Origin of the sequence: Klebsiella sp. GW_Kp182 (genome assembly GCF_040062275.1) — a bacterium.
Lineage (GTDB): Bacteria > Pseudomonadota > Gammaproteobacteria > Enterobacterales > Enterobacteriaceae > Klebsiella > Klebsiella michiganensis.
On record NZ_JBEAFQ010000005.1, the window covers coordinates 1 to 224106 of the forward strand.

The following is a 224106-nucleotide window of genomic DNA, read 5'->3' on the forward strand; positions in this document are numbered from 1 at the left end:
AGTGCAACGCGGCTTTCGCTCACCGTTGCGAGGTGGCGTATATTACGCTTTCCTCTTTCAGAGTCAACCCGTTATTTCAGAATTTTTTCTCTTCAACCGACCGGGTTGTTTGTGAAGTGATTCACATCTGCCGTGTCAGTGGGAGCGCATTATAGGGAGTTATTCGGCGGTGACAAGCGGTAAAATGCAATTTTATTTCAACCGCTCACCTTTTATACATAACGCTTATTTTTGCTGCTTTTTGATAGCATCCGGCAGGTCTGCCAGGCTATTAAGTACCCAATCAGCGGCACTTTCGGCTTCTGGGGTCACCGGCTTGCCGGTGCGCACTAATACTTTCGTGCCGACATTGGCCGCCAGAGCTGCCTGCATATCTTCGACTTTATCGCCAACCATAAAGGAAGCCGCCATATCAATATGCAGATAGTCGCGCGCCGAAATCAGCATACCCGGATGCGGCTTGCGGCAGTCGCAGGTCTGGCGAAACTCTTCAACGGTTCCCTGCGGGTGGTGCGGACAATAATAGATACCATCCAGATCAACGCCGCGATCGGCCAGCGACCAGTCCATCCACTCCGTCAGCGTTTCAAACTGCTCTTCAGTAAACTTACCGCGGGCGATACCGGACTGGTTGGTCACCAGCACCAGCGCGTAGCCCATCTCCTTTAATTGACGCATTGCGTCAATGACGCCATCGATAAATTCAAAGTTGTCGATTTCATGGACATAGCCGTGATCGACATTAATCGTGCCATCACGGTCAAGAAAAATTGCGGGTACTGACATTGCCACCGGTTTGCTCCTGATAAAGGCTAATGCGCGTAGTATCGCATGTTTCCGGACGCAAGAAAGTGCTCATTATACAGAGTCAGATTGATTTAGACGTCTGGATGCCTTAACATCCATTTCATTGACAGGCATCGCCTGGACACGGCAGAAGAAAATGCCACGGCAAACGGCTAAACGATAATAAATAACTGATGATTAAACTTTCGAATATTACCAAAGTGTTCCAGCAGGGAAATCGCAGCATACAGGCGCTGAACGATGTCAGCCTGCATGTCCCCGCCGGGCAAATTTATGGCGTCATCGGCGCTTCCGGCGCGGGTAAAAGTACGTTAATCCGCTGCGTTAACCTGCTCGAACGTCCAACGCAGGGCAGCGTACAGGTGGGTGGCCAGGAACTAACGGCGCTGTCAGAAAAAGAGCTCACTCGCGCTCGTCGCCAGATTGGCATGATCTTCCAGCACTTTAACCTGCTTGCCTCACGCACGGTATTCGGCAACGTGGCGTTGCCTCTGGAGCTGGATAATACGCCGAAAGATGAAATCAAGCGCCGGGTGACCGAGCTGCTCGATCTCGTCGGTCTGGGGGACAAACACGATAGCTATCCGGCAAATCTCTCCGGCGGTCAAAAACAGCGCGTGGCCATCGCCCGTGCGCTGGCGAGCAATCCAAAAGTCCTGCTCTGCGACGAAGCCACCAGCGCTCTGGACCCGGCCACTACGCGTTCGATTCTGGAACTGCTGAAAGATATCAACCGTCGCCTGGGCCTGACGATTTTGCTGATTACCCATGAAATGGATGTCGTCAAACGCATCTGCGATTGCGTTGCCGTTATCAGCAACGGCCAGCTGATTGAACAGGATACGGTGAGTGAGGTCTTCTCTCATCCCAAAACCCCGCTGGCGCAACAGTTTATCCAGTCAACGCTGCACCTTGATATCCCGGATGATTATCAGGCCCGCCTTAAACCTGAAGCGCTTCCCGATAGCGTGCCCATGCTGCGCATGGAGTTCACGGGTCACTCCGTTGATGCCCCGCTTCTTTCTGAGACTGCCCGTCGTTTTAATGTGAATAACAACATTATTAGCGCGCAGATGGATTACGCGGGCGGCGTGAAGTTCGGCATTATGCTCACTGAGATGCACGGCACGCAGGAAGATACCCAGGCCGCAATCGCCTGGCTACAGGAACACCATGTAAAAGTAGAGGTACTGGGATATGTCTGAACCAATGATTTGGCTGCTGGTTCGCGGCGTATGGGAAACGCTGGCCATGACGTTTGTCTCCGGCTTCTTCGGTTTTGTTCTCGGCCTGCCGGTCGGCGTGCTGCTGTACGTCACCCGTCCGGGGCAAATTGTCGCTAATGCGAAGCTCTACCGCACGCTTTCGGCGGTGGTGAATATTTTCCGCTCGATTCCTTTTATTATCCTGCTGGTGTGGATGATCCCATTCACTCGCGTGATTGTTGGCACGTCGATTGGCCTGCAGGCGGCTATCGTTCCGCTGACGGTCGGCGCCGCGCCGTTTATCGCCCGTATGGTGGAAAACGCCCTGCTGGAGATCCCCACCGGCCTTATCGAAGCATCCCGCGCCATGGGCGCAACGCCGATGCAGATCGTGCGTAAGGTTCTGCTGCCGGAAGCGCTGCCGGGTCTGGTGAATGCGGCAACCATCACGCTCATTACGCTGGTCGGCTATTCCGCGATGGGCGGCGCCGTGGGTGCCGGTGGTCTCGGGCAGATTGGGTATCAGTACGGTTATATCGGCTACAATGCAACGGTAATGAATACCGTACTGGTGCTGCTGGTTATTCTGGTGTACTTAATCCAATTCTCTGGCGATCGTATCGTCCGGGCTGTGACTCACAAATAACATTACACACAATACAGAATCTTACAGGAAGGAAATAACATGGCCTTTAATTTCAAAACCTTTGCGGCAGTCGGCGCGTTAATCGGTTCTCTGGCTCTGGTGGGTTGCGGTCAGGACGAAAAAGATCCTAACCATATTAAAGTCGGCGTTATCGTCGGTGCGGAGCAGCAGGTTGCGGAAGTCGCGCAGAAAGTAGCAAAAGAAAAATACGGCCTTGATGTCGAACTGGTGACCTTCAACGACTACGTTCTGCCGAACGAAGCGCTGAGCAAAGGTGATATCGACGTTAACGCCTTCCAGCATAAACCGTATCTTGACCAGCAAATCAAAGACCGCGGCTACAAGCTGGTTTCCGTAGGTAACTCTTTTGTTTACCCGATTGCGGGTTATTCGAAAAAAATCAAATCGCTGGACGAACTGCAGCCGGGCTCTCAGGTTGCGATTCCTAACGATCCCACCAACCTTGGCCGCTCTCTGCTGCTGCTGCAACAGGTTGGTCTGATCAAACTGAAAGAAGGCGTTGGTCTGCTGCCAACCTCTCTGGACATTATTGAAAACCCGAAAAACCTGAAAATTGTTGAGCTGGAAGCCCCGCAGCTGCCGCGCTCTCTGGATGATGCGCAAATCGCTCTGGCGGTTATCAATACCACCTATGCCAGCCAGATTGGCTTAACGCCGGCAAAAGACGGTATTTTCGTGGAAGGTAAAGAGTCTCCGTACGTGAACCTGATTGTCGCTCGCGAAGACAACAAAGATGCGGAAAATGTTAAGAAATTTGTTCAGGCCTATCAGAGTGACGAAGTTTACGAAGCGGCTAACAAAATCTTTAACGGCGGTGCGGTGAAAGGCTGGTAATCTTTTCTCAGCGTAATATCATTCAGGACGGGCTTTATGCCCGTCTTGTCATTTATGCAAGCACCTGATTCAATAGCGCCCTGTTTTATTATTTATTGAGGAAATACTATGCGTGCTTTACCGGTCTGTTTGTTAGCACTCATGTTAAGCGGTTGTTCTATGCTAAGCAGATCTCCCGTCGAGCCTGTACAAAGCACCGTAACCCCGCCTGCCAAATCGGAACCGGCAAAACCGAAAGCGACGCGTCCGGCCCCGGTAAGAATCTATACCGATGCAACAGAATTGGTGGGTAAACCTTTCCGCGAACTCGGCGAAGTCACCGGTGAATCATGCCAGGCCTCGAATCAAGACTCTCCGCCCAATATCCCGACGGCGCGCAAGCGCATGCAGATTAACGCTGCAAAAATGAAAGCCAATGCCGTGCTGCTGCACCGCTGCGAAGTGACCAGCGGAACTCCGGGCTGCTACCGCCAGGCCGTCTGCCTTGGTTCAGCGCTTAACGTTACGGCGCAATGAGTGATTTTCAGTTTGCGCAGATAGGCGTTATTCGCTCGCCCTATAAAGAAAAATTTGCCGTCCCCCGCCAGCCAGGGCTGGTTAAAAACGGCGGCGGCGAATTACATCTTCTGCCCCCCTATAACCAGGCCGATGCCGTACGTGGCCTGGAAAACTTCAGCCATCTGTGGATCCTGTTTGTGTTTCATCAGACCATGGAAGGCGGCTGGCGCCCGACCGTGCGCCCTCCCCGCCTCGGCGGTAATGCGCGGATGGGCGTTTTCGCCACCCGTTCCACCTTTCGTCCTAATCCAATCGGTATGTCGCTGGTCGAGCTGAAAGGTATTCGCTGCCAGAAAGAACACGTCGTTCTGGAACTCGGTAGTCTGGACCTGGTGGATGGTACGCCGGTCGTGGATATCAAACCTTACCTGCCCTTTGCCGAAGCGCTGCCGGAAGCCAGCGCGAGCTACGCGCAGCAGGCACCGCAGGCGGAAGTGGCGGTGAGCTTCACGCCAGAAACCGAAGCCCGGCTTTTAGAACTGGAAAAGCGCTATCCCCGACTTAAGGTGTTTATTAGCGAAGTTCTGGCACAAGATCCGCGCCCGGCATATCGTAAAGAAGAAGACCCGGGAAAGACCTACGCCGTCTGGCTGCTGGATTTTAACGTGCGCTGGCGGGTGATTTCGTCCGGTTTTGAAGTCTTTTCTCTCGAACCACGCTAATTTTATTTTCCTCTCTTTTGGCATCTTTGCCACACTGGTAAACTAAACCACTTTTTTGTGTCAGGCTGGCTCCCAGCCTGTATCGATCGTCCAAATGGAACCGTAACAACATGCGTACTAGCCAATACCTGCTCTCCACTCTGAAGGAGACACCTGCCGACGCCGAGGTTATCAGCCATCAGCTGATGCTGCGCGCCGGGATGATCCGCAAGCTGGCCTCCGGGTTATATACCTGGCTGCCGACCGGCGTGCGCGTCCTGAAAAAAGTCGAAAACATCGTGCGTGAAGAGATGAACAACGCCGGTGCAATCGAGGTGTTAATGCCGGTAGTTCAGCCCTCTGAGCTGTGGCAAGAGAGTGGTCGTTGGGAACAGTACGGCCCGGAACTGCTGCGTATTGCTGACCGTGGCGAACGTCCGTTCGTACTCGGCCCGACTCATGAAGAAGTGATCACCGACCTGATTCGTAACGAGCTGAGCTCCTACAAACAGCTGCCGCTGAACTTCTATCAGATTCAGACCAAATTCCGTGACGAAGTGCGCCCGCGTTTCGGCGTGATGCGTTCCCGTGAATTCCTGATGAAAGATGCTTACTCTTTCCATACCTCTCAGGAATCTCTGCAGGAAACCTACGACGCGATGTACGCCGCGTACAGCAAAATCTTCAGCCGTATGGGCCTGGATTTCCGTGCGGTACAGGCTGACACCGGTTCTATCGGCGGTAGCGCCTCTCACGAATTCCAGGTGCTGGCGCAGAGCGGCGAAGATGACGTGATCTTCTCTGACTCTTCCGACTACGCGGCCAATATTGAGTTCGCCGAAGCCGTTGCGCCGAAAGAGCCGCGCGCTGCCGCCACTCAGGAAATGACGTTGGTCGATACGCCGAACGCCAAAACCATCGCCGAGCTGGTTGAGCAGTTCAATCTGCCGATTGAGAAAACGGTGAAAACCCTGCTGGTCAAAGCGGTAGAAGACAGCAAGTCTCCGCTGATTGCCCTGCTGGTTCGCGGCGATCATGAGCTGAACGAAGTTAAAGCGGAAAAACTGCCGCAGGTCGCCAGCCCGCTGACCTTCGCTTCCGAAGAAGAGATCCGCGCGCTGGTGCAGGCAGGTCCCGGTTCTCTGGGCCCGGTTAATATGCCCATTCCGGTGATTATCGACCGTACCGTTGCCGCAATGAGCGATTTCGCCGCGGGCGCTAACATCGACGGGAAACACTACTTCGGCATCAACTGGGATCGCGACGTCGCCACCCCTGAAGTGGCTGATATCCGTAACGTCGTGGCGGGTGACCCGAGCCCGGACGGTAAAGGTACGCTGCTGATTAAACGCGGTATCGAAGTGGGCCACATCTTCCAGCTGGGTACCAAATACTCTGAAGCGATGAAAGCCTCCGTACAGGGCGAAGATGGCCGTAACCAGATCCTGACGATGGGCTGCTACGGTATCGGTGTGACGCGCGTGGTGGCGGCCGCCATTGAGCAGAATTTTGACGATCGCGGGATTCTGTGGCCGGAAGCTATCGCCCCGTTCCAGGTTGCGATTCTGCCGATGAACATGCATAAATCCTACCGCGTGCAGGAGCTGGCCGAGAAGCTGTACGCAGAGCTGAGCGCGCTGGGTATCGACGTGCTGATGGACGACCGTAAAGAGCGTCCGGGCGTGATGTTCGCCGATATGGAGCTTATCGGTATTCCGCACACCATCGTGCTGGGCGACCGTAACCTCGACAACGACGATATCGAATATAAATATCGTCGCAGCGGCGAGAAGCAGCTGATTAAAACCGGCGATATCGTGAATTACCTGGTACAACAAATTAAAGGTTAACGCCAAAAGAGGCTCTGGTTTCAGAGCCTCTTTTTTACAAGGATTGTAATCATGGCTAAACAACGGGCAAATTATGTCCTGCTTTTTCCCGCATTATTTTTACTTTCGGCCTGCACGGTAGACGTCAGCCGGTCCGCGCCTTCCGCTTCCGCTATTAAGCCACCATCTCAGCAATGGGCAGTTAAACTTCAGCGCCAGAGCTCAGTGGCTAATAACACGCTGACTGAAATTAACGCACAAGACCTGCTCCCCGGCGATCTCCTTTTCTCTTCCAGCATTGGCGTGACGTCCCTGGGGATTCGTGCTTTTAGCGCATCCTCCGTTAGCCATGTCGCTATCTATATCGGTGATAACCAGGTTGCAGAGGCAACCGGCGCTGGGGTGCAAATTATTCCGCTCCAGCAAGCGATGCAGCACAGCGATAAGCTGTTTGCCCTAAGAGCGCCTGACCTCACGCCGCAACAGGCCGCCGGCATTAAAAATTTCGCCTATAAAAACAGAAACAGCGGCTATAACTATCGCGGCATCATTGAATTTGTGCCCTTTATGGTAACCAAACGGCTCTGCTCCCTGAATCCCTTTTCGAAAGATTTCCGCCAGCAGTGCGTGAATGGCCTGGCCAAAGCGCAGCTTAGCGATGCCGTTTCCGGAGACAAAAAAATGTGGTTTTGTTCTGAGTTTGTCAGCGATGCCTTCGCGAAGGCCGGACACCCGCTGACCCTGGCTCAACCGGGCTGGATTAGCCCATCAGACCTGCTTCATATGCGTGAGGGGGACGTGGCAAACTTTAAGCCCGAAACACAATTGCAGTATATCGGGCATCTTAAATTGGGAATTTATATCAAGACAAGCCGTCTCGTAGGACTCAATTAACTAACGAGAATTGCAGTCTTCTTTTTGATAAAACTTGCCTGGTGAATCCACCGCCAGAACTTTAACCGGCGCTCCCGAATCCGGGTTCGCTTCCAGCGTAAAGTGCCCCTCGACCACCAGCAGCACCGGGCGAGTATCCGTTCCGCGCGCCGCGGCATAATCACGCTCGAGCTGCGCGTTATTCGCGACTGCCACTCGCTTGCCGGTTGCGCAATCGGTAAAGGTCGCGGCATCCGCCATATAGAAGTACATTCCGTGCATCGCCATTGGCGTGATAGGCAGGCTGGCTTTGACTGACTCAAGCGTATAGTTCAGCGTAGACTCGAGGGGATTACCGTCGCGATCGAGCATTTCCAGCTTGTCGCCCTTCGCCCGATAGTAAGACTTCTCGCCTTTGCTGTCGGTCAGCACCAGCTTATCGGCCGTGCGCGCCCAGGTGCCATAGGAAGCAAAGGAGGAAGGCTCGCGACTGACGCCCTGATACCGCTCGTTCATCACCCAGGTGCCGTCTTTCTCAAGAAAGAGCGAAGTTTCGATACCTTCGCAGTCGGCGCACGGCAGCACGCCGCGCCAGCTCTGCTGCATCGGCTTTAGTTCTTCCATCGGCGCCGGTTGTAGCGTGTCCATCTCCGCGCGATGGTTACAGCCGAATAGGGCAAAAAGCGAGCACGCCGCCACGACTGAAAATACGATTTTCTTCACTGTAAATTCCTTATTATCCATTCCACCGGTTCGCCATGCCTTTAATGACGAACTTTCCCACGCAGCGCCTTAACTGAGGATTTTTGCGCCTTTGAGGCAAGCCGGCGCTCTTTTGACGCTCTGGTCGGTCGCGTCTCCCGGCGGTGCTTCTGCACTGCGGTTAATTCTTGTATTAAGGCAACCAGACGCGCAATCGCCGCTTCGCGATTCATCTCCTGGCTGCGATATTCCTGAGCCTTAATGATAACCACACCCTCGGCAGAAATTAAGTGATGGCTGGAGGTAAGCAGACGTTCCTTATAATACTCGGGCAGGCTCGATGCCTTAATATCAAAGCGCAAATGGATAGCCGTCGATGCTTTATTGACATGCTGACCGCCCGCCCCTTGGGCGCGTATCCCGGAAAGTGAGACCTCGTCATCCGCAATCGCCACGCTGCGGCTAATCGTAATCATGCGGATGTTTGCCAGGCCGTTAAATGAATTTCCAGATTATTCTTAGCGTCAGATAACCAGATAGCGCCATCCTGGATAGTCGCCTGTAGCGACATTGTCCGATCGGCAAAAGCACTGAGCTGCGCCAGCTGAGTATCATCTAAATACCATACGGTTAGCTTTGAAAACTGTGCCATTTTGCTTTTATTTTGCTGCCACCAGATTTCTGCCGCCCGGCTATTATAGGCAAACAGCGCCACCTCTTGCGCCCGCGAACAGGCTTTTTTAATCCGCCGTTCGTCCGGCAGCCCCAGTTCGATCCACAGATCAACGCCCAGATGATCGTTTAGCAGCCAGAGTTCAGCTTCATCATCGGAAGACAAACCGCGGGTAAACTGCAGACGCTCGTCGGCGTATTTCATCCACGCCAGCAGGCGCAGCATCATGCGCTCCTGGGTTTCTGACGGATGCTGGGCAAGCGTCAAACTGGCATCCAGAAACTGGTTGCGGTCCAGGTCGGCCACGTTCACCGTCGCTTTATAAATCGTCGCTTTCAGCGCCATGAGGAAACTCCTGATAAAAATGGCGTTCATTGTAGCGAAACTGGCGGCAAAAGGCTGTCAGCAATCGCAGGATCCCCTTTCATCCTGCTGATATTGCTTAAATGACTATGGTATAGTCACCTTGCTAAACAGAGTTTATCTTCGTAGGCTTAAACTTACATCCCACGGTTAAGTCAGAACGCTGACAGGAGGGCATGTGGACAAATATTGTGAGTTAATACGCAAGCGGTATGCGGAAATAGCCAGCGGGGACCTTGGGTATATCCCGGATGCGCTAGGTTGCGTGTTGAAAGTATTGAATGAGGTTGCGGCGGATCAGGCCCTTGCTGAGTCAGTCAGGGAAAAGGCCGCATATGCGGCGGCAAACTTACTGGTGAGCGATTATGTCAATGAATGATACTTATCAACCCATCAATTGCGATGATTATGACAACCTCGAACTTGCCTGTCAGCACCATCTGGTCCTGGCGCTGGAGCTCAAAGATGGCGAACAGCTGCAAGCGAAGGCCAACGATCTTATCTCGCGCAAAAATATCGAGTATCTCGTCGTAGAGCTCGCCGGTGACGTCCGCGAACTGCGCCTGGATAAAATCGCCAGCTTCAGCCATCCGGAAATCGGTACGGTAGTGGTCAGCGAGTCCTGAAGCAAAACGGGTGGCTCAGCCGCCCGTTTTCATCCACATCATCTGCACGCCTTCACCTTCCTGAACTTTCCCATCGACGGTAATAAACAGACCATCGGCTGCGGCGATAAGCGTTTCGCCGTAAAACAGCAGCGGCGTGGTATCGCGCCGCCAGGGCGCAACGTTGAGCTCCTGCCAGATTTTCTTCAGCTTGCGGCCGCCCTGGCGACCGACGATATGCAGATTACCGCTGGCGCGAAAACGAATAGTGACCGCTTCATCCTGGCGCGGGCCGCGTAACGGGCCGCCGGACAGGAGCTTCAGTTCGCCAAGGCCGTCGGGTAACGGCAGCGGTCTGGCAATATCGCGCCACGCCAGCACCGTCTCGCTCTGTCCGGGGAGATATTTCACCCAGTGCAGCCGTTGCTGATAACGACGAACGGCGAATTGGCCAAGGCGCAGGCAGGGATACGCATCCTCGCGCGCCATCGCCACTTCACGCCAGATACGCTCCGGCATCTCGCGCGAAGGCATCGGCGCATTGAGCCCAGCCAGCCAGCGGCGCAGCAGCGCGGCCCGACGCGGGGCGCTCATGGCCGCCAACGGTTCGATAGTCAACGCGCCATCCTCCGCCACCAGCGTTGCCAACTCCGCCGCGAGCATTTCATCCAGCAGCTGTTCCTGCTCGCCGCACAGGCTGGCGCTGCGCGCTACGGCCTCGGCGAAGTGCGGCCAGCGAGCGTTAAGCAGCGGAACAATTCGCAGGCGGAGAAAATTGCGATCGTAGGCGTCGTCCTGGTTACTTTCGTCTTCAATCCAGCTGAGCTGATGGGCTATCGCCCACCGGTGCAGGGAGTCGCGGCTTTCGTTAAGCAGCGGACGCAGCAGTTTCGTCCCGGCAAAATCGGACTCGCCGGCCATCGCCGAAAGCCCGGTAGGGCCGCTCCCCCGCTTAAGCGCCAACAGAAAGGTTTCACACTGGTCGTCAAGATGCTGTGCCGTCACCAGCGCTTCGCCGGGTAATAGCGCCGAACGGAAAGCCTGATAGCGCGCCTGACGCGCGTGGGCCTCAATCCCCAGCCCCTCATCGGCGAGCGCCACCCGTTCAACCAAAAGCGGTACCTGCCACTGCTGGCATATTTGTCGGCAGTGCGCCACCCAATCGTCGGCGTTCGCGCTGAGGCCGTGGTGAATATGCATCGCCCGCAGCTGAACGGTAGGATCCTGTTCGCGCCAGCAAACCAGGCGATACAGGAGCACGCTCGAATCCAGCCCGCCGCTAAAGGCCACTAAAAAATGGCGGTGCGGCTGTAGCCTTTGCGCCATGTCTGGGATCATCATCATGAGAGTACTAACTGAGGAAAGCGTGTCCGGCACGTTACCCGGCAGAACACGCTCTGACAAGAATTACTGCTGATAAATCTCCAGCGGTAGCCCGTCCGGATCGTTAAAAAAGGTGAATCGTTTACCGGTGAAGGGGTCGATACGAACGCCTTCACAGGCCACGCCGTGGGCCTCAAGATGCGCAACGGCGGCATCGACATCATCAACGCTAAACGCCAGATGGCGCAGCCCGCAGGCTTCGGGGCGGCTCGGACGCGCAGGAGGAAACGGGAATGAAAAGAGTTCAATGACATATTCGCCATTCAGCGCCAGATCGCCCTTCCATGAATCACGCTCCTGGCGATAGAACTCGCCCTGCAGGGTGAACCCCAGAATGTCGCAGTAGAAGGCTTTACTCTTCGCATAATCCGTCGCAATGATGGCGATATGGTGAACCCGTTTTAAATCCAGCATGGTACAACTCCTCCAGTTGAAGCCAACAACGTTACTCGTTCAGTTCGTGAGTGCGCAAGCGCTTAGTCATTTTTTAAGACTCGAACCCAGTACACGCCGTCTTCATCGCGTTTCGCGCCGTGGATATCGGTTTCGAAACCCGGATAGTGGCGGCCGATGGAGCACAGCATCAGCAGGAAATTGAGCACCGCGCGGCTCTCCTCGGCGATCATCTCGCCGGGCATCAGCAGCGGCACGCCGGGCGGGTACGGTAGGATCATATTCGCTGAAATACGCCCGACCAGATTCTCCAGTTCAATGGTTTCCACTTCGCCTTTAATCTGCCGCTGCCAGGCCTGATGCGGCGTCATTTTCATCTCCGGCAGGACGTCGAAAGCGCTAAGCATCAGCTGCGAAAGCTGGTGCTGGCGAATCAGACGATGAATACCCTGGGCCAGATCCTGAATACGCATGTTGCGGTAAAAATCCGGATCTTCGGCGTACAGATCCGGCAGCATGTTTTTCACCCGTAAATTGAGATCGTAAGCGCGTTTGAACTCGGTCAATCCGCGCAGCAGCCCCATCGCCCGGGTTTTATCTATACCGATACTGAACAGGAACAGCAGGTTGTACGGCCCAGTTTTTTCTACCACCACGCCGCGCTCATCAAGGAACTTCGCCACCAGCGCGGCCGGAATGCCTTCGCTATCCATGTTGCCCTGCTCGTCCATACCGGGCGTCAGAATGGTGACTTTCACCGGATCGAGGAACATATGGTCGTCATCGGCGTCCTGAAAGCCATGCCACCTTTCTCCGGGTGAAACCGGCCAGCACTGCGCTTCCCCCACCTCTTCCGGCTGCCAGATATCAAAAAACCAGCCGTCAGACTCTTCGCGCAACCGCTGCACCTCTTTTCGAAAATCCAGCGCCCGCTCAATCGAACGCTGAATCAGTCGTCTGCCGGAGTTACCGCGCAGCATGGCGGCAGCCGTCTCAATGGAGGCAACGATCGGGTAGCTCGGGGAGGTCGAGGTGTGCATCATAAAGGCTTCATTGAAGGTATCTTCATCATAGCTGCCTTTAATATGAATCAGCGAAGCCTGCGATAGCGCGGCCAGCATTTTATGCGTCGACTGCGTTTCAAAGATCACTTTCCCCGCAATGCGATCGCCGCTCATCCCGCTTTTGCCCTGATAGATCGGATGAAAATGGGTATAGGGCACCCAGGCGGAATCAAAGTGGATTGACGGTACGTCGAGGGTCTCTTTGATCCAGGTGGTGTTATACAGCAGTCCGTCATAGGTGGAGTTGGTGATCACCGCATGCACAGGCCACCCGGCGCCGCCTGTCGCATTAACCTTTTGCTGAATACTGTCGCGGGTAAATTCGCGCTTGGGTATGCCGCCGAGGATCCCTAGCGCATTGCGCGTCGGCTTTAGCCACAGCGGCACCACGTCGCTCATCATCAGTAAATGAGCCAACGATTTATGGCAGTTGCGATCGATAAGCAGGGTGCTGCCCGCCGGAGCGGAATACATACCGACAATCTTATTCGACGTCGAGGTTCCGTTGGTCACCATATAGCTCTGTTCGGCGCCGAATGCGCGGGCAATATACTCTTCCGCCTCCAGATGCGGACCGCTATGATCGAGCAGCGATCCCAGCTCCGTCACGGAAATAGAGACGTCGGCCTTTAGGGTATTCCCGCCAAAGAAATCATAAAACAGACAGCCCACCGGACTTTTTTGATATGCCGAGCCGCCCATATGCCCGGGGGTACAGAAAGTATATTTCCCCTCCTGCACATAGTTGAACAAGGCTTTGGTAAACGGCGGGGTTATGTTGTCGAGGTATTCGCGGGTGTATTGACCGATGCGGGTAGCGATCTCTTCCGCCAGCCCCAGCGCGTATTCAAAGAACCATAGCGTCATGCGCAGGTCCTGGCTGCTGACGTCCATCGTCGAGTGGGCGTTGATAAATGCGTACAGCGGCAGATATTCATTTAAGCAATTAATATCGCTGCACAGATCAACGCTGTATTCATCCCAGTCAAAAATAACCCCGCAGATCCGCGGATTATGCTCGATAAATTGCAAAAGATCGGCGCTATTTTGCGGCCAGATGGTCTGGAAACCTTGCCGTTGCAGGGCGGCCTCCAGTTCTTTGATCGGTTCGTCTTTATAATAGACGCCGTGGGGACCCATGATCGCAATGATATTCACGCTTTCCTCCTGAATTTACCTAAGGAAAGCATCATATCACCCCGCCAGCGCTAAGCACTGGCGGATTTATCTCTATTACAGCGCTTTCCACGCATCGCCCCAGGCAATGCCTGCGCCGGGCTCATAGTAGGTCGGCGCCACGTTGCACCACGCCCCTTCAGGTAGCGGTTTACACTGATACAGCGCGCCGTGGTTATTAACGATATCACCCGCTTTCCAGGTCTGGGTACTGCTCCAGGAAGGATAGCTGATGGTGTCGCTGTCTTTGCCATCGGTCGTTTCATCCGCAGCAGCAGCTTTAGCCTTCACGTTCAGGGTGTACGTTGCCGTGCTGGACAAGGTCCCGTCGCTTACCGTCAGGCTCACCACATATTGCGCATCGCGATCTTTTTCCGGAGCGGTAAAGGTGATAACGGCTTTATCCTGTCCGCTGATAGTCTGGCCGTCCTGCGACATCCAGGTATAGGTGAGCTTATCGCCATTCGCATCGGTAGAGCCCTCCGCGCTCAGGGAAACCCTGGCGCCCGCTTCGATAGCGCCAATCGGACCGGCGATACGCGCAACCGGCGCCACGTTAGTTTCCTGCGCAGGCGTGGTATCGTCAGGCGTTGCCGGGGTGGTATCCTCGGCCTGGCCGGTATCGTCGATGATATTGACGTTGAAGTGGCTCTGGACGCACTTCGCATAGTCACCTTGTTTAAAGGCGCTATACGGCATCTGGTAGCCCACCAGCTGGCAGGCGTTAGTCTTGCCGTCAGCGGTGTCCGGGCTCCATCCCCAATCCTCTTCCCAGTAAATCGGTCACGCGCCCGCGCCGCCTTCATCGAACTGCTTCATATTCTTACAGCCGAGAACTTCATCATCAGCAATCGGCACTTTCAGGTAGTTTGCGAACTCTTTGTAGTAGGCAATACGGTTCAGAGACTGCGCGTTCTCTTCCGCCCCGCCGCACTCGACGCCGCCGTTGATAATTTGAATGGTGACCCCAAAGCCTTCAACCAGGCCATTCGCTTTATCATGATCGTTTGGTACCCAGGTTCCGTCGATGACGTGTAGCATAGAGGGCTTCGGCGGCTGCGGGTAAACGAAGAAGAACACCGCGCTCGCCAGGTTCATCCAGGTATCCGCCACCCGCTCCGGTTTATCCAGCAGAGGACGAACGTCGCCATCGTACATGGCATCGGAGAACGGGCCGTAGTTGTAGTTATAGGAGAGCTGTTTTGCACCGCGGCCAAAGTAGCTCAGGTAGTCGCCGTCTTTATCTTTACCGCAGGGCCAGGTCTGCCCCTGCCAGATATCCGGGTTACACTCCCCGTTGTAGCCGCCTTTCTGACCTTCAACCCAGCCCACTTCACGGAGATAAACCAGCGCCTGGCGCCACTCGGGAATATCGCGCCAGCTTTCGTGGCCGCCGGTTTCCTGAGCAAAGTGGGCAAACATGGTTGCCAGAGATTTACGGCATATGGCATCGCTATCGCGTCCGTCGGTATAGGTCCCGCAAACCGCAGGGAATTTACCAATAGCTTTCAGAAAGTTAGAGTAGGTATATTCTGCCGCGCGCATCGGGAACAGATATTCCCAATCCTTTTCGGACAGAATGCTTTCCACGCGCTTCACGTTTGCCGGGTTGGTCGCCAGACCCGGCTCGATTTTTTCAACTTCGCTGTTCGGCAGCGTTTGAATCGATGATTTTACCGATGTCATGAGCGGAAAGTCGGTTAAGGCTTTTTCTTTCGCGGCCAGGTCACTCGCCTTGATGGTTGTCGCTTCCGTTGCGCCAAGCAACGGTGTGGCCTGTGCGGCCCCCAGGCTTAACATGATCCCTGCGGCCACGGCGCTTAATGCGACGGTTTTGTGCAATGCCATAGTATTTCTCCTTTATCCTTGTTAACGGCCTGCCGGGTCGCAATCCCTGGCAGTTGCTGCACTTTTAGGGGAGATCGGCATCATCGGCTAATCACATTAGCTCTTATTCATCTCATCTCGTCTCAGTAAACAACACATAAAAAAAGGGCCGGAAAATCCGGCCCTTAGGGATAAAAAATGAGTCAGATAATCAGGCGTAGCCGTAGCTCATCAGACGCTGATAGCGACGGTTCAGCAGATCTTCTTCGCTCAGAACATCGAGGTCAGCCAGATCGGCCAGCAGCTGCGCTTTCAGAGAGGCGGCCATGACTTCCGGATTACGATGCGCGCCGCCCAGCGGCTCAGGAATGATGGAGTCAATCAGCTTCAGCTCTTTCAGACGCGGGGCAACAATCCCCATCGCTTCGGCGGCCAGCGGCGCTTTATCGGCGCTTTTCCACAAAATGGAGGCACAGCCTTCCGGGGAGATAACGGAATAGGTGCTGTACTGCAGCATATTCACTTTATCGCCCACGCCGATTGCCAGCGCGCCGCCGGAACCACCTTCACCGATAACGGTGCAGATAACCGGGACGCTCAGACGCGACATTTCACGCAGGTTGCGGGCAATCGCTTCAGACTGGCCGCGCTCTTCCGCACCGACGCCCGGATAGGCGCCCGGGGTGTCGATAAAGGTGATGATCGGCATTTTAAAGCGTTCGGCCATTTCCATCAGGCGCAGCGCCTTACGATAGCCTTCCGGCGCCGGCATACCGAAGTTGCGGCGAATTTTCTCTTTGGTTTCGCGCCCTTTCTGGTGGCCGATAATCATTACCGGACGCCCGTCCAGACGCGCAATCCCGCCGACGATAGCTTTATCGTCAGCATAGGCACGGTCACCGGCCAGTTCGTCGAATTCGTCGAAAGCCAGGCGGACATAATCCAGGGTGTACGGGCGACGTGGATGGCGCGCCAGCTGCGCAACCTGCCATGCACCAAGATCGGCGAAGATCTTGCGCGTCAGCTCTACGCTCTTTTCACGCAGGCGATGCACTTCTTCATCGATATTAATATCCAGTTTCTCATCCTGGCGGCTAACCGCAGTCAGAGAATCGATTTTCGCTTCCAGCTCTGCAATCGGCTGTTCAAAATCAAGGAAATTCAGACTCATAGTATTCCTGTATTAGTCAAACTCCAGTTCCACCTGCTCCGAGCCGATAAGGCCACGCAGATCGTTAAGTAAACGATCGCTCGGAGAGACGCGCCATGTTGCGCCAAAACGCAACCGCGCGCGTGCATCCGCCCTCTGATAATAGAGGTGTACTGGAATAGTTCCCGAACGGTGGGGTTCCAGAGACTGACGGAGTCGGTTTAAAAGCTGGTCATCAATTTGCCTGTCCGTCAGCGAGATAGCAAGCCCGCGAGCATATTTTTCCCGGGCTTCGTCAATGTCCATGACTTCACGAGCGGTCATTTTAAGCCCCCCGCTGAAGTCATCAAAGCTGACCTGTCCGCTGACGATAAGTATGCGGTCTTTTTCCAGCAGCTGCTGGTATTTATCCAGGGCGTCGGTGAACAACATCACCTCCAGACGCCCGGAACGGTCATCCAGCGTGCAGATGCCGATACGATTGCCGCGCTTGGTGACCATGACCCGCGCGGCAATAACGAGCCCGGCCGCCGTGGTCACTTTACCACGATCGGTCGGATGCATGTCTTTGAGTCGTACGCCGCCTACGTAGCGCTCGATCTCTTTCAAGTACTGGTTAATCGGATGCCCGGTCAGATACAGCCCCAGGGTCTCCCTTTCGCCATCCAGCACGACCTGTTCCGGCCACGGCTGGCAGCTGGCGTAGGACTGTTCGATTTGCTCCGGCTCTTCCGCCAGTACGCCGAACATGTCCGCCTGACCGATAGCTTCGGCTTTGGCGTGCTGATCGGCGGCTTTTAGCGCATCGCCCAGTGAATTCATTAACGCCGCGCGATGCGGCCCGAGGCGGTCGAAGGCCCCGGACATAATCAGTTTTTCCAGCACCCGACGGTTGAGCTTTTTAATATCCGTACGCGCGCAGAGATCGAACAGTTCGCGGAAATAGCCGCCCTGATTACGGGCTTCAATGATCGCTTCTATCGGACCTTCGCCGACGCCTTTGATGGCGCCGATACCATAAACGATTTCGCCATCGTCGTTAACGTGAAAATGGTACAGGCCGGAGTTAATATCCGGCGGCAGGATTTTCAGCCCCATCCGCCAGCACTCATCCACCAGGCCGACAACCTTCTCGGTGTTATCCATATCCGCGGTCATTACCGCCGCCATAAATTCAGCCGGATAGTGCGCCTTCAGCCACAGCGTCTGATAGGACACTAAAGCATAAGCGGCAGAGTGCGATTTGTTAAATCCATAACCGGCGAACTTCTCTACCAGGTCAAAGATTTTAATCGCCAGTTCGCCGTCAACGCCGCGCTTTCTCGCCCCTTCTTCAAAGGTGCCGCGCTGCTTGGCCATCTCTTCCGGCTTTTTCTTACCCATCGCACGACGCAGCATATCCGCGCCGCCGAGGGTATAGCCGGAAAGCTCCTGGGCAATCTGCATGACCTGTTCCTGGTACAGGATAATGCCATAGGTTGGCTCCAGTACCGGTTTCAGACATTCGTGCTGCCATTGTACGTCCGGATACGATATCTCTTCGCGACCGTGCTTACGGTCGATAAAGTTATCCACCATTCCCGACTGCAGCGGCCCCGGTCGGAACAGGGCCACCAGAGCGATCATATCTTCAAAGCAGTCAGGCTGCAGACGCTTGATCAGATCCTTCATACCGCGCGATTCAAGCTGGAAGACGGCGGTGGTTTCCGAACGCTGCAGCATGTCGAAGCTTTTTTTATCGTCTAGCGGGATAGCGGCAATATCCAGCGGCCCCTCGCCGTTCTTCTCGCGGCGGGCGTTGATCATCTCCAGCGCCCAGTTAATGATGGTGAGCGTACGCAGACCGAGGAAGTCGAACTTCACCAGCCCGGCATATTCAACGTCGTTCTTATCAAACTGGGTAACCGGATGCTGGCCCGCTTCATCGCAGTACAGCGGGGCAAAATCGGTTATTTTGGTGGGCGCAATCACCACCCCGCCCGCATGTTTACCGGCGTTACGGGTGACCCCTTCAAGCTTACGCGCCATGTCGATCAGCGCTTTAACCTCTTCGTCCGCCTCGTAAATCTCCGGCAGCTGCGGCTCGGCTTCAAACGCTTTCGCCAGCGTCATCCCCGGATCGGGCGGTACCAGCTTAGAAATGCGGTCCACAAAGCCGTACGGGTGGCCCAGCACGCGGCCAACGTCGCGGATAACCGCTTTCGCTGCCATGGTGCCGAAGGTAATAATCTGCGAGACCGCATCGCGACCGTACATGTCCGCGACGTGTTCAATCACCTGGTCGCGCTTCTCCATACAGAAGTCAACGTCGAAGTCGGGCATGGAGACACGTTCCGGGTTAAGGAAACGTTCGAACAGCAGGTCGAACTCCAGCGGATCGAGGTCGGTAATTTTCAGCGCATAGGCCACCAGCGATCCGGCGCCGGAGCCACGTCCCGGCCCTACCGGCACGCCGTTATCCTTCGACCACTGGATAAACTCCATAACGATCAGGAAGTAGCCCGGGAACCCCATCTGGTTAATCACCTGCAGCTCAATATCCAGGCGTTCATCATATTCGGGACGGCGTTTAGCCCGCTCATCCGGATCGGGGAACAGGAATTCCAGACGCTCTTCCAGACCCTCTTTGGATTTCTTAACCAGATAATCTTCGGTGGTCATATCCCCCGTCGGGAACTGCGGCAGGAAGTACTCGCCAAGGCGCACGGTCACGTTACAGCGTTTGGCGATCTCCACGGTGTTTTGCAGCGCTTCGGGAATATCGGAAAAGAGCTCGCACATCTCCTCTTCGCTGCGCATATACTGCTGCGGCGAGTAGTTGCGCGGACGCTTGGGATCGTCGAGGGTAAAGCCGTCGTGGATAGCCACGCGGATTTCATGGGCGTCGAAGTCGCCCGGCTCAAGGAAGCGAACATCGTTGGTCGCCACCACCGGTAGGCCGCGGGTTTCCGCCAGTTCTACCGCTGCATGCAGGTAGGGCTCTTCATCCTGACGGCCGGTGCGAATGAGCTCAAGAAAGTAGCAATCAGGGAAATGTTGTTCATAAAAATCAACGCACTGATCCACCAGCGCCATGTTTCCGCGCAGCAGGCTACGACCCACGTCGCCCATACGCCCGCCGGAGAGCAAAATCAGCCCTTCTTTTAATTCGATCAGCCAGTCGCGGTCGATAATCGGGCCTGCCGCGCCGTAGCCGCGCTGATAGGCTCTGGAGATCAGCAGCGTCAGGTTTTGATAGCCAGTATTATTTGCCGCCAGTACCGTCAGCTGGCTCAGTTCATCGCCAAGCAGATCGCTCTGAACGTGGAAATCGGCCCCGACGATGGGTTTAATTCCGGCACCGTGCCCTGCTCCGTAGAACTTCACCAGCCCGCAGAGGTTGGTAAAATCAGTGATCGCCAGCGCAGGCATGCCGAGCGCGGCCGCCTTTTTTACCAACGGTCCGGTTTTCGCCAGACCATCGATCATGGAATAGTCGCTGTGCACCCGCAGGTGTACGAAACGTGGTTCAGCCATCTTCAGATTCCGCGTTACTTAATTGCTTGCGTGTCAGTTCAGGACGCCAGGCCCAGCGCGCGTTTCACCGGGCCAAAGCTGCGCCGGTATTGCTCGATTACGCCATGTTCCAGCAGCTTTTGCAGATGAAAAGCGGTGGGATAACCTTTATGTTGCGCAAAACCGTACTGCGGGAACTCCCGGTCCAGTACGGCCATTTCAGCATCGCGCGTCACTTTAGCCAGAATAGACGCGGCGCTGATTTCCGCCACTCGGCTGTCGCCTTTGACGACCGCCAGTGACGGCATCGGCAGCGGCGGACAGCGGTTACCATCAATAAGAACAAACTCAGGGGAAACGCGCAAACCGGCAACGGCGCGCTGCATGGCCAGCATGGTCGCGTGCAAAATATTCAGCTCATCGATTTCATGCGGCTCAGCGCGACCGAGGCTCCAGCACAGCGCTTTTTCTTTGATCTCGTCATATAGCGCAAGGCGGCGTTTTTCGCTTAGCTTTTTTGAGTCGTTAAGACCGACGATCGGCTTTGCCGGATCGAGAATAACCGCGGCGGTCACCACCGCGCCAACCAGCGGGCCGCGTCCGACTTCATCGACTCCCGCAACCAGATGGGTATGCGGATATACGAATTCCATCATTTTGCTAACTCCAGAACGGCATCCGCCGCCTGCTCATCAGCGTTGCAGCGGATCTGCTGATGCAGCGCGCGGAAGGTTTCATGCATATCGTGGCTGGTTTTTCCGTCGGCCAGCAGCGGCTTTAGCGCCTCGGCCAGCGCCTGCGGCCGGCATTCATCCTGCAGCAGTTCTTTAACCAGTTCGCGCCCGGCCAGTAAATTCGGCAACGACACATAGTCGGTCTTCACCAGCCGTTTCGCCAGCCAGAAGGTAAACGGCTTCATCCGATAGCCGACAACCATCGGACACTTAGCCAGCATACACTCCAGCGCAGCCGTGCCGGAGGCCAGCAGCGCGGCATCGCTGGCGATCATCGCATCGCGCGCCCGGCCGTCGAGCAGGTGTACGGCAAGATCCGGCGCCGTTTCCGCTTTGATGCGCTCGAACTGTTCCCGCCGCTTCGCGTTGACCAGCGGAACGACCACTTCCAGGTCGGGATAATGGTCTCGCAGGAGCTGCGCCGTTTTCAGAAAATCAGCGCTGAGCATCTCAACTTCCGCCCCGCGGCTTCCCGGCAGCAGCGCCAGGCAATGCACGTTACGATCGATCCCCAGACGGTCGCGCGCTGCGCCTTTGTCCGGGTCCAGCGGCATCGCATCCGCCATCGTGTGGCCGATAAACCGGCAGGGAACGTTGAATTTGTCATAAAACGCTTTTTCGAAAGGCAGAAATGCCAGTACCAGATCGGTGGATCTGCCAATTTTGAAAACGCGTTTTTGCCGCCATGCCCACACCGAGGGGCTAACGTAATGGATGGTTTTGATCCCCTGCTTCTTCAGATTACCTTCGAGGGTGATATTGAAGTCAGGCGCATCAATGCCGACGAATACGTCTGGCTTAAGCTCGGTCAATCGACGGGTGAGATCGGCGCGAATATGCAGCAGACGGCGCAGGCGACCCAGCACTTCCACAACGCCCATCACCGCCAGCTCTTCCATCTCATACCAGGCTTCGCAGCCTTCCGCCTGCATCAACGGCCCGGCAACGCCGACAAAGCGGGCATCAGGTATGCGGGCTTTGAGCGCGCGGATAAGACCGGCACCAAGAATATCGCCGGAGGTTTCTCCGGCGACCAGGGCAATCGTCAGGGGACGCAATTCAGCCATTAACGAATCAGGCCGCGCGTGGAGCGGGCAAAAAAGTCGGTAAAGGCCTGCACTTCGGGATACTGCGCCGCCAGCTCGGCAATTTCAGCTTTCGCTTCGTCCAGCGTTTTACCGCTGCGGTACAGCAGCTTATACGCGTTACGAATCGCAGTGATCGCCTCACGGCTGAAGCCGCGGCGTTTCAGCCCTTCGATGTTGACGCCAAACGGCGTTGCGTGGTTGCCCTGCGCAATCACGAACGGCGGAACGTCCTGCGCTACGCCGGAGCAGCCGCCCACCATCACGTGTGCGCCAATAATGCAGAACTGATGCACGGCGGTCATGCCGCCGATGATAACAAAATCATCCAGCGAAACGTGGCCCGCAAGGGTCGCGTTATTGGCCAGAATACAGCGGTCGCCCAGCGTACAATCGTGCGCCACGTGGGCGTTGATCATCAGCAGGTTATCGCTGCCCACCTTCGTTAATCCACCGCCCTGTACTGTGCCACGATGAATGGTGACGCTTTCGCGGATGCGGTTGCGATCGCCAATTTCCACGCGGGTCGGTTCGCCAGCATATTTCAGATCCTGGTTAACTTCGCCGATGGAAGCGAACTGATAGATCTCGTTATCGCGGCCAATTTTGGTATGGCCGTTGATGACAACGTGAGATTTCAGTACGGTACCTTCGCCGATTTCGACGTTAGCACCAACAATACAAAACGGGCCAACGTGGACGTTAGCGCCAATAACGGCGCCTTCTTCTACAATGGCGGAAGGATGAATAAAGGCGGTTTTATCAATCACGTATCAGGCCTCCCGGCTACGGGCACACATCATCGTTGCTTCGCAAACCACTTTTCCGTCAACGGTTGCAACGCCTTTAAAGCGAGTCAGACCGCGGCGGGTTTTTTCAAAAGTGACTTCCATAATCATCTGATCGCCAGGCACGACCGGACGTTTGAAACGCGCTTCGTCAATCCCGGCAAAATAATACAGCTCGCCCGGTTCCAGTTTTCCAACGCTTTTGAATGCCAGAATGCCGGTGGCCTGAGCCATAGCTTCGAGAATTAATACGCCCGGTAAAATCGGCTTACCAGGGAAATGCCCCTGGAAAAACGGCTCATTTACAGAAACATTTTTAACTGCGCGTAGAAAACGACCTTCTTCAAAATCCAGCACGCGATCGACCAGCAGGAACGGGTATCGGTGAGGCAGAAGTTCCAGAATCTCTTCAATGTGCAGAGTATGAGTGTCAGTAGTCAAAATACTCTTCCTGTCTAAATATCCTAAAAGGCAATAATAACACGGCCTGCGGCAATCTCATGAATGCAACAGGCCGAAAATTTAATGTGGCTGGATGCAGCACTAATCTTGTTGATTAACCTTGCGCTCAATGGCTTTGAGGCGCTTGCTCATATCATCAATATTCAGTACCAGCGCAGCGGTCTTACGCCAGACCTTATTCTGCTGCAGCGGGATACCTGAAGAGTAAACCCCTGGCTCGGTGATAGGACGCATAACCATTCCCATCCCCGTAACGGTGACTTTATCGCAGATTTCCATATGACCGTTGATCACGCTGGCTCCGCCAATCATGCAGTAGCGGCCGATCTTCAGGCTGCCCGCCATGATGACGCCGCCAGCAACCGCGGTGTTGTCGCCAATCACCACGTTGTGCGCAATTTGACACTGGTTATCAATAATCACGCCGTTACCGATGACGGTGTCGTCCAGCGCACCACGGTCGATGGTCGTACAGGCGCCAATCTCCACGCGATCGCCAATAATCACGCGACCCAGCTGCGGGATCTTAACCCAGTTGCCGCGATCGTTCGCGTAGCCGAAGCCATCAGCGCCAATCACCGTGCTGGACTGGATCAGGCAATTCTCGCCGATCTCAATGTCGTGGTAAACGGTGACGTTGGCCCATAAACGCGAGCCGGCACCTATTTTCGTATTTTTCCCAACGAAGCAGCCCGCGCCGATAACCACGTTATCACCGAGGATGACGCCCGATTCAATCACGGCGTTTGGGCCAATCGCCACGTGGGTACCCAGCTTCGCCGTCGCGTCGATGACCGCGCTGGGCGCGATATCCTGGGCCGGCTGCGGCGTGGTATCAAGAATTTGAGCCATGCGCGCGTAGGTCAGGTAGGGATTACGCACTACCAGCGCGGCGCTATGAGCAAAAGGTAAATCATCCTGCGTCATCACGACGGCAGATGCCTGGCAAGCGGCCAGGTGTTCACGGTACTTAGGATTTACCATGAAAGTAATATCGCCCGCTTGTGCGGACTGCATGGACGCAACGCCGGTGATGACGATATCGCCATCACCGTGTAATTCTGCATCCAACTGCTGGGCTAAATCAGCCAGTCGAATTGAAGGCATTACTTATTTAACCTGTTTCAGCACATCAGCGGTGATGTCTTTTACATCGCTGCTGTTGTATGCAACGGCATTAGAGTCAACAACCAGATCGATGCTCTGATCTTTAGCCACGCTCTGCACGGCGCTCTGAATACGAGTCACCAGCTTGCCGCGCTCTTCATTAGAACGACGTGCACGATCCTGTTCGAAAGACTGCGCTTTCTGGGAGAAAGTCTGGCGCTGAGCCATCACGTCTTTTTCCAGTTTGGTACGGTCAGAGCCCGCTTTCATGGACTGCAGACGCTGCATTTTAGACTGCAGGTCGCCTTCCATACGCTGCAGCTCGCTCGCGCGGCCTTTAAACTCGTTTTCCAGCGTGTTAGAAACGCCTGTTTTCTGGGCAACCTGTTGGAAGAGGCTGTTCATGTTAACCATTGCAATTTTATCTGCCGCCTGAGCGGAAGTTACCATTGCTAAACCCAGACCTGCAGCTAATAACCACTTTTTCACAATTAACTCCTTACCATCCCATGAGTACCCAGGGGTACCGTTATTTGCGTGGCCAGGCGACAACCTCAGTTATCGCCAATAGTCAGCGCTATACTGCAACTGCACTTACATTCCATTGTAGCCAATACCATTACCAGGTTTTACCGATGTTAAACTGGAACTGTTCGGCTTTGTCTCCATCGTACTTTTTAAACGGCTGAGCGTAGGAGAATACCAACGGACCTAACGGCGACATCCACTGTACTGCGATACCCGCAGACATACGGATATTGCTTGGATCGCTGTAGTCCGGGTAACCACCATATGCGGCTGAATCCCAGTGAGTATCCCACACGGTACCCATATCCCAGAAGACGGAAGTACGGACCGAGTTCGCATATTTATCGCTAATAAACGGCGTCGGGGTGATCAGCTCAAGGCTGGCAACCGCCATGGCGTTACCGCCCACCGCATCATCAGACTTACACGGTGCGGACTCGCTGCTCTTACATTCGTTATCGTAGCTGCTGTCGTCGTCATGACGGCTGCTGGCCGGGAAATAAACCGCTTTCGGACCGATAGTATTGGACTGGAAGCCACGCACGGTGCTTGAACCACCGGCATAGAAGTTCTCATAGAACGGCATCTCTTTACCGCCCAGACCATCGCCATAACCAAAGCGGGTACGACCCAACATCACCCATTTATGATCGTCATCGATCGGTACATAGGTCGCGGTATCGAGCGTCGCTTTGTAGTATTCGTTATCCGATCCCGGAATCGTCACTTTACCGTTCAGGTTGACGCGTGAGCCTTCGGTCGGGAAGAAGCCACGGTCAAGCTTGTTATACGTCCAGCCATAGTTGAAGGTGAAGTCGTCAGCGCTGAACGAGTTTCTGTCGTTGGTGTTGTCCGGATACTGCCCCATCGAATTCAGATAACGCCACATGGATACCTGAGGCTGCATGTTGGACAGCTTGTTATGCACATAGCCCAGGCCCGCGCGCAGCGTATTGTATTCGTTAACCGGGAAGCCCAGCGTGATGTCTGTACCATAGCTTTTGTTGGTATAGTCAGACAGGTCCGCATCGTTAGCGTCGAAGTCGTTATAGAAAACACGACCGCCGAGGCTGACGCCATCCACGGTAAAGTACGGGTTCGTCACCGACAGTTCAGTATAGGTCTGATAGTCGTTTTTGGTGCCGTTAATCCCAACGGAATAGCCGGTACCTAGCCAGTTATCCTGCTGAACGCCGGCCTGGAAGCTGACGCCGCTTTCCGTACCGTAACCAACGCCGAAGTTAAAGCTACCGGTGTTACGCTCTTTAACCTTATAGACCACGTCAACCTGATCCGGGCTGCCCGGAACGCGCTGCGTATCGGTATCAACCGTTTCAAAGTAGCCTAAACGGTTCAGACGATCTTTACCCTGATCGACCAGGTCGCTGCCCAGCCAGGCGCCTTCCATCTGACGCATTTCGCGACGCAGAACGGCATCTTTCGAGGTATCGTTGCCTTCGAAGCGAATTTTACGCACGTAGTAGCGGTTACCCGCATCGACGTTCACGTGCAGCTTCACGGTCTTATCGCTATCGCTGATTTCCGGCTGGGACTGAACGCGCGGATAGGCATAGCCGTAGCGACCGAGGAGTTTCTTAATGTCATTCTCCATTTTGGTCACTTTGGTGCCGTTATACAGCTCGCCCGGCTCCACTTTGGTCAGCGCTTCGATTTCTGCCGAATGCCCCGCCAGATCACCCGTCACCTGCACGCCAGAAAGCTTGTACTGATCGCCTTCGGTAATGTTGATGGTGATGTAGATACCTTTTTTGTCCGGCGTCAGGCTAACCTGCGTGGAGTCAATGTTGAAACGAGCATAGCCGCGATCCAGATAGTAGCTACGCAGCGTTTCAAGATCTCCCGCCAGCTTCTGTTTCTGATATTTACGATCGCCCACCACGTTCCACCACGGCACTTCATCGCGCAGCTGGAAGGTAGAAATGAGTTCATCGGTGCTGAATGCGTGGTTGCCGACGATATTGATCTGCTGGATTTTCGCCGAGACGCCTTCCTGGAATACCAGCTTCAGGTCGACACGGTTACGCGGCAGCGGCGTCACGACAGCTTTAACGCTGGCGCTGTACTTACCGACGCTGTAGTAGAAATCCTCCAGCCCCTTTTCGATATCAGCCAGCGTGGTGCGATCGAGGGATTCCCCTACGCGCACGCCGGATGCCTCAAGGTTTTGCTTGAGCATGTCATCTTTCACCGACTTGTTACCGGAGAAAGTGATGCTGGCAATCGTTGGACGCTCTTTCACCTGCACCAGCAGGGTATCACCATCGCGCAGTACGCGGACGTCCTCAAAGTTGCCGGTGGCAAACAGAGCACGGATGGTGTTACTGATATCATCATCGGTTACGGTATCGCCAGGACGCACTGGCATACTGAGGAGGGCCGCACCAACAGCGACTCGCTGAAGGCCTTCGAAATGAATGTCCTTCACCACGAACCCGTCAGCACCGTATACGGTTGCGCTGCTAAACAGCAGCGACGCTATGAGCAACTTTTTCATCGCCATCGTTATTATGCGTTCTTCCTAACAAACTCTCTTACAACCGAGAGAAATCATTGAAAAGTGCAAGCCCCATTAACAGCACCAGCAATATTGAGCCAATGCGATAACTAAAGTCTTGAACTCGCTCGGATACCGGCCCGCCTTTCAGCTTTTCAATCGCCAAAAACAGCAGATGTCCCCCGTCGAGAACGGGAAGCGGGAACAGGTTGATTATGCCGAGGTTCACGCTGATCAGCGCAAGGAACATCAGATAGTAAATCAACCCAAATTCCGCTGACATCCCAGCCCCCTGGGCGATAGAAATCGGCCCGCTGAGGTTGTTCAGTTTGACATCACCGGTTATCAATTTGCCCAGCATTCGGACCGTTAACGACATCAGCTGCCAGGTTTTATCCGTGGCTTCAGCGATGGCGGCAAATGGCCCGTACTGACGCACTGTCTTATATTCATCAGGCAGCGGGATGACCTTAGGTACGACCCCTGCAAACCCCTCCGCTTTGCCTTTGGTAGGCTTCGTATCCGGCGTCAAGGTCACCGACAGGGGGCTACCCTGCCGCTCGATGTCCAGAACTAATGCCCTACCCGGATTATCACGCACCAGATTAACAAACGTCATCCACTGCGTTAACGGTTGACCATCGACTTTAACGATCCTGTCGCCTGCTTGCAAACCCGCCTTCTGCGCCGCCGAGTCAGATTGTACTTCAGCCAGGACGGTATCAATCTGCGCGCTGCGAGGCTGAATGCCCAACGAGGCAACCGGATCTTGTTTATCCGGCTCAAACGCCCAGTGCTGCAGATCGAGGATTTTATCCTGACGTTGATTGGTCCCGAAAGGGGCGACCGTAACTATTGTTTGCCGATCGCCTATCTTCGCCACCAGCGCCATACGTACTGCATCCCAATCAGGCGTTTCGATGCCATCTATCGCTTTAAGTTCCGTTCCTTTTGCAATTTGTGCTTGCGCGGCGATCGAGTTGGGCGTTATGTCGCCAACGACCGGACGCACGCCCGGCACGCCGATAATAAACACCAGCCAGTAGGCAAAAATGGCAAAAAGGAAGTTCGCGATTGGCCCCGCGGCAATAACGGCGGCGCGCTGGCCGACGGTTTTGTTGTTAAACGCGGAGTGACGCATCTCTGGCGCCACGGGCTCAACGCGTTCGTCGAGCATTTTGACATAACCGCCCAGCGGAATAAGGGCGATAATAAATTCCGTTCCTTGCTTGTCAAAACGGCGCCACAGCGCTTTGCCAAAGCCGATTGAGAAACGCTCAACGCGGATACCGCAGCGGCGAGCAACCCAGAAATGGCCAAACTCATGGACGGTGATCAACACGCCCAGCGCAATAATAAAAGCAGCCAAATTCCAGAGAACGCTCAGCATAAAACCTTCCGTCAAATCGTCCTGAAAACCAACAAGAGCAGGCAAGCAAACACGGGCACCGCGGCCGTCAGGCTATCGATACGATCGAGAATACCGCCGTGTCCGGGAATCAGATTTCCGCTATCTTTAATGCCAGCTTCGCGTTTAAACATGCTTTCGGTCAGGTCGCCCAGTACCGAAGCCAGGGCCGCGACAATAGAACACACCAGCAGCACCATCGGCGTAACATTCAGATGGGCCCACCAGCCGTATGCCCAGGAGATAACCGCTGCCGTTAACAGACCGCCGAAAAAACCCTGCCAGGTTTTACCCGGAGAAACCTTCGGCGCCAGCTTATGCTTACCGAACATTTTTCCGAACATGTAAGCGCCGGAATCCGCGCCCCAGACCAGAATCATCACGTACAGCAACCACAGCGCACCGCTATAATGGTCATCGGTGTAATGCCAGGCCCGAAGCGCCAGCATGCCCCAAAAAAACGGCACGATGGTCAGGACGCCAAAAATCAGACGGAGCGTTTTTGAATTGCGCCAGAAAGCCGCTGAAGCGGGGTAAGTCAGCACTAAAAGCAGCGCGACGACCCACCAGCCTAATGACGCCCATAGCGCGCCCTCAACCAGCGGTTGATGAACGTCATAATGGTATTCCGGTATCAGGAATAGCATCAGCGCCAGCAGCAGACCGCAAAGCACTGACAGCCAGACTCTCTGGGTAGTTGAAGTGAAACCGCTAAATTGCCCCCACTCCCACGCGGCGAGCATACAGACGACTAGCGTAACGATGGCAAAACCCGCGGGCGGCAGTAAAAAAAGCGCCGCAATAACAACGGGTATTAAGACGAAAGCAGAAATCAGGCGATACTTCAGCAAAAGTGACCCCCATCAGGCATTGTTGCCGCCCGGCTCAGTGCCGCCGAAGCGACGCTCTCGATTAACAAAGGCATGGAGTGCACCTTCAAAGTCCTGTTCAGCGAAATCGGGCCAAAGAACATCCGTAAAGTAAAGTTCGGCATAGGCAATTTGCCAAATCAAAAAATTACTAATGCGATGCTCTCCCCCGGTCCTAATAACTAAATCTACGGGAGCCAGTTCATGCATGCAGACCTGCTGGCTCAGCATCTCTTCTGTGATTTGCTCGGGCTGAAGCACCCCGTCTTGCACCTGTTTGGCCAGATGACGAACGCCCTGGACGATATCCCAGCGGCCGCCGTAGTTCGCCGCAATATTCAGGGTCAAACCGGTGTTGTTCTCAGTCAGCGCCTCCGCTTTGCGAATACGCTCCTGGAGACGCGCATTGAAGCGCGTGGTCTCGCCGATAATACGCAGACGCACATTATGCCGGTGCAGACTTTTCACTTCGCTATCCAGCGCCCAGACAAACAGCTCCATCAGCGCGCTGACTTCCTGCGCCGGGCGATTCCAGTTTTCACTGCTGAACGCGTATAACGTCAACGCTTCAATACCATTATTCGCCGCGAAAGAGACGGCGCGACGAACAGATTTAGCGCCGGCTTTATGGCCAAAGGCGCGGATCTTTCCTTGCCGTTTTGCCCAACGCCCGTTGCCATCCATAATAATGGCCACATGACGACAGCCATGCGCAGGCAACATTTCGCTGACAGTTTGATTAGCAGACAACATAACGCGTTTTAAGTCCATAATAAGGATTAGCTAAGCTACTAAACACGGGCCACCGGTCAGCGCTGGATACGCATTTTTATCCGGTGCCGGAGCTACGGCCAATCGCAGAGAACAACCAAAAGCTTTACGCAAAAAAGCCGTGTCTTGCCACGGCCACCGTAATCTTTCACACCAAAATGCAACGATCGGATGGCGCAGACTATATCACTGAAGCACAGCGCCCACAAATATCACAACGCGTATCAGAATTTGCGCCACGCCGTCAGGAGCTGACCTGCGCTTACCCGGGCCATCGCATCAATAGCCAGCACTTCATCAATACTTTGCGGCTCATTTAACGCCTGTTGATCCAGCACCGCCTGATTTATCGCCGCAATATCGGTAAAGCGAATATCCCCGTTCAGAAACGCCGCGACCGAAACTTCATTTGCCGCATTCAGCGCCGTGGTCGCCGCCTGACCGACATCAAAAGCCTCCATGGCCAGCTTCAGGCAGGGGTAACGGCCGTAATCCGGCTCCGAGAAGCTCAGATTGCTCAACTGACAGAAATCCAGCGGTTTCACGCCAGAATTAAGGCGTTTTGGCCAGCCCATCGTGTGGGCAATCGGCGTACGCATATCCGGCTCGCCGAGCTGCGCCAGGACGCTGCCATCCTGATAACGTACCATCGAGTGAATCACCGATTGCGGATGGATCAGGACTTCCATCTGCTGCGCCGAGGCGTTGAACAGCCAGCGGGCTTCGATATACTCCAGCCCTTTGTTCATCATGGTGGCCGAATCGACAGATATTTTGCGCCCCATCGACCAGTTTGGATGCTTGCATGCCCGATCGGGGGTCATCGCCGCCAGTTCAGAAATCGCCGTTTCCCGGAAGGGACCGCCTGAGCCGGTGAGCAGAATCGACGCCACGCCGTTCTGGGTTAAATCAGCGTATCCCAGATTATGTTGAATTGTTTCCGGCATACTCTGAAAAATCGCATTATGCTCGCTATCAACCGGCAACAATCGTGCGCCGTACTGCTGAACGGCGTCCATAAACAGACGGCCACAGGTCACCAGCGACTCTTTGTTCGCCAGCAGCACCGTTTTACCCGCACGAATGGCGGAGAGCGTCGGCACCAGTCCTGCTGCGCCGACAATCGCCGCCATCACCTGCTCAACCTCGTCCAGCGCCGCCACTTCTGCCGCCGCCTGCTGGCCGCTCATGACTTCCGTTCGGCTGCCCTGCTCGCGCAGTTGCGCACGCAGCAGCTCCGCGCTGTGCGCATCGTCCATTACCGCGTAACGAGGGGAGAATTCCAGACATTGTTCAACCATACGGTCGACATTTTTCCCGGCGACCAGCGCGGTGATAGAAAAGCTATCAGGATTATGGCGCACCACATCCAGCGTGCTGCAGCCGATAGAACCGGTCGAACCAAGAATGGTTAATTGCTTCATGAGGCGTCCAGAATAATGAAGACAGGATAAAAAGCAAAACGCCGCCAGCAAACCCTTATGCATCAATTATCGGTTGACAGAGCGGAGGCGCAAGGCCTTTGACATGGCGCCAAAGGCTACAAGGCCAGCCGTCTAAACGCAATCCCGAAAATTGAGCGTACGGTCTCCTGTACGGCGTTTCAGATTTTACGCAGGCCGATCGTCAGACCTGCGTGTCGGCAGAGAATCAGAACTGCATCAGTTCCGCTTCTTTATCCGCCAGCGCCGCATCAACTTTCTTGATAGCAGCATCAGTCATTTTCTGCACATCTTCCTGAGAGCGGCGATCGTCATCTTCGCTGATCTCTTTCTCTTTCAGCAGCGCTTTGACTTTGTCGTTGGCATCGCGACGAACGTTACGTACGGCAACGCGCGCCTGTTCAGCTTCGCCACGCACGATTTTGGTCAGATCTTTACGACGCTCTTCGGTCAGCGGCGGCAGCGGAACGCGGATATCACTGCCCGCAGAGCTTGGGTTCAGACCGAGGTCGGAAGCCATAATTGCTTTTTCAACGGCCGGGCTCATGGAACGATCGAAGACGTTGATCTTCAGCGTGCGGGAGTCTTCTACCGTTACGCTAGCCAGCTGACGCAGCGGAGTCGGCGTGCCGTAGTATTCCACGATAATGCCATCCAGCAGGCTGGGAGAAGCACGACCCGTGCGTATTTTGCTGATTTGGGTTTTGAACGCTTCAACGCATTTGTCCATGCGTACTTCAGCATCTTTTCTGATATCGCTAATCACGTTACGAATCCTTGAAAACTTGTCTCAGACAGACCAGACGGTCGCCCACTGCAAAAGTGAGCTAAGTATAGTCATGTTTATGCTCAGCGTCTTTCAGGCTGCGGGTCAGCCGCAGCATTCCGTCCACAGAGCATGTTGAAAACCATCGGGTTAAAAACCCGAAAAAGTAAGGCCGAATATTACCCGTATTTGACGCTGACGGGAATTACTCAGTAATTAATGTGCCTTCTTTTTCACCCATCACCACGCGGCGCAGCGCGCCAGGCTTATTCATATTGAATACGCGAATCGGCAGTTTGTGGTCACGCGCCAGGGTAAAGGCCGCAAGATCCATCACTTTCAGCTCTTTATCCAGTACTTCGCTGTAGGTCAGCTGATCGTACATCGTTGCGGAAGGATCTTTGGCCGGGTCAGCGGTAAATACACCGTCGACTTTGGTGGCTTTCAGTACCACATCGGCTTCAATTTCAATGCCGCGCAGGCAGGCAGCGGAATCGGTGGTAAAGAATGGGTTGCCGGTACCCGCGGAAAGAATCACCACGCGGTTGTTACGCAGCAGGCTGATAGCTTCCGCCCAGCTGTAGTTATCGCACACGCCATTCAGCGGAATCGCTGACATCAGGCGAGCGTTCACATAGGCGCGATGAAGCGCATCACGCATTGCAAGGCCGTTCATGACCGTTGCCAGCATGCCCATGTGGTCGCCCACAACGCGGTTCATACCCGCTTTCGCCAGACCAGCACCACGGAAAAGGTTACCGCCACCAATCACTACGCCAACCTGAATACCCAGCTCAACCAGTTCTTTGATTTCCTGAGCCATGCGGTCAAGTATGCTCGCATCAATACCGAAGCCTTCCGAACCTTGCAGAGCTTCGCCACTTAACTTAAGCAGAATACGTTTGTAGACGGGTTTTGCATTGGTAGCCATGTTTCTTTCCTGAGACTGTCAACGAATGAGATGAATTAATTCTGGCGACATTGTACGTCGCTTTTCAGCGTGCCCACTATAGCGGTTGGCTGAATTTACACATTAGGCGCAAAAAGAAGCCGCCCTCAGGCGGCTCCTTTTGAAAATTAAGACTGCTTGGACATCGCAGCAACTTCTGCTGCAAAGTCAGTCTCAACTTTCTCAATGCCTTCGCCCACTTCAAAGCGGATGAAGCCAGTCACGTCAGCGTTGTGCTCTTTCAGCAGCTGAGCAACGGATTTGCTCGGGTCCATAACGAACGGCTGACCGGTCAGAGAAACTTCGCCGGTGAATTTCTTCATGCGGCCTTCAACCATTTTCTCTGCGATTTCTTTCGGCTTGCCAGACTGCATGGCGATGTCCAGCTGAACCTGGTACTCTTTTTCGACCACTTCAGCGGAAACGTCTTCCGGCTTAACGAATTCAGGCTTGCTTGCAGCGATGTGCATAGCCAGCTGTTTAACCAGCTCTTCGCTCGCGCCTTTAGCGGCAACCAGAACACCGATACGCGCGCCGTGCTGGTAAGAGCCCAGAACTTCGCCTTCCAGGGAAGAAACGCGACGGATGTTGATGTTCTCACCGATTTTAGCAACCAGCGCAACGCGTTCTTCTTCGAACTGTGCTTTCAGAACTTCAACGTCGGTGATTTTGCCTGCAACAGCTGCATCCAGAACTTTGTTTGCAAATGCCTGGAAGCCACCATCTTTAGCCACGAAGTCAGTCTGGCAGTTAACTTCCAGAATGATGCCGTAGGTGCCATCGATTTTAGTGATGATCACGCCGTCAGCGGCAACGTTGCCCGCTTTTTTCGCTGCTTTAATAGCACCGGATTTACGCATGTTTTCGATTGCCAGCTCGATGTCGCCGTTCGCTTCAGTCAGCGCTTTTTTGCAATCCATCATGCCTGCGCCAGTACGCTCGCGCAGCTCTTTTACCAGGGATGCGGTAATTTCAGCCATTCTTTATTCCTCGGGAGATGTGATCGGCCCGGTTCCAGGAACCAGACAGATTTGAAAGTGAAAAAGGGGCCGCTAAGAGGCCCCTATTTATACACGGTACTAAATAAGGGTATGCCTTATTATTCAGCTTCTACGAAGCTTTCTTCCGCCTGAGAAGCCAGATCCTGAGAACGGCCTTCACGAACGGTAGCAGCAACAGCGCTCAGGTACAGGCTAACTGCACGGATTGCGTCGTCGTTACCCGGGATAACGAAGTCAACGCCGTCCGGATCGGAGTTAGTATCAACGATAGCAAATACCGGAATACCCAGGTTGTTTGCTTCTTTGATTGCGATGTGCTCGTGGTCAGCGTCGATAACGAACAGCGCGTCCGGCAGGCCGCCCATGTCTTTGATACCGCCCAGGCTGTTTTCCAGCTTGTCCAGCTCACGAGTGCGCATCAGCGCTTCTTTCTTGGTCAGCTTGTCGAAAGTACCGTCCTGGGACTGAGTTTCCAGGTCTTTCAGACGTTTGATAGACTGACGAACGGTTTTCCAGTTAGTCAGCATACCGCCCAGCCAGCGATGGTTCACGAAGAACTGGTCGCAGCTGTTAGCAGCGTCTTTTACCGCTTCGCTTGCAGCGCGCTTAGTACCAACGAAAAGGATTTTGCCTTTGCGAGAAGAGATCTTGTTCAGTTCAGCCAGAGCTTCGTTGAACATCGGTACAGTTTTCTCAAGGTTGATGATGTGAACTTTGTTACGCGCGCCGAAGATGAAAGGCTTCATTTTCGGGTTCCAGTAACGGGTCTGGTGACCAAAGTGAACACCAGCCTTGAGCATGTCGCGCATGGAAACAGTTGCCATGTTTAAAACCTCTATAGATAAAAGTTGGGGTTATGCCTCCACGTATCCCATATTACCGACCCCAAAGGGCACCCCGGAATATGTGCCGATACGTGTGTGTTGTTACACAAAGTGAGATTTGTCGCTTCAGTCCATCTTGTGTATCTGAGAATGGAACAGAAGTCCGGCGCGCTTTATACCACAAAACAGGAGCAGACACCAACTGTTGTTGACGTCGCGTGCTGCTAATGATTCTCAATTTGGCAGCAGGACGCCCGGACTGTTAACATTGTTCAGACATAATCTATTATTGTCGAAAAAATCGACACTGCTGGACACAATCCATGGCTATTTCTATCAAGACATCTGAAGACATCGAAAAAATGCGCGTTGCCGGCCGCCTGGCCGCTGAAGTGCTGGAAATGATCGAACCCTACGTAAAACCGGGCGTCAGCACCGGCGAACTGGATCGCATCTGCAACGATTATATCGTTAACGAACAAAAAGCCGTATCCGCCTGCCTGGGCTACCACGGCTTCCCGAAATCCGTCTGCATCTCTATTAATGAAGTGGTGTGCCACGGGATCCCGGACGACGGCAAGCTGCTGAAAGATGGCGATATCGTCAACATTGACGTCACCGTCATTAAAGATGATTTCCACGGTGACACCTCGAAGATGTTTATCGTCGGTAAACCGACCATTCTGGGCGAGCGCCTGTGCCGCATTACCCAGGAAAGCCTCTATCTGGCCCTGAAAATGGTCAAACCGGGCGTTAATCTGCGCGCTATCGGCGCGGCTATCCAGAAATACGTAGAAGCGGAAGGTTTCTCCGTCGTGCGCGAGTACTGCGGCCACGGTATCGGCCGCGGTTTCCATGAAGAACCGCAGGTGCTGCATTACGACTCTCCGGAAACCAACGTGGTGCTCAAACCCGGCATGACCTTTACCATTGAACCGATGGTCAACGCGGGTAAAAAAGAGATCCGCAGTATGAAAGACGGCTGGACGGTAAAAACCAAAGACCGGAGCTTGTCTGCGCAGTATGAGCATACTATTGTGGTGACAGACAGCGGCTGCGAAATACTGACGTTACGCAAGGATGACACCATCCCGGCGATAATCTCGCACAACGAATGATGAAAAGCCGGCGCCAGCCGGCTTTTTTATGACGGGCACCCTGTGGGCCGCCGCAAGCGACGTTAAAAATCGCTCCCGGCGATTTTTTATGACGGGCGTCCTGCCCGTCACCCTATGGGCCGCCGCAAGCGACGTTAAAAATCGCTCCCGGCGATTTTTTATGGGCGATAGTTTTTTATTATGGTGGCGCGATGAGCAACTCTTTATCTGATACTGTCTCCCCTGCCCTGGCCGACCAGCCGGCGAATCCGGGCTGCTGGCCGCAGAGCGACTTCAACTGCGCGGCTATCAAGGCGCACATCGACGCTTTTCAGCGCTGGCTGGGCGAAGCGTTTGACCACGGCATCGCCGCAGAGAGATTGATTGAGGCGCGCACCGAATTTATCGATCAACTGCTTCAGCGGCTATGGGTCGAGTACGGGTTCGGGTCGATGAACGACATCGCGCTGGTCGCCGTCGGCGGTTACGGCCGCGGTGAACTGCACCCGCTTTCCGATATCGACCTGCTTATCCTGAGCCGTAAAAAGCTGCCCGATGAGCAGGCGCAGAAGGTCGGCGAGCTGCTGACGCTGCTGTGGGATATCAAGCTGGAAGTCGGCCACAGCGTGCGCACCCTCGAAGAGTGCCTGCTGGAGGGGCTGTCGGACCTCAGCGTCGCCACTAACCTGATTGAATCGCGTCTGCTTATTGGCGACGTCGCGCTGTTCCTTGAACTACAAAAACATATATTCAGCGACGGCTTCTGGCCATCGGAAAAGTTCTTTGCGGCAAAAGTCGAAGAGCAGAATGTACGCCATCAGCGCTATCACGGGACCAGCTATAACCTCGAGCCGGACGTGAAAAGCAGCCCCGGCGGCCTGCGCGATATTCACACCCTGCAGTGGATCGCGCGCCGCCATTTCGGCGCCACCTCGCTTGATGAAATGGTCGGCTTCGGTTTCCTGACCGAAGCCGAGCGCAACGAGCTTAACGAATGCCTGCATCAGCTGTGGCGCATTCGCTTTGCGCTGCATCTGGAGCTCAACCGCTACGATAATCGCCTGCTGTTCGACAGGCAGTTCAGCGTCGCCCGTCGCCTGCGTTACGAAGGCGAAAGCAACCAGCCGATCGAGCATATGATGAAGGATTTCTTTCGCGTCACCCGCCGGGTGAGCGAGCTGAACCAAATGCTGATCCAGCTGTTCGAAGAGGCGATTCTGGCGCTCACCGAAGATGAGAAGCCGCGGCCGATTGACGATGATTTTCAGCTGCGCGGCACGCTAATCGATCTGCGCGATGACACGCTGTTCATCCGCGAACCGCAGGCGATTCTGCGCATGTTCTTTATGATGGTGCGTAACAGCAGCATTACCGGCATCTACTCCACCACGCTTCGCCACCTGCGCCACGCCCGTCGTCATCTGACGCAGCCGCTTTGCTATATTCCGGAAGCGCGGACCCTGTTCCTCAGCATGCTGCGCCATCAGGGCGCGGTCAGCCGGGGGCTGCTGCCGATGCACCGCCATAGCGTGCTCTGGGCCTATATGCCGCAATGGTCGCATATTGTCGGTCAGATGCAGTTTGACCTGTTTCACGCCTATACCGTTGATGAACACACGATCCGCGTGCTGCTTAAGCTTGAGAGCTTCGCCAAAGAAGAGACCCGCAGCCGCCATCCGCTGTGCGTTGAACTGTGGCCGCGCCTGACGCATCCGGAGCTGATCCTTATCGCCGCCCTCTTCCACGATATCGCGAAAGGACGCGGCGGCGACCATTCGATTCTCGGCGCGCAGGACGTGCTGAAATTCGCCGAGCTTCACGGTCTTAACTCGCGCGAAACCCAGCTGGTGGCGTGGCTGGTGCGTCATCATCTGCTGATGTCGGTCACCGCCCAGCGTCGCGATATTCAGGATCCGGAAGTGATCAAGCAGTTTGCCGAAGAGGTGCAAACGGAGAACCGTCTGCACTACCTGGTTTGCCTGACCGTCGCCGATATCTGCGCCACCAACGAAAACCTGTGGAACAGCTGGAAACAGAGCCTGCTGCGCGAGCTCTATTTCGCCACCGAAAAACAGCTGCGCCGGGGGATGCAAAACACGCCGGATATGCGCGAGCGGGTGCGTCACCACCAGCTACAGGCGCTGGCGCTGCTGCGGATGGAAAATATTAATGAACAGGCGCTGCACCAAATCTGGAACCGCTGCCGCGCCAACTACTTTGTGCGCCATACGCCAAACCAGCTCGCCTGGCACGCGCGTAATCTGCTGCAGCACGATCTCAGCAAACCGATGATCCTGCTCAGTTCCCACGCCTCGCGCGGGGGCACCGAGATCTTCATCTGGAGTCCGGATCGTCCTTACCTCTTCGCCGCCGTTTGCGGCGAGCTGGATCGACGTAATCTTAGCGTTCACGATGCGCAGATCTTCACCACCCGCGACGGCATGGCGATGGATACCTTTATTGTTCTTGAGCCGGACGGCAGCCCGCTTTCCGCCGACAGGCACGAAATGATCCGCGTGGGCCTGGAACAGACCATCAGCCAGCGCAGCTGGCAGCCCCCGGCACCCCGTCGTCAGGCGGCGAAGCTGAGGCATTTTTCCGTGCCGACGGAGGTGAATTTCCTGCCGACGCATACCGACCGGAAATCCTTTCTTGAGCTGATTGCTCTCGACCAGCCGGGTCTGTTAGCGCGCGTCGGCCAGGTGTTTGCCGACCTCGGAATTTCGCTCCACGGCGCGCGAATTACGACAATTGGTGAGCGAGTAGAAGATTTATTTATAATCGCCACCGCAGACCGGCGCGCCCTTAATAATGAGCTACAGCAAGAAGTGCAACAACGGTTGACAGAGGCCCTCAATCCAAACGATAAAGGGTAACGTATTTTTTTAAGTAAATGGAAAGAGTAAACAATGCAGCAATTACAGAACGTTATTGAGTCCGCTTTTGAGCGTCGCGCCGACATCACGCCGGCAAACGTGGATACCGTAACCCGCGAAGCGGTTAACCAGGTGATTTCTCTGCTTGATTCCGGCGCGCTGCGTGTCGCTGAAAAAGTTGACGGCCAGTGGGTCACCCATCAGTGGCTGAAGAAAGCGGTTCTGCTCTCTTTCCGTATTAACGATAACCAGGTTATCGATGGTGCGGAAAGCCGCTACTTCGATAAAGTCCCAATGAAGTTCGCGGATTATGATGAAGCGCGTTTCCAGAAAGAAGGTTTCCGCGTCGTTCCGCCGGCGGCGGTTCGTCAGGGGGCGTATATCGCTCGCAACACGGTTCTGATGCCGTCCTATGTGAACATCGGCGCCTACGTTGACGAAGGTTCGATGGTTGATACCTGGGCGACCGTGGGTTCCTGCGCGCAGATCGGCAAAAACGTCCACCTGTCCGGCGGCGTCGGCATCGGTGGCGTACTGGAGCCGCTGCAGGCTAACCCGACCATTATCGAAGATAACTGCTTTATCGGCGCGCGTTCGGAAGTCGTTGAAGGCGTCATCGTCGAAGAGGGTTCCGTTATCTCCATGGGCGTATACCTCGGCCAGAGCACCAAAATCTACGATCGCGAAACCGGTGAAGTCTTCTACGGCCGCGTTCCGGCGGGATCCGTCGTCGTCTCCGGCAACCTGCCGTCAAAAGATGGCAAGTACAGCTTGTACTGCGCGGTTATCGTCAAAAAAGTCGATGCCAAAACCCGCGGCAAGGTTGGAATCAACGAACTTCTGCGTACCATCGACTAAGCAGCATGAAAAGCGGGAGGCATCCCGCTTTTTTTATATATTGAGCTGGCGAAGATGGATTTTTTCGTTAATTATTCAAAGATTACGATGATATCAAAGGTACCGTTATGTACGATAATCTGAAAAGTCTTGGTATTACCAATCCTGATGAAATCGATCGCTATAGCCTGCGGCAGGAAGCCAACAACGACATTCTGAAAATCTACTTTCAGAAGGATAAAGGCGAGTTCTTCGCCAAGAGCGTCAAGTTCAAATATCCGCGTCAGCGCAAAACCGTTGTCGCCGACGGCGTGGGCCAGGGATATAAAGAAGTCCAGGAGATTAGCCCTAATCTACGCTATATCATCGACGAGCTGGATCAAATCTGTCAGCGCGATCGCACCGAAATCGATCTGAAACGTAAGATCCTCGACGATCTGCGTCACCTCGAAAGCGTGGTGACGAATAAGATCAGCGAAATCGAATCCGATCTGGAAAAACTGACCCGCAATAAGTAAGCCTGATACGGGCCAGATGCTGGCCCTGTTTCTCTCTGCCTCATCCTCTTTTTTCTCACTTACCCCCACCGGCAGCATCAGCGAATATCAGCTATTCCTCTCTGATATCATTTCATCTCATATCCCTATCTACATGAATGACATAATAAAATAAGTCGCTGTATGTTCAATTTCCACCTGAAAGGAGATCATACGATGACACAGGAAATTGAACAAAAATTTTATACCCTACAATCTGCGCCCTGGCTGGATAAGACCGGTTTTGAAAAAGGACGGCAGCACGATCGCCAGCCGCTGGGCTTTATTCTGCCCGCCAATACGCCGCTGCACATTCGCCAACCGGATATCAGCAACGGCAACTCGATTCTGCGCCTGCTTTGCAATGATACCGCGCTAGAAAGCACCAGCACGATCGCCACCGGCTGGAAAACGGTCAGCGCCACGGTCGACACCGTTCCTTTTGTCGATACGCTGTTTACCGACCAGTCCAGCGAATTCACCGTCATCTACCAGCAACCTGCCGCAACTAAACCGCTGCCGTGCTGGAAAGCAGGACAATCTGAGGATGAATTTTTCCTCAGCTGGGAGAAAAATCAATCCGCACTCGCGCTGCTTGATTTAGATGTGATTAACCTGCTGCTGCCCTACGCCGACCGCGATAATGCGATGAAAGCGGGCTTATCCTCGCTACACGCTTATTACACCCACCTTTTCAAATGCTATAACGACTGGGCTGGGCTAAGCGATCGCCCGGATGCGCCGTGGAACCAGGATGTCGCCAACCGCTACTTTGTGCGGGCAGATAAACACGGCGTCGGCGCAGCCTATTATCACCCCTGGTGGTGCGCACATACATCATCAACGTTAGGTGAAGGCTGGCTGGATAACGTTGCGACGCAGTGGGTTATTCTTCATGAAATTGCGCACGGGTATCAGGGCAAATTTATGCAGGACACCACTCTGCCCGTCAATGAGGTGTGGAACAATATTTACGCCGCTTTCTATCAGCAGCTTACCCTGAGCCAGGATAATCATCTCTATGTGGATGGCTGGCTCTATAACTATGGTCAGCAGGCCGTACAGGAACTCCAGCTGATGACCTATATAAAAGACCAGACGCCGGTCGCCAGCTGGGGCCTGCGTCCGCGCCTGCAGTTCCTGATGCTGATGTTGCTAAAAGCAGGAACCAAAGCCTTCAGCGCCTTTAACCAGAACTATCGTGAACTGGCCAACGGCGATAGCTTCCGGCCGTCCGATTATCAGCTTATCGATATGTTGGCTACCGCCATTGCCGCCGCCGCAGGGTATGATGTCACGCCGTTTATCGAGCTATGCGGCTTAACGCTGGAAATTACCACTAAGGGAGATATCGCCGCGCTGGCGGCAAAGCCGCTCTATCCGCTGTATCTTTTCCTTCCGCAAATCGAATGGGATAGCGCGCGGCGGCAGCTGGGGCTGGACTCCTTCGTGTGGCTGGTGAATAACAGCGAACTGGCGGCATTAGGCAAAACGGGGACGCTATCCCTGACGTTCAATATCGACCAGCTGGAACAAATTTACGGGCGAACGCTGACGATTAAAGATAATTGTGGCACGCATTATTCACTGGTTGTTAATGATGACACGTTGATCCTGAATGATATTCCAGTCGGCGTTTACCAGATCGATCCTCCGAAAGGCCGTTCACAAAAATATCGTCCGGATATCAGCTATCTCGTCGTAAAAGAAGGGGCGAACGCGGCTACCATCAACTACACCCGACAACGCGATACCCGCGGGCGTAACGTGACAATGAGCTTTTTAGGTATTGGCGACACGCCGTTTGCATATCTGGATATCGATTTCGAAAATCAGCAGCTTACGCTGAATATTACCAGCGCCACGCCGCACAACAACTACCCTGACGCGCTCTATGCCGGCGTATGCGTACTTTCCGCCAGCGGCGAAAAAGTCTTTGAGCGCAATATGAACGGCACAAACTGCGCCACCGGTAAGGTGATTATTCCCTTCGGCCCTCACTATCACTTGTATATTACTCACGTCGAGCCGGGACGTCTGAAAGCCTCCCCGGAGTATTTACCGCTGATCGCGGGCGAGAAATGCCAGCTGATGCGTATTGATGAGAGTGGGCTTTACAACTTTATCCTCGATAATAATCCGGCGGAAGATTTACTGGCTATTTTCGAGCATGACGCTCAGGCGATGCGTAACCAGCCTTCGCTATTAGCGCAGGAAGAGAGCGTATGTAAAAACGATCTCTGGCTGATGCTCTCCCATATTGAAGAGCCCCAGCGCAGCAGGCTGCTTAAAGAGTATGCCGATGTTCTGCCTCAGGATAATAGTGAACCGGGCGAGTTCACGGGCAAGAGCGTGACCCTCAATCTCAGAGGACAGGGCAACAAAGATTTTTGCCAGATCGTTATCGATAATCAACAGCACGCCATGATGGTCACCACCCGTACCGGCGCGCCGCACCCGTATTATGTCTCCCATACCTACGCCAGCATTACGGTAACCGGGGCGGACGAAACGGTGGTTTATCACCGCAGCTATGCCGGAGCGACCAACAACCTGGCAAACAGCGAAACTCTCGCCCTCGCTGAAAACATGATCATTGAGGTTTTCCATGATGAGCCATTCCGCTCCAGCGCCAGCAATGATACGACGCATCGCGCCATTACGCTGAAGCAGCACAACCGCTGGCGGGTAGTGAAGGATGGGCTGGAGGCCTGTTCGCTGGTGCCAGACCAGGAGGATAAAGAAACTGCGGATGCTGAGGACGAGGCTACAGAGCTGTATGGCGATCTCTTCTGCTGGCAGCTACTTGGCAATGATAATATTCGTTTTGCGACGATGGAGATGGATATTGGCCGCGGCGCGCTCACCTTTACCGCCAGCCCCGTGGTGCCGAATAAGCACTTTACGACGGCCTATGCCGCGGTGAATATCTACAATACGCGCGGCTCGGTGGTTTATCGCCAGTCCATTAAAGGCTCATCGCAGCTTGGCGACTATATAGATACGGCAATACTTGATGAGGGCTATATCATCGAAGTCTTCCATGCCGAAGCCGGCGATCGCTCCGTCATTATCAACCCACAAAACGGTAACGCCTGGCCACAGCCTCATACCGTCTCCTGGCAAGTCACGGCCCGCGGACTGCAGCGCCTGTAATTGCCGTCCCCGCTCCCGCCGCAGGCGGGAGTGTTTTTAGCGCTGCTCATCGAGCTGTAGCGCAATATACAGCAGCAGACGATCGTCAAAATTACCCAAATCCAGCCCCGTCAGCTCAGAGATACGGTTCAAACGGTATTCCAGCGTATTACGGTGGATAAACAGTGCTTTCGACGTCGCCAGCGGCTGCACGTTATGACGAAACCAGGCCTGTAAGGTGCGACGCAGCAGGCCGTTGTTATCCATCGCCTTCAGGCGAACCAGCGGGCGCGCCAGCTCATTAGCCTGCCAGCCACCGCGCAGGCTATCCAGCAGTACCGGCAGCATCAAATCCTGGTAAAAATAGCTACGGCTCTCCGGCATCCGCTGTTTACCGACCATCATGGTGGTTCTGGCGGTGCGATACGAGCGAGCAATACTGCCCGGTCCGGTAAAAAAGTTTCCCAGCGCCACGCGAAAACGCAGCTGACCGTTCTCTTTCATCCTGCTAATGAGCTGCTCGACCCGTTTGCAGTGATCTTCCGCATCCCAGCGGCCAAAGGCGTTCAGCGCGGGCTTCAGTACCACCATTTCGGTCAGCGAGACAATGGCCACCAGATTATTACGGTCCGGCGTGGTCAACGCGGTCTGGAGCTGCTGCAGCTCCGCCATCGCGCTGTCTACGCCCAGCTGGCCGCTATCCACTTCAATCATAGCCACCACGCGCGGTTGGTTGAGATCGATCCCCAGACGCTGGGCCCACTCGGTCAGCGCCGGGGTGTTCTCTTCCGCCTGAATCAGGTTCATCACCAGCTCTTCGCGCAGACGGCTATCCTGGGCCAGGAGATGCATCAGTCGCGATTGTTCCAGCATCATCTCGGCGGTCATACACACCAGTTCACCGTATTTACGCAGCGACTCCGGTTCGCCGGTCAGGCCGATAACGCCGACGATCTCCCCTTCCAGACGCAGCGGCAGGTTGATCCCCTGGCGCACGCCGTGCAGATGTCGGGCAACGGCATCATCAATATCGACAACGCGGCCCTGGGAAAGCACTAATAGCGCGCCTTCGTGCAATTCACCAATTCGCTCGCGGTCTCCGCTACCGATAATGCGCCCGCGGGCATCCATTACGTTAATATTGGTATCAATGATGCGCATCGTACGCGCCACGATATCCTGAGCCATTTTGGTATCAAGATGCCAGCCAGCCATGTAACCCTCCCGTGAGCAGGCTAACAGCATAAAAGAGTTGGCAACACGCCGCATTGTGCATTTGCACAAAGCCGGGCTAAGAAATATGGAGTTGTGGAAGATATCACAGAACGAAAAATGGAAGGGGCGGCAGAAATAAAAAAGCCCCTTTCCTCCGCAAGGAGAAAAGGGGCTTTGCGAACCGTCAGGGATTACTGCATCAGCAGATAAATCGACGTATCGCCGCGCTGGATATTCAGCGCCAGAACCGACGGTTTGGCATCAAAAATTTTGCGCAGGTCGGCAATATTTTTCACCGGCTGCTGGTTCGCGCCAACGATAATATCGCCTTTCTTCAGGCCAATCTGCGCCGCCGGCGTTCCCGCTTTCACGTTACTCACCACGACGCCTTTATCCTGACCTTTGTTGCTCATTTCCGCACCTTCAATACCGTTGAAGATGGTGCTTGAGTCAACCTGGTTCTGATTGCTCTGCTGCAGCTCAACGGTCACCGTCACCGGCTTGCCATCACGCAGCAGGCCAAGCTCGACTTTGCTGCCGATCGGCATGGTCCCCACCTGGGCACGCAGCGCGGCAAAGCTGCTGATCGATTTACCGTTCAGCGTGGTAATCACGTCGCCGGCTTTAATCCCCGCCTTAGCGGCCGCCGAGTTCGGCATCACCTGGCTGACGAACGCGCCGCGCTGAGCGTCAACTTTCATCGCTTTCGCCAGTTCGGAATTCAGCTCGGTCCCCATGATGCCCAGCTCACCGCGCTTAACCTGGCCAAATTTGACCATCTGATCGGTCAGGTTTTTCACCATGTTGCTCGGAATAGCGAAGCCGATACCAATGTTGCCGCCGTCCGGCGCCAGAATCGCGGTGTTGATACCGATCAGCTCGCCGTTCAGGTTAACCAGCGCGCCGCCGGAGTTACCGCGGTTGATCGCCGCATCGGTCTGGATAAAGTTTTCATAGTTTTCAACGTTCAGGCCGCTACGGCCCAGGGCGGAAACGATCCCCGAGGTCACGGTTTCGCCCAGGCCAAACGGGTTACCGATCGCCACGGTGTAATCGCCGACGCGCAGGGCATCAGAGTCCGCCAGCTTAATCGCGCTCAGGTTTTTCGGATCCTGGATTTGAATCAGCGCAATATCAGAACGCGGGTCTTTGCCGACCACTTTCGCGTCGAACTTGCGGCCATCGCTGAGCTGAACTTTGATAGTAGTCGCGTTATCCACGACGTGGTTGTTAGTCACGACATAGCCTTTAGCGGCATCAATAATCACCCCGGAACCGAGGGCCATAAATTTCTGCTGCTGGCCGCCGTCGCTACCCGGCGCACCGCCCTGCCCGCCGCCCTGACAGAACGGAGAGCTCTGGAACGGAGAACCATCCTGACAGAACGGCGAATTGTCGCCAAAGAACTGCTGGAAGTTACGCGGCATCCGCGGCGTATTAACGGTGGTGCTCCCCTCAACGTTAATGCTCACGACCGACGGCATCACTTTTTCCAGCATCGGCGCCAGGCTTGGCATCTGCTGCGCATTAGTCGCAGAAGAAGCTGTTTCCGCCGCGCTCGCAGAGAGAGGGGACAACGCCAGACCTAAACTCAGAGCCAGGGCACTCATTGCTAACGTGGTTTTTTTCATAGGTTTCAATCTCAATTTCAGATAACGAATAGTTGCTGTGTTGGTGACTATCAGAGTCATTTTATAGCGCGAAGTTCCGGAATGAAGTTTTGGTAAAAGTAAAAATTTATTGTCCGTCTTTACAAAACTCACCCTTATTCTACGGCCATCAATCGTCGATATTCATCCCATGCATACAAATCGGTCATTCCGCTGATATAGTCCTGAATGAGACGACAGCGATAATAATATTCCATCACTGGAAACTCCGGATTATTGCGCGAAATCTTATTTACGGCTTCTATGTAAGCTAACCGATGACGAGTTGAAAGTTTCTGAAAAAGACGTGATGCAATCGGTAAACTTCGCACCCGCTCTTTTTCCACCAGCAAACTAAACTCATCCAGCGATAATTTTAACAGCGGCTGGTATATATCTAACAGACCGCTGATCACGCAATAGCCCTGCAGCTCCAGCTGCTCGACATCCGGATGGCTAAACACATGTTTTACCGCGACATTTTTATATAGTTCAAGAAGCTGGCTGCAATCACTATCGTCCTCAAGCAGCGCATGGTTAAAGTCACCGCTAAAAATCTTCGCCAGGTTATCAATAAACCGCCGCGCCGCATACGGTACCAGCCTATTGAGCGTATTAACCCGTAAATACATAAAAAACTGATCTTCGGTACTCCGGCTCAGAGAATTCGCACGCGATTTCTCCCAGGCGTTTTCGACAACCTGATTAAACAAGGAGCCTTTTTCGTGAACGCCCCAGGCTTCATAGAGATGCTGATAAAGCTGCTCTACGCTGAAGATGCGTTTTTCTACCGCATCTTCAAGGTCGGCGACGCAATATGAGATATCATCCGCGGCTTCCATAATCCACGTTAATGGGAAGCGATTGTAAGGAGCCAGATCCAGTTCTTTACGCAACCTCGCAACATAGCCCTCTTCGGCTAAATAATAACCAGGTTTTTTCATTAAATAATTGTGGCTGGCCGGCGCTTCCCCGCGCCACCATGCCGGACGCGTATATTTTAGAATACAGCCCACCTGCGCCCAGGTGAGATTCATGCGCATCAGCGTATGCACTAAGCGAATACCCTGCGCATTGCCTTCAAACCAGCATAAGTCCTGGCGAACCTTACGCCGCAGCTCATTCAGCTGGCTATCGCCTTCCTGCAGGCGCAGCGCCGCGACCACGCAGCGATCGTCGCTTAACGGCTGGCTGGCCGCATCGCCGGGGAAAAGCCGCTGGCTGAACCAATCATTAATTGCCGCCTCGCCAAAATGGCCAAATGGCGGATTGCCGATATCGTGCATCAGGCAGGCCATTTCAACAATGCTCTCGAACGGCCCGGTAAGCTCATCCAGCCCGTAGCTTTCCAGCAGCTTCTGCTCTTTCAGACGACTCAGCACCTCTTTGGCGATGTAGCGGCCCACCTGCTGAACTTCCAGAGAGTGGGTCAGCCGCGTACGCACTGCGGCATTGCGCTCCAGCGGGAAAACCTGGGTTTTTTGCTGCAGCCGGCGGATCGCCGGCGAGTTGATGATGCGTCCGCGATCGCTTTCGAAAATTCGCAGGATTTCACGCTCCGTCTCAACGCCCTGCGGTGAACGGTAGCGGCGACGCCAGTTAATCTTGTTGCGAAAATCGATCTTAGCCATGATCTCCCCCGAGCGAGCAATAACGTTTCCTTCTAAGCGCATGATAGACTATGCCGCTAAAACCCACACATCGCGAGTAAATCTATGAAAATCGGTATTATTGGCGCAATGGAAGAAGAAGTTACCCTTCTGCGCGACAAAATCGACAACCGCCAGACCATCACTATCGGCGGCAGCGAAATCTACACCGGCCAGCTGCAGGGCGTTGATGTCGCTTTGTTGAAATCGGGCATTGGCAAAGTCGCCGCCGCCATGGGAGCCACTCTGCTGATGGAGCACTGCAAGCCGGATGTGATTATTAACACCGGCTCTGCAGGCGGTCTCGCGTCGACCCTGAAGGTTGGCGATATCGTTGTCTCCGACGAAACGCGCTATCACGACGCGGACGTCACCGCGTTTGGCTATGAGTATGGCCAGCTGCCGGGCTGCCCTGCCGGTTTCAAAGCCGATGATAAGCTGATTGCCGCCGCAGAGACCTGCATCAGCGCGCTGAATCTTAATGCGGTTCGCGGACTCATTGTCAGCGGCGATGCATTCATCAACGGTTCCATTGGTCTCGCCAAAATCCGCCACAACTTCCCGCAGGCCGTCGCGGTAGAAATGGAAGCCACCGCCATCGCGCACGTCTGCCACAACTATGGCGTACCGTTTGTTGTCGTTCGCGCGATCTCCGATGTTGCCGACCAACAGTCGCATCTGAGCTTCGACGAGTTTCTCGCCGTTGCCGCGAAGCAATCCACCCTGATGGTGGAAAACCTGGTGCAGCACCTGGCTCGTGGCTAAGTCGCTCAACGCGGCGCTTGCCGTCCTGATGCTGCTTGCCCCGGCGTGGCTTTTCGCCGCGCCGCGGGTGATTACGCTCTCTCCCGCCAATACTGAACTGGCGTTTGCCGCCGGTATTACGCCGGTTGGCGTCAGCAGCTATTCCGATTATCCCCCGGAAGCCGCAAAGATAGAGCAGGTCTCCAGCTGGCAGGGGATGAATCTGGAACGCATCGTCGCCCTTAAGCCCGACCTGGTGCTGGCGTGGCGCGGCGGTAACGCTGAACGCCAGGTGAATCAGCTAAGCTCGCTCGGGATAAAAGTCATCTGGGTCGAAACATCGACCATCGAAGAGATTATCGCAACGCTTCGCCAGCTGGCGCAGTGGAGCCCGCAGCCGGAAAAGGCGCGGCAGGCGGCGCAGAAAATGCAGGACGCGTACCAGGCCTTAAAAACCCGCTACGCGAGCGGGCCGAAAAAACGCGTTTTTTTACAGTTCGGCGCCAACCCTCTCTTTACCACCAGCAAAGGCTCGATTCAGGATCAGGTTCTGACGCTGTGCGGAGGAGAAAACATTTTTGCCGCCAGCCGGGTTCCCTGGCCGCAGGTGAGCCGTGAACAGGTACTGGCAAGGCAGCCGCAGGCCATTGTCATCGCCGGCGACGCCAGTCAACTTCCCGCCGTTGAGCGCTATTGGCAGAATCAGCTAAAAATTTCTTTTATTGCGCTACATGGCGACTGGTTTGAACGCGCGAGCCCACGTATTATTCTCGCCGCAAAACAACTCTGTACTGCGCTCGAGCAGATAAAATAATCACCTGCTAACCCAGGTGCTAAAAGGCTATCCCACCAGGCGCAATTGTTGCAGCCAGTTTGGACACGGGCGGCGCGGAACACCCGGAGCGTACATGTGGTACGTGGGGGCTGTGAGCACTGCCCGGGGCCAGACTGGCAAATAAAAAAGCCTAATGGGATAGATTCTAAGTGGGAACTGACGATGCTTGTCTATTGGCTGGATATCATTGGCACCGCCGTGTTTGCCATCTCCGGCGTCCTGCTGGCTGGAAAGCTGCGCATGGACCCTTTCGGCGTGCTGGTATTAGGCGTGGTGACCGCGGTGGGCGGTGGCACCATTCGCGATATGGCCCTTGCTAACGGCCCGGTATTTTGGGTTAAAGACCCTACCGATCTGGTGGTGGCGATGGTCACCAGCATGTTCACTATCCTGCTGGTACGCCAGCCGCGCCGGTTACCGAAATGGGTGCTGCCGGTGCTGGACGCCGTTGGTCTGGCGGTATTTGTCGGTATTGGCGTCAACAAAGCCTTTCTTGCCCATAGCGGACCGCTGGTGGCCGTCTGCATGGGGGTCGTCACCGGCGTCGGCGGGGGGATCATCCGCGACGTGCTGGCGCGTGAAATCCCGATGATTCTGCGTACGGAAATCTACGCGACGGCCTGCATCGTTGGTGGCATCGTGCATGCGACGGCGTACTACACCTTTCAGGTTCCGTTAGAAAACGCGGCGATGATAGGTATGGTGGTCACGCTGGTCATCAGGCTGGCGGCCATCCGCTGGCACCTGAAGCTGCCAACGTTCGCGCTTGATGAGAATGGACGGTAATAAAAGCAAAACGGTAACCTTAACGTTACCGTTTTTAGCGTTTGCTCCCTCTCGCTGTATGAGAGGGCTGGGGAGAAGAGGCTCCCGGGCACACTATCTTTAGACGCTGAACGAGGAGCCGCAGCCGCAGGTGCTTTTCGCATTCGGGTTGGTCACGATAAAACGCGAGCCTTCCAGACCTTCGGTATAATCGACGGCGCCGCCGACCAGATACTGCAGGCTCATTGGGTCAACCACCAGGCCGACGCCCTGCTTCTCGATAGTCATATCGCCTTCGTTAACCTGATCGTCGAAGGTAAAGCCGTACTGGAAACCGCTGCAGCCACCACCGGTGATGTACACGCGCAGTTTCAGGTTCGGATTGTCTTCATCCGCAATCAGGTCTTTTACTTTAATCGCCGCGGCTTCGGTAAACTCCAGCGGCAACGCTACGTCATCACTCATTTTATGCTCCCATTGATACTTCTGACCGGTTAAAGAATAACCCGACCTTTTGAGCCATTATCCAATACCCGAGTAAATCGTTCAAGTATTCTCCCCGCCGACCGGCTGCGCCTTTGCTTCCTGTTCCGCCTTTTGTTTTGCCAGGGTGCGCTGCAGAATAGTCGAGTATAAAGGCTTACCGCCGAGGAATTGTGCCAATAGTGTTGCGCCGAGACAGGTAATAATCATTGGCAAAATGAGCTGATAGTTATCGGTCATCTCCAGCACCAGCACGATGCCGGTCAACGGCGCGCGAACCGAGGCGGCGAGCAGCGCCCCCATCCCGGCGATGGCAAAGGTGCCGGCATCCAGATGATAGGCCGGAAATAGAGGCGTCGCCGCCATGCCAAACGCCGTGCCCAGCAGCGTCCCCAGCGCCAGCATCGGCGCAAAGATACCGCCGGGCGCGCCGGAAGAGAAGCAAAGCAGCGTGGTAATCACCCGCGCGATAAAAATAAACAGCAGCAGGCCGACGGAAAAATTGCCCGCCGCGGCGATGGGAATCAGGTTAAACCCGCCGCCGGACGCCGCCGGCTGAATCAGGCCCAGCACGCCGCAGCTTCCGCCGATCAGGCCGCCAATCAGCACCCATTTTTTAATGTTGCCGCCGTGGAGCCGCTGGAACATATCCTGGGTGCGCAGCACCAGCGTATTAAACAGCGGGCCAACACAGCCAAAAATCATCCCGAGGATCAAATACAGCCACAGGGTGTTGACCGGCGCATTGCTGAGCTTACCGACCTCGATAACCGCTTTATCGCCGTTGAAGATACGGAAGACGATGGTGGCCATAATGACGCCGGTAAACACGGCTTTAATGGAGATCAGGTTGTAGCGAAACTGCGGGCGCATCTCTTCAATAATAAACAGAATCCCGGCCAGCGGCGCGTTAAAGGCGGCGGAGAGCCCCGCCGCGGCGCCGGTCGCCAGCAGCGTATGGCGCGCTTCCGGACTGCGCATGCGAAAAACGTCCACCACCATGCGCCCAAGATTGCCCCCAAGCTGCACCATCGGCCCTTCGCGCCCCAGCACCATGCCCGCACCCAGCGTCCCCATGCCGCCGATAAACTTCACCGGCAGTACGCGCCACCAGCGAACGGGACGCAGCTCCTCCAGCGCGCCTTCAATTTCCGGGATCCCGGATCCGCCCGCTTCCGGCGCAAAACGACGGACGAGAAAATAGCCCACCATCGCCAGCAAAGCGGAGAGGATAAAGGCCAGCGGCCAGACCAGAAACCAGTGGTCCGCCACCTCTACCAGCGCGCCTATGCGCAGGTTCTGCACCCAGTTGACGCTTTTTTCAAACGCGACGCCGATCAGCCCCGCCAGCGTGCCGACAACGGCCGCCATTAATAACACCGCCAGCGGCGTTTTATCACGCTGAATCAACCGACGCACGGCATCGCTGCGGCGAACGCGTACGAACTGATGTGCTGAAGAAGAGGGGTTTTCTGCTTTCATGCCATTATCAATAATAAGTAATACAAATAGAAAGAAGGTCATTCTAGCCAACCGGACAGGCTCCGTCGTCAAAAAAATGCGCCGTGACCCCATTGTTTCAATTGGGCAAAACTTTCATAACCTTCCTGGAATAACTTAGAATAGTCGACAAAACATTTTTCACGAACCAGGACCCTGGCAATGAGCAAATCTGAAAATCTGTATAACGCTGCGCGTGAACTTATTCCCGGCGGCGTGAACTCTCCGGTACGTGCGTTCACCGGCGTCGGCGGTACGCCGCTGTTTATCGAGCGCGCCGACGGCGCTTACCTTTACGACGTTGATGGTAAAGCGTATATCGATTATGTCGGCTCCTGGGGCCCAATGGTGCTGGGTCATAACCATCCGGCCATCCGCAACGCGGTCATTGAAGCCGCCGAACGCGGCCTGAGCTTTGGCGCGCCGACGGAGATGGAAGTTAAAATGGCAGCGCTGGTCACCGAGCTGGTCCCGACCATGGATATGGTCCGCATGGTGAACTCCGGTACCGAAGCCACCATGAGCGCCATTCGCCTGGCCCGCGGCTTCACCGGCCGTGATAAAATTATCAAGTTCGAAGGCTGCTACCACGGCCACGCCGACTGCCTGCTGGTAAAAGCCGGCTCAGGCGCGCTGACGCTCGGCCAGCCGAACTCGCCGGGCGTGCCGGCGGACTTCGCCAAACACACCCTGACCTGCACCTATAACGATCTGTCATCGGTTCGCGCCGCGTTCGAACAGTATCCGCAGGATATCGCCTGCATCATCGTTGAGCCGGTAGCCGGTAATATGAACTGCATCCCGCCGCAGCCGGAGTTTCTGCCGGGCCTGCGCGCGCTGTGCGACGAGTTCGGCGCGCTGCTGATTATCGATGAAGTCATGACCGGCTTTCGCGTGGCGCTGGCCGGCGCGCAGGATTACTACGGCGTTGTGCCGGATCTGACCTGCCTTGGCAAAATCATCGGCGGCGGTATGCCGGTTGGCGCATTCGGCGGTCGTCGTGAGGTGATGGATGCCCTGGCGCCGACCGGCCCGGTTTACCAGGCAGGCACCCTCTCCGGCAACCCCATCGCGATGGCGGCAGGTTTCGCTTGCCTGACCGAAGTGGCGCAGCCCGGCGTGCACGAGACGCTAACCGAGCTCACTAACCAGCTGGCCCAGGGTCTGCTGGACGCCGCGCGCGATGCCGGTATTCCGCTGGTGGTGAATAACGTCGGCGGCATGTTCGGCATTTTCTTTACCGACGCGCCAACCGTGACCTGCTACCAGGACGTGGTCAAATGCGATGTCGAGCGATTTAAACGCTTCTTCCACCTGATGCTGGAAGAGGGCGTCTACCTGGCGCCGTCGGCGTTTGAAGCGGGCTTTATGTCCATCGCCCATAGCGAAGAAGATATCGACAACACCGTCGCCGCCGCGCGCAACGCCTTCGCGAAGCTGTAACCTCAACGCCGGGGCCCCCTGCCCCGGCAATACGCATCTTGTTCAAAAGCATCATTTTGCGTCGGCCCACGCATAATAAGATGCAAACGCGATCGCCTTGAAAGATTGTTATCATCCCGTCTCGTAGAACCCAAAATCGTCGGCAGACAATGGGCAGGCAAAAGCAGATTCTCAGCGGAAACTCAGCCGCAAGGATTGCTCAGAATGACAACACAATCGTCCCCTACACCGCATGACGCCATTTTTAAACAGCTACTGGCCCATATCGATATGCAGCACCGGCGTATTGCGATCCTGGAGCTCCTGCAAAAGCATATTCGCCAGCGGGATCTCATGTTGCTGCTCGAGCAATTGGGGATTCTGCTTAACGCGGGATACACTACCGCCGAGCAGCTAAAAGTGTTTTTTAGCTATATGGGGCAGCGCGGTCGTGACGGAAAACGAATTAGAGCAGTTGCAGAATTCCGCAGTTAGTCCCAACTGAATCCGGGCAAAAAAGGGGATAACATCGCGACGCCCGCCGGGCATCGCGATGGTGAAACGCTACCGGCTCTGCTTTCTCAACAGATAGATAAAGTACGGCGCGCCGATAAACGTCGACAGCAATCCTGCCGGGATTTGGTACGGGAACATCAGCATCCGGCCGCACCAGTCGGCGAACACCAGCAGCACTCCGCCAATCAGGCCGGAGATCGCCATATGCGGCATCGTACGCCGGAATCCCATCATACGCGCAATATGCGGCGCCATTAACCCCACGAAGCTGAGCGGGCCAATCGTTAGGGTTGCGGCCGCGGTCAGACATGCCGCCAGCAGCAGCAGCCCGATACGTGACGGCGTCAGCGCAATCCCGACCGCCCTCGCCGCCTCGCCGCCCAGCGGCAGAATCGTCAACCAGCGTCGGCAAAGCGGCGTCAGCGCCAGCAGAATAAGCATCACCGCGCCGCTGCGCATCACGAGCTCCGGCGTGGCGCTGTAGGTTGAGCCGGAAATCCACGTCAGGATCTGCGCCATTCGCGGATCGCCGCTGGCCTGCAGCATCATCAGCAGCATGGTAAACGCCGTGCTCAGCGCCATCCCCGCCAGCAGCATGCGATGCGGCGAGAACCCGCCGCGTCCGGCGGCAATCAGAATGACCAGCAGCGTCGCCGCCGCGCCGAGGCTACCGGCGGGCAGCAGCCAGCCAAAGGCATTTCCCGGCACGAAGAACAGCATCACCACCACGCCAAACGCCGCGCCCGAGCTGATCCCGAGCACTTCCGGACTGGCCATCGGATTACCGGTTAAGCGCTGGATAATGCAGCCCGCCACCGCCAGCATCACGCCAGCGAACAGCGCCGCCAGAATGCGCGGCCAGCGCCAGGGCATTAGCTCATCCAGTAGCGTACCGCTGGCCCAGTGCCAGCCCTGCGCGTCGCGGCCGAAAGCCAGCGCCGCGACGATGGCCAGCAGCAGAATCGCCAGCCCGCCCAGCGCGAACCACAGCACATGTTGCCGTTCAGCCAGCACGCTATCGCCACCGTTCATCACCGGCGCGCTAATGCTGCGCAGGCGCGGCAGCAGCCATAGCAGCAGCGGCGCGCCAATCAGCGCGGTCACCGAACCGGTGGAGATCTCCATCCACACCCGGGCCAGCCAGAGGATAACCTGATCGGAGAGCCACAGCAGCAGCGCGCCAATCAGGGCCGCCAGCAGCAGGCGCGAGAGCAGGCGACGCGCGCCCAGCATCTTCGCCAACAGCGGCGCGAACAGGCCGATAAAGCCAATAATCCCCACCGCATTCACCAACAGGGCGCTAATGATAATCGCCAGGGTCAACGCCCCCAGCCGCGCCAGCGAGAGCGCCAGTCCGAGGTTGCGCGCCACGCCGTCGTCCAGCCCCATCAGGGTCAGCGGACGCAGCAGCAGTAGCGTTAAAATCGCTCCGCCCAGCAGCTGCGGCCACAGCCGCTGCACCACGCTCCAGTCGGTCTGCGTCAGGGTACCTGTACTCCACAGGAACATACTTTGCAGCCGATCGTGATGGAAAATAGCCATTAGTTGATTAAGCGCGCCGCAGTACAGGCTCACCACCAGCCCTGCCAGAATCAACGTCACCGGCGAGAGGCGTTTGCCCCACGACACGCCAAACACCAGCGCGCCGACAATGCACGCCCCGGCCAGCGCGGCGAACTGCGACGCCAGCACGCCAGGGATCGCCCACAGCGTGGTGACCGTCATGCCCAGCTGCGCCCCGGTCGCCACGCCGAGCGTCGTCGGCTCCGCCAGCGGGTTACGTAGCACCTGCTGGAACAGCACGCCCACCAGCCCCAGCCCGGCGCCGACCAGCAGCGATATCGCCAGCCGCGGCAGCAGGCTGTAGTGGAACAGCATCTGAGCGATATTATCGATATTCGGCTGCCAAAGCGCCTGCCCCCATTCGCTTCGCGGCAGCGCCACGTTGAGGTTGAACAGCGTCAGCGCAGCAGCGACGAGAAGGAGCGTCAACAGCAGTGATGTCGCCAAAGGCGAAATTCGCGATCTCATGCCGGGCCTCCCTGAGCGTCGGCCAGCACGCGGGCAAAATGCATCGCCGATAGCGTCGCGCCATAGAACCACACCGCCGGGACGCGCTGAAAACGCCCTGCGCGAACAAACGGCATCGCTCGCCACAGCGGCGTCGCCATAAGCTGCGCCATCTCCCGCGCATTGCCGTGGTCGAAGCAGATAACGTCGGCGTCTCTGTAGGCCGCCAGCCGGTCAATACCGACGGTGACGCTACCCCAGAAGGTGGTTTCGCCCTGCCAGGCATTTTTGATGGCAAAGCGGTCGAGCACCTCCTGGAACAGGCAGTTTTGCGCAAAAACCAGCACGTGACGGCTATCAAGCAGAGTAATCATCAGCAGCGGACGATCGCCGCGGCGGGCAAAGCGCGGTCGCAGGCTCTCCATCAGCGCGTCAAATTCCGCCAGATGGCGCTTCGCTTCCCGCTGCCTGCCGATCAGATCAGCCATTTCGCCAAGCGACTGCTGAGCCATCATCAGCGGGCGCTTGCCGTCGCTGAAGGTGAATCCTCGTCCGGGCGCAATACGCGCCAGCTTTTCCGCCGACGGGCCGTATCCCGCCGACCAGACCAGAAACGACGGCTTCATCTGCGTCAGCAGCTCCAGATTGGGCTCGGTACGCAGCCCGACGTCAATCACCGAATCAGGTAGCGCCGGTTCATTGACCCACAGCCGGTAGTTAGGGATATCTGCAACGCCGTAGGGCGTGACGCCCAGCGCCAGCAGCAGCTCTACCGGCAGCCATTCGAGCGCGACAATACGCTGCGGATCCACTTCCGCCGCCCGCGCGCCGCGCATCTGCCACAGCAGCGGAGACAGCGCCATTGCGGTCAGCAGGCGCCGCCGCGAGATGAATGTGAGGTTTTCCATCAATAGACAAAACTTACCGGCGCTGCGCCAGCCGGATGCGGCAGGATCCCCATCGGGATGCCGTAAATTTGTTCCAGGGTTTCGCTGCGCATCAGCTCCGCGGGCGTTCCCTGAGCGATCATCTCACCGCCGCGCAGCGCAACCAGATAGTCGCAGTAGCGCGCCGCCATATTGATATCATGCAGTACGGCGATCACCGTCAGCCCGCGCTGCTGGCTGAGGCGATGGACCAGCGCCAGCACATCCACCTGGTGGGCGATATCCAGCGCCGAGGTCGGTTCATCGAGCAGCAGGCAGCGGCTATCCTGAGCCACCAGCATGGCAATCCACGCGCGCTGGCGTTCACCGCCGGAGAGGCTGTCCACCAGCCGGTGGGCCAGCGGTTTTAGGCCTACCAGCGCAATCGCCTCTTCCACTTTCTCCCGATCCGCCGCGCCAAAACGCCCCAGCGCTCCGTGCCACGGGTAGCGGCCGATCGCCACCAGCTCACGCACCGTCATGCCTTCCGCCGGTGGCAGCTGCTGCGGCAGATAAGCCACTTTGCGGGCAAAGGCTTTACTGCCCCAGCTGTCGAGCGGCTGACCGTCGAGCAAAACCTCCCCGTCCGAGGGCGCCTGATGGCGGCCAAGCATTTTCAGCAGCGTCGATTTGCCGGAGCCGTTATGGCCAATCAGGCCCGTGACTTTTCCCGCCGGGAAGGTTAACGACAGAGGATGCAGCAGCGTTCTGCCGGGCACGCGGAAGGTCACGCGGTCCAGTGAAAACGTCGTATCGGAGTGCGGAGTGATTTCCTGCATAACGGAACCTGGTCAGAGGCGCGGCGAACCGCGCCCGTTAAGTGGTTAGAAACGGAAAGTCGCGGTCGCCACAACCTGGCGCTCAGCGCCCCAGTAGCATGCGTACTCGCTATAGCAGCTGGAAACGTATTCGCGATCGAACAGGTTGTTGACGTTGACCCCGATCGACGAACCCGGCAGACCAAAGCGCGCTAAATCATATTTCACGGTGGCATCCATTAACGCGTAGCCCGCGACGTTGAAGGCGTCATCTTTTTTCCCCGTCGAAGTATCGTTTTTGTAATAGCTTACCGTTGAACCGACATAGCGCGCCCCGGCACCCACCGTCAGGCCGCTCAGCGCGGTTTCGTGGAAGGTGTAGTCGGCCCACAGCGACGCCATGTTGCGCGGCACTTCCGCCGGACGCTTGCCGTTAAAGGTGGTGTCATGCTGGTATTGGGCGTCGGTATAGGTATAGGAAGCCGTCACGTTGACGTTGGCGTTAACCGCCGCCTTCGCCTCCAGCTCAATCCCGCGAGAGCGGATTTCGCCCGTCTGGATGCTGAACGAGGCGTTGTTCGGATCCGCCGTCAGGTTTTTATCTTTGGTCAGCTGATATACCGCGGCGGTCAGCACGACCGGCATATCCTTCGGTACGTACTTCACCCCGGCTTCATACTGTTCGCCGTGGGAAGCATCGAAGGGTTTACCATCCCGCGACGATCCGGAAACCGGCTCAAAAGACTGGCTGTAGCTGAAGTATGGCGAGATACCATTATCAAACAGATAGTTAATACCGCCGCGCCAGGTGAACTGCTGATCGTGATTTTTGGCGAGGGTATTCGCAGGGCGCGTCAGGGTTGAAGCCATCGCATAGTCGTAGCGGCCCCCCAGCGTCATCACCCACTTATCCCACGCCATCTGATCCTGGGCATAGAGACCGGTCTGCTCCATACGGTTCAGCACTGAATAGGGGAAGTTAACGCTAACGTTTGCATTGCCGTACTGCGGATTCTGCATGTCAAGCGCGGAAGCCGTCCCGTAATCGGCGGTCACATCATTGCGCATGCGCGAATAATCCACGCCGGTTAACAGAGTGTGCCCTACCGCGCCGGTAGCGAAATCAGACTGCAGCTGAGTATCAACGGTAAACGTATTAAGGTTCTCATCAGAGCGAACATACGCACGGTTGATTTTGCCTGTCGGCGTATATCCGTTGCCGTAGACCGAACGATAGAGGGTATGGACGTTGGCATAACGCAGGTTCTGACGTACGGTGAAAGTATCATCAAACTGATGCGAGAAGCTGTAGCCCACCATCTGCTGACGGCGGGACATCTTATTATCCGCCTCGCCTTCGTTAAAGTCCGTCGGCAGCTTATGCGCCTTACCGTTGGCGTCGTAATACGGCACCACCGTCCCTTCACGCGGCAGCCAGCCGTAATATCCGGCATACGGATCGCTCTGGAAATTACTCAGGAAAGTGAAGTCCGTTTTGTCATCCGGACGCCAGCTAAAGGAGGGGGCGACCGCGTAACGGGTAGACTTCGCCATTTGCTGCTGGGCGTCCTGGCTGCGGCCCAAACCGGTCAGACGATATGACCACACGCCGTCATCATCAATGGCGTCGCTGAAATCAAATCCCGTCTGCCACAGATTATCGGTGCCCATTTTAAACTGGATTTCTTTCAGCGGCTCAGTGGTCGGACGCTTGCTGACCATGCTGACGATACCGCCAGGGTTGCTGTTGCCGTACAGCACCGACGTTGGCCCGCGCATCACCTCAACACGTTCGAGGAAATAAGGGTCCATCGATACTTCGGAATAGTTATTACCCTGCAGCTTCATCCCATCCAGATACTGGTTGGTATTCACCGTTGTCGACGTGGTGAAACCACGAATCGTCACCACATCATAGGTGGTTGAGCTGCCGCGAGTCGAGAATACGCCCGGCGTATAGGCCAGCGCTTCTTTCACCGTCGTCGGCTGCTTCATCTCCATTTCCTGACGGGTCACCACGGAAATAGACTGCGGCGTTTTTTCGATGGGGGTATCGGTTTTTGTTGCGGTAGCCGAATGTTTCGCCGCGATGGTCGCTGCCGGTCCCCAGGCGCTCTCCTGCGGGGCCGGAGCGGCGGTGACGGTAATGGTTTCTTCTTTCGGTTCAACTGCCGCCTGTGCATAAACAGACATGCCGCTAACCGCCGTGGCTACTACAACTGCGATTTTACGCAGCGAGTGATTTGGCTGAGCAGTTTTAAGACGCGCCATGGGTATATCTCTAATAGAAGTGAATGATAACGTAAACGAGAATTATTATTATAACGGGTGACATAATAGGCGAAACGCGCGCGGCAAGGCAAGAAATATGCCCCCTGTGAGCGATCAAAGGATGAATAAATAACCAGACGGTAAGTGTGGGGTTAAACGGCTGTTAATTAAATGACAGAGATAAAAAGGCCCTCTACTACCGGGGTAGTAGAGGGCCTATATTTCCGCCTCCATTCAACCGACACAGCGCCGGTTTACAGGATGCAGCGGCGGGTTAATTGCTGCCGAACATATCCTTAATCCAGCCCGCTACGCCATCGCTCTTCTCCTGCTTCGGCGGTTGCTGCTGCTGATTTTGCTGCTGCGGCTGCTGCCCGGACTGATTGAACGGGTTATTCGCCTGCTGCTGCTCAAGCTGCTGCTGTTGGATCTGTTCGCCCTGGCGGCACAGCGCGTCCGGCGTGGTCGTCCATACCGGCAGCGAGCGCATGCCGCCGCTGCAGACAAAGTTACCGCTGCCATCGACGCCCATATCCACCACGTCTTCAGGCGGAGTCAGCACCAGCGGCGTCGGCGTCTGGTTAGCCAGGTAGCGCTGATAAATTGACATCGCGCCGCTGGCGCCGTACAGCTTGGTCGGCTGGTTATTATCGCGACCCACCCAGGTAATGGTCACCTGACCGCCGTCAATACCGGCAAACCAGGTATCAACGTTGTTGTTGGTGGTCCCGGTTTTACCCGCCAGATGCAGGCCCGGATACTTCGCGCCCAGTTGGCGACCGGTACCGCGCTGCACCACCTGCTGCATGGTCCATAGCGTCATATACGCCGCCTGCGCCGGCACCGCGCGTTCCGCCTGCGGATAGCTCTGATAGAGCACGGTACCATCTTCAGCGATAACGGAACGCAGCGCGGACAGCGGTGCGCGGTTACCCCCGCTGGCAATGGTCTGGAACGCCTGCGCCACTTCAATCGGCGTCAGGTTCAGCGCCCCCAGCAGCATAGACGGCACGGCGTTCAGCTGATTCTTCGGCGCGCCCAGCTTAGTCCAGGTATCGACCACGGCCGGCAGACCCAGCGCCATCCCAAGGTTCACGGTCGGCACGTTCATTGAACGCGTCAGCGCGTCAACCAGCATCACTTTACCGCTATCGCTGTAGCGACGATCGTCGTTCTGCGGCGACCACGTCTGGCCGTTGGACAGGCGAATCGAGATAGGCGCATCGGCAATCCAGGTATTGAGACGATACTGGTTCGGCTGGCTTAGCGCGGTCAGATAGGTCGCCGGTTTTGCCAGTGAACCAATTGAACGGCGCGCCTGCATCGCGCGGTTATAGCCGGCAAACTGCGGCTCCGCGCCGCCGACCATCGCCCGCACCTCGCCGGTGAAGCGGTCGACCACCACCATCGCGGTTTCCAGATCCGGCAGCTTACGCTGTTTCTTCAGCGCCGGAATACCTTCCGTCGCCGCTTTTTCCGCCGCGTCCTGCGCGACCGAGTCGAAGGTGGTAAAGATCTTCACGCCGGAGAGATCTTTTACTTTGTCGCCCAGTTTCGCCTGCAGCTCCTGGCGTACCATCTGCATAAACGCCGGCTGCGGAGAGATCACCCCGCCGCGCGGCTGTACGCCCAGCGGACGCGCGCTCAGCATGTCATACAGTTCCTGATCGATAACCTGCTGCTGCTGCAGCAGACGCAGCACGAGGTTGCGTCGCTCCAGCGCCAGCTTCGGGTTACGCCACGGGTTGTAGACCGACGCGCCTTTTACCATCCCCACCAGCAGCGCCTGCTGATCGAGGCTCAGCTCTTCCACCGGACGACCAAAGTAATAGAGGCTCGCCAGCGGGAAGCCGCGGATCTCGTTATCGCCGCTCTGACCGAGGTACACCTCGTTCATATACAGCTCAAGGATACGATCCTTGCTGTAGCGGGCATCGACGATCAGCGCCATATAGGCTTCATTAATCTTGCGCCAGTACGAACGTTCGCTGGAGAGGAACAGGTTCTTCACCAGCTGCTGGGTCAGCGTACTCGCGCCCTGCACCGTACGCCCGGCGGTCAGGTTCGCCAGCACCGCGCGGCCAATCGAGTAGAGGCTGATGCCGTCGTGTTCGTAGAAATGACGATCTTCCGTCGCCAGCAGGGTATCGACCAGCAGATCCGGGAAGCCGTTGCGCTTAACAAACAGACGCTGTTCGCCGTTGGCCGATTGCAGCATAGTGATCAGGCGCGGATCGAGACGGAAGAAACCGAACTGGCGGTTGTTATCCATATTCTCGATAGTGTCCAGACGATCGCCATTAAAGGTCAGACGCGCGCGCACCTGCCCTTCTTTACTGTCCGGGAAATCGAACGGACGGCGGATCATCTCGATACTGTTGGCCTGTACCGTGTATTCGCCCGGGCGCGTCATCGCGCTCACCTGGCGATACTGCGTGGCGTTGAGCAGGCGCACCATTTCGTTTTTGCTGATCTGCATATCCGGCTCAAGGTTGACCATCCGGCCATAAACCGCCGCGGGCAGATCCCAGACTTTACCGTCGATGCGGCTGCGGATTTTCTGATCGAGGTAGACGCCATAGGCGGCAATCAACACCGCGCAGACGACCCCAATCTTAATCAGCAGCCATAGCCAGGCGCGTTTACGACGAGGGGGTTTACCGCCTTTGCCTTTTCCTTTCCGCGGCATCGGTTTTTCATCCTCATAGTCATCATCATCGTAATCGTCGTCGTAGTCCTCTTCCCGGACCCGACGGCGAGTTACCTTTTGTTTTGCCGGGCGCGAGGGTCTCCCCTTACGTCCGATCGGCTCGCGGTCATCTCCCGCCATGCTTTTTCTCCGCAACTTACAGGCGTAAAGGCCTGATTCTCAATGTTTCCCCGAATGGGGGAAAGAAGAAATCTCTCAAATTGACGCCCGAATATTTTGGCCTTCAGGCGACCATTTATGTACTGCGCGACGCGTTATCATGTCGCTCGTATGATTTTCACTTTAAAAATTCACCATACAAATCATCTTGTTACACGTTTCATCATCAGAATAGTTCGGGACACGGAACGAATTGTCCAGGCGATACAGGATAGCACTAAACCGCGACATTCTTAACCAGCATTTTACATCCTCATCGAATAACGAAAGGGAAATTATTATGTTTTTTAACAACATAAAAATGTGCGCCCGTATCGATCCGCAGGCCGCCCAAAGAAACCGGAACGGCGCCGGCGGGAAAGAATATTTCCGCCGTAAAAGAAAAATCATGCAGGTGAAAGAAAAAGAAATTTAAAAGACGACAATGATAAAAAAGCGAGCCGCTTAACATTGATAATTTGGCAGATTTTCTGATGACTGCGGACAAATATTTGTTAAACTGTCAGCCAATTAATTTTTCCGATTAATATATTATGCGCAACTTTATTCTATTCCCGCTTATGGCGGTCGCCCTGCTCTCAGGCTGTCAGCAAAATCGTTCGACAACTCTCAGTCCTGCCGTGAGCGGTCAGGCCCAGCTTGAGCAGCTTGCCTCCGTCGCCGCCGGGGCGCGCTATCTGAAGAATAAATGCAACCGCAGCGATCTGCCCGCCGATGAAGCGATTAATCGTGCGGCAATAAACGTGGGTAAAAAACGCGGATGGGCGAATATTGACGATAATCTGCTAAGCCAGCGCAGCGCGCAGCTATATCAACAGCTCCAGCAGGACAGTACCCCGGAAGCCACAAAATGCAGCCAGTTTAATCGCCAGCTGGCGCCATTTATTGATAGCCTGCGCGGCAATAAATAGCGCTTATTTTTATTCCGCTCGCACTATTTTATTCAGCCTGCGGACTCTCCTCAATCGCCCCGCCCGGCCAGTCATCCAGCGCCGCGAGGGTAAACGTTTTACCGTTGAAGCTAAATACGGTGAGATCCTGCTGAATCTGCTCAATAACCAGGTTCGGCAGCGGCGAGTCGCCCTCCTTCCAGGACTGTCCGTTTAATACAATGCTGCGTTTCTCCGCCAGCGAGGCGTAGACGTGCGCGCTATAGCGCAGAGGCGGCAGAGTATCTTCATCGATCGCTATTTCTGGTTCAGCCTTCATTTCTGGCTCGGCTTTAACCGCCGTCACGGCAGTTTTGACCGCCGGTTGATTCAGCGGCACTAACGCCGCATGCGCTACTGGCTGGCTCATCGGCTGCGGCTCGGGCTTATTCCGCCACTGCTCGCCGCCGAACCAGCCGAGCGCAATCAGCAGCGCGGCGTACAGCGGTACGGTCACATAGGGGATCTGCACCATTTTTCCAACTACCGTCGGGGGCGCGGACTGCGGGTACGGCTCTTGCTGACGAACAAGCACGGGCTTCTCCTTAATCAAGACACGCCATCCCGGCCCGTGGTTATGACGCCGCGGGCCGGGAGGTTCAGGTCTTACTTGCTGCTGACCGGCAGCCCGGCGCCCTGGGCATCGCCCTGCGGCATTTCCAGCACCGCCACCGACCATGACGGCAGCGTGACCGTGCCGTCAGCGGCAATCTGCACGCCGTTTGCCAGCGAATTTTCGCCCGCCGCCTGCTGGATCGCGCTCAGCTGCAGCGTTTCACCGGCAAACTCATTCAGCGTACGGCTTTCCGGCGCGGCGTTAATCACCACCACCAGGCCGTCAAGACGGCTATCCAGGCTGGCGCCCGCTTTCACTCCGTCATCCACGGTCATAATCAGCAGACCGGCCTGCTGGTCTGAACCGGTATTACGGAAATCAACGCGCTTCATCACCGCGCTGCCGTCGCCTAAGGTGAACAGCGGGGAGGATTTACGCAGCTCGGTCAGCTCCTGGTAGAACGCGGTCATCTGCTTCAGCTCCGCTTCGCCCGGAGTGGCAACCATCTCTTTGACGCGAGTAATCACGTCATAGTTGCTGCCGTCATCGCTGATGCGCGGCATCCCAACGTTGTAGTTATTATCCTGCAGGGAATAATCCACACGGTTGAACCAGTCGCCGGAGTCGTAGGAGTCGCGGGTAAAGGATTTCGAGCGCAGCAGTTCAGAACCCTGCTGGTCGAAAGCGATCCCCTGCCCGAGCATCACCGTCGCCAGCGAAACGGCCTGCATGCGAACGCGGGTCGCCAGGTCGGCTTCCTGGGACGCTTTATAGCTGATCATGTCCCACAGCGTCTGGTTGTCGTGCTTCGAAACATAGTTGACGACCTCCGTCGGGTCTGCGGCATAGCCGCCAGGCGCGCCGTTATAGTCAATTTCGCTGCCTTTCTTCACCGCGCCGTCTTTGTCGATCATCACAAAGTCAGCGAGGTTACCGGCCATGCCCAGACGGGTCAGATCGGCCAGATGACGCACCTGGTCATCGCTCAGGCTGGCGAGTTCGTTTGGCAACACGCCCGCGCCGCTGCCGACGCCCTGGTTCTGACGCAGAGCATCGCCGGAATCGAACGGGCCGCCGCCGCGCACGGAGTCGCGCAGGCGATCGGAGAACGTGCCGATGCCGGTACCTTTCAGGTTGATCTGCGAGGCGATTTCAAAACGGTCGCTCTGGTTAGAGTCCCAGCCTTCGCCGAAGAAGTAGATATCCGGGTTCAGGGCCTTAATGCGCTCCCACGCCGACAGAATTTGCGCTTTCGGGTGATAGCCCATCAGATCGAAGCGGAAGCCATCGATTTTATAGTCCGTGGTCCACACCGCCAGCGAGTCGGCGATCAGCTTGGCGAACATCCGATGCTCCGGCGCAGAGTCGGAACAGCAGGTGGCGGATTCAACGCTACCGGTAATTTCATTCAGACGCTGATAGTACCATGGTACTATCTTATCCAGCACCGACGTGCGGTCGGTCGGGCCCGCGGCGTTGGTGTGGTTGTATACCATGTCCATAATGACGTTCATCCCCAGATCCTGCTTGATCGCCTGAATCATGGTGCGGAACTCTTTGATGCGCGTCGTGCCTTCCGGATCGGTCGCGTAGGATCCTTCCGGAACCGTGTAGTGGAACGGATCGTAGCCCCAGTTGTAGGAGTCGGTCTGCGCCACCAGCGTATTCAGCGCCTGCACCTGAGGATTATCCTGGCTATCGCTCTGCTTAAGCTGATTCAGCACCTCTTCCACGGTGGAAGCGCTGTCGCAGTATCCGGCGAACTCGCTGCTTTTCACCGCGCTGTTCACTTCACACAGGCGGCTGAACGGCTGCTGAATATCGGCGACTTTGTCGCTGAACTCGTTCACCGTCGCCAGATCGAAGACCGGCAGCAGTTCAACGTGCGTGACGCCTGAAGCGGAGAGCTTCTTCAGATGCTGCACCATATTGCTGTCGCCGGCGGTCAGCGCAAGGTATTTACCGCGCAGTTCGGCCGGAACGGTCTGGTCCCAGGCGGAGAGATCGCGAATATGCGATTCATGAATCGTCATCTTCGCTAAATCCGCTTTTGTCTTCTGGGCATGCGGCATCGTCAGGCTATCCCAGCCGTCAGGCTTCAGGGCGCTGTCGTTGAGATCGACCACCTGGCTGTACTCCGAGTTGGTCGACAGGCTATGCGCATACGGATCGGTGACTTCGTACTGTTCAACCTTGCGCGACTGCGGGTGATAAACCGTCATCGCATAGCGGTAGAACGCGCCTTTCAGATCGCTACCGCCCTGCCACGACCACGCGCCGGAAGCGCTGTCGCGGGTCATCGGATGGCTGCCAATCACTTTTTTGTCCGCGCTGTAAACCACCACATCCACCTGCTGAGCGGTCGGCGCCCAGACGCGGAAGGTGACGCCGCCGTCGGCCAGCTGCGCGCCGTAGCTCAGGGCTTCCGCCGCTTCGGCATAGGTATCATCCAGCACGCCCGCCGTCTGTACCTGGGTGGCGGAAATCAGGATCCCGTCCTCTGCGGCGGCAATGGCGACCGTTTCGCCCTGCAGCAGCTCGTCAACGTTGGCGTTGTCCGGCAGCTTAAAGGCCGCATAGCTGGAAAGGTGCGGGAAGCGCATGCTGACCTGCTGGCTGACGGTAGTCGGCGTCAGTTTCAGATAGCGGTCGGTAAATTTGCCTTCGCCGTCGGCCGCCACTTTACTGCTGTGGCTGTAGTAGAGGCGCACGAGGGGCTTATCCTGCCCGCCCGGCCACAGCAGCGTATTTTTATCGACCCAGTGGGCTTCGGCCAGCGCGACGCCAAAAGCGGCGCGGAAGGCGTCGGCGCGGGAGTCATAGACCGCGCTGTTGCCGGCGATCACCGATACCGTACGATCGGTAAAGTCGCCAAACGACACCCGCAGGTCGCTATCGATCAGCTTATCGGTGCCGTCGCGAACGATAACGTTAATACAGCCACTCTCTTTGTTGAGCGGGATCACCCAGTACGGGCCATATTTATCGCTGCCGCTCGGCGTGGTGCTGACGTCATTCCAGTCCGCTACCGGCGCGCTCAGCGCGTCGCAGGTTTCGTTGTTCCATAAGTAGAGGTTTTTACTGCTGTAGTCCGCAGCGCTACTGCTGGTGATGCCGGCGATATCCACCAGGTGAATGACCGCCTGCTTTTCTGTCGCCGTGGCCGCTTCGCCGGGTACGGCAACGTCAGGTAAACGTACAACCACATCCTGATTACCAGGAGTGTCGGGATTTCCAGAGGAAGAAGAAGAGGATCCGTTATCGCAGCCGCTAAGTAAAACCAGCGATCCCAGAACCAGGGCATTACGGGTATATCTGAGCATTCGATAGTCCCTATACATGCTGATTAAATTATATGAAGTGTTATATACGCGAAACTATTCCTGGCGCACTTAAGCACCATAAAAAAATAACGAGCATATCTTTAAAGCGCCGATAATTAGATATTCTTGCTCTCTCCGGTTCAATCATCCATTCGCTCATTACGTGGGGGCGTAGGCGGCCGGAGGAGAAAAAATAAAAAGGGAATGACGACCGCAATAGCCAAACTCTTTATGATTCGCAGCGACCTACGCAGATTCCCGCAATAAGCACGCTCACAATAAAAAAAGCCCCACCAATATCGGTAGGGCGGTACCTTTTGCTGAGGGAAATAGAATGAGCAAAGGAATAAAAATGCATAATTCCGTGATGAGATTAACAATATCAAATAAAAAAATAATTAATTACGCGCCTCATATTGTGACGTCCATCATATTATTTTTTATCTGCCAGCAGCTCGCCCAATTAACCTGGAAAATAATTCTCCCGGTAAACTTTACGGATAACGCATTGAGCCCTGCCGATATGACGGCGCCCGCAACCCCCTCCCCGGAAACGGCGCTGCCGCGCTTTACGCTGTTTGGCCTTGCGGAGAAAACCTCCGCCTCCGCGCACGGCGGCAACCTCGACCAGGCGCCCGTTTCGGCGCTCAAACTGCGCGTTACCGGCCTGCTCGCCAGCACCGATCCCTCTCGCGCCATCGCCATCATGATGAAAGGGAATCAACAGGTTAGCCTCGGGATTGGCGATAGTACGCCGGGCGGAGAGGCGAAAATCGTCGCTATTTTCCCCGACCGCCTGATTGTTAATTACCGCGGCAGAAATGAGGCTATCCCGCTGTTTAACGACCCGCCTGCCGCCGGCAAAAATAGCGCCGCGCCGCCAGCCCGCCAATTGGCGCAGGAGCTCCGCGCGCAGCCGCAAAATATTCTTCATTACCTCAATATTTCGCCGGTCATGGTTAACGACAAGCTCAGCGGATATCGTCTGAATCCGGGCAAAGACCCGGCGCTATTTCGCCAGGCGGGTCTTCGGGAAAACGATCTGGCGATAGCCCTGAACGGCCTGGATCTTCGCGATAAAGAACAGTCCCGCCAGGCATTAGCCCAGCTACCGGAATTAACTGAAATAACTCTTACCGTTGAACGCGACGGCCAGAAACAAGATATTTATCTAGCCCTGAGGGATGAATAATTGATCATCGCCAACGTCATTCGCCCATTTTCCCTGATGCTGCTGGTATTCGCCGCGCTGTTATTCAAACCGGCCGCGGCGGAAGAGTTTTCCGCCAGCTTTAAGGGCACCGATATTCAGGAATTTATCAATACGGTGAGTAAAAACCTGAATAAAACGGTCATTATCGATCCCAGCGTACGCGGCACCATTACCGTGCGCAGCTACGATATGCTCAACGAAGAGCAATATTATCAATTCTTCCTCAGCGTCCTCGATGTCTATGGCTTCGCGGTGATTAATATGAATAACGGCGTCCTGAAAGTCGTTCGTTCGAAGGATGCGAAAACCGCCGCGGTGCCGGTGGCGAGCGATGCCGCGCCGGGCATTGGCGATGAGGTCGTCACCCGCGTCGTGCCCCTGACCAACGTCGCGGCCCGCGATCTGGCGCCGCTGCTGCGCCAGCTTAACGATAGCGCCGGCGCGGGCAGCGTGGTGCACTATGAACCCTCCAACGTCCTGCTGATGACCGGCCGCGCGGCGGTCATCAAGCGCCTGCTAACCATCGTCGAACGCGTCGATAACGCCGGAGACCGCAGCGTGGTGACCGTTCCCCTCGCCTGGGCCTCCGCCGCCGATGTGGTCAAGCTGGTGACCGAACTCAACAAAGACACCAGCAAATCGGCGCTGCCCGGCTCAATGGTCGCCAACGTGGTGGCCGATGAACGCACCAACGCGGTGCTGGTCAGCGGCGAGCCGAACTCCCGCCAGCGGATCATCGCGATGATTAAGCAGCTCGACCGCCAGCAGGCGACCCAGGGCAATACCAAAGTGATCTACCTGAAATACGCCAAAGCCTCCGACCTGGTGGAAGTGCTGACCGGCATCAGCAGCACGATGCAGAGCGAAAAGCAGGCCGCGAAGCCGGTGGCGGCGCTGGATAAAAATATCATTATCAAAGCGCACGGTCAGACCAACGCCCTGATTGTCACCGCCGCCCCGGACGTAATGAACGATCTGGAGCGGGTGATCGCCCAGCTGGATATCCGCCGCCCGCAGGTGCTGGTCGAAGCGATTATCGCCGAAGTGCAGGACGCTGACGGTCTCAACCTCGGCATCCAGTGGGCCAATAAAAATGCCGGGATGACCCAGTTCACCAACAGCGGTCTGCCGATATCCACGGCCATCGCCGGGGCCAACCAGTACAACAAAGACGGCACCGTCAGCAGCTCGCTGGCGAGCGCCTTAAGCTCCTTCAACGGCATTGCCGCCGGCTTCTACCAGGGTAACTGGGCGATGCTGTTAACCGCCCTTTCCAGCAGCACCAAGAACGATATTCTCGCGACGCCGAGTATCGTCACCCTCGACAACATGGAAGCCACCTTTAACGTCGGCCAGGAGGTCCCGGTGCTGACCGGCTCGCAAACCACCTCCGGCGATAACATCTTCAATACCGTCGAGCGCAAAACCGTCGGCATCAAGCTAAAAGTGAAGCCGCAGATCAACGAAGGCGATTCGGTTCTGCTGGAGATCGAACAGGAGGTCTCCAGCGTGGCGGACGCCGCCTCCAGCACCAGCTCGGATCTCGGCGCGACCTTCAATACCCGTACGGTCAATAACGCCGTGCTGGTCGGCAGCGGCGAAACGGTGGTCGTCGGCGGACTGCTGGATAAAAGCGTCTCCGACACCGCCGACAAAGTCCCTCTGCTCGGCGATATCCCGGTGATTGGCGCGCTGTTCCGCTCCACCAGCAAAAAGGTCTCCAAGCGCAACCTGATGCTGTTTATCCGCCCGACGGTGATCCGCGACCGCGACGAGTACCGTCAGGCTTCATCCGGGCAGTACACCGCGTTTAACGACGCCCAGAGCAAACAGCGCGGCAAAGAGAACAACGACGCGATGCTGAGTAACGATCTGCTGGAGATCTACCCGCGCCAGGATACCGCCGCGTTCCGCCAGGTCAGCGCCGCCATCGACGCCTTCAATCTGGGAGGCAATCTATGACCCCCGCCGCTGAACGACGCCCGCTGCTCCCCTTCGGCTACGCCCGCGCGCACAACGTGATGCTCCTGAGCAACGGCGAAAGCTGCGAGGTTTTCTGCCTCGCCGCCACCGCGCCGCAGGCGCTGCTGGAAGCCCGCAGGGTGGCCGGGATGCCGTTCAGCCTCGAGCGACTGGAAGCGGAGGCGTTCGAAAAGCTGCTGGTGCTGAGCTATCAGCGCGACTCCGCCGAGGCCCGGCGCATGATGGCGGATATCGGCAACGAGCTGGATCTGTACACCCTTGCCGAAGAGCTGCCGGACACCGACGACCTGCTGGATAGCGAAGACGACGCGCCGATTATCCGCCTGATTAACGCCATGCTCACCGAGGCTATCAAAGAGAAAGCGTCGGATATTCATATCGAAACCTATGAACGCCACCTGCAAATTCGCTTTCGCGTCGACGGCGTACTGCGCGAAATCCTGCGCCCGCAGCGCCGCCTCGCCGCGCTGCTGATCTCGCGCATTAAGGTGATGGCGAGCCTTGATATCGCCGAAAAGCGCATTCCTCAGGACGGTCGCATGGCGCTGCGCATTGGCGGACGCGCCGTCGACGTGCGCGTCTCCACCCTGCCGTCGAGCTACGGCGAACGCGTTGTGCTGCGTCTGCTCGATAAAAACAGCGTCAATCTCGACCTGCTGACCCTCGGCATGTCGCCCGCGCTGCTTCAGCAGGTGGATGGACTGATCGCCCGCCCGCACGGCATCGTGCTGGTGACCGGGCCGACCGGTTCGGGAAAAAGCACCACCCTCTACGCCGCGCTGAGCCGCCTCGATGCCCGCGAGCGCAACATCATGACCATTGAAGATCCTATCGAATATGAGCTGGAGGGCATCGGTCAGACCCAGGTTAACGCGAAAGTCGATATGACCTTTGCCCGCGGGCTGCGCGCCATTTTGCGCCAGGACCCTGACGTGGTGCTGGTGGGCGAAATTCGCGACGGCGAAACGGCGCAGATCGCCGTTCAGGCCTCGCTAACCGGCCATCTGGTGCTCTCAACGCTGCACACCAACAGCGCGCTGGGCGCCATCTCGCGCCTGCAGGATATGGGCGTGGAGCCTTTTCTGCTCTCCACCTCGCTGCTGGCGGTGATGTCGCAGCGGCTGGTGCGCCGGCTCTGCCCGCTCTGTCGCCAGCAGGAACCGGCCAATGCCGACACCGCCCGCCAGATGGAGATCGCTCCCGGCACGGCGCTCTGGCAGCCCCGGGGCTGCGCCGAGTGCGGCTTTACCGGCTATCGCGGACGTACCGGCATTCACGAACTGCTGCTGGTGGACGATCGCGTGCGTATGGCAATCCACCGCGGCGAAAACGAGGTGACGCTGATCCAGCAGCTGGGGGCGGACTATATCACCCTGCGCCACGCCGGACGGGACAAGGCGCTGGCGGGGATCACCAGTTGGCAAGAGGTGCTGCGGGTTAGCGAACAGCAGATCGCGGAGGCCTCCTGACATGGCGCTTTTTCGCTATCAGGCCGTTGATGAAAACGGTAAAACCCGGCGCGGCGTCCAGCAGGCGGACTCCGCCCGCCACGCTCGCCAGCTGCTGAGGGAAAAGGGCTGGCTGGCGCTGGACATCGCCCCGGCAGCCGGCAGCGGCGGGCAACTGCGTTTTATTCGCCGCACCAACGCCCGCGATCTCGCCCTCGTTACCCGCCAGCTGGCGACGCTGGTCGCCGCCGCCATCCCGCTGGAAAAAGCGCTCGACGCGGTGGCCCAGCAGTGTGAAAAAAACCAGCTGAAAACCCTGATTGCCGGCGTGCGCGGCAAAGTGCTGGAAGGCCATTCGCTGGCGGAAGCGATGCGCGGCTACCCGGGCTGCTTCGACGCGCTCTACTGCGCGATGGTCGCCGCCGGAGAAGCCTCCGGCCACCTCGACGGCGTGCTGAACCGGCTGGCGGACTATACCGAACAGCGCCAGCAGCTGCGCGCCCGGCTGCTGCAGGCGATGATTTACCCCATCGTGCTGACCCTGGTGGCGGTCAGCGTGATCGTCATTCTGCTATCGACGGTGGTGCCGAAGGTTGTCGAGCAGTTTATCCACCTTAAGCAGGCGCTGCCGTTTTCCACCCGCCTGCTGATGGCGATGAGCGATGTGCTGCGCGCCGCCGGTCCGTGGCTGCTGCTGGCCGCCGTGCTCGTCGCTCTGCTGCTGCGCTACCTGCTGCGGCAGCCGGCAAAGCGGCTGGCCTGGCACAGGCTGCTGCTGCGCCTGCCGCTGATTGGCCGGGTCGCGCGCAGCGTTAACAGCGCCCGCTACGCCCGCACCCTGAGCATTCTCAACGCCAGCGCCGTTCCGCTGCTGCTGGCGATGCGCATCAGCGCGGAAGTATTAAGCAACGCCTGGGCGAAGCGCCAGCTGGAAGCCGCCAGCGACGCGGTTCGCGAAGGCGTCAGCCTGCATCGCGCGCTCGAAATGACCCAGCTGTTCCCGCCGATGATGCGCTACATGGTCGCCAGCGGCGAACAGAGCGGCGAGCTCAACGGCATGCTGGAGCGCGCGGCGGATAACCAGGACCGGGATTTGAGCGCGCAAATTCAGCTGGCCCTTAGCCTGTTTGAACCTTTGCTAATAGTGGCGATGGCCGGCATGGTGCTGTTTATCGTCCTCGCCATCCTGCAACCGATACTGCAGCTCAATACCCTGATGAGTATGTAATTGTTCTAATGGAGAAAAATATGCAACGACAGCGCGGATTCACCTTACTGGAAATCATGGTGGTGATTGTTATCCTCGGCGTGCTCGCCAGCCTCGTGGTGCCCAACCTGATGGGCAACAAGGAAAAGGCCGACCGGCAAAAAGTGGTCAGCGATCTTGTGGCGCTCGAGGGGGCGCTGGACATGTACAAACTGGATAACAGCCGCTATCCCACCACCGAGCAGGGGCTGCAGGCGCTGGTCAGCGCGCCATCGGCCGAGCCGCACGCGCGCAACTATCCTGAAGGCGGCTATATTCGCCGTCTGCCGCAGGATCCCTGGGGCAGCGATTACCAGCTACTGAGCCCCGGCCAGCACGGACAGGTGGATATTTTCAGCCTCGGGCCGGACGGCGTACCGGAGAGCAATGACGATATCGGCAACTGGACAATCGGGAAGAAATAGTGCGACAGCGCGGCTTTACGTTGCTGGAGATGATGCTCATTTTGCTGCTGATCGGCGTCAGCGCGGGCATGGTGATGCTGGCCTTCCCCGCCTCGCGCGACGATAGCGCGGCGCAGGCGCTGGCGCGCTTTGAGGCGCAGCTGCGCTTTGTCCAGCAGCGAGGGCTGCAAACCGGCCAGTTTTTTGGCGCCTCGGTGCATCCCGATCGCTGGCAGTTTCTGGTCTTACAGCCCCGCGAAAGCAACGACCCGCCCCCGGCCGGCGACGACTGGAACGGCTATCGCTGGCTCCCCCTGCGCGCCGGACGCGTCGCCACCTCGGGCAGCGTCGCCGGGAACACGCTGCATCTCACTTTTCCGCAGGGCGAGGCCTGGACGCCGGGCGACAATCCCGATGTGCTGATCTTTCCCGGCGGTGAGATGACGCCGTTCCGGCTGACCGTCGGCGAGGGACCGGGTATCGCGTTTAATGCGCGCGGCGAAAGCCTGCCCGAACCGCAGGAGACGCCATGAAAAAGCAGGCCGGTATGACGCTGATTGAAGTGATGGTCGCCCTGGCGGTCTTCGCCCTCGCCGGGCTGGCGGTGATGCAGGCCACGCTCCAGCAAACCCGCCAGCTGGGTCGTATGGAGGAGAAAACCCTGGCCGGCTGGCTGGCGGATAATCAGCTGGTGCAGCTCCGGCTGGAAAATCGCTGGCCCGCGCTGAGCTGGTCGGAAACTATGGTGCAGGCGGCGGGCGTCAGCTGGCACATTCGCTGGCAGGGGGTGGAGACCGACCTGCCGCAGCTGCGGGCGCTGGACGTTGAAGTCCGCCGCGCCAAAAGCGATAAAATGCCCGTCTCTTCGCTGCGCACCTACGTGACGCCGCCATGATCCAGCGCGCTCGCGGATTTACCCTCGTCGAAATGCTGCTGGCGCTGGCTATCCTCGCCGCGCTCAGCGTCGCTGCGGTCACGGTGCTGCAAAACGTGATGCGCGCCGATACGCTCACCCGCGATAAGGGCGGGCGCATGCAGGCGTTACAGCTAACGTTCAGCCAGATGGCAGCGGACTTTAGCCAAATCATTCCCCGCCGCAGCCGCGACAGCGCGGGCCTCTTTTTTGCCGGACGTTTTCAGCTCGGCAGCGACGACTGGGCGATCGCCTTTAGCCGCAACGGCTGGCCCAATCCTTTGGGGATCCTGCCGCGCTCGGAAATTCAGAACGTCAGCTACCGCCTGCGCGGGGATCGGCTGGAGCGTCTGAGCTACGACCAGCAGGACCCGCTGCCCGGTAGTCTGCCCACGGTGACCGTTATGCAGCGCGGCGTCCAGGCGTTTCGCCTGCGCTTTTACGCCAGCGGCCGCTGGCAGGATGAATGGCAGCAGACGCAGACGCTGCCGCAGGGGCTGGAAGTCACCCTGACGCTGGAGCAGTCCGGCGAGATCCGCCGGCTGTTTCTGCTTACGTCGGGAGGCAGCCAATGAATACCCGCCAGCGCGGCGTCGCCCTGCTTATGGTGCTGCTGATCCTCGCTCTGATGATGGTGCTGGCGAGCGCCATGACCGAACGCAGCGCGCGGATGTATCAGCAAACCGCCACTACCCTCGATAACCTGCAGGCTAAATGGTACGCGCTGGGGGCGGAAACCCTGGCGGCGGCGCTGCTGCAACGCGACGCGCTCGACTCGCCGAACCAGACCCATCTGGCGCAGAACTGGGCCCAGCAGGGGCGCCGCTTTGCGGTCAATGATGGCGAGATCTACGCCACGATTACCGACGCTCAGGCCTGCTTCAACCTCAACGCCATTAACCAGCTCAGCGGCGACGAAAGCGTTGAAATCCCTTATCCCGCGCAGGTTTTTACCCGACTGCTGGAGAACCTCGGCAGCGAGCCGCTGCGCGCCTTACAGCTGACCGCCGCCCTGCGCGACTGGGTGGATAGCGATCGCCAGGCGCTGCTGAACGGCGCGGAAGACGAAGTCTATATGGCGCAATCCCCCGGTTATCTGACCGGCAATCAGCCGCTGCAGGACGTCAGCGAACTGCGTCTGCTGGCCGGGATGGACGCCGCGCTCTATCAGCGTCTGCTGCCCTACGTCTGCGCCCTGGCGGACGAGACGCTGCAGGTAAACGTCAATACCCTGCAGCCCGCTCAGGCCGCGCTGCTGGCGGCGCTCTTCCCCGCTGAACTCACCCTCGCCGAAGCCCGGCAGCTGCTGCAGGCCCGCGCGGCCACCGGCTGGAGCAGCGTCGCCGCCTTCCTGTCGCAGCCGCTATTACAAAAAACCGATACCGCCGCCGCGCGTCCGTGGCTGGCGGTGCACAGCGAGCGCTTTATCGCCACATTCAGCGTGGTGATGGGCAGCGCCCGCTATCAGCAACGCAGTCTCCTGCAAAAGCAGGGGCGAACCTTCAGCGTCGTCCAGCGGCGCTACGGAATCTATTGGGTAGCCGATGAATAACCACCATACTTTTTCCGCCGCCGTGCTGATTATTCGCCTCAATCCCGATGCCGCGACGGCGATATGGCGGCTGGCCGCGCCGGGCGACGCGGCGCAGACTGGCGAGTGGCATCCTGACGCTGGCGACCCGACGCTCAGCCTGCTGGCGCAGCGTCATCCGGCCTGGGTGCTGGTGCCCGCCAGCGACTGCGCGTTTCATCGCGTTACCCTGCCCGCCGGCGCGCGCCGAAATGCGCAGCAGGCGCTGGCGTTTTTACTCGAAGAACAGCTGGCAACGGAGATCGAAGAGAGCCATTTTGCCCTGATCCATCGGGATAAAAGCGACTGTGCCGTGGCGGTGGTCGGGCGGGAGAAGATGCGCGCATGGCAGGCCTGGTGCGAGGGGCTCGGACTGAACGTGCTGGCCCTGACGCCGGATGCCCTTACCCTGCCGCAGAACCCGACCGGCTGGAGCGCCGTACGCTGCGGCGAACAGTGGCTGTTTCGCTGCGAGACGTGCAGCGGTATGGCGGTGGAAACCCCATGGCTCGGCGAACTGCTGGCCCACTGGCCCCATATCGCGCCCATCGCCTGCTACTCGCCGCCGCCGGATATCGCCGCGCCGTGGCAGCCTCGCCCGGCGCAGGATTTGCTGGCGCTGGCGGCGAGCAACCCGCAGGCGCGCAAAATCTGCTTACGCCAGGGCAATTTTGCCGCGAAACGCCGGCCGCCGACGCCCCGACGCTGGCGGCCGGCGATTGTCGCAACCCTGGCGCTACTGCTGCTGTGGAGCGGAAATCGCCTCCACGACCATCTCGCCCTGGCGCGTCAGGCCGACGCCGCCGTGCAGGCCAGCCGTGATTTTTACCGCCAGTGGTTCAAAGCGGAAAAAAATCTCGTCAATCCACGCCTGCAAATGCAGCAGCATCTGCGCCGTCTGGAAAGCGTGAGCGCCCGGCCAGCGCTCATCTCACGGCTCGGCGCCCTACAGCAAATCATCGCTGAAACGCCGGGCATTCGCCTGCGCACCCTGAGCTATGATGCCGGGCGCAACGCGCTGCAGCTGGAGATATCCGCCGTTTCATCGCAGGCCCTGGCGCAGTTCAGCCAGCGGGCGCGGGCGGGGTTTCGCGTGCAGACCGGCGAGATGAAGCCGCGCGCCGACGGTATTGAAGGGCGTCTGACGCTGGAGGGGAACGATGGATAACCTGCTCGCCTTATGGCAACAGCGTACGCGCCGCGAACGGCATCTGCTGCTGGGGATGGGCGTCATGCTGATTATCGGCCTGATTTATTACGCCTTCTGGCAGCCCTGGCAAAATCGCGAGGCGCAGTGGCGGCAAACGCTGGCCAGGGAGCAGTCCAGCCTGCGGTGGATGCGCCAGCAGACCCCGCTTCTCCAGCAGCTTAACCAGCGGAAACCTTCTGCCGCGCCGGAAGAACCCTCGACGGTGATTATGCGCGAAGCCGGCCGCCACGGTATCGCTATCGTTCGCCTGCAGCCGCAGGGCTCCCGCCTGAGCCTTACCGTGCAGCCCGCCGATTTCCAGGCGCTGATGGCATGGCTGGACGCGCTGGGGCAGGCGGGGATGACCACCGCCACCCTGGCGGTGACCGCCGTGGCGCAGCAGCCCGGTTGGGTGACGATTAATACGCTGGTGCTGGAGCGCAGCGATGAAAAATAAACTCACTATCGCCCTGCTGCTGGCGGCGGTCTATCTCTTCTGGCTGCTGTTTAGCGCGCCGGCGCGGCTGCTTACTCTGGCGCTACCGGACGGCGCGCGGCTCGGCGAAACCACGGGCACCCTGTGGCAAGGAGAAGCCCGTCAGGCCAGCTGGCTCGGTTTTGACATCGCCCATTTACGCTGGGAGTTTGGCTTTTCGTCGTGGCTTCCCGGCTGGCATATCGCGTTTAACGACCCCTCCGGCCTGCGCGGCCAGGCCTGGCTGCACGGTCTGAACGACGTTGTGGTGCGCGAGGGACGACTCGCGGCGCCGGCCCGGACGATCGGCCAGCGGTTAGCATCCGGCATACCGCTGGAGGCCCGCGGTCAGGTTGTGCTGACGCTGCCCGAGGCCCGCTTTAACGCCGGCGGTTGCCGACAGATGACCGCCAGCACCGTGCAGTGGCGGGACGCGGCGCTCAGCTCCCCCGCCGGGTCGCTCGAACTGGCCCAGGTCAACGGCAAACTAAGCTGTACCCCGGCGGGCGCGCTGGCTGTCGCCCTGACCCAGGACTCCCGTCAGCTTAGTCTCGCAGGACAGGGCGTTCTGACGCCCAACGGGCGCTATACGTTTAACGGTACGCTGCAGACCCGCCAGACGGCTCCGGCGCTGCTGACGCTGCTGCTCGCGCAAAACGGCCGCAGAGATGAGCAGGGGCGCACGCCGTGGCAGTGGCAGGGGCAGTGGCGCTCCGGGGAGAAAAAATAGAGATGGAAAATATCGCGCTGTTCCCCGAGTTCGCCGCGCAATACCCGTCAATCTGGGGCGGCTTTTTATTCCTGTCCGGACTGGCGTTCGGCAGCTTTTTTAACGTCGTTATCCATCGTTTACCGCTGATGATGGAACGCGCAGAGGGGGTGAATCTCTGCCTCCCCGCGTCGTTCTGCCCGCAGTGCCGTCAGCCTATCGCCTGGCGGGACAATATCCCGCTGCTGAGCTTTTTATGGCTCAGGGGGCGCGCGCGCTGCTGCGGGCAGCCGATCTCGCGTCGCTATCCCCTGATGGAGCTGACGACCGGCGCGCTGTTTGTACTCGCGGGGTACCTGATGGCTCCGGGCATGCCGCTGCTGGGCGGGCTAATTTTCGTGTCCGTACTGCTGATCCTCGCCGCCATCGACGCGCAAACGCAGCTGCTGCCTGACAGGCTGACGCTGCCGCTGCTGTGGGCCGGGCTGCTGTTCAATCTTTCCGATACCTTCGCGCCGCTGGCGGAGGCGGTCATTGGCGCGATGGTCGGGTATTTGTCGCTGTGGTCGGTGTACTGGGTGTTCCGTCTGCTGACCGGTAAAGAGGCGCTGGGCTACGGCGATTTCAAGCTGCTGGCAGCGCTCGGCGCGTGGCTCGGCTGGCAGCCGCTGCCGCAGACGCTGCTGCTGGCTTCCGCCAGCGGTCTGGTCTGGACGCTGCTGCAGCGCCTGGTAACCCGTCGTTCACTCGAACAACCTCTGGCCTTCGGCCCCTGGCTGGCGCTGGCGGGCGGCGGCATCTTTTTGTGGAGCCAGGTATAAAACATCCCCTGCTCGCGCTGCGCTTAGCAGGGCTACGGGCGGTGCTGGTCCGGTAGCCCGGGTAAGGCGTTTACGCCGCAACCCGGGAACTCTCCGGCTACGAATACTTTTTGGTGCGCCGGGTCGGGGCGGTATTGGCCGGATCGTCGGGCCAGACGTGCTTGGGATAGCGCCCTTTCATCTCTTTTTGCACCTCGCGGTAGCTCCCCTGCCAGAAGGCGCCTAAATCGCGGGTGATCTGCAGCGGGCGCTGCGCCGGTGAAAGCAGCTCCAGCACCAGCGGCACGCGCCCCTGGGCGATAGTCGGAGTGGTCGCTTCGCCAAACATCTCCTGCATCCGCACCGCCAGCGCCGGCGGGTTTTCATCGTGATAACGAATCGCGATGCGGCTACCGGTCGGCACCGTATAGTGCGTGGGCAGCTCGCTGTCCAGCTTCTGGCGCAGCGGCCACGGCAGCCAGTTTTGCAGCGCCTGACGCACGTCCAGCGCCTTCAGGGCGCGCAGCGAATGGACGCCCGCCATCTGCGGCAGCAGCCACTGTTCAAGCGAGGCCAGCAGCGACGCCTCGTCAACGGCCGGCCACGCCTCCTCCGGCAGCCACCGCGCCGCACAGTGTAGCCGCAGACGCAGCTGCTCCGCCTCCGGCGTCCAGCTGAGCACGCTCAGTCCCTTCTCGCGGATCCCGTTGAGCATCGCCTGGTGCAGCCCCTCCTCCGACGGCTTCGCCAGCGGCTGGGTCTTAATCACCAGGCGTCCGATACAGGTGCGCCGCCAGGCCTTCAGCGTTCCTAACGCCTCATCCCACTCGACGATATCGGAACGCCGGGCCAGGGCCGGACACTGCTCAATCAACGCGTGAATATCGACCGGCAGCGCCAGCAGGATCCGCGCGTCCGGCGATGCGCTTCCCTGCAGCAGCAGCGGCGCAATCAACCATTCGTGGCGGCCCAGCGCATCGTCGGCGTCGAGCATCGCCCCCATCCCGTTAGCCAGCTGGTAGCGCCCCTCCTGGCCGCGACGATGAGCGATACGGTCGGCAAAAGCGGAGGCCAGCAGCGCCGCGATGCTGTCGGCGTCGGGCTGACCGCCGCGAACCGCCAGCCTTTTCATCAGCTGCTGCGCCCGCTGCTGCCAGTTACCCTGCTGACGGGCAAACGCCGCGCTAAGATCGCTATTGCCGCCGCGCGGCGGCTCTTCAAGGATCGCCGCCAGTTTAGCCGCCGTGGCGGCGCTATCGGTATCCTCCGCCGCGGTCAGCATCGCCGCCAGGCGCGGATCGTTGCCCAACGCCGCCATTTTGCGCCCGTGCGCCGACAGCCGCTCGCCTTTCAGCGCAGAAAGGTCGGTGAGCAGACGCCGGGCCGCCGCCAGGTTGGTCGCAGGCGGCAGATCCAGCCAGCTGAGCTGGGCCGGGTCCTGGCATCCCCACTGCAGCAGCTCCAGCAGCAGCGACGACAGATCGCTTTGCAGAATTTCCGGGTCGCCCTGCGCCGCCGCGCGCTCGGCCTGCTCTTTAGCCAGCAGATGCAGGCAGATCCCCGGTTCCAGACGCCCGGCGCGTCCGGCGCGCTGGGTCATTGAGGCCTGGCTGATGCGCTGCGTCACCAGGCGAGTGAGCCCGGTGCGGGCGTCAAAGCGGGCGACGCGCTCCTGGGCGCTATCCACCACCAGCCGAATCCCCTCGATGGTCAGACTGGTCTCGGCGATATTGGTCGCCAGCACCACTTTGCGCATCCCGGCGGGCGCGGGCAGTATCGCCTTACGCTGCTCGCTCAGCGGCAGCGCGCCGTACAGGGGGCAAAGGATCACATCGCTCGCCACCCGCTCCGCCAGCCGCTCCTGAACGCGCTGAATCTCTCCCACCCCGGGCAGAAACAGCAGCATTGAGCCATTTTCGCTGCGCAGCAGCTCCGCGGCGGCCACCGCCACCGCCTCGTCAAAGCGCTGATGGGCCGGCAGCGGCAGAAAACGCCGCTCAACCGGAAACGCGCGCCCTTCGGAAACGATAACCGGCGCCTCCGGCAGCAGACGCTGCAGGCGTTCATTGTCCAGCGTCGCCGACATAATCAGCAGTTTAAGATCGTCGCGCAGCCCCTGCTGAACGTCGAGCAGCAGCGCCAGCGCCAGATCCGCCTGCAGGCTGCGTTCGTGGAATTCATCGAGGATCGCCAGCCCCACGCCGCTCAGCTCCGGATCGCGCTGGATCATCCGCGTTAAAATGCCCTCCGTCACCACTTCGAGGCGCGTGTTCGGCCCGACGCAGGTCTCCGCGCGCATGCGATAGCCCACGGTCTCGCCGGGCTTCTCTCCCAGCAGTTCCGCCAGCCGCTGCGCCACGTTACGCGCGGCCAGCCGCCGCGGCTCCAGCAGGATTATGCGTCCGTTGATGTTACCTTCGGCGAGGATTTGCAGCGGCAGCCAGGTGGATTTCCCGGCGCCAGTTGGCGCATTAAGCAGAACCTGCGGCGCATGCTGCAGGGCAGAGAGAAGTTCAGGGAGGACGGCGGCAACCGGCAATGAGGACACGAAACGCTCCGGAGGTTAACATTTGCGGGCAAGCATTGTAGCATCCCGGTAATTCATTACCGAGTCTCTATCATGTCCGAGCCGAAAAGGCTGTTTTTCGCCATTGAACTTCCCGGGGACGTTCAGCAGCAGATCGTGCACTGGCGCGCCGCCAGCTTTCCCGGCGATGCGGGTCGACCGGTGGTGGCGGCTAACCTCCATCTGACGCTGGCGTTTCTTGGCGAGGTGAGCGCGGACAAGCAGCGGGCGCTGTCAGCGATGGCCGGACGGATCCGCCAGCCGGGCTTTACCCTGACGCTTGACGATGCCGGGCAGTGGCTGCGTTCGCGGGTAGTGTGGCTGGGCACCCGTCAGCCGCCGCGCGGAGTGCTGCAATTAGCGAATATGCTGCGCGCCCAGGCCGCCCGCAGCGGCTGCTATCAGAGCCCGCAGCCGTTTCATCCGCATATCACCCTGCTGCGCGACGCGCGCCACGCGGTGCCGATTCCGCCGCCCGGATTTAGCTGGGCGTTTGCGGTCAACGAATTTGTGCTCTACGAATCCAGCTTTAGCCGCGGGCGTACCCGCTATCAGGCGCTGGAACGTTATCCCTTCGACAAGGAAAGCTGATGCTGTTCACTCCTCCCCTGCAGTCCGCCACCCTGGTTAAACGTTACAAACGGTTTCTCGCCGACGTGGTCACCCCCGACGGCCGCGAGCTGACCCTGCACTGCCCCAACACCGGCGCCATGACCGGCTGCGCCGCGCCGGGGGATACCGTCTGGTATTCCACCTCAGATAATCCTAAGCGCAAATATGCCCACACGTGGGAATTAACTGAAACCGTAGAGGGCGCGACAATTTGTGTTAATACTCTACGTGCTAACACGTTGGCAAAAGAGGCGATTCTGGCAGGAAATATTCCCGAGCTTTTGGGCTATAACACGCTGAAAAGCGAAGTGAAGTATGGTGATGAAAGCAGCCGCATTGATATTCTGTTACAAGCAGATGACCAACAAAACTGCTATATTGAAGTGAAATCGGTTACGTTGGCGGAAAAGGAATACGGTTACTTCCCCGATGCGGTTACCGCACGCGGTCAGAAGCACCTGCGGGAGCTGATGAGCGTGGCGGCAGCGGGCGATCGGGCGGTGATTTTGTTCGCCGTGCTGCACTCGGCGATAGACCGTTTCTCACCCGCGCATCATATTGATGCCAGATACGCACAGCTATTGATTGAGGCGCAAAACAAGGGGGTGGAAATTCTCGCCTACAAGGCGGAACTTTCTACCGAGATGATGACTCTGAATAAGCCGATTACCGTGGTGTTAACCCCCGGTAAATAAACGGCTAAATAGTATTCGGGTCGCGAGCGCAAATACGCTTTTCCTCACAGGGTTGTCAAGTGTAACGTTTAGATAATTGCTATCCGGAAAAGCATCTGCTATTTATAGCGGCCTGATTTTTCCCCCAACACGGGGATCGATAGTGCGTGTTAAGGAGAAGCAACATGCAAGAAGGGCAAAACCGTAAAACATCGTCCCTGAGTATTCTCTCCATCGCTGGGGTGGAGCCGTACCAAGTGAAGCCGGGCGAAGAGTATATGAACGAAGCCCAGCTGGCGCACTTCAAGCGCATTCTTGAAGCGTGGCGTAATCAACTTAGGGATGAAGTGGATCGCACCGTAACGCATATGCAGGATGAAGCTGCTAACTTCCCGGATCCGGTAGACCGTGCCGCTCAGGAAGAAGAGTTCAGCCTGGAGCTGCGTAACCGCGACCGCGAACGTAAACTGATCAAAAAGATCGAGAAAACGCTGAAAAAAGTCGAAGACGAAGATTTCGGCTTCTGTGAATCCTGTGGCGTTGAGATTGGTATCCGTCGTCTGGAAGCGCGTCCGACCGCCGACCTGTGCATTGATTGCAAAACGCTGGCGGAAATTCGCGAAAAACAGATGGCAGGCTAATCACTTCGCTGACGCATCTCTGGCGGGAGCTTTCTCCCGCCCTGATGCTTTAGTCATACGATGACAGATTCCCACTACATCGGGCGCTTTGCCCCCTCACCTTCCGGCGAACTCCACTTCGGCTCATTGATTGCCGCGCTTGGCAGCTATCTGCAGGCTCGGGCACAGAACGGTATCTGGCGTGTGCGCATTGAAGATATCGATCCGCCGCGTGAAGTCCCCGGCGCCGCCGAGACTATTCTTCGTCAGTTAGAGCACTTCGGCCTGCACTGGGACGGAGAGGTACTCTGGCAGTCAAAACGCCACGAAGCCTATCGTGAGCGCCTGGCCTGGCTACGCGAGCAGGGCCTCTGCTACTACTGCACCTGCACCCGCGCGCGTATCCACGCTATTGGCGGCCTTTACGACGGCCACTGCCGGGATTTACGCCTCGGCGCGGAAAACGCCGCTCTGCGCCTGCGGCAAACGCGTCCGGTCCTTGAATTTTATGACCAGTTGCGCGGTACGATCGTCGCCGACGAGCCTCTGGCGCGTGAAGATTTTATTATCCACCGTCGCGATGGGCTGTTCGCCTATAATCTGGCGGTGGTGGTGGACGATCATTTTCAGGGCGTCAGCGAAATCGTCCGCGGCGCCGATCTTATCGAGCCGACGGTGCGGCAAATTTCGCTCTATCAGCATTTTGGCTGGCAGGCGCCGGACTATATCCATTTGCCGCTGGCCCTCAACGCGCAGGGCAATAAACTGTCGAAGCAAAACCACGCTCCGGCGTTATCTACAGGCGATCCGCGCCCGGAAATTGTGCGGGCGCTAACGTTTCTTAATCAGGATGTCATTCAGGAATGGCAGACGCTGAGCATTGAGGATTTACTCAAGTACGCGGTAGCGAACTGGCGGCCGGAGCAAATCCAGCATTCTCAAATGCGTTCTGCTGAGCTATGATTAGCCGCTATTTTTTTGTCCTGAAGTCCGTCTGACACTACGAGGTGTACCATTTTTACCCGAGTCGCTAATTTTTGCCGTAAGGTGCTAAGCCGTGAAGAGCGCGAGGCAGAAGCCGCCGTCGAACAACTACATATGACGGTTATCCCGCGCGAGCAGCATGCAATTTCCCGCAAAGATATCAGTGAAAATGCCCTCAAGGTCATGTACAGACTCAATAAGGCGGGCTACGAATCGTGGCTGGTCGGCGGCGGCGTACGCGATCTGCTGCTGGGCAAAAAACCCAAAGATTTTGACGTCACCACCAACGCCACGCCGGAGCAGGTGCGTAAGCTGTTCCGCAACTGCCGTCTGGTCGGCCGTCGCTTCCGCCTGGCGCACGTAATGTTCGGGCCGGAAATTATCGAAGTCGCGACCTTCCGCGGCCACCATGAAGGCCACACCACCGATCGCGTCACCTCCCAGCGCGGCCAGAACGGCATGCTGCTGCGCGACAACATCTTCGGTTCGATTGAAGAAGACGCCCAGCGTCGCGACTTTACCATCAACAGCCTCTATTACAGCGTGGCGGATTTCACCGTCCGCGACTACGTCGGCGGCATGAAAGATCTGCAGGATGGCGTCATCCGGCTGATCGGCGATCCGGAAACCCGCTATCGCGAAGATCCGGTGCGCATGCTGCGCGCGGTGCGTTTTGCGGCGAAGCTCGGCATGAGCATCAGCGAAGAGACCGCCGAGCCGATCCCACGCCTGGCGACGCTGCTGCACGATGTGCCGCCGGCGCGCCTGTTTGAAGAGGTGTTAAAGCTGCTGCAGGCCGGCGACGGCTATCAAACCTATCTCCTGCTGCGCGAATATAATCTGTTCCAGCCGCTGTTCCCGACCATTACCCGCTACTTCACCGAGCGCGGCGATAGTCCGATGGAGCGCATCATCAGCCAGGTGCTGAAGAATACCGATAACCGCATTCGCAACGATATGCGCGTTAACCCGGCGTTCCTGTTCGCGGTAATGTTCTGGTATCCGCTGCTGGAAACGGCGCAGAAAATCGCCCAGGAAAGCGGGCTGGCCTACTACGACGCCTTCGCGCTGGCGATGAACGACGTGCTGGACGAAGCCTGCCGCACGCTGGCGATCCCGAAACGCATCACTACTCTGGTGCGCGATATCTGGCAGCTTCAGCTGCGGATGTCCCGCCGTCAGGGCAAACGCGCGTGGAAGCTGATGGAGCATCCCAAATTCCGCGCCGCCTACGATCTGCTGGAGCTGCGCGCCGGCGCCGAAAACAGCAGCGAACTGCAGCGTCTGACCAAATGGTGGGGCGAGTTCCAGGTCGCCGCGCCGCCGGATCAGAAAGATATGCTGGATGATTTAGGCGACGATCCGGCTCCGCGCCGCCGCCACCGTCGTCCGCGTAAACGCGCGCCGCGCCGCGAAGGCAGCGCATGACGCTCGCTTATATCGCTATCGGCAGCAATCTGGCCTCGCCGCTGGAGCAGGTCAACGCTGCCGTTAACGCGCTGGCGGAGATACCGGACAGCCGGGTGATAAGCGTTTCCTCTTTCTACCGTACGCCGCCGCTGGGGCCGCAGGATCAGCCTGACTACCTCAACGCCGCCGTGGCGCTGGAGACGTCTCTCGCCCCAGAGGCGCTGCTCGACCACACTCAGCGCATTGAGCTGCAGCAGGGCCGCACGCGTAAAGCTGAACGCTGGGGACCGCGCACGCTGGACCTCGACATCATGCTGTTCGGCAATGAGGTGATTAACACCCCGCGCCTGACCGTGCCGCACTACGATATGCAAAACCGCGGCTTTATGCTGTGGCCGCTGTTTGAAATTGCGCCTGAGCTATGTTTCCCCGACGGTTTGGCATTGCGCGACGTGCTGGCCAATCTCGGCGCGGAAAAACCCGCGAGCTGGTAATACCCCTTCATTTTTTAGCAATTACGGCGATCGTGGTAATCGGTTGCCTAAAACCATTGCCCCCCTGAATGCGGCTGCTAGAATGCCGGTTAAAATGACTTTCATCATCAGGAAACGTTATGAAACCGACCACTATCGCCCTGCTGCAGAAATGCAAACAGGAGAAGAAACGCTTCGCCACTATCACCGCCTACGACTACAGCTTTGCAAAGCTGTTTGCCGATGAGGGTATCAACGTGATGCTGGTCGGCGATTCGCTGGGCATGACGGTGCAGGGCCACGACTCCACCCTGCCGGTGACCGTAGAAGACATTGCCTATCACGCGCGCGCGGTGCGCCGCGGAGCGCCCAACTGCCTGCTGCTCGCCGATCTGCCGTTTATGGCTTACGCCACGCCGGAACAGACCTTCGAGAACGCCGCCATCGTGATGCGCGCGGGAGCCAATATGGTCAAAATCGAGGGCGGCGCATGGCTGGCGGACACCGTGAAAATGCTTGCCGAGCGCGCGGTGCCGGTGTGCGGGCACCTCGGTCTGACGCCCCAGTCGGTGAACGTCTTCGGCGGCTATAAAATTCAGGGCCGCGGCGATGCCGGACAAGTTCTGCTGGATGACGCGCTGGCGCTAGAAGCGGCGGGCGCACAGCTGCTGGTGCTGGAGTGCGTACCGGTCGAGCTGGCGAAACGCGTCACCGAGGCGTTAACCATCCCGGTGATCGGCATCGGCGCGGGCAACGTCACCGACGGGCAAATCCTCGTCATGCATGACGCATTCGGCATCACCGGCGGCCATATTCCCAAATTTGCCAAAAATTTCCTGAGCACAGCGGGCGACATGCGCGCCGCGGTACGGCAATATGTTGCCGAAGTGGAGTCCGGCGTCTATCCGGGCGAAGAACACAGTTTCCATTAAGGAGTGTTGTTGTGCTGATTATTGAAACCCTGCCGCTGCTGCGCCAGCATATCCGTCGTTTACGCCAGGAAGGCAAGCGCATTGCGCTGGTTCCCACCATGGGCAACCTGCACGATGGTCATATGAAGCTGGTTGATACCGCCAAAGCCAGCGCGGATGTGGTGGTGGCCAGTATCTTCGTCAACCCTATGCAGTTCGACCGCGCCGAGGATCTGGCGCGCTATCCGCGTACCCTGCAGGACGATTGCGAAAAGCTGAACAAGCGTAAGGTCGATTTTGTCTTTGCCCCTGCCGCGGCGGAAATCTATTCGCACGGCCTCGAAAATCAGACTTACGTGGATGTTCCGGGGCTGTCGACGATGCTCGAGGGCGCCAGTCGTCCAGGCCACTTCCGCGGCGTTTCCACTATCGTCAGCAAGCTGTTCAACCTGATCCAGCCGGACGTCGCCTGCTTCGGCGAAAAAGACTTCCAGCAGCTGGCGCTGATCCGCAAAATGGTGGCCGATATGGGCTACGACATCGAGATTATCGGCGTGCCGATTATGCGCGCGAAAGATGGGCTGGCGCTCAGTTCGCGCAACGGCTATCTCAGCGCAGACCAGCGCAAAGTTGCGCCGGGGCTGTATAAGGTGATGAATGGCGCGGCGGAGAAGCTGGCGGCCGGCGAGCGCAATCTTGACGAGATTATCGCGATTGCCGCGCAGGAGCTGAACGAAAAAGGCTTCCGCGCCGATGATATCCAGATCCGCGATGCCGACACGCTGCTCGACCTGACGGAAAACAGCCAGCGCGCGGTGATCCTGATGGCGGCATGGCTCGGCGAAGCGCGTTTGATCGACAACCAGATAGTGGCGCTCGTTCGGTAGACACGGGTTAAAAATCGGGCAATACTGCCTGGAATTTCCTCAAGGCGGGCGTCACGTCCGCTTTGTTATCGTTAAGCTTTAAAGGTAGACGTTATGATTCGTAATATGCTGCAGGGCAAACTCCACCGCGTAAAAGTCACGCAGGCCGACCTGCACTATGAAGGCTCCTGCGCTATTGATCAGGATTTCCTGGATGCGTCCGGCATCCTTGAAAACGAGGCTATTCATATCTGGAATGTGACCAACGGTAATCGTTTCTCCACCTACGCCATCGCCGCGGAGCGCGGTTCGCGAATTATCTCCGTGAACGGCGCGGCGGCACACTGTGCAAGCGTCGGCGATATTCTGATTATCGCCAGCTTCGTCACCATGCCTGACGAAGAAGCCCGCACCTGGCAGCCGAAAGTGGCCTATTTCGAAGGCGAAAACGAAATGAAGCGCCAGGCCAAAGCTATTCCGGTGCAGGTTGCCTGATCTACCCCTGCGGCTGGTTGCTTATCAGCCGCGACATTGTCTCCAGCGAATCCGTTCTTAATATATACAGCCTTTTCAACAAGAACGGATTATCGCCCGGCTTTACCTTCCCCCTCACCGTGGTCACCGCCAGATGAAAACCGGCGTCGTTGGCGGCCTGGACCGCCTTAGCGTTATAGCCGCCAAACGGATAAGAGAGATACAGTACGTGGGGGTTAAACTGCGCCAGCGCCCGCCGCGAATGCGCAAAATCAAACAGAATATTGTGATAGCTGCGGCTGAGGAGGATCGGATGACGTTCAGCATCAACCCGATGCAGGAAGTGGGTATGCGACTGCACGTCAAAGACGTCCTGGATCTGTTTTAGCTCGGAAATACTCATAAACTGCAGCGATTTCGGTGCCCATTTCTGCGGATGGCGCTTGATGCGCGACGAGATAATAAACGCCGTGGCGTGAAAGCCATACTGTTTGAGAATCGGGTAGGCATAGCGGTTGACCGACTTCAGCCCATCGTCAAAGGTGATCGCCACCGCACGCGCCGGAAGATTCACTTTATTACGCAGATAGCCTTCCAGTTGATACATGCTGAGCGTGATGTAGCCCTGGTCGCGTAGCCAGGTCATCTGATTGCTGAAGGCGCGCACGGAAGTCGTCGTTGAGGTATGGCGAAAGCGGGTATTTTCTTCATCACGCAGGATATGGTGATAAGTCAGTACTGGGATGCCGTTATCTTCTTGCGCATCCAGACTGCTCACCCACGCCAGGCGGTTGCCGATACGAATCTGAAACCAGGTTTGATTAAGCCGATCTTTGAGTTTGCTGATAATCGGATAACGCAAATTATTCGCCAGGGTGCCAAATGGCACGCTGCCCACGGCGGGGGCATCATAGATTGGCGTATCTTTCCAGGTAATGAGATTTTGGTTGCTTAGAGGCTTATGCAGATCGCCAAGGCTATCCTCCACCCGCTGCTTACCCTGTACCGGCCCCAGGTGGCCTTTATCGATAAAGCCGGTCGCAAAGCCAAAATTAAACTCATAGTAATCCGCCGCCGTCGGTACTACCGCCAGAATTTGCCCTGCCCGCACGTTGCCGACGCTCACCACCTGATTGCCAACCTGCGCCCAGATATCCGCATCTTCGGTCGTTTGCATATAACGTGCCGGCACACCCTGCTGGCTTAACAGGCTGGCAGAGGCGCTTAGCGCCGTGAACAGGAGGAGTAAAGCAAGAATTCGGGCAAACATGCGCATCGAGCCGGTAGACAAGAACTGCCGTCATTGTAACAAAAGCCTCATCAATACCAACGCTTAATTCCCGTACGGCTCATGCAGTAGTCGAAACGGCGGATTTTTTTGCTGCTGATGCCAGAGGCTGCTCACCGCCGGGCCTCCGGCGCTGACAATGGCGTGCCGGAAGGCTTCGCTGCTCAGGTTCTGGCGCAGCAAATACATGCTTTCCAGTAATGGATAGTCGATCCCGGAAATCACTTCACAGTGGGTGTGCTTATGGCTCAGCAGCGCCGCCACGCGATAAGGCGCCGCGCCGGTTTTATCGGTCAGAAAAATGACCCCGTCTCCGCCGTCCGTCTCGTGCAGCGCGTCGCACATCATGCGGCTCAGCATATTGCTGCTGAGATTACGCCAGTAGTTGACCGCCCGACACTGCGTCAGCGGCCCAAACTTTTTCTCCAGACGATCCAGCATCTCCTGCGCCAGTTCGTCATGACAGGTAATCACCCAACCTAACATCGCCCACCTCCTTAGCAGGCAAACAATGTAGCAAGGGAAGAGATGAATATCGGTGATGACAATCAAAATTGTTTGCCGGCGCTTCGCTGAACGGGGCAGCGAAGCGCCGTGGTTGGCTAAATTAGCTGCGAAGCCCGCGTCCGCGCTGGATCAGATACCAGCACAAGAGATAAAACGCGACGATAAACACCACCAGCACGCCGAAGGTGGTGGCGAGCGGAACATCGTTAATGCCGAGGAAACCGTAGCGGAAACCGCTGATCATGTAGACGATCGGGTTCAGATGCGACAGCCCTTGCCAGAACGGCGGCAGCAGGGTCAGCGAATAAAAAACCCCGCCGAGATAGGTCAGCGGCGTCAGCACGAAGGTCGGAATAAGGCTGATATCGTCAAAGGTTTTGGCAAACACCGCATTCAGCAGACCGGCCAGCGAAAATAGCACGGCGGTCAGCACCAGGGTCAGGGCGACGAATATCCATGAGTGAACCTGGAACGGTACGAAAAACAGCGAAATCGCCGTCACCAGAATCCCGACGCACAGACCGCGGGCAACGCCGCCGCCCACATAGCCGGCGATAACCACGTGGGTGGGAACCGGCGCGACCAGCAGTTCTTCAATATTGCGCTGAAATTTCGCGCTGAAGAAGGAGGACGCCACGTTGGCGTAGGCGTTGGTGATCACCGCCATCATAATCAGGCCCGGCACGATAAACTGCATATAGGTGAAACCGTGCATTTCACCGATGCGCGAGCCGATCAGATTGCCGAAAATAACAAAGTAGAGGGTCATGGTTATGACCGGCGGCACCAGCGTCTGGATCCAGATACGCATAAAGCGGTGGATCTCTTTGGTCCAGATGCTTTTCAGCGCGACCCAATAAAGCTGCATCATGCTGATTCTCCTTTCCGGTCATGGACCAGCGTGACAAACAGCTCTTCCAGACGGTTAGCTTTGTTACGCATACTTAATACCTGTACGCCCTGCGCGCTTAACTGAGTAAATACGCTGTTAATCCCCTGCTCACGCAGTACCTCAACCTCCAGCGTCGACGTATCAACCAGACGATACTGATAACCTTCCAGTACCGGTAATGGACTCTTAGGTGCCAGATCGAGAATAAAGGTTTCCGATTTCAGTTTGGAAAGCAGCGCCTTCATCGAGGTGTTTTCCACCAGCTCACCGTTCTGAATAATGCCAATATTGCGACACAGCATCTCGGCCTCTTCCAGATAGTGGGTAGTGAGGATAATCGTCGTGCCTTTATCGTTGAGATCTTTCAGGAAGCCCCACATCGAACGACGCAGCTCGATATCCACCCCCGCCGTGGGCTCATCAAGAATCAGCAACTTCGGCTCGTGCATCAACGCGCGGGCAATCATCAGGCGGCGCTTCATGCCGCCGGAGAGCATCCGCGCGCGTTCGTTGCGTTTTTCCCAAAGATCGAGCTGTTTAAGGTACTTTTCGCTACGGGCGATCGCTTCTTTGCGCTCGACGCCGTAGTAGCCCGCCTGGTGAATCACAATCTGCTGCACGGTTTCGAACGGGTTAAAGTTGAACTCCTGCGGCACCAGGCCGAGCTGGCGCTTGGCGTTCACCACATCCTTTTGCAGGTCATAGCCAAACACGTTGACCTCGCCGGAGGTTTTATTCACCAGCGAACTGATAATGCCGATAGTGGTGGATTTTCCCGCGCCGTTTGGCCCCAGGAGCGCGTAAAAATCGCCCGCCTCAACCTGCAGATCGATTCCGCGCAGCGCCTGAACCCCGCCGGGGTAGGTTTTTTTAAGCTGTTTTAGTTCCAGAGCAATGGTCATTAAATGTCTCTTCTCGTGTCGTGACACGCGATGGGTTGTTTTAAAAAATGTGAGGTTAACCTATATTAGCGCAACGCACTTACTTGGTTACAGGCCCGTAAACATCCATGAACGATATAGATACACTCATCAGCAACAATGCACTATGGTCAAAAATGCTGGTGGAGGAAGACCCCGGTTTCTTTGAGAAACTGGCACAGGCGCAGAAGCCGCGCTTTCTGTGGATTGGATGTTCAGATAGCCGCGTCCCCGCTGAACGTTTGACCGGCCTGGAACCTGGCGAGCTGTTTGTACACCGTAACGTCGCCAACCTGGTGATTCATACCGATCTGAACTGTCTTTCCGTCGTGCAGTACGCGGTCGACGTACTGGAAGTTGAACACATCATCATCTGCGGCCACTACGGCTGCGGCGGCGTGCAGGCGGCGATTGAAAATACCGAGCTTGGCCTTATCGACAACTGGCTGCTGCATATTCGCGATATCTGGTTTAAGCACAGCTCGCTGCTGGGGGAAATGCCCGAAGAGCGCCGCCTTGATACGCTGTGTGAATTGAATGTGATGGAGCAGGTTTACAACCTTGGCCATTCAACGATTATGCAGTCGGCGTGGAAGCGTGGACAGAAGGTGACAATTCACGGCTGGGCCTATGGCATTCACGATGGCATGTTACGCGATCTGGACGTGACCGCCGTCAGCCGCGAAACGCTGGAGCAGCGCTATCGCCAGGGCATTTCCAACCTTAAAAGCAAGCACGTCAATCACAGATAATTCACGCGCCCCTCTTAACTATCCCGGATAAGCCGGGATAGACACTCCGCGTTACTCGTCCAGCAGCGTCACTTTGCCGATATACGGCAGGTGGCGATAGCGCTGAGCATAGTCGATACCGTACCCCACCACGAACTCGTCCGGGATCGCAAAACCGACAAACTCAACCGGCACCTTCACTTCGCGGCGGCTTGGCTTATCGAGCAGCGTACAAATCGCCAGCGATTTTGGTTCACGCAGGCTGAGGATTTCACGCACTTTTGACAGCGTATTGCCAGAGTCGATGATGTCTTCCACGATCAGCACATCTTTACCGCGGATATCTTCATCCAGGTCTTTGAGGATTTTGACGTCACGGGTGGTGGACATGCCGCTGCCGTAGCTCGAGGCGGTCATGAAATCCACTTCATGGGGTACCTGAACCTCACGGCACAGGTCGGCCATAAACATAAATGAACCGCGTAATAGCCCCACCAGCACCATTTCGCTGCCGCTATCTTTGTAATGTTCATTAATTTGACGACCGAGCTCAGCGATACGGGCTTTGATCTCAGTTTCCGGGATCATCACTTCTACAGTATGTTTCATAAAACTAACCATTTGATTCTTAATGTAAATCATCAAAGCCGCTGCGATTGCACCGACGTTGACCGGCAAGCCACGCAGTATACCAGTAAAAAGAAATATGCGATGCAGTGATTAATAAAGCCCATTTTGTGATTCCGATCACACTTGTTAAATCCTATAATTAATTGCAGTTAAAAAATTAACAAACAAACGAGTGTCCTTCTATGGCAGAAACAAAATCTCAACAATCACGGCTACTCGTGACGCTGACGGCTCTTTTTGCAGCGTTCTGTGGCCTGTATCTTTTAGCGGGCGGGGCCTGGCTGGTCGCTCTTGGCGGCTCATGGTACTACCCTGTCGCAGGCCTGGTCATGCTTGGCGTCACCGTCCTGCTGTTCCGCGGCAAGCGTTCTGCGCTTTGGCTGTACGCCGCGCTGCTGCTTGCCACTATGATCTGGGGAGTATGGGAAGTTGGTTTCGACTTCTGGGCGCTGACCCCGCGTAGCGACATTCTGGTCTTCTTCGGCATCTGGCTTATCCTGCCGTTTGTCTGGCGCCGCCTGCCGATTCCCTCCTCTGGCGCCGTTGCCGGGCTGGTTGTCGCCCTGCTGATTAGCGGCGGTATCCTGACCTGGGCCGGCTTCAACGACCCGCAGGAAGTCAACGGTACGCTGAGCGCTGATGCAACGCCAGCAGCCCCCATCTCCGACGTAGCCGATGGCGACTGGTCGGCGTATGGCCGCAATCAGGAAGGCCAGCGCTACTCGCCGCTGAAGCAGATCAACGCCGATAACGTGAAGAACCTGAAAGAAGCCTGGGTCTTCCGTACGGGCGATCTCAAGCAGCCTAACGATCCGGGTGAAATCACCAATGAAGTCACGCCGATTAAAGTGGGCGACACGCTTTATCTGTGTACCGCTCATCAGCGCCTGTTCGCGCTTGACGCGGCCACCGGTAAAGAAAAGTGGCATTTCGATCCGCAGCTCAACGCTGACCCCTCTTTCCAGCACGTGACCTGCCGCGGCGTTTCATATCATGAAGCCAAAGCGGAGAACGCGCCGGCGGATGTGGTTGCCGACTGCCCGCGTCGTATCATTCTTCCGGTCAACGATGGCCGCCTGTTCGCCATCAATGCCGAAACCGGTAAGCTGTGCGAGTCCTTTGCCAATAAAGGCATTCTCAATCTGCAAACCAACATGCCTGTCACTACGCCGGGTATGTATGAACCAACATCACCGCCGATTATTACCGACAAAACTATCGTCATTGCCGGCGCCGTGACCGATAACTTCTCCACCCGCGAGCCGTCGGGCGTTATCCGTGGCTTTGATGTGAATACCGGTAAACTGCTGTGGGCCTTTGACCCGGGCGCGAAAGATCCCAACGCGATTCCTGATGATGAACATCATTTCACGCTGAATTCACCAAACTCCTGGGCGCCAGCGGCCTATGACGCGAAGCTGGATCTGGTCTACCTGCCTATGGGCGTAACCACCCCGGATATCTGGGGCGGCAACCGTACGCCTGAACAAGAGCGCTATGCCAGCTCCATCGTGGCGCTGAACGCGACGACCGGTAAACTGGCGTGGAGCTACCAGACCGTTCACCACGATCTGTGGGATATGGATATGCCGTCTCAGCCGACGCTGGCGGATATCGACGTCAACGGTAAAACCGTGCCGGTGATCTACGCTCCGGCAAAAACCGGTAATATTTTTGTCCTCGATCGCCGCAACGGTGAACTGGTTGTCCCGGCGCCGGAAAGACCGGTTCCGCAAGGGGCGGCGAAAGGTGACTACGTCGCGAAAACTCAGCCGTTCTCCGACCTGAGCTTCCGTCCGAAGAAAGACCTGACCGGCGCGGACATGTGGGGCGCCACCATGTTCGACCAGCTGGTGTGCCGCGTTATCTTCCATCAGCTGCGCTACGAAGGGATTTTCACCCCGCCGTCAGAACAAGGCACGCTGGTATTCCCGGGTAACCTGGGGATGTTCGAATGGGGCGGCATCTCCGTCGATCCGAACCGCCAGGTGGCGATTGCTAACCCGATGGCGCTGCCGTTTGTCTCAAAACTGATCCCTCGCGGCCCAGGTAACCCGATGGAGCAGCCAAAAGACGCCAAGGGTTCCGGGACCGAAGCCGGTATTCAGCCACAGTACGGTGTCCCTTACGGCGTTACGCTTAATCCGTTCCTGTCACCGTTTGGTCTACCCTGCAAACAGCCAGCCTGGGGCTATATCTCCGCGCTGGATCTGAAAACCAACGAAGTGGTGTGGAAAAAACGTATCGGTACGCCGCAGGATAGCCTGCCGTTCCCGATGCCGGTTAAGCTCCCGTTCACAATGGGTATGCCGATGCTGGGCGGTCCAATTTCGACGGCCGGCAATGTGCTGTTTATCGGCGCGACCGCGGATAACTACCTGCGCGCGTACAATATGAGCAACGGTGAAAAATTATGGCAGGCACGTCTGCCGGCGGGCGGCCAGGCGACGCCGATGACCTATGAAGTGAATGGCAAGCAGTACGTTGTCATCTCTGCGGGCGGTCACGGTTCGTTTGGCACGAAGATGGGCGACTATATCGTCGCTTATGCTTTACCGGACGACGCGAAGTAAAAAACAGAAGGCCCGGTTTCCGGGCCTTCTCTCTATGGTACATCTCTCTCTTTTCTATCGAAGCAAGTCACACGCCCCGCCCTTAGACGGGAAGCGAATTCTACACCGTAAATCCCAGCATCATTCCCGTATCTTCATGCTCCAGCAGATGGCAGTGCGCCATATAGGCATGTTCTTTCGGCGCATCGTGATCAAATTTCACCAGTACTTCACTGACATCGCCTTCAACCCTGACGGTATCTTTCCAGCCGCTCCTGTGGGGTGCCGGCGCTTTACCGTTTTCGGACAAAATACGGAACTGAGTGCCGTGAATATGGAACGGATGCAGCATCATGTCGCCTTTGCCAGAAATCACCCACCGCTCATACTGCCCTTTCGCCGCCGCAAACAGGGGAACATTCATATCAAAGGCTTTACCGTTGATCCGATTCGCATTATGGAAATCAAACTCCTTATTACCGTGCTTCATCTGCGCCGTGCCGCCATGATTCATGCTTCCCATGTCACCGTGGTTCATATTGTTCATATTCCCCATCTCTCCGTGATTCATCATCATGCCATGGTCCATGCCGGACATGGCCTGGTCGCCATATTTTTGCATCAGCGCCTGCATGCCCATCATATCGAGCATCGGATCCATCGAGAGCTGCAAAGTACGCTGAGTCAGGCCCTGAAGCGAGGGCAGCGCTGGCATAGCGGCCAGCACATCCGGCAGCTTACCGGAAGCCTGGATAGTCAGCGGCTGCACGCGTAACACTGGCTGCGGCCGATCAAACGGAGCGATCGCCATCCCCATCTGGTTGACCGGGAGCGTAATTAAATCGAAGGGCTTCCCGTCAGTGGTATCCACCAGCACTTCGAAACGCTCGCCCATCAGCACCGGCAGCGCGTTAACTTTCACCGGCTCAGCCAGGAGACCACCATCGCTTGCCACGACGTACATGGGCCGCTTATCGCTGGTGGCGAAATTCAAAGAACGCGCATTACAGCCGTTCAGCAGACGTAAACGTAGCCAGCCGCGAGGCGCAGCGTGCTCCGGGTACAGCGCGCCGTTAGTGAGCAGCGTATCGCCAAACCAGCCCACGGCTGCGCTCATAATATCGAGCTGATAATCAATCTCTCCCGCTGAGGTGAATTTTTTATCCTGCACAATCACCGGGACATCATCAATTCCCCACTGCTTTGGCAGGAGCAGCTTTTCGCTTTCTGCATCAGAAATCAGCACCAGCCCTGCCAGCCCCATCGCGACCTGTCTGCCGGTTTTACCATGCTGATGGGGATGGAACCAGCAGGTCGCCGCCCGTTGCGTTGGGGTAAAGGTCACCGTGCGGGAGCCTCCGGCGGCAATCACGCCCTGGGGACCGCCGTCCACGGCGCCGGGAACCTCCAGACCGTGCCAGTGCACGGTGGTCTCCTCCGCCAGACGGTTATGAATGTCGATGGTCGCCTCCTCACCCTGCTTAAGCTGTAGGGCCGGTCCCAGCAGATTGCCGTTATAGCCCCAGGTGGTCGCCAGATGAGGGCCGAACTGCGTTTTTCCAGCCTGGATGATTAACGAGATGCGATTGCGCGCGTCGGCGATAAGCAGTTCGGGTACAGGCAAAGATGGGCGGCTGGCGGCAAAAACCGAGCGGCTCCATAGCGGCAATGCGCTGGCCACGCTGACCGCAGCGGTTAGTTTAAGAAACTCACGACGTTGCATTTTCACATCCTTTTTATTCTGCTGGTGAATAATTGAGCTTAAACCCTCCCCCAACAGGAAGGTCAAGCAGAAGAGTAAGAATAAAGCTCGGCGCACTGTAACGAAGTGTGCTAACTTTGTTTGTCCGTGATTCAATGGTAGAAAAAATGAAGACGCTTTTCAGAACAATAGTGCTTGGCAGCCTGCTGACTCTCTCCGCCAATAGCTATGCATTAAGCGAGTCCGAAGCGGAAGATATGGCTGATTTAACGGCAGTATTCGTCTTCCTGAAGAACGACTGCGGTTATCAAAATCTGCCTAACACGCAGATTCGCCGTGCCCTGGTCTTTTTTGCTCAGCAGAATCAATGGGATTTAAGCAATTACGACAGCTTCAATATGAAAGCGCTCGGCGAAGATAGCTACCGGGACCTTAGCGGAATCCAGATTCCCACCACTAAAAAATGCAAAGCGCTGGCCCGCGATTCGCTTAGCCTGCTCGCTTACGTGAAATAACCCCCCCTTCATTTCATAATACGGTAGCCGTGCGAATACGGCTATGGCGCCGCGTAATAATAGCAATTCAATTAACAACAGCACTTAATTTATATCTCAATTCATAGAATTCAATGATAATTCATTAAGCATTCAACATATTAATATATACCCTAAATAATTAGAGTTACTTGAAGGCGGCAAGGGGTAAGCGAGCGTAGCCAACGCATAAGCAGCGTGAAATATGACGGGTATAACTAATATTAAAAGTACGCCATCAAAAATCATAAACTCTATTATTGCATTCTTCTTTTTCGCACACTATTATCGCCCGATAACACCTCTTTTTATCAATGGAATGAAACCTTGAACAGATCCTTATTTACAAGCATAGCCCCTCTGGCCCTCATTTTATTAGCGGGTTGTAATTCAATACAACCCAGGCAATCCGCCGGATTAGTGAAACCCTTATCTGAGTCGACATTAAGCCAACAGCAAACCGAACAGCAGAGAATCGCCGATGAGCAAGCGCGTTTAGACACTTGCCGTAAAGCGCTGGAGTCGCTGAAAGAAGTGAACCCCAAACAGGCGGACAAACTCGGCAATGAGTTCACTGCCCTGCTTAGCGCGGCATCACAATATAATTCTGTGCGCAGTAAAGTGGCAGAACCGACAAAACAGGGGATCGATTCGATGTACCAGTTCAAATCAATCAAGCTGTGCGCTGATATTGAAAAGGAGCTGATCGATAGCCTTGTTAAACGTGGTGAAAATGTTCAGCCATGAACGGGAAAATAGCCAAAAACTTCAATCCGGTATCGCTGGCAGCAGTTTTTGTGCTGGCGCTATCGCCGGATGCCTATGCGGAAAAAGACGCCCTTATCAGCGTCACGGCGAGCTCAAATAGCGATGCCTCAGGCCCGGCATTTTTAAATTATGCGAAAGAGCATCAGGCGCAAAAAATCAGCGAGCCGGTAAAGCCCGTTGAGGAGAAAAGCAATAATACAAAAACAACGAATAAAAAAAACGTCCTGAATACCCATGAAGTTTCCCGTCAGGCTGCAATCATTGCTCAAAAAGATAAACTCATCCGCCAACTTCGGCAGCAGCTTGATGCGAAGCCGGCCACGGTGAACGCCGAAGCAGACAACCAAAAAGCGCTGAAAGATAAAATTCAGCTACTTGAGAAAAAGTTAGCGACTGCCGTAGCCGAAAAACAACAATTAATAGATAACGCGCTATCCGCCGCGGCTGAAATAAAACAGATCGAGGGCCAGCGTAATGCCACAGAAAATAAAACGCTGCAGCAGGAAAAAAGAGTGGCATTAGTAGAATCCGCGAAACAAAAAGTTGAGCTTCAGCTGGCTGAGGCAACCGCCGAAAAGCAATCCCTGCAGCAGAAGCTCGCGGCGCTGGAAACAGAAAAGCAAGATACGCTCTCAAAGCTGGCGGCGGCCGCAGCGGAGAAACAAGAGCTCACCGGTAAGTTCACGACAGAGGCGAAAGAGAGGCAAGCTCTCGCAACAAGGCTCGCTGCTGCAGAGGCAGCTCAGCAGGAAATGCTAACAAAACTCACCGCGGCTGACGCCGCACAGCGGGCGCTGCAAACGAAACTCGATGCGTCTCAAACCGAGCAGAAAGCAGCGATAGCGAAGCTCAACGCCAGTGAAGCGGAAAAAACAGATTTAACGACAAAGCTGGCGGCCGCGGCAGTAGAAAAACAGGCGCTCACGGCTAAACTGGACGCCGTTATCATCAGTACGCCGCAGACGTCCCTTCAGGCGGATGCTGGCCGTCAGCAGGCCGGTCAGGACAACGCCCTACAGCAGGCCAGCGCCGATGAAATTACCCGGCTAAAGGCCAGGCTTGCTGACGCCAAGGCGGAAAAGCCGCTGGCTATCGACTTTACAAAAGAGCCTCTGCGACAGGCTTACGCTATCGGTGTATCGATGGGCGAGGAGGTGCTGCAGCTCTTATCTACCCGGGCATCTCAGGGCGTAAAAACCAGTAAAGATACCGTTTTACAGGGGATTATGGATTCTTTTTCAGGGGATATCGCCCTTGATGAGAAAGCGCGCAATAAAGCCTTATTCGATGTGTCTAAAAAAGTCTTTCAGAACCTAAAGAAGCTCGAACAGCAAACCCTTAGCGAAGGAAAGAAATATCAACAAAACTTCGCGAAGCAAAAAGGGGTGGTATTGAAAGACGGCATTTACAGTCGCATAGATTATGCCGGCAAGAGCAAGATTCTCGACAGCGATATCGTTACCGTCACTATCAAGGAAACGCTTACCGATGGAACCGTCATTAACGATATGGAAGCGGAGGGGAAAGTCTGGTCCCAGCCACTGAAATCTTATCCTCCCATCTTCCTTGGGCCACTCAAGCGGCTGGGAAACCACGGAGCGATAACGGTCGTGATCCCTCCCAATCTCGCCTACGGCAGCGAAGGCAAACCGCCTAAAATTCCGCCGGGAGCGACCATGGTATATACCGTCAGAATCGTTGACGCCATTGCGGCAGAACCACAGGCTAAAAAACCCTGATCCTGGCGCCTCCCATCGGGGAGGCGCTTTCCCCTCTTTGTGAACGGGTAATGCCCCACGCTTCATTTGCTGAAATATCCACCGTGCATCATCTTCTATAGTTGGCTATGATGTTGCGCTCATTTTTGATGGGTGTAACAGGTGTTAACAAAGGAGGATCTGCCCGTGGCCGATAGCAATCTGTGGCATGAAACGCTGCACGACCATTTTGGTCAGTATTTCAGCGTTGATAACGTTCTGTATCATGAGAAAACCGATCATCAGGATTTAATCATTTTCGAAAACGCAGCCTTTGGCCGCGTGATGGCGCTGGACGGCGTGGTACAAACCACCGAACGTGATGAGTTTATCTACCATGAAATGATGACTCATGTTCCTCTGATGGCCCACGGCCAGGCGAAACATGTGTTAATTATCGGCGGCGGCGATGGCGCCATGCTGCGCGAAGTCTCCCGTCACCGCAGCGTCGAAACCATCACCATGGTAGAAATTGACGCTGGCGTGGTTTCATTCTGTCGCCAGTACCTCCCCAACCATAACGCGGGTGCGTACGACGACCCGCGCTTTACCCTGGTGATTGACGATGGCGTCAATTTTGTTAACCAGACGGCGCAAACGTTTGACGTCATTATCTCCGACTGCACCGATCCTATCGGTCCCGGCGAGAGCCTGTTTACTTCCGCCTTCTATGAAGGCTGCAAGCGCTGCCTCAACCCAGGCGGGATCTTCGTCGCTCAGAACGGCGTCAGCTTCCTGCAACAGGATGAGGCCGTCGATAGCCATCGCAAGCTCAGCCATTACTTTAGCGACGTAAGCTTCTATCAGGCGGCGATTCCCACCTACTACGGCGGCATCATGACCTTCGCATGGGCCACGGACAACGAAGCGCTGCGCCATCTTTCCAGTGAAATCATCCAGGCCCGTTTTCACAAGTCGAACCTGAAGTGCCGTTATTACAATCCGGCCATTCACGCGGCGGCATTTGCTTTACCGCAGTATTTACTGGATGCGCTATCCACCGTTAAGTAAGGAGGTGATCTAAATTGAAAAAATTGAAGCTGCACGGCTTTAACAATCTGACCAAAAGCCTGAGTTTTTGCATTTACGATATCTGCTACGCAAAAACGGCAGAGGAGCGCGATGGCTACATCGCCTATATTGACGAACTCTACAACGCCAACCGCCTGACGGAAATTTTGTCAGAGACCTGTTCGATTATCGGCGCCAATATTCTTAACATTGCGCGCCAGGATTATGAACCGCAGGGCGCCAGCGTGACGATCCTGGTCAGCGAAGAGCCTGTCGATCCGCAGCTTATCGATCAGACAGAACACCCGGGTCCGCTACCGGAAACCGTGGTGGCGCATCTCGATAAAAGCCATATCTGCGTTCACACCTATCCGGAAAGCCATCCTGAAGGCGGACTGTGCACCTTCCGCGCCGATATTGAAGTCTCAACCTGCGGGGTCATTTCACCGCTGAAGGCCCTGAACTATCTGATTCACCAGCTAGAATCCGATATCGTCACGATTGATTATCGCGTTCGCGGTTTTACCCGCGATGTGAACGGCATGAAGCACTTCATCGATCATGAAATTAACTCCATTCAGAACTTCATGTCCGAGGATATTAAGTCTTTGTATGACATGGTGGACGTGAACGTTTATCAGGAAAATATTTTCCATACCAAGATGTTGCTTAAGGAGTTCGACCTTAAGCACTATATGTTCCACACGAAGCCGGAAGATTTGAGCGAAGAGGAGCGTAAGGTGATTACCGACCTGCTCTGGAAAGAGATGCGCGAAATCTACTACGGACGCAATATCCCGAGCGTGTAACACCGTATCGGCTGGCGGTATCCTTAACGTTCAGGCTGTACCAGCGTAAGGGCAACGGACTGCGCTTTCAGCTCAGCCTGAACGGGAAGAGGCAACCCCCCATCGGTAATAATGTCAGTGAAGCGGCTCAGCGGAGCGACGTTGAACAGCGAGTGGGCGCCATATTTGCTGCTGTCGGCCAGTAAGATCTTACGCTGGGCGTTGGCAATGATCTCCTGCTTCAGCCCCGCCTTTTCTTCCGTCGGCGTCGTCACGCCCTTTTCCACGCTCCAGCTGTTACAGCTCATAAAAGCGATATCGGGATAGACGCTACGTAACATCTTACGACCAAACTCGCCGATACAGGACTGGCTGCTGTCATCAATGCGGCCACCGACGATGGTCACTTCTATCTGGCGGAATTCGGATAAAAACAGAGCGATATGCAGATCGACTGTGATCACCCTGAGCGGAAGATGGGTCAGGCATTTTGCCAGCTCCAGCATGGTGGTGCCGGCGTCCAGTACCACCGCGTCGCCCGCCTGCACCATCGAGGCGGCAAAACGCGCAATCGCCCGCTTTTCCGCAGGCGATCGTAGCTGCTTTTCATTGGTGGTAGGCTGAGAAGGCTCAAAGCGCCGCAGGGCAACACCGCCGTGGCTGCGGCTGATCACGCCCTGCTCATCCAGTTTGATCAGATCGCGTCGTATCGTTGCAGGCGATGCTTCTACCGCATCCACCAGCTGTTCCACGGTCACCAGCGTATGATTTTTCAAATACGCCACAATCTTATCCAGACGGTGTTGTCCTTTCATAACAGGAAATTACGCCAGTTTCATTGCCAATTTAATCGATACGGCCATGCTCTCAGATTTTGCTTTTCCCGTCCAGGCTATATCAAACGCGGTACCGTGATCGGCAGAGGTGCGGATGAACGGCAGACCCGCGGTGATATTCACCCCATCGTAGAAGCCAAGCAGTTTGAGCGGAATATGTCCCTGATCGTGGTACATCGCCACCACCATGTCATATTGCCCCTCGTATGCCTGTAGAAACACGGTGTCCGGCGGGCAAGGCCCATAAACATCGATTCCCTTCGCTTTCATGTTTTCAATGGCCGGCGACACAATGCGTATTTCTTCATCGCCAAACAGACCATTTTCGCCCGCATGGGGATTGACCCCGGCAACGGCAATGCGCGGCTGGGTGAAGCCGACGCGTTTCAGGAAGCGATCCGCGATGCCGATGACCGTCTCCACGCGCTGGCCATTAAGCGTATCGAGGAACTTACGCAACGCAATGTGGGTCGAGACATGAATGACCTTCAGCTTGTCGGTGTAGAGCACCATGGCGTAATCGCGGCTTTCAGTCAGCGTCGCCAGCAGCTCGGTATGACCAGGATAATTGTGCCCTGCCAGATGAAGCGCTTCTTTATTCAGCGGTGCGGTCGCGATGGCGTGTACGTCGCCTTTCATCGCCAGCGCCGTCGCCCGCTTCACGCAGCGGTAGGCCAGATCGCCCGCCTGGGCCTGCACTTTACCCGGCTCCAGCGCGTCCGGCTGGGCCAGCGGCTCGTCGATGACATGAATCACGCCTGGAGCAAATCGCGCCTCCGCGACCTCGGCGATCGCGCGAAAGGTGACGCCTTCCGCCAGCCCTTTGTCCTGCAGACGTTTCAGGGTTTTCAGACACCCGACCACCACCAGCGGCGCGCCGTTGAGCTCGTCTTCACAAAGCGCTTTGACAATAATTTCCGGACCGATGCCCGCCGGGTCGCCCATCGTAATCGCAATTGTTTTAGTTACCACTGTACATCTCCTCAATAAAATAAAGCGCATCACAAAGGGTGCTGTCTGAACCGAATCCGCCGGCTTTAGTGATAACCGGCAGATCGTCGATTTCACTGTTAACGAACGTCCCGCAGGGAATACAGGGCGCCACCTCACTCTGAATGCGATAGCCTTCCGCCCCGAGCGCGGCGGCGACCGCGGTGGCGATATCTCCTCCGGTCATGAACAGCCCGCCAATACGAGCCTGTTCGATAATGCGCAGCGTAATCATTCCGAGGCGTTCGCTAAGCATCTCACCGAGCTGCTGGCGGCTTACGCCAGCCTGAGCGCACAGGCCGTCGATCATCTGCCGATCGTCCGCACTCCGGCTGGTACGTAAAATGGTGTGCTGCTGGCGACTGAGCAGCGCACAGGCCTGTTCAACCGCCGCGGCCATTTCCTGCTCGTACTGCGCCGAGGCCAGCCGCGAGGCGTCAATATCCACGACGCTGGCGCGCGCCTGGCAGAGCGCTTTTTCAACCTGCCGCCGCGTGGCCTCGCTCATCGATCCGGCCACCACCAGTACCGGTAGCTCCTGCTTTTCCTGCATGAAGGTGCTGACTGGTAGCGCGTTCGCCAGCCCGGCAGCGCCCACCAACAGCGGCATCTCCTTTTGTTCACAAATAGCCTGGGCAATCAGCAACAGATCGCGATCTTCCACGGCATCCACCACCACCATGCACTCCCCCTCGGCTGAAAAAGCCGTCAACAGGGCGCTCAATTGCCCCCGACGAACGTCTTCGAGCGACACTTCATGAACCGGGATATCGCTTTGCAGGGCGATCAACGTCGCAATGCGTGAGGAGATAATGGGCGTTTTCGGATCGCTGGCGAATTCGGTTTCCAGCAGTGGCGTACCGTTGACCAGGCATAATCCGTCGCGGGTGGTGCGCCCGGCTGCGGGGATAGCCGCCGCAATTACGGCCAGCTTCCGGTTTGCAGCACGCATTGCCGCCGTCACTTCAGCCCCCACGTTGCCGCGGAAAGTAGAGTCGATTTTCTTGTAAACCAGCGGACGCGCATCACCATCGCACCACGGCGCTAACGCCTGCGCTACCGCTTTCCCGGCCTCAGCTGCAGGCATCGCGCGGCTTTCGGTGTTGATCACCAGCACATCAGCGCGACGCGAAGGTTTTTGATCCGGCGTTAGCATCACTTCCGTGCGCGCCCCCTTCTTTGCCAGCTGCACGCCGGTATCGTTAGAACCCGTAAAGTCGTCGGCGATAACGATCATTTTCATGCTTTTTTCTCCTCTGCAACCTGACGCGCTTGCTTCTTAGCCACCCATGAGGTGAGGACCGGCGTCAGAATCGCGGTGGTGATCACCGATGCGGCAATCAGCGGCGCGGCCGCGGCGGCAACCTCTGCCAGAGAGGGATCGGCCTGGGCAATCGCCAGCGGCGTCGCCACGGCGTTTCCGGCGGTACTGGACGCCGCCGCGCCGGCAATCCCGGTTCCGCCCACCAGACGGTCGGCACGAATGTTAAAGAAACCGCCGATAAAGGTCGTCAGCACGCCGAGCAGAATGCCCGCCAGACCGCCCTGTAGCAGCATTTCAAGGTTGATCCCTGCGCCCAGCGCAAAAGCGAAGAACGGAATCAACAGCGGGCCGCCTTTGGTCAGGAAGTCGCGCATGTTGGGATCGAGGTTACCCAGGATCATTCCCACCACCAGCGGCACCAGCACGGCGACCAGCGCCATAATGGGAATGTTGGCCATCCCCGCCGCGCCCAGCGCGATCATCGTAAAGAATGGCCCGTCATTCAGTGACAGGATGGAGATCGCTCCCACATCACGCTCGTTACCAAACTCGCCAACCAGCGCGGCGTAAAGCCCGCCATTCGAGTTACTCATCGCAGCGATGATCGCCACGCCGCTTAAGCCGAAGATCCCTTCAGCGCCAAAGAGCTGTTCCACGCCGAGGCCAATCGCAATGGCGATCAGGAGTTTGGTCAGCGTAATGGTACCGCCCTGCAACAGAGCCTGTGGCGCTGCCTTGACGCTAATTCCCGCTCCCATACAGAGCAGGAAGGCGCCAATCAGCGGCGCTGCGCCGTTTTTAAACAGCGCGGTGGTGAACCCGCCGATCTCAAGCGCTTGCGGGGCAAAGGTATTGATAATGGCGCCGATCACCAGTGGCACAACCATCATGCCGCCAGGTACACGTTCTATAGCCTTTTTGATGTTCATGGTCTTCCCGCCTGTTGTTATGCTGTGATTAAATAAAATCATAAAGATTATATTCAATCAAATAAACTTCACAAACGCGCCAGATCACAGTTTTAAAATGATTAATAAAAATCAAACCAGGCCGTTAAGGCCAAAAAAAAGCCGGACATAACTGTCCGGCCGTGGAAATGATTAACGTTGCTCAGGATTGACCTACAAATTTTCGATAGGCGTTGACGACCTGAAGAAAGTCTTCCACGCCGCATAGCGAGAGGCTTTCTTCGTCATAGTAGCTCATCCCCTCTTCTATCTCATCGCCGGAAAAATCCAGTTGGTTAGCGCGGATCATCACTTCTTCGCCGTCCAGCCATAGCGTGTATTCATGGCCGACGCGTTGCCAGGAACGTTCACTGCCTTTAACGGTGCGCGCGGCCTGCTCGACTTCGTCCAGCAGGGCAAGGTTATCTTTAACCTCTTCGTTGAACCAGTGGCCGATCGCCTCATGATCCATCGACATTCGCACCTTTACCACTCCGGTAATATCGCGCAGAAATTCGTAATCCATAGTCTTTTCCTCTGCAAGGGCAGTGCGTCACCGCTGCACTGTACCCATACAGTCATTATCGCAGCAGTGGAAGAGAAAAAAAGCGTGGTGGACGGAGGGACGGGAAATAAAAATGCCCGGTGACGCAAAGTTCACCGGGCATTGGCGGGATTATGTACAGCGCTGAGTTAGCGCATTACACCGCGGTCTGGAAAATAACCCCGTCGGCCTTCTCGGTGTACTGACCCAGCTGGTCGAAGTTCAGATAACGATAGGTATCCGCTGCGGTTTTATCCACCTGAGCAACATAGGTCTGATACTCTTCCGGCGTCGGCAGTTTACCGATAAGCGCGGCCACGGCCGCCAGCTCCGCAGAGGCCAGGAAGACGTTAGCGCCGGTACCTAAACGGTTCGGGAAGTTACGGGTTGAGGTAGAGACCACCGTCGCACCGTCGGCAACGCGCGCCTGGTTACCCATACACAGGGAACAGCCAGGGATTTCAATACGCGCACCGCTCTTACCAAACACGCTGTAGTAGCCCTCTTCAGTCAGCTGCGCGGCGTCCATACGGGTTGGCGGCGCCACCCACAGACGAGTCGGCAGCTGGCCTTTGTGGTTGTCCAGCAGCTTACCGGCCGCGCGGAAGTGGCCGATGTTGGTCATGCAGGAACCGATAAACACTTCATCGATCTTCTCGCCCTGCACGTCGGACAGCAAACGCGCATCGTCCGGATCGTTCGGCGCGCAGAGGATGGGCTCTTTGATATCGGCCAGATCGATATCGATCACCGCCGCATATTCCGCATCCGCGTCGCCTTCCAGCAGCTGCGGATCCGCCAGCCATTTTTCCATGCCCTGAACGCGACGCTCCAGCGTACGACGATCGCCGTAACCTTCGGCGATCATCCACTTCAGCAGGACGATGTTGGAGGTCAGATACTCAACGATCGGCTCTTTGTTCAGCTTAATGGTACAGCCCGCAGCGGAACGCTCGGCGGAGGCATCGGTCAGCTCAAACGCCTGCTCAACTTTCAGATCCGGCAGACCTTCAATTTCCAGAATGCGGCCGGAGAAGATGTTTTTCTTACCTTTCTTCTCCACGGTCAGCAGACCCTGTTTGATCGCATACAGCGGGATGGCGTGTACCAGATCGCGCAGGGTGATGCCCGGCTGCATTTTGCCTTTAAAACGTACCAGTACCGATTCCGGCATATCCAGCGGCATGACGCCAGTTGCGGCGGCAAACGCCACCAGGCCTGAGCCTGCCGGGAAGGAGATACCGATCGGGAAACGGGTATGCGAATCACCGCCGGTACCCACGGTATCAGGCAGCAGCATACGGTTCAGCCAGGAGTGGATAACGCCATCGCCCGGACGCAGCGATACGCCGCCGCGGTTCATGATGAAGTCCGGCAGCGTGTGGTGCGTGGTGACGTCCACCGGCTTCGGATAGGCGGCGGTATGGCAGAAGGACTGCATCACGAGGTCGGAAGAGAAGCCCAGGCACGCCAGGTCTTTCAGCTCATCACGGGTCATCGGGCCGGTGGTGTCCTGAGAGCCTACGGAAGTCATCTTCGGTTCGCAGTAAGCGCCCGGACGAACCCCGGCCACGCCGCAGGCGCGACCCACCATTTTCTGCGCCAGAGAGTATCCGCGGCTGCTTTCCGCCACGTCTTTCGCCTGACGGAACACATCGCTGTGCGGCAGGCCCAGCGCTTCACGCGCTTTGGTGGTCAGGCCACGGCCGATGATTAGCGGGATACGGCCGCCGGCGCGCACTTCGTCGATCAGCACGTCGGTTTTCAGCTCGAAGGTCGCCAGCAGTTCGCCGGTTTCGTGGTTACGGACTTCACCTTTGAACGGATAAACGTCGATCACGTCGCCCATGTTCAGGTTGTTTACGTCCACTTCAATCGGCAGCGCGCCGGCATCTTCCATGGTATTAAAGAAGATAGGCGCAATTTTGCCGCCGAGAACCAGACCGCCGCCGCGCTTGTTCGGCACGTTCGGAATATCGTCGCCCATAAACCACAGCACCGAGTTGGTGGCGGATTTACGCGATGAGCCGGTACCCACGACATCGCCGACGTACGCCAGCGGGAAACCTTTTTGCTGCAGTGCTTCAATTTGTTTAATCGGGCCAACGGCGCCGGGCTGATCCGGGTCGATGCCTTCGCGGGCGTTTTTCAGCATTGCCAGCGCGTGCAGCGGAATGTCCGGGCGGGACCAGGCGTCAGGGGCCGGAGACAGGTCATCGGTGTTGGTTTCGCCGGTGACTTTAAAAACGGTCACGGTGATTTTGTCAGCCAGTTGAGGACGGCTCAGGAACCACTCAGCGTCGGCCCAGGATTGCATAACCTGTTTGGCGTAGGCATTGCCCGCCTTGGCTTTCTCTTCTACATCGTAGAAGTTGTCGAACATCAGCAGGGTGTGGGACAGCGCTTTCGCGGCGATCGGCGCCAGTTTTGCGTCGTCCAGCGCGTCAATCAGGGGATGGATGTTGTAACCGCCCTGCATGGTGCCCAGCAGTTCGACAGCTTTTTCACGGGTAACCAGTGGAGAAGTCGCTTCGCCTTTGGCGATCGCGGCAAGGAATCCGGCTTTAACATAGGCGGCTTCGTCGACGCCCGGCGGTACGCGGTTAATTAACAGGTCTAACAAGAATTCTTCTTCACCCGCTGGCGGGTTTTTCAGCAGTTCTACCAGCGCGGCCATTTGGGTTGCATCTAAGGGTTTCGGTACAATCCCCTCGGCGGCACGCTCAGCTACGTGCTTACGGTATTCTTCTAGCACGACGGTTCTCCTCGCTCTCATTGTAAAATGCGGTAGGCGATTCTCTTCACGCTCCTGTGAGACAGCAGTTTGTAGGGTAAATGCCCGATACCGCGTCGGCAGCATAGCAGGATTTTGGCGGGGTGTTAATCTGTTTACAAAAAAGCAACATTAAAAATTAGCTGAATCGTTAAGGGCAGAATAATGCAGGTTTTCTGTCAATTTAGCGGTATATAAAATTAATTCTGTTACACATAATTGAGCAAAATCCCAACTAAAATCAAAAACGCAAATACGCGCTCTCTATACTCAGGCAATCCCCCGCTTTTCGACAATACTCTGTCAAAACGGGCCAATTATTGTGCCGGGAGTTCTCATGACACTGCCTTTCAAACCCCATCTGCTCGCGCTGCTCTGTAGCGCCGGGCTATTAGCCGCCGCGGGTACGCTCTACGTCAAAAGCCGGGAGCCGCAAACGGTTCCCGAGCCCCCCGCCGTTGCGCAAACGGCGCAGGCAACCGCCGCCGCCCAGCCGGTGACCACGACCTATACACCCGCGCAGATAGACCAGTGGGTCGCGCCAATCGCGCTCTATCCGGACAATCTGCTGTCGCAGGTGCTGATGGCTTCGACCTACCCGAGTAACGTTGTCCAGGCGGTAGAGTGGTCGCAGGATAACCCCACAATGAAGGGCGACGCGGCGGTGCAAGCGGTGGCAAATCAGCCCTGGGATCCCAGCGTAAAATCGCTGGTCGCCTTCCCTTCCCTGCTCGCGTTAATGGGAGAAAATGCGCCGTGGGTTGAAAACCTGGGTAACGCATTTCTCGCCCAGCCGCAGGACGTCATGGATTCGGTGCAGCGCTTACGCGCCATCGCCCAGCAGACCGGAACGTTAAAATCCACGCCGCAGCAGAAAGTCATCACCGCCACCCGCTCCGCGGCACCGGCACCGGCTCCGGCAACGTCCACGGCCACCGCTTCCCGCAGCAGCAGCGCCGTGACATCCTCCGCCCCGGCGCAGGTGATTAAAATCGAATCCACCAATCCAAATGTGGTGTACGTGCCGGCCTATAACCCTTCAGTTGTTTACGGCGCCTGGCCTGACACCGCCTATCCGCCGGTCTACCTGCCGCCGCCTCCGGGGGAGCAGTTTACCGACAGCTTCGTCAAGGGGTTTGGCTATAGCCTCGGCGTCGCCACAACCTACGCTCTGTTCAGCAGCATCGACTGGGATGATGACGATCATCACCACCATGACGATGACGATCACCATCACGATGATGATCATCACGGCGGCTACGCGCACAACGGCGATAACATCAACATCAACGTCAATAATTTCAACCATATTACCGGGCAGAACCTGCCGGGAAACCACGCCAGCTGGCAGCATAATCCGGCCTACCGCGGCAATATTCCCTATCCGAACAATACGATTGCGCAGCATTACCATCAGACCAATGTTCCCGGCGGGCTTAGCGCGACCCAACATCAGCCCGCCGATCGCAACGCGCAGCGTCAGGCGGCCATGACGCAGCTACAGCAGCGTACCGGGCCTGCGGATAACGCGCTTAATCACGCGCCTTCCCGCGATGCCCAGCGCCAGGCCGCGTCGCAGCAGCTCCATCAGGTGACCCAGCGCAATAACTATCGCGGCTATGACGCCACGCCGGCGGTAAAAAATAGCGCCGTACAACAGCAGCATCGGGAAGCGGTCAAAACGCAAATTCAGCATCCGACGGCGCAGCAGCAACAGCGCCGTGAACAGTTCCGGGCCGCAACGCCCGAACAACGTCAGCAGAAGCTGAATAATCTGCACGCCAACGCCCTGAGCGGTAACGATATCCGCTCTCCCTCCTGGCAGTCTCAGCAGGAGCGCGGCCTGCAGAGCCGCCATATCTCGGGTTTAAGCAGCGAGCAGCGCAGCGCGGCCAGAGAACATCTTTCCGAACACCGTGAACTGCGCCGCCGCTGAGGATAATCAGATGAAAAAATTTTTAAAAATGACGCTGCTGGCGCTGGCCATGACGCCCGCCATGGCGCTGGCTCAGCAGCAGTTTTCCTCTCCGGAACAGGCCGCAAGCGCGCTGGCTGCGGCAATCGGCAGGCATGATGAATCTGCCCTCAACGGGCTGCTCGGCGATAGCTGGCAGCAATTTTTACCGCCGGAGGGCATCGACCCTGACGCCGTCGCTCGCTTTCAGCGCGACTGGAAAGTCAGCCATCGTATCGTTCAGCAGCAGAATAGCGCCTGGCTGGAGGTGGGACAGGAAGCATGGCGGCTACCGATCCCCATCATTAAGGATAAGAGCGGCTGGCGTTTTGATATGGCCGCTGCTGAAGATGAGATCCTGACTCGCGCGATTGGCCGCAATGAGCTGTCAGCCATTCAGGCGATGCACGCTTACGTTGATGCCCAGCAGGATTTTTATCGGCTAAACCACACCTGGGCGCAGAGGATTATCAGCAGCGATGGCAAGAAAGACGGCCTCTACTGGCCTGCCGCTCCCGGCGAAGCGCCCAGCCCGCTTGGGCCCGCGTTTAGCCCCGCCGAACCGGGAGAAGGCTATCACGGCTACCGTTTTCGCATCATTCAAGATGGCGAGGGTCAGGGCTTCGCCCTGCTGGCGTGGCCTGTGGAATGGGGAAAAACCGGCATCATGAGCTTTATGGTCAACCAGAATGATGAGGTTTATCAGGCTAATTTAGGGGATGAGACGCAGAGCAAAGCGCGCGCCATTTCGCAGTTTTCGCCGGATTCAGCCTGGCAGGCCATCAATCAATAGAAAAAAAGCCCGGCGTGCGATAACGCCGCCGGGCCATATCTGTGTGCTGATTTAGCCCTGATGGGGCATCAGAGACGGGTCACCCGCAAAAGCCGGTTTAGTGCTGGTCAACGCCGCTTCATCAGAGCTGATGCTGCCGGAATTCGCCGCCCATACCCCTTCGCTGGTCTTTGTTATCTGCTGATGCTGCATATTCAAATCCTGGCCCATCGCCGCAATATGGGTGCTTTCGGTCCCGCCGCTGTTATCAGCCCAGGGAATAGCGGCATCGGCCGCGCAGGCCATACCCGAGACCAGCGTTGCTGCCAGCAGCGTCGTCGTTAAAACTTTTTTCATCACACACCTCACATATAGTTAACTACCTATAAGTTTACTGAGTAACTATTTTTCAAGTATTAATAAGATATGCAATTTTATTAACGGCGACACAGTTCTAAACATCACCGATAAAAAAAGCGGCTCACTGAGCCGCTTTTTGGATTTTGCCTGAAAGAAAAATTTACTTTTTCTTCGCTTTCGCGTTTGGCAGGTCGGTGATGCTGCCTTCGAAGACTTCTGCTGCCAGGCCAACGGACTCGTGCAGAGTCGGGTGAGCGTGGATGGTCAGCGCGATGTCTTCAGCGTCACAGCCCATTTCGATCGCCAGACCGATTTCACCCAGCAGCTCGCCGCCGTTGGTGCCGACAATCGCCCCGCCGATAACGCGGTGAGATTCTTTGTCGAAAATCAGTTTGGTCATACCGTCAGCGCAGTCGGAAGCGATGGCGCGGCCAGAAGCAGCCCACGGGAAGGTGGCGGTTTCGTAGCTGATGCCTTTCTCTTTCGCTTCTTTCTCAGTCAGACCAACCCACGCAACTTCCGGCTCGGTATAGGCGATGGACGGGATAACTTTCGGGTCGAAGTAGTGCTTCATGCCGGCGATAACTTCGGCAGCAACGTGGCCTTCGTGAACGCCTTTGTGCGCCAGCATCGGCTGACCGACGATATCGCCGATAGCGAAGATGTGCGGCACGTTGGTACGCAGCTGTTTATCAACGCGGATAAAGCCACGCTCGTCAACTTCAACGCCTGCTTTACCAGCATCGAGGTTTTTACCGTTCGGCACGCGGCCAATAGCTACCAGCACGGCGTCGTAACGCTGCGCTTCAGCCGGGGCTTTTTTGCCTTCCATGGAAACGTAGATACCGTCTTCTTTCGCTTCAACGGCGGTCACTTTGGTTTCCAGCATCAGGTTGAATTTCTTACTGATGCGCTTGGTGAAGACTTTCACCACGTCTTTATCGGCAGCCGGGATAACCTGGTCGAACATTTCAACCACGTCAATCTCTGAACCCAGCGCATGGTATACGGTACCCATTTCCAGACCGATGATACCGCCGCCCATAACCAGCAGGCGTTTTGGTACGGTTTTCAGCTCCAGCGCATCGGTGGAGTCCCATACGCGCGGATCTTCATGCGGAATGAACGGCAGTTCGATCGGACGGGAGCCCGCCGCGATGATAGCGTTGTCGAAGTTGATGACGGTTTTACCGTTTTCGCCTTCCACTTCCAGGGTGTTAGCGCCGGTAAATTTACCCAGACCGTTAACCACCTTCACTTTACGCCCTTTGGCCATGCCAGCCAGACCGCCGGTCAGCTGAGTGATGACTTTTTCTTTCCAGGTGCGAATCTTGTCAATGTCAGTTTTCGGTTCACCGAAAACGATGCCGTGTTCGGCCAGCGCTTTCGCTTCTTCGATAACTTTAGCAACGTGCAGCAGTGCTTTAGAAGGGATACAGCCGACGTTCAGGCAAACACCGCCGAGGGTGCTGTAACGTTCTACGATGACGGTTTCCAGACCTAAATCAGCGCAACGGAAGGCAGCAGAATAACCTGCGGGGCCTGCCCCAAGTACCACGACCTGAGTTTTGATTTCAGTACTCATCATGACCTCTGTTATTTGTATCCGGCGGGTCTGACGCTATTGTTTTTACGCCCATGTCCACCGGGACGTTCTATCCGCAAGCATTTTACAAAATTGTTAACAATTTTGAAACAACAAACGGCAAACGATTTTGTCCTTTATTGCTGGTAACTTCAAAACGCAGAAGAGATTACCAGAAAAAAGCCGGCCGTCAGGCCGGCTTTTTGCTTACATCACCAGGCGGCGAATGTCGCTCAGCATATTGTTGATGATGGTGATAAAGCGCGCACCATCAGCACCGTCGATCACGCGGTGGTCGAAGGACAGAGAGATCGGCATCATCAGACGCGGCACGAACTCTTTGCCATTCCATACCGGCTCCATCGCGGACTTGGACACGCCGAGGATAGCCACTTCCGGCGCGTTCACAATCGGTGCGAAGTGGGTGGTACCCAGGCCGCCGATGCTGGAGATAGTGAAGCAACCGCCCTGCATTTCGCCAGCGGTCAGCTTACCATCACGCGCTTTCTTGGAAATCACGGTCAGTTCACGAGACAGCTCGGTAATGCTCTTCTTGTTCACGTCTTTGAAGACCGGAACAACCAGACCATTCGGGGTATCAACCGCCACACCGATATTGATGTATTTCTTCAGCGTCAGACGCTGTGCATCTTCAGATAGGGAGCTGTTGAAGCGCGGCATCTGCTCAAGCGCCGCGGCAACGGCTTTCATGATGAAGACCACCGGAGTGAATTTCACGTCCAGCTTACGCTTCTCAGCTTCGGCGTTCTGCTGTTTACGGAACGCTTCCAGATCGGTGATATCGGTTTTGTCGAAGTGCGTAACGTGCGGGATCATCACCCAGTTACGGCTCAGGTTAGCACCAGAGATCTTCTGGATACGGCCCAGTTCAACTTCTTCCACTTCACCAAACTTGCTGAAGTCCACTTTCGGCCACGGCAGCATGCCCGGGATACCGCCACCGGTAGCAGCAGGCGCGGCTTCAGCGCGTTTAACCGCTTCTTTCACGTAGGCCTGAACGTCTTCGCGCAGGATACGGCCTTTACGACCAGTTCCTTTCACTTTCGCCAGGTTTACACCGAACTCGCGCGCCAGGCGACGAATCAGCGGGGTGGCGTGAACGTAAGCGTCGTTTTCAGCGAACTCAGATTTGCCTTCTGCTTTTGCAGCAGGTGCAGCTGGTTTAGCAGCCTGAGCCGGTGCAGCAGCTGGTGCTGGAGCAGCCGCGGCAGCCGGAGCTGGGGCAGGCGCTGCGCCTTCCACTTCGAAGACCATAATCAGGGAGCCGGTGGACACTTTGTCACCGGTGCTGATTTTGATCTCTTTCACGGTACCCGCGAACGGCGCCGGCACTTCCATGGAAGCTTTGTCGCCTTCAACGGTGATCAGTGACTGTTCAGCGGCAATTTTATCGCCCACTTTCACCATCACTTCAGTCACTTCAACTTCATCGCCGCCGATATCCGGCACGTGAACTTCTTTAGAACCTGAAGCTGCCGGTGCAGCAGCAGCCGGAGCGGCTTCCGCTTTCGCCGGCGCCGCGGCAGGCGCTGCGCCCGCCACTTCGAAGATCATGATCAGGGAACCCGTGGACACTTTGTCGCCGGTGTTAATCTTGATCTCTTTCACGGTACCGGCGAACGGCGCCGGCACTTCCATAGAGGCTTTATCGCCTTCTACGGTGATCAGGGATTGTTCAGCGGCGATGGTGTCGCCCACTTTTACCATGATTTCCGTGACTTCAACTTCATCACCGCCGATATCCGGTACATGAACTTCTTTCGCGCTGGCGGCTGCCGGTGCTGCGGCGGCCGGAGCGGCTTCTTTCTTCTCTTCCTGCGCAGGTGCAGCGGCTGCTGCACCATCGGCGGAATCGAAAATCATGATCAGTTTACCGGTCTCGGTTTTATCGCCGACGGAGACTTTGATCTCTTTAACGACGCCAGCCTGCGGAGACGGGACTTCCATAGAGGCTTTGTCGCCTTCTACGGTGATCAGCGACTGTTCAGCTTCAACTTTGTCGCCCACTTTGACCAGAATCTCGGTGATTTCAACTTCATCAGCCCCGATGTCCGGTACTTTGATTTCGATAGCCATTATTCTTTTACCTCTTACGCCAGACGCGGGTTAACTTTATCTGCATCGATGTTGAATTTAGTGATGGCTTCCGCAACCACTTTCTTATCGATTTCGCCACGTTTAGCTAGTTCGCCCAGCGCTGCTACCACCACGTAGGAAGCGTCAACTTCGAAGTGGTGACGCAGGTTTTCACGGCTGTCAGAGCGACCGAAGCCGTCGGTACCCAGTACGCGGTAATCATCGGCCGGTACGTAAGTACGAACCTGCTCAGCGAACAGTTTCATATAGTCAGTAGATGCGACTGCCGGAGCGTCGTTCATCACCTGAGCGATGTACGGAACGCGCGGCGTTTCCAGCGGATGCAGCATGTTCCAGCGTTCACAATCCTGGCCATCGCGCGCCAGTTCGGTGAAGGAGGTGACGCTATAAACGTCAGAGCCTACGCCGTAGTCTTTGGCCAGGATCTGCGCTGCTTCACGGACGTGACGCAGGATAGAACCGGAGCCCAGCAGCTGAACTTTACCTTTGCTACCTTCAACGGTTTCGAGTTTGTAGATACCTTTACGGATACCTTCCTCGGCGCCTGCTGGCATTGCCGGCATGTGGTAGTTTTCGTTCAGCGTGGTGATGTAGTAGTAAACGTTCTCTTGTTTCTCACCGTACATACGCTCCAGACCATCGTGCATGATGACCGCAACTTCGTACGCGTAAGACGGATCGTAAGAGATACAGTTCGGGATAGTCAGAGACTGAATGTGGCTGTGGCCATCTTCGTGCTGCAGACCTTCGCCGTTCAGCGTGGTACGACCGGAAGTCCCGCCGATCAGGAAGCCGCGAGCCTGCTGGTCGCCGGCCTGCCAGCAAAGGTCACCGATACGCTGGAACCCGAACATGGAGTAGTAGATGTAGAACGGGATCATCGGCAGGTTGTTGGTGCTGTAGGAGGTCGCAGCAGCCAGCCAGGATGCACCGGCACCCAGTTCGTTGATACCTTCCTGCAGAATCTGGCCTTTCTCGTCTTCTTTGTAGTAAGCAACCTGCTCACGGTCCTGCGGAGTGTACTGCTGACCGTTCGGGCTGTAGATACCAATCTGACGGAACAGGCCTTCCATACCAAAGGTACGCGCTTCATCGGCGATGATCGGCACGAGGCGGTCTTTGATGGATTTGTTCTTCAGCATCACGTTCAGGGCACGAACGAACGCGATAGTGGTAGAGATCTCTTTATTCTGCTCTTCCAGCAGCGGCCCGAAATCTTCCAGGGTCGGCAGCTCCAGCTTCTCATCGAAGTTTGGCTGACGGCTCGGCAGATAGCCGTGCAGTTTCTGACGCTGGGCGTGCAGATAGGTGTGCTCTTCAGAACCTTCCGGGAAGGTCACGTACGGCAGTTTTTCGATATCAGCATCGGCAACCGGCACGTTGAAACGATCGCGGACGTAGCGAACGCCGTCCATGTTCATTTTCTTAACCTGGTGAGCGATGTTTTTACCTTCAGCGGTGTCACCCATGCCGTAACCTTTAATGGTATGGGCGAGGATTACGGTGGCTTTGCCTTTGGTTTCCTGTGCTTTTTTCAGCGCAGCGTAGACTTTCTTCGGATCGTGACCGCCGCGGTTCAGGGCCCAGATCTGCTCGTCAGTCCAGTCGGCAACCAGCGCTGCGGTTTCCGGATATTTACCGAAGAAGTGCTCACGCACGTAAGCGCCGTCTTTGGATTTGAAGGTCTGGTAGTCACCGTCAACGGTCTCTTCCATCAGCTGGATCAGTTTACCGCTGGTATCTTTACGCAGCAGCTCATCCCAGCGTCCGCCCCAGATAACCTTGATAACGTTCCAGCCAGCACCGCCAAAGATGCCTTCCAGTTCGTTAATGATCTTGCCATTACCGGTAACCGGGCCGTCAAGGCGCTGCAGGTTACAGTTGATAACGAAGACCAGGTTGTCCAGCTTCTCACGGGTCGCGATGGTGATCGCGCCTTTGGATTCCGGCTCGTCCATCTCGCCGTCGCCGAGGAAAGCGTAAACGGTTTGTTTGGAAGTGTCTTTCAGGCCGCGGTGTTCCAGATACTTCAGGAACTTAGCCTGATAAATCGCACCGATTGGACCCAGCCCCATAGAGACGGTCGGGAACTGCCAGAATTCCGGCATCAGTTTCGGGTGCGGATAAGAGGACAGACCTTTACCGTGAACTTCCTGACGGAAGTTGTTCATCTGCTCTTCAGTCAGACGACCTTCCAGGAAAGCACGCGCGTAGACGCCCGGAGAGATGTGGCCCTGGAAGTAAACCAGGTCGCCGCCGTCCTGCTCGTTGCGTGCGCGGAAGAAGTGGTTAAAGCACACTTCATAGAAGGTTGCGGAAGACTGGAAGGAAGCCATGTGGCCGCCCAGTTCGAGATCTTTTTTCGATGCGCGCAGAACGGTCATAATCGCGTTCCAGCGGATCGCAGAACGGATACGACGTTCCAGATCCAGATTACCCGGGTATTCCGGCTCATCTTCAACGGCAATAGTGTTCACGTAACCGCCGGTCGATGCGCCAGCAGCCACTTTCACCCCGCCTTTGCGGGCTTCAGAAAGGAGTTGGTCAATAAGATACTGAGCGCGCTCAACACCTTCTTCACGGATGACCGATTCGATCGCCTGTAGCCAGTCGCGAGTTTCGATCGGATCCACGTCATTTGGTAAACGTTCTGACATGGGGGGTATTCCTTATCTATCTAATCGTTGATTAATCTGGAACCTGTCCCATTGAATTCTCGTCAGAGAATGCAATAAGACAGGTTCTGCGTTTAGTTGCCGCGCTCTAAAAATGGCGCTTAAGAACCGGAGTTCTCATCTTTTCGTTGCTGTAAACGACGCAGTGAGCGTTCACGACGGCTCTGCTCACGGCTACGATCCAGCAAAATTTCCTCAATGAACGCCAGGTGACGATGCGACGCTTCACGCGCCTGCTCCGGTTCCCCGGCGATTATCGCCTCAAAAATGCGAGTACGATGATTGCTGACCTGCGGGAGCATCTCCCGACGGGCGTACAACAATTCAAAATTCTGGCGAACGTTCTGGGCCAGCATCGGCTCCATACAGCGTAGTAGATGGAGCAGCACCACATTGTGCGCCGCTTCGGTGACGGCGATTTGATACTGGACGACGGCATCGGATTCGGCGTCGAGATCGCCGGACTGCTGAGCCCGCTCAATGGCCTGATGCAGCTCGCGAATGCGTTCGCGGTCTTCATCATTGCTGCGCAGCGCCGCGTAATAAGCCGCGATGCCTTCAAGCGCGTGACGGGTTTCCAGCAGATCAAATTGGGATTCAGGGTGGTCGGACAGTAGCTCTACCAGCGGGTCGCTGAAGCTCTGCCACAGGCGGCTTTGTACAAACGTTCCGCCCCCCTGGCGACGAAGCAACAAGCCCTTAGCTTCGAGGCGTTGAATAGCCTCACGGAGCGAGGGACGGGAAACGTCGAACTGTTTTGCCAGTTCACGTTCTGGCGGGAGTTTTTCACCGGGGCGCAACGTCCCCTCAAGGATTAAAAACTCCAGCTGCTGCTCTATCACATCGGATAGTTTTGGTTGGCGGATCTTGCTGTAGGCCATATTCCCTGTCTCTGCCATTAGCCCGGAGTCAATTGGTCTTACCAATTCATAGTTCGTATCGCTAAAGTAACAAAGTATTCACCTTCTGTCCATACAGGTTTTGATTGAAATCATTAAACCCGGCACGTTTTAACAACCTTACAGAAATAACATTTCAAAAATGTAACCTTGCACAAATGTTGTGTTTACTCACAAAGAGGTAGTGTTAACGTAATAGAAACGAAAAATTACGCTATCTGAACCGATTCAACGCCTTATGAAGTGAATATAAATTCAATAAATTTGCATGGATGACAAATAATGGGTAGGCACTGGCGCATGGGGGTGGGATTTACAAATGGCGTCTTTTTGCTCGCTTCGTCATCATCCCTTCATAAAGCAGGTGCATTCAGCGGCGCTTATCACTATTCTCCATGATACGAAAGGCCTTTTCATGAATTCCCTCTCCGCCTTGCGTAAAGAAATAAGTACATCTACGGAATTTGATAATTACACAAACACAACAATATGTGCGCTACATCACTCGGGGCAAAACGGGCCGCAGGCTCAGTGAAATTTCGCTGACTATGCTATCAGGCAGGGATGGACAGCGAAGAAGTCACCTGATGGATGACGCGGACAAACATAATAACCATAACCACACACGAGGTTTCATGATGGAAGGTCAACAGCATGGCGATCGGCTAAAGCGCGGCCTTAAAAACCGCCATATTCAGCTTATTGCGCTGGGAGGCGCTATCGGTACCGGTTTGTTTCTGGGTAGCGCATCCGTCATCCAAAACGCGGGTCCCGGTATTATTCTGGGCTACGCAATTGCCGGTTTTATTGCTTTCCTGATTATGCGTCAGCTGGGCGAGATGGTCGTCGAAGAGCCGGTAGCCGGCTCATTTAGTCATTTTGCCTACAAATACTGGGGCGGCTTTGCAGGCTTCGCTTCCGGCTGGAACTACTGGGTGCTTTACGTGCTGGTCGCGATGGCCGAGCTGACCGCGGTCGGGAAATACGTCCAGTTCTGGTGGCCGGAAATTCCTACCTGGGTTTCTGCGGCCGTTTTCTTTATCGCTATCAACGCCATCAACCTGACGAACGTCAAGGTGTTCGGCGAGATGGAGTTCTGGTTCGCGATCATCAAAGTCGTCGCCGTCGTGGCGATGATCCTGTTCGGCGGCTGGCTGCTGTTCAGCGGCAACGGCGGCCCGCAGGCCACCGTACGCAACCTGTGGGAGCAGGGCGGTTTCCTGCCGCACGGCTTCACCGGGCTGGTAATGATGATGGCGATTATTATGTTCTCTTTCGGCGGGCTGGAGCTGGTCGGTATTACCGCAGCCGAAGCGGATAACCCGGAGCAGAGCATTCCGAAGGCCACCAACCAGGTCATCTACCGCATCCTGATTTTCTATGTGGGCTCGCTGGCCGTTCTGCTTTCGCTGCTGCCGTGGAGCCGCGTAACCGCCGATACCAGCCCGTTCGTCCTGATTTTCCACGAACTGGGCGATACCTTCGTCGCGAATGCGCTGAATATTGTGGTATTAACCGCGGCGCTCTCCGTTTACAACAGCTGCGTATACTGCAACAGTCGGATGCTGTTCGGTCTGGCCCAGCAGGGTAACGCGCCAAAAGCGCTGATGAGCGTCGATAAACGCGGCGTGCCGGTTAACACCATCCTCGTCTCCGCGGTGGTCACCGCGCTGTGCGTACTGATTAACTACTTCGCGCCGGAATCCGCGTTTGGTCTGCTGATGGCGCTGGTGGTTTCAGCCCTGGTGATCAACTGGGCGATGATTAGCCTGGCGCACATGAAGTTCCGTCGCGCTAAGCAGCAGCAGGGCGTGGTCACCCGCTTCCCGGCGCTGCTTTATCCGCTGGGCAACTGGATCTGCCTGCTGTTTATGGCGGGAGTGCTGGTGATCATGCTGATGACCCCTGGCATGGCGATTTCCGTCTACCTTATCCCGGTATGGATTGCCGTTCTCGGCGTCGGCTACCTGTTTAAACAGAAAACCGCCAGCGCCATTAAAGCATAATCCTGTATCTCCACAAGCTGTGTCCGCCCGCCGCTGGGCGGACACGGCGCATTGTTATCTGCTTCACACTTTCCCCCTGATAACCGATTTATCCATATCGTTAACCCTATCCTGCAACGCATTAGTCCATTACCCGGCTAATAATTCTCTCCATACCGCCACGGGGAGATCGCTGCGATGAATGGCAATAAGCTTTCAGTTAAAGAAAAAATAGGCTACGGGATGGGTGATGCCGGATGCAATATCATATTCGGCGCCATCATGTTGTTTGTTAACTATTTTTATACGGATATTTTTGGTCTCGCGCCGGCGCTGGTGGGCGTTTTGCTGCTTTCCGTACGCGTTATTGATGCCGTCACCGATCCGATCATGGGGGCGATGGCCGACCGTACCCGCAGTAAATACGGGCGCTTTCGCCCATGGCTACTGTGGATTGCCTTCCCGTACGCGCTGTTCAGCGTGCTGATGTTTACCACCCCGGAGTGGTCGTACAATAGCAAGGTTATCTATGCTTTCGTCACCTACTTCCTGCTCTCGCTGACCTACACCGCGATCAACATCCCCTACTGCTCCTTGGGTAGCGTGATTACGAATGACCCGAAGGAACGCGTGGCCTGCCAGTCCTATCGCTTCGTGATGGTCGGTATCGCCACGCTCCTGCTCTCCCTGACGCTGCTGCCGATGGCGGACTGGTTCGGCGGTGAGGATAAAGCCAAAGGCTATCAGATGGCGATGACCGTGCTGGCGATTATCGGTATGTGCATGTTCCTGTTCTGCTTTGCCACCGTTCGTGAGCGCGTAAAACCCGCCGTCCAGACCAACGACGAGCTGAAAAAAGATCTGAAAGACGTCTGGAAAAACGACCAGTGGGTTCGCATCCTGCTGCTAACGCTGTGCAACGTTTGTCCGGGCTTTATTCGCATGGCCGCCACCATGTACTACGTCACCTGGGTGATGCAGCAAAGCACCCACTTCGCCACGCTGTTTATCAGCCTCGGGGTAGTCGGAATGATGATCGGCAGTATGCTGGCTAAAGTACTGACCGACCGCTGGTGCAAACTGCAGGTGTTTTTCTGGACCAACATCGTGCTGGCGATTTTCTCCTGCGCCTTCTACTTCTTCGACCCGCACGCCACCATGATGATTATGGTGCTCTACTTCCTGCTGAACATTCTGCATCAGATCCCCTCGCCGCTGCACTGGTCGCTGATGGCCGACGTGGATGACTACGGCGAATGGAAGACCGGCAAACGCATCACCGGCATCAGCTTCTCAGGCAACCTGTTCTTCCTGAAGGTCGGTCTGGCCATCGCCGGCGCGATGGTTGGCTTCCTGCTCTCCTGGTACGGTTACGATGCCGGTGCGAAGCAGCAAAGCGCCTCCGCGATTAACGGTATCGTATTGTTATTCAGCGTTATCCCCGGCATCGGCTATCTGATTACCGCGGGGGTGGTGCGTATGCTGAAGGTAAACCGCGAATTTATGCGGCTAATTCAGTCCGACCTCGAGAAACGCCGGGTCAACTACAGCGAGCTCAACGACTATCAGGAACTGAAAACCGGCGAACAGGTAAGGAAAGCGTAATGAAAAACTGGCCGAATCCATTTATTGAACAACGCGCGGACCCTTATATTCTGCGCCATCAGGAGAGCTACTACTTTATTGCCTCGGTGCCGGAGTATGACCGTCTGGAAATCCGTCGCTCTGCAACCCTTGAAGGCTTGCGCCACGCGCAGCCGGTGGTCGTCTGGCGTAAGCCGGACAGCGGCCCGCTGAGCCAGCTCATATGGGCCCCGGAGCTGCATGAGATTGACGGCAAATGGTATATCTACTTTGCCGCCAGCCACACCCACGATCTGGATGCGCAGGGCATGTTCCAGCACCGCATGTTCGCGCTCGAATGCGCTGACAGCGACCCGTTAACCGGTAAATGGCAGGAAAAAGGCCAGATTAAAACGCCGCTTGATACCTTTGCGCTGGATGCCACCACCTTCCGCCATCAGGGTAAACGGTGGTACCTGTGGGCGCAAAAAGATCCGGAAATTAAGGGCAATACCAACCTCTATCTGGCTGAACTGGCAAATCCGTGGACGCTAAAAGGTCAGCCGGTCAGGCTGAGTCAACCCGAGTTTGACTGGGAGTGCCGGGGTTTTCTGGTGAATGAAGGCCCGGCGGTCTTGTTCCACGGCGACAAGCTGTTCGTCAGCTACTCCGCCAGCGCCACCGACGAAAACTACTGCATGGGATTATTGTGGATAGACGTTAACGCCGACCCGCTGCGGCCGGAAAACTGGCATAAAGCGCCGCAGCCGGTGTTTCGTACCAGCTATGAGAATCGTCAGTATGGGCCCGGACACAATAGCTTTACGCAAACGCCGGAGGGAGAAGATGTGCTGGTGTACCACGCGCGCAACTACACCGAAATCGAAGGCGACCCGCTGTACGATCCGAATCGCCATACCCGCCTGAAGCTTGTCCGCTGGGACGAAAACGGGATGCCTGATTTTGGCATCCCGGCAGCAGATACGGATTAAAAGCGGAACCTGCCCCCAGCGGGCAGGTGCTTAAATCAGCGTACCGTAAATCGTCAGCAGCGCCATAATCACCACCACCACCAGCGATGTTTTTTTCGCCATGGAGACCGCCGCCTTCGGCGTCGCCACTTTATCCACGTGCGGCTCGCGCGCCAGCGAATACTGCGCCAGGCGCGTCAGCACCTGATACTGCGAAGAGTGGCGGTCGCCAAGCGAGGCAAACCACGCAGGCAAAGCCTTTTCCCCGTGCCCAACCAGCGCGTACACCACGCCGACCAGACGTACCGGAACCCAGTCGACAACGTGCAGAATGCCGTCAATACCCGACTGTAAGCGATGACGCGGCGTCTGATAACGCGCCAGCCAGGTCTGCCAGGCCCGCAGCGTACAGTAGGCAATCAGGGTTAACGGTCCCCACGGCCCGCCGACAACGAACCAGAACAGCGGAGCGAGATAGTAGCGGTAGTTAATCCACAGCAGCGCGTTTTGCAGCTCGCTCAGATATTCACGCTGGTCGCAGCCGGGCGGCACGCCGTGGATCAGGGTGAGCTCGCTGGCCATGGCGTCGCAGGCGCGGCTATCATCGCGCGCCGCCGCCTTCAGGTAGGCGTGATAGTGCAGACGGACTTTGCCCGCGCCGATGCACAGCAGGCCCAGCAGGATCCAGAACACCAGCAGAGGAATGTTAAACAGCTGCCCCTGCAGCAGGCGCTGAATAATAAACACGACCGCCGCCGCCGCGACCGTCATCAGTAGGGTAGTGAGCAGGGAATAATGCTTTACCCGGCGAAACAGCACTTCCAGCCGGTGATCGAGCTGCCAGTGCTCGCCCAGCTTAAACAAACGCTCGGCAATGAGGACTAACAGCGTAGTGAACAACGTCATGGCATCTCCTTATTCTGACGACGGGGTTAACAGACCGCGAAATTTGACCCAGTCAAAAGCCGGGCCGGGATCCGTTTTACGCACTGGCGCAATATCGCTATGGCCGGTGATATTGTCAGCTATCGCCGGATAGCGCGAGATAAGCTGACGGGTAACGGCAACCAGCTGCTGATACTGCGCGTCGGTATAAGCCAGCTCGTCGGTCCCTTCCAGCTCAATGCCTATCGAAAAATCATTACAGCGCTCGCGCCCGTGATAGCTGGAAACCCCCGCGTGCCAGGCGCGCTGGTCGAAAGGCACATACTGCACGATTTCACCATCGCGGCGAATCAGACAGTGTGCCGAAACGCGAAGATGCGCGATTTCAGCAAAGAAAGGATGGGCATGGGGATCGAGCGTACCGCTGAACAGGGCATCAATCCATGGCCCGCCAAATTCGCCGGGCGGCAGGCTTATATTATGCACCACCAGCAAAGAGGGGGTTTCATTATCCGGGCGGCTATCGTGGTGCGGCGAAGGAACCCGACGCGCCTCTTCCAGCCATCCCCCGTTCAACTGCATGTTGAGTCTCCTTTTACTAGCTTATGCATTCGCGGCACCGTGACCAAACAATCCCCGGCATCATACCCACGCTCGCTCGGTTGGCTAACGCCAAAACTTCACGCTGGCGCCGCCGACGAAAGGACGCGGATGTGGTACAGAAACGTCGTTCAGGTTAGCATGTTTCCCACTTCTGAATCTTATCTATCTGGAGCTTTATCATGACGCCTCGTCGCTACAATCCCGACCGCCGCCGTGACGCGCTGCTGGAGCGTATTAATCTTGATATTACCGATGCCGTCTCTCAATCCCTGCGGGAAGATTTAGGCGGTGAAGTGGATGCGAACAACGATATTAGCGCGCAATTATTGCCGCAGGATGCGCGCTCGCATGCCGTCGTCATCACCCGTGAAGACGGCGTGTTTTGCGGTAAACGTTGGGTAGAAGAAGTCTTTATTCAGCTTGCGGGCGACGACGTTAACTTCACCTGGCACGTTGCCGATGGCGACGCGGTAAAAGCCAATCAGCCGCTATTCGAGCTGGAAGGCCCTTCGCGGATCCTGCTCACCGGCGAACGTACCGCACTCAATTTCGTGCAGACGCTCTCCGGGGTGGCCAGCGAAGTCCGCCGCTATGTCGACCTGCTGGCAGGCACCAAAACTCAACTGCTCGATACGCGCAAAACGCTGCCGGGCCTGCGCACGGCGCTGAAATATGCGGTCCTGTGCGGCGGCGGGGCCAATCATCGCCTGGGCCTCTCCGATGCCTTTCTGATTAAAGAGAACCATATTATCGCTTCCGGCTCGGTACGGCAGGCGGTTGAAAAAGCGTTCTGGCTGCACCCGGATGTGCCGGTTGAGGTGGAAGTCGAAACCCTTGAAGAGCTGGATGAAGCGCTGAAAGCCGGCGCTGACATCATTATGCTCGACAACTTCACTACCGACCTGATGCGCGAAGCGGTCAAACACACCAACGGCCAGGCGGCGCTGGAAGTCTCCGGCAACGTCACATTCGAGACTATTCGTGAATTTGCTGAAACCGGCGTCGATTACATCTCCGTTGGCGCGTTGACCAAGCACGTCCGCGCTCTCGATCTCTCTATGCGCTTCCGCTAATTCCCCTGCCCCGGTTCGTCGTTGATGCCGGGGCGCACTTTTGCGAGCCGGCTCGCACGCCAATAATCCCTCAATGCAACCCGCAAAAAAAGCCTGGAAGCGTGCTTCTCCAGGCGCGATCTGCCGCTCGTATCGCTAAACAAACCCCGGCAAAGTGCTCCCGAAGATAACAAGGAGCAACTTATGGACAAACAACGCGGCTTTACCCTCATCGAACTTATGGTGGTCATTGGGATCATCGCCATTCTCAGCGCAATCGGCATTCCGGCTTATCAGAACTATCTGCGAAAAGCGGCGCTTACCGATATGCTGCAAACCTTCGTCCCGTTCCGCACCGCCATTGAGCTGTGCGCGCTGGAGCACGGCGGATTAACCACCTGCGATGGCGGCAGCAACGGTATTCCCTCGCCCGCCACAACCCGCTACGTCTCGGCTATGACCGTCGCCACAGGCGTTGTCACGCTCACCGGGCAGGAAAGCCTTAATGGCTTAAGCGTCACGCTGACGCCGACCTGGGATAACGCTAACGGCATCACCGGCTGGCAGCGAGTGTGCAACATTACCGGCGATAGCGCACTCAAGCAGGCCTGTGAAGACGTGTTCCGTTTTAACTGAGGGCGCGGCAATGAAAACTGAACAATTGATACCTCTTTGCCAGCGCTATCAGGCCTTACTGCTCGATAGTAATGAACACACCATCGCTATCGCCGTGGTTGACGCCCCCGCCCCGGAGCTGCTGGAAGCGTTACGTTTCGCGACGCAGAAAAGGATTGATATCGAGTGCTGGAGCCAGGACCAGATGGACAAGCGGCTGCAGACGCCGGGAATATCAACCCTCACCCCGCCTGTTGAAGCCTCGGCCAGCATCGTTGAACAGGTAAATAGCCTTCTGGAACAGGCCCTGCGCCAGCGCGCATCGGATATTCATATTGAACCCGGTGACGATCGCCTGAGAATTCGCCTGAGGGTAGATGGCGTACTCCATTCTCTTGCGCCGCTTGCGCCGGAACTCGCCGCCCCCATCACCGCCCGACTTAAAGTGCTCAGCAATCTGGATATCGCTGAACACCGGGTACCGCAGGACGGCCAGTTTACCCTCACGCTCGCAGACCGCCCGATCTCGTTTCGGATCGCCACGCTTCCCTGCCGCGGCGGGGAAAAAATCGTCCTTCGCTTATTACACCAGGTCGAACAAGCGCTGGACCTCGAAGCGCTGGGGCTATCGTCTCAGCAGCTTGCCGCCTTTCGCTCGGCGCTTAACCAACCTCAGGGGCTGATGCTGGTCACCGGCCCGACGGGAAGTGGGAAAACCGTCACTTTGTATAGTGCGCTGCAGGCGCGGAATCGCGACGAGGTCAATATATGCAGCGTTGAAGATCCGCTGGAGATCCCCATCGTGGGGATGAATCAGACGCAGATTAATCCGCGGGCGGGCTTAACCTTTCACAGCGTACTGCGCGCCCTGCTACGCCAGGATCCCGATATCGTGATGGTCGGAGAGATACGCGATGCAGAAACCGCTGAAATTGCGATAAAAGCAGCGCAAACCGGGCACCTGGTTCTCTCAACGCTGCACACCAATTCAACCAGTGAAACGCTGGTTCGCCTGCAGCAGATGGGCGTTGCGCGCTGGATGATCTCATCCGCGCTTTCTCTGGTGGTTGCTCAACGCCTGGTACGCAAACTGTGCCCGCACTGCCGCCAGGAAACCGGCAGTTCGGCCGATGTTCCACACAGCCTGTGGCCACGGGCGCTTCCTCGCTGGCAGGCTCCGGGCTGTCAGCACTGCTATCACGGCTACTACGGTCGCCTGGCGCTATTTGAGCTGCTCCCCGTCACCACCGCGTTACGGCAGGCGATTACTCAGGGTCTTAGCGCCGGAGAGATCGAGTCCCTGGCGCGCGAATCCGGCATGATGACGCTGTTTGAGAGCGGCTGTCTGGCCGTCGAACGTGGGATGACAAGTCTGGAAGAGGTCGTTCGCGTGTTGGGGATACCGCATGGCGACTAAACGACTGTGGCGCTGGCGCGGTCTCTCTCTCCAGGGCATTCCCTGCCAGGGAACGCTCTGGCAGGATAATCGCCCTGAGGCATTGCAGGCTCTGCAGCGGCAGCGAATTATCCCGCTGACGCTGCGCCGCTGTAGCGTGCAAAGCGCCCTCTGGCATCCGCGCTACAGTGGCGAAATCATCCGCCAGCTGGCCGCGCTTCTTCAGGCCGGTCTCCCCCTGGCCGAGGGGCTGGAACTGCTGGCGCAGCAGCAGCCCAATGCGCAATGGCAGGCGCTGCTGCAAACCCTGGCGGAGGATCTGGCGCAGGGCATTTCGCTTTCAGGCTCCCTGGAAAAATGGCCTGAGGCGTTCCCTCCGCTCTATCTGGCCATGATTCGCACCGGTGAACTTACCGGTAAACTGGAACTTTGCTGCGCTCAGTTGGCCAGGCAGCAGCGAGAGCAGCTGCTCCTCACCGAAAAAGTGAAAAAAGCGCTGCGCTACCCGTTGATTATCTTATCCCTGGCGCTGCTGGTGGTTATGGGAATGCTGTGCTTTGTCTTACCGGAATTCGCCGCTATATATCAAACCTTCAACACCCCGCTGCCGTGGCTGACCCGCGCGGTAATAAGCATTGGCGAAGGGTTAACTCGCTGTTGGCCACTGCTCGCTGCCCTGGGTATTTTACCTGCAATACTCAACCGGCTGATTTGCCAGCGGCCAGGCTGGCTGCTGTACCGTCAGAAGCTGCTCCATACGCTGCCGGTGTTTGGCAAACTGCTATGCGGCCAGCGGCTTAGCCAGATTTTTACCGTACTCGCATTGACGCAAAGCGCCGGAATCAGCTTTCTGCAAGGCCTGCAAAGCGTGGAGGAAACCCTGAGCTGCCCGCTATGGCGGCAGAGGCTCCAGCAGGTTTGCCGGCAAATTACCCACGGCGATCCCATCTGGCAGGCGCTCGCCAACGGCGGAGGCTTTACGCCGCTTTGCCTACAACTGATCCGTACCGGTGAAGTCTCGGGTTCGCTGGATACCATGCTGGAAAATCTGGCTCGTCACCATAGTGAGCAGACGCATCAGCAGGCAGATAATCTGGCGACCTTGCTGGAACCGATGATGTTGGTAGTGACCGGAACGATTGTCGGCGTGCTGGTGGTGGCGATGTATTTACCCATTTTTCATCTGGGCGACGCCATTAGCGGGATGGGGGGATAACGCTGGCGCAAACGCGCCAGCGAACGGCATTACAGGCTGTTGAACACGCGGTTCTCTTGTTCCTGTACGCGAATAAAAGTCGTGCGTTTAGTCAGTTCTTTCAGCCGTGAAGCACCTACGTAGGTGCATGCGGAACGCAGACCGCCAAGAATATCGCGCGCGGTGTTTTCAACCGGGCCGCGCAGAGGCAGCTTAACGGTTTTGCCTTCAGCCGCACGGTACTGGGCTACGCCGCCAACGTGACGGGTCATCGCCGACTCCGAGCTCATGCCGTAGAACAGCATGAATTTTTCGCCGTTTTCTTCAACCACGGTACCGCCGCTCTCTTCGTGACCGGCCAGCATACCGCCAAGCATCACGAAATCCGCGCCGCCGCCGAAGGCTTTAGCCACATCGCCCGGCATAGTACATCCGCCGTCGCTGATAATCTGCCCGCCCAGGCCGTGCGCCGCATCGGCACACTCAATCACTGCGGAAAGCTGCGGATAGCCGACGCCGGTTTTCACGCGGGTTGTACATACGGAGCCCGGACCGATACCCACCTTAACGATATCAGCCCCCGAAAGAATCAGCTCTTCGCACATTTCGCCGGTAACAACGTTGCCCGCAATAATGGTTTTCTGCGGCCAGGCTTCGCGGGCTTTCGCGACAAACTGCACGAAGTGCTCTGAATAGCCATTCGCCACGTCAATGCACACAAAGCTAAGCTGCGGATTTTGGATCAGAATCTGATTTGTTTTTTCAAAATCCGCATCGGAGGTGCCGGTAGAGACCATGACGTGCTGCACGACATCTGCCGATACGCTCTGAACAAACGCCTGCCACTGTTCAACGCTGTAATGCTTATGTACGGCGGTCAAAACGCCAAATGAAGCCAGGGCTTTAGCCATGGCAAACGTGCCAACGGTGTCCATGTTAGCAGCAATGATCGGCACACCAGACCAGGTCTGGCCAGAATGTTTGAAAGTGAATTCACGTTCCAGCTGTACGTCAGAACGGCTTTTGAGGGTAGAACGTTTCGGGCGGATAAGAACGTCTTTAAAACCAAGCTTCAAATCTTCTTCAATACGCATGTGCGAATTCCTGGGGTTAATTGCATTATTGTGAGAGCACAACTCCAGTGACGTTATCATACGCACGAATCATGGCCGCGCAAGACTGCGATTTTCACTTTTTTTACGCTACAATCGTATAAATTTACCTGGTGAACAGCCAAAAGCGAATTTGCGATATCCCATCGCAGGCGTATCATTTTTAACCATTTGATTTACATGCGCAAAAAGAACCAGGGTACGTGGTGACAGCCATTTATTGGTTGATATCACGTCGATAAAACCACTGTCGCAGTGGCGTCGTCGCGTCGTAAATCACGGCTCTATTATTGAAAAATGTGCATGTAGTCAGTTTCAGGATTGAGGTGTATGACATACACGGTAGCGTTAACAGGCGGCATCGGTAGCGGTAAAAGTACCGTAGCCGACGCATTCTCACACCTCGGGGTTAACGTTATTGATGCTGACATTATCGCGCGCCAGGTGGTCGAGCCCGGTACCCCGGGGCTAAACGCGATTGCTCAACGCTTCGGTCCGCAGATCCTGAATAAAGATGGCACCCTTAACCGTCGCGCTCTGCGTGAACATATTTTCGCTCATGCAGAGGATAAGAACTGGCTAAACGCGCTGCTGCACCCGCAAATTCAGCAGGAAACGCGTCGCCAGATGCAGCTTGCCACCTCGTCTTATATTCTCTGGGTTGTACCTTTACTGGTCGAAAACCGTTTGTCCGCCAAAGCCGATCGGGTCCTTGTTGTCGATGTGCCGAAAGAGACGCAGATAGCGCGCACGATGCTTCGCGATCGGGTCAGTCGGCAACATGCGGAACATATTCTTGCCGCTCAGGCAACGCGCGAACAGCGCCTTGCCGTTGCGGATGATGTTATTGAAAATATGGGTTCACCTGATGCCATCGCATCAGCTGTCGCCCGCCTGCATGCAAAGTATCAACAGCTGGCAGCGCAGGCCGCCTCACAGGAAAAACCGTAATGTCTACCCCTGTTCTATTTGAACATCCGCTTAATGAAAAAATGCGCACCTGGCTGCGTATTGAGTTTTTGCTCCAGCAGCTGACCGTACATCCCGCCATTACCAGCCATGCGGATGCGCTGCATTTTTTCCGCAATATCGGCGATCTTTTAGATGTTTTTGAACGCGGTGAAGTACGTACCGATCTGATGAAAGAGCTGGATCGCCAACAGAGGAAGCTGCAATCCTGGGCGGAAGTCCCTGGGGTTGATCAGGATCGTATCAACGAACTGCGTCAGCAGCTGAAGCAATCAGGCAGTACGTTAATGTCGGCGCCGCGTATCGGCCAGTACCTGCGAGAGGATCGCCTGATCGCCCTGGTACGCCAACGCCTGAGTATCCCGGGCGGCTGCTGTAGCTTCGATCTTCCGACGCTGCACATCTGGCTGCATATGCCACAGGAATATCGCGATGAGCAGGTCGGTAAGTGGCTGGCCAGCCTGGAACCGCTGACGCAATCGCTGATGCTCATTCTCGATCTCATCCGTAACTCGGCCCCCTTCCGTAAGCAGACCAGCCTGAACGGTTTTTATCAGGACAACGGCGAAGATGCCGATCTGCTGCGTCTGCGGTTGGATCTTGCCAGCCAGCTCTACCCCCAAATATCAGGCCACAAGAGCCGCTTTGCCATCCGCTTTATGCCGCTGGACAGCGAGCACGGCATCGTGCCGGAGCGTTTTGATTTTGAACTGGCCTGCTGTTAAGGAGTCAATATGTCAGAAGAGATAACCGTCAACTGCCCAACCTGCGGCAAAATTGTAGTCTGGAATGAGCAGAGCCCGCATCGCCCGTTCTGCTCCAAACGCTGTCAGCTTATCGATTTAGGCGAATGGGCAGCGGAAGAGAAACGTATCCCAAGCAGCAGCGATCTGTCAGATAGCGACGGCTGGAGCGAAGAAAAAGAGTAACGGATTTCGGGCGGGCATGTACAGGCCCGCCCTGATTTGCCGGATGCAGGCGCCCCCTACCCGATCAGAGAACCTTGAATTAACTTCGTAATGACGGGTTCGTTTGCCGGCGGAAAATCCTCAGCAACGAGCGCGCTCTGCGCAATCCAGCGGCCCGGCTGCCCTTCTTTCCCCCACGGCTCGCCTTCCCAGCTGTTCACCAGCCAGAACCATAGCGTGATATGGCGATCGGGAAACTGGTACTCCAGCTTATCAAACAGGCTGTAAGCTTTGGCTGTAATGCCGACCTCTTCCTGCAGCTCGCGTACTAAGGCCTGTTCGGACGACTCGCTCTCTTCAATTTTACCGCCCGGGAATTCAAGCTTGTTCGCCATATGCGCATCGGCGGCCCGCTGAGTGATAAAAATCTCCCCTTGCGAATTACGGATAATACCCACTGAAATTTGCAGCGTTTTCATTGTCTTCATTCCATAAAAAAGGCGCAGATATCTGCGCCCTGGTATTCAATATTGTAAAAGCTTAGCTCAGGCGACCGTGGCACTGCTTGTATTTTTTGCCAGAACCGCACGGGCAAGGATCGTTACGACCCACTTTACGCTCGCCGGTTTGTTCAGCCAGCGCGGCCGCGGCTGCGCTATCATCGTCCTGATGGCTCAGCTGCTGCATCTGCGCCAGACGCTCAGCTTCTTCACGACGCTGCTGCTCCATCGCCTCAACCTCTTCCGGCATCCGCACCTGAACTTTGCTCAGGGTACTGATCACTTCATATTTCAGGGATTCCAGCATTGAAGCGAACATGGAGAAAGATTCACGCTTATATTCCTGCTTCGGATCTTTCTGCGCATAGCCGCGCAGGTGGATCCCCTGACGCAGGTAGTCCATCGCCGCCAGGTGCTCTTTCCACAGGGAGTCCAGCGTTTGCAGCATGACGCCTTTTTCAAAGTGACGCATCATCTCAGCGCCAACCACTTCTTCCTTACGCTGATAGGTTTCAATGGCGCTCTGCAAAATGCGCTCACGCAGCGTTTCTTCATGAAGCTCCGGCTCTTTATCCAGCCACTCTTTGAGCGGCAGCTCGAGGTCGAAGTCATTTTTCAGACGCTCCTGCAGGCCTTCAATATCCCACATCTCTTCCAGAGACTGCGGAGGAATATGGGCATCGATGGTCGCTTTAAATACGTCTTCACGAATGCTGTTAATCGTCTCGCTCACGTCGGTCACGTCGAGCAGCTCATTACGCTGGGTGTAAATAGCGCGACGCTGATCGTTAGCCACATCGTCATATTCCAGCAGCTGCTTACGAATATCGAAGTTGCGGCTCTCGACTTTACGCTGCGCGTTGGCAATCGCTTTGGTCACCCATGGATGCTCGATAGCCTCACCCGGCTTCATACCCAGTTTACGCATCATGCCGGACACGCGGTCAGACGCGAAGATACGCATCAGGGCATCTTCCATCGACAGATAGAAACGGGAAGAACCGGCGTCCCCCTGACGGCCTGAACGACCGCGGAGCTGGTTATCAATACGGCGGGATTCATGGCGTTCGGTGCCGATGATATGCAAACCGCCCGCAGCCAGTACCGCATCGTGACGAACCTGCCAGTCGGCTTTGATCTGCGCAATCTGTTCTGGAGTCGGGTCTTCCAGCTGGGCGACCTCGGCCTGCCAGCTACCGCCAAGCATAATGTCGGTACCACGGCCGGCCATGTTAGTTGCAATGGTTACCGCAGACGGATAGCCCGCCTGCGCAACGATGTCCGCTTCGCTGGCGTGGAATTTCGCGTTCAGCACGTTGTGCTTGATGCCCGCCTTCGTTAATTCATTAGAGACCACTTCTGATTTTTCGATAGAAATGGTACCCACCAGCACTGGCTGACCCTCGGCGGTACGCTGCTTAATATCTTCGATAATGGCCTGAATTTTTTCCGCTTCGGTCATATAGACCAGGTCCGCCATGTCTTTACGAATCATCGGACGGTTGGTCGGAACCACAACGGTATCCAGCTTATAGATTGAGCTAAATTCAAACGCTTCGGTATCGGCGGTACCGGTCATCCCTGCCAGCTTCTCGTACAGGCGGAAATAGTTCTGGAAGGTAATTGAAGCCAGCGTCTGGTTCTCGTTCTGAATATCAACGCCTTCTTTCGCTTCAACGGCCTGGTGCAGGCCATCGGACCAGCGGCGCCCCTGCATCGTACGGCCGGTGTGTTCGTCGACGATGATCACTTCGCCATCTTTCACGATGTAATCAACATCGCGGGTGAACAGCACATGCGCGCGCAGCGCGGCGGTCACGTGGTGCATCAGCATGATATTGGTCGGTGAGTACAGCGACTCGCCTTCTTCCATAATACCTTCATTCACCAGCAGCTCTTCAATCAACACCAGGCCGCGTTCGGTCAGGTTTACCTGACGCGCTTTCTCATCGACGGAGAAGTGCCCTTCGCCGGTAAAGGTTTCGGAGTCTTCTTTATCCTGACGCACCAGGTGCGGAATGATCTTGTTCACCTTCTTATACATTTCCGAGCTGTCTTCAGCCGGGCCGGAAATAATAAGCGGGGTACGCGCTTCATCGATCAGAATGGAGTCGACTTCATCCACCAGCGCATAGTGCAGCTTGCGCTGTACGCGCTCTTCAGGACTGAAGGCCATATTGTCGCGCAGATAGTCAAAGCCGTATTCGTTGTTGGTACCGTAAGTAATATCGGCTGCGTAGGCTTCACGCTTGGCCGGCGCAGGCAGGCCGGACATGTTAATGCCAACGGTCATCCCCAGGAATTCAAACAGCGGGCGGTTGTTCTCGGCATCACGCTGCGCCAGATAGTCGTTGACGGTCACCACGTGAACGCCTTTACCGGTCAGCGCATTCAGATAGGCAGGCAGAGTTGCGGTCAGCGTTTTACCTTCACCGGTACGCATTTCTGCAATACAGCGGTCGTTGAGAACCATGCCGCCCAGCAGCTGAACGTCAAAGTGACGCATGCCGAAGACGCGTTTACTGGCTTCACGCACGACGGCAAAGGCTTCCGGGATCAGGCTCTCCAGGGCTTCACCTTTTTCCAGGCGAGCGCGGAACTCAGCGGTTTTCCCTTTCAGTTCGTCGTCGGACAGTTTTTCCATGGACGGTTCCATGGCGTTGATCACGTTGACGGCTTTGCGCATACGACGCAGCGTACGGTCGTTACGGCTACCGAATACTTTAGTTAATAATTTGATTAGCATAATAAAATCTCAAACGCCCCGCGGTGCGGAGTCACAAAAAAATAGAATGGTCCGTTTTTGGTTTAGCTGAGACGTTGAGGCCCTGCGCGTATGCCGGCCACCTGGCTAATCCAGGTACAGACGCGAAACGCGCAGTGGGAAATAGAGGGGTTATATGCCGCCAGATGAACAATGGCCGGAGGTTTACTCTCCTGCGTCAACAGCGCGCTAAGCGTGTCGAGAAGGGCCAGATGCTGCGCCTGAAGCGGTGAAGACTCTTCCGCTACCGGCAGCGCCTGCGGGGCCATCGCAAAAGAGAGGTGGCGAATGACCGTACGAATGGCGTGCTGATGCCAGTAATCAACCGTGAAATTGGGCCGACGACTGGAAGATTCCAGCAGCGCTAGCTGAGAAAAATTAACTTTAGCAGGATTATGGTTGCTGGACGTCGTTTTAGCGGGCGACGCGGTCTCATGCTCATGACCATTGCTAAGCGCAGGCAGGCCGAGGCTAGCCGCGACCATCCCCAACAGGAGATGCGGCCAGAAATACCGTCTGCCAAACTGTCGCCAGCGCGTCAGCAATCCACTCACTTACGTTACCTTTTGTTGGTAGCAACCCTAAGAAATATTTTGCGTCCAAATACTAACATTAATACGCCGTCACGGCAGCAGGAATGAGGTCTCAGGCGGGGGAAAAACGTTTAAAAAAGGAACGAACGCGCAAAAAATGCAGTTAAAAATCAAAGCAGGACGCAGCGGGAATATAAAAAAGAAAACGACTGGCTCCCTGGCCGGAGAGAGTACCAGGTTACCAGTCGAATTTACTGCCGGGTCTGACTTATGCCAGAACCAGCGTCGGGGCGCGGAACGCCAGCGGCATTTCTGCGTCGTCCTCGAAGGTCACATACTCCCAGGCTTCCTGTTTTGCCAGAACAGCCTGCAGCAGTTTGTTATTCAACGCGTGACCGGATTTGTACGCCGTAAATGCGCCGATAATATTGTGGCCACACATAAAGAGGTCGCCAATGGCATCCAGCATTTTGTGACGGACAAACTCATCTTCAAAGCGCAAACCGTCTTCGTTCAGTACGCGATAATCGTCAACAACGATGGCACAATCGAAGCTGCCGCCCAGACACAGGCCGCGGGACTGCAGATATTCGATATCACGCATAAAACCGAAGGTACGCGCGCGGCTAATCTGGCGCATAAACGCATCAGCCGAGAAGTTCATTGCGTAGCGCTGGCTGCTGGAGTCAATCGCCGGATGGTTAAAATCAATGGTGAAGTCCAGTGAAAAACCATTGTACGGTTTGAATTCGGCCCATTTATCGCCATCTTCAACGCGAACTGTCTCTTTGATACGCACAAATTTCTTAGCGCAGTTCAGTTCATCGATGCCGGCATCCAGCAACAGATAAACGAACGGAGCCGCACTACCGTCCATAATTGGGACTTCCGGCGCATCGACTTCAATAATAATGTTGTCGATACCCAAGCCAGCTAGCGCGGCATTGAGGTGCTCAACCGTCGATATCCGCACGTCATGCTCATTGACCAGGCAAGTACAGAGCATGGTATCACGCACAGATTTGGCATCAGCCGGAAAATCAACCGGTGGATTCAAGTCGGTGCGACGATAGATGACCCCGGTATTTGCCGGCGCAGGGCGTAACGTCAGGGTGACTTTCTTGCCGGTATGCAAACCGACGCCAGTCGCCTGAACGATACGTTTAAGAGTCCTTTGTTTGATCATCGTATAATCTCGCCAAGTTACCTATCCAACCGAAGTGTACTATACATTCGGCAGGCCAGTTTAGCACAAAGAGCGCAGATGCCCAACTTCCAGCCAATTCTTAATCGGCTTGCTTACGCAGGAAGGCTGGAATATCCAGATAATCTGGCTCTTTCGCGGCCTGCGGCGTATTGTCATTGACCACTTTTGCGGCCGGTTTCTGCTCTTGCGTCAGTGGAGACATACCGTGCTGCTGGTAACGATCCATCACCGGCTGCTGCACCTGTTTGTTGGTGACCAGGGTGATTTCCGGACGTTTGTCCATACCGATACCGGTAGCAACGACGGTTACGCGCAGCTCGTCGTTCATATCCGGGTCCAGAGAGGTACCGATAACCACGGTGGCGTTATCCGAAGCAAATGCGCGGATAGTGTTACCTACGGTCTCGAACTCATCCAGACGCAGGTCGAAGCCCGCAGTGATGTTGACCAGAACGCCACGCGCGCCGGACAGATCGATATCTTCCAGCAGCGGAGAAGAGATCGCCATTTCAGCCGCTTCTTCCGCACGGTCTTCACCGCTCGCCACGCCGGAGCCCATCATGGCGTAGCCCATTTCAGACATCACGGTACGCACGTCCGCAAAGTCGACGTTCATCAGGCCTGGGCGGGTGATCAGCTCAGCGATACCCTGCACCGCGCCTTTCAGCACGTCGTTGGCCGCACCGAAAGCGTCGAGCAGAGAAATGCCGCGGCCGAGAACCTTCAGCAGCTTGTCGTTCGGGATGGTGATCAGCGAATCCACATGCTTGGACAGCTCGGTGATGCCCTGCTCAGCGAACGCCATGCGCTTCTTGCCTTCAAAATTGAACGGCTTAGTCACCACGGCAACGGTGAGGATACCTAAATCTTTTGCAACTTCAGCCACCACTGGCGCAGCACCGGTTCCGGTACCGCCGCCCATGCCGGCTGCGATAAACACCATATCGGCGCCGTCAAGGGCGGCACGCAGCGCTTCACGGTCTTCATCCGCCGCGTTACGGCCGACTTCCGGGTTTGCGCCTGCGCCCAGACCTTTGGTAATACCGCTACCGATCTGGATAGTCTGGCCAACAGCCGTTTTGCGCAGAGCCTGCGCGTCGGTGTTCACCGCGAAAAATTCAACACCCTCAATGCGCTCGCGCACCATGTGCTCAACGGCGTTACCGCCGCCGCCGCCGACGCCGATGACTTTAATCACCGCGTCGTTGGTCAGTTCCATAGGTTCAAACATAATTTCTCTCTCCGTTGTGCCTGTCGCCTGAGAACGCTAATTTTCTGCGTTCTCTTAAAAAATTAAAACTCTTTTCGCAACCAACTGTTGAGTCGTTTGATCCACGACCCGACCGTTACGCGTTTTTCCACCTCTGCTTCACCACTGAGATGAGATTCCTTCCCGTAGTGCAGCAGCCCAACCGCCGTCGAGTAATACGGCTCCTGGGCATAATCCGTTAATCCGGTAATATTCAGCGGCGCGCCAATTCTCACCTGCGTATGGAATACGCGCTGCGCACAGGCGGCAAGTCCTTCAATTTGCGCCGCACCGCCGGTTAATACAATGCCAGCCGCCAGGTGGTGCTTCACACCTTGTTGACGGAGCTGTTCCTGCAGCTGCAGGATCTCTTCATTCACCAGGTTGAGCAATTCGGTATAACGTGGCTCAATCACCTCGGCCAGCGTCTGACGCTGCAGACTACGAGGCGGACGCCCGCCCACGCTGGGGACTTCCACGTTCTCGTCTTTACCAACGATGGAACCCAGCGCACAGCCGTGACGCACTTTAATGGCTTCTGCGTCGCTCGGCGGCGTACCGAAAGCGTAGGCAATATCGCTGGTCACCACGTTGCCCGCGTACGGGATCACTTTGGTATGACGCAGCGCGCCGCCGGTATAGACCGCAATATCCATTGTACCACCGCCGATATCCACCACGCAGACACCCAGTTCACGTTCGTCTTCCGTTAATACGGAATAGCTGGCGGCTAAACCGGCGAAAATAAGCTGGTCGACTTTCAGACCGCAACGTTCCACCGCTTTGACAATATTTTTTGCCATATCGTTATGGCAGGTAATCAAATGCACTTTCGCCTGCATGCGTACGCCAGACAGTCCTACGGGGTTTTTAATCCCCTCCTGGTAGTCGATGGCGTACTCCTGCGGGATAACGTGCAGAACGCGATGCTCGTCGCGCACGCGAACCGATTTCGCGGTATGTACCACGTTCTCTACGTCGTCCTGCGTAACTTCTTCTTCAGAAATCGGCACCATACCGATTTCATTTTGACAGCTGATATGTTTGCCTGAAAGCGCCAGATAGACTGACGAGATCTGGCAATCCGCCATCAGTTCGGCCTGGTCAATGGCGCGCTGTACGCATTTCACCACGGATTCCAGGTCGTTCACTCCGCCTTTATCCATACCACGCGATGGGCAACTGCCCACGCCAATGATATTAATCATACCGTCGGGCAGAACTTCCCCTACTAAAGCGGCAACCTTAGCGGTGCCAATCTCCAGTCCAACTACCAGTTTTCTGTCCGTCGCCTTGATCATTGTTGTTCTGCCTGTGCCTGATTCTGTTGTTGTTGAGTTTCCTCTACAGGAGCCGGTACCCAACCGACTGCCGCTCCCGAGTCATAACGCAAATCAACGTAGCTTATCCGTTTGCCGTCGGTCTGCGCCTGCTGCTGAAGAACCGGGTAGAGTTCCATAAAGCGCTGAAGCCGTTTCATGGTGTCACCCCGGCCAAGGTTGAGCTTAATGTCGTTATTAAGCGTCAACTGCCAGGAGCGACGCGCGGTCATTGCCGCTACTTTCAACGTGAATTTATCCTTTGCCAGCACCTGCCCCATGTCGCGGTATCCCTGAAGGACTTCGTTCTCACTGCCTTCCGGGCCGTACAACATCGGTAAATTCTGTTTACTGGTGCGATCTGACGGCACGCTGAAAGAATTTCCGTCCACGTCTACCATATGCTGATCATTCCAGCGCGCTATCGGCACATATTCAACCAGATGAATCTTCAATTCGTCCGGCCACTGCTTTCTGACGCTCGCCTGCTTAATCCACGGCAGACGTTCAATCTGGCTTTGAATAATGTTGACGTCCTGCGTCATAAAGGTGCCCGGCGACCCCAATGCCAGAATCGCCTGACGGATATCATCGTTGCGCGTGTAGTGACGCTCACCGGTGACCACCATCTTTGACAGCGGTAACCGCTGTGCATCTTCCATCCAGCCCAGAACCATCCATCCGCTGACCAGCACGGTACAGAGCACCGCCAGCAGGAAGAAGATACCCGCCAGACGAGAGCCATTACTTCGACGCGAAGAGGTTTCGTCTTCCTCTTCGTGGTTCCGCGTATTCAGCGCAGCCTGCGACATATCACCCCGCCAGGTCCAGAATTCGTACAACAAGCTGCGAGAAGCTCATCCCTGCCTGACGCGCCGCCATGGGCACCAGGCTATGGCTGGTCATGCCAGGAGAGGTGTTTGCTTCCAGCAGATAAAACTGGCCATCGCTGTCCAGCATCACATCAATTCGCCCCCAGCCGTAACAGCCAAGACTATCCCAGGCTTTTTGCACCAGAGCCTGGATTTCTGCCTCGCGCGCGGAATCTTCCAGGCCAGGGCAGAAATATTGCGTTTCATCAGAGAGATACTTTGCTTCATAATCATAGAAGGTTCCAGCCGCCTGGATACGTATTGACGGTAAAATTTCTTCTCCGACGATAGCGACGGTAAATTCCGGCCCACTGAGCCATTTTTCAATCAGAACTTCGTCATCATGCTGAAAAGCCAGCGCCAATGCATTTTGTAATGCACAACTTTCGCTGACTTTGGACATACCGACGCTGGATCCTTCGCGACTGGGTTTAACAATCAACGGCAGTCCGAGGGCGGAAATCTGCTGTTCTACCTCAGCGGAAAGCCCCGCGGTAAACTGTTTACGCGTTAGCGCAACCCACGGCGCAACCGGCAGCCCGGCGCCCTGCCACAGCAGTTTGCTGCGCAGCTTATCCATTGAGATAGCGGAAGCCATCACGCCGCTGCCGGTATAGGGGAGTTGAATCAGCTCCAGCAGACCCTGCAACGTACCATCTTCACCGCCGCGACCGTGCAAGGCAATAAACGCTTTCTGAAAACCCATATTTTTCAATTGGGTAATATCCACGTCGCGCGGGTCGACCGGGTGCGCATCGACCCCGGCTTCACGCAGGCCGGCGAGCACCGCCGAACCTGAATTGAGAGAGACTTCACGTTCAGCGGAGGTTCCGCCAAAGAGGACCGCGATTTTATCAGCCATGGCGCTCCTCCTGCGATTTTTGCGGCTGCAATTTGATTTCCGCCAGGTGACGGGCGATTTTACCGATATTTCCCGCCCCCTGAACCAGCACCAGATCGTTGCCGGTCAATACTGAAGCCAGCATCTCTGCCGCCTGCGCCGGGTCGGAAACCAGAATCGGGTCGACTTTACCGCGGCCGCGAATCGTACGGCACAGCGAGCGGCTGTCGGCGCCAGGAATAGCGGCTTCGCCCGCGGAATAAACGTCCAGCATCAGCAGCGCGTCAACCTGGGTCAGCACGTTGGCGAAATCATCGTACAGATCGCGCGTACGGGTAAAACGGTGCGGCTGAAACAGCATCACCAGGTTTTTATCCGGCCAGCCCGCCCGCGCCGCTTTGATGGTGGCATCCACTTCCGTAGGATGATGACCATAATCATCGATCAGCATCGCGGTACCCTCTTTACCGTTAACTTCAGCTAAGGGGTATTCGCCAAGGAAATCAAAGCGACGGCCGGTGCCCTGGAAGCTTTCCAGCGCGCGCAAAATAGCGTCATCATCAATGCCCTCTTCCGTGGCAACGGCCACCGCCGCCGCCGCGTTCAGCGCGTTGTGGCGACCCGGTGCGTTCAGCGTCACCTGAATGACCTCTTTATCCTGGCGAACCAGACGGAAATGGCCCTGAGCGCCAACCTGACGATACTCTTCCACGCGAACGTCGGCATCATCGCTAAATCCGTAGGTGGTGAGCTGGCGGCCAACGCGCGGCAGCAGTTCACGAATCACCGGATCGTCCACGCACATCACCGCGCGTCCGTAGAACGGCAGATTGTGCAGGAAGTTAATAAACGTCTGCTTCAGGTTTTCGAAGTCGCCGTGGTAGGTATCCATATGATCGGCTTCGATATTGGTTACGATAGCGACCATCGGCTGTAAATGCAGGAACGAGGCGTCGCTTTCGTCCGCTTCGGCAATCAGGTAACGACTATGGCCAAGGCGCGCGTGCACGCCAGCGGCTTTGACCAGACCACCGTTCACGAAGGTAGGATCCAGCCCGGCTTCAGCGTAAATGCTCGAGACCATCGCCGTGGTTGTGGTCTTTCCGTGCGTGCCGGCAATGGCAATGCCGTGGCGAAAACGCATCAGCTCCGCCAGCATCTCGGCGCGGCGAATAACCGGAATACGCGCTTCGTGGGCGGCGACGATTTCCGGGTTATCCGCAGAAATCGCGCTGGAAACCACGACAACGCTCGCATCGCGCACGTTTTCAGGGCGATGGTTGAAATAAATCGTGGCGCCAAGCTGAGTCAACTGCTGGGTCACCGGATTCGGCGCCAGGTCGGAGCCGCTAATCTGATAACCTTCGTTGGCCAGAACTTCGGCAATACCGCCCATGCCGGCACCGCCAATGCCAACAAAGTGAATGTGCCGGACGCGACGCATCTCGGGCACGATAGAACGCAGTTTTGCCAGATCTTGTGTATTCATTCTTTACGCCATCAACTTCTTTATTCGGACGGTGATCATCACCGCGATTAACGCGCCAGTGCTGCGGCGCTCACTTCTTCTGCTACCCGTTCGGTCGCGTCCGGAATCGAGGCTCTGCGCGCTCGCTCCGCCATATCCAGCAGCGTCTCGCGATCCCAACCCGCCAGAGTTTGCGCGACGGCCTCCACGGTAAACTGCGGCTGCTCAAGGATCTTCGCTGCCCCTGCCTTCTCTAACGGCAGCGCATTCCAGTACTGCTGACGATCTTTGTGCTGAAAAGGCACAAACAGCGCCGGTAAACCCGCGGCGGCAATTTCGCTCACCGTCAGCGCCCCGGAACGACATACGACAACATCAGCCCAGGCATAAGCCGCCGCCATGTCGTCAATAAATTCGGTGACTTTGTGCTGCGGCTGGCCGGCGTCGGAATAGGCCTGCTGTACGCTCTCCTGGCCCCCTTTACCGCTCTGGTGCCAGATGGTGACAGCAGAACCCAGCTTCGCCGCCACCTGCGGCATCGTCTGATTGAGCACGCGCGCGCCCTGCGAGCCGCCGACGACCAATACGCGAATCGGCCCCTGACGCCCGACTAACCGCTGTTCCGGCAGCGGCAGCGCCAGCACATCGGTACGAACCGGGTTGCCAACAACGTCGGCATGCGGGAAAGCGCCGGGAAATGCCTGCATGACCTTTTTGGCAATTTTCGCCAGCCATTTATTCGTCAGGCCGGCAATCCCGTTCTGTTCATGTAGGACAACCGGGATCCCCAGCGACCATGCCGCCAGACCGCCGGGTCCGGAAACATAGCCGCCCATGCCCAGCACCACGTCCGGCTGAAAACGCTGCATAATCGCTCGCGCCTGACGCCAGGCGTTGAAAATACGCACCGGCGCCAGCATCTGCGCCTTCAGGCCCTTGCCGCGCAGGCCGGATATCTGAATGAAATCAATTTCAATGCCGTGCTTCGGCACTAAATCCGCTTCCATACGATCCGCGGTACCCAGCCAGCGGACCTGCCAGCCCTGGTCCATTAAATGGTGCGCAACCGCCAGTCCCGGGAACACGTGTCCGCCGGTACCGCCTGCCATCACCATTAAGCGCTTTTCCTGACCGCTCATCGAACACCCCGTGTAAACGCCTGGGCTTTTTCCAGACGCGTTTCATAATCAATTCGTAACAGCAACATGATCGCCGTCGACATAATCAGCAGGCTCGAACCGCCGTAACTGATCAGCGGCAGCGTCAGGCCTTTGGTTGGCAGCATCCCCGCCGCCGCGCCGACGTTAACCAGCGCCTGAAAGCTAAACCAGATCCCAATGGCGCAGGCCAGAAATCCGGAGAAACGGTGGTCAATCTCCAGCGCTTTGCGGCCAATGGACATGGCGCGAAAAGCGACGAAGAATACCATTAAAAGTGCGAGTACCACACCGATATAACCGAGCTCTTCACCGATAATGGCGAAGATGAAATCGGTGTGCGCCTCGGGCAAATACTCCAGCTTCTGGACCGAATTGCCCAGGCCCTGCCCCCACATTTCGCCGCGACCAAAGGCCATCAGCGACTGGGTTAGCTGGTAGCCGCTGCCGAACGGATCTTCCCACGGGTTCCAGAAAGAGGTCACGCGGCGGATACGGTACGGTTCAGCCAGAATCAGCAGTACGACCGCCGAAAGCCCCATCCCGATAATGGCGATGAACTGCCACAGCTTGGCTCCCGCCAGGAACAGCATGGCCAGGGTGGTCACAAACAGCACGACGACGGTACCGAGGTCAGGCTGCGCCAGCAGTAAAATCGCCAGTACGAAAATCACGCCCATCGGCTTTAAGAAGCCGCGCAGGTTGTTACGCACTTCGTCGCCTTTACGCACGAGGTAGTTGGCGATGTAGCAGAACAGCGACAGCTTGGTAAACTCCGCAGGCTGGATACGCAGCGGCCCCAGCGCAATCCAGCGCGACGCCCCGTTAACCGAGCTACCGACCACCAGAACAATCAGCAGCATGACGATAGAGGCGATCAGCATCGCGGTACTATGGCGCTGCCAGAACTCCATCGGCAGGCGCAGCGTCACCATCGCCAGCCCTAGCGCCAGCAGAATGTATAAGCCATCGCGCTTGGCAAACAGAAACGGATCGTTCGCCAGACGCTGGCCTACCGGCATCGACGCCGAGGTCACCATAATGAAGCCTATTGCGGCCAGGCCAAAGGTCAGCCACAGCAGCATCCGGTCATACATCACCAGGCTATCAGTATCTTTTTGCCGCGAGCCCATCACCCAGCCTTTCAGCGCGGCGAACAGCCATGCGAAAATAAACATTCCCGGCAGACGCGGCAGTCTCAGCCGTGGCATTTTCAGGCGCGGGAGTGATAAACGCATCAACCTAACTCCTTCGCCAGGCGAGCAAAGATGTCGCCGCGTTGTTCAAAGTTTTTAAACTGATCGAGGCTGGCGCACGCGGGAGACAGCAGCACCATATCACCCGCGACAACCTGCGGCGCAATCTGGCGCATCGCCTGCTCCATGGTTTCCGTTTGCACGGCGACGTCCGGGCGAAGGGCCGCCAGCTGCGCGCCGTCGCGGCCGAAGCAGTACAGGCGAACGTTGTCGCCGGTCAGGTAACGGCTTAACGGCGTGAAATCAGCGGATTTCCCATCGCCGCCCAGCAGCAGATAGAGCGTTCCATCAAGATGCAGCCCATTGAGCGCCGCTTCGGTACTGCCGACGTTGGTGGCTTTAGAATCGTTGATCCAGCGCACGCCGTTGTGCTCCAGCACCAGTTGGAAACGATGCGCCAGCCCGGTGAATGTGGTCAGCGCTTTCAGGCTACTGGCGCGCGGCAGACCCGCCGCGTCCGCCAGAGCCAGGGCCGCAAGCGCGTTACTGTAGTTATGCTGGCCGCTAATCTTCATCTCTTTGACGTTGAGCACTTTCTCGCCTTTGACGCGCAGCCAGGTTTCTCCCTGCTGACGGTTCAGGTGATAGTCACCAACGTCAACGCCGAAGCTGATGCAGCGATCGTCAGCGCCGCGTACCGGCATGGTTAACGCATCGTCGGCATTAACGATACAGGCCCGGGCGTTCTCATAAACGCGCAGTTTGGCGGCGCGATACTGCTGAAGCCCCAGCGGATAGCGGTCCATATGATCTTCGGTGACGTTAAGGATCGTCGCCGCGGCCGCCCGCAGGCTGGAGGTGGTTTCCAGCTGGAAGCTGGAAAGCTCCAGGACATAGAGTTCGCGCTCAGGATCCAGCAGCATCAGCGCCGGCAGGCCAATATTGCCCCCGACGCCAACGTTCAACCCCGCCGCTTTCGCCATTTCTCCCACAAGGGAAGTCACGGTGCTTTTACCGTTGGAACCGGTGATCGCAATAATCGGCGCCTGCGCCTCGCGGCAGAACAGTTCAATATCGCCGACTATTTCTACCCCCGCATCCGCCGCGGCGCTCAGGGAAGGATGCGCCAGCGCGATGCCAGGGCTGGCAACAATCAGGTCCGCCGTCAACAGCCAGTCTTCGTTCAGACCGCCGACATAGCGCTCAACGGCTTCCGGCAGCTTATCCAGCCCCGCCGGAGCAACGCGGGTATCCATCACCCGCGGCGTCACGCCGCGAGCCATGAAAAAGTCCACGCATGACAGGCCGGTCATACCCAGCCCAATAATGACGACTTTTTTACCCTGATAATCTGCCATGATTAACGTACCTTCAGCGTCGCCAGGCCAATCAGCACCAGCATCAGCGAAATAATCCAGAAACGCACGATAACGCGCGGTTCCGGCCAGCCTTTCAGTTCATAGTGATGGTGAATCGGCGCCATGCGGAAGATGCGCTGACCGCGCAGCTTGAAGGAGCCGACCTGCAGAATCACCGAGAGCGTTTCCACCACAAATACGCCGCCCATAATCACCAGCAGGAATTCCTGGCGCAGCAGCACGGCGATAATCCCCAGCGCGCCTCCGAGTGCCAGCGAACCCACATCGCCCATAAAGACCTGTGCCGGATAGGTGTTAAACCACAGGAAGCCCAAGCCCGCGCCGACAATCGCCGTACAGACGATCACCAGTTCACCGGCGTGACGCAAATAAGGGATATGCAGGTAGTTGGCGAAATTCATGTTCCCGGTCGCCCAGGCAACCAGCGCGAAGCCGGCGGCAACGAATACGGTTGGCATAATCGCCAGCCCATCAAGGCCGTCGGTCAGGTTGACCGCATTACCGGTCCCGACGATAACAAAATAGGCCAGCAGGACGTAGAACAGGCCCAGCTGCGGCATCACGTCTTTAAAGAACGGCACCACCAGCTGAGTCGCCGGCGTATCTTTACCCGCCATATACAGCGCAAAGGCGACGCCCAGCGCAATCACCGACATCCAGAAGTATTTCCAGCGGGCAATCAGGCCCTTGGTATCTTTGCGAACCACCTTACGGTAGTCATCAACGAAGCCGATGATGCCGTAGCCCACCAGTACCGTCAGCACGCACCAGACGTAGGGGTTAGATGGATAGGCCCACAGCAGAACGGAGACAACAATGGCGGTCAGGATCATGATCCCGCCCATGGTCGGCGTACCGCGCTTACTAAAGTGAGATTCCGGGCCATCGTTACGTACAACCTGGCCAAAGGAGAGTTTTTGCAGACGGGCGATCATGCGCGGGCCCATCCACAGAGAGATGAACAGCGCGGTCAGCAGGCTGACAATGGCGCGAAACGTCAGGTAGGAAAAGACGTTAAAGCCTGAATAATATTTGACCAAATGTTCGGCCAGCCATACTAACATGTTCCGTTCTCCTGTAATGCGCGTACTACCACTTCCATGGCGGCACTACGTGAACCCTTCACTAAAATGGTCATAATTTTATGTTCTGCGGTGAGCTCGCGCAGGCGGGTCACCAGCGCGGCCTTCTCGCTAAAATGTTCGCCAACGCCGCTGGCGCCGCTGATCTCTGCGCTCAACGTACCGACGCTCAGTACGCGATCGAGCCCGGCCGCTTTTGCCGCTTCGCCCACCTGACGATGGCACGCCTGGCTTTCCGCGCCGAGTTCGGCCATATCGCCGACGACCAGTACCCGGTAGCCCGGCATCTCAGACAGCACCTGTACCGCAGCGGTCAGCGAGCCGACGTTGGCGTTATAGGAATCATCCAGCAGCAGCTGGCTGTCGGTCAGCTGAATCGGGAATAACCGCCCCGGTACCGCTTGCAGATCTTTCAGACCCGCTTTGATCGCCTCATGCGTCGCCCCCACAGCCATTGACAGCGCCGCGGCAGCCAGCGCGTTGGCGATGTTATGGCGCCCCGGCAGCGGTAGCAGTACATCAACGCTGCCCGTTGGGGTCTGCAGAGTAAATTCAGTCCCGTGCGAGGTCACATGAACGTTGGTTGCCGTGAAATCGCTGTGGGCGGCGTTCGGCGAAAAACGCCAGGTTTTACGCTCGCCAATCACGCTTTGCCAGTTCAGCCAGTCATTATTGTCGGCGTTCATAATCGCGATGCCGTTGAGCTGCAGACCGGTGTAAATTTCGCCCTTGGCTTTCGCCACGCCTTCCAGAGAGCCAAAGCCTTCCAGGTGCGCGGCGGCCAGGTTATTCACTAACGCGGCTTCGGGACGGGTCAGGCTAACGGTCCAGGCAATTTCCCCCTGGTGATTAGCGCCTAACTCGATGACCGCGTAGTCATGTTCTTTGGTGAGACGCAGCAGCGTCATCGGCACGCCGATATCGTTGTTCAGGTTACCTGCGGTATACAGCGTATTGCCGCACTGGCTCAGAATCGCCGCGGTCATCTCTTTAACCGAGGTTTTTCCGGAAGATCCGGTCAGCGCGACCACGCGCGCCGGCACCTGCTGACGCACCCACGCGGCCAGTTCGCCAAACGCCAGACGCGTATCCTTCACCACCACCTGCGGTAGATCGCAGGCCAGCTGACGGCTGACCAACAGCGCACCCGCGCCGGCAGCTTTCGCCTGTTCGGCAAAGTCATGCGCATCAAAGCGCTCGCCTTTTAGCGCCACGAACAGGCAGCCCGCCGTGATTTTACGGGTATCGGAGGTGACGTCATCAATCGCCACATCGCGGCCGTGCAGCTCGCCATGCGTGATGCCGGCGAGCTGGCTGAGAGTCAAGCGAATCATGCTACCGCCCCCAGCAGACGCGCTACGGTGACGCGGTCAGAGTAATCGAGTCGGCGATTGCCGACGATTTGATAGTCCTCGTGGCCTTTGCCCGCCACCAGAACGACGTCGTTTTCTTTCGCCTGCATCACCGCATTAGTGACCGCTTCCGCACGACCTTCCACCGCCCTGGCATGGCCCGCGTCCAGCATGCCGGCCAGAATGTCGTTGATAATCGCCCGCGGCTCTTCGGTGCGCGGGTTGTCGTCGGTGACAACCACGATATCGGCAAACTCTTCGGCGATAGCGCCCATCAGCGGACGCTTGCCTTTGTCGCGATCCCCGCCGCAGCCAAATACGCACCACAGTTTACCGCGACAGTGCAGACGCGCCGCCTGCAGCGCTTTTTCCAGCGCATCAGGCGTGTGGGCGTAATCAACGACCACGGTCGGTTTACCCGGCGCGGCGAACACTTCCATACGCCCGCATACCGGCTGCAGGCGCGCGGCGGTTTTCAGCAGATCGGCAAGCGGATAGCCCAGCGCCAGCAGGGTGGCTAAGGCCAGCAGCAGATTGCTGACGTTAAAGGCGCCCATCAGGCGGCTTTCGATCTCGCCGTTCCCCCAGCTGGAGGCAAACTGAATGGTGGCGCCGCTATCGTGATAGCTCACGGCGGTCGCTTTGAGCCAGCGACCCCGGCAGTTCGGGTTAATGTGATCTTCCATCGATACGGCAACCGCATCCGGCAGTTTCGCCAGCCAGCGGCGACCGACTTCATCGTCCGCATTAACAATCGCCTGCCCGCAATGGTGGGTTGAGTAGAGCAGCCATTTCGCCGCTTCGTAATGTTCCATATCACCGTGGTAATCGAGGTGATCGCGGCTCAGGTTGGTGAAGACCGAGGCGGCAAACTGCAGCGCGGCTACGCGATGCTGCACCAGCCCGTGGGAAGAGACTTCCATCGCGGCGAACGTCGCCCCCTGCCCTGCCAGGCCAGAGAGTACGTGTTGAACATCAACGGCCGAACCGGTGGTGTTTTCCGTTGGGATAACTTTCTCCAGCAGGCCATTGCCTACGGTTCCCATTACCGCGCTGGTTTCCCCCAGCAGCTGCGCCCACTGCGCCAGCAGCTGTGTCGTGGTGGTCTTGCCGTTAGTCCCGGTGACGCCCACCAGGCGCAGTTGTTCCGAAGGCTGATGGTAAAAACGCCCGGCCAGCGCGGATAAGCGCTCGTTGAGTTGGCTCAGATAGATAACCGGCACACCGTGCATTTCACGGATTTCGCCGTCATGGGCCTCATCTTTGGCCTCAGCAATAATGGCAGCAACACCTTGCGCTATCGCCTGCGGGATATAACGACGCCCGTCCGCCTGATGACCTAAAACCGCGACAAAAAGATCGCCAGAAGCAGCCACCCGGCTGTCCAGCGTCATTTCTCGCAGAATTCGCTCCGGCGCATTTGGCACCCACGGAGCGAGAAGGTCGCGCAAATTACGATCTGCCACCTGTTCCCTCGCCTTGATTAATCACTAATTCACTTTTTTCAGCCGTTGCCAGCGCATCCGGTTCAATGTTCATGGTGCGCAGTACGCCGCCCATGATGGCACCGAAGACCGGCGCGGAAACGGCGCCGCCGTAGTATTTACCCGCCTGCGGATCGTTGATCACCACCACCAGCGCAAAGCGCGGATGGCTGGCGGGCGCAACGCCTGCGGTGTAAGCAATGTATTTGTTGATGTAGCGGCCGTCGGGCCCTACTTTTTTCGCCGTACCGGTTTTAATGGCGATGCGATAGCCTTTGATCGCCGCCTTCACGCCGCCGCCGCCGGGCAGCGCCACGCTTTCCATCATATGAACAACGGTACGAACGAGTGATTCCGGGAAGACGCGCTCGCCCGGAACCGGTGGATCAACTTTGGTAATCGACAGCGGGCGATATATGCCGTAGCTGCCGATCGTTGCGTAGACTCGCGCTAACTGTAACGGGGTTACCATTAGCCCATAGCCGAAAGAAAAGGTGGCCCTCTCTATGTCAGACCACCGTTGTTTTTGAGGGTATAAGCCACTGCGTTCTCCGACCAACCCCAAATTGGTCGCTTTTCCGAGTCCAAAACGTGAGTAAGTATCTACTAACGCTGAGGACGGCATCGCTAACGCCAGCTTAGAAACACCGACGTTACTCGACTTCTGTAGTACCCCGGTCAGGGTCAATTCGCTGTAGCGCGCCACGTCTTTGATTTCGTGGCCGTTAATTCGATAGGGAATGGTGTTCAGTACGGTATTTTCGTTAACAATGCCGCGCTGAAGCGCCGTCATCACCACCATCGGCTTCACCGTTGAACCCGGCTCAAACACGTCGGTAATGGCGCGGTTACGCATCGTATCTTTGGAGGTACCCGCGAAATTATTCGGGTTGTACGACGGGCTGTTGGCCATCGCCAGCACTTCGCCGGTGTTAACGTCGACCAGAACCGCGGTACCTGACTCCGCTTTGTTGAACGCCACCGCATTATTCAGCTCGCGATACACCAGCGCCTGCAGGCGTTCGTCAATGCTCAGCGCCAGGTTATGCGCGGCCTGGCTATCGGTGGACGAAATATCTTCGATTACCCGACCATAGCGGTCTTTACGCACGATACGCTCGCCGGGCTGGCCGGTAAGCCACTTATCAAAGCTCTTCTCTACGCCCTCAATCCCCTGGCTATCGACGTTAGTGAAGCCAATGAGGTGAGCGGTTACTTCGCCAGACGGATAGTAGCGGCGGGACTCTTCCCGCAGATGAATCCCCGGCAGCTTCAATTTACGGATGTAGTCGGCCATATCAGGGTTCACCTGACGCGCCAGATAGATAAAACGCATCCGTGGATTGGTATTGATGCGCGATGCCAGCTGATCCAGCGGCATATTCAGCGCATCGGCCAGCGCCTTCCAGCGGTTGTCCAGGGTCACGCCCCCGGCTTCATGCAGCTCTTTCGGGTCAGCCCAGATAGCTTTTACCGGCACGCTCACCGCCAGCGGGCGGCCGGAACGATCGGTTATCATTCCGCGCGCGGTAGAGACTTCCTGCACGCGCAGAGAACGCATATCGCCCTGGCGTACCAGCATGTCCGGGCTAATCACCTGTAGCCAGGCCACGCGGCCCAGCAGGAAGCCCAGCGCCAGCAGAATACAGCCGCACAGCAACGCAAAACGCCAACTGATAAAGTTGGCCTGTTCTTCCTGACGTTTTGCTTTTGGCGTTTTCGGCGCTGCTTTCATGCGTCGCAATAATCCTTATTTCTGTACAACGATATTTTCTTGTGATGGATCGACGTGCTGCATCTGCAGCTTCTCGGTCGCGATCCGCTCAACCCGACTGTGATCGCCGAGAGCATTTTCTTCGAGGATCAGGTTGCGCCATTCAATATCCAGCGCGTCGCGTTCCAGCACCAGCTGTTCGCGCTGCGCGGTTAAGAGGCGAGTATGGTGCGCCGTTGTCACCACCGTAATCGCCGTAATAATGATGCAAATGAACAGGCAGAGTGGCAGCTTCCCAAACCGCAGAAGGTCGTCTCCGATCACGCCAGGCAAAGCATGGCGCTCGTTGCTTCCTATCGACCCTTTCACCTTGCTTAGGGCTTCTGTCACTCTGCCGATCATGCGTTCGTCCTCTCTGCAATACGCAGAACTGAACTACGGGCACGAGGATTTTCAGCTACCTCTTTTTCGCCCGGCATCAACTTGCCTAATGCTCTTAGCTCACGGCCGCCCAGTTTTTTAAGCTGCTCTTCGGTCATCGGTAACCCTGCCGGAACCTGCGGACCGCGGCTTTGCTCGCGCATAAAGCGTTTCACAATACGGTCTTCCAGCGAGTGGAAACTGATGATTGAGAGCCGCCCGCCCGGGGCCAGCACGCTGAGCGAGCTTTTTAGCGCCTGCTCTATCTCCTCCAGTTCACTGTTCACCCAAATGCGCACCGCCTGGAAGGTACGGGTCGCGGGATGTTTGAATTTATCTTTCACCGGCGTCGCCGCCGCAACGACCTCCGCCAGCTCTTTGGTACGCGTCATCGGTTCCACACGGTTGCGTTCAACGATGGCGCGGGCAATGCGTTTACCAAAGCGCTCTTCGCCGAAGGTTTTGATGACCCAGGCGATATCGGCTTCGTCGGCGGTTTGTAGCCATTCAGCGGCTGACTGGCCGCGCGTCGGATCCATGCGCATATCCAGCGGACCATCGCGCATAAAAGAGAAGCCACGTTCAGCGTCATCCAGCTGCGGTGAAGAGACGCCAAGATCGAGCAGAATACCGTCGATCTTGCCGGTTAGATTGCGCTCGCCAACATAGTCGGCCAGCTGAGAAAAAGGACCATGAACGATGGAAAAGCGGGGATCATCGATAGTTTTCGCGACGGCGATAGCCTGCGGGTCGCGATCGATCGCCAGCAGGCGTCCCTCCGCTCCCAGCTGGGAGAGAATCAGGCGCGAGTGACCGCCGCGGCCAAAGGTACCATCAATGTAGATACCGTCAGGACGAATATTCAGGCCGTTAACGGCTTCATCCAGAAGTACCGTAGTGTGTTTATAATTTTCCATCATTTTACAAAGACAAATCCTGCAGGCGCTCCGACAGTTCCCCGGAAGCGGACTGCTCAGCGTCGATATCTTCCTTGACCCGTTGATACCAGGTCGTTTCGTCCCACAGCTCAAACTTATTGAACTGCCCGACCAGCATCACTTCTTTTGTCAGCCCGGCGTGTTGCCGCAGCACCGGGGCGATTAATAGCCTCCCGGCGCTATCCATCTGACATTCGCTGGCATGTCCCAGAAGCAAACGCTGTACGCGCCGCTCGGTGGGGTTCATGCTCGATAAACGCGATAATTTTTGCTCGATGATTTCCCATTCAGGCAAAGGGTAAAGCAGCAGGCACGGGTGATGGATGTCAATGGTGCACACCAATTGACCGGAAGCGTTCTCGATCAGCCCGTCGCGGTAGCGCGTCGGTACGGCCAGACGGCCTTTACTGTCGAGATTGACTAACGTTGCCCCACGGAACATGCCAGCCTCACCCCTTTTCGCCACTTTACCCCACAAATTCCCACAAGAAGGAGTTTACGGAGCGGAGGAAAAGCTTGTCAAGCCAGCACGAATGCCAACAGAGCTCAAAAACCCATTATTTACAGCCGATATTCGCCCTGAGGAAAAATCAACCAACAAACGAGGCAAATTAACGTTATGAATATCGGTAAGAAAACAACCAACAAACTTGTAACAGTTAAAGCAGCAAAATATCTTCTAAGGGAAAATATAAAGTGTCAGTTTGCGACGCGAGCGGCATTTTAGGCCATTCTGGTGACCGTTAACAGCACCAGTTTTCACAGGAGAGGCACTCTTACTGCGGGGTACAGCGCTTATCGCTACCATAATAGCGAGGAAATGAGTGTTAATTCAGCAACTCACCCGCTGAATGTAACAAAATAATACAAATAAATACGCTAATCCTTTTATGGGCTAATTAAACCGCGAAATAAATGGCGCGAAGAATAAAATTAAAAGAGATGTCAGGAAGATTAAGGATTTGTCTGAAAGATCCTTAACCCTGCAATTTTTGCGTCATCTCAGCGGATTATCGCCAGACGCGTCTCCGTCTGGCGAATGCTCTACGAATAATCCTGGTCACGCGCTTAGCGGCGATTCAGGCTGCCGCGACGATAAAGATTGCGCCGGATACGGCTTAACCCAGGTTTCGGCTTACGCGGTTCATCAAGGCTGGCGAGCACGATCTCCAGCACGCGCTCCGCCACGTCGCGGTGGCGCTGGGCTACGGCTAAAACGGGACACTGGAGGAAATCCAGCAGCTCATTATCGCCAAAAGTGGCAATAGCCAGCTCAGAAGGCAGCTTCCCTTCCCGGCGCAGCGTGACGTCCATCACCCCCTGCAGCAGCGGAAACGAAGTCGTAAACAGCGCCTGAGGCATTGGATGCGTTTCCAGCCACTTTTCAAAGAGCTGCGCCGCGGCTTCGCGCTCGTAGCTGTTTGCATAGAGGAAATTCACCTCTCGCGGATCGTCCTTCCATGCCGTACGGAATCCCTGCTCGCGCAGGAAGCTCACCGAAAGCTCCGGCAGCGCGCCAAGGTACAGCACCGTTTCAGCCGGAAACTTACGCAATTCCGCACCGAGCATTTCAGCATCGTCCTGATCGGCGCCCACCACGCTGGTGAAGTGCTCTCGATCGAGCGCGCGGTCGAGCGCGACAATCGGGAACGGATCGTTAGCCCAGCGCTGATAGAACGGATGTTCAGGCGGTAATGAGGTGGAAACGATTATCGCGTCGACCTGACGCTGCAGCAGATGCTCAATGCAGCGCATTTCGTTATCCGGCTGATCCTCGGAGCAGGCGATCAATAGTTGATAGCCGCGCTGGCGCGCCTGACGCTCCAGGTAATTAGCGATGCGCGTATAGCTGGTGTTTTCCAGGTCCGGGATAACCAGACCAATGGACCGCGTACGTCCTGCACGCAAGCCTGCAGCAACCGCATTCGGATGATAGTTGTGCTCACGAACCACCGCCATCACCTTTTCAACAGTTTTATCGCTAACGCGATACTGCTTCGCTTTCCCATTAATCACATAGCTAGCGGTCGTTCGCGAGACACCGGCCAGCCGGGCGATTTCATCCAGTTTCACAATTGCCCCTTGGGTAATAAGTACAGAACATAACCATTCTTCAGGTATGGATTCGTTTTTATAACATCTAAGCGCAGAAAAGTAAGCGCAGCAACCGCTTTAGTCCACAGTTCCCACCGATTTCGCAAAAAAATAGCCCGACAGGCTGTGTCGGGCTATTTTTACGTCGGTTTCAGCGGCTCAGCGCATGATTTTGTCGCCGCGCGACAATCCGACTACGCCCGAGCGGGCGACTTCAACAATTCGCGCCACGTCGCGCAGCGAAGCCAAAAACGCATCCAGCTTATCGCTGGTTCCCGCCAGCTGAACGGTATAGATAGACGGCGTGACGTCGATAATTTGCCCACGGAAGATTTCCGTATTGCGCTTGACCTCATCGCGTCCATAGCCGCTGGCCTGGACCTTCACCAGCATAATTTCACGCTCAACGTGCGCGCCTTGTCCGAGCTCGTTAACGCGCAGCACGTCGACCAGCTTGTGCAACTGCTTTTCTATCTGCTCAATCGCTTTCTCATCGCCAACGGTTTGAATCGTCATTCTGGATAACGTCGGATCGTCCGTCGGCGCTACCGTCAGGCTTTCAATATTATAACCGCGCTGCGAAAAGAGGCCGATCACGCGGGATAGCGCGCCCGATTCGTTCTCCAGTAATACTGATAATATCCGGCGCATAATCAGGTCCTCTCCGTTTTGCTCAGCCACATCTCGTCCATACCGCCGCCGCGAATCTGCATGGGGTATACATGCTCACTGCCGTCAACCGTTACATCAACGAAAACCAGTCGATTATTACGCACCTGCTCCAGCGCCTCAGCGAGCTTCGCTTCCAGCTCCTGCGGGTCGCTGATACGAATCCCCACGTGGCCGTAGGCTTCCGCGACGCGAGCAAAATCAGGCAATGACTCCATATAGGATTGTGAATGACGGCCAGAGTAAAGCATATCCTGCCACTGCTTCACCATCCCGAGGTAGCGGTTATTGAGGTTCAGCACCAGCACCGGCAGCTCGTACTGCAGCGCGGTGGAGAGCTCCTGAATATTCATCTGGATGCTGCCATCGCCGGTCACGCAAATCACCGTTTCTTCCGGTAGCGCCATCTTCACGCCCAGCGCGGCGGGAAGGCCAAATCCCATCGTTCCCAGACCACCTGAGTTGATCCAACGCCGCGGTTTGTCGAAAGGATAATAAAGCGCCGCGAACATCTGATGCTGACCCACATCGGACGTCACGTACGCATCGCCGTGCGTCAGCCGCCAGATGGTCTCAATTACCGCCTGCGGTTTAATCTTGCCGCTTTGCGTGTCGTACTGCAGGCAATGACGCGCGCGCCACTGCTCAATCTGCTGCCACCAGTCGCGGATTTCATCCAGCGGCTGCTGCGTCTCTTCATGGTCGAGCAGTTCCAGCATCTGTTCCAGCACCAGGCGGGCGTCGCCAACGATAGGCACGTCGGCAGGAACGGTCTTGGATATCGAAGTGGGATCGATATCAATATGCAGCACCGTCGCGTTCGGACAGTACCTGGCCAGATTATTCGTTGTACGATCGTCGAAGCGCACGCCAACGGCGAAAATCACGTCGGAATGGTGCATGGTCATATTGGCTTCATAGGTCCCATGCATGCCCAGCATCCCTAACGCCTGCTGGTGCGAGGCAGGGAAGGCGCCCAGCCCCATTAGCGAAGACGCCACCGGCAGCTTCAGTTTCTCAACCAGCGTGAACAGCTGCGGTTCACATTGCGCATTAATCGCCCCGCCACCGACGTAAACCACCGGTTTTTTAGCCGCCACCAGCGTCTGCAGCGCACGTTTAATCTGCCCTTTATGACCCGACGTCGTCGGATTATAAGAGCGCATGCTGACCGTATCTGGCCAGGCGTACGGCAGTTTTTTCGCCGGATTGAGAATATCTTTCGGTAGATCCACGACGACCGGGCCGGGACGCCCGCTGGCTGCCAGCCAGAACGCTTTTTTCAGCACGCCGGGAATATCTTCGGTTTGCTTAACCAGAAAGCTGTGTTTTACCACCGGTCGGGAGATCCCCACCATGTCGCACTCCTGGAAAGCATCGTAGCCAATTAAGGACGTCGCGACCTGGCCGGAAAGAATCACCAGCGGAATGGAATCCATATAAGCAGTCGCAATGCCGGTAATCGCGTTAGTCGCCCCCGGACCCGAGGTCACCAGGACTACCCCGACCTCGCCCGTTGCGCGCGCAAGGCCATCCGCCATATGCACGGCAGCTTGCTCATGGCGGACCAGTACGTGATCGATTCCGCCAAGGGTGTGTAACGCATCATAGATATCGAGGACCGCGCCCCCGGGATAACCGAACACCTGCTTGACGCCCTGATCGACCAGCGACTGGACGACCATTTCGGCTCCTGACAACATCTCCATGGTTTGCCTCCCGGCTTATAGTTTTTAACGACAGCGGAATCCGATTTCCGCGCGCTCGCACAGGACGAAGCGCAAAAGCTTCGTCCTGAGGTGAATAGACTGCATGCCGTTACCATAACTGCTCGCTAACGGGCAGGCAATTGGCGACCGTCGGCACCTAAGAGGCATTAAAAGGATAAAAGAAAGGTTCGCAGCTAAAACACGGTGAAAAACTTCGGAGATAAGAAAATATGATAGTCAATGCTCGGGGAAAATAACCAACTACAGCAAATCATCCATTTTTTAACGGGCAGCGCCGGGGGCGGACAATCGCAAACAGAATAAAATTCTACGTTTAGTGATTTTTGTCACACAAAGCAGGAGCCGAAGCCCCCGTTTGTATCGCGACCGTTTAGCGCTGGCAGATATTGACCAGCAATTCTTCCATCCACTGATGCCCTTTATCACGGCCCGCCGCTTCATGCCATGAAAGATAGCAGGTACGGCTATTAACTTTCAGCGGCAACGGTAATATTTGCAAATCCAGCTTATCGGCAAACTCGCTGGCTAACCAGCGCGGTGCGATAGCAACCATATTGGTCTGGGAAACCACATTTAATACGCTGACCATCGCGTTACCTTGATAAGCAATACGCGATTGTTTATCCGCGGTGTCATACCATGGCTGGCTAAATGAAGCGTATCGGTCGAGAGCGACAACCGCGTGCTCCTCCTGATAAATATCATTTTCCATCATTGGGCCAGAGATACGCGGATGTTTCCGGCTCGCCACCAGCACCATTTCATCTTTAAATAAAGGCACGCAGGCAAACTCAGGGCGACGAAACTCTTCATAACCAATAACGAATTCAATTTCCTGATAACGTAATTGATGTTCCGTGTTTTGATTCAATGCTGATTTAAAGACCAAATGAATGTTGGGCGCAATCTCGCCAACTTTGTTGAAAATAACCGAAGTCAATGCATTATCCAGCGGGCTGCAAACGCATAAATTAAAGACCCGCTCGCTGCTGAGCGGCTCGAAGCCCGAGCCCGGCAACTCGTTCTGCACTAATTGTAATGCCTGTCGTACAGAACCAAATAGCTGATAAGCACGCGCCGTTGGCTGGATGCCGCGTCCATAACGAACAAACAGCTCATCATTAAACATCACTTTCAGTCTTGATACGGCATTGCTGACCGCCGGCTGCGACATCCCCAGGGAGTGTGCCGCACGGGTGATATTTTGTTCCTGCATTACCGCATCAAATACGGTTAACAGATTCAGGTCGACCATTCTCAGCTGAGGTTTTGCGTTTTCCACCTCTGAGTCCGGCTTATATTCAGTATTTTCTTTTAACATATTTAACTCCACTGTCACGCTAAATTCCCTTTGCCAAAGTGCAGTAATTAATTCTGAAAATATCATTTACCATGCATATGACATTTACAAAAGGGCAAAGATGAATTTTAGGAATATATTAAGGTTATGAGTGGCGACGAAAATTCTGCAGTTGAACGTACCCGCAACCCTCTAACCATATTGTTTACTTGATAAAACCAAGTGTACCCATAAATATCAAAAATAAACAATAACAGCAGCGGTTAACTATAATTTAAGCACTATTACAATATCGGTTTAAGCCGCCCTTAACATTCACATTTTATTATCATTGATAATTCCCCCTTACAAACATGGACACATTCAGCAAACAAATAAATTCAGCTATTTCATTAAGATATGATTCTGGCCAGGCGCGCTATCCTTGCGGCTCTCAGCGAAAATCAAAATTATCAAATAGTGAAAATATCTCAACATGCGCTGATGTCCTAAAAAGGATCATCGGCAAAAAAGCGCGATCGTCAGCACAATTAGCTAATTCTTCCCTCGGGTAAAAAGACCTTTTGTTCACCCAAGGGTTGACATCAAACCCCATATCCAGTAACTCTAAATGCATAACGATTTCATCTGGAGCATGACGCAATGATTCGCAGCATTCGCTTTCTCAGCCTACTACTACTAAACGCATCCATTTTGCGCGGTAGGCTGTTGGGCGACGTTCATCGTTAAGTCATCTTCCAGCAAGACTATAAAACCCGCGCCAATGCGCGGGTTTTTTTATGCTCGTAAGCAAGGCGCCAGGACACAGACCAAGGATCTAAACCATGAGCCAGCAAGTCATTATTTTCGATACGACCTTACGCGACGGTGAACAAGCGTTACAAGCCAGCCTGAGTGTGAAAGAGAAACTGCAGATTGCTATGGCCCTGGAGCGGATGGGCGTTGACGTCATGGAAGTGGGCTTCCCAGTCTCGTCTCCAGGCGACTTTGAATCCGTGCAAACCATCGCGCGCACGATCAAAAACAGCCGCGTTTGCGCCCTGGCCCGCTGCGTAGAAAAAGATATCGATGTTGCAGCAGAATCATTAAAAGTGGCGGAAGCGTTCCGTATTCATACTTTTATCGCCACCTCGCCGATGCATATCGCCACCAAGCTGCGCAGTAACCTGGATGAGGTTATTGAACGTGCCATCTATATGGTGAAGCGCGCACGCAACTACACTGACGATGTCGAGTTTTCCTGTGAAGACGCTGGCCGTACGCCGATTGCCGATCTGGCTCGCGTCGTTGAAGCCGCGATTAATGCAGGCGCAACAACCATCAATATTCCGGATACCGTCGGCTACACCATGCCGTTCGAATTCGCCAACATCATCACCGGTTTGTACGAACGCGTGCCTAACATCGACAAGGCCATTATCTCCGTCCATACCCATGACGACTTAGGCATCGCGGTCGGCAACGCCCTCGCCGCGGTCCACGCCGGCGCTCGCCAGGTTGAAGGCGCGATGAACGGTATCGGCGAACGCGCCGGCAACTGCTCGCTGGAAGAAGTGATCATGGCGATTAAAGTGCGCAAAGACATTATGAATGTGCACACCCGCATTAATCACCAGGAAATCTGGCGTACCAGCCAGACCGTCAGCCAGATTTGTAATATGCCGATCCCTGCCAACAAAGCTATCGTCGGAACCGGCGCCTTTGCCCACTCTTCCGGTATTCACCAGGACGGCGTGCTGAAGAATCGCGAAAACTACGAAATCATGACGCCGGAATCTATCGGCCTGAACCAGGTGCAGCTGAACCTGACCTCACGCTCCGGCCGCGCGGCGGTGAAACACCGTATGGAAGAGATGGGCTATAAAGACACCGACTACAACATGGACCATCTGTATGACGCGTTCCTCAAGCTGGCGGATAAAAAGGGCCAGGTATTTGACTATGACCTGGAAGCGTTAGCCTTCATTAATAAACAGCAGGAAGAACCGGAGCATTTCCGCCTGGATTACTTCAGCGTGCAGTCCGGCTCCAGCGATATCGCAACCGCCTCCGTGAAGCTGGCCTGCGGGGATGAAACAAAAGCTGAGGCCGCCAACGGTAACGGTCCGGTGGACGCCATTTATCAGGCCATTAACCGCATCACCGGCTATGAGATTGAGCTGGTCAAATATGACCTCAACGCCAAGGGTCAGGGTAAGGATGCGCTGGGCCAGGTGGACATCGTGGCGAATTACAACGGCCGCCGCTTCCACGGCGTGGGTCTGGCGACGGATATCGTGGAATCTTCCGCGAAAGCCATGGTTCACGTCCTGAACAATATCTGGCGCGCCGCTGAAGTCGAAAAAGAATTGCAACGCAAAGCTCAGAATAAAGAGAACAATAAGGAAACCGTGTAATGTCGAAGAATTACCATATTGCTGTTTTACCAGGTGATGGTATTGGCCCGGAAGTCATGAACCAGGCGATGAAAGTACTGGAAGCCGTTCGCCACCGTTTTGATATGCGCATTACCACCAGCCAGCACGACGTCGGCGGTGTCGCCATCGATCGTCAGGGCACTCCCCTGCCGCAGACTACCGTCGAAGGCTGCGAGCAGGCCGACGCGATCCTGTTTGGCTCCGTTGGCGGACCGAAATGGGAGCACCTGCCGCCCGCGGAGCAGCCGGAGCGCGGCGCGCTGCTGCCCCTGCGTAAGCATTTCAAATTATTCAGCAACCTGCGCCCGGCTAAGCTGTACCAGGGCCTGGAAGAGTTTTGCCCGCTGCGCGCCGATATCGCCGCTAACGGCTTCGACATTTTATGCGTCCGCGAACTGACTGGCGGCATTTACTTCGGCCAGCCGAAAGGCCGTGAAGGCAGCGGCCAGCATGAGAAAGCGTTCGATACCGAGGTGTATCATCGCTTTGAGATTGAGCGTATCGCCCATATTGCGTTCGAGTCCGCCCGCAAGCGTCGCCACAAAGTGACCTCGATTGATAAAGCGAACGTGCTGCAGTCTTCTATTTTGTGGCGTGAAATCGTTAGTGAAGTCAGTAAGCAGTATCCTGACGTTGAGCTGTCGCATATGTATATCGACAACGCCACCATGCAGCTGATCAAAGATCCGTCCCAGTTTGACGTCCTGCTGTGCTCCAATCTTTTCGGCGACATCCTGTCTGACGAATGCGCCATGATTACCGGTTCAATGGGCATGCTGCCGTCCGCCAGCCTCAACGAGCAAGGCTTTGGTTTATATGAACCCGCAGGCGGCTCCGCGCCGGATATCGCCGGTAAAAACATCGCTAACCCCATCGCGCAGATCCTCTCCCTGGCGCTGCTGCTGCGCTATAGCCTGGATGCCGATAACGCGGCAACCGCGATTGAAAATGCGATCAACCGCGCATTAGAAGAAGGCGTACGTACCGGCGATTTAGCGCGCGGCGCGGCGGCGGTCAGTACCGATGAAATGGGCGATATCATTGCCCGCTATGTCGCTGAAGGGGTGTAATCATGGCGAAGACGTTATACGAAAAGTTGTTCGATGCTCACGTGGTTTATGAAGCGCAAAACGAAACCCCGCTGCTGTATATTGACCGCCATCTGGTTCACGAAGTGACCTCGCCGCAGGCGTTTGACGGTCTGCGCGCCCACAAGCGCCCGGTACGTCAGCCGGGCAAAACCTTCGCCACGATGGATCACAACGTTTCGACGCAGACGAAAGACATTAACGCGTCCGGCGAAATGGCACGTATCCAGATGCAGGAGTTAATTAAAAACTGCAAAGAGTTCGGCGTGGAACTGTACGATCTGAACCACCCTTTCCAGGGCATCGTCCACGTGATGGGGCCGGAACAGGGCGTCACCCTGCCGGGTATGACCATCGTCTGCGGCGACTCACACACGGCAACCCATGGTGCATTCGGCGCGCTGGCCTTCGGTATCGGCACCTCTGAAGTCGAACACGTCCTGGCTACGCAGACGCTGAAGCAGGGTCGCGCTAAAACCATGAAGATCGAAGTCAAAGGTAAAGCGGCTCCGGGCATCACCGCCAAAGACATCGTTCTGGCGATCATCGGTAAAACCGGCAGCGCCGGCGGTACCGGGCACGTTGTTGAATTTTGCGGCGAAGCCATTCGCGATTTAAGCATGGAAGGCCGCATGACCTTGTGCAATATGGCTATCGAAATGGGCGCGAAAGCAGGCCTGGTCGCGCCTGACCAGACCACATTTGATTACGTGAAAGGCCGCCTGCACGCGCCGAAAGGCAAGGATTTTGACGAAGCCGTCGCCTGGTGGAAAACCCTGACCACCGATGATGGCGCGACGTTTGACAGCGTTGTCACCCTGCAGGCGGAAGAGATTGCCCCGCAGGTCACCTGGGGCACCAACCCAGGCCAGGTCATCTCCGTCACCGATATCATCCCGGACCCGGCATCATTCACCGACCCGGTAGAGCGCGCGAGCGCGGAAAAAGCGCTGGCCTATATGGGCCTGAAATCTGGCGTACCGTTAACCGACGTGGCGATTGATAAAGTCTTTATCGGCTCCTGCACCAACTCGCGTATCGAAGACTTACGCGCGGCGGCCGAAATCGCTAAAGGCCGCAAAGTCGCGCCGGGCGTTCAGGCGCTGGTCGTGCCAGGCTCTGGTCCGGTAAAAGCGCAGGCCGAAGCCGAAGGCCTGGATAAAATCTTTATTGAAGCCGGTTTTGAGTGGCGTTTACCCGGCTGCTCCATGTGCCTGGCGATGAACAACGACCGCCTGAACCCGGGCGAGCGCTGCGCCTCCACCAGCAACCGTAACTTTGAAGGCCGTCAGGGCCGCGGCGGGCGCACTCACCTGGTCAGCCCGGCCATGGCAGCCGCGGCGGCCGTTACCGGTCATTTCGCCGATATCCGTAGCTTGAAATAAGGAAACCATCATGGCAGAGAAATTTACCCAACATACCGGCCTGGTGGTTCCGCTGGACGCCGCGAACGTCGATACCGATGCAATCATTCCAAAGCAGTTCCTGCAGAAAGTCACGCGTACCGGTTTTGGCGCCCATCTGTTTAACGACTGGCGCTTCCTGGACGACAAAGGCGAACAGCCTAACCCGGAATTCGTGCTGAACTTCCCGGAATATAAAGGCGCCTCTATCCTGCTGGCGCGGGAAAACTTCGGCTGCGGCTCTTCGCGCGAGCACGCGCCGTGGGCGCTGACCGATTACGGTTTTAAAGTCGTCATCGCGCCGAGCTTCGCCGATATCTTCTACGGCAACAGCTTTAACAATCAGCTGCTGCCGGTCACCCTGAGCGAAGCGCAGGTCGATGAGCTGTTTAAGCTGGTCCACTCTCAGCCGGGCATTAAGTTTGAAGTCGATCTGGAAGCCGAAGTGGTTAAAGCAGGCGATAAATCTTACAGCTTTAAAATTGACGCTTTCCGCCGCCACTGCATGCTGAACGGTCTGGACAGCATCGGCCTGACTTTGCAGCATGAAGAGGCGATCTCAGCCTATGAGAAAAAACAGCCGGCCTTTATGAATTAAGGCAGCCGCCATGTATATCTCAGCCCGGACCGCGATCCGGGCTTTTTTTTCGCCGGTAAAAATGAGATCTGGCGCACATATATCAATATTCGTCGCTATAACGGGGCGACATTTTCGCCGCGATAAAAATAAATCATTATCAATTGGGCATCTATTCAATCATTCCCCTACTCTTTTTGTGTCATTCCACAAGTACAAGTAAAAAATCGATTGAAATATTTAAGGTAAAAACACTAATGTGTAAATAAATTGTTAATCCCATAGAATCACGCTATAGCTCCGCGCAAAAAAAAGCATTATTTTTCTATTAAACGCCTCGTTATCTTTCCCCACAGAGAAATATTAACTTTGGACAGGCCAGAATCGCCGTAAAAGGCCATCAGGCATCCAGTGGAGAGAGCATATGAGCCACTATCCCCATCTTTTTTCCCCGTTGACCATTAACGGAATGACAATAAAAAACCGCATCATCATGCCGCCAATGGGCACTAACCTGGCGAGCCTGAACGGGGAAGTCACGCAGGAGCAGATTGACTACTATGAGCTACGCGCGCGGGGCGGCACAGGACTCATCACTATCGAGAATATTTGCATCGATTTTCCTTTCGCCTCTAACGGCACTACGCAGCTGCGTATCGATAACGATCAATATATTCCGCGCCTGTTCAAATTAACCGAAACCTTACATAAACACGGCGCCTGCGTCAGTATTCAATTAAACCACGCCGGCGCGTCGGCCTATGCGTATCGCCTGAACGGCGAAATGCCGCTGTCTTCTTCCAGCACGCCGTCCAAAAAGAACGGGAATATTCCCCGCCCGATGACGCACGATGAGATATATCATGCCGTCGATAAATTTGGTGACGCGGCGGAGCGCGTTCGCCGCGCTGGATTCGACTGCGTGGAAATTCACGCCGGCCACTCTTATTTAATTAGCCAGTTTTTATCACCGCTGTTTAATAAGCGCACCGATGAATTTGGCGGCAGCGTAGAGAATCGCGCCAGAATATTAACCCTAATCGTCGATAAGGTACGGGCCTGCGTAGGCCCGCGTTTTCCGGTCAGCCTGCGTATTAGCGCCGATGACTTTCTGAAAGGTGGAAATACGCTCGAAGACTCCTTGCAGATCCTCGAACTGTGTCAGGAAAAAGTGGATATTATCAACGTCTCCGCCGCGCAAAACGACAACCTCAATTTCCAGATTGACCAGATGTCTCTGGAAGATGGCTGGAAGCGCTATCTCTCTCGCGCGGTACGCGACAAATTCCACAAGCCCACGGTGATTGCCGGCAACATCCGTACCCCGAAAGTCGCCGAAGATATTATCGCCAGCGGCGATGCCGACCTGATTGCCATTGGCCGCGGCCTGATCGCCGAGCCGGAGTGGGTGCAAAAAGTTCAAAGCGGCAACGAACGTCTGATGCGGAAATGCATCTCCTGCAACATTGGCTGCGCGGATCACCGCATCGCCCGCTCCCGCCCTCTTCGCTGCTCGATCAACCCGGATATCATCCACGGCGACGCGTATAAGCAGCAGCGCGTGATCCGCGATACCAACGTCGTGGTCATCGGCGCGGGTACGGCGGGAATGGAAGCGGCCTGCACCGCGGCTGAAGTCGGCTGCCATACCTGGCTGCTGGAAGAGAAGCACAGCATCGGCGGACTGGCCAGCGAGATCTCCCTGCTGCCGGAGAAAAAGCGTATCGCTGATTTTCCGCAGTTTATGAAAAACCGTATCGCCTCGCTCGATAACCTGATGCTGCAGGTCGGCAGACGCGCCACCGTGGCGTCCGTTTCCGCTCTTCGCCCGGATTTAATCGTCAACGCCACCGGTTCAGTGCCCCTGCTGCCGCCCATTGAAGGACTGCGCGAGAACATCGATGTCGAAGGCGGGAACGTCTTCTCCATTACCAACATGATTCATCATCTGGACCAGTTTGCCGATGCTACAGGTAAACGCATCGCCGTCGTCGGCGCAGGCGCCGTGGGTCTGGACGTCATCGAGTACTTCTCCGCGCGCGGTGCCAGCGCCGTGCTTATCGAGATGCAGGACGCGCCGGGTCGCGATCTGGACATCATTACCAAAAACGCCATGTTGACCATGCTGGATGAACATCACGTGGAACAGCACATGCGCACGCAGCTGGTTGCCGTCACCCCGAAGCATTTCACCGTTAAAAATGCGGATGGCACCTTCGACATTCCTTTCGATTACGGCTTCGTCTGCCTGGGAATGTGCGCCAACACCGCCGGTCTCACTGAGATTGAACAATGGGCCAGAGCCAATAACGTAAAAATAATGAACATCGGCGACAGCCTGATGGCCCGGCGAATCATTGATGGCGTGCGCGAAGGGCGCAACGTGCTGGACACCCTCGAAGATATGGGGGCTCTCGGCAACCGCGAATCGACAAAAATTCCATTTCTAACATATTGAGGATTTTATCATGGCAGAACGTATTACCGGACATACCGAGCTGATTGGCCTGATTGCGACTCCGATTCGCCACAGCATGTCGCCAACCATGCATAACGAAGCTTTTGCTCATCTGGGGCTGGACTACGTTTACCTGGCCTTCGAAGTCGGTAATGAAGAGCTGAAAGACGTGGTACAGGGCTTTCGCGCGTTAAAACTGCGCGGCTGTAACGTCTCCATGCCGAACAAAACGGAGATTTGCCAGTATCTGGACAAGCTCTCGCCGGCGGCAGAACTGGTTGGCGCGGTGAATACCGTGGTGAACGACAATGGCGTCCTGACCGGCCACATTACCGATGGCACCGGCTATATGCGCGCGCTCAAAGAAGAGGGCATTGATATCATCGGCAAAAAAATGACCGTTCTGGGCGCAGGCGGCGCGGCAACCGCGCTCTGCGTTCAGGCCGCGCTCGATGGCGTCAAAGCGATCTCCATCTTTAACCGCAAAGATAAGTTCTTCGCCAATGCAGAACAGACCGTCGCCAAAATCCGTAATAACACCAACTGCGAGATCCACCTGTTCGATCTGGACGATCATGACAAACTGCGCGCGGAAATCGACAGCAGCGTCATTCTGACCAACGCCACCGGCGTGGGTATGAAACCGTTTGAAGGCCAGATGCTGCTGCCTGATGACAGCTTCCTGCGCCCGGATCTGATCGTTTCTGACGTGGTCTATAACCCGCGCAAAACTTATCTGCTGGAAGTGGCCGAGAAAAAAGGCTGCCGCACCATCAACGGTCTGGGGATGATGCTCTGGCAAGGCGCGCGCGCTTTTGAAATCTGGACGGGCAAAGAAATGCCGGTTGAACACGTCAAAAATATCCTGTTCTAAGGATGGGCGCGATGAAAAATCCATATGTCCCAACGGCGGCTGGGCTCTATCTTAACTACCTGATCCACGGCATGGGGGTTTTGTTAATTACCCTCAATATGGCGAATCTGCAGGAACAGTGGGGAACCGACGCTGCCGGCGTCTCCATCGTCATTTCGTCGCTCGGGATCGGTAAGCTCGCCACGATCGTCACAGGATTCCTGTCCGACCGTTTTGGCCGTAAACCTTTTATCTATCTCGGCATCGCCAGCTATCTGGTGTTTTTCCTCGGTATTTTACTGACGAAAAACATTTATATGGCCTACTTCTTCGGCATTATGGCGGGCCTGGCGAACAGCTTCCTCGACTCCGGGACCTACCCGGCGCTGATGGAAGCCTTCCCTAACTCCGCCAGCCGGGCAAATGTGCTGATCAAAGCCTTTGTCTCTGCCGGGCAGTTCCTGCTGCCGTTCATTATCGGTGCGCTGATTTGGGCGAATATGTGGTACGGATGGTCGTTTATTATCGCCGCTGTATTGATGATTATTAGCGCTATCTACCTGATAAAAATGCCTTTCCCGGACCATCGGGCGAAAAAGGAAACCGCAGAAAAATCGTCGGCCGCCGCCGTTGCCCCGCAGGCGAACGCCGGCAAGCTGGATATGGCCATCTTTACCCTGTACGGCTATATCGGTATGGCGACTTTTTATCTGGTCAGCCAGTGGTTAGCGCAGTACGGCGAGTTCGTTGCCGGCATCCCGCACGAGTCGGCCATTAAACTCCTGAGCGTCTATACTGCCGGTTCCCTGACGTGCGTGTTCGTCACCGCGGCCTTTGTCAAAGAGGTATTTAGCTCGGCCGTCGCCATGATCGTTTACACTTTCCTGTCGATGATGTCACTGCTGATCGTTTGCCTGTTCCCTACGCCGATGATAGTGACCGGCTTCGCCTTTGTCATCGGCTTTGCCGCCGCCGGCGGCGTGCTGCAGATAGGCGCGACCATTATGGCCATGAGCTTCCCGAACGGAAAAGGCAAAGCCACCGGGATCTTTTATACCGCAGGAAGTCTGGCCAGCTTTACGATCCCGCTGATCACGGCAAAACTGTCGAAGATGGGTATCGCCAGCATTATGTGGTTCGATCTTCTGATCGCGATCGTCGGCTTTGTGATCGCCCTGTACATCGGTTATCGTCAGCTTCAGGTTCGCGCCGCTGCAAAAACATCCCGGGTTGCAGCAACCGCCTGATGGTCAATGACAAAAAGAATAATGGATACCAACATGACTCAAGCAGTAACAGTAAAAAACATCACCTTCCAGGAAGGGGAAACCTTAATCTGCGTACCGCTGATCGGCAAAACGCTCGCCGAGCTGCAGACTAACGCGCGCGCGCTGGCTACCGCCGGAGCCGATATTATCGAGTGGCGCGTCGATCACTTCACCCAGGTCAGAGAAACGGAGCAGGTACTACTGGCGCTGGGCGAGATTCGCCAGCTGCTGAAAGAGATCCCGCTGCTGTTCACCTTCCGCAGTAAAAAAGAGGGTGGCGAAACGGAAATCAGCGACGAAGCCTATTTTGAGCTGAATCGCCAGGCGGCCGTTAGCGGTCTGACCGACGTGATTGATATCGAGCTGTTCAACGACGAAGCGCAAATTCGCTCGCTGGTGAGCGATGCCCACGCTGCGGGCGTCAAAGTTATCATGAGCAATCACGATTTCCATAAAACGCCGGCTCAGGAAGATATCATCTACCGCCTGCGCCGCATGCAGGATCTTGGCGCTGACCTGCCGAAGATCGCGGTTATGCCGCAGTCGCCGCAGGATGTCCTGACCCTGCTCTCGGCAACCCTGACGATGAAAGAGAAGTACGCGACTCAGCCGTTAATCACCATGTCGATGGGTAAATCCGGCGGCGTGAGCCGGGTAACCGGCCGTTTGTTCGGTTCAGCAATGACCTTCGGTACCGTCGGCCAGGCTTCTGCGCCAGGGCAAATCGCCATTACCCAACTGCGTGAACTGATGGATATTCTTTCCTGATGAAACTTCGCCCGGGGGTCACCCTCCGGGCGATGTTGCTAGCGGATTTTTTGGCTGTCATTAATAATGACATCTTTAAATGACTGAATCGCCGGAGAAAGTACCCGCTCTTTCATCGTTGCCAGATAGATATAACGTGGAGGAATGGCATTTTTAATCGTCAGGATATGCACGTTGTAATACGAGAGCGCGGAAATTCGCGGCATAATCGCAATACCGTAATCAATACTGACCAGCCCCGCCATCGCCGTATCCTCATCAACGTAGCAGGCAATATCCGGCACCAGCTTTTGCTGCATAAACACGTTATCAATAAAGGGGCGTAACCCGCTATTTTCTGAAAAATAGATATAGGGATAGTGGATAGTCTCCACCAGGTCGACTTCATTTTCATAGAGCCTGGCCAGAGGGTGATCTTTTGCCGTTACCACGACCAGCTCCTGCTGAATAATAGGAATAAAGTCGATATCAGGCTCATCCGCAATATAGGAACAAATCGCCAGATCGCTTTTCCCGGCCTTCAGTTCCTGCAGAAGCGTTAACGACGTTCCCTGAGTAAAAGAAAATGTCACATTGTGACGAGATGGTGAAAGGGAATATTTATTAATTAACTGCGGAATAACATATTCGCCCATGGTGTAAATAAACGCAATGCGAATATTCTCCTTGTTCTCGTCGCTATTTTTTTGCAACGTCATGCGGCCATTCTCTAATGAGGCCAGGGCATCTTCGACGTAGGGCAGAAAGCGCTTACCATTCTGCGTAATTTTGACATTACGCCCTTTCCTGGCAAATAGCGCCACGCCAAGCTCTTTCTCCAGTTCAGATATGGCGTGGCTTAGCGAGGGTTGAGTGATAAAAAGACTGGAGGCGGCTTCAGTGTAGTGCTCGGTTTCTGCCAGCCGCTTAAAATAATAAAGTTGCTTTAGGTTCATTATTTTTGCTCGTATAATATAAGAATAAAACTCATGCCCCTAATATACCATACAGACTATCGATGATGAGCCGAAAAGGAGAAATATCGGGGTCATATCAAATATTGTTATGCCATGTCACAGAAGCCGTAACAAAGCGTGACTTATCATCGATAGTGTCAACGTCAAATAGAATATTTTTGCCTGCATAAATTCATGCAAAAATATTTTAAACTTTAAAGGAAATCACTATGAGGACGATCGATGCTCAGGAACGGCCGATTTTGCCGTCGGCCACGCAAAAGCGAACTAAAACGCGAATTGTAATTTTAATGTTACTATCGATAGGGACGATGATAAATTATCTCGATCGGACTATTTTAGGTGTTGTTGCGCCCAAGTTAACGAGCGAAATAGATATTGACCCGGCCATGATGGGGATCGTTTTTTCCGCTTTCGCCTGGACCTACGCTCTGGCGCAAATTCCCGGCGGGATGTTTCTCGATCGCTTCGGCAATAAGCTGACCTACGCGCTTTCTATTTTTTTCTGGTCAACCTTTACCTTACTGCAAAGCTTTTCTGTCGGCCTAAAATCGCTGCTGCTGCTGCGTTTAGGCTTAGGCATCAGCGAAGCCCCCTGTTTCCCGGTTAATAGCCGTGTCGTCAGTAAATGGTTTCCGCAACATGAACGCGCCCGGGCAACGGCGACTTACACCGTCGGTGAATATATTGGCCTGGCCGCATTCTCTCCGCTCCTTTTTTTAATTCTGGAGCATCATGGCTGGAGAACGCTATTTTTCCTGACCGGTGGATTGGGTATTGCGTTTACTTTTGTATGGTGGAAGTTTTATCACGAGCCACATGAATCAAAAACGGCAAATAAAGAAGAGCTGGAGTATATCGGCGTAGAAAATACGACATCCGTCAATGAAAACATCCCTTTCAACTGGCATGATGCGAAACGTCTGCTGTGCTGCCGGCAAATCATCGGCGCCAGCCTTGGTCAATTTGCCGGTAACACCACGCTGGTTTTCTTCCTGACATGGTTCCCGACTTATCTGGCTAACGAACGCCACCTCCCCTGGCTTCACGTGGGTTTCTTCGCCTCCTGGCCGTTCCTGGCCGCGGCTATCGGTATCTTTTTCGGCGGTTGGGTATCCGATAAAATAATAAAGAAAACCAACTCAGTAAATATTAGCAGAAAGCTGCCAATTATTTCCGGGCTGCTACTGTCGAGCTGCATCATCATTGCTAACTGGGTCGATAGCAACACCGCAGTCATTATTATTATGTCGATTGCATTTTTTGGCCAGGGTATGGTTGGCCTCGGCTGGACGCTTATTTCTGACATTGCCCCGAAGAATATGGGCGGATTGACCGGCGGCATTTTCAACTTCTGTGCTAATATGGCATCAATTATTACCCCATTAATTATTGGGGTTATCATATCCATGACCGGTAATTTTTTCTACGCGCTGATTTATATCGGTTTAACCGCGCTGGTTGGCGTTATCGCGTATGTTTTTATTATCGGCGATATTAAAAGGATCGTGTTGAAATAACCTGTCCAGCCCCTGTCCCGGCATCCTGCCGGGACAGGGGGGGCGATTCAGATATCTTTCACCCTGCTGGTCATAAACAGCGTCACCAGCGAAATTGCGGCAATCGTCCAGTAGACGCTGGCGTGACCATAGCTTTGCGACAGCGCGCCCTGAATCACCCCCGCCAGAATCACCCCGGTGGAAATACTGTTGGTAAACAGCGTCGTCGCGGCGCCCGCCCGTCCGGGCATCAGATCCTGAAACCACAGCATGCCAATCCCGGCAACAATCCCGATAAATACGGCATTAAACAGCTGTAGCACCAGCAGCGCCACGCGGTCGTGGAACAGAATCAGACCGATATAAAACAGCACGCCCGCCGCAACCGCTGTCACCATCATCTTGCGTTTGCCCCAGCGCTTAACGTAGTAGCCCGCCAGGATCATCGCCGGGATCTCCAGCCCGGCAGCAGTGCCCATCAAAATCCCCGCGAGGCTGTCCGGCAGGCCAAGATCGCTGCTGATCCACAGAGGCATATCAATGATATACATGGTATTGCAGGTCCACATCAGCGTGGAGGCGATGAACAGCATCCGCACGTTTTTATCGTGCCATCCTCCGGCCTGCACCAGCACGTCAGCGCCTTCAGAAGGCTGCTCAACGCGGGCGACCGAGGGCAGTTTGACGGCGATCAGCGCCAGGCTTATAACAAAGATACCGGCGGCAATCGAAAACATGGTGGTGAAGCCATAATTCAGCGCCAGCATAAAAGCCAGCGGTGGACCAATAACCCACGCCAGCGAAAGCTGCGCACGCATTATCGAACTGAACATCACCACTTCGCGCGCCGAGCTATCGGCATATTCCCGCGCCAGGGCAAAAAGCTGCGGCATCGCGGCATTCGCCACCGAGGCCAGCATAACCCCGCAGGTAATCAGCGTCAGATAGTGGCGATTAAAAGCGAACAGCAGCGCGTTTCCCACCGCCATCAGGCAGCAAAACATAATCAGCCGCCGGCGATCGCCCCGGCTGTCGGAGCGTTTAGCCAGCGCCAGGCTGACCAGAATGCCGGCAATGGCGTTAACCGTATAGAACAGTCCTACCCAGAACGGCTGCGCGCCCACTTCGCGGCTGAGGAATAAGCTGAGCGTCGGCGCCTGCAGCGCGCCGGCGATCCCCATCATGAAAGCGACAAGCATAAAAGCGGCGTAAACGCCGTTTAGACGACGCCCCATCGTCATTAACCACAGCATGAAATATCCTTAAGCACGCGAAGAAAACGAAAAAAGCCAGCAGAAGTATTCTGCTGGCGGGTGATTCTATACTCTATGGATTTCGAGTTGCGGGCAGGCGGCCAGAACGTAAGTCCCTGGAAACATAGATAACTATGTGGCCTGGGCGAGCGGGCGCAGCCAACGCACCTGCAGCTTGAAAGACGACGAGTATAACACCAATACTCAGTCACACATGATGTCTGCAAGTCAATGATCCGAGGTCTGCGACGTAACTCCCCACTGCATCAGTTCGCCGAGCATTTTCTGCTGTCTTCCTGCCATCAGGCGGGCCAGCCAGGACGCATCCTGCGTCGCAGAAAAGTAGCGTTGGTAGAACTGTTTCATGGTTGACCCCATCATATTCACCTCCTCGCTTCATCGACGTTGATTATTGACTTAATATAGGAAGTAATAAATTGCTGAGTTTTTATCAGGAGTTCCCCTTTTATGTCTTCCGGTCGTTTACAACAGCAGTTCATCCGCCTGTGGCAGTGCTGCGATGGCAAGTCGCAGGAGACCACGCTGAATGCGCTGGCAGAGATGCTAAGCTGCTCGCGCCGCCATATGCGTACCCTGCTCAACATGATGGAAGCGCGCGGCTGGCTGACCTGGGAGGCGGAGGCCGGGCGCGGCAAGCGCTCCCGCCTCTCTTTTCTCTATACCGGTCTCGCCCTGCAGCAGCAGAGGGCGGAAGATCTGCTGGATCAGGACAGAATCGATCAGCTGGTGCAGCTGGTTGGCGATAAAGCCGCCGTCCGGCAAATGCTGGTTTCCCATTTAGGCCGCAGCTTTCGTCAGGGCCGGCATATCCTGCGCGTGCTCTACTATCGGCCGATGAAAAATCTGCTGCCCGGCAGCGCGCTGCGCCGCTCGGAAACGCATATTGCCCGGCAGATTTTTAGCGCCCTGACGCGGGTAAATGAGGAAAATGGGGAACTGGAGGCCGATATTGCTCACCATTGGCAGCAGATCGCCCCCACCCACTGGCGCTTTTTTCTGCGTCCGGGGATTCATTTTCATCATGGACGAGAGCTGGAGATGGAAGATGTCATTACCTCTCTGCAGCGCAGCAACGCCCTGCCGCTGTTCTCTCATATCGAGCGCATCGACTCTCCCACCGCATGGACACTCGACATTCATCTCCGCCAGCCCGACCGCTGGCTGCCGTGGTTGTTAAGCCAGGTCCCGGCCATGATCCTCCCGCATGAGTGGCGAACGATGGAGAATTTCTCCAGTATCCCCGTGGGGACCGGGCCCTACTCGGTTGTGCGTAATAACCAGAATCAGCTGAAAATTCACGCCTTCGATGACTATTTCGGCTACCGGGCGCTGATCGATGAAGTGAACGTCTGGGTCCTGCCGGAAATCAGCGAAGAACCCAACGGCGGGTTGACGTTACAGGGCACCACGCAAAGCGAAAAAGCGGTGGAAAGCCGCCTGGAAGAGGGGTGTTATTACCTGCTGTTCGACGCCCGCAGCCCGTTGGGCGGTAACAGCGCGGTACGCCAGTGGTTAAGCTATGTGTTCCAGCCCGCTAACCTGCTCTATCACGCGGGCGAGCACTATCAGGGCAACTGGTTCCCGGCGTATGGCCTGCTGCCCCGCTGGCATCATGCGCGCAGCCACGCCTGCGAGAAACCTGCCGGCCTTGAGACAGTCAGGCTGACCTACTACCAGGATCACGTCGAGCATCGCGTGATGGGCGGGATCATGGCAACGCTGCTGGCCGAGCATCAGGTTAAGCTGGAGATCCAGGAGCTGGAGTATCAGGAGTGGCACCGCGGGGAGGTGGTCAGCGACGTTTGGCTCAACAGCGCCAACTTTACGCTGCCGATCGATTTCTCCCTGTTTGCCTGGCTGTATGAAGTTCCGCTGATTCGCAACTGTATCCCCATCGACTGGGAACAGGACGCCGCTCGCTGGCGCGCGGGCGAGCTGAACCCGGCCACCTGGAGTCAGCAGCTGTTGGCCAATCAAACCGTGGTGCCGCTCATCCACCACTGGCTGATGATCCAGGGGCAGCGCAGCATGCGCGGCGTACGCATGAACACGCTCGGCTGGTTTGACTTTAAGTCCGCGTGGTTCGCGCCGCCGGAGCCGTAATGCTTTCCGTTGGCAAACAAAATCATTACACTAACTGCCGTTCTCAACGGGGTGCTAATAAACATACGCAATCTCATTCAAGTTGCCTCAACGCGCGGTTAGCGCAGAAGCAACCCGAAGATAAAGCGTATGGGCTGAGAAAATACCCGTCGAACCTGATCCGGATAACGCCGGCGAAGGGATTTGAGGCCCTCTCAAAATCCTTTGCCACCCCTTTTTCTGAGGTGCAAAGTGTTGAAAAAATTACTCCCCCTGCTGGCGCTGGTCGCCGCGCCCGTTTTTGCCAAACCGCTGCTCACCGTTTATACCTACGACTCGTTCTCCGCCGACTGGGGCCCGGGCCCGGCGGTTAAAAAAGCCTTTGAAGCCGACTGCGGCTGCGAGCTGAAGTTCGTGGCGCTGGAAGACGGCGTCTCGCTGCTCAACCGCCTGCGAATGGAAGGCAAAAACAGCAAAGCCGACGTGGTGCTGGGGCTGGATAACAACCTGCTGGAAGCCGCTTCGCAAAGCAAGCTGTTCGCCAAAAGCGGCGTCCCGGCCAGCGCGGTCAGCGTGCCCGGCGGCTGGGACAACGACACCTTCGTGCCGTTCGATTACGGCTACTTCGCCTTTGTTTACGATAAAAACAAGCTGAAAAATCCGCCGAAAAGCCTGAAAGAGCTGGTTGAGGGCGAGCAAAAATGGCGGGTGATTTATGAAGATCCGCGCACCAGTACGCCGGGCCTGGGCCTGCTGCTGTGGATGCAAAAAGTCTACGGCGATAAAGCGCCGGAAGCCTGGCAGAAGCTGGCGGCGAAAACCGTTACCGTTACCAAGGGCTGGAGCGAAGCCTACGGCCTGTTCCTGAAAGGCGAAAGCGATCTGGTGCTGAGCTACACTACCTCCCCGGCTTACCACATTATCGAAGAGAAAAAAGATAACTACGCCGCGGCAAACTTCGCTGAAGGCCACTACCTGCAGGTTGAGGTGGCCGCCCGCACCGCGGCCAGCAAACAGCCGGAGCTGGCGGAAAAGTTCCTTAAATTTATGGTATCGCCGGGCTTCCAGAACGCGATCCCCACCGGCAACTGGATGTATCCGGTGACGACGGTTGCGCTTCCGGCAGGCTTTGACGCGCTGATGAAACCGCAAACGACCCTCGAATTTACACCGCAACAGGTGGCCGCCGAACGTCAGAACTGGATTAGCGCATGGCAACGCGCCGTCAGCCTCTAGCTTTCGGCTGGCTTCTGCCGGGACTCACGGCGGCCATCGTTCTGGTCGTCGTGGCGCTGGCCGCCTTTCTGGCGCTATGGTTCAGTGCCCCGGAGACCTCCTGGAACGCGCTTATCCGCGACAGCTATCTCTGGCACGTGGTGCGTTTCTCCTTCTGGCAGGCCTTCCTTTCCGCGCTTTTTTCGGTGCTACCGGCGATATTCCTCGCCCGCGCCCTGTACCGGCGGCGCTTCCCCGGGCGCACGCTGCTGCTGCGCCTTTGCGCGATGACCTTAATTCTGCCGGTACTGGTGGCGGTCTTCGGCATTCTTAGCGTCTACGGTCGTCAGGGCTGGCTGGCCCAGCTATGCCACGTTTTTGGCTGGCAGTGGGAATTCTCGCCCTACGGGCTACAGGGGATCCTGCTGGCGCACGTATTCTTTAATATGCCGATGGCCACGCGCCTGCTGCTGCAGACGCTGGAAAATATCCCCGGCGAACAGCGGCAAATCGCCGCCCAGCTCGGCATGCGCGGCTACGTCTTCTTCCGGCTGGTCGAGTGGCCGTGGCTGCGCCGGCAAATTCCACCGGTCGCGGCGCTGATCTTTATGCTCTGTTTCGCCAGCTTTGCGACCGTGCTGTCGCTGGGCGGCGGCCCACGGGCGACCACCATCGAACTGGCGATTTACCAGGCCCTTAATTTCGACTACGACCCGGCGCGCGCGGCGATGCTGGCGCTTATCCAGATGGTCTGCTGCCTCGGGCTGGTGCTGCTTAGCCAGCGTCTGAGTAAAGCCCTCGCCATCGGGGCCAGCCATATTCGCGGCTGGCGCGATCCCGACGACCGGCTGTACAGCCGGCTGTGCGACGCGGCGCTGATTGGCGCGGCGCTTTTACTACTGCTGCCGCCGCTGCTGGCGGTGATAGGCGACGGGCTGAACAGCAATCTGCTGAGCGTGCTGCATCAGCCGGCGCTGTGGCAGGCGCTGTGGACGTCGCTGCGTATCGCGCTTGCCGCCGGGCTCTTAAGCGTCATCCTTACCATGATGCTGCTCTGGAGCAGCCGCGAGCTTCGCGCCCGCCGTCACCCTCTGGCCAGTCAGGCGCTTGAGCTGAGCGGGATGCTGATCCTCGCCATGCCGGGCATCGTGCTGGCCACTGGTTTCTTCCTGTTGCTCAATAACAGCGTGGGCCTGCCCGAGTCCGCCGACGGTATCGTGATTTTCACCAATGCGCTGATGGCAATCCCCTATGCGCTCAAGGTACTGGAAAATCCGATGCGCGATATCGCCGCCCGCTACGGCACCCTCTGCCAGTCGCTGGGGATGCACGGCTTCACCCGCCTTCGGGTGGTCGAGCTTCGCGCTTTAAAGCGGCCGCTGGCCCAGGCGCTGGCCTTCGCCTGCGTGCTGTCGATTGGCGATTTCGGCGTCGTGGCGCTGTTCGGCAACGAAGATTTCCGTACGCTGCCGTTTTATCTGTATCAGCAAATTGGTTCTTACCGTAGCCAGGACGGCGCCGTGACCGCCCTTCTGCTTCTGCTGCTGTGCTTTTTACTCTTTAGCGTGATTGAAAAACTTCCGGGACGCGATGCTAAAACTGAATGATGTGACCTGGCTTTACCAGCATCTGCCGATGCGTTTTACGCTTTCCGTCGAACGCGGTGAGCGCATCGCGGTTCTTGGCCCGAGCGGGGCCGGAAAAAGCACGCTGCTGAACCTGATTGCCGGTTTTTTAACGCCCGCCAGCGGCAGTATCGCGCTCGACGGCCAGCCCCATACCCACACGCCGCCCGCGCGTCGTCCGGTATCGATGCTGTTTCAGGAAAATAATCTGTTCAACCATCTCACCATCCGCCAGAACATTGCGCTGGGAATGCATCCGGGGCTCAAGCTGAACGCGGATCAATCCGCCCATCTGCAGGCGATTGCCGGACAGATGGGGATTGACGCGATGTTAGAGCGGCTGCCGGGCGAGCTTTCCGGCGGCCAGCGCCAGCGTGCGGCGCTGGCGCGCTGTCTGGTGCGCCAGCAGCCGGTACTGCTGCTGGATGAGCCCTTCTCGGCGCTCGATCCCGCGCTGAGGCTGGAGATGCTGACGCTGGTTGCCGATGTCTGCCAGCAGCGGCAGCTGACGCTGCTGATGGTCTCGCACAGCGTGGAAGATGCGGCGCGCATCGCGCCGCGGTCGGTGGTCGTGGCTGAGGGACGCATTGCCTGGGATGGCGCGACCGCCGCGCTGCTCAGCGGCAACAGCAGCGCCTCGGCGCTGCTGGGAATTAGCGCAAAATAACCTTATGCAGGATGTCGAGATAGACCGGCATCAGCGGATGACGGAAGGCAAACACCAGCGCCGCGCCGGCGGCGCACACCATGAGCGGAGCGAGCCACAGCAGGCGCGAACGCGGCAGAAAACGGGTGAGACGATCGCCAGCGCTTTTGGCGCTGCGCCACAGCCGCCAGCATAGCCACGCCGCCAGCCACGCCAGCAGTGCCGCCTCCAGCAGCAGCCACTTAAAGCTGGCGCTATTCTCATCGGCCGGGATATCAATGGCCGCCCCGGCAAGGATTCCCGGTAAGAAGTAGAGCGGCGGCCACAGCAGGCAGCCGATGATATTCGGCGGGATGAACTTCGCGACCGGCAGATCGAGCATTCCGGCGACCATCGGCACCAGCGGACGCGTGGGCCCGACAAAGCGGCCAATCAGAATCGTAAACATGCTGTGCTGATGCAGCGCATGTTCGGTTTTATCCAGCAGCGCTTTGTTTTTCTTCAAAAAAGACCAGCGATGCAGCGGCTTTTTAAACCGCCAGCCAAGCCAGAATGAAATCCAGTCGCCGAGCAAACAGCCGATAATCCCCGCCAGCCACGCCTGCCAGAAGTTAACCTCGCCGCTGCCGATCAGCGCCCCCAATCCGGCCATCATCACCGTTCCCGGTAAGATAAGCCCCACCAGCGCCAGCGACTCGAGGAAGGCGACCAGCAGAACGGCTATCAGAGAATAGACCGTGGATTGAGTAATAAAGTGTTCCAGCAATGCTTGCATAATGTACCCGGTTTAAAAACGAAGCACGGATTCTCCGGAGCCGTTCATACTTCGTCAAGCCATCATTTGTTTGTATAGTTTACTGGCTGTGTTAAAAATCCGGGCCATCATTTCACTTTCTTTACTTTTTATTCACACCCTGCGCGAAACTCGCTCGGGCTGGCGCCGGTGCATTTCTTAAACACGCGCGAAAAGTAGAGCTGGTCCTCAAAACCGACGTTACGGCCAACGGTCGCGATCGGCATCCGCGTCGTGCTCAGCAGCAGCTTGGCCTGGCTAATGCGCTGATCCTCCCGCCACCCCAGTACGCTGATCCCCAGCTGCTGGCGGAACAGATGCGACAGGCGCGACGGCGACAGGCACACGTGCTGGGCGACGCTGGCAATATCGAAATGGCTGTCCGCCAGATGATCGCTGATGTACTGGCAGGCATCGCGCACCCGGTTATCCAGCGGCGGATGCAGCGATTCGTTGATAGCTTCCATGCGCCTGAGCAGCAGCTGCTCCATAAGATTGATCGCCAGCAGCTCGGAGTAACGCCCGGCGCCCTGCCCGGCCTCCACAATCTGCCCGAACAGTTCGCCAAAGCGCGCCTGCCACTGCTCATCCGGGCGGAAAAAGCCGGTCTGGGCAAAAATCGTTGGCCAGTTAAGCCATTCATGCCAGTAGGCGCGCGGCCGGAAATAGACCCACTGGTGATACCACTCGCGGGCATCGGGATGGCGGCCATAATGGTGAATCTCTCCCGGCGGGAACAGCAGCATATCGCCAGGCCGGCAGATAAACTGCTCCCCGTGGTTATTGATCACCCCTTCGCCGCGAATCGTCAGATTAAGGATATAGCCCTTCATGCCCAGCGGACGGTCAATAAAGAAATCAAGATAGCCATCGGCTTCAATTGGCGTCAGGCCCGTCACCAGATGGGCGTTAAAAGAGTAACCCGGCAACAAAGGATCGTTTTGCGTTTCGGCCATAAACTCTGCTCTCCAGGAGACATTAAGGACACCAATTGTCCATACCTTGTATTTTATCCTCTGGCTGGTCGCTCATGCTGCGACGCGGGTTAGAAAATGAATTAAAACCCGCCTCTTCTCGATAAAAACTGAGCACGGCGCACAGTTCAGGCGCTTTCAGCGCATAACTGAAGTGTCTATAAAGACGGCAGGAAAGTCCACATTGAATATTTGCACGGCGTCACACTTTGCGACGTCACAGCAATATAGTCCATAAGATTAGCGAATACGGCCTGACGGTTTTCAGCCCAGATATCTACTGTTTCACCATGAATGATTTTTAGCATGGAGTAACAGTATGGCAATTGCGATTGGCCTCGATTTTGGCAGTGATTCAGTACGCGCCCTGGCGGTAGAGTGCGCGACCGGCGAAGAGCTCGCCGCAGGCGTCGAGTGGTATCCGCGCTGGCAGGAGGGGCTATTTTGCGATGGTCCGAACAACCAGTTCCGCCATCATCCACGCGACTATATCGAATCAATGGAAGCCGCGCTGAAAAGCGTCCTCACATCCCTTAGCGCCGAACAGCGCGCTGCCGTGGTGGGTATCGGCGTTGACAGCACCGGCTCCACCCCCGCGCCCATCGACGCCGACGGCAACGTGCTGGCGCTGCGCGACGAGTTCGCCAGCAACCCCAACGCCATGTTCGTGCTGTGGAAGGACCATACCGCGGTGGAGGAGGCGGAGGAGATTACCCGCCTGTGTCACCTGCCGGGCAAAGAGGATTACTCCCGCTATATCGGCGGTATCTACTCCAGCGAATGGTTCTGGGCCAAGATCCTCCACGTGACCCGCCAGGACAGCGCCGTCGCCGAGGCCGCCGCGTCGTGGATTGAGCTGTGCGACTGGGTGCCGGCCCTGCTTTCCGGGACCACCCGCCCACAGGATATTCGTCGCGGCCGCTGCAGCGCCGGGCACAAATCCCTTTGGCATGAAAGCTGGGGCGGACTGCCGCCTGCCGGTTTCTTCGATGAACTCGACCCGATAATCAACCAGAGCCTGGCCTACCCGATGTTCAGCGATACCTGGACTGCGGATATCCCGGTCGGCACGCTCACCGCCGAATGGGCCGCGCGCCTGGGCCTGCCGCAAACCGTCGCCATCTCCGGCGGCGCATTCGACTGCCATATGGGCGCCGTCGGCGCCGGTGCGCAGCCAAACGCGCTGGTCAAAGTTATCGGCACCTCCACCTGCGACATTCTGATCGCCGATAAACAGAGCGTTGGCGAGCGCACGGTGCAAGGGATTTGCGGCCAGGTCGACGGCAGCGTCGTGCCTGACTTTATCGGTATGGAAGCGGGGCAATCCGCTTTTGGCGACATCTACGCCTGGTTTGGCCGCATTCTCGGCTGGCCGCTGGAGCAGCTGGCGCAGGCCCACCCGGAACTCAAAGAGCAGATCAAAGCCAGCCAGAAACAGCTGCTGCCCGCGCTGACCGACGCATGGGCAAAAAATCCGTCTCTTGACCACCTGCCGGTGGTGCTGGACTGGTTTAACGGCCGCCGTACGCCGAATGCCAACCAGCGTCTGAAAGGGGTCATTACCGATCTGAACCTCGCCACCGACGCCCCGGCGCTGTTCGGCGGACTGATTGCCGCCACCGCTTTTGGCGCCCGCGCCATTATGGAGTGCTTCACCGAACAGGGGATCCCGGTCAATAACGTGATGGCGCTCGGCGGCATCGCGCGCAAAAACCCGGTGATCATGCAGGCCTGCTGCGATGTGCTGAATCGCCCGCTGCAAATCGTCGCGTCCGATCAGTGCTGCGCCCTGGGCGCGGCTATCTTCGCCGCCGTTGCCGCCGGCGTATACCGCGATATCCCTGCCGCGCAGGAAAACATGGCCAGCCAGGTGGAAAGTACCCTGCAGCCTCGTCCGGCGCAGGCGCAACGCTTCGAACAACTCTATCAGCGCTACCAGCAGTGGTCGCTCAGCGCGGAACAACGTTATCTCCCTTCGACTGCAAAAGCGGAATCCGCGCCGCAATCTCAGGCAGCCCTCACCCATTAAGGACATGAAAATGACGATTTTTAATAACTATGAAGTGTGGTTCGTTATCGGTAGCCAGCATCTGTACGGCCCTGAAGCGCTACGTCAGGTGACAAAGCACGCAGAACATGTGGTGAACAGCCTGAATGCGGAAGCCAAACTGCCGTGCAAACTGGTGCTTAAGCCGCTGGGTACCACGCCGGATGAGATCACCCATATCTGCCGCGACGCAAACTACGATGATAAGTGCGCCGGGATGGTGGTGTGGCTGCATACCTTCTCGCCGGCGAAAATGTGGATCAATGGCCTCACGATCCTGAATAAACCGCTGATGCAGTTCCATACCCAGTTCAACGCGGCCCTGCCGTGGGACAGCATCGATATGGACTTTATGAACCTGAACCAGACCGCCCACGGCGGCCGCGAATTTGGCTTCATCGGCGCCCGCATGCGTCAGCAGCACAGCGTGGTGACCGGCCACTGGCAGGATAAAGAAGCCCATCAGCGCATCGGCGCGTGGATGCGCCAGGCGGTCTCTAAACAGGATACCCGCCACCTGAAAGTGTGCCGTTTCGGCGATAACATGCGCGAAGTGGCGGTCACCGACGGGGATAAAGTCGCCGCGCAGATTAAGTTTGGCTTCTCGGTTAACACCTGGGCGGTGGGCGATCTGGTGCAGGTCGTCAATGCGGTCACCGACGGTGAAATCAGCGCCCTGGTGGATGAGTATGAAAGCAGCTATCGTCTGACCCCCGCGGTGCAAATCCACGGCGATAAGCGGCAGAACCTTCTCGAAGCCGCGCGCATTGAGCTGGGGATGAAGCGCTTCCTGGAACAGGGCGGCTTCCACGCGTTCACCACCACCTTTGAAGATTTACACGGCCTGAAACAGCTTCCGGGTCTCGCCGTGCAGCGTCTGATGCAGCAGGGCTACGGCTTTGCGGGCGAGGGCGACTGGAAAACCGCCGCTCTGCTTCGCATCATGAAGGTGATGGCAACTGGTCTGCAGGGCGGCACCTCCTTTATGGAGGATTACACCTACCACTTCGAGAAAGGCAACGATCTGGCGCTGGGCTCGCATATGCTGGAAGTCTGCCCGACCATCGCCACCGCTGAAAAACCGATTCTCGACGTGCAGCCGCTGGGCATCGGCGGGAAAGCCGATCCGGCGCGCATCATCTTTAACACCCAGACCGGCCCGGCGATCGTCGCCAGCCTGATCGATCTCGGCGATCGCTATCGTCTGCTGGTGAACACCATTGAAACGGTGAAAACGCCGCACGAACTGCCGAAGCTGCCGGTGGCCAACGCCTTGTGGAAAGCGCATCCGGATCTGCGCACCGCGTCCGAAGCCTGGATCATCGCCGGCGGCGCGCACCACACCGTCTTCAGCCATGCGCTCACCCTCGACGATATGCGCCAGTTTGCCGAGCTGCAGGATATCGAGCTGACCGTGATTGATAACGAAACCCGTCTGCCCTCCTTCAAGGACGCGCTGCGCTGGAACGAAGTGTATTACGGTTCAAAACGCTAAGAGGCCGTCCCCTCATCCTCTCCCTGAGGGTGCGGGTGAGGGGAACTGACTCGCCAGCAATTCGGAGCACAGTATGTTAGAAGATCTTAAACGCCAGGTTCTCGAAGCCAACCTGGCCCTGCCAAAGCACAATCTGGTTACCCTCACCTGGGGCAACGTCAGCGCCGTCGACCGTGAACGGGGCGTGCTGGTGATTAAACCCTCCGGCGTCGACTACAGCGTCATGACCGCCGAGGATATGGTGGTGGTCAGCCTGGAGACCGGCGACGTGGTGGAAGGCAAGAAAAAGCCCTCTTCGGATACGCCAACCCACCGTCTGCTGTATCAGGCATTCCCGACGCTGGGCGGCATTGTTCATACCCATTCGCGTCACGCCACCATCTGGGCGCAGGCCGGACAGTCGATTCCCGCTACCGGCACCACCCACGCCGACTATTTCTACGGCGCGGTCCCCTGTACCCGTTTGATGACCGACGATGAGATCAACGGTGAGTACGAGTGGCAAACCGGCGAAGTGATCGTTGAAACCTTCCGTGAGAAAGGCATCGATCCGGCGCAAATGCCCGGCGTGCTGGTGCACTCGCACGGCCCGTTTGCCTGGGGGAACAACGCCGAAGACGCGGTGCATAACGCTATCGTGCTGGAAGAGATCGCCTATATGGGCATCTTCTGCCGCCAGCTGGCGCCGCAGCTGCCGGAGATGCAGCAAACGCTGCTGGATAAACACTATCTGCGCAAGCACGGCGCGAAAGCCTATTACGGGCAGTAAGGCCGCAGCATTCCCGGCTCGCGCTGCGCTTAGCGGGGCTACAGGCTGGTAGCCCGGCTAAGTCCGGGAAACAGCGCGCCACACCTGTATAAAACCCCAGCATCATTTGGTGAACCAGGCTATAATCAGGCCTGGTTTTTACTGATGAGAGCACGGCGTGACGCAGCCACGAGCAGGTTTTTTACTCACCCGTCACTGGCGGGATACCCCGCAGGGCACCGAACTGACATTCTGGCTGGCGACCGATGACGGCCCGCTTGAGGTCACCCTGCCGCCGCAGGAATCCGTCGCGTTCATTCCCGAATCGCAGCGCCCGCAGGCTGAACGCCTGCTGCAGGGCGAAAACGGCCATCGCCTTGCTGCGCTCACTCTGCAAGATTTTCATCGCCAGCGGGTATTTGGTCTCTACTGCCGCGCTCACCGCCAGCTGATGCGGCTGGAAAAAAAGCTGCGCGAAAACGGCGTCACGGTATATGAAGGCGACGTTCGCCCGCCGGAGCGCTATCTGATGGAGCGCTTTATCACCGCCCCGGTGTGGGTTGAAGGCGAGGCGCGCGGCCAGCGGCTGGTCAACGCGCGGATGAAGCCCAATCCCCACTACCGACCGCCCCTAAAGTGGGTGTCGCTGGACATCGAAACCAGCCGCCACGGCGAGCTCTACTGCATCGGCCTTGAAGGCTGCGGCCAGCGGGTCGTCTATATGTTAGGGCCGGAACCGGCCACCCCGCCTGCCGTCGATTTCGAACTGGAGTACGTCGCCAGCCGCCCGCTGCTGCTGGAAAAGCTTAACGCCTGGTTTGCCGCCCACGACCCGGACGTGCTGATCGGCTGGAATGTGGTGCAGTTTGATTTACGCGTCCTGCAAAAGCACGCCGAGCGCTATCGCATCCCGCTGCTGCTCGGCCGCGGCAACAGCGAACTGGAGTGGCGCGAACACGGTTTTAAGAATGGCGTCTTCTTTGCTCAGGCCAACGGCCGCCTGATTATCGATGGCATCGAGGCGCTGAAATCCGCGTTCTGGAACTTCTCCTCTTTTGCGCTGGAGTCGGTCGCCCGCGAGCTGCTCGGCGAGGGCAAAGCCATTGATAATCCCTGGGATCGGATGGATGAAATCGATCGCCGCTTTCACCAGGATAGACCGGCGCTGGCCACCTATAACCTGCAGGACTGCGAGCTGGTCACGCGCATCTTCCACAAAACCGAGATCATGCCGTTTTTGCTGGAGCGCGCGACGGTCAACGGCCTGCCTGCGGATCGCCACGGCGGTTCGGTAGCCGCCTTCAGCCATCTCTATTTCCCGCGCATGCACCGGCTCGGCTACGTCGCGCCGAACCTCGGTGAAGTGCCGCCGCAGGCCAGCCCCGGCGGCTACGTGATGGACTCCCGCCCCGGCCTCTACGACTCGGTGCTGGTGCTGGACTACAAAAGCCTGTACCCGTCGATTATCCGCACCTTTCTGATCGACCCGGTAGGGCTGGTGGAAGGTCTGGCGCAGCCCGATGACGCTCACAGCACCGAAGGCTTTCTCGGCGCGCGCTTCTCGCGAGAAAGACACTGCCTGCCGGGGATCGTCGGGCAAATCTGGCACGGGCGCGACGAGGCCAAGCAGCATAAAAACAAACCGCTGTCGCAGGCGCTGAAAATCATTATGAACGCCTTCTACGGCGTGCTCGGTACCAGCGCCTGCCGCTTTTTCGATCCGCGTCTGGCCTCATCCATCACCATGCGCGGCCACGCGATTATGCGCCAGACCAAAGCGCTGATTGAATCCCAGGGCTATGACGTTATCTACGGCGATACCGACTCCACCTTCGTGTGGCTCAAACGGTCCCACAGCGAAGAGGAAGCCAGCAGCATCGGCCGCTCGCTGGTGGCCTTTGTCAACGAATGGTGGGCGGCGGAGCTGAGCAAAGAGGGGCTTGTCAGCACCCTCGAGCTGGAGTTCGAAACCCACTTCTGCCGCTTTCTCATGCCCACCATTCGCGGCGCGGATACCGGCAGTAAAAAGCGCTACGCCGGGATGATTCAGGAAGGCAGCGAGCAGCGCATGGTGTTTAAAGGGCTGGAGACGGTACGCACCGACTGGACGCCGCTGGCCCAGCAGTTTCAGCAGGAGCTTTATCTGCGCATTTTCCGCCATCAGCCCTATCGCGATTACGTGCGCGAAACCATTGATAAGCTGATGAACGGCGAGCTTGACGATCGGCTGGTCTACCGCAAGCGCCTGCGCCGTCCGCTGGCGGAGTATCAGCGCAACGTGCCGCCGCACGTGCGCGCGGCCAGGCTCGCTGATGAGCAAAACGTCAGGCTGGGCAGGCCGCAGCAGTATCAGCAGCGCGGCAGCATTAAATACGTCTGGACTACCGGCGGGCCGGAGCCGGTGGATTATCAGCAGTCACCGCTGGATTATGAACACTATCTTTCTAAGCAATTAGAGCCTGTCGCCGAAGGAATACTTCCCTTTGTCGACGACGATTTTGCTACAATAGTGACGGGGCAGCTGGGGCTATTTTGATTTTTTCTCACTCATTCCGCTGGCGCAAAAGCCGCAAAATGAAGGGTGAGGAGGACGTGACGAACGTTCCGCCATCCAGTAATATAGCGCCCTTTCCATTCCTGGACCCAATTTTGACGTATCTCCTATTCTCCATGGAGATGCTCAACTATTGCCTGCAATCAAAGAACTAAAGAGCCGAACATATATGCCTTTTACACTTGGTCAACGCTGGATTAGCGACACAGAGAGCGAACTGGGATTAGGGACGGTCGTTGCGCTGGACGCGCGCATGGTGACCCTGCTTTTCCCCGCCATCGGCGAAAACCGTCTGTACGCACGCAACGACTCCCCAATCACCCGCGTGATGTTTAACCCGGGCGATACCATCACCAGCCACGAAGGCTGGCAACTCCAGGTTGACGAAGTTAATGAAGAGAACGGTCTGCTGGCCTACACCGGCACCCGCCTCGATACCCAGGAAGCCAACGTTACCCTGCGTGAAGTGCTCCTCGACAGCAAGCTGGTCTTCAGCAAACCGCAGGACCGTCTGTTCGCCGGACAGATCGACCGTATGGATCGTTTCGCCCTGCGCTATCGAGCGCGTAAATTCCAGAGCGAACAGTACCGCATGCCGTGGAGCGGCCTGCGCGGCCAGCGCACCAGCCTGATCCCGCATCAGCTGAATATCGCCCACGACGTTGGCCGCCGCCACGCGCCGCGCGTCCTGCTGGCGGATGAAGTAGGTTTAGGTAAAACCATTGAAGCCGGGATGATCCTGCATCAGCAACTGCTCTCCGGCGCCGCGGAACGCGTCCTGATCGTCGTCCCGGAAACCCTGCAGCACCAGTGGCTGGTGGAAATGCTGCGCCGCTTTAACCTGCGCTTCTCGCTGTTTGACGATGAGCGCTATGCCGAAGCGCAGCACGACGCGATTAACCCGTTCGAAACCGAACAGCTGGTGATCTGTTCGCTGGATTTCGTGCGCCGCAGCAAGCAGCGCCTGGAACACCTGTGCGAAGCCGAATGGGATCTGATGGTCGTTGATGAAGCGCACCACCTGGTCTGGAGCGAAGACGCCCCGAGCCGGGAATATCAGGCGATTGAACAGCTGGCCGAATGCGTGCCGGGCATTCTGCTGCTCACCGCGACGCCGGAGCAGCTGGGAATGGAGAGCCACTTCGCCCGCCTGCGCCTGCTCGACCCCAACCGTTTCCACGACTTCGCCCAGTTTGTTGAAGAGCAGCAGAACTACCGTCCGGTTGCCGACGCGGTCGCCCTGCTGCTGGCCGGTAATAAGCTGAGCGACGCCGATCTGAACGCGCTGAGCGATCTGATCGGCGAACAGGATATTGAACCATTATTGCAGGCCGCCAACAGCGATCGCGATGATGCCCAGGCCGCTCGTCAGGAGCTGGTGTCGATGCTGATGGACCGCCACGGCACCAGCCGCGTGCTGTTCCGCAACACCCGTAACGGCGTCAAAGGTTTCCCGAAACGCGAGCTGCATACGATTCGTCTGCCGCTGCCGACCCAGTACCAGACGGCCATTAAGGTTTCCGGCATTATGGGCGCCCGCAAAACCGCCGAAGAGCGCGCCCGCGACATGCTCTATCCGGAGCAAATTTATCAGGAATTTGAAGGCGATACCGGCACCTGGTGGAACTTCGATCCGCGCGTTGAATGGCTGATGGGCCATCTCACCAGCCACCGCTCGCAGAAAGTGCTGGTCATCTGCGCCAAAGCGGCCACCGCGCTGCAGCTGGAGCAGGTCCTGCGCGAGCGCGAAGGCATCCGCGCCGCGGTGTTCCACGAAGGGATGTCGATTATCGAACGCGACCGCGCCGCCGCCTGGTTCGCCGAGGAAGATACCGGCGCTCAGGTGCTGCTGTGTTCTGAGATCGGCTCTGAAGGCCGCAACTTCCAGTTCGCCAGCAATCTGGTGATGTTCGACCTGCCGTTCAACCCGGATCTGCTGGAGCAGCGTATCGGCCGTCTTGACCGTATCGGCCAGGCTCACGATATTCAGATCCACGTTCCCTATCTGGAAAGAACCGCCCAGTCGGTGCTGGTGCGCTGGTATCACGAAGGCCTGGACGCGTTCGAGCACACCTGCCCGACCGGCCGTACCGTCTACGACAGCGTGCATAACGAACTGATCAACTATCTTGCCACGCCGGAAAATACCGACGGCTTCGACGACCTGATCAAAGCCTGCCGCCAGCAGCATGAAGCGCTGAAAGCGCAGCTGGAACAGGGCCGCGACCGTCTGCTGGAGATCCACTCTAACGGCGGAGAAAAAGCCCAGCAGCTTGCGGAAAGCATTGAAGAACAGGATGACGACACCAGCCTGATCGCCTTCTCCATGAACCTGTTTGATATCGTCGGCATCAACCAGGACGATCGCGGCGAGAATCTGATTGTCCTGACCCCCTCCGACCATATGCTGGTCCCGGATTTCCCGGGCCTGCCGGAAGATGGCTGCACCATTACCTTTGAGCGTGACGTCGCCCTGTCCCGCGAAGACGCGCAGTTCATCACCTGGGAGCATCCGCTGATTATCAACGGTCTGGATCTGATCCTCTCCGGCGATACCGGCAGCAGCACCATTTCGCTGCTGAAGAATAAAGCGCTGCCGGTAGGTACTCTGCTGCTGGAGCTGATTTACGTCGTTGAAGCGCAGGCGCCGAAGCATCTGCAGCTCAACCGCTTCCTGCCGCCGACGCCGGTGCGCATGCTGCTCGACAAAAACGGCAACAACCTCGCCGGTCAGGTGGAGTTCGAAAGCTTCAACCGTCAGCTGAGCGCGGTTAACCGCCACACCGGCAGCAAGCTGGTCAACGCCGTCCAGCAGGACGTCCACGCGATTTTACAGCAGGGCGAAGGCCAGGTAGCCAAAGCGGCCCAGGCGCTGATCGACGCCGCGCGTAAAGAAGCCGACGATAAGCTGACGGCCGAGTTGTCGCGCCTTGAAGCGCTGCGCGCCGTGAACCCGAACATCCGCGATGATGAACTGGCGGCTATCGAGAGCAACCGTCAGCAGGTTATGGACGCGCTGGCGCAGGCGGGCTGGCGCCTGGATGCGCTGCGCTTAATCGTGGTCACCCACCAGTAACGGAACGCGAATATGGCGATGGAAAACTACAATCCGCCGCAGGATCCCTGGCTGGTTATCCTCTACCAGGATGAGCACATTATGGTGGTCAACAAGCCAAGCGGCCTGTTGTCCGTGCCGGGCCGGCTTGCCGAGCACAAAGACAGCGTGATGGCGCGCGTTCAGCGCGACTTCCCGCAGGCCGAGTCGGTGCACCGGCTGGATATGGCGACCAGCGGCGTGATTGTGGTGGCCCTGACCAAAGCGGCAGAGCGCGAGCTGAAGCGGCAGTTCCGCGAACGGGAGCCGAAAAAGCAGTACGTCGCCCGCGTCTGGGGGCATCCGGAGAAAACCGAGGGTCTGGTGGATTTACCGCTGATTTGCGACTGGCCGAACCGGCCAAAGCAGAAGGTGTGTTACGAAACCGGCAAAGCGGCGCAAACCGAGTATGAAGTGCTGGAGTTGGCGGCGGACAACACCGCCCGCGTGCGCCTGAAGCCGATTACCGGGCGTTCGCATCAGCTGCGCGTGCATATGCTGGCGCTGGGCCATCCGATTCTTGGCGACCGCTTTTATGCGTCGCCGGAAGCGCTGGCCATGGCGCCGCGTCTGCTGCTGCACGCCGAAACGCTGACCATCACCCACCCCGCTTTCGGTAATACGATGACGTTTCGCGCGCCGATCGACTTCTGACCGTACCTCTCTGTCCCGGGTCGTGCCGCCAGCGGCTCACCCGGGCTACTCCTCGCTCATCAATGCCGCGGAAAACGGGCGTCAGTCGCGAGCAAACCACGCATCAATCATCTGCTCAACGCGGGCCACAACCTGCCCGGTGTCATGACGGCGGCTGCGCGCGCAGGCGTGCGCGGGCTCGTCGCACAGCAGGCAGCGGCGCTGGTTCTCCCCCATTGACTGACGGCCAACCAGGCCATTTTTCGGGCAAATGACGTCAATATCCCACAGGCGGCCCAGCGGATGGGTATGCTCGAGGTCGGTACAGAAGGCTTTGATTTCACTGGCGGCGTGATCGACGCACCACAGCGCTTCCGGCCCGGTCGGCAGCCACAGCACCTGGCGATCCAGCGTCTGCCAGCGGTGTTTCCACAGCATCTGATCGCAGGCCTGCAGCGCCACCCCCATCATATTACGGTAGCGAATGCTGTCTTTCACCGCGCCCGGCGTCACCAGGGTCAGCGAAATCACCGGCCGCTGATAATGGGCTAACCAGTCGGCCTGGCGCGCGGCGCGCTGCTCTTTCGCCGCCAGCAGCGCTTCCATGCTTACGCCCTCACGGGCGAGAGTATCCACTGACATTTGTTTCTCTCCTCACTTAATAAAAGGCAGCGGACAGGCTGCCGTCGCAGTCGCGAATAATGGCGCTGATTGTATCGCTAAACGATCCCTGTTTTGGAGACGGGGCGCAGATATTTTCTGCGCCATTTAGCACGAAAAAGCAGACTTAGCGGTTATAAAAAAGTTAAATCAGGCCAGAAAGTGACTGAGGAACAGCAGACCCAGCGAAACATTAATCGCGCCGCCGATCCGGGTTGCGATCTGCGCGAACGGCATCAGGTTCATGCGGTTGCCGGAGGTCAGAATCGCCACGTCGCCGGTACCGCCCTGACCGCTCTGGCAGCAGGAGACAATCGCCACGTCAATCGGGTGCATGCCAATCTTTTTGCCGACCAGGAAACCGGTCGCCACCAGCGCCGTTACGGTGCTGATAATCACCAGCAAATTGGTCACGGTAAAGGCGTTGACCAGCTCCTGCCATGGGGTGATCGCCACGCCGACGGCAAACAGAATCGGATAGGTGACCGCCGTGCGGAAGAACTTATACACCATCTGCGACCCCTCCTGCAGGCGCGGAGAGACGCCGTTCACCAGCTTCAGCAGCACCGCGAGGAACAGCATGCCCACCGGCGCGGGCAGGCCGATGGTCTTCTGCCCCAGCATACCCAGCATATAGAGCAGCACCGCCAGCAGCGCGCCGGAGGCCAGCGTCGTCACGTCCATTTTGCCCTCGGCGGGCGTTTCGCGATGCGCCTCGTTGCGGCGGTTCGGCATCAGTTGCCCCTCCCCGGTCAAATGCGGGAAACGCTTGCCCAGTTGGTTCAAACAGCCGGAGATAACGATCGCCGTCAGGCTGCCCAGCATCACCATCGGCAGCACGCGCCCAAGCGCCACGCCCTGATCCATATGCATCAGCGCGGCGTAGCCAATCGACAGCGGGATCGCCCCCTCGCCGACGCCACCGGCCATGATCGGCAGGACGATAAAGAAAAACACCTGAAACGGCTCCAGCCCCAGCGCGGTACCGACGCCGACGCCGACCACCATGCCGACGATTTCACCGCACAGCATCGGGAAGAAAATCCGCAGAAAGCCCTGAATCAGCGTGGTGCGGTTCATGCTCATGATGCTGCCGACGATAATGCAGCAGATATAAAGATAAAGAATGTTGGTCGACTTGTAGAATTTGGTGGTCGATTCCACCACCACCTCCGGCAACAGGCCGTAATGCACCAGCGCAGAAGGGATAAAGGTCGCGCAGATGGCCGCCGCGCCGAGCTTGCCGAGTACCGGCAGCCGTTTACCGAATTCGCCGCAGGCAAAGCCGAAAAAGGCCAGCGTCGCTACCATCACAACGATATCGCTCGGCAGCTTGCCGCCCAGGCAGTCCAGCGCGATCAGGCCGCCGGCCAGCAAAAAGAGCGGCAGCGGGATAATACCGACTTTCCAGTTATCGAGGATATGCCACCAGCGCTGCTTCAGCGCGGGTTTCGGCGTATTAATAGGGTCGATGGTTGCAGAGAATGCATTGTCTGTGGTGCTCATAATTAAGCCCTCTGGTTATTATTACTTTTCAGGTTAGAGGGCCACGCGCGGAGTTAATGTGAGGATCGGCAGATTAAAAAAGAAGTTTTAATGGTCACTATGGTTTTTATGGTTTCTATTATTATTGTGAAACCGCTCTGATTTATTGCCGTGGTTTTTAAGGTTTTTAAATCCAGCGCCTGATTAACCTTGATAAATTCCCCGCCAGCGGATAATTGTGGTTCGCGGACGCTCTTGTGACGTTCACCGGTTTCCCTCAGCCACGATGCCGGCAGCGAAAAAATGATACGCTGCCGTATCCCTGATACTGTGCATTATACTTATGAAGGTTTCATTTCAGTTTAAGCTGTTCATTTCGCTGGTCGCTTTTTTCTCAGTGCTGTTTGCGCTGCTGGGCGTGTATTACTATTTCGACGCCAGCCATCAGCTTTATCAGGAAATGAGCGCCCGCGCGAAAATACAGGCAGAAGAAATCGCGCTGATGCCGGATTTACGTCAGCAGGTGGCGCGTGAAGACGCGCTGGCGATAAAGCCCTTTATGCAAAATATCGCCGCCCACAGCGACGCCAGTTTTATTGTCATTGGCGATAAGCGGGGCGTGCATCTGTTTCACTCTGTCCATCCGGAGTGGGTCGGCACGCGGCTGGTTGGCGGCGATAACCAGCCGGTACTTGAGGGGAAAAGCACGACCACCATCCGCAAAGGGGGACTCGGTATTTCCCTGCGCAGCAAAGCGCCCATTTTCGATGACGCGGGTCGGGTCGTTGGCATTGTCTCCGTCGGCTATCTCACCAGCTATCTCGACAGCATTACGCTGGCAAAAGTCATCAATATCTTCATCGCCGCGGTGCTGCTGCTTATCGCGCTGTTTATCTTCTCCTGGTACTTCACCCGCAGCATTAAGAAACAAATTTTCTCGCTGGAGCCGCGCGAAATCGGCCTGCTGGTGCGTCAGCAAAAAGCGATGATGGAGTCGATATACGAAGGGGTGATTGTGATTGACCATCACCGGCGTATTGAAGTGATAAACCACGCCGCCCGCAGCCTGCTCGGACTGAGCCAGCCCGCGCACCAGCTGCGCGGTAAGTCTATCGATAGCGTCATTACGCCGCAGCCGTTTTTCGCCGGCGGAGAGATGTTCGAAAGCGATACCCACGACGAGCTGTGCCGTTTTAATCAGCTGACGGTACTCGCCAGCCGGGTGCGAATCATGCTGGAGAATTCGCTACAGGGCTGGGTGATCACCTTCCGCGACCGCGATGAAATCAACTCCCTGAGCGCCCAGCTCAGCCAGGTAAAACGCTACGTTGATAATCTGCGCATCATGCGCCATGAACAGCTCAACCGGATGACGACCCTCTCCGGCCTGCTGCATATGGGCCACTATGATGAGGCGATTCGCTATATTCAGGCACAGTCGGAGCATGCCCAGGAGCTGCTGGACTTTATTTCATCGCACTTTAATTCGCCGACGCTGTGCGGCCTGCTGCTGGGTAAAGCCGCCCGCGCGCGGGAAAAAGGGGTTGAGCTGAGCTTTGACCCGGCCTGCCGCATCGACCGCCCGCTGCCGTCGTTAATGGAGTCCGAGCTTATCTCTATCATCGGTAATCTGCTGGATAACGCCATTGAAGCCACCCAGCGCGCCGAACTGCCGCACGAACCGGTCGAGATCCTGATTCAGCTCAACGCCCGGGAATTAATGATTGAAGTCGCCGATCGCGGCGTCGGTATTCGTCCGGAGATCCGCGAGCATATATTTGAGCGCGGCGTCACCACCAAAACCCGCGGCGATCACGGTATTGGACTGTATCTTATTGAGCGCTATGTCACCCAGGCTGGCGGCACGATTGAAGTGGCCGACAACGCGCCGCGCGGGGCGATTTTCACGCTGTTTATTCCCGCCAGCGGGCCAGCCCATCCGCAAGAAGAGACGCACTATGCATCATGACCTGGTCGATGTCCTGATCGTTGAAGATGAAAGCGAACTGGCGCGACTGCACGCCGAGCTTATCCAGAAACACCCGCGCATGCGGCTGACCGGCACGGCGGCCTCTCTCGCCCAGGCGCGGCAGATACTCAACGCCAGACCGCCGCAGCTGGTGCTGCTGGATAACTACCTGCCGGACGGCAAAGGGGTCACCCTGATGAACGACCCTATTATGGCCCATGCTAACTGCTCGGTGATCTTTATCACCGCCGCCAGCGATATGGAAACCTGTAGCCAGGCAATCCGCAACGGCGCCTTCGACTACATTCTTAAGCCGGTATCATGGAAGCGCCTGAGCCAGTCCCTTGAACGGTTCGTGCAGTTCTACGATCAGCAGCGCGAATGGAAGATCGTCGACCAGCAGAACGTGGATTCGCTGTATCAGCTTCAGGCTAAAAACTACCGAGCCGATAGCGGCAGTAAAGGCATTGAAGAAAAAACGCTGGCGCTGGTACAGAGCCTGTTTACCGGCGAAGAAGAGCGCTGCTTTTCGGTTGATGACGTGGTGAGCGAGGCTGGCTTAAGCAAAACCACGGCCCGTCGCTATCTGGAGCACTGCGTGGAAATCGGCTTTCTGGAGGTGGAAATGCTGTACGGCAAGATTGGCCATCCGCGGCGTATGTACCGCCGCGCCGCCGGCGCATCGTGACGCCTCTCCCGCCCGGGAGAGGCCGGTCGTTTAGAAGCCGCGCTGCTCTTTAATCAGCTCCCAGGCTTTCTGGATCTCCTGCGCTTTCTGCTTAGCCATCTCCATCATTTCCGGCGGTAGCCCTTTCGCCACCAGCTTATCCGGATGGTGCTCGCTCATCAGCTTACGATAGGCGCGCTTGACGGTGGCGGCATCGTCGGTCGCTTTGACGCCCAGCACATTGCAGGCATCTTCAAGGGTTGGCCCGCGCTGCGCCTGCTGCCAGCCGGCGCTGCCGCCGCGCTGGCCGTAAGATTGCTGCTGCGAACCGCCGCCAAACTGCGCCCCGCCCTGCATCATGCGCAGGAACTGTTCGAACTGAGCGCGGGAGATGCCCAGCTCGTCGGCAATCACAAACAGCACGTCACGTTCGTTGGGATGCAGTTCGCCGTCGGCGAAAGCCGCCTGCAGCTGAATTTCCAGAAACATCCGAATTAAATCAAAACGCCCAAAGCAGACGCTGCGCAGCTGGCGCATTTTCTCCCGCAGCGGGTAATCATCTGATTTCCCTACGCGAAAGGCGTGCTGGGCCGCGGTACGCGCTTCGCCGTGCAGGTTCATGCGATCCATCAGCAAATTGGCGACCTGAATATCGGCTTCGGTAACGCGCCCTTTCGATTTGGTCAGATGCCCCATCACTTCAAACGTCGTCGAGAAAAACAGCGACTGGCGCTCCTGCTGATTGGCAAAGACGTTCAGCCGGCGGCTGCGCGCGCGGTCAAACATATGCCCGATTAAGAAGCCCAGCACCACGCCCCAAAAGCCGCCGCCCATCATCAACGCAACCGCAACGCCAATTATTTTACCCAAATACTGCATAGACTCCCCAATCTCTCTGCCGCCAGTTAAGCTATATCTGACCGCACGTTACAAAGCGTTTACGCCTCGGTCAATTGTGGGACATAGCCTATAATTTGCTTTATCATACTCGTCATTCTACACGGTGCCTAACGCTCGGGCTCGAAACGGGCAGGATTAACACTAGCGCGATTTAGACGAGTACGTTAGGCTCTGACCGTTTGCAAGCCGCTGCCACACGATGACGGAACAACAAATACAACGTATGAAAAAACGTATTCCCAGCCTCCTGGCCACCATGATTGCCAGCGCCTTGTATAGCCAACAGGGCCTCGCTGCCGATCTCGCCACGCAGTGTATGCTTGGCGTACCAAGCTACAATCGTCCTTTGGTTGAAGGGAAACCCAACGACCTGCCGGTGACGATCGATGCCGATCATGCGAAAGGCAACTATCCTGATAACGCCGTATTTACCGGCAACGTTGATATCAATCAGGGGAACAGCCGACTGCAGGCCGATGAAGTGCAGCTTCACCAGCAGCAGGCCGCGGGCCAGCCGCAGCCGGTGCGCACGGTCGACGCCCTCGGCAACGTTCACTATGATGACAATCAGGTGATCCTCAAAGGGCCGAAAGCCTGGTCGAATCTGAACACCAAAGATACCAACGTCTGGCAGGGCGATTACCAAATGGTTGGCCGTCAGGGGCGCGGTACCGCTGACCTGATGAAACAGCGCGGTGAAAACCGCTATACCATCTTAGAAAACGGCAGCTTTACCTCCTGTCTGCCGGGCTCTGACACCTGGAGCGTGGTCGGCAGTGAAGTCATCCACGACCGCGAAGAACAGGTCGCTGAGATCTGGAACGCCCGCTTCAAGCTCGGTTCCGTACCGATTTTTTATAGTCCCTACCTGCAGCTGCCGGTGGGCGACAAGCGTCGTTCGGGTTTCCTGATCCCCAACGCCAAATACAGCACCAAAAACGGCGTCGAGTTCTATCTTCCTTACTACTGGAACATCGCCCCGAACTTCGACGCCACGCTGACGCCGCACTATATGAGCAAGCGCGGCGGCGTCATGTGGGAGAACGAATTCCGCTATCTGACCAAAGCAGGAACCGGCTTAATCGAGTTCGACTACCTGCCTTCGGATAAAATTTACCAGGACGATCACTCTGGCGACAGCAATAGCCGCCGATGGCTGTTCTACTGGAACCATTCTGGCGTCGTAGACCAGGTGTGGCGCTTCAACGCCGACTACACCAAAGTCAGCGACCCGGACTACTTTAACGACTTCAGCTCTAAATACGGTTCCAGTACCGATGGCTACGCGACGCAGAAGCTCAGCGCCGGCTACGCGAATCAGAACTTTGACGCCACCGTATCGACCAAGCAGTTCCAGGTCTTTAACCGCGACTCAAGCAACGCCTATTCCGCCGAGCCGCAGCTGGACGTGAACTACTACCAGAACGATGTCGGCCCGTTTGATACCCATCTTTATGGCCAGGCGGTGCATTTTGTTAACTCGAACAGCAGAATGCCGGAAGCAACGCGCGTTCACTTCGAGCCAACCATCAATCTGCCGCTGTCTAACGGCTGGGGAAGCATCAACACTGAGGCAAAACTGCTGGCAACCCATTACCAGCAAAGCAACCTTGATGACTACAACGCGGCCAACGGTACCGATTACAAAGACTCCGTTAACCGCGTCATGCCGCAGTTTAAAGTCGATGGTAAAATGGTTTTCGAGCGCGATATGCAGGAGAACTATACCCAGACGCTTGAACCGCGGATGCAGTATCTGTATATCCCCTATCGTGACCAGAGCAAGATCGGCAGCTACGACTCAACCCTGCTGCAGTCGGACTACAGCGGCCTGTTCCGCGACCGTACCTATAGCGGCCTCGACCGTATCGCTTCCGCCAACCAGGTCTCCACCGGCGTCACATCTCGCGTTTATGATGCCGCCGCCGTTGAACGTTTTAATATTTCCGTTGGTCAAATCTACTATTTCACCGAGGCACGTACCGGTGACGACAACATCAACTGGGAGAACAACGACACGCGAGGTTCACTGGTATGGGCTGGCGATACCTACTGGCGCATCGCCGATGACTGGGGTTTACGCGGGGGAATTCAGTACGATACGCGTCTGGATAACGTCGCAACCGGCAGCGGAACCGTGGAATACCGTCGCGACGAAAACCGTTTAGTACAACTTAACTATCGTTATGCGAGCCCGGAATACATTCAGGCGACCCTGCCGTCTTATTCCACCGCTAAGCAGTACAAAGATGGTATCTCGCAGGTGGGGATGACCGCCAGCTGGCCAATCGTCGATCGTTGGGCAGTCGTCGGCGCGTATTACTACGACACGAATACCAGAAAGTCAGCGAACCAGATGTTAGGGGTTCAGTATAGCTCCTGCTGCTACGCTATCCGCGTCGGCTATGAACGTAAGATCAACGGCTGGGATAACAGCAGCAGCGAAAGCAAATACGACAACACCTTCGGCTTTAACATTGAGCTGCGCGGCCTGAGCTCCAACTACGGTCTCGGCACCCAGCAGATGCTGCGTTCGAACATTTTACCGTACCAGAGCTCCCTGTGATGTGGCTGGTTTACACGTAATCCGCAATTGCGGTTAATTGAAATGGAAAAAGTATGAAGAACTGGAAAACGCTGCTTCTCGGTATCGCCATGATCGCGAATACCAGTTTCGCTGCCCCACAGGTTGTCGATAAAGTAGCGGCTGTCGTCAATAATGGCGTTGTTCTTGAAAGCGACGTCGATGGCTTGATGCAATCGGTAAAACTGAACGCCGGCCAGGCCGGGCAGCAGCTGCCGGATGACGCCACCCTGCGTCATCAGATCCTTGAGCGTCTGATCATGGACCAGATTGTCCTGCAGATGGGCCAGAAAATGGGCGTGAAGATCTCAGACGATCAGCTCGACCAGGCCATCGCCAACATCGCCAAACAAAACAACATGACCATGGATCAGATGCGCAGCCGTCTGGCCTATGACGGTATCAACTACAGCACCTACCGTAATCAGATTCGTAAAGAGATGCTGATTTCGGAAGTACGTAACAACGAAGTCCGTCGTCGTATTACCGTTCTGCCGCAGGAAGTTGAAACCCTGGCCAAACAGATTGGCGATCAGAACGACGCCAGCACCGAGCTGAATCTCAGCCACATTCTGATCCCGCTGCCGGAAAACCCAACGTCCGAGCAGGTGGCAGAGGCTCAGGATCAGGCCAATTCAGTGGTTCAGCAGGCGCGCAGCGGCGCGGACTTTGGCAAACTGGCTATCACCTACTCTGCCGACCAGCAGGCGCTGAAAGGCGGCCAGATGGGCTGGGGCCGGATTCAGGAACTGCCGGGCATCTTCGCCCAGGCGCTGAGCACCGCGAAAAAAGGCGATATCGTCGGCCCGATACGTTCCGGCGTGGGCTTCCATATCCTGAAAATTAACGATATGCGCGGCGGCAGCCAGAACATCTCCGTGACCGAAGTTCACGCTCGCCATATCCTGCTGAAACCGTCGCCGATCATGAACGACGATCAGGCTCGGGCGAAGCTGGAGCAGATCGCGGCGGATATTAAGAGTGGAAAAACCACCTTTGCCAAAGCGGCAAAAGAGTTCTCTGAAGATCCGGGCTCTGCCAACCAGGGCGGTGATTTAGGCTGGGCGACGCCGGATATCTTCGATCCGGCCTTCCGCGACGCCATTCTGCGCCTCAATAAAGGCCAGACCAGCGCTCCGGTTCACTCCTCCTTCGGCTGGCACCTGATTGAGCTGCTGGATACCCGCAACGTCGACAGAACCGACGCCGCGCAGAAAGATCGCGCTTACCGCATGCTGATGAACCGTAAGTTCTCTGAAGAAGCGGCGACCTGGATGCAGGAACAGCGCGCCAGCGCCTACGTGAAGGTTCTGAGCAACTAATTGCATTAGCCTCATACACAACATCGCTCAGGGTGTATCGAGGCGGCTGAGCAAATCGCCCCGGTCTCTGACGGGGGCGACGAAGCGCAGCCAGTAAGAGACCGCCTGAAGGATGACGTGTATGAATCGAGTTGTTATCACTCCCGGTGAACCCGCCGGGATTGGCCCCGACCTCGTTGTGCAGCTTGCGCAGCGCGACTGGCCGGTAGAGCTGGTGATCTGCGCCGATGGCGCTCTGCTGTCTGACCGGGCGAACCTGCTCGGTCTTCCTTTATCGCTTCTGCCATACAACCCCACCGCTCCCGCTACGCCGCAGCGTGCAGGCACCCTGACCCTTCTCCCCGTCGCGCTCAACGCGCCGGTTGAACCGGGCGTGCTCAACGTCAGCAACGGCAGCTACGTGGTGGAAACGCTGGCCCGCGCCTGCGATGGCTGTCTGAACGGCGAATTCGCCGCGCTGATTACCGGGCCGGTGCACAAGGGCATTATTAACGATGCGGGGATCGCCTTTACCGGTCATACCGAGTTCTTTGAAGAGCGCTCGCAGGCCAGTAAAGTGGTGATGATGCTGGCGACCGAAGCGCTGCGCGTGGCGCTGGTGACCACTCACCTGCCGCTAAAAGCGATAAGCGATGCGATTACCCCTGAGCTGCTGCGGGAAATCATCACTATCCTGGATCACGATCTGCGCACCAAATTTGGTATCAGCAACCCGCACGTGCTGGTTTGCGGCCTGAACCCGCACGCGGGCGAAGGCGGCCATATGGGGATGGAAGAGATCGATACCATCATTCCGGTGCTCGAAGAGATGCGCGCGAAGGGGATGAATCTCAGCGGCCCGCTGCCGGCGGATACCCTGTTTCAGCCGAAATACCTCGACCAAGCCGATGCGGTACTCGCGATGTATCACGATCAGGGCCTGCCCGTGCTAAAATACCAGGGCTTTGGCCGCGGCGTGAACATTACGCTCGGTTTACCATTTATTCGCACTTCCGTTGACCACGGCACCGCGCTTGAACTTGCGGGCCAGGGGAAAGCGGAAGTCGGCAGTTTTATCACGGCGCTTAATCTCGCCATTAAAATGATTGTTAATACTCAATGAATAATCGAGTCCATCAGGGCCACTTAGCCCGTAAACGCTTCGGGCAAAACTTTCTCAACGATCAGTTTGTGATCGACAGCATTGTCTCGGCCATCAATCCACAAAAAGGCCAGGCGATTGTTGAAATCGGCCCCGGCCTCGCCGCGCTGACTGAACCGGTCGGTGAACGCCTCGACCAGCTCACCGTTATCGAGCTGGACCGCGATCTGGCCGCTCGTCTTCAGACGCATCCGTTCCTCGGACCTAAGCTGACGATTTATCAGCAGGACGCGATGACCATGAACTTCGGCGAGCTGTCGCAGAGTATGGGCCAGCCGCTGCGCGTATTCGGCAACCTGCCGTACAACATCTCGACCCCGCTGATGTTCCATCTGTTCAGCTATACTGATGCCATTGCCGATATGCACTTTATGCTGCAAAAAGAGGTCGTCAATCGCCTGGTTGCCGGGCCGAACAGTAAGGCGTATGGTCGGTTAAGCGTAATGGCGCAGTACTACTGCCAGATCATTCCGGTGCTTGAAGTTCCGCCGAGCGCCTTTACGCCGCCGCCTAAAGTCGATTCCGCCGTGGTGCGTCTGGTGCCTTACCGCACGCTGCCGCATCCGGTGAAAGAAGTGCGCGTACTGAGCCGTATCACGACGGAAGCCTTTAACCAGCGTCGGAAAACGATCCGCAACAGTCTCGGCAACCTGTTCAGCGTTGAGGTTCTGACCGAACTGGGCATCGATCCGGCGAAGCGCGCAGAGAATATTTCCGTAGCGCAGTACTGTCAGCTAGCTAACTGGTTATCTGAGAACGCGCCCACCAAGGAGAGCTAACCATGATTAATTCGCCCCGAGTTTGTGTACAGGTGCAAAGCGTCTACATCGAATCGCAATCTTCTCCGCAAGAAGAGCGCTACGTCTTCGCTTATACCGTGACCATTCGCAATCTGGGGCGGACGCAGGTTCAGCTTCTTGGCCGCTACTGGCTTATCACCAACGGCCACGGTCGTGAGACCGAAGTCCAGGGTGAAGGCGTGGTCGGCGAGCAGCCGCATATTCCGGCCGGCGGCGAATATCAATATACCAGCGGCGCGGTCATTGAAACGCCGCTGGGCACCATGCAGGGACATTATGCGATGATCGATGTGAACGGCGCGCCGTTCACCATCGAAATCCCTGTTTTCCGTCTCGCAGTACCCACTCTCATCCATTAAAACATGTCTACATACCTTATTGGCGACGTTCACGGTTGCTACGATGAACTGATCGCATTATTAGAGCAGGTGGAGTTTAACCCTGAGACTGATACGCTGTGGCTCACGGGCGACCTGGTCGCGCGCGGCCCCGGTTCGCTCGAAGTACTGCGTTTCGTGAAACAGCTTGGCGATAGCGTACGCCTCGTTCTGGGCAATCATGACCTGCACCTGCTGGCGGTCTTTGCGGGCATTAGCCGCAATAAACCCAAGGATCGGCTGAAATCGCTGCTTGAGGCGCCGGACGCCGACGATCTGCTCAACTGGCTGCGTCGTCAGCCGATGATGCAAATCGATGAAGAGAAAAAGCTGGTCATGGCCCATGCCGGGATCACCCCGCAGTGGGATCTGGAAACCGCCAAACAGTGCGCCCGCGATGTGGAAGCCGTACTTGCCAGCGACTCCTATCCGTTCTTCCTCGATGCGATGTACGGCGATATGCCGAACAACTGGAGCAACGAACTCAGCGGCCTGGCGCGCCTGCGCTTTATCTCCAACGCCTTTACCCGCATGCGCTACTGCTTCCCGAACGGGCAACTGGATATGTACGCCAAGGAGGCGCCGGAAAACGCGCCCGCGCCGCTCAAGCCGTGGTTTGCTATTCCCGGGCCGGTGGCCAGCGAGTACAGTATTGCCTTCGGTCATTGGGCTTCGCTGGAAGGGAAAGGCACGCCGGAAGGGATTTACGCGCTGGATACCGGCTGCTGCTGGGGCGGCGATCTGACCTGCCTGCGCTGGGAAGATAAAACGTACTTCACGCAGCGATCGAACCGGCAGAGCAATCTTGATGAAGGCGAGGCGATCGCCTCCTGAAGAGAGTCACCCCGGTGAGCGAACGTCACCGGGGAAAACCTTAGCGGCGCTCCAGAATCTCGAAGCAGTAGCTATGGGAATTCTGCGCATCGGCATCGTGGAACTCGCTGAATACCGACTCCCACTCATCCGGATCGTAATCCGGGAAGTGGGTATCCCCTTCCACTTCCGCATCAATATGGGTCAGATAGAGCTTGTGCGCTTTCGGCAGGAACTGCTCGTACACGCGTCCGCCGCCGATCACCATCATCTCTTCCACGTCGCCGCAGGCGGCAATGGCTTCATCGACCGATTTGACCCACTGCACGCGATCGTCGGTGCCGGGCTGGCTGCTAATCACGATATTTTTACGCCCCGGTAACGGACGACCGATGGATTCCCAGGTAAGACGTCCCATCACTACCGGTTTGTTTAAGGTATTGCGCTTAAACCAGGCGAGATCGGCAGGCAGATTCCATGGCATGGCGTTTTCCATACCAATGACGCGATCTACCGCTAACGCCGCAATCAGACTGATCATTGAATAATTCCCGAATGCAAAAAATTGTCGCCACTATACGGAAAGCGTAATACTTCGTCGACTGGGCGAAGAGTAAAGAATCAGAAAATTTTAAGATTTGCTGGCGAGCCCACGTAAGCCCCGTGAGCCGCCAGGCAGGATTTAAATTGAAAACAAAATGTTACTTGTAAAGCTAACGTAACACCCTGAATTCTCCCTTATGCCGAGGGCTTATTTTGCGGCTCATCGGCGATGTCACCGGTATGCCGTCCCTCTTCCGTTCCTTGCCAGCCGTGACGCTGAACCAGCGATAAATGATTGCGGTCTTCGTTGATAATGCCGGTCAGCATATCGCTGGTGCGCTTGAATACCGCCACCCGGGAAGCCGAGTCGTTTTCCGCCATCGCCACCATCTCTTCCACCATTTGCAGATTGAAACGGCGGAACAGATCGGCCCGTTCGCGGGCCTCGTAGGCGCCCAGGCCCAGCGCCTCCAGCGTCATGCGTCCGGACTTCAGCGCCGCTTCGAAGGTTTCACGCTCCGGCGCTTCGACCCCGGCCTGGCGCAGCTTGATGTAATGATCGACATCGCGGGCGCGGGAGATGATCTGCAGATGCGGGAAATGTTCTTTTGCCAGCTCCGTCAGCTGCAGGTTCGTCTGCGGATCGTCGATGGCGTTAATCAGCACTTCCGCCTTTTCCGCCCCCGCCGACTCCAGCAGGTCCACCCGCGTCGCATCGCCGTAGAACACCTTCATATCAAATTTACGCAGGGTGTCGACGTGGTCAGGATCGTGATCGAGAATCACCATCTTCACCCCGCTGGAGAGCAGTACGCGGCCGGCGATCTGCCCGTAACGACCAAAGCCGGCGATAATCACCCGCGGCTGCTCTTCGTCAATTTCATCGGCTTCGCGCTCCTGGCCGCTGGCGGATTTCTCCAGGCGGGTCAGCAGCACCAGCAGGATTGGCGTGGCCGCCATTGATAGCGCCACCGCGAGGGTCAGCGCCTTCGCCCATTCGCCGTCCAGGACATCGGCCATCTGCGCCGCGCCGAAGACCACAAAGGCGAATTCGCTCCCCTGCCCCAGCAGCACCGCAAACCAGCGGCGCTGGGCGCGCGGAACGCCTAACGGCCGGGCGATCAGCCACAGCATCAGGGATTTAATGACCAGGAATCCCACCAGCAGAATCAGGATCCGCAGCGGATGCGTCACCAGGGTACCGAAGTCGATAGACATCCCGACGCCGATAAAAAACAGCCCCAGCAGCAGGCCCTTAAACGGTTCAATATCGCTCTCCAGGGCGTGGCGGTACTCCGAGCTCGCCAGCAGCACGCCGGCGAGGAAGGCCCCCATCGCCATCGACAGCCCGACCTCTTCCAGCAGCAGCCCGAAGCCAAACACCAGGAACAGCGCCACGGCGCTGAAGACTTCACGCAGGCCGGAGCGCGCGACAAAACGCAGCATCGGCCGGGTCAGATAGCGTCCGAGCGCCACCACCAGCGCCAGCGCGCCCGCCACTTTCAGGGCCGAGAGCGCAAACGCGCCCAGCGTCGTCGAGCCGCCGCTCGCCGCCAGCAGCGGGATCATCGCCACCAGAGGAATGGCGGCGATATCCTGGAACAGCAGCACCGCAAAGGCGCTGCGGCCCAGCTGGGTAACCGTCAGGTTACGTTCGTTCATCGCCTGCATTGCGATCGCCGTTGAGGAGAGCGCCAGGGTCATACCAATCAGCTCGGCAACCTGCCAGCGCAGACCCAGCGACATGCAGAACAGGCCAATCAGCACGCCGCAGACGACCATCTGCAGCGCCCCGCCGCCGAACACCGAGGCGCGCAGTTTCCACAGCCGCTGGGGATCGAGCTCAAGACCGATAACAAAAAGCATCAGCACCACGCCGATTTCCGCAAAGTGCAGAATCGACTCGGCGTCGGTGACCAGCCGCAGCCCCCACGGGCCAATAATACAGCCGGCAATTAAGTAGCCAAGCACCGACCCCAGCCCAAGGCGTACGGCAATCGGCACGATCAGCGCGGCGGATCCTAAATAGATCAGCGCCTGTATCAGCGTATGGCTATCCATTATTGTGCGCCTCCTGCCATTCGATTAAACGTTGACGGTAGTGGCGCGCCTGCGCCTGAAGGGTTTCGTCATCGCAGATAAAAGTGCAATGCATCGCGAACGGCGGCAGCCATTTCATGCCGCAATACAGCGCGGTCGCCTGCAGCGGCTGCGCCAGGACGTCGAAACCGGGAAAGGAACCAATATCAAAGTGGCTTTCGCCGCCGCCGGTGGTCACCGCCCACATCAGCGATTTACCGCGCAGCGCGATACCGTTGTGCCCGTATGCCCAGCCGTGCGCCAGCACTTTGTCCATCCACAGCTTGAGCAGCGGCGGCACGCTGTACCACTGCATCGGATGCTGCCAGATGACCAGATCGGCACGGGCCAGCGCCGCCTGCTCGGCAGCGATATCGATATTGAAATCGGGGTAAAGTTGATAGAGAGAGCGTATCTCGACGCCGTCAAGCGTCCCTGCCTGCTCAAGCATCCGCTTATTCGCATGCGAGTGCTGCGGATAAGGGTGCGCATAAATTATGAGGATCATTGATTAGCCTGCGTTAGCTCTTGTTGTAATCAGCAAGAGTGTAGACAGTTAATCGAACCGCTTACAGTGATAAGTGTGATTTATCTCTCGTTCAGGGCGAGGATCGGTCAGGCAAGCGTGACCCCGCGGTACGGGGCCGTGGATAACGCTTAGTTATCCAGTTCGTCCATGGACTTAACCTGATCGCGATTGATCTGCTCGGTGCGGCCGGTTTCCGCGTTTTTGTAGGACACCAGGCCAGTGTCGTCATCCACCTGCGGTTTGCCATCGGTGACAATGGTTTTACCGTCGGTCGTTTTTAGCGACTGATTAGATGAACAGCCGGCCACGGTGAAAAGTGCGGCAGCGGCGAAGATAGCAGCGGTGAGGGGCTTGTTGTGCATGGTGTTTCTCTCCCGTTATTAAGAGCCTATCCCATTAGGACTATTTCACTTGCCATTTTGGACCTGGGCAGTGCTCGAAATCCTCACGTACTACATGTACGCTCCGGTTTCTCCGCGCTGTCCGTATCCAAACTGGCTGCGCCAATAACGCCTACTGGGATAGGCTCTAAGTCATATTCATTATCACCCTAACCCCTTTAGGCTAGCTGACTGTCCGGCGAGAGAAAACCAGAACTCTCCGAAGTGGCCTGTTAACGCCGATCCCCCTGTTTTTGTTCGACGTTCAGCGCCGCGGGGAGCGTCACTTTATTCCGCCCAGGCTTATCGTCACGCAAAAAAAAGCGCCTCCGGCGTGGCCACCGGAGGCGCTTTTACTGGCAGATAATATTACTTTTTAATCTGCGCGTGCATTTCCTGCACCGAGGTCACTTTTTCCATCGCATTGGCATTCAGCGCCATTGCGGTCGCGAAACCGCCGTTCAGCGTGGTGTCGTAGTGCACTTTGTATTGCAGGGCGCTGCGGCGAATCAGCTTGGAGTCTTCAATCGCCTGGCGGCCCGCGGTGGTGTTGATGATGTAGGTGTATTCGCCATTCTTGATGCGGTCCTGAATGTGCGGACGGCCTTCATGCACCTTGTTCACCAGACGCGGGTTGATGCCGGCTTCGCCCAGCACAATCGCGGTACCGTGGGTCGCATCCAGCTCGAAACCAAACTTCAGCAGTTTTGCCGCCAGATCCACCACGCGCTCTTTGTCGCCTTCGCGAACGGAGAGCAGCGCGCGTCCCTGTTTCTTCATCGTCGAGTTGCTGCCCAGCTGCGCCTTGGCGAACGCTTCCGCGAAGGTGCGACCTACGCCCATGACTTCACCGGTAGAGCGCATTTCTGGCCCTAACAGCGGGTCGACGCCCGGGAATTTGTTAAACGGCAGCACCACCTCTTTCACTGAATAGTACGGTGGGATGATCTCTTTCGTGACGCCCTGCTGAGCCAGCGTTTTCCCGGCCATCACGCGCGCCGCGACTTTCGCCAGCGGTACGCCGGTGGCTTTCGAGACGAACGGGACGGTACGCGCCGCGCGCGGGTTGACTTCAATCAGGTAGACTTCGTTGTTTTTGACCGCAAACTGCACGTTCATCAGGCCGCGCACCTGCAGCTCAAAGGCCAGCTTCTGCACCTGCTCGCGCATCACGTCCTGAATTTCCTGGCTCAGGGTGTAGGCCGGCAGCGAACACGCGGAGTCGCCGGAGTGCACGCCCGCCTGCTCAATATGCTCCATGATACCGCCAATCAGCACCATTTCGCCGTCGCAGATCGCATCGACGTCGACTTCAACCGCATCGTCAAGGAAGCGGTCCAGCAGCACCGGCGCATCGTTAGAGACGCTGACGGCGGTCTGGAAGTAGCGACGCAGGTCGATTTCGTCGTAGACGATTTCCATCGCGCGGCCGCCGAGAACGTAGGACGGACGCACCACCAGCGGGTAGCCAATCTCTTTCGCCTTTTCGACCGCCATTTCGATCGCGGTCACGGTGGCGTTCGCCGGCTGCTTCAGCTTCAGGCGGTCAACCGCGTGCTGGAAGCGCTCGCGGTCTTCCGCACGGTCGATAGCATCCGGGCTGGTGCCGATAACCGGCACGCCTGCCGCTTCCAGCGCGCGCGCCAGCTTCAGCGGCGTCTGGCCGCCGTACTGCACGATAACGCCTTTCGGCTTCTCAATGCGCACGATTTCCAGCACGTCTTCCAGCGTCACCGGCTCAAAGTAGAGGCGGTCGGAGGTGTCGTAGTCGGTAGAGACGGTTTCCGGGTTACAGTTGACCATAATGGTCTCGTAGCCGTCTTCGCGCAGCGCCAGAGAGGCATGGACGCAGCAGTAGTCGAACTCGATGCCCTGGCCGATACGGTTCGGGCCGCCGCCGAGCACCATGATTTTGTCGCGGTCAACGGACGGGTTGGCTTCGCACTCGTCTTCATAAGTGGAGTACATGTAGGCGGTGTCGGTAGCGAATTCCGCCGCGCAGGTATCCACGCGCTTGTAGACCGGGTGCAGGTCATACTGGTCGCGCAGCTTGCGGATTTCCGCTTCGCGCACGCCAGCCAGCTTCGCCAGACGCGCATCGGCAAAGCCTTTACGCTTGAGCTGACGCAGGAAGTCGGCGTCGAGGCCGGTAATACCGACTTCAGCCACTTTCTCTTCCAGACGCACCAGCTCTTCAATCTGCACCAGGAACCAGCGGTCGATATTGGTCAGGTTGAACACGCCATCAACGGAGAGGCCCGCGCGGAAAGCGTCAGCGATGTACCAGATACGCTCAGCGCCCGCGTCTTTCAGCTCGCGGCGAATCTTGGTCAACGCTTCCGGGTCATCGAGGCTCACTTTCGGGTCGAAACCGGTAGCGCCCACTTCCAGGCCGCGCAGCGCTTTCTGCAGGGACTCCTGCTGGGTACGGCCAATCGCCATCACTTCGCCCACCGACTTCATCTGGGTGGTCAGACGGTCGTTCGCGCCGACGAATTTTTCAAAGTTGAAGCGTGGGATTTTGGTCACGACGTAGTCGATGGACGGCTCAAACGACGCCGGGGTGCGGCCGCCGGTGATATCGTTCATCAGCTCATCAAGGGTGTAACCAACCGCCAGCTTCGCCGCCACTTTAGCGATCGGGAAGCCGGTGGCTTTCGAGGCCAGCGCCGAGGAGCGGGAGACGCGCGGGTTCATTTCGATAACGATCAGGCGACCATCTTTCGGGTTCACCGAGAACTGAACGTTGGAACCGCCGGTCTCTACGCCGATTTCACGCAGTACCGCCATCGAGGCGTTACGCATGATTTGGTACTCTTTGTCGGTCAGGGTCTGCGCCGGCGCCACGGTGATGGAGTCGCCGGTGTGGATGCCCATCGCGTCGAAGTTTTCGATGGAGCAGACGATGATGCAGTTGTCGTTTTTATCACGCACCACTTCCATCTCGTACTCTTTCCAGCCGATCAGCGATTCATCAATCAGCAGCTCGTTGGTCGGCGAGAGATCCAGACCGCGTTCGCAGATCTCTTCGAACTCTTCGCGGTTGTAGGCGATACCGCCGCCGGTGCCGCCCATCGTAAAGGACGGACGGATGATGCACGGGAAGCCAACTTCAGCGGCAACCGCCAGCGCTTCTTCCATGGTATGCGCGATACCGGAACGCGCGGTATCGAGACCGATTTTCTTCATCGCCACGTCGAAACGGCGGCGGTCTTCGGCTTTATCAATCGCGTCGGCGGTCGCGCCAATCATGGTCACGCCGAACTCGGCCAGCACGCCCTGACGCTCCAGCTCCAGCGCGCAGTTCAGCGCCGTCTGGCCGCCCATGGTCGGCAGAACCGCATCCGGACGCTCTTTCTCAATGATCTTGCGCACCACTTCCCAGTGAATCGGCTCGATGTAGGTGGCATCGGCCATTTCCGGGTCGGTCATGATAGTGGCCGGGTTAGAGTTCACCAGAATAACGCGGTAGCCCTCTTCGCGCAGCGCTTTACACGCCTGGGCGCCGGAGTAGTCAAACTCGCACGCCTGACCGATAACAATCGGGCCCGCGCCCAGAATCAGGATGCTTTTTATATCTGTACGTTTTGGCATGGCTCTCTTAACTCCTGATTATTTCGCGGACTGACGGTACTGCTCAATTAATTCGATAAAATGGTCGAACAGCGGTGCGGCATCGTGCGGGCCGGGGCTCGCCTCCGGATGTCCCTGGAAGCTGAACGCCGGTTTATCGGTACGGTGAATCCCCTGCAGGGTGCCGTCGAACAGCGACTTGTGGGTCACGCGCAGATGGGCGGGCATAGACGCCTCATCCACCGCAAAGCCGTGGTTCTGCGCGGTGATCATCACCACGTTATTATCAATATCTTTTACCGGATGGTTGCCGCCGTGGTGGCCGAACTTCATCTTCACGGTCTTCGCGCCGCTCGCCAGGGCCAGCAGCTGGTGGCCGAGGCAGATGCCGAATACCGGAATATCGGTCTCCAGGAACTTCTCAATCGCTGCGATAGCGTAGTCGCAGGGCGCCGGGTCGCCGGGACCGTTGGACAGGAAGATACCGTCCGGATTCATCTTCAGCACCTCTTCAGCGGAGGTCTTTGCCGGCACCACCGTCAGACGGCAGCCGCGATCGACCAGCATGCGCAGGATGTTGCGCTTGGCACCGAAATCGTAGGCCACCACGTGGAACGGCAGCTCGCTTTCCGCTTTAGCTTCCGGCAGGTCGCCCGCCAGCGTCCAGCTCCCCTGCGTCCAGCTGTAGGTTTCTGCGGTGGTCACTTCCTTCGCCAGATCCATGCCGTTGAGGCCCGGGAACGCTTTCGCTTTTTCCAGCGCCAGCTGCGCATCCGGGCTATCGCCGGCGATGATGCAGCCGTTCTGCGCGCCTTTTTCGCGCAGCAGGCGGGTCAGCTTACGGGTATCGATATCGGCAATCGCCACGATATTGTGGCGCTTCAGATAAGAAGAGAGGTCTTCGGTATTGCGGAAGTTGCTGGCAATCAGCGGCAGATCGCGAATGACCAGACCCTGCGCATGTACCTGAGAAGATTCTTCATCGGCGGCATTGGTGCCGACGTTGCCGATATGGGGATAAGTTAGAGTGACGATTTGGCGGGAATAGGAAGGATCAGTGAGGATTTCTTGATAACCGGTCATTGAAGTATTGAAAACGACTTCCCCAACCGCCGTGCCGGTAGCCCCAATGGCCCGACCGTGAAACTGGGTTCCGTCTTCCAGAACCAATAGCGCTGACTTAATCAAAACACCCTCCAGAGAATATCCACTCACTTTATTTGCATATTAATTCATAATGTAGATCTGAATCAATGCAAATCTGTTGCCCGCAGAATTTTGGCAAACGGCGGCATTCTGGAGAGATGGCGGGTAAAAGTCAACTTAAAGCGGATATTTTTAATCTTGTTTCAGGCCACTATTCAGTAATACCTGCCTTAACGGGCAAAAAGATCACCTAACTCGCCCGGGAAAACGCTTGCGGAGGAGGATGTTTGTAAAATCGCCGGGCAGGGATTGAAAAAGTAGACCATATGGTCAAAATTTACAATAAAACAACAAAAACAAGGCGGATAAGATAGTATTTTTCAGGCTTGGCGATAAAAAAAACGGTTAAACACCAAAAATAAAAAAGGGCAATAAAACATTGCCCTTTGCAATCAATTACTTATTGAAAGCAATAACCACATCACGATGGGTAATAATCGTTATAAAGAGTTCAATTCAAGCACATCACGCATATCAAAAAGACCGTTTTTCTTGCCTTTTAGCCATAATGCAGAACGAACGGCACCATTTGCAAAAGTCATCCGGCTGGAAGCCTTATGGCTGATCTCAATACGTTCGCCGATATCCGCAAACATCGCCGTATGTTCGCCGACGATATCCCCGGCGCGCACGGTCGCAAAGCCGATGGTGCCGGGAACGCGTTCGCCGGTATAGCCTTCGCGACTGTAGACCGCACACGCTTTCAGATCTTTATCCAGCGCTCCGGCAATCGCCTCGCCCATCGCCAGCGCCGTACCCGATGGCGCATCCACTTTGTGACGATGATGCGCTTCGATAATCTCAATATCGGTATAGTCGCCCATCACCTTCGCCGCTTTTTCCAGCAGCTTAAGCATCACGTTGACGCCGACGCTGAAGTTGGCGGCAAACACGATGGCGATCTCCTGCGAAGCGTCGCGAATCGCCTGCTTCCCGGCGTCGTCAAACCCGGTGGTACCGATAACCATGCCTTTGCCGTGTTGACGGCAAAACGCAAGATGGGCCAGCGTGCCTTCCGGGCGGGTAAAATCGATGAAAACGTCAAAATCGTCTTTTACCGCCTCAAGGCTGCTTTGCACCACCACCCCTGACCTGCCCGCGCCCGCCAGCTCGCCCGCATCGCTGCCGAGCAGCGAGGAACCTTCGCGCTCCAGCGCCGCGCCAAGCGCCGCGCCGTCCATCTGCTGTACCGCCTGAATTAACTGGCGTCCCATCCGGCCGCCCGCGCCCGCGATGGCCACGCGGATTTGTGCATCATGCATAGCTATTCTCTTTTGTTAACACTACGTAAATTGTTTTCAGAGTAACCAGCTCATTGATGGGCCGCTACTCAAAAACACCGATAATTAGAAATTTATGACAAACTGCCGCCGATATCAGTAAAAACTATAAGATTGTGCCGGGAATTTGCCGTGGAGTAGTGAGAAGCGAGGAGCGCGCGCAGTCCGCAACCCCGGCCCGGCCCTGTATAGCCAATCCGGGGAATACGGCGACAGAAAAGCAGCGATTAGTGCAGGAACAGCTCGCCGGCCGGGAAGCCGGACAGGAACCAGGTGACCGCCAGCAGGTCGGCGCTGCCGCCCGGGCTAAGGTGGCGAATAATCAGCTCATCATCCAGCCGGCGCAGCGCCTCCAGCCCGCCGTCGGTCAGCACCCCGCCTTCCCACAGCAGCTTTTGCGCCTGCTGCTGCACAAAATTGAGCCCTTCCAGCCCGCCGCGCGACACCAGATTGGTATCGTCATTCCAGGCCATCAGGTGCAGCAGAGTCTGCAGTAACGCCAGATTGGTATCGCCGGTGTCCGCCATAACGCGATTGAAGACCGGCATCGCCTGGGTGCGCACGGTGCGAAAGCCGCTTTCCGCTTCGCCTCTGGCGCCGGAGAGCCCGTAGCGCAGGAAATGCTCTTCGCCTTTACTGACCTTCATTCCTTCTGGAGAGGAGAGCTCGCGCCCGACCAGGCCGCGGCAGAAGCGGGCCACCCGATCGCAAACCCGGTGCTGTTCAACCGGCTCCCCTCTGGCCACCAGCCTTCCCGCCGCCGCGCTGAGCAGGCCAAAAGCGAAGATCGCGCCGCGATGGGTATTCACCCCGCCGGTAGCCTCCAGCATATCCGTCTCGCACGCCATGCCCACCGGACGCAGCATCGTCAATACCTGCTCCGGCGTGATATTGGCCGTGTCGTGGCCCATAATGAAAAACTTCTCCATCCATGGCGCGACAGCCGCCGTGCTGGCCTCAAAAGAGGCCAGATCCATATCCCGATGCGCGCCGGCGTTACGAATATCCACCAGGCCCGGTTTCGGCGTCAGGCGGACTTCGGTCAGCAGCGCCCGTTCCACGCGAGAAACCATCTCCTCCGCCGTCACCGTTTGACGGCTCAACGGGCGACGCTGGCTTATCATCACTTCGCTCATGCCTTTCTCCTCAGCGCGTTTAACCGGCGCTTTTAACCTGATGAATGACATCAATCACTGACCCGTCGCGATAGCGCACCACGGCCACCACCCGATCGGTGAAGGCGATCGGGTCAGGCTTGCCGGTCAACAGTTCGGCGCGCTGCTGCAGCTCTTCAATGGTCAGCAGCGGGATACCCGCGTTACGCAGGTTATCAATCAGGTCCTGACGCGCCGGGTTGACGGCGATACCGTGATCGGTGACCAGCACATCCACGCTGGCGCCCGGCGTCACGCGAGTCAGCACCTTCTCCACCACGCACGGGATGCGCCCACGCACCAGCGGCGCGGTGATAATGGTTAAATCCGCGCCCGCTGCCGTATCGCTGTGGCCGCCGGACGCGCCGCGCAGCACGCCGTTGGAGCCGGTCATCACGTTAACGTTGAATCCGGTATCGATCTCCAGCGCGCTCAGCATCACCACGTTCAGGCGTTCGCAGGAGACGCCTTTCGAACCGGGATTGGCGTACTGATTAGCGGAAATTTCAATATGGTTAGGGTTATTGGCCAGCGAACGCGCGGCATCGCCGTCAAAAGACTGGGTATCCAGCAGCGCTTTGATCAGCCCCTTTTCGTGCAGATCGACCATCGTGCCGGTGATCCCGCCCAGACCAAAGCTGGCGGTAATGTTGTTACGACGCATCTTATCTTCGAGGAAACGGGTCACCGCCAGCGATGCGCCGCCGGTCCCCGTCTGCAAAGAGAAACCGTCTTTGAAATAGCCAGAGTGTTCGATCACCTTCGCCGCCTGGCGGGCGATCAGCAGTTCGCGCGGGTTGCTGGTCAAACGGATCGCCCCGGCGGTGATTTTCGCCGGATCGCCGACCTCATCGACCTGCACGATCAGATCCACCCGATCCTGGGCGATGCTGGCCGGATAGTTTGGATAATCTACCCACTCTTCGGTGAGCAGCACCACGCATCCGGCGGCCTCGGCATCCACTCTGGCGTAGCCCAGCGATCCGCAGCGGGATTTACCGCTAAAGCCGTTGGCGTTGCCATATTCATCGCAGCACGGCACGCCGAGGAACGCCACATCAATGCGTAGCTCACCGGTTTGCACTAAATGCGCCCGGCCGCCGTGAGAGTGGATTTGTACCGGGTTTTCCATCAGGCCGGCGGAGATCGCTTCGCCCAGCTTACCGCGCAGACCCGAGGTGTAAATCTGCCGGATCACGCCATTCTTAATATGCTCAATCAGCGGCCAGTGGGCATCGATAAGCGAGCTTGAAGCCAGCGTCAGATCGCGAAAACCCATCTCAGCCAGCTTCGCCACCACCATATTGACCACCTTGTCGCCGCCGCGGAAGGCGTGGTGAAAAGAGATGGTCATGCCGTTTTGCAGCCCGGAACGGCGAATCGCCTCCTCCAGCGAGGCGCAGATTTTACGCTGCCGCTTTTCGCTTTCGCTGGCCAGCCACGGGCTCTGCGCCGTCACGCCCGCATAGGGCGCTAATCCTTCCGGCATCACGTACTGCTGATTAAGCATTGCTACGGTCTCTTTCATTATTTACTCCTTAATCACGAATGCCGGAAGCCGACAGCGCCACGACTTTGCGCGCATGATCGATAATCGGTCCATCTATCATCTTGCCGTTCAGCGATACCACGCCCAGACCGCGCGCTTCCGCCTCTTCCGCCGCCGCGATCACCTCCCGCGCATGTTCAACGTCTTTCAGCGTGGGGGCATAAACCTGGTGCAGCAGCTCAATCTGGCGCGGGTTGACCAGCGATTTACCGTTAAAGCCGAGATTCTTCGCCAGATTCGCTTCCGCGAGGAAACCCTCTTCATTGTTAATATCCGACCACACCACGTCGTACGCCGCGATGCCGGCGACGCGCGCCGCGTGCAGCACCGCGCAGCGGGCGTAAAACAGCTCGGTGCCGTCACCGCGGCTGGTGCCCATATCCATAACGTAATCGAAGGCCGCCAGCGCGATGGCCGACAGGCGCGGGCTGGCGCGAGCGATCTCAACCGCGTTCACTACGCCCAGCGCCGACTCTATCGCCGCCATTAATTTCGTGCTGCCCACTTCCCGGCCGCATTCGCGCTCAATCCGCTCGACCTGCGCTTCCAGCTCATGGATATCTTCTTTGCTATCGGTTTTCGGCAGGCGCACCATATCGACGCCCGCGCGCACCACCGCCTCAAGGTCGGCGAGACCAAACGGCGTGCTGAGCGGATTAATGCGCACCACGGTTTCCACGTCCCGGTAGAGCGGATGCTGTAGCGCATGATGCACCAGCAGGCGGGCGGTATCTTTTTCACGGAGCGAGACGGCATCTTCGAGATCGAACATCACCGCGTCAGCGCCGTAAACAAATGAGGTGCTTAACATCGCGGCGTTGGCGCCGGGGATAAACAGCATACTGCGACGAGGTTTCATAGCTGACTCCAGTGCGGTTGAGATTGTTGCGCCGCGCGCAGCGCCGCGGCCTGAACGCGAGCCTTCAGTACGCATTCGAGCGCGCCTTTATCATCGACGACGACGTTCGCCCGGGTAACGCCAAGCTGCGTCAGCGTCTCTCTGACCACCCGCTCAATCGCCGCGCCAAACTGCTGCTTCACAATGCTGTCGATTTCAAGCTGAATACCTGGCTCATTCGCAGGCCCGATCCTGACCATCACATCGCTGGATTCCAGCGTGCCGGCCAGGGCGTCAATCATCATTTCCATAGAGGCTGATCCTTAGTTATGGAGGTAAATCAGGCGGTTTGGTGTTCGCTTTCCGCCAGATGCATCAGAAAAGAGAGGGTTCCCGGCGGCACCAGCGGCGCAATCGACGACCACTGGCGCTGCTGATACAGCCTGCGCACCCGGGAAGCGGAAATGGGCGCGCCCTCTTTCTCAACCCGCGCCAGCTCAACCACCTGAATCGCCGGCGCGTCGCCGGGCGCTTCCAGCAGCTGGCGCATGCGCTGGTTGTAGCGACGGGTTAATTCACACAGCGGTTCGCTGCCGACAAAGCGGTGGGTCACGCCCAGCGCCGGGGCTAAACGTTCGCGAAAGAGCTGCAGATCGATCTGGCTGTGGCAATCGTCAACCACGCCTTTGTCTTTCAGGAAGTAGCCGGGAAAAGTGGCGCGCGAGATCAGATAGGCCGACCCCGGATGCAGGGTCACGTTGGCGATCCCGGCGATCCCCTGTTCAATCAGCGCCACGCGATCGCGGTAGCGGAAAAACGAAGCATCTTCCTTCACCACGAACAGATGCAGCCAGTCGCAGCGTTGAGCCGCCTGCTCCACCAGCCAACGATGCCCCAGGGTAAAGGGATTGGCGTTCATCACGATGGCGCCGATTTTTTCGCCGGGCTGACGATACATCGTAAGCTGGCGGCAATAGCGGGCCAGACGTTCGCGGCTATTTTCCATTAACACGGCCTGCTCCCCCGCGCGGGCGATAGGCCAGAACCCGGCGCAGGAGAAGAGCTCCGCGTTATAGGGTTTAGTGAACAGAAACAGCTCGCTGCGGCCCAGCTCATACGCCAGGGTCATCAGTTCAGTCAGCAGCTTCAGGCTGAGCCCTTCCCCCTGCAGCGACGGGTCGACGGCAATACACTTCAGAACGCATCCGGCAATGGCGCCGCAGCCGACAATGCGCCGCTGGTACTCGACGATAATCGCCCATTCGCAGTCCGCCTCCAGCGAGAGCTGGTGCTGATGAAGAAAGAGGTCAACGGCCTCTCGCCGCCGGGGGTCGAGCTGTACCGCGACGCGTTTTACTATCAGATTCATTTTTTTCGCGCTTCATTGACCAAAACGAGCTGTATTTCGCCATCGTTCCCGCAGCGGTTCTTTTATTTCAATCACATTTTTCCGCGTACCTTAATTGGCTTTATGGTTTTTATGTTGTTAATTAATTCAGAAGAATAAAAACAATTAAATTAATTAAAAACACGACTAATCAGTGAAGATAATCACATATCGCCGGGGAACATATTTATTATTATGCCGCCGTCCTATTATTGTTTTTTCTAACGGCATTAATACACAAAATCATTCAAGTTGCATCGAGGCGGTAACTGAATGAATCCCCAGGAGCTTACGCATAGTAAGTGACTGGAGTGAGTGAAGGCTGCCAACAAAGAGGCAGCTTGAAGGATGATGTGTATATTCCTTTTTTTAACAGGGTGACGTCATATGACTAATATGAGCCAGGCTCCATCTGCGGAGAAAAAAGGGGTTAGCGATATTCTGGGGTTTAAAATCTTCGGCATGCCGCTACCGCTTTACGCCTTTGCGTTAATCACTTTACTACTTTCACACTTTTATAATGCCCTGCCGACCGACATTGTTGGTGGCTTCGCGATCATGTTTATTATTGGCGCCGTTTTTGGCGAAATTGGCAAACGCCTGCCAATCTTCAATAAATATATTGGCGGCGCGCCGGTGATGATCTTCCTCGTGGCCGCCTATTTCGTTTACGCCGGCATTTTCACCCAGAAAGAAATTGATGCAATCACTAATGTGATGGATAAAAGTAACTTCCTGAACTTATTCATCGCAGTATTGATTACCGGCGCAATCCTCTCGGTTAACCGTAAGCTGCTGTTGAAATCGCTGCTGGGTTATATTCCGACGATCCTTATGGGGATCCTCGGCGCATCCATCTTCGGGATTATCATTGGCCTGTGCTTCGGTATCTCCATCGACCGCATCATGATGCTGTACGTCCTGCCGATTATGGGCGGCGGCAACGGCGCGGGCGCGGTGCCGCTGTCTGAAATTTATCACTCCGTCACCGGCCGTTCGCGTGAAGAGTACTACTCCACCGCGATTGCTATCCTGACCATCGCCAACATCTTTGCCATCGTCTTTGCCGCGCTGCTCGATATTATCGGTAAAAAACACACCTGGCTGAGCGGTGAAGGCGAACTGGTGCGTAAAGCCTCCTTTAAAGTCGACGACGATGAAAAAGCGGGCCAGATTACCCATCGCGAAACCGCCGTCGGCCTGGTGCTCGCCACCACCTGTTTCCTGCTGGCCTACGTTATTGCCAAGAAAATTTTGCCAAGCATTGGCGGCGTCTCTATCCACTATTTCGCCTGGATGGTGCTGATCGTCGCGGCGCTGAACGCTTCCGGCCTCTGCTCGCCGGAGATCAAAGCCGGGGCCAAACGCTTGTCTGACTTCTTCTCTAAGCAGCTGCTGTGGGTACTGATGGTCGGCGTCGGCGTGTGCTACACCGACCTGCAGGAAATTATCGACGCGATTACCTTCGCGAACGTCATCATCGCGGCGGTGATCGTGGTGGGTGCGGTCGTCGGCGCAGCCGTCGGCGGCTGGATGATTGGCTTCTTCCCGATTGAGTCCGCGATCACCGCCGGTCTGTGCATGGCCAACCGCGGCGGCTCGGGCGACCTGGAAGTGCTCTCGGCCTGTAACCGTATGAATCTTATATCTTATGCGCAAATCTCCTCCCGTCTGGGCGGCGGTATTGTGCTGGTCATTGCCAGCATCGTGTTCGGCATGATGATGTAACCAACACGCACGATGGCGATGTTTGAGCGTCAACCACAGCGGTGCTTTTTAGGGTCCAGAGCCGGGGGCGGCTTCGGGAAATCCACCCTACTCCTTAGCCGGAAGTATCGTTTGGTTAGCCTTCAGGCACGCCGTCGTGCCCTTACTTTAGGGTCTTTCAATGACTGAAGCTGTACTGCTGGGTGAAGGCTTCACCCTGATGTTTCTCGGCATGGGGTTCGTGCTGGCGTTTCTGTTCCTGCTGATTTTCGCCATCCGCGGCATGTCCGCCGCCGTCAACCGCTTCTTCCCGGAACCGGCCCCAGCGCCGAAGGCCGCGCCCGCTGACGACTTCGCCCGCTTAAAGCCGGTGATTGCCGCCGCTATCCACCACCATCGCCGACTTAACCCTTAATTCACGGAGGAATCCATGACCGTTGCCA

At 56.6% G+C, this 224106-nt stretch carries 190 protein-coding genes, 2 pseudogenes and 1 riboswitch; of the genes and pseudogenes, 91 read left to right on the forward strand and 101 right to left on the reverse strand.

Going from position 1 to position 224106, the window contains the following annotated elements; genetic code table 11:
- Nucleotides 1–225: 225 nt before the first annotated feature.
- On the reverse strand, nt 226–792 hold the full coding sequence (gmhB, locus tag ABLU88_RS06680; RefSeq protein ID WP_014837457.1) for a D-glycero-beta-D-manno-heptose 1,7-bisphosphate 7-phosphatase: 567 nt from the start codon (nt 790–792) through the stop codon (nt 226–228).
- Between the two features lie 188 nt (nt 793–980).
- Between gmhB and metN the strand changes: the two genes are divergently transcribed.
- From metN to ABLU88_RS06715, 7 genes are all read left to right on the forward strand, one after another.
- Nucleotides 981–2012, forward strand: a complete 1032-nt coding sequence (gene metN, locus ABLU88_RS06685; protein WP_004098793.1) for a methionine ABC transporter ATP-binding protein MetN — start codon at nt 981–983, stop codon at nt 2010–2012.
- Complete coding sequence (locus tag ABLU88_RS06690; protein ID WP_004098792.1) at nt 2005–2658, forward strand: methionine ABC transporter permease MetI; 654 nt, start codon at nt 2005–2007, stop codon at nt 2656–2658. Before metN ends, ABLU88_RS06690 begins: the two co-directional genes overlap by 8 nt.
- A gap of 39 nt (nt 2659–2697) precedes the next feature.
- The gene (gene metQ, locus ABLU88_RS06695; RefSeq protein ID WP_004098791.1) at nt 2698–3513 is read left to right on the forward strand and encodes a methionine ABC transporter substrate-binding lipoprotein MetQ; all 816 of its coding nucleotides are present in this window, start codon (nt 2698–2700) and stop codon (nt 3511–3513) included.
- Between the two features lie 108 nt (nt 3514–3621).
- Nucleotides 3622–4029: an Rcs stress response system protein RcsF gene (gene rcsF / locus ABLU88_RS06700; protein ID WP_004098790.1), complete on the forward strand. Its 408-nt coding sequence runs from the start codon at nt 3622–3624 to the stop codon at nt 4027–4029.
- Nucleotides 4026–4733: a tRNA (N6-threonylcarbamoyladenosine(37)-N6)-methyltransferase TrmO gene (tsaA, locus tag ABLU88_RS06705; RefSeq protein WP_032748069.1), complete on the forward strand. Its 708-nt coding sequence runs from the start codon at nt 4026–4028 to the stop codon at nt 4731–4733. Before rcsF ends, tsaA begins: the two co-directional genes overlap by 4 nt.
- 110 nt (nt 4734–4843) lie before the next feature.
- Nucleotides 4844–6562, forward strand: coding sequence for a proline--tRNA ligase (proS, locus tag ABLU88_RS06710; RefSeq protein ID WP_348836240.1), 1719 nt, complete (start codon nt 4844–4846; stop codon nt 6560–6562).
- 51 nt (nt 6563–6613) lie between these two features.
- Nucleotides 6614–7435, forward strand: coding sequence for a YaeF family permuted papain-like enzyme (locus ABLU88_RS06715; RefSeq protein ID WP_163520736.1), 822 nt, complete (start codon nt 6614–6616; stop codon nt 7433–7435).
- Here ABLU88_RS06715 and nlpE read toward each other — a convergent pair whose 3' ends face one another.
- Genes nlpE through ABLU88_RS06730 form a run of 3 tightly spaced genes read right to left on the reverse strand, consistent with a single transcriptional unit; the run spans nt 7436 to nt 9134 of the window.
- Nucleotides 7436–8137, reverse strand: coding sequence for an envelope stress response activation lipoprotein NlpE (nlpE, locus tag ABLU88_RS06720; RefSeq protein ID WP_348836241.1), 702 nt, complete (start codon nt 8135–8137; stop codon nt 7436–7438).
- A gap of 41 nt (nt 8138–8178) precedes the next feature.
- Entirely contained in the window at nt 8179–8592 is a 414-nt protein-coding gene (gene arfB / locus ABLU88_RS06725) for an alternative ribosome rescue aminoacyl-tRNA hydrolase ArfB (protein ID WP_038424092.1), read from the reverse strand.
- On the reverse strand, nt 8589–9134 hold the full coding sequence (locus ABLU88_RS06730) for a YaeQ family protein (RefSeq protein WP_004098780.1): 546 nt from the start codon (nt 9132–9134) through the stop codon (nt 8589–8591). The genes arfB and ABLU88_RS06730 overlap by 4 nt, the downstream gene beginning before the upstream one ends.
- A 196-nt stretch (nt 9135–9330) precedes the next feature.
- Between ABLU88_RS06730 and ABLU88_RS06735 the strand changes: the two genes are divergently transcribed.
- Both ABLU88_RS06735 and rof read left to right on the forward strand, forming a co-directional pair.
- Nucleotides 9331–9531: a YaeP family protein gene (locus ABLU88_RS06735; protein ID WP_004098778.1), complete on the forward strand. Its 201-nt coding sequence runs from the start codon at nt 9331–9333 to the stop codon at nt 9529–9531.
- Nucleotides 9518–9778, forward strand: a complete 261-nt coding sequence (rof, locus tag ABLU88_RS06740; protein WP_004098776.1) for a Rho-binding antiterminator — start codon at nt 9518–9520, stop codon at nt 9776–9778. The genes ABLU88_RS06735 and rof overlap by 14 nt, the downstream gene beginning before the upstream one ends.
- A 15-nt stretch (nt 9779–9793) precedes the next feature.
- On the opposite strand, the gene tilS is transcribed toward rof, so the two are convergent.
- From tilS to rpsB, 21 genes and pseudogenes are all read right to left on the reverse strand, one after another.
- Nucleotides 9794–11095: a tRNA lysidine(34) synthetase TilS gene (tilS, locus tag ABLU88_RS06745; protein WP_348836272.1), complete on the reverse strand. Its 1302-nt coding sequence runs from the start codon at nt 11093–11095 to the stop codon at nt 9794–9796.
- A gap of 69 nt (nt 11096–11164) precedes the next feature.
- A complete protein-coding gene (locus ABLU88_RS06750; protein ID WP_348836242.1) occupies nt 11165–11554 on the reverse strand; it encodes a VOC family protein in 390 nt (129 codons plus the stop codon).
- A gap of 62 nt (nt 11555–11616) precedes the next feature.
- Nucleotides 11617–13755, reverse strand: coding sequence for a lysine decarboxylase LdcC (locus ABLU88_RS06755; RefSeq protein WP_025107388.1), 2139 nt, complete (start codon nt 13753–13755; stop codon nt 11617–11619).
- Nucleotides 13756–13830: 75 nt separating this feature from the next.
- Nucleotides 13831–15621: pseudogene (locus tag ABLU88_RS06760) on the reverse strand (glycoside hydrolase family 19 protein).
- A gap of 190 nt (nt 15622–15811) precedes the next feature.
- Nucleotides 15812–16771, reverse strand: a complete 960-nt coding sequence (gene accA, locus ABLU88_RS06765; protein WP_004098771.1) for an acetyl-CoA carboxylase carboxyl transferase subunit alpha — start codon at nt 16769–16771, stop codon at nt 15812–15814.
- A gap of 12 nt (nt 16772–16783) precedes the next feature.
- A complete protein-coding gene (gene dnaE / locus ABLU88_RS06770; protein ID WP_009654544.1) occupies nt 16784–20266 on the reverse strand; it encodes a DNA polymerase III subunit alpha in 3483 nt (1160 codons plus the stop codon).
- Nucleotides 20267–20304: 38 nt separating this feature from the next.
- Complete coding sequence (gene rnhB / locus ABLU88_RS06775) at nt 20305–20901, reverse strand: ribonuclease HII (protein ID WP_160742689.1); 597 nt, start codon at nt 20899–20901, stop codon at nt 20305–20307.
- On the reverse strand, nt 20898–22046 hold the full coding sequence (gene lpxB, locus ABLU88_RS06780; protein WP_348836243.1) for a lipid-A-disaccharide synthase: 1149 nt from the start codon (nt 22044–22046) through the stop codon (nt 20898–20900). Before lpxB ends, rnhB begins: the two co-directional genes overlap by 4 nt.
- Nucleotides 22046–22834: an acyl-ACP--UDP-N-acetylglucosamine O-acyltransferase gene (lpxA, locus tag ABLU88_RS06785; protein WP_032748064.1), complete on the reverse strand. Its 789-nt coding sequence runs from the start codon at nt 22832–22834 to the stop codon at nt 22046–22048. Before lpxA ends, lpxB begins: the two co-directional genes overlap by 1 nt.
- A 3-nt stretch (nt 22835–22837) precedes the next feature.
- The gene (gene fabZ / locus ABLU88_RS06790; protein ID WP_004098761.1) at nt 22838–23293 is read right to left on the reverse strand and encodes a 3-hydroxyacyl-ACP dehydratase FabZ; all 456 of its coding nucleotides are present in this window, start codon (nt 23291–23293) and stop codon (nt 22838–22840) included.
- A 102-nt stretch (nt 23294–23395) separates the two neighbouring features.
- Nucleotides 23396–24421, reverse strand: coding sequence for a UDP-3-O-(3-hydroxymyristoyl)glucosamine N-acyltransferase (gene lpxD / locus ABLU88_RS06795; RefSeq protein WP_348836244.1), 1026 nt, complete (start codon nt 24419–24421; stop codon nt 23396–23398).
- 3 nt (nt 24422–24424) lie between these two features.
- The gene (gene skp / locus ABLU88_RS06800; protein WP_004098757.1) at nt 24425–24910 is read right to left on the reverse strand and encodes a molecular chaperone Skp; all 486 of its coding nucleotides are present in this window, start codon (nt 24908–24910) and stop codon (nt 24425–24427) included.
- A 130-nt stretch (nt 24911–25040) separates the two neighbouring features.
- Complete coding sequence (bamA, locus tag ABLU88_RS06805) at nt 25041–27470, reverse strand: outer membrane protein assembly factor BamA (RefSeq protein WP_014228002.1); 2430 nt, start codon at nt 27468–27470, stop codon at nt 25041–25043.
- A gap of 31 nt (nt 27471–27501) precedes the next feature.
- Complete coding sequence (gene rseP, locus ABLU88_RS06810; RefSeq protein ID WP_348836245.1) at nt 27502–28854, reverse strand: sigma E protease regulator RseP; 1353 nt, start codon at nt 28852–28854, stop codon at nt 27502–27504.
- Between the two features lie 11 nt (nt 28855–28865).
- Nucleotides 28866–29723, reverse strand: a complete 858-nt coding sequence (cdsA, locus tag ABLU88_RS06815) for a phosphatidate cytidylyltransferase (protein ID WP_348836246.1) — start codon at nt 29721–29723, stop codon at nt 28866–28868.
- Between the two features lie 12 nt (nt 29724–29735).
- Entirely contained in the window at nt 29736–30494 is a 759-nt protein-coding gene (ispU, locus tag ABLU88_RS06820) for a (2E,6E)-farnesyl-diphosphate-specific ditrans,polycis-undecaprenyl-diphosphate synthase (protein WP_004098751.1), read from the reverse strand.
- 242 nt (nt 30495–30736) lie between these two features.
- A complete protein-coding gene (gene ispC, locus ABLU88_RS06825; RefSeq protein WP_348836247.1) occupies nt 30737–31936 on the reverse strand; it encodes a 1-deoxy-D-xylulose-5-phosphate reductoisomerase in 1200 nt (399 codons plus the stop codon).
- Nucleotides 31937–32162: 226 nt separating this feature from the next.
- The gene (gene frr, locus ABLU88_RS06830) at nt 32163–32720 is read right to left on the reverse strand and encodes a ribosome recycling factor (protein ID WP_004098748.1); all 558 of its coding nucleotides are present in this window, start codon (nt 32718–32720) and stop codon (nt 32163–32165) included.
- A 205-nt stretch (nt 32721–32925) separates the two neighbouring features.
- The gene (gene pyrH / locus ABLU88_RS06835) at nt 32926–33651 is read right to left on the reverse strand and encodes a UMP kinase (protein ID WP_004098747.1); all 726 of its coding nucleotides are present in this window, start codon (nt 33649–33651) and stop codon (nt 32926–32928) included.
- A gap of 146 nt (nt 33652–33797) precedes the next feature.
- Nucleotides 33798–34649 carry a translation elongation factor Ts gene (gene tsf / locus ABLU88_RS06840; protein WP_004098746.1) on the reverse strand — a complete coding sequence of 284 codons (852 nt, stop codon included), beginning with the start codon at nt 34647–34649 and terminating at the stop codon, nt 33798–33800.
- A gap of 119 nt (nt 34650–34768) precedes the next feature.
- Complete coding sequence (gene rpsB / locus ABLU88_RS06845) at nt 34769–35494, reverse strand: 30S ribosomal protein S2 (protein ID WP_003856207.1); 726 nt, start codon at nt 35492–35494, stop codon at nt 34769–34771.
- Nucleotides 35495–35817: 323 nt separating this feature from the next.
- Between rpsB and map the strand changes: the two genes are divergently transcribed.
- From map to ABLU88_RS06870, 5 genes are all read left to right on the forward strand, one after another.
- Complete coding sequence (map, locus tag ABLU88_RS06850) at nt 35818–36612, forward strand: type I methionyl aminopeptidase (RefSeq protein WP_004098745.1); 795 nt, start codon at nt 35818–35820, stop codon at nt 36610–36612.
- A 191-nt stretch (nt 36613–36803) separates the two neighbouring features.
- Complete coding sequence (glnD, locus tag ABLU88_RS06855) at nt 36804–39467, forward strand: bifunctional uridylyltransferase/uridylyl-removing protein GlnD (RefSeq protein WP_046878565.1); 2664 nt, start codon at nt 36804–36806, stop codon at nt 39465–39467.
- Between the two features lie 33 nt (nt 39468–39500).
- Entirely contained in the window at nt 39501–40325 is an 825-nt protein-coding gene (gene dapD, locus ABLU88_RS06860; RefSeq protein ID WP_004098743.1) for a 2,3,4,5-tetrahydropyridine-2,6-dicarboxylate N-succinyltransferase, read from the forward strand.
- Nucleotides 40326–40432: 107 nt separating this feature from the next.
- Complete coding sequence (locus ABLU88_RS06865) at nt 40433–40822, forward strand: DUF3461 family protein (RefSeq protein WP_004098742.1); 390 nt, start codon at nt 40433–40435, stop codon at nt 40820–40822.
- A 195-nt stretch (nt 40823–41017) separates the two neighbouring features.
- Nucleotides 41018–43996 (forward strand): putative mucin/carbohydrate-binding domain-containing protein, encoded by a 2979-nt coding sequence (locus tag ABLU88_RS06870; protein WP_348836248.1) that lies wholly within the window; start codon nt 41018–41020, stop codon nt 43994–43996.
- Nucleotides 43997–44032: 36 nt separating this feature from the next.
- Here the strand turns inward: ABLU88_RS06870 and cdaR are convergent, their stop codons facing one another.
- From cdaR to dgt, 3 genes are all read right to left on the reverse strand, one after another.
- The gene (gene cdaR, locus ABLU88_RS06875) at nt 44033–45190 is read right to left on the reverse strand and encodes a DNA-binding transcriptional regulator CdaR (RefSeq protein WP_004098741.1); all 1158 of its coding nucleotides are present in this window, start codon (nt 45188–45190) and stop codon (nt 44033–44035) included.
- A 191-nt stretch (nt 45191–45381) separates the two neighbouring features.
- The gene (gene degP, locus ABLU88_RS06880; protein ID WP_004098740.1) at nt 45382–46821 is read right to left on the reverse strand and encodes a serine endoprotease DegP; all 1440 of its coding nucleotides are present in this window, start codon (nt 46819–46821) and stop codon (nt 45382–45384) included.
- 134 nt (nt 46822–46955) lie between these two features.
- Complete coding sequence (dgt, locus tag ABLU88_RS06885; protein WP_348836249.1) at nt 46956–48470, reverse strand: dGTPase; 1515 nt, start codon at nt 48468–48470, stop codon at nt 46956–46958.
- Nucleotides 48471–48554: 84 nt separating this feature from the next.
- Here dgt and mtnN point away from each other — a divergent pair, with 84 nt between their 5' ends.
- The 3 genes from mtnN (at nt 48555) to ABLU88_RS06900 (ending at nt 50853) form a co-directional block, all read left to right on the forward strand.
- Nucleotides 48555–49253 carry a 5'-methylthioadenosine/S-adenosylhomocysteine nucleosidase gene (mtnN, locus tag ABLU88_RS06890; protein ID WP_014227993.1) on the forward strand — a complete coding sequence of 233 codons (699 nt, stop codon included), beginning with the start codon at nt 48555–48557 and terminating at the stop codon, nt 49251–49253.
- Entirely contained in the window at nt 49246–50046 is an 801-nt protein-coding gene (btuF, locus tag ABLU88_RS06895) for a vitamin B12 ABC transporter substrate-binding protein BtuF (RefSeq protein ID WP_025107381.1), read from the forward strand. The genes mtnN and btuF overlap by 8 nt, the downstream gene beginning before the upstream one ends.
- 183 nt (nt 50047–50229) lie before the next feature.
- On the forward strand, nt 50230–50853 hold the full coding sequence (locus ABLU88_RS06900) for a TRIC cation channel family protein (RefSeq protein WP_009654554.1): 624 nt from the start codon (nt 50230–50232) through the stop codon (nt 50851–50853).
- Between the two features lie 99 nt (nt 50854–50952).
- Here the strand turns inward: ABLU88_RS06900 and erpA are convergent, their stop codons facing one another.
- Both erpA and clcA read right to left on the reverse strand, forming a co-directional pair.
- Entirely contained in the window at nt 50953–51297 is a 345-nt protein-coding gene (erpA, locus tag ABLU88_RS06905) for an iron-sulfur cluster insertion protein ErpA (protein WP_004098733.1), read from the reverse strand.
- An 81-nt stretch (nt 51298–51378) separates the two neighbouring features.
- Nucleotides 51379–52797 (reverse strand): H(+)/Cl(-) exchange transporter ClcA, encoded by a 1419-nt coding sequence (gene clcA, locus ABLU88_RS06910; RefSeq protein ID WP_032694441.1) that lies wholly within the window; start codon nt 52795–52797, stop codon nt 51379–51381.
- 180 nt (nt 52798–52977) lie between these two features.
- On the opposite strand from clcA, the gene hemL reads away from it, so the two are divergent.
- Nucleotides 52978–54258 (forward strand): glutamate-1-semialdehyde 2,1-aminomutase, encoded by a 1281-nt coding sequence (gene hemL / locus ABLU88_RS06915; RefSeq protein WP_025107379.1) that lies wholly within the window; start codon nt 52978–52980, stop codon nt 54256–54258.
- 270 nt (nt 54259–54528) lie between these two features.
- Nucleotides 54529–54624: pseudogene (locus ABLU88_RS06920) on the forward strand (Rpn family recombination-promoting nuclease/putative transposase); the annotation flags it as partial.
- A 177-nt stretch (nt 54625–54801) separates the two neighbouring features.
- Here the strand turns inward: ABLU88_RS06920 and fhuB are convergent.
- The 5 genes from fhuB to mrcB all read right to left on the reverse strand — a co-directional run bounded on the left by fhuB (nt 54802) and on the right by mrcB (nt 63548).
- A complete protein-coding gene (fhuB, locus tag ABLU88_RS06925; RefSeq protein ID WP_181251218.1) occupies nt 54802–56784 on the reverse strand; it encodes a Fe(3+)-hydroxamate ABC transporter permease FhuB in 1983 nt (660 codons plus the stop codon).
- On the reverse strand, nt 56781–57671 hold the full coding sequence (gene fhuD / locus ABLU88_RS06930) for a Fe(3+)-hydroxamate ABC transporter substrate-binding protein FhuD (protein ID WP_102803160.1): 891 nt from the start codon (nt 57669–57671) through the stop codon (nt 56781–56783). Before fhuD ends, fhuB begins: the two co-directional genes overlap by 4 nt.
- Nucleotides 57671–58468 carry a Fe3+-hydroxamate ABC transporter ATP-binding protein FhuC gene (gene fhuC, locus ABLU88_RS06935; protein WP_004098728.1) on the reverse strand — a complete coding sequence of 266 codons (798 nt, stop codon included), beginning with the start codon at nt 58466–58468 and terminating at the stop codon, nt 57671–57673. The genes fhuD and fhuC overlap by 1 nt, the downstream gene beginning before the upstream one ends.
- 45 nt (nt 58469–58513) lie before the next feature.
- Nucleotides 58514–60718 carry a ferrichrome porin FhuA gene (fhuA, locus tag ABLU88_RS06940; protein WP_047724408.1) on the reverse strand — a complete coding sequence of 735 codons (2205 nt, stop codon included), beginning with the start codon at nt 60716–60718 and terminating at the stop codon, nt 58514–58516.
- A gap of 274 nt (nt 60719–60992) precedes the next feature.
- Nucleotides 60993–63548: a bifunctional glycosyl transferase/transpeptidase gene (gene mrcB / locus ABLU88_RS06945; protein WP_025107374.1), complete on the reverse strand. Its 2556-nt coding sequence runs from the start codon at nt 63546–63548 to the stop codon at nt 60993–60995.
- A 319-nt stretch (nt 63549–63867) separates the two neighbouring features.
- Between mrcB and ABLU88_RS06950 the strand changes: the two genes are divergently transcribed.
- Together ABLU88_RS06950 and pulS are read left to right on the forward strand one after the other, a co-directional pair.
- The gene (locus tag ABLU88_RS06950) at nt 63868–64002 is read left to right on the forward strand and encodes a hypothetical protein (RefSeq protein ID WP_254903915.1); all 135 of its coding nucleotides are present in this window, start codon (nt 63868–63870) and stop codon (nt 64000–64002) included.
- Nucleotides 64003–64120: 118 nt separating this feature from the next.
- Nucleotides 64121–64498 carry a GspS family T2SS pilot lipoprotein variant PulS gene (pulS, locus tag ABLU88_RS06955; protein WP_004098724.1) on the forward strand — a complete coding sequence of 126 codons (378 nt, stop codon included), beginning with the start codon at nt 64121–64123 and terminating at the stop codon, nt 64496–64498.
- Between the two features lie 28 nt (nt 64499–64526).
- On the opposite strand, the gene gspB is transcribed toward pulS, so the two are convergent.
- Both gspB and pulA read right to left on the reverse strand, forming a co-directional pair.
- Nucleotides 64527–65051: a type II secretion system assembly factor GspB gene (gene gspB / locus ABLU88_RS06960; protein WP_048262345.1), complete on the reverse strand. Its 525-nt coding sequence runs from the start codon at nt 65049–65051 to the stop codon at nt 64527–64529.
- 71 nt (nt 65052–65122) lie between these two features.
- Nucleotides 65123–68395, reverse strand: a complete 3273-nt coding sequence (gene pulA, locus ABLU88_RS06965; RefSeq protein ID WP_348836250.1) for a pullulanase-type alpha-1,6-glucosidase — start codon at nt 68393–68395, stop codon at nt 65123–65125.
- Between the two features lie 352 nt (nt 68396–68747).
- On the opposite strand from pulA, the gene gspC reads away from it, so the two are divergent.
- From gspC to ABLU88_RS07030, 13 genes are read left to right on the forward strand one after another with little or no spacing between them, the layout of a single operon-like run.
- Nucleotides 68748–69587 carry a type II secretion system protein GspC gene (gene gspC / locus ABLU88_RS06970; protein WP_186006606.1) on the forward strand — a complete coding sequence of 280 codons (840 nt, stop codon included), beginning with the start codon at nt 68748–68750 and terminating at the stop codon, nt 69585–69587.
- Nucleotides 69588–69623: 36 nt separating this feature from the next.
- Entirely contained in the window at nt 69624–71570 is a 1947-nt protein-coding gene (gene pulD, locus ABLU88_RS06975) for a GspD family T2SS secretin variant PulD (protein ID WP_348836273.1), read from the forward strand.
- A complete protein-coding gene (gene gspE / locus ABLU88_RS06980) occupies nt 71567–73060 on the forward strand; it encodes a type II secretion system ATPase GspE (protein ID WP_109240696.1) in 1494 nt (497 codons plus the stop codon). Before pulD ends, gspE (ABLU88_RS06980) begins: the two co-directional genes overlap by 4 nt.
- A 1-nt stretch (nt 73061) precedes the next feature.
- Complete coding sequence (gspF, locus tag ABLU88_RS06985) at nt 73062–74267, forward strand: type II secretion system inner membrane protein GspF (RefSeq protein ID WP_102803157.1); 1206 nt, start codon at nt 73062–73064, stop codon at nt 74265–74267.
- A 20-nt stretch (nt 74268–74287) separates the two neighbouring features.
- Complete coding sequence (gspG, locus tag ABLU88_RS06990) at nt 74288–74710, forward strand: type II secretion system major pseudopilin GspG (RefSeq protein WP_004098709.1); 423 nt, start codon at nt 74288–74290, stop codon at nt 74708–74710.
- Entirely contained in the window at nt 74710–75222 is a 513-nt protein-coding gene (gene gspH, locus ABLU88_RS06995) for a type II secretion system minor pseudopilin GspH (RefSeq protein ID WP_046877779.1), read from the forward strand. The genes gspG and gspH overlap by 1 nt, the downstream gene beginning before the upstream one ends.
- Complete coding sequence (gene gspI / locus ABLU88_RS07000; RefSeq protein WP_048262356.1) at nt 75219–75584, forward strand: type II secretion system minor pseudopilin GspI; 366 nt, start codon at nt 75219–75221, stop codon at nt 75582–75584. The genes gspH and gspI overlap by 4 nt, the downstream gene beginning before the upstream one ends.
- Nucleotides 75581–76177, forward strand: coding sequence for a type II secretion system minor pseudopilin GspJ (gene gspJ, locus ABLU88_RS07005; protein ID WP_348836251.1), 597 nt, complete (start codon nt 75581–75583; stop codon nt 76175–76177). The genes gspI and gspJ overlap by 4 nt, the downstream gene beginning before the upstream one ends.
- Nucleotides 76174–77154, forward strand: a complete 981-nt coding sequence (gene gspK / locus ABLU88_RS07010; RefSeq protein ID WP_025107364.1) for a type II secretion system minor pseudopilin GspK — start codon at nt 76174–76176, stop codon at nt 77152–77154. The genes gspJ and gspK overlap by 4 nt, the downstream gene beginning before the upstream one ends.
- Complete coding sequence (gene gspL / locus ABLU88_RS07015; protein ID WP_348836252.1) at nt 77147–78340, forward strand: type II secretion system protein GspL; 1194 nt, start codon at nt 77147–77149, stop codon at nt 78338–78340. Before gspK ends, gspL begins: the two co-directional genes overlap by 8 nt.
- Nucleotides 78333–78818 carry a type II secretion system protein M gene (locus tag ABLU88_RS07020; RefSeq protein ID WP_032694397.1) on the forward strand — a complete coding sequence of 162 codons (486 nt, stop codon included), beginning with the start codon at nt 78333–78335 and terminating at the stop codon, nt 78816–78818. Before gspL ends, ABLU88_RS07020 begins: the two co-directional genes overlap by 8 nt.
- The gene (locus tag ABLU88_RS07025; protein WP_348836253.1) at nt 78808–79566 is read left to right on the forward strand and encodes a type II secretion system protein N; all 759 of its coding nucleotides are present in this window, start codon (nt 78808–78810) and stop codon (nt 79564–79566) included. The genes ABLU88_RS07020 and ABLU88_RS07025 overlap by 11 nt, the downstream gene beginning before the upstream one ends.
- A gap of 2 nt (nt 79567–79568) precedes the next feature.
- Nucleotides 79569–80366, forward strand: a complete 798-nt coding sequence (locus ABLU88_RS07030) for an A24 family peptidase (RefSeq protein ID WP_181251226.1) — start codon at nt 79569–79571, stop codon at nt 80364–80366.
- Nucleotides 80367–80463: 97 nt separating this feature from the next.
- Here ABLU88_RS07030 and hrpB read toward each other — a convergent pair whose 3' ends face one another.
- Nucleotides 80464–82893, reverse strand: a complete 2430-nt coding sequence (gene hrpB / locus ABLU88_RS07035; protein WP_348836254.1) for an ATP-dependent helicase HrpB — start codon at nt 82891–82893, stop codon at nt 80464–80466.
- Nucleotides 82894–82965: 72 nt separating this feature from the next.
- On the opposite strand from hrpB, the gene thpR reads away from it, so the two are divergent.
- The 9 genes from thpR (at nt 82966) to panD (ending at nt 89956) form a co-directional block, all read left to right on the forward strand.
- Nucleotides 82966–83502: an RNA 2',3'-cyclic phosphodiesterase gene (gene thpR / locus ABLU88_RS07040; RefSeq protein ID WP_154919922.1), complete on the forward strand. Its 537-nt coding sequence runs from the start codon at nt 82966–82968 to the stop codon at nt 83500–83502.
- A complete protein-coding gene (sfsA, locus tag ABLU88_RS07045) occupies nt 83502–84218 on the forward strand; it encodes a DNA/RNA nuclease SfsA (RefSeq protein ID WP_004098690.1) in 717 nt (238 codons plus the stop codon). The genes thpR and sfsA overlap by 1 nt, the downstream gene beginning before the upstream one ends.
- Nucleotides 84219–84382: 164 nt before the next feature.
- A complete protein-coding gene (gene dksA, locus ABLU88_RS07050) occupies nt 84383–84838 on the forward strand; it encodes an RNA polymerase-binding protein DksA (protein WP_004098689.1) in 456 nt (151 codons plus the stop codon).
- 60 nt (nt 84839–84898) lie between these two features.
- Nucleotides 84899–85780, forward strand: a complete 882-nt coding sequence (gene gluQRS, locus ABLU88_RS07055; protein WP_014837424.1) for a tRNA glutamyl-Q(34) synthetase GluQRS — start codon at nt 84899–84901, stop codon at nt 85778–85780.
- 51 nt (nt 85781–85831) lie between these two features.
- Nucleotides 85832–87229: a polynucleotide adenylyltransferase PcnB gene (gene pcnB / locus ABLU88_RS07060; RefSeq protein WP_072065680.1), complete on the forward strand. Its 1398-nt coding sequence runs from the start codon at nt 85832–85834 to the stop codon at nt 87227–87229.
- A complete protein-coding gene (folK, locus tag ABLU88_RS07065; protein WP_025106514.1) occupies nt 87226–87705 on the forward strand; it encodes a 2-amino-4-hydroxy-6-hydroxymethyldihydropteridine diphosphokinase in 480 nt (159 codons plus the stop codon). The genes pcnB and folK overlap by 4 nt, the downstream gene beginning before the upstream one ends.
- A gap of 119 nt (nt 87706–87824) precedes the next feature.
- Nucleotides 87825–88616, forward strand: a complete 792-nt coding sequence (panB, locus tag ABLU88_RS07070; protein ID WP_098067367.1) for a 3-methyl-2-oxobutanoate hydroxymethyltransferase — start codon at nt 87825–87827, stop codon at nt 88614–88616.
- A gap of 11 nt (nt 88617–88627) precedes the next feature.
- The gene (panC, locus tag ABLU88_RS07075) at nt 88628–89482 is read left to right on the forward strand and encodes a pantoate--beta-alanine ligase (RefSeq protein ID WP_025106513.1); all 855 of its coding nucleotides are present in this window, start codon (nt 88628–88630) and stop codon (nt 89480–89482) included.
- A 93-nt stretch (nt 89483–89575) separates the two neighbouring features.
- Complete coding sequence (gene panD / locus ABLU88_RS07080; RefSeq protein ID WP_004098675.1) at nt 89576–89956, forward strand: aspartate 1-decarboxylase; 381 nt, start codon at nt 89576–89578, stop codon at nt 89954–89956.
- A gap of 1 nt (nt 89957) precedes the next feature.
- On the opposite strand, the gene ABLU88_RS07085 is transcribed toward panD, so the two are convergent.
- From ABLU88_RS07085 to ABLU88_RS07100, 4 genes are all read right to left on the reverse strand, one after another.
- On the reverse strand, nt 89958–91211 hold the full coding sequence (locus ABLU88_RS07085; protein WP_348836274.1) for a polysaccharide deacetylase family protein: 1254 nt from the start codon (nt 91209–91211) through the stop codon (nt 89958–89960).
- A gap of 57 nt (nt 91212–91268) precedes the next feature.
- On the reverse strand, nt 91269–91709 hold the full coding sequence (locus tag ABLU88_RS07090) for a PTS sugar transporter subunit IIA (protein ID WP_025106511.1): 441 nt from the start codon (nt 91707–91709) through the stop codon (nt 91269–91271).
- Nucleotides 91710–91830: 121 nt separating this feature from the next.
- Nucleotides 91831–92601, reverse strand: a complete 771-nt coding sequence (locus ABLU88_RS07095) for an ABC transporter permease (RefSeq protein WP_004098668.1) — start codon at nt 92599–92601, stop codon at nt 91831–91833.
- Nucleotides 92598–93524 carry an ABC transporter ATP-binding protein gene (locus ABLU88_RS07100; RefSeq protein ID WP_014227952.1) on the reverse strand — a complete coding sequence of 309 codons (927 nt, stop codon included), beginning with the start codon at nt 93522–93524 and terminating at the stop codon, nt 92598–92600. The genes ABLU88_RS07095 and ABLU88_RS07100 overlap by 4 nt, the downstream gene beginning before the upstream one ends.
- Before the next feature lie 107 nt (nt 93525–93631).
- On the opposite strand from ABLU88_RS07100, the gene can reads away from it, so the two are divergent.
- On the forward strand, nt 93632–94294 hold the full coding sequence (can, locus tag ABLU88_RS07105) for a carbonate dehydratase (RefSeq protein WP_004098666.1): 663 nt from the start codon (nt 93632–93634) through the stop codon (nt 94292–94294).
- Between the two features lie 51 nt (nt 94295–94345).
- Here can and hpt read toward each other — a convergent pair whose 3' ends face one another.
- Nucleotides 94346–94882, reverse strand: a complete 537-nt coding sequence (hpt, locus tag ABLU88_RS07110; protein WP_014227950.1) for a hypoxanthine phosphoribosyltransferase — start codon at nt 94880–94882, stop codon at nt 94346–94348.
- Between the two features lie 203 nt (nt 94883–95085).
- On the opposite strand from hpt, the gene ABLU88_RS07115 reads away from it, so the two are divergent.
- Complete coding sequence (locus ABLU88_RS07115) at nt 95086–97476, forward strand: glucose/quinate/shikimate family membrane-bound PQQ-dependent dehydrogenase (protein ID WP_348836255.1); 2391 nt, start codon at nt 95086–95088, stop codon at nt 97474–97476.
- A 100-nt stretch (nt 97477–97576) separates the two neighbouring features.
- Here the strand turns inward: ABLU88_RS07115 and cueO are convergent, their stop codons facing one another.
- Entirely contained in the window at nt 97577–99178 is a 1602-nt protein-coding gene (gene cueO, locus ABLU88_RS07120) for a multicopper oxidase CueO (protein ID WP_348836256.1), read from the reverse strand.
- Nucleotides 99179–99324: 146 nt separating this feature from the next.
- Between cueO and ABLU88_RS07125 the strand changes: the two genes are divergently transcribed.
- The 5 genes from ABLU88_RS07125 (at nt 99325) to speD (ending at nt 104035) form a co-directional block, all read left to right on the forward strand.
- The gene (locus tag ABLU88_RS07125; RefSeq protein WP_014227947.1) at nt 99325–99672 is read left to right on the forward strand and encodes a YacC family pilotin-like protein; all 348 of its coding nucleotides are present in this window, start codon (nt 99325–99327) and stop codon (nt 99670–99672) included.
- A gap of 345 nt (nt 99673–100017) precedes the next feature.
- Nucleotides 100018–100437, forward strand: coding sequence for a hypothetical protein (locus ABLU88_RS07130; RefSeq protein ID WP_025106509.1), 420 nt, complete (start codon nt 100018–100020; stop codon nt 100435–100437).
- Complete coding sequence (locus ABLU88_RS07135) at nt 100434–102197, forward strand: FKBP-type peptidyl-prolyl cis-trans isomerase N-terminal domain-containing protein (protein ID WP_348836257.1); 1764 nt, start codon at nt 100434–100436, stop codon at nt 102195–102197. The genes ABLU88_RS07130 and ABLU88_RS07135 overlap by 4 nt, the downstream gene beginning before the upstream one ends.
- 165 nt (nt 102198–102362) lie before the next feature.
- Nucleotides 102363–103226, forward strand: coding sequence for a polyamine aminopropyltransferase (speE, locus tag ABLU88_RS07140; RefSeq protein ID WP_004098658.1), 864 nt, complete (start codon nt 102363–102365; stop codon nt 103224–103226).
- 14 nt (nt 103227–103240) lie between these two features.
- Nucleotides 103241–104035 carry an adenosylmethionine decarboxylase gene (speD, locus tag ABLU88_RS07145; protein ID WP_004098656.1) on the forward strand — a complete coding sequence of 265 codons (795 nt, stop codon included), beginning with the start codon at nt 103241–103243 and terminating at the stop codon, nt 104033–104035.
- Between the two features lie 23 nt (nt 104036–104058).
- On the opposite strand, the gene ABLU88_RS07150 is transcribed toward speD, so the two are convergent.
- From ABLU88_RS07150 to acnB, 6 genes are all read right to left on the reverse strand, one after another.
- The gene (locus tag ABLU88_RS07150; RefSeq protein ID WP_032748007.1) at nt 104059–104829 is read right to left on the reverse strand and encodes a DeoR/GlpR family DNA-binding transcription regulator; all 771 of its coding nucleotides are present in this window, start codon (nt 104827–104829) and stop codon (nt 104059–104061) included.
- 9 nt (nt 104830–104838) lie between these two features.
- Complete coding sequence (locus ABLU88_RS07155) at nt 104839–105822, reverse strand: D-threonate 4-phosphate dehydrogenase (RefSeq protein WP_122117861.1); 984 nt, start codon at nt 105820–105822, stop codon at nt 104839–104841.
- A complete protein-coding gene (locus ABLU88_RS07160; RefSeq protein ID WP_348836258.1) occupies nt 105812–107083 on the reverse strand; it encodes a D-threonate kinase in 1272 nt (423 codons plus the stop codon). The genes ABLU88_RS07155 and ABLU88_RS07160 overlap by 11 nt, the downstream gene beginning before the upstream one ends.
- On the reverse strand, nt 107080–108033 hold the full coding sequence (locus tag ABLU88_RS07165) for a 2-keto-3-deoxygluconate permease 1 (protein ID WP_025106505.1): 954 nt from the start codon (nt 108031–108033) through the stop codon (nt 107080–107082). The genes ABLU88_RS07160 and ABLU88_RS07165 overlap by 4 nt, the downstream gene beginning before the upstream one ends.
- Nucleotides 108034–108214: 181 nt before the next feature.
- Nucleotides 108215–108577, reverse strand: coding sequence for a protein YacL (gene yacL, locus ABLU88_RS07170; protein ID WP_004098646.1), 363 nt, complete (start codon nt 108575–108577; stop codon nt 108215–108217).
- A gap of 175 nt (nt 108578–108752) precedes the next feature.
- Nucleotides 108753–111350 carry a bifunctional aconitate hydratase 2/2-methylisocitrate dehydratase gene (gene acnB / locus ABLU88_RS07175; protein WP_025106504.1) on the reverse strand — a complete coding sequence of 866 codons (2598 nt, stop codon included), beginning with the start codon at nt 111348–111350 and terminating at the stop codon, nt 108753–108755.
- A gap of 355 nt (nt 111351–111705) precedes the next feature.
- On the opposite strand from acnB, the gene ABLU88_RS07180 reads away from it, so the two are divergent.
- Nucleotides 111706–113304, forward strand: coding sequence for a DUF3300 domain-containing protein (locus ABLU88_RS07180; RefSeq protein ID WP_047724456.1), 1599 nt, complete (start codon nt 111706–111708; stop codon nt 113302–113304).
- A gap of 10 nt (nt 113305–113314) precedes the next feature.
- Nucleotides 113315–114115, forward strand: a complete 801-nt coding sequence (locus tag ABLU88_RS07185) for a DUF2950 family protein (protein WP_038424070.1) — start codon at nt 113315–113317, stop codon at nt 114113–114115.
- A gap of 51 nt (nt 114116–114166) precedes the next feature.
- On the opposite strand, the gene ABLU88_RS07190 is transcribed toward ABLU88_RS07185, so the two are convergent.
- The 5 genes from ABLU88_RS07190 to pdhR form a co-directional block, all read right to left on the reverse strand.
- A complete protein-coding gene (locus tag ABLU88_RS07190; protein ID WP_014227938.1) occupies nt 114167–114451 on the reverse strand; it encodes a hypothetical protein in 285 nt (94 codons plus the stop codon).
- Nucleotides 114452–114614: 163 nt separating this feature from the next.
- Nucleotides 114615–116039 carry a dihydrolipoyl dehydrogenase gene (lpdA, locus tag ABLU88_RS07195; protein ID WP_004098637.1) on the reverse strand — a complete coding sequence of 475 codons (1425 nt, stop codon included), beginning with the start codon at nt 116037–116039 and terminating at the stop codon, nt 114615–114617.
- A 207-nt stretch (nt 116040–116246) separates the two neighbouring features.
- On the reverse strand, nt 116247–118136 hold the full coding sequence (aceF, locus tag ABLU88_RS07200; RefSeq protein WP_348836259.1) for a pyruvate dehydrogenase complex dihydrolipoyllysine-residue acetyltransferase: 1890 nt from the start codon (nt 118134–118136) through the stop codon (nt 116247–116249).
- A 14-nt stretch (nt 118137–118150) separates the two neighbouring features.
- Nucleotides 118151–120814, reverse strand: coding sequence for a pyruvate dehydrogenase (acetyl-transferring), homodimeric type (aceE, locus tag ABLU88_RS07205; RefSeq protein ID WP_004098634.1), 2664 nt, complete (start codon nt 120812–120814; stop codon nt 118151–118153).
- A 119-nt stretch (nt 120815–120933) separates the two neighbouring features.
- On the reverse strand, nt 120934–121713 hold the full coding sequence (gene pdhR / locus ABLU88_RS07210) for a pyruvate dehydrogenase complex transcriptional repressor PdhR (protein ID WP_004098632.1): 780 nt from the start codon (nt 121711–121713) through the stop codon (nt 120934–120936).
- A 653-nt stretch (nt 121714–122366) separates the two neighbouring features.
- Here pdhR and aroP point away from each other — a divergent pair.
- The 3 genes from aroP (at nt 122367) to ABLU88_RS07225 (ending at nt 126271) form a co-directional block, all read left to right on the forward strand.
- Nucleotides 122367–123737, forward strand: a complete 1371-nt coding sequence (gene aroP, locus ABLU88_RS07215) for an aromatic amino acid transporter AroP (RefSeq protein WP_086544283.1) — start codon at nt 122367–122369, stop codon at nt 123735–123737.
- A 177-nt stretch (nt 123738–123914) separates the two neighbouring features.
- Nucleotides 123915–125321 carry an MFS transporter gene (locus tag ABLU88_RS07220; protein WP_014227935.1) on the forward strand — a complete coding sequence of 469 codons (1407 nt, stop codon included), beginning with the start codon at nt 123915–123917 and terminating at the stop codon, nt 125319–125321.
- Nucleotides 125321–126271 (forward strand): family 43 glycosylhydrolase, encoded by a 951-nt coding sequence (locus ABLU88_RS07225; protein ID WP_103814186.1) that lies wholly within the window; start codon nt 125321–125323, stop codon nt 126269–126271. The genes ABLU88_RS07220 and ABLU88_RS07225 overlap by 1 nt, the downstream gene beginning before the upstream one ends.
- A 30-nt stretch (nt 126272–126301) precedes the next feature.
- Here ABLU88_RS07225 and ampE read toward each other — a convergent pair whose 3' ends face one another.
- Entirely contained in the window at nt 126302–127156 is an 855-nt protein-coding gene (gene ampE / locus ABLU88_RS07230; protein WP_004098628.1) for a beta-lactamase regulator AmpE, read from the reverse strand.
- A gap of 9 nt (nt 127157–127165) precedes the next feature.
- Nucleotides 127166–127717, reverse strand: coding sequence for a 1,6-anhydro-N-acetylmuramyl-L-alanine amidase AmpD (ampD, locus tag ABLU88_RS07235; protein ID WP_009654552.1), 552 nt, complete (start codon nt 127715–127717; stop codon nt 127166–127168).
- A gap of 200 nt (nt 127718–127917) precedes the next feature.
- Between ampD and nadC the strand changes: the two genes are divergently transcribed.
- The 4 genes from nadC (at nt 127918) to hofC (ending at nt 132017) form a co-directional block, all read left to right on the forward strand.
- Nucleotides 127918–128811, forward strand: coding sequence for a carboxylating nicotinate-nucleotide diphosphorylase (nadC, locus tag ABLU88_RS07240; protein WP_025106498.1), 894 nt, complete (start codon nt 127918–127920; stop codon nt 128809–128811).
- Nucleotides 128812–128994: 183 nt separating this feature from the next.
- On the forward strand, nt 128995–129426 hold the full coding sequence (gene ppdD / locus ABLU88_RS07245; RefSeq protein ID WP_014227930.1) for a prepilin peptidase-dependent pilin: 432 nt from the start codon (nt 128995–128997) through the stop codon (nt 129424–129426).
- A gap of 10 nt (nt 129427–129436) precedes the next feature.
- Nucleotides 129437–130822: a type II secretion system protein GspE gene (gene gspE / locus ABLU88_RS07250; protein ID WP_102803129.1), complete on the forward strand. Its 1386-nt coding sequence runs from the start codon at nt 129437–129439 to the stop codon at nt 130820–130822.
- The gene (hofC, locus tag ABLU88_RS07255; protein WP_348836260.1) at nt 130812–132017 is read left to right on the forward strand and encodes a protein transport protein HofC; all 1206 of its coding nucleotides are present in this window, start codon (nt 130812–130814) and stop codon (nt 132015–132017) included. Before gspE (ABLU88_RS07250) ends, hofC begins: the two co-directional genes overlap by 11 nt.
- 29 nt (nt 132018–132046) lie before the next feature.
- Here hofC and ABLU88_RS07260 read toward each other — a convergent pair whose 3' ends face one another.
- On the reverse strand, nt 132047–133090 hold the full coding sequence (locus ABLU88_RS07260; protein WP_025106495.1) for a GMP reductase: 1044 nt from the start codon (nt 133088–133090) through the stop codon (nt 132047–132049).
- A gap of 348 nt (nt 133091–133438) precedes the next feature.
- Between ABLU88_RS07260 and coaE the strand changes: the two genes are divergently transcribed.
- From coaE to yacG, 3 genes are read left to right on the forward strand one after another with little or no spacing between them, the layout of a single operon-like run.
- Nucleotides 133439–134059 (forward strand): dephospho-CoA kinase, encoded by a 621-nt coding sequence (gene coaE, locus ABLU88_RS07265; protein ID WP_004098610.1) that lies wholly within the window; start codon nt 133439–133441, stop codon nt 134057–134059.
- A complete protein-coding gene (gene zapD / locus ABLU88_RS07270; protein ID WP_014227927.1) occupies nt 134059–134802 on the forward strand; it encodes a cell division protein ZapD in 744 nt (247 codons plus the stop codon). Before coaE ends, zapD begins: the two co-directional genes overlap by 1 nt.
- A 9-nt stretch (nt 134803–134811) precedes the next feature.
- A complete protein-coding gene (gene yacG / locus ABLU88_RS07275; RefSeq protein WP_004098607.1) occupies nt 134812–135006 on the forward strand; it encodes a DNA gyrase inhibitor YacG in 195 nt (64 codons plus the stop codon).
- A gap of 56 nt (nt 135007–135062) precedes the next feature.
- Here the strand turns inward: yacG and mutT are convergent, their stop codons facing one another.
- From mutT to leuO, 23 genes are all read right to left on the reverse strand, one after another.
- Nucleotides 135063–135464 (reverse strand): 8-oxo-dGTP diphosphatase MutT, encoded by a 402-nt coding sequence (gene mutT / locus ABLU88_RS07280; RefSeq protein ID WP_025106494.1) that lies wholly within the window; start codon nt 135462–135464, stop codon nt 135063–135065.
- 61 nt (nt 135465–135525) lie between these two features.
- Nucleotides 135526–138231, reverse strand: coding sequence for a preprotein translocase subunit SecA (gene secA, locus ABLU88_RS07285; RefSeq protein ID WP_348836261.1), 2706 nt, complete (start codon nt 138229–138231; stop codon nt 135526–135528).
- Nucleotides 138232–138293: 62 nt separating this feature from the next.
- On the reverse strand, nt 138294–138803 hold the full coding sequence (gene secM / locus ABLU88_RS07290) for a secA translation cis-regulator SecM (protein WP_014837406.1): 510 nt from the start codon (nt 138801–138803) through the stop codon (nt 138294–138296).
- A gap of 247 nt (nt 138804–139050) precedes the next feature.
- Nucleotides 139051–139968 carry a UDP-3-O-acyl-N-acetylglucosamine deacetylase gene (gene lpxC / locus ABLU88_RS07295; protein ID WP_004098599.1) on the reverse strand — a complete coding sequence of 306 codons (918 nt, stop codon included), beginning with the start codon at nt 139966–139968 and terminating at the stop codon, nt 139051–139053.
- Nucleotides 139969–140068: 100 nt separating this feature from the next.
- On the reverse strand, nt 140069–141220 hold the full coding sequence (gene ftsZ, locus ABLU88_RS07300; RefSeq protein WP_004098597.1) for a cell division protein FtsZ: 1152 nt from the start codon (nt 141218–141220) through the stop codon (nt 140069–140071).
- 62 nt (nt 141221–141282) lie between these two features.
- Nucleotides 141283–142539: a cell division protein FtsA gene (gene ftsA / locus ABLU88_RS07305; protein ID WP_004098594.1), complete on the reverse strand. Its 1257-nt coding sequence runs from the start codon at nt 142537–142539 to the stop codon at nt 141283–141285.
- Complete coding sequence (ftsQ, locus tag ABLU88_RS07310) at nt 142536–143369, reverse strand: cell division protein FtsQ (RefSeq protein ID WP_014227923.1); 834 nt, start codon at nt 143367–143369, stop codon at nt 142536–142538. Before ftsQ ends, ftsA begins: the two co-directional genes overlap by 4 nt.
- A 1-nt stretch (nt 143370) precedes the next feature.
- Nucleotides 143371–144291, reverse strand: a complete 921-nt coding sequence (locus ABLU88_RS07315; protein ID WP_032720383.1) for a D-alanine--D-alanine ligase — start codon at nt 144289–144291, stop codon at nt 143371–143373.
- Nucleotides 144284–145759 (reverse strand): UDP-N-acetylmuramate--L-alanine ligase, encoded by a 1476-nt coding sequence (murC, locus tag ABLU88_RS07320; protein WP_014227921.1) that lies wholly within the window; start codon nt 145757–145759, stop codon nt 144284–144286. The genes ABLU88_RS07315 and murC overlap by 8 nt, the downstream gene beginning before the upstream one ends.
- 47 nt (nt 145760–145806) lie before the next feature.
- Nucleotides 145807–146877, reverse strand: a complete 1071-nt coding sequence (gene murG / locus ABLU88_RS07325; protein WP_014837405.1) for an undecaprenyldiphospho-muramoylpentapeptide beta-N-acetylglucosaminyltransferase — start codon at nt 146875–146877, stop codon at nt 145807–145809.
- On the reverse strand, nt 146874–148133 hold the full coding sequence (gene ftsW / locus ABLU88_RS07330) for a cell division protein FtsW (RefSeq protein ID WP_004098587.1): 1260 nt from the start codon (nt 148131–148133) through the stop codon (nt 146874–146876). The genes murG and ftsW overlap by 4 nt, the downstream gene beginning before the upstream one ends.
- Nucleotides 148133–149449: a UDP-N-acetylmuramoyl-L-alanine--D-glutamate ligase gene (murD, locus tag ABLU88_RS07335; RefSeq protein WP_014227919.1), complete on the reverse strand. Its 1317-nt coding sequence runs from the start codon at nt 149447–149449 to the stop codon at nt 148133–148135. The genes ftsW and murD overlap by 1 nt, the downstream gene beginning before the upstream one ends.
- Nucleotides 149450–149451: 2 nt before the next feature.
- Complete coding sequence (gene mraY, locus ABLU88_RS07340) at nt 149452–150534, reverse strand: phospho-N-acetylmuramoyl-pentapeptide-transferase (RefSeq protein WP_004098585.1); 1083 nt, start codon at nt 150532–150534, stop codon at nt 149452–149454.
- Nucleotides 150528–151886: a UDP-N-acetylmuramoyl-tripeptide--D-alanyl-D-alanine ligase gene (gene murF / locus ABLU88_RS07345; protein WP_219677616.1), complete on the reverse strand. Its 1359-nt coding sequence runs from the start codon at nt 151884–151886 to the stop codon at nt 150528–150530. The genes mraY and murF overlap by 7 nt, the downstream gene beginning before the upstream one ends.
- Nucleotides 151883–153370 carry a UDP-N-acetylmuramoyl-L-alanyl-D-glutamate--2,6-diaminopimelate ligase gene (gene murE / locus ABLU88_RS07350; RefSeq protein WP_071846144.1) on the reverse strand — a complete coding sequence of 496 codons (1488 nt, stop codon included), beginning with the start codon at nt 153368–153370 and terminating at the stop codon, nt 151883–151885. The genes murF and murE overlap by 4 nt, the downstream gene beginning before the upstream one ends.
- Entirely contained in the window at nt 153357–155123 is a 1767-nt protein-coding gene (locus ABLU88_RS07355; protein ID WP_004098582.1) for a peptidoglycan glycosyltransferase FtsI, read from the reverse strand. The genes murE and ABLU88_RS07355 overlap by 14 nt, the downstream gene beginning before the upstream one ends.
- A 15-nt stretch (nt 155124–155138) precedes the next feature.
- Nucleotides 155139–155504, reverse strand: coding sequence for a cell division protein FtsL (gene ftsL / locus ABLU88_RS07360; protein WP_002888550.1), 366 nt, complete (start codon nt 155502–155504; stop codon nt 155139–155141).
- Nucleotides 155501–156442, reverse strand: a complete 942-nt coding sequence (gene rsmH / locus ABLU88_RS07365) for a 16S rRNA (cytosine(1402)-N(4))-methyltransferase RsmH (RefSeq protein ID WP_004098579.1) — start codon at nt 156440–156442, stop codon at nt 155501–155503. Before rsmH ends, ftsL begins: the two co-directional genes overlap by 4 nt.
- A gap of 1 nt (nt 156443) precedes the next feature.
- Complete coding sequence (gene mraZ / locus ABLU88_RS07370; protein WP_009654608.1) at nt 156444–156902, reverse strand: division/cell wall cluster transcriptional repressor MraZ; 459 nt, start codon at nt 156900–156902, stop codon at nt 156444–156446.
- A 626-nt stretch (nt 156903–157528) separates the two neighbouring features.
- On the reverse strand, nt 157529–158533 hold the full coding sequence (gene cra, locus ABLU88_RS07375) for a catabolite repressor/activator (protein WP_122117003.1): 1005 nt from the start codon (nt 158531–158533) through the stop codon (nt 157529–157531).
- Nucleotides 158534–158713: 180 nt separating this feature from the next.
- On the reverse strand, nt 158714–159205 hold the full coding sequence (gene ilvN / locus ABLU88_RS07380) for an acetolactate synthase small subunit (RefSeq protein WP_004098573.1): 492 nt from the start codon (nt 159203–159205) through the stop codon (nt 158714–158716).
- 2 nt (nt 159206–159207) lie between these two features.
- Nucleotides 159208–160932, reverse strand: a complete 1725-nt coding sequence (gene ilvI / locus ABLU88_RS07385) for an acetolactate synthase 3 large subunit (RefSeq protein WP_219677618.1) — start codon at nt 160930–160932, stop codon at nt 159208–159210.
- 391 nt (nt 160933–161323) lie between these two features.
- Nucleotides 161324–162292 carry a transcriptional regulator LeuO gene (leuO, locus tag ABLU88_RS07390; RefSeq protein WP_086073947.1) on the reverse strand — a complete coding sequence of 323 codons (969 nt, stop codon included), beginning with the start codon at nt 162290–162292 and terminating at the stop codon, nt 161324–161326.
- A 785-nt stretch (nt 162293–163077) separates the two neighbouring features.
- Here leuO and leuA point away from each other — a divergent pair.
- The 8 genes from leuA to aroD all read left to right on the forward strand — a co-directional run bounded on the left by leuA (nt 163078) and on the right by aroD (nt 173085).
- Entirely contained in the window at nt 163078–164649 is a 1572-nt protein-coding gene (gene leuA, locus ABLU88_RS07395; RefSeq protein WP_004098567.1) for a 2-isopropylmalate synthase, read from the forward strand.
- A complete protein-coding gene (gene leuB, locus ABLU88_RS07400; RefSeq protein WP_004098566.1) occupies nt 164649–165740 on the forward strand; it encodes a 3-isopropylmalate dehydrogenase in 1092 nt (363 codons plus the stop codon). Before leuA ends, leuB begins: the two co-directional genes overlap by 1 nt.
- 2 nt (nt 165741–165742) lie before the next feature.
- Complete coding sequence (gene leuC, locus ABLU88_RS07405) at nt 165743–167143, forward strand: 3-isopropylmalate dehydratase large subunit (protein ID WP_004098563.1); 1401 nt, start codon at nt 165743–165745, stop codon at nt 167141–167143.
- Nucleotides 167144–167153: 10 nt separating this feature from the next.
- Nucleotides 167154–167759 carry a 3-isopropylmalate dehydratase small subunit gene (gene leuD / locus ABLU88_RS07410; RefSeq protein WP_014227913.1) on the forward strand — a complete coding sequence of 202 codons (606 nt, stop codon included), beginning with the start codon at nt 167154–167156 and terminating at the stop codon, nt 167757–167759.
- 403 nt (nt 167760–168162) lie between these two features.
- Entirely contained in the window at nt 168163–170196 is a 2034-nt protein-coding gene (locus ABLU88_RS07415) for an FAD-dependent oxidoreductase (protein WP_122117119.1), read from the forward strand.
- A gap of 10 nt (nt 170197–170206) precedes the next feature.
- Complete coding sequence (locus ABLU88_RS07420) at nt 170207–171070, forward strand: shikimate dehydrogenase (protein ID WP_004108154.1); 864 nt, start codon at nt 170207–170209, stop codon at nt 171068–171070.
- Between the two features lie 11 nt (nt 171071–171081).
- Nucleotides 171082–172296: an MFS transporter gene (locus ABLU88_RS07425; protein WP_348836262.1), complete on the forward strand. Its 1215-nt coding sequence runs from the start codon at nt 171082–171084 to the stop codon at nt 172294–172296.
- 33 nt (nt 172297–172329) lie between these two features.
- A complete protein-coding gene (gene aroD, locus ABLU88_RS07430; RefSeq protein ID WP_348836263.1) occupies nt 172330–173085 on the forward strand; it encodes a type I 3-dehydroquinate dehydratase in 756 nt (251 codons plus the stop codon).
- Between the two features lie 38 nt (nt 173086–173123).
- On the opposite strand, the gene ABLU88_RS07435 is transcribed toward aroD, so the two are convergent.
- Entirely contained in the window at nt 173124–174020 is an 897-nt protein-coding gene (locus ABLU88_RS07435; protein WP_148849403.1) for a LysR family transcriptional regulator, read from the reverse strand.
- Between the two features lie 230 nt (nt 174021–174250).
- On the opposite strand from ABLU88_RS07435, the gene ABLU88_RS07440 reads away from it, so the two are divergent.
- Entirely contained in the window at nt 174251–175561 is a 1311-nt protein-coding gene (locus ABLU88_RS07440; RefSeq protein ID WP_025106482.1) for an MFS transporter, read from the forward strand.
- 47 nt (nt 175562–175608) lie between these two features.
- On the opposite strand, the gene ABLU88_RS07445 is transcribed toward ABLU88_RS07440, so the two are convergent.
- Both ABLU88_RS07445 and sgrT read right to left on the reverse strand, forming a co-directional pair.
- The gene (locus ABLU88_RS07445) at nt 175609–176793 is read right to left on the reverse strand and encodes a sugar efflux transporter (protein WP_009654594.1); all 1185 of its coding nucleotides are present in this window, start codon (nt 176791–176793) and stop codon (nt 175609–175611) included.
- Nucleotides 176794–177021: 228 nt separating this feature from the next.
- Nucleotides 177022–177174: a glucose uptake inhibitor SgrT gene (sgrT, locus tag ABLU88_RS07450; RefSeq protein ID WP_004098552.1), complete on the reverse strand. Its 153-nt coding sequence runs from the start codon at nt 177172–177174 to the stop codon at nt 177022–177024.
- 87 nt (nt 177175–177261) lie between these two features.
- On the opposite strand from sgrT, the gene sgrR reads away from it, so the two are divergent.
- The 4 genes from sgrR to thiQ all read left to right on the forward strand — a co-directional run bounded on the left by sgrR (nt 177262) and on the right by thiQ (nt 182403).
- A complete protein-coding gene (gene sgrR / locus ABLU88_RS07455) occupies nt 177262–178917 on the forward strand; it encodes an HTH-type transcriptional regulator SgrR (RefSeq protein ID WP_014227906.1) in 1656 nt (551 codons plus the stop codon).
- A 37-nt stretch (nt 178918–178954) separates the two neighbouring features.
- Nucleotides 178955–179117: riboswitch (TPP riboswitch) on the forward strand.
- A gap of 31 nt (nt 179118–179148) precedes the next feature.
- Nucleotides 179149–180132, forward strand: coding sequence for a thiamine ABC transporter substrate binding subunit (gene thiB, locus ABLU88_RS07460; RefSeq protein ID WP_348836264.1), 984 nt, complete (start codon nt 179149–179151; stop codon nt 180130–180132).
- Nucleotides 180108–181718, forward strand: a complete 1611-nt coding sequence (gene thiP / locus ABLU88_RS07465; RefSeq protein WP_348836265.1) for a thiamine/thiamine pyrophosphate ABC transporter permease ThiP — start codon at nt 180108–180110, stop codon at nt 181716–181718. Before thiB ends, thiP begins: the two co-directional genes overlap by 25 nt.
- Nucleotides 181702–182403, forward strand: a complete 702-nt coding sequence (thiQ, locus tag ABLU88_RS07470; protein ID WP_014227903.1) for a thiamine ABC transporter ATP-binding protein ThiQ — start codon at nt 181702–181704, stop codon at nt 182401–182403. The genes thiP and thiQ overlap by 17 nt, the downstream gene beginning before the upstream one ends.
- Here the strand turns inward: thiQ and ABLU88_RS07475 are convergent.
- Nucleotides 182390–183157, reverse strand: coding sequence for a DedA family protein (locus tag ABLU88_RS07475; protein WP_348836266.1), 768 nt, complete (start codon nt 183155–183157; stop codon nt 182390–182392). The genes thiQ and ABLU88_RS07475 overlap by 14 nt on opposite strands.
- Nucleotides 183158–183285: 128 nt before the next feature.
- Nucleotides 183286–184131 carry an arabinose operon transcriptional regulator AraC gene (gene araC, locus ABLU88_RS07480; protein ID WP_004098545.1) on the reverse strand — a complete coding sequence of 282 codons (846 nt, stop codon included), beginning with the start codon at nt 184129–184131 and terminating at the stop codon, nt 183286–183288.
- A gap of 337 nt (nt 184132–184468) precedes the next feature.
- On the opposite strand from araC, the gene araB reads away from it, so the two are divergent.
- The 6 genes from araB (at nt 184469) to rluA (ending at nt 194741) form a co-directional block, all read left to right on the forward strand.
- Entirely contained in the window at nt 184469–186178 is a 1710-nt protein-coding gene (gene araB / locus ABLU88_RS07485; protein ID WP_032694433.1) for a ribulokinase, read from the forward strand.
- Nucleotides 186179–186188: 10 nt separating this feature from the next.
- Complete coding sequence (gene araA / locus ABLU88_RS07490; RefSeq protein ID WP_348836267.1) at nt 186189–187691, forward strand: L-arabinose isomerase; 1503 nt, start codon at nt 186189–186191, stop codon at nt 187689–187691.
- A 73-nt stretch (nt 187692–187764) separates the two neighbouring features.
- Nucleotides 187765–188460, forward strand: a complete 696-nt coding sequence (gene araD, locus ABLU88_RS07495) for an L-ribulose-5-phosphate 4-epimerase (protein ID WP_348836268.1) — start codon at nt 187765–187767, stop codon at nt 188458–188460.
- A gap of 157 nt (nt 188461–188617) precedes the next feature.
- Nucleotides 188618–190975, forward strand: coding sequence for a DNA polymerase II (gene polB, locus ABLU88_RS07500; RefSeq protein WP_348836269.1), 2358 nt, complete (start codon nt 188618–188620; stop codon nt 190973–190975).
- A 187-nt stretch (nt 190976–191162) separates the two neighbouring features.
- The gene (gene rapA, locus ABLU88_RS07505) at nt 191163–194069 is read left to right on the forward strand and encodes an RNA polymerase-associated protein RapA (protein ID WP_025106476.1); all 2907 of its coding nucleotides are present in this window, start codon (nt 191163–191165) and stop codon (nt 194067–194069) included.
- Between the two features lie 12 nt (nt 194070–194081).
- Nucleotides 194082–194741: a bifunctional tRNA pseudouridine(32) synthase/23S rRNA pseudouridine(746) synthase RluA gene (rluA, locus tag ABLU88_RS07510; protein WP_004098537.1), complete on the forward strand. Its 660-nt coding sequence runs from the start codon at nt 194082–194084 to the stop codon at nt 194739–194741.
- An 81-nt stretch (nt 194742–194822) separates the two neighbouring features.
- On the opposite strand, the gene citX is transcribed toward rluA, so the two are convergent.
- Together citX and ABLU88_RS07520 are read right to left on the reverse strand one after the other, a co-directional pair.
- Entirely contained in the window at nt 194823–195362 is a 540-nt protein-coding gene (citX, locus tag ABLU88_RS07515; RefSeq protein ID WP_004098536.1) for a citrate lyase holo-[acyl-carrier protein] synthase, read from the reverse strand.
- A 168-nt stretch (nt 195363–195530) separates the two neighbouring features.
- Entirely contained in the window at nt 195531–196886 is a 1356-nt protein-coding gene (locus tag ABLU88_RS07520; RefSeq protein ID WP_348836270.1) for a 2-hydroxycarboxylate transporter family protein, read from the reverse strand.
- Nucleotides 196887–197208: 322 nt separating this feature from the next.
- Between ABLU88_RS07520 and ABLU88_RS07525 the strand changes: the two genes are divergently transcribed.
- Nucleotides 197209–198834: a sensor histidine kinase gene (locus tag ABLU88_RS07525; RefSeq protein ID WP_154935909.1), complete on the forward strand. Its 1626-nt coding sequence runs from the start codon at nt 197209–197211 to the stop codon at nt 198832–198834.
- Nucleotides 198824–199522: a response regulator gene (locus tag ABLU88_RS07530; protein ID WP_025106473.1), complete on the forward strand. Its 699-nt coding sequence runs from the start codon at nt 198824–198826 to the stop codon at nt 199520–199522. Before ABLU88_RS07525 ends, ABLU88_RS07530 begins: the two co-directional genes overlap by 11 nt.
- A gap of 30 nt (nt 199523–199552) precedes the next feature.
- Here ABLU88_RS07530 and djlA read toward each other — a convergent pair whose 3' ends face one another.
- The gene (gene djlA, locus ABLU88_RS07535) at nt 199553–200380 is read right to left on the reverse strand and encodes a co-chaperone DjlA (protein ID WP_185219617.1); all 828 of its coding nucleotides are present in this window, start codon (nt 200378–200380) and stop codon (nt 199553–199555) included.
- 244 nt (nt 200381–200624) lie between these two features.
- Between djlA and lptD the strand changes: the two genes are divergently transcribed.
- The 6 genes from lptD to apaH all read left to right on the forward strand — a co-directional run bounded on the left by lptD (nt 200625) and on the right by apaH (nt 207459).
- The gene (gene lptD, locus ABLU88_RS07540) at nt 200625–202967 is read left to right on the forward strand and encodes an LPS assembly protein LptD (RefSeq protein ID WP_014227893.1); all 2343 of its coding nucleotides are present in this window, start codon (nt 200625–200627) and stop codon (nt 202965–202967) included.
- A gap of 53 nt (nt 202968–203020) precedes the next feature.
- The gene (surA, locus tag ABLU88_RS07545) at nt 203021–204307 is read left to right on the forward strand and encodes a peptidylprolyl isomerase SurA (protein ID WP_004098530.1); all 1287 of its coding nucleotides are present in this window, start codon (nt 203021–203023) and stop codon (nt 204305–204307) included.
- A gap of 112 nt (nt 204308–204419) precedes the next feature.
- The gene (gene pdxA, locus ABLU88_RS07550; RefSeq protein ID WP_038423360.1) at nt 204420–205409 is read left to right on the forward strand and encodes a 4-hydroxythreonine-4-phosphate dehydrogenase PdxA; all 990 of its coding nucleotides are present in this window, start codon (nt 204420–204422) and stop codon (nt 205407–205409) included.
- Nucleotides 205406–206227 (forward strand): 16S rRNA (adenine(1518)-N(6)/adenine(1519)-N(6))-dimethyltransferase RsmA, encoded by an 822-nt coding sequence (rsmA, locus tag ABLU88_RS07555; protein WP_004098527.1) that lies wholly within the window; start codon nt 205406–205408, stop codon nt 206225–206227. Before pdxA ends, rsmA begins: the two co-directional genes overlap by 4 nt.
- Nucleotides 206228–206229: 2 nt before the next feature.
- On the forward strand, nt 206230–206607 hold the full coding sequence (gene apaG, locus ABLU88_RS07560) for a Co2+/Mg2+ efflux protein ApaG (RefSeq protein WP_004098526.1): 378 nt from the start codon (nt 206230–206232) through the stop codon (nt 206605–206607).
- 3 nt (nt 206608–206610) lie between these two features.
- On the forward strand, nt 206611–207459 hold the full coding sequence (gene apaH, locus ABLU88_RS07565; RefSeq protein ID WP_014227890.1) for a bis(5'-nucleosyl)-tetraphosphatase (symmetrical) ApaH: 849 nt from the start codon (nt 206611–206613) through the stop codon (nt 207457–207459).
- A gap of 40 nt (nt 207460–207499) precedes the next feature.
- On the opposite strand, the gene folA is transcribed toward apaH, so the two are convergent.
- From folA to citC, 12 genes are all read right to left on the reverse strand, one after another.
- Complete coding sequence (gene folA, locus ABLU88_RS07570; protein ID WP_004098524.1) at nt 207500–207979, reverse strand: type 3 dihydrofolate reductase; 480 nt, start codon at nt 207977–207979, stop codon at nt 207500–207502.
- Nucleotides 207980–208176: 197 nt separating this feature from the next.
- Complete coding sequence (gene kefC, locus ABLU88_RS07575; protein ID WP_348836271.1) at nt 208177–210042, reverse strand: glutathione-regulated potassium-efflux system protein KefC; 1866 nt, start codon at nt 210040–210042, stop codon at nt 208177–208179.
- Nucleotides 210035–210568, reverse strand: coding sequence for a glutathione-regulated potassium-efflux system oxidoreductase KefF (kefF, locus tag ABLU88_RS07580; protein WP_004098522.1), 534 nt, complete (start codon nt 210566–210568; stop codon nt 210035–210037). Before kefF ends, kefC begins: the two co-directional genes overlap by 8 nt.
- A 149-nt stretch (nt 210569–210717) precedes the next feature.
- A complete protein-coding gene (locus ABLU88_RS07585; protein ID WP_014227888.1) occupies nt 210718–210951 on the reverse strand; it encodes a YgdI/YgdR family lipoprotein in 234 nt (77 codons plus the stop codon).
- Between the two features lie 387 nt (nt 210952–211338).
- Nucleotides 211339–214563, reverse strand: a complete 3225-nt coding sequence (gene carB, locus ABLU88_RS07590; RefSeq protein WP_014837385.1) for a carbamoyl-phosphate synthase large subunit — start codon at nt 214561–214563, stop codon at nt 211339–211341.
- 18 nt (nt 214564–214581) lie between these two features.
- Nucleotides 214582–215730 (reverse strand): glutamine-hydrolyzing carbamoyl-phosphate synthase small subunit, encoded by a 1149-nt coding sequence (gene carA / locus ABLU88_RS07595; protein WP_014837384.1) that lies wholly within the window; start codon nt 215728–215730, stop codon nt 214582–214584.
- A gap of 458 nt (nt 215731–216188) precedes the next feature.
- Complete coding sequence (gene dapB / locus ABLU88_RS07600; protein ID WP_004098517.1) at nt 216189–217010, reverse strand: 4-hydroxy-tetrahydrodipicolinate reductase; 822 nt, start codon at nt 217008–217010, stop codon at nt 216189–216191.
- Between the two features lie 245 nt (nt 217011–217255).
- Nucleotides 217256–218164, reverse strand: a complete 909-nt coding sequence (gene citG, locus ABLU88_RS07605; protein ID WP_064380148.1) for a triphosphoribosyl-dephospho-CoA synthase CitG — start codon at nt 218162–218164, stop codon at nt 217256–217258.
- Nucleotides 218165–218183: 19 nt separating this feature from the next.
- A complete protein-coding gene (gene citF, locus ABLU88_RS07610) occupies nt 218184–219710 on the reverse strand; it encodes a citrate lyase subunit alpha (protein ID WP_085520376.1) in 1527 nt (508 codons plus the stop codon).
- Nucleotides 219711–219720: 10 nt separating this feature from the next.
- Nucleotides 219721–220590, reverse strand: a complete 870-nt coding sequence (citE, locus tag ABLU88_RS07615; protein WP_025106468.1) for a citrate (pro-3S)-lyase subunit beta — start codon at nt 220588–220590, stop codon at nt 219721–219723.
- Nucleotides 220587–220880 carry a citrate lyase acyl carrier protein gene (gene citD, locus ABLU88_RS07620; protein WP_014227881.1) on the reverse strand — a complete coding sequence of 98 codons (294 nt, stop codon included), beginning with the start codon at nt 220878–220880 and terminating at the stop codon, nt 220587–220589. Before citD ends, citE begins: the two co-directional genes overlap by 4 nt.
- Before the next feature lie 29 nt (nt 220881–220909).
- Nucleotides 220910–221938: a [citrate (pro-3S)-lyase] ligase gene (gene citC / locus ABLU88_RS07625; protein WP_047724528.1), complete on the reverse strand. Its 1029-nt coding sequence runs from the start codon at nt 221936–221938 to the stop codon at nt 220910–220912.
- Between the two features lie 405 nt (nt 221939–222343).
- Here citC and citS point away from each other — a divergent pair, with 405 nt between their 5' ends.
- Together citS and ABLU88_RS07635 are read left to right on the forward strand one after the other, a co-directional pair.
- Nucleotides 222344–223684, forward strand: a complete 1341-nt coding sequence (gene citS / locus ABLU88_RS07630; protein ID WP_014837380.1) for a citrate/sodium symporter CitS — start codon at nt 222344–222346, stop codon at nt 223682–223684.
- Nucleotides 223685–223844: 160 nt separating this feature from the next.
- Nucleotides 223845–224078, forward strand: a complete 234-nt coding sequence (locus ABLU88_RS07635; protein WP_254539688.1) for an oxaloacetate decarboxylase subunit gamma — start codon at nt 223845–223847, stop codon at nt 224076–224078.
- Nucleotides 224079–224106 lie beyond the last annotated feature (28 nt).

Coding starts and splice junctions, on each gene's coding strand:
- metN (WP_004098793.1), top strand. CDS start 981: ATGATTAAACTTTCGAATATTACCAAAGTGTTCCAGCAGGGAAATCGC.
- ABLU88_RS06690 (WP_004098792.1), top strand. CDS start 2,005: ATGTCTGAACCAATGATTTGGCTGCTGGTTCGCGGCGTATGGGAAACG.
- metQ (WP_004098791.1), top strand. CDS start 2,698: ATGGCCTTTAATTTCAAAACCTTTGCGGCAGTCGGCGCGTTAATCGGT.
- rcsF (WP_004098790.1), top strand. CDS start 3,622: ATGCGTGCTTTACCGGTCTGTTTGTTAGCACTCATGTTAAGCGGTTGT.
- tsaA (WP_032748069.1), top strand. CDS start 4,026: ATGAGTGATTTTCAGTTTGCGCAGATAGGCGTTATTCGCTCGCCCTAT.
- proS (WP_348836240.1), top strand. CDS start 4,844: ATGCGTACTAGCCAATACCTGCTCTCCACTCTGAAGGAGACACCTGCC.
- ABLU88_RS06715 (WP_163520736.1), top strand. CDS start 6,614: ATGGCTAAACAACGGGCAAATTATGTCCTGCTTTTTCCCGCATTATTT.
- arfB (WP_038424092.1), bottom strand. CDS start 8,592: ATGATTACGATTAGCCGCAGCGTGGCGATTGCGGATGACGAGGTCTCA.
- ABLU88_RS06730 (WP_004098780.1), bottom strand. CDS start 9,134: ATGGCGCTGAAAGCGACGATTTATAAAGCGACGGTGAACGTGGCCGAC.
- rof (WP_004098776.1), top strand. CDS start 9,518: ATGTCAATGAATGATACTTATCAACCCATCAATTGCGATGATTATGAC.
- tilS (WP_348836272.1), bottom strand. CDS start 11,095: ATGATCCCAGACATGGCGCAAAGGCTACAGCCGCACCGCCATTTTTTA.
- ABLU88_RS06750 (WP_348836242.1), bottom strand. CDS start 11,554: ATGCTGGATTTAAAACGGGTTCACCATATCGCCATCATTGCGACGGAT.
- accA (WP_004098771.1), bottom strand. CDS start 16,771: ATGAGTCTGAATTTCCTTGATTTTGAACAGCCGATTGCAGAGCTGGAA.
- dnaE (WP_009654544.1), bottom strand. CDS start 20,266: ATGGCTGAACCACGTTTCGTACACCTGCGGGTGCACAGCGACTATTCC.
- rnhB (WP_160742689.1), bottom strand. CDS start 20,901: ATGATGGAATTCGTATATCCGCATACCCATCTGGTTGCGGGAGTCGAT.
- lpxB (WP_348836243.1), bottom strand. CDS start 22,046: ATGGCTGAATTGCGTCCCCTGACGATTGCCCTGGTCGCCGGAGAAACC.
- lpxD (WP_348836244.1), bottom strand. CDS start 24,421: ATGCCTTCAATTCGACTGGCTGATTTAGCCCAGCAGTTGGATGCAGAA.
- bamA (WP_014228002.1), bottom strand. CDS start 27,470: ATGGCGATGAAAAAGTTGCTCATAGCGTCGCTGCTGTTTAGCAGCGCA.
- rseP (WP_348836245.1), bottom strand. CDS start 28,854: ATGCTGAGCGTTCTCTGGAATTTGGCTGCTTTTATTATTGCGCTGGGC.
- ispU (WP_004098751.1), bottom strand. CDS start 30,494: ATGTTGTCTGCTAATCAAACTGTCAGCGAAATGTTGCCTGCGCATGGC.
- ispC (WP_348836247.1), bottom strand. CDS start 31,936: ATGAAGCAATTAACCATTCTTGGTTCGACCGGTTCTATCGGCTGCAGC.
- pyrH (WP_004098747.1), bottom strand. CDS start 33,651: ATGGCTACCAATGCAAAACCCGTCTACAAACGTATTCTGCTTAAGTTA.
- tsf (WP_004098746.1), bottom strand. CDS start 34,649: ATGGCTGAAATTACCGCATCCCTGGTAAAAGAGCTGCGCGAGCGTACT.
- rpsB (WP_003856207.1), bottom strand. CDS start 35,494: ATGGCAACTGTTTCCATGCGCGACATGCTCAAGGCTGGTGTTCACTTT.
- map (WP_004098745.1), top strand. CDS start 35,818: ATGGCTATTTCTATCAAGACATCTGAAGACATCGAAAAAATGCGCGTT.
- glnD (WP_046878565.1), top strand. CDS start 36,804: ATGAGCAACTCTTTATCTGATACTGTCTCCCCTGCCCTGGCCGACCAG.
- dapD (WP_004098743.1), top strand. CDS start 39,501: ATGCAGCAATTACAGAACGTTATTGAGTCCGCTTTTGAGCGTCGCGCC.
- ABLU88_RS06865 (WP_004098742.1), top strand. CDS start 40,433: ATGTACGATAATCTGAAAAGTCTTGGTATTACCAATCCTGATGAAATC.
- ABLU88_RS06870 (WP_348836248.1), top strand. CDS start 41,018: ATGACACAGGAAATTGAACAAAAATTTTATACCCTACAATCTGCGCCC.
- cdaR (WP_004098741.1), bottom strand. CDS start 45,190: ATGGCTGGCTGGCATCTTGATACCAAAATGGCTCAGGATATCGTGGCG.
- degP (WP_004098740.1), bottom strand. CDS start 46,821: ATGAAAAAAACCACGTTAGCAATGAGTGCCCTGGCTCTGAGTTTAGGT.
- dgt (WP_348836249.1), bottom strand. CDS start 48,470: ATGGCTAAGATCGATTTTCGCAACAAGATTAACTGGCGTCGCCGCTAC.
- mtnN (WP_014227993.1), top strand. CDS start 48,555: ATGAAAATCGGTATTATTGGCGCAATGGAAGAAGAAGTTACCCTTCTG.
- ABLU88_RS06900 (WP_009654554.1), top strand. CDS start 50,230: ATGCTTGTCTATTGGCTGGATATCATTGGCACCGCCGTGTTTGCCATC.
- erpA (WP_004098733.1), bottom strand. CDS start 51,297: ATGAGTGATGACGTAGCGTTGCCGCTGGAGTTTACCGAAGCCGCGGCG.
- clcA (WP_032694441.1), bottom strand. CDS start 52,797: ATGAAAGCAGAAAACCCCTCTTCTTCAGCACATCAGTTCGTACGCGTT.
- hemL (WP_025107379.1), top strand. CDS start 52,978: ATGAGCAAATCTGAAAATCTGTATAACGCTGCGCGTGAACTTATTCCC.
- fhuB (WP_181251218.1), bottom strand. CDS start 56,784: ATGAGATCGCGAATTTCGCCTTTGGCGACATCACTGCTGTTGACGCTC.
- fhuD (WP_102803160.1), bottom strand. CDS start 57,671: ATGGAAAACCTCACATTCATCTCGCGGCGGCGCCTGCTGACCGCAATG.
- fhuC (WP_004098728.1), bottom strand. CDS start 58,468: ATGCAGGAAATCACTCCGCACTCCGATACGACGTTTTCACTGGACCGC.
- fhuA (WP_047724408.1), bottom strand. CDS start 60,718: ATGGCGCGTCTTAAAACTGCTCAGCCAAATCACTCGCTGCGTAAAATC.
- mrcB (WP_025107374.1), bottom strand. CDS start 63,548: ATGGCGGGAGATGACCGCGAGCCGATCGGACGTAAGGGGAGACCCTCG.
- ABLU88_RS06950 (WP_254903915.1), top strand. CDS start 63,868: ATGTTTTTTAACAACATAAAAATGTGCGCCCGTATCGATCCGCAGGCC.
- pulS (WP_004098724.1), top strand. CDS start 64,121: ATGCGCAACTTTATTCTATTCCCGCTTATGGCGGTCGCCCTGCTCTCA.
- pulA (WP_348836250.1), bottom strand. CDS start 68,395: ATGCTCAGATATACCCGTAATGCCCTGGTTCTGGGATCGCTGGTTTTA.
- gspC (WP_186006606.1), top strand. CDS start 68,748: ATGCATAATTCCGTGATGAGATTAACAATATCAAATAAAAAAATAATT.
- pulD (WP_348836273.1), top strand. CDS start 69,624: ATGCTGCTGGTATTCGCCGCGCTGTTATTCAAACCGGCCGCGGCGGAA.
- gspE (WP_109240696.1), top strand. CDS start 71,567: ATGACCCCCGCCGCTGAACGACGCCCGCTGCTCCCCTTCGGCTACGCC.
- gspF (WP_102803157.1), top strand. CDS start 73,062: ATGGCGCTTTTTCGCTATCAGGCCGTTGATGAAAACGGTAAAACCCGG.
- gspG (WP_004098709.1), top strand. CDS start 74,288: ATGCAACGACAGCGCGGATTCACCTTACTGGAAATCATGGTGGTGATT.
- gspI (WP_048262356.1), top strand. CDS start 75,219: ATGAAAAAGCAGGCCGGTATGACGCTGATTGAAGTGATGGTCGCCCTG.
- gspJ (WP_348836251.1), top strand. CDS start 75,581: ATGATCCAGCGCGCTCGCGGATTTACCCTCGTCGAAATGCTGCTGGCG.
- gspK (WP_025107364.1), top strand. CDS start 76,174: ATGAATACCCGCCAGCGCGGCGTCGCCCTGCTTATGGTGCTGCTGATC.
- gspL (WP_348836252.1), top strand. CDS start 77,147: ATGAATAACCACCATACTTTTTCCGCCGCCGTGCTGATTATTCGCCTC.
- ABLU88_RS07020 (WP_032694397.1), top strand. CDS start 78,333: ATGGATAACCTGCTCGCCTTATGGCAACAGCGTACGCGCCGCGAACGG.
- ABLU88_RS07025 (WP_348836253.1), top strand. CDS start 78,808: ATGAAAAATAAACTCACTATCGCCCTGCTGCTGGCGGCGGTCTATCTC.
- ABLU88_RS07030 (WP_181251226.1), top strand. CDS start 79,569: ATGGAAAATATCGCGCTGTTCCCCGAGTTCGCCGCGCAATACCCGTCA.
- thpR (WP_154919922.1), top strand. CDS start 82,966: ATGTCCGAGCCGAAAAGGCTGTTTTTCGCCATTGAACTTCCCGGGGAC.
- sfsA (WP_004098690.1), top strand. CDS start 83,502: ATGCTGTTCACTCCTCCCCTGCAGTCCGCCACCCTGGTTAAACGTTAC.
- dksA (WP_004098689.1), top strand. CDS start 84,383: ATGCAAGAAGGGCAAAACCGTAAAACATCGTCCCTGAGTATTCTCTCC.
- gluQRS (WP_014837424.1), top strand. CDS start 84,899: ATGACAGATTCCCACTACATCGGGCGCTTTGCCCCCTCACCTTCCGGC.
- folK (WP_025106514.1), top strand. CDS start 87,226: ATGACGCTCGCTTATATCGCTATCGGCAGCAATCTGGCCTCGCCGCTG.
- panB (WP_098067367.1), top strand. CDS start 87,825: ATGAAACCGACCACTATCGCCCTGCTGCAGAAATGCAAACAGGAGAAG.
- panD (WP_004098675.1), top strand. CDS start 89,576: ATGATTCGTAATATGCTGCAGGGCAAACTCCACCGCGTAAAAGTCACG.
- ABLU88_RS07085 (WP_348836274.1), bottom strand. CDS start 91,211: ATGCGCATGTTTGCCCGAATTCTTGCTTTACTCCTCCTGTTCACGGCG.
- ABLU88_RS07090 (WP_025106511.1), bottom strand. CDS start 91,709: ATGTTAGGTTGGGTGATTACCTGTCATGACGAACTGGCGCAGGAGATG.
- ABLU88_RS07095 (WP_004098668.1), bottom strand. CDS start 92,601: ATGATGCAGCTTTATTGGGTCGCGCTGAAAAGCATCTGGACCAAAGAG.
- ABLU88_RS07100 (WP_014227952.1), bottom strand. CDS start 93,524: ATGACCATTGCTCTGGAACTAAAACAGCTTAAAAAAACCTACCCCGGC.
- can (WP_004098666.1), top strand. CDS start 93,632: ATGAACGATATAGATACACTCATCAGCAACAATGCACTATGGTCAAAA.
- hpt (WP_014227950.1), bottom strand. CDS start 94,882: ATGAAACATACTGTAGAAGTGATGATCCCGGAAACTGAGATCAAAGCC.
- ABLU88_RS07115 (WP_348836255.1), top strand. CDS start 95,086: ATGGCAGAAACAAAATCTCAACAATCACGGCTACTCGTGACGCTGACG.
- cueO (WP_348836256.1), bottom strand. CDS start 99,178: ATGCAACGTCGTGAGTTTCTTAAACTAACCGCTGCGGTCAGCGTGGCC.
- ABLU88_RS07125 (WP_014227947.1), top strand. CDS start 99,325: ATGAAGACGCTTTTCAGAACAATAGTGCTTGGCAGCCTGCTGACTCTC.
- ABLU88_RS07135 (WP_348836257.1), top strand. CDS start 100,434: ATGAACGGGAAAATAGCCAAAAACTTCAATCCGGTATCGCTGGCAGCA.
- ABLU88_RS07150 (WP_032748007.1), bottom strand. CDS start 104,829: ATGAAAGGACAACACCGTCTGGATAAGATTGTGGCGTATTTGAAAAAT.
- ABLU88_RS07160 (WP_348836258.1), bottom strand. CDS start 107,083: ATGAAAATGATCGTTATCGCCGACGACTTTACGGGTTCTAACGATACC.
- ABLU88_RS07165 (WP_025106505.1), bottom strand. CDS start 108,033: ATGAACATCAAAAAGGCTATAGAACGTGTACCTGGCGGCATGATGGTT.
- yacL (WP_004098646.1), bottom strand. CDS start 108,577: ATGGATTACGAATTTCTGCGCGATATTACCGGAGTGGTAAAGGTGCGA.
- ABLU88_RS07180 (WP_047724456.1), top strand. CDS start 111,706: ATGACACTGCCTTTCAAACCCCATCTGCTCGCGCTGCTCTGTAGCGCC.
- ABLU88_RS07185 (WP_038424070.1), top strand. CDS start 113,315: ATGAAAAAATTTTTAAAAATGACGCTGCTGGCGCTGGCCATGACGCCC.
- ABLU88_RS07190 (WP_014227938.1), bottom strand. CDS start 114,451: ATGAAAAAAGTTTTAACGACGACGCTGCTGGCAGCAACGCTGGTCTCG.
- lpdA (WP_004098637.1), bottom strand. CDS start 116,039: ATGAGTACTGAAATCAAAACTCAGGTCGTGGTACTTGGGGCAGGCCCC.
- aceF (WP_348836259.1), bottom strand. CDS start 118,136: ATGGCTATCGAAATCAAAGTACCGGACATCGGGGCTGATGAAGTTGAA.
- aceE (WP_004098634.1), bottom strand. CDS start 120,814: ATGTCAGAACGTTTACCAAATGACGTGGATCCGATCGAAACTCGCGAC.
- pdhR (WP_004098632.1), bottom strand. CDS start 121,713: ATGGCCTACAGCAAGATCCGCCAACCAAAACTATCCGATGTGATAGAG.
- aroP (WP_086544283.1), top strand. CDS start 122,367: ATGATGGAAGGTCAACAGCATGGCGATCGGCTAAAGCGCGGCCTTAAA.
- ABLU88_RS07220 (WP_014227935.1), top strand. CDS start 123,915: ATGAATGGCAATAAGCTTTCAGTTAAAGAAAAAATAGGCTACGGGATG.
- ABLU88_RS07225 (WP_103814186.1), top strand. CDS start 125,321: ATGAAAAACTGGCCGAATCCATTTATTGAACAACGCGCGGACCCTTAT.
- ampE (WP_004098628.1), bottom strand. CDS start 127,156: ATGACGTTGTTCACTACGCTGTTAGTCCTCATTGCCGAGCGTTTGTTT.
- ampD (WP_009654552.1), bottom strand. CDS start 127,717: ATGCAGTTGAACGGGGGATGGCTGGAAGAGGCGCGTCGGGTTCCTTCG.
- nadC (WP_025106498.1), top strand. CDS start 127,918: ATGACGCCTCGTCGCTACAATCCCGACCGCCGCCGTGACGCGCTGCTG.
- ppdD (WP_014227930.1), top strand. CDS start 128,995: ATGGACAAACAACGCGGCTTTACCCTCATCGAACTTATGGTGGTCATT.
- gspE (WP_102803129.1), top strand. CDS start 129,437: ATGAAAACTGAACAATTGATACCTCTTTGCCAGCGCTATCAGGCCTTA.
- hofC (WP_348836260.1), top strand. CDS start 130,812: ATGGCGACTAAACGACTGTGGCGCTGGCGCGGTCTCTCTCTCCAGGGC.
- ABLU88_RS07260 (WP_025106495.1), bottom strand. CDS start 133,090: ATGCGTATTGAAGAAGATTTGAAGCTTGGTTTTAAAGACGTTCTTATC.
- coaE (WP_004098610.1), top strand. CDS start 133,439: ATGACATACACGGTAGCGTTAACAGGCGGCATCGGTAGCGGTAAAAGT.
- zapD (WP_014227927.1), top strand. CDS start 134,059: ATGTCTACCCCTGTTCTATTTGAACATCCGCTTAATGAAAAAATGCGC.
- yacG (WP_004098607.1), top strand. CDS start 134,812: ATGTCAGAAGAGATAACCGTCAACTGCCCAACCTGCGGCAAAATTGTA.
- mutT (WP_025106494.1), bottom strand. CDS start 135,464: ATGAAAACGCTGCAAATTTCAGTGGGTATTATCCGTAATTCGCAAGGG.
- secA (WP_348836261.1), bottom strand. CDS start 138,231: ATGCTAATCAAATTATTAACTAAAGTATTCGGTAGCCGTAACGACCGT.
- lpxC (WP_004098599.1), bottom strand. CDS start 139,968: ATGATCAAACAAAGGACTCTTAAACGTATCGTTCAGGCGACTGGCGTC.
- ftsZ (WP_004098597.1), bottom strand. CDS start 141,220: ATGTTTGAACCTATGGAACTGACCAACGACGCGGTGATTAAAGTCATC.
- ftsA (WP_004098594.1), bottom strand. CDS start 142,539: ATGATCAAGGCGACGGACAGAAAACTGGTAGTTGGACTGGAGATTGGC.
- ftsQ (WP_014227923.1), bottom strand. CDS start 143,369: ATGTCGCAGGCTGCGCTGAATACGCGGAACCACGAAGAGGAAGACGAA.
- ABLU88_RS07315 (WP_032720383.1), bottom strand. CDS start 144,291: ATGGCTGATAAAATCGCGGTCCTCTTTGGCGGAACCTCCGCTGAACGT.
- murC (WP_014227921.1), bottom strand. CDS start 145,759: ATGAATACACAAGATCTGGCAAAACTGCGTTCTATCGTGCCCGAGATG.
- murG (WP_014837405.1), bottom strand. CDS start 146,877: ATGAGCGGTCAGGAAAAGCGCTTAATGGTGATGGCAGGCGGTACCGGC.
- ftsW (WP_004098587.1), bottom strand. CDS start 148,133: ATGCGTTTATCACTCCCGCGCCTGAAAATGCCACGGCTGAGACTGCCG.
- murD (WP_014227919.1), bottom strand. CDS start 149,449: ATGGCAGATTATCAGGGTAAAAAAGTCGTCATTATTGGGCTGGGTATG.
- mraY (WP_004098585.1), bottom strand. CDS start 150,534: ATGTTAGTATGGCTGGCCGAACATTTGGTCAAATATTATTCAGGCTTT.
- murF (WP_219677616.1), bottom strand. CDS start 151,886: ATGATTCGCTTGACTCTCAGCCAGCTCGCCGGCATCACGCATGGCGAG.
- ABLU88_RS07355 (WP_004098582.1), bottom strand. CDS start 155,123: ATGAAAGCAGCGCCGAAAACGCCAAAAGCAAAACGTCAGGAAGAACAG.
- ftsL (WP_002888550.1), bottom strand. CDS start 155,504: ATGATCGGCAGAGTGACAGAAGCCCTAAGCAAGGTGAAAGGGTCGATA.
- rsmH (WP_004098579.1), bottom strand. CDS start 156,442: ATGATGGAAAATTATAAACACACTACGGTACTTCTGGATGAAGCCGTT.
- mraZ (WP_009654608.1), bottom strand. CDS start 156,902: ATGTTCCGTGGGGCAACGTTAGTCAATCTCGACAGTAAAGGCCGTCTG.
- ilvN (WP_004098573.1), bottom strand. CDS start 159,205: ATGCGCCGGATATTATCAGTATTACTGGAGAACGAATCGGGCGCGCTA.
- ilvI (WP_219677618.1), bottom strand. CDS start 160,932: ATGGAGATGTTGTCAGGAGCCGAAATGGTCGTCCAGTCGCTGGTCGAT.
- leuA (WP_004098567.1), top strand. CDS start 163,078: ATGAGCCAGCAAGTCATTATTTTCGATACGACCTTACGCGACGGTGAA.
- leuB (WP_004098566.1), top strand. CDS start 164,649: ATGTCGAAGAATTACCATATTGCTGTTTTACCAGGTGATGGTATTGGC.
- leuC (WP_004098563.1), top strand. CDS start 165,743: ATGGCGAAGACGTTATACGAAAAGTTGTTCGATGCTCACGTGGTTTAT.
- leuD (WP_014227913.1), top strand. CDS start 167,154: ATGGCAGAGAAATTTACCCAACATACCGGCCTGGTGGTTCCGCTGGAC.
- ABLU88_RS07415 (WP_122117119.1), top strand. CDS start 168,163: ATGAGCCACTATCCCCATCTTTTTTCCCCGTTGACCATTAACGGAATG.
- ABLU88_RS07420 (WP_004108154.1), top strand. CDS start 170,207: ATGGCAGAACGTATTACCGGACATACCGAGCTGATTGGCCTGATTGCG.
- ABLU88_RS07425 (WP_348836262.1), top strand. CDS start 171,082: ATGAAAAATCCATATGTCCCAACGGCGGCTGGGCTCTATCTTAACTAC.
- aroD (WP_348836263.1), top strand. CDS start 172,330: ATGACTCAAGCAGTAACAGTAAAAAACATCACCTTCCAGGAAGGGGAA.
- ABLU88_RS07435 (WP_148849403.1), bottom strand. CDS start 174,020: ATGAACCTAAAGCAACTTTATTATTTTAAGCGGCTGGCAGAAACCGAG.
- ABLU88_RS07440 (WP_025106482.1), top strand. CDS start 174,251: ATGAGGACGATCGATGCTCAGGAACGGCCGATTTTGCCGTCGGCCACG.
- ABLU88_RS07445 (WP_009654594.1), bottom strand. CDS start 176,793: ATGCTGTGGTTAATGACGATGGGGCGTCGTCTAAACGGCGTTTACGCC.
- sgrT (WP_004098552.1), bottom strand. CDS start 177,174: ATGATGGGGTCAACCATGAAACAGTTCTACCAACGCTACTTTTCTGCG.
- sgrR (WP_014227906.1), top strand. CDS start 177,262: ATGTCTTCCGGTCGTTTACAACAGCAGTTCATCCGCCTGTGGCAGTGC.
- thiP (WP_348836265.1), top strand. CDS start 180,108: ATGGCAACGCGCCGTCAGCCTCTAGCTTTCGGCTGGCTTCTGCCGGGA.
- thiQ (WP_014227903.1), top strand. CDS start 181,702: ATGCTAAAACTGAATGATGTGACCTGGCTTTACCAGCATCTGCCGATG.
- ABLU88_RS07475 (WP_348836266.1), bottom strand. CDS start 183,157: ATGCAAGCATTGCTGGAACACTTTATTACTCAATCCACGGTCTATTCT.
- araC (WP_004098545.1), bottom strand. CDS start 184,131: ATGGCCGAAACGCAAAACGATCCTTTGTTGCCGGGTTACTCTTTTAAC.
- araB (WP_032694433.1), top strand. CDS start 184,469: ATGGCAATTGCGATTGGCCTCGATTTTGGCAGTGATTCAGTACGCGCC.
- araA (WP_348836267.1), top strand. CDS start 186,189: ATGACGATTTTTAATAACTATGAAGTGTGGTTCGTTATCGGTAGCCAG.
- araD (WP_348836268.1), top strand. CDS start 187,765: ATGTTAGAAGATCTTAAACGCCAGGTTCTCGAAGCCAACCTGGCCCTG.
- rapA (WP_025106476.1), top strand. CDS start 191,163: ATGCCTTTTACACTTGGTCAACGCTGGATTAGCGACACAGAGAGCGAA.
- rluA (WP_004098537.1), top strand. CDS start 194,082: ATGGCGATGGAAAACTACAATCCGCCGCAGGATCCCTGGCTGGTTATC.
- citX (WP_004098536.1), bottom strand. CDS start 195,362: ATGTCAGTGGATACTCTCGCCCGTGAGGGCGTAAGCATGGAAGCGCTG.
- ABLU88_RS07520 (WP_348836270.1), bottom strand. CDS start 196,886: ATGAGCACCACAGACAATGCATTCTCTGCAACCATCGACCCTATTAAT.
- ABLU88_RS07525 (WP_154935909.1), top strand. CDS start 197,209: ATGAAGGTTTCATTTCAGTTTAAGCTGTTCATTTCGCTGGTCGCTTTT.
- ABLU88_RS07530 (WP_025106473.1), top strand. CDS start 198,824: ATGCATCATGACCTGGTCGATGTCCTGATCGTTGAAGATGAAAGCGAA.
- djlA (WP_185219617.1), bottom strand. CDS start 200,380: ATGCAGTATTTGGGTAAAATAATTGGCGTTGCGGTTGCGTTGATGATG.
- lptD (WP_014227893.1), top strand. CDS start 200,625: ATGAAAAAACGTATTCCCAGCCTCCTGGCCACCATGATTGCCAGCGCC.
- surA (WP_004098530.1), top strand. CDS start 203,021: ATGAAGAACTGGAAAACGCTGCTTCTCGGTATCGCCATGATCGCGAAT.
- pdxA (WP_038423360.1), top strand. CDS start 204,420: ATGACGTGTATGAATCGAGTTGTTATCACTCCCGGTGAACCCGCCGGG.
- rsmA (WP_004098527.1), top strand. CDS start 205,406: ATGAATAATCGAGTCCATCAGGGCCACTTAGCCCGTAAACGCTTCGGG.
- apaG (WP_004098526.1), top strand. CDS start 206,230: ATGATTAATTCGCCCCGAGTTTGTGTACAGGTGCAAAGCGTCTACATC.
- apaH (WP_014227890.1), top strand. CDS start 206,611: ATGTCTACATACCTTATTGGCGACGTTCACGGTTGCTACGATGAACTG.
- folA (WP_004098524.1), bottom strand. CDS start 207,979: ATGATCAGTCTGATTGCGGCGTTAGCGGTAGATCGCGTCATTGGTATG.
- kefC (WP_348836271.1), bottom strand. CDS start 210,042: ATGGATAGCCATACGCTGATACAGGCGCTGATCTATTTAGGATCCGCC.
- kefF (WP_004098522.1), bottom strand. CDS start 210,568: ATGATCCTCATAATTTATGCGCACCCTTATCCGCAGCACTCGCATGCG.
- ABLU88_RS07585 (WP_014227888.1), bottom strand. CDS start 210,951: ATGCACAACAAGCCCCTCACCGCTGCTATCTTCGCCGCTGCCGCACTT.
- carB (WP_014837385.1), bottom strand. CDS start 214,563: ATGCCAAAACGTACAGATATAAAAAGCATCCTGATTCTGGGCGCGGGC.
- dapB (WP_004098517.1), bottom strand. CDS start 217,010: ATGCATGATGCACAAATCCGCGTGGCCATCGCGGGCGCGGGCGGCCGG.
- citG (WP_064380148.1), bottom strand. CDS start 218,164: ATGAGCGAAGTGATGATAAGCCAGCGTCGCCCGTTGAGCCGTCAAACG.
- citF (WP_085520376.1), bottom strand. CDS start 219,710: ATGAAAGAGACCGTAGCAATGCTTAATCAGCAGTACGTGATGCCGGAA.
- citE (WP_025106468.1), bottom strand. CDS start 220,590: ATGAAACCTCGTCGCAGTATGCTGTTTATCCCCGGCGCCAACGCCGCG.
- citD (WP_014227881.1), bottom strand. CDS start 220,880: ATGGAAATGATGATTGACGCCCTGGCCGGCACGCTGGAATCCAGCGAT.
- citC (WP_047724528.1), bottom strand. CDS start 221,938: ATGAATCTGATAGTAAAACGCGTCGCGGTACAGCTCGACCCCCGGCGG.
- citS (WP_014837380.1), top strand. CDS start 222,344: ATGACTAATATGAGCCAGGCTCCATCTGCGGAGAAAAAAGGGGTTAGC.
- ABLU88_RS07635 (WP_254539688.1), top strand. CDS start 223,845: ATGACTGAAGCTGTACTGCTGGGTGAAGGCTTCACCCTGATGTTTCTC.